The organism is Sphingomonas montanisoli (assembly GCF_008274695.1).
GTDB classification, from domain to species: Bacteria; Pseudomonadota; Alphaproteobacteria; order Sphingomonadales; family Sphingomonadaceae; genus Rhizorhabdus; species Rhizorhabdus montanisoli.
On record NZ_VTOU01000003.1, the window covers coordinates 165378 to 388564 of the forward strand.

At 64.3% G+C, this 223187-nt stretch carries 232 protein-coding genes and 3 pseudogenes (2 of these 235 cut by a window edge); 120 read left to right on the top strand and 115 right to left on the bottom strand.

Going from position 1 to position 223187, the window contains the following annotated elements; all coding sequences use genetic code 11:
- Together FYJ91_RS11940 and FYJ91_RS11945 are read right to left on the bottom strand one after the other, a co-directional pair.
- A protein-coding gene (locus FYJ91_RS11940; protein WP_149522526.1) for a PDDEXK family nuclease crosses the window boundary here: on the bottom strand, positions 1-636 show its 5' portion. 564 nt of this gene lie to the left of the window's left edge; only the first 636 of its 1200 coding nucleotides appear in the window; its start codon is at positions 634-636; the stop codon falls past the left edge of the window.
- A complete protein-coding gene (locus FYJ91_RS11945; protein WP_149522527.1) occupies positions 633-1358 on the bottom strand; it encodes a PDZ domain-containing protein in 726 nt (241 codons plus the stop codon). The genes FYJ91_RS11940 and FYJ91_RS11945 overlap by 4 nt, the downstream gene beginning before the upstream one ends.
- A 417-nt stretch (positions 1359-1775) precedes the next feature.
- Here FYJ91_RS11945 and FYJ91_RS11950 point away from each other — a divergent pair, with 417 nt between their 5' ends.
- Positions 1776-2165, top strand: a complete 390-nt coding sequence (locus FYJ91_RS11950) for a response regulator (RefSeq protein WP_281290624.1) — start codon at positions 1776-1778, stop codon at positions 2163-2165.
- A gap of 392 nt (positions 2166-2557) precedes the next feature.
- Here FYJ91_RS11950 and FYJ91_RS11955 read toward each other — a convergent pair whose 3' ends face one another.
- The 5 genes from FYJ91_RS11955 to FYJ91_RS11975 form a co-directional block, all read right to left on the bottom strand.
- Positions 2558-3175 (bottom strand): GNAT family N-acetyltransferase, encoded by a 618-nt coding sequence (locus FYJ91_RS11955; RefSeq protein ID WP_246152594.1) that lies wholly within the window; start codon positions 3173-3175, stop codon positions 2558-2560.
- 238 nt (positions 3176-3413) lie between these two features.
- Positions 3414-4061 carry a glutathione S-transferase family protein gene (locus FYJ91_RS11960; protein ID WP_149522530.1) on the bottom strand — a complete coding sequence of 216 codons (648 nt, stop codon included), beginning with the start codon at positions 4059-4061 and terminating at the stop codon, positions 3414-3416.
- 329 nt (positions 4062-4390) lie between these two features.
- Complete coding sequence (locus FYJ91_RS11965) at positions 4391-5164, bottom strand: alpha/beta fold hydrolase (RefSeq protein ID WP_149522531.1); 774 nt, start codon at positions 5162-5164, stop codon at positions 4391-4393.
- A 215-nt stretch (positions 5165-5379) separates the two neighbouring features.
- Positions 5380-6468 carry an App1 family protein phosphatidate phosphatase gene (locus FYJ91_RS11970; RefSeq protein WP_149522532.1) on the bottom strand — a complete coding sequence of 363 codons (1089 nt, stop codon included), beginning with the start codon at positions 6466-6468 and terminating at the stop codon, positions 5380-5382.
- Positions 6468-7904, bottom strand: coding sequence for a L,D-transpeptidase family protein (locus FYJ91_RS11975; protein ID WP_149522533.1), 1437 nt, complete (start codon positions 7902-7904; stop codon positions 6468-6470). Before FYJ91_RS11975 ends, FYJ91_RS11970 begins: the two co-directional genes overlap by 1 nt.
- Positions 7905-8146: 242 nt before the next feature.
- On the opposite strand from FYJ91_RS11975, the gene FYJ91_RS11980 reads away from it, so the two are divergent.
- The 5 genes from FYJ91_RS11980 (at position 8147) to FYJ91_RS12000 (ending at position 10992) form a co-directional block, all read left to right on the top strand.
- Entirely contained in the window at positions 8147-8563 is a 417-nt protein-coding gene (locus FYJ91_RS11980) for a DUF3597 domain-containing protein (RefSeq protein ID WP_149522534.1), read from the top strand.
- 221 nt (positions 8564-8784) lie between these two features.
- The gene (locus FYJ91_RS11985) at positions 8785-9057 is read left to right on the top strand and encodes a UvrB/UvrC motif-containing protein (RefSeq protein WP_149522535.1); all 273 of its coding nucleotides are present in this window, start codon (positions 8785-8787) and stop codon (positions 9055-9057) included.
- Positions 9058-9145: 88 nt separating this feature from the next.
- Positions 9146-9337: a DUF3253 domain-containing protein gene (locus tag FYJ91_RS11990; protein WP_342788023.1), complete on the top strand. Its 192-nt coding sequence runs from the start codon at positions 9146-9148 to the stop codon at positions 9335-9337.
- Between the two features lie 172 nt (positions 9338-9509).
- Positions 9510-9917, top strand: coding sequence for a nuclear transport factor 2 family protein (locus FYJ91_RS11995; RefSeq protein WP_149522536.1), 408 nt, complete (start codon positions 9510-9512; stop codon positions 9915-9917).
- 385 nt (positions 9918-10302) lie between these two features.
- The gene (locus tag FYJ91_RS12000; RefSeq protein ID WP_149522537.1) at positions 10303-10992 is read left to right on the top strand and encodes an LLM class flavin-dependent oxidoreductase; all 690 of its coding nucleotides are present in this window, start codon (positions 10303-10305) and stop codon (positions 10990-10992) included.
- On the opposite strand, the gene FYJ91_RS12005 is transcribed toward FYJ91_RS12000, so the two are convergent.
- Positions 10989-12160, bottom strand: a protein-coding gene (locus tag FYJ91_RS12005; RefSeq protein ID WP_149522538.1) for an IS3 family transposase whose coding sequence is annotated in 2 segments (ribosomal slippage) — positions 10989-11896 and positions 11896-12160 — 1173 coding nt in all. Because the reading frame shifts where the segments join, the coding sequence is not laid out codon by codon here. The two genes, FYJ91_RS12000 and FYJ91_RS12005, sit on opposite strands and share 4 nt — an antisense overlap.
- Positions 12161-12713: 553 nt before the next feature.
- Between FYJ91_RS12005 and FYJ91_RS21015 the strand changes: the two genes are divergently transcribed.
- The 3 genes from FYJ91_RS21015 (at position 12714) to FYJ91_RS12020 (ending at position 15515) form a co-directional block, all read left to right on the top strand.
- The gene (locus FYJ91_RS21015; RefSeq protein ID WP_281290603.1) at positions 12714-12842 is read left to right on the top strand and encodes a hypothetical protein; all 129 of its coding nucleotides are present in this window, start codon (positions 12714-12716) and stop codon (positions 12840-12842) included.
- 375 nt (positions 12843-13217) lie between these two features.
- The gene (locus FYJ91_RS12015) at positions 13218-13622 is read left to right on the top strand and encodes a BLUF domain-containing protein (protein ID WP_149522540.1); all 405 of its coding nucleotides are present in this window, start codon (positions 13218-13220) and stop codon (positions 13620-13622) included.
- Between the two features lie 570 nt (positions 13623-14192).
- Positions 14193-15515, top strand: a complete 1323-nt coding sequence (locus tag FYJ91_RS12020) for a YihY/virulence factor BrkB family protein (RefSeq protein ID WP_246152596.1) — start codon at positions 14193-14195, stop codon at positions 15513-15515.
- 168 nt (positions 15516-15683) lie between these two features.
- On the opposite strand, the gene FYJ91_RS12025 is transcribed toward FYJ91_RS12020, so the two are convergent.
- Positions 15684-16601 (bottom strand): NAD-dependent epimerase/dehydratase family protein, encoded by a 918-nt coding sequence (locus tag FYJ91_RS12025; RefSeq protein ID WP_149522541.1) that lies wholly within the window; start codon positions 16599-16601, stop codon positions 15684-15686.
- 652 nt (positions 16602-17253) lie between these two features.
- Between FYJ91_RS12025 and FYJ91_RS12035 the strand changes: the two genes are divergently transcribed.
- Together FYJ91_RS12035 and FYJ91_RS12040 are read left to right on the top strand one after the other, a co-directional pair.
- The gene (locus tag FYJ91_RS12035; protein WP_246152597.1) at positions 17254-17808 is read left to right on the top strand and encodes a TspO/MBR family protein; all 555 of its coding nucleotides are present in this window, start codon (positions 17254-17256) and stop codon (positions 17806-17808) included.
- Positions 17809-17879: 71 nt separating this feature from the next.
- Positions 17880-19058: an FAD-dependent monooxygenase gene (locus tag FYJ91_RS12040; protein ID WP_246152598.1), complete on the top strand. Its 1179-nt coding sequence runs from the start codon at positions 17880-17882 to the stop codon at positions 19056-19058.
- 3 nt (positions 19059-19061) lie between these two features.
- On the opposite strand, the gene FYJ91_RS12045 is transcribed toward FYJ91_RS12040, so the two are convergent.
- Positions 19062-19352, bottom strand: coding sequence for a hypothetical protein (locus tag FYJ91_RS12045; protein WP_149522543.1), 291 nt, complete (start codon positions 19350-19352; stop codon positions 19062-19064).
- Positions 19353-19513: 161 nt separating this feature from the next.
- On the opposite strand from FYJ91_RS12045, the gene FYJ91_RS12050 reads away from it, so the two are divergent.
- The gene (locus FYJ91_RS12050; protein ID WP_149522544.1) at positions 19514-19747 is read left to right on the top strand and encodes a hypothetical protein; all 234 of its coding nucleotides are present in this window, start codon (positions 19514-19516) and stop codon (positions 19745-19747) included.
- On the opposite strand, the gene FYJ91_RS12055 is transcribed toward FYJ91_RS12050, so the two are convergent.
- The 5 genes from FYJ91_RS12055 to FYJ91_RS12075 form a co-directional block, all read right to left on the bottom strand.
- Positions 19744-20148 (bottom strand): BLUF domain-containing protein, encoded by a 405-nt coding sequence (locus FYJ91_RS12055; protein ID WP_246152599.1) that lies wholly within the window; start codon positions 20146-20148, stop codon positions 19744-19746. The two genes, FYJ91_RS12050 and FYJ91_RS12055, sit on opposite strands and share 4 nt — an antisense overlap.
- 238 nt (positions 20149-20386) lie before the next feature.
- Positions 20387-20692, bottom strand: a complete 306-nt coding sequence (locus FYJ91_RS12060) for a hypothetical protein (protein ID WP_149522545.1) — start codon at positions 20690-20692, stop codon at positions 20387-20389.
- Positions 20693-20787: 95 nt separating this feature from the next.
- Positions 20788-21054 carry a hypothetical protein gene (locus FYJ91_RS12065; protein ID WP_149522546.1) on the bottom strand — a complete coding sequence of 89 codons (267 nt, stop codon included), beginning with the start codon at positions 21052-21054 and terminating at the stop codon, positions 20788-20790.
- A complete protein-coding gene (locus FYJ91_RS12070; protein ID WP_149522547.1) occupies positions 21051-21368 on the bottom strand; it encodes a hypothetical protein in 318 nt (105 codons plus the stop codon). Before FYJ91_RS12070 ends, FYJ91_RS12065 begins: the two co-directional genes overlap by 4 nt.
- Before the next feature lie 3 nt (positions 21369-21371).
- The gene (locus tag FYJ91_RS12075; RefSeq protein ID WP_149522548.1) at positions 21372-21578 is read right to left on the bottom strand and encodes a hypervirulence associated TUDOR domain-containing protein; all 207 of its coding nucleotides are present in this window, start codon (positions 21576-21578) and stop codon (positions 21372-21374) included.
- 95 nt (positions 21579-21673) lie between these two features.
- On the opposite strand from FYJ91_RS12075, the gene FYJ91_RS12080 reads away from it, so the two are divergent.
- Positions 21674-22528: a transglutaminase family protein gene (locus tag FYJ91_RS12080; protein ID WP_149522549.1), complete on the top strand. Its 855-nt coding sequence runs from the start codon at positions 21674-21676 to the stop codon at positions 22526-22528.
- Positions 22529-22535: 7 nt separating this feature from the next.
- Here the strand turns inward: FYJ91_RS12080 and FYJ91_RS12085 are convergent, their stop codons facing one another.
- Entirely contained in the window at positions 22536-22739 is a 204-nt protein-coding gene (locus FYJ91_RS12085; RefSeq protein WP_149522550.1) for a hypothetical protein, read from the bottom strand.
- 108 nt (positions 22740-22847) lie between these two features.
- Here FYJ91_RS12085 and FYJ91_RS12090 point away from each other — a divergent pair, with 108 nt between their 5' ends.
- Positions 22848-23030: a DUF3008 family protein gene (locus tag FYJ91_RS12090; RefSeq protein ID WP_149522551.1), complete on the top strand. Its 183-nt coding sequence runs from the start codon at positions 22848-22850 to the stop codon at positions 23028-23030.
- A gap of 10 nt (positions 23031-23040) precedes the next feature.
- On the opposite strand, the gene FYJ91_RS12095 is transcribed toward FYJ91_RS12090, so the two are convergent.
- Both FYJ91_RS12095 and FYJ91_RS21050 read right to left on the bottom strand, forming a co-directional pair.
- Positions 23041-23304, bottom strand: a complete 264-nt coding sequence (locus tag FYJ91_RS12095; protein WP_149522552.1) for a DksA/TraR family C4-type zinc finger protein — start codon at positions 23302-23304, stop codon at positions 23041-23043.
- 51 nt (positions 23305-23355) lie between these two features.
- Positions 23356-23669, bottom strand: a pseudogene (locus FYJ91_RS21050) (4a-hydroxytetrahydrobiopterin dehydratase).
- Between the two features lie 634 nt (positions 23670-24303).
- Between FYJ91_RS21050 and FYJ91_RS12110 the strand changes: the two are divergent.
- From FYJ91_RS12110 to FYJ91_RS20800, 15 genes are all read left to right on the top strand, one after another.
- A complete protein-coding gene (locus FYJ91_RS12110; protein WP_149522554.1) occupies positions 24304-25356 on the top strand; it encodes a GNAT family N-acetyltransferase in 1053 nt (350 codons plus the stop codon).
- A 113-nt stretch (positions 25357-25469) separates the two neighbouring features.
- Complete coding sequence (locus FYJ91_RS12115) at positions 25470-25754, top strand: hypothetical protein (RefSeq protein WP_149522555.1); 285 nt, start codon at positions 25470-25472, stop codon at positions 25752-25754.
- 2 nt (positions 25755-25756) lie between these two features.
- Positions 25757-25882, top strand: a complete 126-nt coding sequence (locus tag FYJ91_RS21020; RefSeq protein WP_281290604.1) for a hypothetical protein — start codon at positions 25757-25759, stop codon at positions 25880-25882.
- Positions 25883-25948: 66 nt separating this feature from the next.
- Positions 25949-26101: a hypothetical protein gene (locus tag FYJ91_RS20795; protein WP_219822592.1), complete on the top strand. Its 153-nt coding sequence runs from the start codon at positions 25949-25951 to the stop codon at positions 26099-26101.
- A 133-nt stretch (positions 26102-26234) separates the two neighbouring features.
- A complete protein-coding gene (locus FYJ91_RS12125) occupies positions 26235-27326 on the top strand; it encodes an alpha/beta hydrolase (protein WP_149522556.1) in 1092 nt (363 codons plus the stop codon).
- A 56-nt stretch (positions 27327-27382) separates the two neighbouring features.
- Positions 27383-27868 (top strand): DUF4142 domain-containing protein, encoded by a 486-nt coding sequence (locus FYJ91_RS12130; protein ID WP_246152601.1) that lies wholly within the window; start codon positions 27383-27385, stop codon positions 27866-27868.
- Positions 27869-28084: 216 nt separating this feature from the next.
- Complete coding sequence (locus FYJ91_RS12135) at positions 28085-28813, top strand: ImuA family protein (protein WP_149522557.1); 729 nt, start codon at positions 28085-28087, stop codon at positions 28811-28813.
- Positions 28737-30359, top strand: a complete 1623-nt coding sequence (locus FYJ91_RS12140) for a DUF6504 family protein (RefSeq protein WP_149522558.1) — start codon at positions 28737-28739, stop codon at positions 30357-30359. Before FYJ91_RS12135 ends, FYJ91_RS12140 begins: the two co-directional genes overlap by 77 nt.
- Positions 30360-30534: 175 nt before the next feature.
- A complete protein-coding gene (locus FYJ91_RS12145) occupies positions 30535-33891 on the top strand; it encodes an error-prone DNA polymerase (protein WP_149522559.1) in 3357 nt (1118 codons plus the stop codon).
- A 188-nt stretch (positions 33892-34079) separates the two neighbouring features.
- A complete protein-coding gene (locus tag FYJ91_RS12150) occupies positions 34080-34487 on the top strand; it encodes a response regulator (RefSeq protein WP_149522560.1) in 408 nt (135 codons plus the stop codon).
- Positions 34488-34555: 68 nt separating this feature from the next.
- Positions 34556-34774: a hypothetical protein gene (locus FYJ91_RS12155; protein WP_246152602.1), complete on the top strand. Its 219-nt coding sequence runs from the start codon at positions 34556-34558 to the stop codon at positions 34772-34774.
- A 154-nt stretch (positions 34775-34928) separates the two neighbouring features.
- Entirely contained in the window at positions 34929-35375 is a 447-nt protein-coding gene (locus FYJ91_RS12160) for a PA2169 family four-helix-bundle protein (RefSeq protein ID WP_149522561.1), read from the top strand.
- Positions 35376-35440: 65 nt separating this feature from the next.
- Entirely contained in the window at positions 35441-35767 is a 327-nt protein-coding gene (locus FYJ91_RS12165; protein WP_149522562.1) for a hypothetical protein, read from the top strand.
- Positions 35768-35852: 85 nt separating this feature from the next.
- On the top strand, positions 35853-36191 hold the full coding sequence (locus FYJ91_RS12170; RefSeq protein ID WP_246152603.1) for a thioredoxin domain-containing protein: 339 nt from the start codon (positions 35853-35855) through the stop codon (positions 36189-36191).
- Positions 36192-36245: 54 nt separating this feature from the next.
- On the top strand, positions 36246-36839 hold the full coding sequence (locus FYJ91_RS20800) for an exonuclease/endonuclease/phosphatase family protein (protein ID WP_219822593.1): 594 nt from the start codon (positions 36246-36248) through the stop codon (positions 36837-36839).
- A gap of 406 nt (positions 36840-37245) precedes the next feature.
- Here FYJ91_RS20800 and FYJ91_RS12180 read toward each other — a convergent pair whose 3' ends face one another.
- Positions 37246-38058, bottom strand: a complete 813-nt coding sequence (locus FYJ91_RS12180) for an oxygenase MpaB family protein (RefSeq protein WP_246152667.1) — start codon at positions 38056-38058, stop codon at positions 37246-37248.
- Between the two features lie 43 nt (positions 38059-38101).
- Complete coding sequence (locus FYJ91_RS12185; protein ID WP_149522563.1) at positions 38102-38284, bottom strand: hypothetical protein; 183 nt, start codon at positions 38282-38284, stop codon at positions 38102-38104.
- A gap of 209 nt (positions 38285-38493) precedes the next feature.
- Between FYJ91_RS12185 and FYJ91_RS12190 the strand changes: the two genes are divergently transcribed.
- Positions 38494-38799 carry a hypothetical protein gene (locus tag FYJ91_RS12190; RefSeq protein ID WP_149522564.1) on the top strand — a complete coding sequence of 102 codons (306 nt, stop codon included), beginning with the start codon at positions 38494-38496 and terminating at the stop codon, positions 38797-38799.
- 937 nt (positions 38800-39736) lie between these two features.
- The gene (locus FYJ91_RS12200) at positions 39737-40807 is read left to right on the top strand and encodes a hemerythrin domain-containing protein (protein ID WP_246152604.1); all 1071 of its coding nucleotides are present in this window, start codon (positions 39737-39739) and stop codon (positions 40805-40807) included.
- A 74-nt stretch (positions 40808-40881) separates the two neighbouring features.
- Here the strand turns inward: FYJ91_RS12200 and FYJ91_RS12205 are convergent, their stop codons facing one another.
- Complete coding sequence (locus tag FYJ91_RS12205; RefSeq protein ID WP_149522566.1) at positions 40882-41253, bottom strand: hypothetical protein; 372 nt, start codon at positions 41251-41253, stop codon at positions 40882-40884.
- A gap of 332 nt (positions 41254-41585) precedes the next feature.
- Here FYJ91_RS12205 and FYJ91_RS12210 point away from each other — a divergent pair, with 332 nt between their 5' ends.
- A complete protein-coding gene (locus FYJ91_RS12210; RefSeq protein WP_149522567.1) occupies positions 41586-42665 on the top strand; it encodes a magnesium transporter CorA family protein in 1080 nt (359 codons plus the stop codon).
- Between the two features lie 98 nt (positions 42666-42763).
- Here FYJ91_RS12210 and FYJ91_RS12215 read toward each other — a convergent pair whose 3' ends face one another.
- Both FYJ91_RS12215 and FYJ91_RS12220 read right to left on the bottom strand, forming a co-directional pair.
- A complete protein-coding gene (locus tag FYJ91_RS12215; protein WP_149522568.1) occupies positions 42764-43168 on the bottom strand; it encodes a DUF3429 domain-containing protein in 405 nt (134 codons plus the stop codon).
- A complete protein-coding gene (locus FYJ91_RS12220; protein WP_149522569.1) occupies positions 43169-43384 on the bottom strand; it encodes a hypothetical protein in 216 nt (71 codons plus the stop codon).
- A gap of 177 nt (positions 43385-43561) precedes the next feature.
- On the opposite strand from FYJ91_RS12220, the gene FYJ91_RS12225 reads away from it, so the two are divergent.
- Positions 43562-43819 carry a hypothetical protein gene (locus FYJ91_RS12225; RefSeq protein ID WP_149522570.1) on the top strand — a complete coding sequence of 86 codons (258 nt, stop codon included), beginning with the start codon at positions 43562-43564 and terminating at the stop codon, positions 43817-43819.
- Between the two features lie 45 nt (positions 43820-43864).
- Here the strand turns inward: FYJ91_RS12225 and FYJ91_RS12230 are convergent, their stop codons facing one another.
- Entirely contained in the window at positions 43865-44455 is a 591-nt protein-coding gene (locus tag FYJ91_RS12230) for an SOS response-associated peptidase (RefSeq protein WP_149522571.1), read from the bottom strand.
- Between FYJ91_RS12230 and FYJ91_RS12235 the strand changes: the two genes are divergently transcribed.
- Both FYJ91_RS12235 and FYJ91_RS21110 read left to right on the top strand, forming a co-directional pair.
- The gene (locus FYJ91_RS12235; RefSeq protein WP_246152605.1) at positions 44454-45047 is read left to right on the top strand and encodes an SOS response-associated peptidase family protein; all 594 of its coding nucleotides are present in this window, start codon (positions 44454-44456) and stop codon (positions 45045-45047) included. The genes FYJ91_RS12230 and FYJ91_RS12235 overlap by 2 nt on opposite strands.
- The gene (locus FYJ91_RS21110; RefSeq protein WP_246152606.1) at positions 45047-45256 is read left to right on the top strand and encodes a DUF6961 family protein; all 210 of its coding nucleotides are present in this window, start codon (positions 45047-45049) and stop codon (positions 45254-45256) included. The genes FYJ91_RS12235 and FYJ91_RS21110 overlap by 1 nt, the downstream gene beginning before the upstream one ends.
- Positions 45257-45304: 48 nt before the next feature.
- Here FYJ91_RS21110 and FYJ91_RS21055 read toward each other — a convergent pair.
- Positions 45305-45853: pseudogene (locus tag FYJ91_RS21055) on the bottom strand (phosphatase PAP2 family protein); the annotation flags it as partial.
- A 148-nt stretch (positions 45854-46001) separates the two neighbouring features.
- Here FYJ91_RS21055 and FYJ91_RS12245 point away from each other — a divergent pair.
- Positions 46002-46172, top strand: a complete 171-nt coding sequence (locus FYJ91_RS12245; protein ID WP_149522573.1) for a hypothetical protein — start codon at positions 46002-46004, stop codon at positions 46170-46172.
- An 18-nt stretch (positions 46173-46190) separates the two neighbouring features.
- Here the strand turns inward: FYJ91_RS12245 and FYJ91_RS12250 are convergent, their stop codons facing one another.
- Positions 46191-46805 (bottom strand): alpha-ketoglutarate-dependent dioxygenase AlkB, encoded by a 615-nt coding sequence (locus FYJ91_RS12250; RefSeq protein ID WP_149522574.1) that lies wholly within the window; start codon positions 46803-46805, stop codon positions 46191-46193.
- A 2-nt stretch (positions 46806-46807) separates the two neighbouring features.
- The gene (locus tag FYJ91_RS12255; protein ID WP_149522575.1) at positions 46808-47182 is read right to left on the bottom strand and encodes a hypothetical protein; all 375 of its coding nucleotides are present in this window, start codon (positions 47180-47182) and stop codon (positions 46808-46810) included.
- A gap of 258 nt (positions 47183-47440) precedes the next feature.
- On the opposite strand from FYJ91_RS12255, the gene FYJ91_RS12260 reads away from it, so the two are divergent.
- Positions 47441-47638 carry a hypothetical protein gene (locus FYJ91_RS12260; protein WP_149522576.1) on the top strand — a complete coding sequence of 66 codons (198 nt, stop codon included), beginning with the start codon at positions 47441-47443 and terminating at the stop codon, positions 47636-47638.
- A gap of 28 nt (positions 47639-47666) precedes the next feature.
- Here the strand turns inward: FYJ91_RS12260 and FYJ91_RS12265 are convergent, their stop codons facing one another.
- Positions 47667-48872, bottom strand: coding sequence for a DUF2252 family protein (locus FYJ91_RS12265; protein ID WP_342788008.1), 1206 nt, complete (start codon positions 48870-48872; stop codon positions 47667-47669).
- 212 nt (positions 48873-49084) lie between these two features.
- Between FYJ91_RS12265 and FYJ91_RS12270 the strand changes: the two genes are divergently transcribed.
- The 5 genes from FYJ91_RS12270 (at position 49085) to FYJ91_RS12290 (ending at position 55157) form a co-directional block, all read left to right on the top strand.
- A complete protein-coding gene (locus FYJ91_RS12270) occupies positions 49085-52237 on the top strand; it encodes a TRCF domain-containing protein (protein WP_181008482.1) in 3153 nt (1050 codons plus the stop codon).
- A complete protein-coding gene (locus tag FYJ91_RS12275; RefSeq protein WP_149522577.1) occupies positions 52234-53340 on the top strand; it encodes a DNA topoisomerase IB in 1107 nt (368 codons plus the stop codon). The genes FYJ91_RS12270 and FYJ91_RS12275 overlap by 4 nt, the downstream gene beginning before the upstream one ends.
- Before the next feature lie 81 nt (positions 53341-53421).
- Positions 53422-54198: a transglutaminase-like domain-containing protein gene (locus tag FYJ91_RS12280; RefSeq protein ID WP_149522578.1), complete on the top strand. Its 777-nt coding sequence runs from the start codon at positions 53422-53424 to the stop codon at positions 54196-54198.
- Positions 54195-54791, top strand: a complete 597-nt coding sequence (locus tag FYJ91_RS12285; RefSeq protein WP_149522579.1) for a PRC-barrel domain-containing protein — start codon at positions 54195-54197, stop codon at positions 54789-54791. The genes FYJ91_RS12280 and FYJ91_RS12285 overlap by 4 nt, the downstream gene beginning before the upstream one ends.
- 144 nt (positions 54792-54935) lie before the next feature.
- On the top strand, positions 54936-55157 hold the full coding sequence (locus FYJ91_RS12290; RefSeq protein ID WP_149522580.1) for a hypothetical protein: 222 nt from the start codon (positions 54936-54938) through the stop codon (positions 55155-55157).
- A 65-nt stretch (positions 55158-55222) separates the two neighbouring features.
- Here FYJ91_RS12290 and xth read toward each other — a convergent pair whose 3' ends face one another.
- Together xth and ligD are read right to left on the bottom strand one after the other, a co-directional pair.
- On the bottom strand, positions 55223-55996 hold the full coding sequence (gene xth, locus FYJ91_RS12295) for an exodeoxyribonuclease III (RefSeq protein WP_149522581.1): 774 nt from the start codon (positions 55994-55996) through the stop codon (positions 55223-55225).
- Positions 55993-58557 carry a DNA ligase D gene (gene ligD, locus FYJ91_RS12300; RefSeq protein ID WP_149522582.1) on the bottom strand — a complete coding sequence of 855 codons (2565 nt, stop codon included), beginning with the start codon at positions 58555-58557 and terminating at the stop codon, positions 55993-55995. The genes xth and ligD overlap by 4 nt, the downstream gene beginning before the upstream one ends.
- A gap of 203 nt (positions 58558-58760) precedes the next feature.
- Between ligD and FYJ91_RS12305 the strand changes: the two genes are divergently transcribed.
- The 3 genes from FYJ91_RS12305 (at position 58761) to FYJ91_RS12315 (ending at position 60150) form a co-directional block, all read left to right on the top strand.
- Positions 58761-59210: a PA2169 family four-helix-bundle protein gene (locus FYJ91_RS12305; RefSeq protein ID WP_149522583.1), complete on the top strand. Its 450-nt coding sequence runs from the start codon at positions 58761-58763 to the stop codon at positions 59208-59210.
- A 2-nt stretch (positions 59211-59212) separates the two neighbouring features.
- The gene (locus tag FYJ91_RS12310) at positions 59213-59839 is read left to right on the top strand and encodes a YbhB/YbcL family Raf kinase inhibitor-like protein (RefSeq protein ID WP_149522584.1); all 627 of its coding nucleotides are present in this window, start codon (positions 59213-59215) and stop codon (positions 59837-59839) included.
- Between the two features lie 92 nt (positions 59840-59931).
- Positions 59932-60150 carry a hypothetical protein gene (locus tag FYJ91_RS12315; RefSeq protein WP_149522585.1) on the top strand — a complete coding sequence of 73 codons (219 nt, stop codon included), beginning with the start codon at positions 59932-59934 and terminating at the stop codon, positions 60148-60150.
- Between the two features lie 180 nt (positions 60151-60330).
- Here FYJ91_RS12315 and FYJ91_RS12320 read toward each other — a convergent pair whose 3' ends face one another.
- A complete protein-coding gene (locus FYJ91_RS12320) occupies positions 60331-61038 on the bottom strand; it encodes a dienelactone hydrolase family protein (protein ID WP_149522586.1) in 708 nt (235 codons plus the stop codon).
- Entirely contained in the window at positions 61035-61781 is a 747-nt protein-coding gene (locus tag FYJ91_RS12325; RefSeq protein ID WP_149522587.1) for a Crp/Fnr family transcriptional regulator, read from the bottom strand. Before FYJ91_RS12325 ends, FYJ91_RS12320 begins: the two co-directional genes overlap by 4 nt.
- 200 nt (positions 61782-61981) lie before the next feature.
- Here FYJ91_RS12325 and FYJ91_RS12330 point away from each other — a divergent pair, with 200 nt between their 5' ends.
- Both FYJ91_RS12330 and FYJ91_RS12335 read left to right on the top strand, forming a co-directional pair.
- Positions 61982-62881 (top strand): iron-containing redox enzyme family protein, encoded by a 900-nt coding sequence (locus FYJ91_RS12330; RefSeq protein WP_149522588.1) that lies wholly within the window; start codon positions 61982-61984, stop codon positions 62879-62881.
- Positions 62882-62896: 15 nt separating this feature from the next.
- Positions 62897-63331, top strand: coding sequence for a DUF1810 domain-containing protein (locus FYJ91_RS12335; RefSeq protein ID WP_149522589.1), 435 nt, complete (start codon positions 62897-62899; stop codon positions 63329-63331).
- A gap of 7 nt (positions 63332-63338) precedes the next feature.
- On the opposite strand, the gene FYJ91_RS12340 is transcribed toward FYJ91_RS12335, so the two are convergent.
- Entirely contained in the window at positions 63339-64370 is a 1032-nt protein-coding gene (locus FYJ91_RS12340; RefSeq protein WP_149522590.1) for an ATP-dependent DNA ligase, read from the bottom strand.
- A 16-nt stretch (positions 64371-64386) separates the two neighbouring features.
- Positions 64387-65298, bottom strand: coding sequence for a dimethylarginine dimethylaminohydrolase family protein (locus FYJ91_RS12345; RefSeq protein WP_181008483.1), 912 nt, complete (start codon positions 65296-65298; stop codon positions 64387-64389).
- Positions 65299-65606: 308 nt separating this feature from the next.
- Between FYJ91_RS12345 and katE the strand changes: the two genes are divergently transcribed.
- Genes katE through FYJ91_RS12360 form a run of 3 tightly spaced genes read left to right on the top strand, consistent with a single transcriptional unit; the run spans position 65607 to position 68644 of the window.
- The gene (gene katE / locus FYJ91_RS12350) at positions 65607-67811 is read left to right on the top strand and encodes a catalase (protein ID WP_149522592.1); all 2205 of its coding nucleotides are present in this window, start codon (positions 65607-65609) and stop codon (positions 67809-67811) included.
- The gene (locus tag FYJ91_RS12355) at positions 67801-68358 is read left to right on the top strand and encodes an ankyrin repeat domain-containing protein (protein WP_246152607.1); all 558 of its coding nucleotides are present in this window, start codon (positions 67801-67803) and stop codon (positions 68356-68358) included. Before katE ends, FYJ91_RS12355 begins: the two co-directional genes overlap by 11 nt.
- Before the next feature lie 55 nt (positions 68359-68413).
- Positions 68414-68644, top strand: coding sequence for a hypothetical protein (locus FYJ91_RS12360; protein ID WP_149522593.1), 231 nt, complete (start codon positions 68414-68416; stop codon positions 68642-68644).
- 232 nt (positions 68645-68876) lie between these two features.
- Here the strand turns inward: FYJ91_RS12360 and FYJ91_RS12365 are convergent, their stop codons facing one another.
- The 5 genes from FYJ91_RS12365 to FYJ91_RS12385 all read right to left on the bottom strand — a co-directional run bounded on the left by FYJ91_RS12365 (position 68877) and on the right by FYJ91_RS12385 (position 72797).
- Complete coding sequence (locus FYJ91_RS12365) at positions 68877-69239, bottom strand: hypothetical protein (protein WP_149522594.1); 363 nt, start codon at positions 69237-69239, stop codon at positions 68877-68879.
- The gene (locus FYJ91_RS12370) at positions 69236-71071 is read right to left on the bottom strand and encodes a YbhB/YbcL family Raf kinase inhibitor-like protein (protein WP_149522595.1); all 1836 of its coding nucleotides are present in this window, start codon (positions 71069-71071) and stop codon (positions 69236-69238) included. Before FYJ91_RS12370 ends, FYJ91_RS12365 begins: the two co-directional genes overlap by 4 nt.
- A gap of 68 nt (positions 71072-71139) precedes the next feature.
- Positions 71140-71724 (bottom strand): ATP-dependent Clp protease proteolytic subunit, encoded by a 585-nt coding sequence (locus FYJ91_RS12375; protein WP_149522596.1) that lies wholly within the window; start codon positions 71722-71724, stop codon positions 71140-71142.
- Positions 71725-71785: 61 nt separating this feature from the next.
- On the bottom strand, positions 71786-72295 hold the full coding sequence (locus FYJ91_RS12380) for a hemerythrin domain-containing protein (RefSeq protein ID WP_149522597.1): 510 nt from the start codon (positions 72293-72295) through the stop codon (positions 71786-71788).
- Between the two features lie 193 nt (positions 72296-72488).
- Entirely contained in the window at positions 72489-72797 is a 309-nt protein-coding gene (locus FYJ91_RS12385; RefSeq protein ID WP_149522598.1) for a hypothetical protein, read from the bottom strand.
- Between the two features lie 165 nt (positions 72798-72962).
- Between FYJ91_RS12385 and FYJ91_RS12390 the strand changes: the two genes are divergently transcribed.
- The 6 genes from FYJ91_RS12390 to FYJ91_RS12415 all read left to right on the top strand — a co-directional run bounded on the left by FYJ91_RS12390 (position 72963) and on the right by FYJ91_RS12415 (position 76752).
- Positions 72963-73232 (top strand): GlsB/YeaQ/YmgE family stress response membrane protein, encoded by a 270-nt coding sequence (locus FYJ91_RS12390; RefSeq protein ID WP_149522599.1) that lies wholly within the window; start codon positions 72963-72965, stop codon positions 73230-73232.
- A gap of 241 nt (positions 73233-73473) precedes the next feature.
- Positions 73474-74070 carry an SRPBCC family protein gene (locus tag FYJ91_RS12395; protein WP_149522600.1) on the top strand — a complete coding sequence of 199 codons (597 nt, stop codon included), beginning with the start codon at positions 73474-73476 and terminating at the stop codon, positions 74068-74070.
- Between the two features lie 3 nt (positions 74071-74073).
- On the top strand, positions 74074-75267 hold the full coding sequence (locus FYJ91_RS12400; RefSeq protein WP_149522601.1) for a zinc-dependent alcohol dehydrogenase: 1194 nt from the start codon (positions 74074-74076) through the stop codon (positions 75265-75267).
- 12 nt (positions 75268-75279) lie between these two features.
- A complete protein-coding gene (locus FYJ91_RS12405) occupies positions 75280-76098 on the top strand; it encodes an SDR family NAD(P)-dependent oxidoreductase (RefSeq protein ID WP_149522602.1) in 819 nt (272 codons plus the stop codon).
- Positions 76098-76499, top strand: coding sequence for a hypothetical protein (locus FYJ91_RS12410; RefSeq protein ID WP_149522603.1), 402 nt, complete (start codon positions 76098-76100; stop codon positions 76497-76499). Before FYJ91_RS12405 ends, FYJ91_RS12410 begins: the two co-directional genes overlap by 1 nt.
- Before the next feature lie 13 nt (positions 76500-76512).
- Positions 76513-76752: a DUF6894 family protein gene (locus FYJ91_RS12415; RefSeq protein ID WP_149522604.1), complete on the top strand. Its 240-nt coding sequence runs from the start codon at positions 76513-76515 to the stop codon at positions 76750-76752.
- Positions 76753-76922: 170 nt separating this feature from the next.
- Here the strand turns inward: FYJ91_RS12415 and terL are convergent, their stop codons facing one another.
- The 7 genes from terL to FYJ91_RS12445 all read right to left on the bottom strand — a co-directional run bounded on the left by terL (position 76923) and on the right by FYJ91_RS12445 (position 84502).
- Positions 76923-78404 carry a phage terminase large subunit gene (terL, locus tag FYJ91_RS12420; RefSeq protein ID WP_149522605.1) on the bottom strand — a complete coding sequence of 494 codons (1482 nt, stop codon included), beginning with the start codon at positions 78402-78404 and terminating at the stop codon, positions 76923-76925.
- The gene (locus FYJ91_RS12425; RefSeq protein ID WP_149522606.1) at positions 78401-78982 is read right to left on the bottom strand and encodes a DUF5681 domain-containing protein; all 582 of its coding nucleotides are present in this window, start codon (positions 78980-78982) and stop codon (positions 78401-78403) included. Before FYJ91_RS12425 ends, terL begins: the two co-directional genes overlap by 4 nt.
- Positions 78983-79237: 255 nt before the next feature.
- Entirely contained in the window at positions 79238-80653 is a 1416-nt protein-coding gene (locus tag FYJ91_RS12430) for a site-specific DNA-methyltransferase (RefSeq protein WP_246152608.1), read from the bottom strand.
- A 629-nt stretch (positions 80654-81282) separates the two neighbouring features.
- Positions 81283-82155, bottom strand: coding sequence for a hypothetical protein (locus FYJ91_RS20920; protein ID WP_246152609.1), 873 nt, complete (start codon positions 82153-82155; stop codon positions 81283-81285).
- Entirely contained in the window at positions 82152-82955 is an 804-nt protein-coding gene (locus tag FYJ91_RS20925) for a recombinase family protein (protein ID WP_246152610.1), read from the bottom strand. Before FYJ91_RS20925 ends, FYJ91_RS20920 begins: the two co-directional genes overlap by 4 nt.
- Positions 82948-83388: a DUF2924 domain-containing protein gene (locus FYJ91_RS12440; RefSeq protein WP_149522607.1), complete on the bottom strand. Its 441-nt coding sequence runs from the start codon at positions 83386-83388 to the stop codon at positions 82948-82950. The genes FYJ91_RS20925 and FYJ91_RS12440 overlap by 8 nt, the downstream gene beginning before the upstream one ends.
- Before the next feature lies 1 nt (position 83389).
- Positions 83390-84502, bottom strand: coding sequence for an alpha/beta fold hydrolase (locus FYJ91_RS12445; RefSeq protein WP_246152611.1), 1113 nt, complete (start codon positions 84500-84502; stop codon positions 83390-83392).
- A 23-nt stretch (positions 84503-84525) separates the two neighbouring features.
- Here FYJ91_RS12445 and FYJ91_RS12450 point away from each other — a divergent pair, with 23 nt between their 5' ends.
- The 5 genes from FYJ91_RS12450 to FYJ91_RS12470 all read left to right on the top strand — a co-directional run bounded on the left by FYJ91_RS12450 (position 84526) and on the right by FYJ91_RS12470 (position 87622).
- Positions 84526-84762 carry a hypothetical protein gene (locus tag FYJ91_RS12450; RefSeq protein ID WP_149522608.1) on the top strand — a complete coding sequence of 79 codons (237 nt, stop codon included), beginning with the start codon at positions 84526-84528 and terminating at the stop codon, positions 84760-84762.
- A gap of 120 nt (positions 84763-84882) precedes the next feature.
- Entirely contained in the window at positions 84883-85335 is a 453-nt protein-coding gene (locus tag FYJ91_RS12455) for a hypothetical protein (protein ID WP_149522609.1), read from the top strand.
- 45 nt (positions 85336-85380) lie between these two features.
- Positions 85381-86769, top strand: a complete 1389-nt coding sequence (locus tag FYJ91_RS12460) for a site-specific DNA-methyltransferase (protein ID WP_149522610.1) — start codon at positions 85381-85383, stop codon at positions 86767-86769.
- Positions 86766-87062 carry a hypothetical protein gene (locus FYJ91_RS12465; protein ID WP_149522611.1) on the top strand — a complete coding sequence of 99 codons (297 nt, stop codon included), beginning with the start codon at positions 86766-86768 and terminating at the stop codon, positions 87060-87062. Before FYJ91_RS12460 ends, FYJ91_RS12465 begins: the two co-directional genes overlap by 4 nt.
- The gene (locus FYJ91_RS12470) at positions 87059-87622 is read left to right on the top strand and encodes a hypothetical protein (RefSeq protein ID WP_149522612.1); all 564 of its coding nucleotides are present in this window, start codon (positions 87059-87061) and stop codon (positions 87620-87622) included. The genes FYJ91_RS12465 and FYJ91_RS12470 overlap by 4 nt, the downstream gene beginning before the upstream one ends.
- Positions 87623-87696: 74 nt before the next feature.
- Here the strand turns inward: FYJ91_RS12470 and FYJ91_RS12475 are convergent, their stop codons facing one another.
- The 3 genes from FYJ91_RS12475 to FYJ91_RS20930 are packed head-to-tail and all read right to left on the bottom strand — an operon-like array spanning position 87697 to position 88609.
- Positions 87697-88062 (bottom strand): hypothetical protein, encoded by a 366-nt coding sequence (locus FYJ91_RS12475; protein WP_149522613.1) that lies wholly within the window; start codon positions 88060-88062, stop codon positions 87697-87699.
- Positions 88053-88307: a M28 family peptidase gene (locus tag FYJ91_RS20805; protein WP_219822594.1), complete on the bottom strand. Its 255-nt coding sequence runs from the start codon at positions 88305-88307 to the stop codon at positions 88053-88055. Before FYJ91_RS20805 ends, FYJ91_RS12475 begins: the two co-directional genes overlap by 10 nt.
- Positions 88307-88609 carry a M28 family metallopeptidase gene (locus tag FYJ91_RS20930; RefSeq protein WP_342788024.1) on the bottom strand — a complete coding sequence of 101 codons (303 nt, stop codon included), beginning with the start codon at positions 88607-88609 and terminating at the stop codon, positions 88307-88309. Before FYJ91_RS20930 ends, FYJ91_RS20805 begins: the two co-directional genes overlap by 1 nt.
- A gap of 9 nt (positions 88610-88618) precedes the next feature.
- On the opposite strand from FYJ91_RS20930, the pseudogene FYJ91_RS20810 reads away from it, so the two are divergent.
- Positions 88619-89122: pseudogene (locus FYJ91_RS20810) on the top strand (thiolase family protein); the annotation flags it as partial.
- 366 nt (positions 89123-89488) lie between these two features.
- Here FYJ91_RS20810 and cobA read toward each other — a convergent pair.
- From cobA to FYJ91_RS12530, 8 genes are all read right to left on the bottom strand, one after another.
- A complete protein-coding gene (gene cobA, locus FYJ91_RS12495) occupies positions 89489-90253 on the bottom strand; it encodes a uroporphyrinogen-III C-methyltransferase (RefSeq protein ID WP_149522614.1) in 765 nt (254 codons plus the stop codon).
- A complete protein-coding gene (locus FYJ91_RS12500; protein WP_149522615.1) occupies positions 90240-92858 on the bottom strand; it encodes a nitrate reductase in 2619 nt (872 codons plus the stop codon). The genes cobA and FYJ91_RS12500 overlap by 14 nt, the downstream gene beginning before the upstream one ends.
- Entirely contained in the window at positions 92855-93199 is a 345-nt protein-coding gene (nirD, locus tag FYJ91_RS12505; protein WP_149523346.1) for a nitrite reductase small subunit NirD, read from the bottom strand. The genes FYJ91_RS12500 and nirD overlap by 4 nt, the downstream gene beginning before the upstream one ends.
- A gap of 8 nt (positions 93200-93207) precedes the next feature.
- A complete protein-coding gene (gene nirB, locus FYJ91_RS12510; RefSeq protein ID WP_149522616.1) occupies positions 93208-95715 on the bottom strand; it encodes a nitrite reductase large subunit NirB in 2508 nt (835 codons plus the stop codon).
- Between the two features lie 227 nt (positions 95716-95942).
- Positions 95943-97157, bottom strand: coding sequence for an alginate export family protein (locus FYJ91_RS12515; protein WP_149522617.1), 1215 nt, complete (start codon positions 97155-97157; stop codon positions 95943-95945).
- A gap of 49 nt (positions 97158-97206) precedes the next feature.
- A complete protein-coding gene (locus FYJ91_RS12520; protein ID WP_149522618.1) occupies positions 97207-98445 on the bottom strand; it encodes a nitrate/nitrite transporter in 1239 nt (412 codons plus the stop codon).
- A 190-nt stretch (positions 98446-98635) separates the two neighbouring features.
- Positions 98636-99853 (bottom strand): CmpA/NrtA family ABC transporter substrate-binding protein, encoded by a 1218-nt coding sequence (locus tag FYJ91_RS12525; protein ID WP_149522619.1) that lies wholly within the window; start codon positions 99851-99853, stop codon positions 98636-98638.
- Positions 99850-100431, bottom strand: coding sequence for an ANTAR domain-containing response regulator (locus FYJ91_RS12530; RefSeq protein WP_149522620.1), 582 nt, complete (start codon positions 100429-100431; stop codon positions 99850-99852). The genes FYJ91_RS12525 and FYJ91_RS12530 overlap by 4 nt, the downstream gene beginning before the upstream one ends.
- Before the next feature lie 376 nt (positions 100432-100807).
- Here FYJ91_RS12530 and FYJ91_RS12535 point away from each other — a divergent pair, with 376 nt between their 5' ends.
- The 3 genes from FYJ91_RS12535 to FYJ91_RS12545 all read left to right on the top strand — a co-directional run bounded on the left by FYJ91_RS12535 (position 100808) and on the right by FYJ91_RS12545 (position 104678).
- A complete protein-coding gene (locus FYJ91_RS12535; RefSeq protein ID WP_149522621.1) occupies positions 100808-103183 on the top strand; it encodes an arylsulfatase in 2376 nt (791 codons plus the stop codon).
- A 9-nt stretch (positions 103184-103192) separates the two neighbouring features.
- On the top strand, positions 103193-103837 hold the full coding sequence (locus FYJ91_RS12540; protein ID WP_149522622.1) for a TetR/AcrR family transcriptional regulator: 645 nt from the start codon (positions 103193-103195) through the stop codon (positions 103835-103837).
- Between the two features lie 184 nt (positions 103838-104021).
- Positions 104022-104678, top strand: coding sequence for a helix-turn-helix domain-containing protein (locus tag FYJ91_RS12545; RefSeq protein ID WP_181008484.1), 657 nt, complete (start codon positions 104022-104024; stop codon positions 104676-104678).
- On the opposite strand, the gene FYJ91_RS12550 is transcribed toward FYJ91_RS12545, so the two are convergent.
- Together FYJ91_RS12550 and FYJ91_RS12555 are read right to left on the bottom strand one after the other, a co-directional pair.
- Positions 104675-106984: an arylsulfatase gene (locus FYJ91_RS12550; protein ID WP_149522624.1), complete on the bottom strand. Its 2310-nt coding sequence runs from the start codon at positions 106982-106984 to the stop codon at positions 104675-104677. The genes FYJ91_RS12545 and FYJ91_RS12550 overlap by 4 nt on opposite strands.
- Positions 106985-107042: 58 nt before the next feature.
- The gene (locus tag FYJ91_RS12555) at positions 107043-109907 is read right to left on the bottom strand and encodes a TonB-dependent receptor domain-containing protein (protein WP_149522625.1); all 2865 of its coding nucleotides are present in this window, start codon (positions 109905-109907) and stop codon (positions 107043-107045) included.
- A gap of 258 nt (positions 109908-110165) precedes the next feature.
- On the opposite strand from FYJ91_RS12555, the gene FYJ91_RS12560 reads away from it, so the two are divergent.
- Complete coding sequence (locus FYJ91_RS12560; protein ID WP_181008485.1) at positions 110166-110837, top strand: TetR/AcrR family transcriptional regulator; 672 nt, start codon at positions 110166-110168, stop codon at positions 110835-110837.
- Here the strand turns inward: FYJ91_RS12560 and FYJ91_RS12565 are convergent.
- Together FYJ91_RS12565 and FYJ91_RS12570 are read right to left on the bottom strand one after the other, a co-directional pair.
- Positions 110821-111759, bottom strand: a complete 939-nt coding sequence (locus FYJ91_RS12565; protein WP_149522627.1) for a formylglycine-generating enzyme family protein — start codon at positions 111757-111759, stop codon at positions 110821-110823. The genes FYJ91_RS12560 and FYJ91_RS12565 overlap by 17 nt on opposite strands.
- An 88-nt stretch (positions 111760-111847) precedes the next feature.
- Positions 111848-113119, bottom strand: coding sequence for a mechanosensitive ion channel family protein (locus FYJ91_RS12570; protein ID WP_149522628.1), 1272 nt, complete (start codon positions 113117-113119; stop codon positions 111848-111850).
- A gap of 175 nt (positions 113120-113294) precedes the next feature.
- Here FYJ91_RS12570 and FYJ91_RS12575 point away from each other — a divergent pair, with 175 nt between their 5' ends.
- On the top strand, positions 113295-114542 hold the full coding sequence (locus FYJ91_RS12575; protein WP_149523347.1) for a cation:proton antiporter: 1248 nt from the start codon (positions 113295-113297) through the stop codon (positions 114540-114542).
- Positions 114543-114572: 30 nt separating this feature from the next.
- Here FYJ91_RS12575 and FYJ91_RS12580 read toward each other — a convergent pair whose 3' ends face one another.
- A complete protein-coding gene (locus tag FYJ91_RS12580) occupies positions 114573-115565 on the bottom strand; it encodes a mechanosensitive ion channel family protein (RefSeq protein WP_219822596.1) in 993 nt (330 codons plus the stop codon).
- A 17-nt stretch (positions 115566-115582) separates the two neighbouring features.
- Positions 115583-116995 (bottom strand): DUF2254 domain-containing protein, encoded by a 1413-nt coding sequence (locus FYJ91_RS12585; protein WP_149522629.1) that lies wholly within the window; start codon positions 116993-116995, stop codon positions 115583-115585.
- Between the two features lie 389 nt (positions 116996-117384).
- On the opposite strand from FYJ91_RS12585, the gene FYJ91_RS12590 reads away from it, so the two are divergent.
- The 6 genes from FYJ91_RS12590 to FYJ91_RS12610 all read left to right on the top strand — a co-directional run bounded on the left by FYJ91_RS12590 (position 117385) and on the right by FYJ91_RS12610 (position 121981).
- The gene (locus FYJ91_RS12590) at positions 117385-117927 is read left to right on the top strand and encodes a hypothetical protein (RefSeq protein WP_246152612.1); all 543 of its coding nucleotides are present in this window, start codon (positions 117385-117387) and stop codon (positions 117925-117927) included.
- Positions 117928-117968: 41 nt separating this feature from the next.
- Positions 117969-118196 (top strand): hypothetical protein, encoded by a 228-nt coding sequence (locus tag FYJ91_RS12595; protein WP_149522630.1) that lies wholly within the window; start codon positions 117969-117971, stop codon positions 118194-118196.
- A gap of 119 nt (positions 118197-118315) precedes the next feature.
- The gene (locus tag FYJ91_RS20655; protein ID WP_181008486.1) at positions 118316-118465 is read left to right on the top strand and encodes a hypothetical protein; all 150 of its coding nucleotides are present in this window, start codon (positions 118316-118318) and stop codon (positions 118463-118465) included.
- Positions 118466-118505: 40 nt separating this feature from the next.
- The gene (locus FYJ91_RS12600) at positions 118506-118895 is read left to right on the top strand and encodes an STAS domain-containing protein (protein ID WP_246152613.1); all 390 of its coding nucleotides are present in this window, start codon (positions 118506-118508) and stop codon (positions 118893-118895) included.
- Positions 118896-118929: 34 nt separating this feature from the next.
- Positions 118930-119898 (top strand): MBL fold metallo-hydrolase, encoded by a 969-nt coding sequence (locus FYJ91_RS12605; protein ID WP_149522631.1) that lies wholly within the window; start codon positions 118930-118932, stop codon positions 119896-119898.
- Positions 119873-121981, top strand: a complete 2109-nt coding sequence (locus FYJ91_RS12610) for a CHASE2 domain-containing protein (protein WP_149522632.1) — start codon at positions 119873-119875, stop codon at positions 121979-121981. The genes FYJ91_RS12605 and FYJ91_RS12610 overlap by 26 nt, the downstream gene beginning before the upstream one ends.
- 85 nt (positions 121982-122066) lie before the next feature.
- On the opposite strand, the gene FYJ91_RS12615 is transcribed toward FYJ91_RS12610, so the two are convergent.
- Positions 122067-122636: an OmpA family protein gene (locus tag FYJ91_RS12615; RefSeq protein ID WP_149523351.1), complete on the bottom strand. Its 570-nt coding sequence runs from the start codon at positions 122634-122636 to the stop codon at positions 122067-122069.
- The gene (locus FYJ91_RS12620) at positions 122636-123073 is read right to left on the bottom strand and encodes a FecR family protein (RefSeq protein ID WP_246152614.1); all 438 of its coding nucleotides are present in this window, start codon (positions 123071-123073) and stop codon (positions 122636-122638) included. The genes FYJ91_RS12615 and FYJ91_RS12620 overlap by 1 nt, the downstream gene beginning before the upstream one ends.
- A 41-nt stretch (positions 123074-123114) precedes the next feature.
- Between FYJ91_RS12620 and FYJ91_RS12625 the strand changes: the two genes are divergently transcribed.
- Together FYJ91_RS12625 and FYJ91_RS12630 are read left to right on the top strand one after the other, a co-directional pair.
- On the top strand, positions 123115-123540 hold the full coding sequence (locus tag FYJ91_RS12625; RefSeq protein WP_149522633.1) for an ATP-binding protein: 426 nt from the start codon (positions 123115-123117) through the stop codon (positions 123538-123540).
- Positions 123537-124052 (top strand): OsmC family protein, encoded by a 516-nt coding sequence (locus tag FYJ91_RS12630; RefSeq protein ID WP_149522634.1) that lies wholly within the window; start codon positions 123537-123539, stop codon positions 124050-124052. The genes FYJ91_RS12625 and FYJ91_RS12630 overlap by 4 nt, the downstream gene beginning before the upstream one ends.
- A gap of 87 nt (positions 124053-124139) precedes the next feature.
- Here FYJ91_RS12630 and FYJ91_RS12635 read toward each other — a convergent pair whose 3' ends face one another.
- Both FYJ91_RS12635 and FYJ91_RS12640 read right to left on the bottom strand, forming a co-directional pair.
- Complete coding sequence (locus FYJ91_RS12635) at positions 124140-126620, bottom strand: TonB-dependent receptor (RefSeq protein WP_149522635.1); 2481 nt, start codon at positions 126618-126620, stop codon at positions 124140-124142.
- A gap of 233 nt (positions 126621-126853) precedes the next feature.
- On the bottom strand, positions 126854-129421 hold the full coding sequence (locus FYJ91_RS12640; RefSeq protein ID WP_149522636.1) for a TonB-dependent receptor: 2568 nt from the start codon (positions 129419-129421) through the stop codon (positions 126854-126856).
- Positions 129422-129654: 233 nt separating this feature from the next.
- Here FYJ91_RS12640 and FYJ91_RS12645 point away from each other — a divergent pair, with 233 nt between their 5' ends.
- Positions 129655-130350, top strand: a complete 696-nt coding sequence (locus FYJ91_RS12645) for a TetR/AcrR family transcriptional regulator (RefSeq protein WP_181008487.1) — start codon at positions 129655-129657, stop codon at positions 130348-130350.
- On the opposite strand, the gene FYJ91_RS12650 is transcribed toward FYJ91_RS12645, so the two are convergent.
- Positions 130347-131696 (bottom strand): hypothetical protein, encoded by a 1350-nt coding sequence (locus tag FYJ91_RS12650; protein WP_149522638.1) that lies wholly within the window; start codon positions 131694-131696, stop codon positions 130347-130349. The two genes, FYJ91_RS12645 and FYJ91_RS12650, sit on opposite strands and share 4 nt — an antisense overlap.
- Before the next feature lie 175 nt (positions 131697-131871).
- On the opposite strand from FYJ91_RS12650, the gene FYJ91_RS12655 reads away from it, so the two are divergent.
- The 10 genes from FYJ91_RS12655 to FYJ91_RS12700 all read left to right on the top strand — a co-directional run bounded on the left by FYJ91_RS12655 (position 131872) and on the right by FYJ91_RS12700 (position 143792).
- Entirely contained in the window at positions 131872-132888 is a 1017-nt protein-coding gene (locus FYJ91_RS12655) for a glycosyltransferase family 2 protein (RefSeq protein WP_149522639.1), read from the top strand.
- The gene (locus tag FYJ91_RS12660) at positions 132885-134045 is read left to right on the top strand and encodes a glycosyltransferase family 4 protein (RefSeq protein WP_181008488.1); all 1161 of its coding nucleotides are present in this window, start codon (positions 132885-132887) and stop codon (positions 134043-134045) included. The genes FYJ91_RS12655 and FYJ91_RS12660 overlap by 4 nt, the downstream gene beginning before the upstream one ends.
- Before the next feature lie 54 nt (positions 134046-134099).
- On the top strand, positions 134100-135188 hold the full coding sequence (locus tag FYJ91_RS12665; protein WP_246152672.1) for a Gfo/Idh/MocA family oxidoreductase: 1089 nt from the start codon (positions 134100-134102) through the stop codon (positions 135186-135188).
- Positions 135189-135456: 268 nt separating this feature from the next.
- On the top strand, positions 135457-136110 hold the full coding sequence (locus tag FYJ91_RS12670; RefSeq protein WP_181008489.1) for a sugar transferase: 654 nt from the start codon (positions 135457-135459) through the stop codon (positions 136108-136110).
- 203 nt (positions 136111-136313) lie between these two features.
- On the top strand, positions 136314-136952 hold the full coding sequence (locus FYJ91_RS12675; protein ID WP_149522642.1) for a hypothetical protein: 639 nt from the start codon (positions 136314-136316) through the stop codon (positions 136950-136952).
- A 44-nt stretch (positions 136953-136996) separates the two neighbouring features.
- Positions 136997-138382 carry an outer membrane beta-barrel protein gene (locus FYJ91_RS12680; RefSeq protein ID WP_149522643.1) on the top strand — a complete coding sequence of 462 codons (1386 nt, stop codon included), beginning with the start codon at positions 136997-136999 and terminating at the stop codon, positions 138380-138382.
- A 35-nt stretch (positions 138383-138417) separates the two neighbouring features.
- Positions 138418-140628, top strand: coding sequence for a GumC family protein (locus tag FYJ91_RS12685; RefSeq protein WP_149522644.1), 2211 nt, complete (start codon positions 138418-138420; stop codon positions 140626-140628).
- Positions 140612-141319: a hypothetical protein gene (locus FYJ91_RS12690; protein WP_149522645.1), complete on the top strand. Its 708-nt coding sequence runs from the start codon at positions 140612-140614 to the stop codon at positions 141317-141319. The genes FYJ91_RS12685 and FYJ91_RS12690 overlap by 17 nt, the downstream gene beginning before the upstream one ends.
- Positions 141316-142680, top strand: a complete 1365-nt coding sequence (locus tag FYJ91_RS12695; protein ID WP_149522646.1) for an O-antigen ligase family protein — start codon at positions 141316-141318, stop codon at positions 142678-142680. Before FYJ91_RS12690 ends, FYJ91_RS12695 begins: the two co-directional genes overlap by 4 nt.
- Complete coding sequence (locus FYJ91_RS12700; protein ID WP_149522647.1) at positions 142677-143792, top strand: glycosyltransferase family 4 protein; 1116 nt, start codon at positions 142677-142679, stop codon at positions 143790-143792. The genes FYJ91_RS12695 and FYJ91_RS12700 overlap by 4 nt, the downstream gene beginning before the upstream one ends.
- 2 nt (positions 143793-143794) lie before the next feature.
- Here the strand turns inward: FYJ91_RS12700 and FYJ91_RS12705 are convergent, their stop codons facing one another.
- Positions 143795-144697 carry a beta-1,6-N-acetylglucosaminyltransferase gene (locus FYJ91_RS12705; RefSeq protein ID WP_181008490.1) on the bottom strand — a complete coding sequence of 301 codons (903 nt, stop codon included), beginning with the start codon at positions 144695-144697 and terminating at the stop codon, positions 143795-143797.
- Positions 144694-145476 (bottom strand): glycosyltransferase family 2 protein, encoded by a 783-nt coding sequence (locus FYJ91_RS12710; RefSeq protein ID WP_181008491.1) that lies wholly within the window; start codon positions 145474-145476, stop codon positions 144694-144696. The genes FYJ91_RS12705 and FYJ91_RS12710 overlap by 4 nt, the downstream gene beginning before the upstream one ends.
- A 63-nt stretch (positions 145477-145539) precedes the next feature.
- On the opposite strand from FYJ91_RS12710, the gene FYJ91_RS12715 reads away from it, so the two are divergent.
- From FYJ91_RS12715 to FYJ91_RS12750, 8 genes are all read left to right on the top strand, one after another.
- Positions 145540-147096 carry an oligosaccharide flippase family protein gene (locus FYJ91_RS12715; protein WP_181008492.1) on the top strand — a complete coding sequence of 519 codons (1557 nt, stop codon included), beginning with the start codon at positions 145540-145542 and terminating at the stop codon, positions 147094-147096.
- A gap of 55 nt (positions 147097-147151) precedes the next feature.
- Positions 147152-148198 carry a nitroreductase family protein gene (locus tag FYJ91_RS12720; protein WP_149522650.1) on the top strand — a complete coding sequence of 349 codons (1047 nt, stop codon included), beginning with the start codon at positions 147152-147154 and terminating at the stop codon, positions 148196-148198.
- A gap of 13 nt (positions 148199-148211) precedes the next feature.
- Positions 148212-149342 carry a polysaccharide pyruvyl transferase family protein gene (locus FYJ91_RS12725; protein WP_181008493.1) on the top strand — a complete coding sequence of 377 codons (1131 nt, stop codon included), beginning with the start codon at positions 148212-148214 and terminating at the stop codon, positions 149340-149342.
- The gene (locus FYJ91_RS12730) at positions 149339-150481 is read left to right on the top strand and encodes an acyltransferase family protein (RefSeq protein WP_149522652.1); all 1143 of its coding nucleotides are present in this window, start codon (positions 149339-149341) and stop codon (positions 150479-150481) included. Before FYJ91_RS12725 ends, FYJ91_RS12730 begins: the two co-directional genes overlap by 4 nt.
- On the top strand, positions 150478-151353 hold the full coding sequence (locus FYJ91_RS12735; RefSeq protein ID WP_181008495.1) for a glycosyltransferase family 2 protein: 876 nt from the start codon (positions 150478-150480) through the stop codon (positions 151351-151353). The genes FYJ91_RS12730 and FYJ91_RS12735 overlap by 4 nt, the downstream gene beginning before the upstream one ends.
- A gap of 82 nt (positions 151354-151435) precedes the next feature.
- A complete protein-coding gene (locus FYJ91_RS12740; RefSeq protein ID WP_149522654.1) occupies positions 151436-152512 on the top strand; it encodes a mechanosensitive ion channel family protein in 1077 nt (358 codons plus the stop codon).
- 30 nt (positions 152513-152542) lie between these two features.
- Positions 152543-153370: a glycosyltransferase family 25 protein gene (locus FYJ91_RS12745; RefSeq protein ID WP_149522655.1), complete on the top strand. Its 828-nt coding sequence runs from the start codon at positions 152543-152545 to the stop codon at positions 153368-153370.
- Positions 153371-153437: 67 nt separating this feature from the next.
- Positions 153438-154397: a glycoside hydrolase family 26 protein gene (locus FYJ91_RS12750; protein ID WP_149522656.1), complete on the top strand. Its 960-nt coding sequence runs from the start codon at positions 153438-153440 to the stop codon at positions 154395-154397.
- A gap of 3 nt (positions 154398-154400) precedes the next feature.
- On the opposite strand, the gene FYJ91_RS12755 is transcribed toward FYJ91_RS12750, so the two are convergent.
- From FYJ91_RS12755 to otsB, 3 genes are read right to left on the bottom strand one after another with little or no spacing between them, the layout of a single operon-like run.
- Entirely contained in the window at positions 154401-155789 is a 1389-nt protein-coding gene (locus tag FYJ91_RS12755; RefSeq protein ID WP_181008496.1) for an alpha,alpha-trehalose-phosphate synthase (UDP-forming), read from the bottom strand.
- Positions 155786-157594, bottom strand: coding sequence for a glycoside hydrolase family 15 protein (locus FYJ91_RS12760; RefSeq protein ID WP_149522658.1), 1809 nt, complete (start codon positions 157592-157594; stop codon positions 155786-155788). Before FYJ91_RS12760 ends, FYJ91_RS12755 begins: the two co-directional genes overlap by 4 nt.
- Before the next feature lie 4 nt (positions 157595-157598).
- Positions 157599-158357 carry a trehalose-phosphatase gene (gene otsB, locus FYJ91_RS12765; protein ID WP_149522659.1) on the bottom strand — a complete coding sequence of 253 codons (759 nt, stop codon included), beginning with the start codon at positions 158355-158357 and terminating at the stop codon, positions 157599-157601.
- A 191-nt stretch (positions 158358-158548) separates the two neighbouring features.
- On the opposite strand from otsB, the gene FYJ91_RS12770 reads away from it, so the two are divergent.
- From FYJ91_RS12770 to FYJ91_RS12800, 7 genes are read left to right on the top strand one after another with little or no spacing between them, the layout of a single operon-like run.
- Positions 158549-159595 carry a glycosyltransferase gene (locus tag FYJ91_RS12770; protein WP_149522660.1) on the top strand — a complete coding sequence of 349 codons (1047 nt, stop codon included), beginning with the start codon at positions 158549-158551 and terminating at the stop codon, positions 159593-159595.
- Positions 159592-160734 (top strand): FAD-dependent oxidoreductase, encoded by a 1143-nt coding sequence (locus FYJ91_RS12775; RefSeq protein WP_219822597.1) that lies wholly within the window; start codon positions 159592-159594, stop codon positions 160732-160734. The genes FYJ91_RS12770 and FYJ91_RS12775 overlap by 4 nt, the downstream gene beginning before the upstream one ends.
- The gene (locus FYJ91_RS12780) at positions 160731-161501 is read left to right on the top strand and encodes a sugar nucleotide-binding protein (RefSeq protein ID WP_149522662.1); all 771 of its coding nucleotides are present in this window, start codon (positions 160731-160733) and stop codon (positions 161499-161501) included. Before FYJ91_RS12775 ends, FYJ91_RS12780 begins: the two co-directional genes overlap by 4 nt.
- Positions 161501-162310 (top strand): sugar phosphate isomerase/epimerase family protein, encoded by an 810-nt coding sequence (locus tag FYJ91_RS12785; RefSeq protein ID WP_149522663.1) that lies wholly within the window; start codon positions 161501-161503, stop codon positions 162308-162310. Before FYJ91_RS12780 ends, FYJ91_RS12785 begins: the two co-directional genes overlap by 1 nt.
- Positions 162307-162663: a DMT family transporter gene (locus FYJ91_RS12790; RefSeq protein ID WP_149522664.1), complete on the top strand. Its 357-nt coding sequence runs from the start codon at positions 162307-162309 to the stop codon at positions 162661-162663. The genes FYJ91_RS12785 and FYJ91_RS12790 overlap by 4 nt, the downstream gene beginning before the upstream one ends.
- On the top strand, positions 162660-163442 hold the full coding sequence (locus FYJ91_RS12795; protein ID WP_149522665.1) for a glycosyltransferase family 2 protein: 783 nt from the start codon (positions 162660-162662) through the stop codon (positions 163440-163442). The genes FYJ91_RS12790 and FYJ91_RS12795 overlap by 4 nt, the downstream gene beginning before the upstream one ends.
- 13 nt (positions 163443-163455) lie before the next feature.
- The gene (locus FYJ91_RS12800; protein WP_149522666.1) at positions 163456-164883 is read left to right on the top strand and encodes a hypothetical protein; all 1428 of its coding nucleotides are present in this window, start codon (positions 163456-163458) and stop codon (positions 164881-164883) included.
- On the opposite strand, the gene FYJ91_RS12805 is transcribed toward FYJ91_RS12800, so the two are convergent.
- Together FYJ91_RS12805 and FYJ91_RS20660 are read right to left on the bottom strand one after the other, a co-directional pair.
- The gene (locus tag FYJ91_RS12805; protein ID WP_181008497.1) at positions 164880-165944 is read right to left on the bottom strand and encodes an acyltransferase family protein; all 1065 of its coding nucleotides are present in this window, start codon (positions 165942-165944) and stop codon (positions 164880-164882) included. The genes FYJ91_RS12800 and FYJ91_RS12805 overlap by 4 nt on opposite strands.
- Positions 165945-166109: 165 nt before the next feature.
- Positions 166110-166451 (bottom strand): UrcA family protein, encoded by a 342-nt coding sequence (locus FYJ91_RS20660; RefSeq protein WP_181008498.1) that lies wholly within the window; start codon positions 166449-166451, stop codon positions 166110-166112.
- Between the two features lie 298 nt (positions 166452-166749).
- On the opposite strand from FYJ91_RS20660, the gene FYJ91_RS12815 reads away from it, so the two are divergent.
- The 3 genes from FYJ91_RS12815 (at position 166750) to FYJ91_RS12825 (ending at position 169741) form a co-directional block, all read left to right on the top strand.
- On the top strand, positions 166750-167859 hold the full coding sequence (locus FYJ91_RS12815; protein WP_149522669.1) for a PQQ-dependent sugar dehydrogenase: 1110 nt from the start codon (positions 166750-166752) through the stop codon (positions 167857-167859).
- 124 nt (positions 167860-167983) lie between these two features.
- The gene (locus FYJ91_RS12820) at positions 167984-168826 is read left to right on the top strand and encodes an SDR family NAD(P)-dependent oxidoreductase (protein ID WP_181008499.1); all 843 of its coding nucleotides are present in this window, start codon (positions 167984-167986) and stop codon (positions 168824-168826) included.
- A 15-nt stretch (positions 168827-168841) separates the two neighbouring features.
- Positions 168842-169741, top strand: a complete 900-nt coding sequence (locus tag FYJ91_RS12825; RefSeq protein WP_219822598.1) for an SDR family NAD(P)-dependent oxidoreductase — start codon at positions 168842-168844, stop codon at positions 169739-169741.
- A 4-nt stretch (positions 169742-169745) separates the two neighbouring features.
- On the opposite strand, the gene FYJ91_RS12830 is transcribed toward FYJ91_RS12825, so the two are convergent.
- Complete coding sequence (locus tag FYJ91_RS12830; protein WP_149522671.1) at positions 169746-170141, bottom strand: hypothetical protein; 396 nt, start codon at positions 170139-170141, stop codon at positions 169746-169748.
- Positions 170142-170292: 151 nt separating this feature from the next.
- Entirely contained in the window at positions 170293-172485 is a 2193-nt protein-coding gene (locus FYJ91_RS12835; RefSeq protein WP_149522672.1) for a TonB-dependent receptor, read from the bottom strand.
- Positions 172486-172600: 115 nt separating this feature from the next.
- On the opposite strand from FYJ91_RS12835, the gene FYJ91_RS12840 reads away from it, so the two are divergent.
- Positions 172601-173098, top strand: a complete 498-nt coding sequence (locus FYJ91_RS12840; RefSeq protein WP_149522673.1) for a nuclear transport factor 2 family protein — start codon at positions 172601-172603, stop codon at positions 173096-173098.
- A complete protein-coding gene (locus tag FYJ91_RS12845; protein ID WP_181008500.1) occupies positions 173091-173465 on the top strand; it encodes a nuclear transport factor 2 family protein in 375 nt (124 codons plus the stop codon). The genes FYJ91_RS12840 and FYJ91_RS12845 overlap by 8 nt, the downstream gene beginning before the upstream one ends.
- Here the strand turns inward: FYJ91_RS12845 and FYJ91_RS12850 are convergent.
- The 4 genes from FYJ91_RS12850 to FYJ91_RS12860 all read right to left on the bottom strand — a co-directional run bounded on the left by FYJ91_RS12850 (position 173462) and on the right by FYJ91_RS12860 (position 175164).
- Positions 173462-173764 carry a hypothetical protein gene (locus FYJ91_RS12850; RefSeq protein WP_149522675.1) on the bottom strand — a complete coding sequence of 101 codons (303 nt, stop codon included), beginning with the start codon at positions 173762-173764 and terminating at the stop codon, positions 173462-173464. The genes FYJ91_RS12845 and FYJ91_RS12850 overlap by 4 nt on opposite strands.
- A 134-nt stretch (positions 173765-173898) precedes the next feature.
- Positions 173899-174348 (bottom strand): DUF6265 family protein, encoded by a 450-nt coding sequence (locus FYJ91_RS12855; RefSeq protein WP_149522676.1) that lies wholly within the window; start codon positions 174346-174348, stop codon positions 173899-173901.
- Between the two features lie 196 nt (positions 174349-174544).
- On the bottom strand, positions 174545-174682 hold the full coding sequence (locus FYJ91_RS20665; RefSeq protein ID WP_181008501.1) for a hypothetical protein: 138 nt from the start codon (positions 174680-174682) through the stop codon (positions 174545-174547).
- A gap of 227 nt (positions 174683-174909) precedes the next feature.
- Positions 174910-175164: a hypothetical protein gene (locus FYJ91_RS12860; RefSeq protein ID WP_149522677.1), complete on the bottom strand. Its 255-nt coding sequence runs from the start codon at positions 175162-175164 to the stop codon at positions 174910-174912.
- A 104-nt stretch (positions 175165-175268) separates the two neighbouring features.
- On the opposite strand from FYJ91_RS12860, the gene FYJ91_RS12865 reads away from it, so the two are divergent.
- The 3 genes from FYJ91_RS12865 to FYJ91_RS12875 all read left to right on the top strand — a co-directional run bounded on the left by FYJ91_RS12865 (position 175269) and on the right by FYJ91_RS12875 (position 177423).
- On the top strand, positions 175269-175568 hold the full coding sequence (locus tag FYJ91_RS12865; RefSeq protein WP_149522678.1) for a polyhydroxyalkanoic acid system family protein: 300 nt from the start codon (positions 175269-175271) through the stop codon (positions 175566-175568).
- A 218-nt stretch (positions 175569-175786) separates the two neighbouring features.
- Entirely contained in the window at positions 175787-176566 is a 780-nt protein-coding gene (locus tag FYJ91_RS12870) for a HipA family kinase (protein ID WP_149522679.1), read from the top strand.
- Positions 176563-177423 carry a DUF3037 domain-containing protein gene (locus tag FYJ91_RS12875; RefSeq protein ID WP_149522680.1) on the top strand — a complete coding sequence of 287 codons (861 nt, stop codon included), beginning with the start codon at positions 176563-176565 and terminating at the stop codon, positions 177421-177423. The genes FYJ91_RS12870 and FYJ91_RS12875 overlap by 4 nt, the downstream gene beginning before the upstream one ends.
- Before the next feature lie 21 nt (positions 177424-177444).
- Here the strand turns inward: FYJ91_RS12875 and FYJ91_RS12880 are convergent, their stop codons facing one another.
- The 8 genes from FYJ91_RS12880 to FYJ91_RS12915 all read right to left on the bottom strand — a co-directional run bounded on the left by FYJ91_RS12880 (position 177445) and on the right by FYJ91_RS12915 (position 181569).
- A complete protein-coding gene (locus FYJ91_RS12880) occupies positions 177445-177915 on the bottom strand; it encodes a hypothetical protein (protein ID WP_246152616.1) in 471 nt (156 codons plus the stop codon).
- A gap of 88 nt (positions 177916-178003) precedes the next feature.
- Positions 178004-178210: a hypothetical protein gene (locus tag FYJ91_RS12885; protein ID WP_149522681.1), complete on the bottom strand. Its 207-nt coding sequence runs from the start codon at positions 178208-178210 to the stop codon at positions 178004-178006.
- A complete protein-coding gene (locus FYJ91_RS12890) occupies positions 178207-178455 on the bottom strand; it encodes a hypothetical protein (RefSeq protein ID WP_149522682.1) in 249 nt (82 codons plus the stop codon). Before FYJ91_RS12890 ends, FYJ91_RS12885 begins: the two co-directional genes overlap by 4 nt.
- 3 nt (positions 178456-178458) lie before the next feature.
- On the bottom strand, positions 178459-179805 hold the full coding sequence (locus FYJ91_RS12895) for a hypothetical protein (protein ID WP_149522683.1): 1347 nt from the start codon (positions 179803-179805) through the stop codon (positions 178459-178461).
- Complete coding sequence (locus FYJ91_RS21030) at positions 179805-179939, bottom strand: hypothetical protein (RefSeq protein WP_281290613.1); 135 nt, start codon at positions 179937-179939, stop codon at positions 179805-179807. The genes FYJ91_RS12895 and FYJ91_RS21030 overlap by 1 nt, the downstream gene beginning before the upstream one ends.
- Positions 179940-180401: 462 nt before the next feature.
- The gene (locus FYJ91_RS12905; RefSeq protein ID WP_149522685.1) at positions 180402-180623 is read right to left on the bottom strand and encodes a hypothetical protein; all 222 of its coding nucleotides are present in this window, start codon (positions 180621-180623) and stop codon (positions 180402-180404) included.
- An 8-nt stretch (positions 180624-180631) separates the two neighbouring features.
- Positions 180632-181033 (bottom strand): hypothetical protein, encoded by a 402-nt coding sequence (locus FYJ91_RS12910; RefSeq protein ID WP_149522686.1) that lies wholly within the window; start codon positions 181031-181033, stop codon positions 180632-180634.
- An 83-nt stretch (positions 181034-181116) separates the two neighbouring features.
- Positions 181117-181569 (bottom strand): hypothetical protein, encoded by a 453-nt coding sequence (locus tag FYJ91_RS12915; RefSeq protein ID WP_149522687.1) that lies wholly within the window; start codon positions 181567-181569, stop codon positions 181117-181119.
- Between the two features lie 156 nt (positions 181570-181725).
- Here FYJ91_RS12915 and FYJ91_RS12920 point away from each other — a divergent pair, with 156 nt between their 5' ends.
- Both FYJ91_RS12920 and FYJ91_RS12925 read left to right on the top strand, forming a co-directional pair.
- Positions 181726-182265 carry a hypothetical protein gene (locus FYJ91_RS12920; protein ID WP_149522688.1) on the top strand — a complete coding sequence of 180 codons (540 nt, stop codon included), beginning with the start codon at positions 181726-181728 and terminating at the stop codon, positions 182263-182265.
- A complete protein-coding gene (locus tag FYJ91_RS12925; protein WP_149522689.1) occupies positions 182262-183134 on the top strand; it encodes a DUF1796 family putative cysteine peptidase in 873 nt (290 codons plus the stop codon). Before FYJ91_RS12920 ends, FYJ91_RS12925 begins: the two co-directional genes overlap by 4 nt.
- Here FYJ91_RS12925 and FYJ91_RS12930 read toward each other — a convergent pair.
- The 18 genes from FYJ91_RS12930 to lnt all read right to left on the bottom strand — a co-directional run bounded on the left by FYJ91_RS12930 (position 183131) and on the right by lnt (position 203343).
- The gene (locus tag FYJ91_RS12930; RefSeq protein WP_149522690.1) at positions 183131-185641 is read right to left on the bottom strand and encodes a hypothetical protein; all 2511 of its coding nucleotides are present in this window, start codon (positions 185639-185641) and stop codon (positions 183131-183133) included. The two genes, FYJ91_RS12925 and FYJ91_RS12930, sit on opposite strands and share 4 nt — an antisense overlap.
- Positions 185642-185830: 189 nt before the next feature.
- Complete coding sequence (locus FYJ91_RS12935) at positions 185831-190189, bottom strand: hypothetical protein (RefSeq protein WP_149522691.1); 4359 nt, start codon at positions 190187-190189, stop codon at positions 185831-185833.
- 209 nt (positions 190190-190398) lie between these two features.
- Entirely contained in the window at positions 190399-191316 is a 918-nt protein-coding gene (locus FYJ91_RS12940; RefSeq protein WP_149522692.1) for a hypothetical protein, read from the bottom strand.
- Positions 191317-191474: 158 nt separating this feature from the next.
- Complete coding sequence (locus FYJ91_RS12945) at positions 191475-191903, bottom strand: hypothetical protein (protein WP_149522693.1); 429 nt, start codon at positions 191901-191903, stop codon at positions 191475-191477.
- Between the two features lie 257 nt (positions 191904-192160).
- Positions 192161-192331 (bottom strand): hypothetical protein, encoded by a 171-nt coding sequence (locus tag FYJ91_RS21115; protein WP_425474024.1) that lies wholly within the window; start codon positions 192329-192331, stop codon positions 192161-192163.
- On the bottom strand, positions 192267-193085 hold the full coding sequence (locus tag FYJ91_RS20670) for a hypothetical protein (RefSeq protein WP_181008502.1): 819 nt from the start codon (positions 193083-193085) through the stop codon (positions 192267-192269). Before FYJ91_RS20670 ends, FYJ91_RS21115 begins: the two co-directional genes overlap by 65 nt.
- Positions 193082-195397: an AAA family ATPase gene (locus FYJ91_RS12955; protein ID WP_149522694.1), complete on the bottom strand. Its 2316-nt coding sequence runs from the start codon at positions 195395-195397 to the stop codon at positions 193082-193084. Before FYJ91_RS12955 ends, FYJ91_RS20670 begins: the two co-directional genes overlap by 4 nt.
- Positions 195397-195846, bottom strand: a complete 450-nt coding sequence (locus FYJ91_RS12960; RefSeq protein ID WP_149522695.1) for a hypothetical protein — start codon at positions 195844-195846, stop codon at positions 195397-195399. Before FYJ91_RS12960 ends, FYJ91_RS12955 begins: the two co-directional genes overlap by 1 nt.
- Entirely contained in the window at positions 195843-196115 is a 273-nt protein-coding gene (locus FYJ91_RS12965) for a hypothetical protein (protein ID WP_149522696.1), read from the bottom strand. Before FYJ91_RS12965 ends, FYJ91_RS12960 begins: the two co-directional genes overlap by 4 nt.
- Positions 196108-196308 carry a hypothetical protein gene (locus tag FYJ91_RS12970; protein ID WP_149522697.1) on the bottom strand — a complete coding sequence of 67 codons (201 nt, stop codon included), beginning with the start codon at positions 196306-196308 and terminating at the stop codon, positions 196108-196110. The genes FYJ91_RS12965 and FYJ91_RS12970 overlap by 8 nt, the downstream gene beginning before the upstream one ends.
- A 6-nt stretch (positions 196309-196314) precedes the next feature.
- Positions 196315-196527 (bottom strand): MerR family transcriptional regulator, encoded by a 213-nt coding sequence (locus FYJ91_RS12975; protein ID WP_149522698.1) that lies wholly within the window; start codon positions 196525-196527, stop codon positions 196315-196317.
- A 113-nt stretch (positions 196528-196640) separates the two neighbouring features.
- Entirely contained in the window at positions 196641-197369 is a 729-nt protein-coding gene (locus tag FYJ91_RS12980; RefSeq protein ID WP_149522699.1) for a hypothetical protein, read from the bottom strand.
- A gap of 81 nt (positions 197370-197450) precedes the next feature.
- Positions 197451-198695 carry a tyrosine-type recombinase/integrase gene (locus tag FYJ91_RS12985; protein WP_149522700.1) on the bottom strand — a complete coding sequence of 415 codons (1245 nt, stop codon included), beginning with the start codon at positions 198693-198695 and terminating at the stop codon, positions 197451-197453.
- Between the two features lie 126 nt (positions 198696-198821).
- Positions 198822-199502, bottom strand: a complete 681-nt coding sequence (trmB, locus tag FYJ91_RS12990; protein WP_149522701.1) for a tRNA (guanosine(46)-N7)-methyltransferase TrmB — start codon at positions 199500-199502, stop codon at positions 198822-198824.
- Between the two features lie 50 nt (positions 199503-199552).
- Complete coding sequence (locus tag FYJ91_RS12995) at positions 199553-200092, bottom strand: type 1 glutamine amidotransferase domain-containing protein (protein WP_149522702.1); 540 nt, start codon at positions 200090-200092, stop codon at positions 199553-199555.
- Between the two features lie 55 nt (positions 200093-200147).
- On the bottom strand, positions 200148-200336 hold the full coding sequence (locus tag FYJ91_RS13000; RefSeq protein ID WP_149522703.1) for a hypothetical protein: 189 nt from the start codon (positions 200334-200336) through the stop codon (positions 200148-200150).
- A gap of 77 nt (positions 200337-200413) precedes the next feature.
- Positions 200414-201622 carry a methionine adenosyltransferase gene (gene metK, locus FYJ91_RS13005; RefSeq protein WP_149522704.1) on the bottom strand — a complete coding sequence of 403 codons (1209 nt, stop codon included), beginning with the start codon at positions 201620-201622 and terminating at the stop codon, positions 200414-200416.
- Between the two features lie 83 nt (positions 201623-201705).
- Entirely contained in the window at positions 201706-203343 is a 1638-nt protein-coding gene (gene lnt, locus FYJ91_RS13010) for an apolipoprotein N-acyltransferase (protein WP_246152617.1), read from the bottom strand.
- A 267-nt stretch (positions 203344-203610) separates the two neighbouring features.
- Here lnt and groES point away from each other — a divergent pair, with 267 nt between their 5' ends.
- From groES to FYJ91_RS13025, 3 genes are all read left to right on the top strand, one after another.
- The gene (gene groES, locus FYJ91_RS13015) at positions 203611-203898 is read left to right on the top strand and encodes a co-chaperone GroES (protein WP_149522706.1); all 288 of its coding nucleotides are present in this window, start codon (positions 203611-203613) and stop codon (positions 203896-203898) included.
- A gap of 50 nt (positions 203899-203948) precedes the next feature.
- Complete coding sequence (groL, locus tag FYJ91_RS13020) at positions 203949-205601, top strand: chaperonin GroEL (RefSeq protein ID WP_149522707.1); 1653 nt, start codon at positions 203949-203951, stop codon at positions 205599-205601.
- A gap of 156 nt (positions 205602-205757) precedes the next feature.
- The gene (locus FYJ91_RS13025; RefSeq protein ID WP_246152618.1) at positions 205758-206387 is read left to right on the top strand and encodes a hypothetical protein; all 630 of its coding nucleotides are present in this window, start codon (positions 205758-205760) and stop codon (positions 206385-206387) included.
- 120 nt (positions 206388-206507) lie between these two features.
- Here the strand turns inward: FYJ91_RS13025 and FYJ91_RS13030 are convergent, their stop codons facing one another.
- The gene (locus tag FYJ91_RS13030) at positions 206508-207833 is read right to left on the bottom strand and encodes a cystathionine gamma-synthase family protein (RefSeq protein WP_149522708.1); all 1326 of its coding nucleotides are present in this window, start codon (positions 207831-207833) and stop codon (positions 206508-206510) included.
- Between the two features lie 142 nt (positions 207834-207975).
- Positions 207976-209856 (bottom strand): CocE/NonD family hydrolase, encoded by a 1881-nt coding sequence (locus FYJ91_RS13040; protein ID WP_149522709.1) that lies wholly within the window; start codon positions 209854-209856, stop codon positions 207976-207978.
- Positions 209857-210092: 236 nt separating this feature from the next.
- Here FYJ91_RS13040 and FYJ91_RS20675 point away from each other — a divergent pair, with 236 nt between their 5' ends.
- On the top strand, positions 210093-210254 hold the full coding sequence (locus tag FYJ91_RS20675; protein ID WP_164857275.1) for a hypothetical protein: 162 nt from the start codon (positions 210093-210095) through the stop codon (positions 210252-210254).
- A 43-nt stretch (positions 210255-210297) separates the two neighbouring features.
- On the opposite strand, the gene FYJ91_RS13045 is transcribed toward FYJ91_RS20675, so the two are convergent.
- Together FYJ91_RS13045 and FYJ91_RS13050 are read right to left on the bottom strand one after the other, a co-directional pair.
- Positions 210298-211143 carry an AAA family ATPase gene (locus FYJ91_RS13045; protein WP_149522710.1) on the bottom strand — a complete coding sequence of 282 codons (846 nt, stop codon included), beginning with the start codon at positions 211141-211143 and terminating at the stop codon, positions 210298-210300.
- Positions 211144-211213: 70 nt separating this feature from the next.
- Entirely contained in the window at positions 211214-211876 is a 663-nt protein-coding gene (locus FYJ91_RS13050) for a DUF6975 family protein (RefSeq protein WP_149522711.1), read from the bottom strand.
- Positions 211877-212079: 203 nt separating this feature from the next.
- On the opposite strand from FYJ91_RS13050, the gene FYJ91_RS13055 reads away from it, so the two are divergent.
- Positions 212080-212610, top strand: a complete 531-nt coding sequence (locus tag FYJ91_RS13055; protein ID WP_149522712.1) for a J domain-containing protein — start codon at positions 212080-212082, stop codon at positions 212608-212610.
- A gap of 87 nt (positions 212611-212697) precedes the next feature.
- Positions 212698-213699, top strand: coding sequence for an LLM class flavin-dependent oxidoreductase (locus tag FYJ91_RS13060; RefSeq protein ID WP_149522713.1), 1002 nt, complete (start codon positions 212698-212700; stop codon positions 213697-213699).
- Here FYJ91_RS13060 and FYJ91_RS13065 read toward each other — a convergent pair.
- The 4 genes from FYJ91_RS13065 to FYJ91_RS13080 all read right to left on the bottom strand — a co-directional run bounded on the left by FYJ91_RS13065 (position 213696) and on the right by FYJ91_RS13080 (position 220642).
- On the bottom strand, positions 213696-214646 hold the full coding sequence (locus tag FYJ91_RS13065; protein ID WP_149522714.1) for a DNA topoisomerase IB: 951 nt from the start codon (positions 214644-214646) through the stop codon (positions 213696-213698). The genes FYJ91_RS13060 and FYJ91_RS13065 overlap by 4 nt on opposite strands.
- A 237-nt stretch (positions 214647-214883) precedes the next feature.
- Positions 214884-216299, bottom strand: a complete 1416-nt coding sequence (locus FYJ91_RS13070) for an efflux transporter outer membrane subunit (RefSeq protein WP_149522715.1) — start codon at positions 216297-216299, stop codon at positions 214884-214886.
- A gap of 10 nt (positions 216300-216309) precedes the next feature.
- Positions 216310-217464 carry an efflux RND transporter periplasmic adaptor subunit gene (locus tag FYJ91_RS13075; RefSeq protein ID WP_149522716.1) on the bottom strand — a complete coding sequence of 385 codons (1155 nt, stop codon included), beginning with the start codon at positions 217462-217464 and terminating at the stop codon, positions 216310-216312.
- Positions 217457-220642, bottom strand: coding sequence for an efflux RND transporter permease subunit (locus FYJ91_RS13080; RefSeq protein WP_149522717.1), 3186 nt, complete (start codon positions 220640-220642; stop codon positions 217457-217459). The genes FYJ91_RS13075 and FYJ91_RS13080 overlap by 8 nt, the downstream gene beginning before the upstream one ends.
- A 151-nt stretch (positions 220643-220793) precedes the next feature.
- Between FYJ91_RS13080 and FYJ91_RS13085 the strand changes: the two genes are divergently transcribed.
- The 3 genes from FYJ91_RS13085 to FYJ91_RS13095 form a co-directional block, all read left to right on the top strand.
- On the top strand, positions 220794-221702 hold the full coding sequence (locus FYJ91_RS13085; RefSeq protein ID WP_149522718.1) for a LysR substrate-binding domain-containing protein: 909 nt from the start codon (positions 220794-220796) through the stop codon (positions 221700-221702).
- Between the two features lie 5 nt (positions 221703-221707).
- The gene (locus FYJ91_RS13090; RefSeq protein WP_149522719.1) at positions 221708-222649 is read left to right on the top strand and encodes a glutaminase; all 942 of its coding nucleotides are present in this window, start codon (positions 221708-221710) and stop codon (positions 222647-222649) included.
- Between the two features lie 205 nt (positions 222650-222854).
- On the top strand, positions 222855-223187 hold the 5' portion of the coding sequence (locus FYJ91_RS13095) for a CAP domain-containing protein (RefSeq protein ID WP_149522720.1). 198 nt of this gene lie beyond the right edge of the window; the window shows 333 of its 531 coding nt (coding positions 1-333); its start codon is at positions 222855-222857; its stop codon lies off the right edge, out of view.

Here is a 223187-nt window from a genome sequence, read left to right on the forward strand (position 1 = left end):
GCGGGGCTGGACGATGAGATGTTCGCGGCCTGCACCGTCGGTGAAGCGATATTCGGCAATCTCGATCAGCCCGAAATCGAAGGCGAGGCCCGGTTGGTCACGCAGATATTCGCCGATGCGACGCGTGCCTTCCGCGATGCCGTCGCCGACAACCAGGAGCAGGAAGCGTCCAGCTGCAAGATCTCGCGCGACGCGGTCAACGAACTCGCCCTCGCTGAGCGCCCCACCGGCATTGCGGGCAAGCTCGTAGGGGACGTTGCCCTGTCGCTTCGTGGCGATGGAGACCTGGCGTTGTAGATCTTCATAGCCATAGCGGGCAAGCTCGCGGGCGTAGTCGAGGATTTGGCCGACAACCTCGCGGCGTGCCTGGGGATTGCGCCAGAGCTTGCACTCGACGACCACCAGCCTGCCCAACTCGTCCATGAGGACGACGTCGATGAAGCCGACGCCCGGTATGTTGAGCTCTTTAGCGACGGTGATCATCGTCCCGTAGCTGGGATCGAGATCATGGATGGGCAGCACCGCCGGATAGTCGTGGATGAGGTCGCGCAGGCGTTTCTCCAGGCGCGCTTCACCTTCGGGCACGCGAGGGACCAACTGGGCGGGAGATGCATCGTCGATAAGGACCAGCGTCATTGCGCATACTCCAACCGCGGAGTGACAGTCGCGGCGGGCTCGATCCTGACGCTGGTGCCGCCGGCGAACTGGAGCGTGGCTGGGCCCGTCGCGGCGCCGATGATCTGCGACATTACGGCGGCTGTGAGGCCTTTGAGGCCGATGCCGTTGAAGCTTGTGATGACCATGCCGGAATGGAGACCAGCCTTTTCGCAGGCCGGCGTTACCGACGCGATATAGGCGCCATCGGGGACCGCCGTGACGGTGAAGCCGTAATTATTCTTCGATGGCGCGGATGCGATGGTAGTAGCCACATCCGGAAGCGGGGGCAGGCCAGCTTTTAGGCAGGCCGATGTCATCAGGTCGGTGCCCTTGGGCGATCCTATCTCAGTGTAGAGCACCTGGTCGTTGTCGATGACGACCGTGAACATGGCGGAGCCAGTATAGCCTCCCATCCTGTTCTTGCTGTTGACCAGAGCACACGTCGTGTAGCCGTAGATCCGCTTGCTCCAGAACGGCGTGTAGCCGCGCTTCACAAATCCGTGAGGCCAATCGAACTTAGCTGAATCCGGGTCGATGAGACGGTTGCGGACGGCAGTCTCGGCGAGTTCGCGGAAGCGTTCCCAGTCTGGTTCAGGCCCATAGCTGGCACCCACCGAAGGCTCGGCAGCCTGAGCGGTCGGTGATAACGCGGGAAGTGTCGCAGCCGCGATGGTGAGGCATAGCAAGCGTGCATGCAGCATTGCGCGTCGGCATTGCCTGTTCGAAAATGGTACCATGAGCGCCCCCAATCATGGCGACGCCTTGGCCTTGGCTTCCTCGTCGCACCTATGTCCTCTCGGGGCGACGGCCAAAGCCGGATGTTGAGAACCTGTTACGCACAGGCGCATGCGCCTTTACCGGCGGACCGGCTGGACATGCGCGCATGCCACCCGGCCCTCCAAAACTGGATGACCGAGTATGCGTAAAGGGGTTCTCACGCCCCGCTCCCGAGTGTCGCGGGAGCCGGGTCAGATTGCTCCGAACTGCTCACGAAGCAAGTTGAATATGGCTGGCGCACGCGGTTGAATCGTTATCGCTGGCCGCGCCGTGGCTCAGGGCTCTGTCGAGCATGATTAAGCTTTCTTCGAGCGCGCGGCTCGGCGGCAGAAACGGGGCCGATTGCCGACTGGCAGGTCCTAGAAGCTAAGCAAACCGTCCTCGTCGTCGAAGACGATGTGCTCGTCCGGATGCACGGCGTCGACATCTTGGAGGATGCAGGCTTCACCGTTCTGGAAGCCGAGACCGCAGACGAGGCGATCACGCTGCTCCAGGGGCAGGAGGACGTGCATCTCCTATTTTCAGATATCGACATGCCCGGAAGTATGAACGGTCTCGAACTGGCTCAGCTGGTCCGCGACCGCTGGCCGAAGGTTCGCCTTCTGCTCACGTCCGGCCATCATCACATCGAAGAGGAGGCACTCCCAGAGCATGGCCGGTTCGTCCGCAAACCGTGGACCCGCGAACGGCTCATCGCGACGATCCAGGCGACGTTAGACTCCGGTGCCTGACGCCGCGGTGTCTCATGACAACCGCGTAATCCCAGGCGGGGACTCTATAGCGGTGAACCTGTGCATACCGCATGCGACCCGCCATAGCTACCGGCAGCCAGTCGACATCCTGCCGCAAAACCGCCAACCATGCTCGTATCTTGCCGGACCGATGATGCGGGAAAGTCCGCTCCTGACGGAAGCCGTCGTTGTGGGAAATTACAGGGAATGACAGGAATGTCCCAGTCTCTGACCTTCTCCCGATAGATGAACGAACGGCGGGTTTCGGGATCACGACGTCATCCACTGAACGGCTGAATTTAGGGCGCGTTGTCGCCGTTCCATCCCGTTTTGGTAGGGCGACGGCTTACGACTCCTTATCGTCGTTGGACAGGTACACGGCGAGAGCCGACTTACGGCGCGCTGATGATCGAGGCCGTGGAATATGGGGAGATCGTTTCCCACCCCAGCGTTGAATAGAGAGCCCGACCATCTTCCGTGGCGACCAGCAGCTCCGGATTGGCAGAGTGTCGTCGGGCGTCGTGGAGTGCACGCATTAAAACCTGCCCAAGTCCTTTTCGGCGATGCTCAGGCGCCGTTACGATCCGATCGTAGATAAACACGCCCCAAGCCTCCGCCGCATAACCACTGGCAGCGAGAGCGCCAGTTTCGGACGCGATCCGTGCCTCCATCACCGCACCGGCGCGGCTAACCTCAATCGCATAACCGTTGGGTAGACGCCTCACAGGAGGGGTATGGATAGCACGCATGAAGTAGCTCGGAGCGTGAAGCTCCCACGCCTTTGGTAGCACCGCTCGCAGTTCGTCGGCCCCACCACATAATTTCAGAAAATAGAGAGGCTCGACGATGGTGTGCGCAAGTTCTTCGAGGCCCACGTTGATCTCCGGGAAAACCCAACGGGCGATCTCAGAATCTGAATTGGTGTTGACGCGAAAGCCTCCGTATTCAGGGACCGGCATAGGCAGCCCCCGCGCAACCGACCGAGCTGAAAGCCAAGCATTGAGGATCATCGGGTCAACGCTAGGGTTGCTCATCATCTCTCACCAACGGAACAGCAGCTATCCCAAGAATGAAAGCCGCATTGCGGTATGGCAAGATTTCCACCCCCTAGCCGACATCAGCCCCTCTCGAGCAGACCGACCGCTTACAGGCTCGCCAGATGGTCGCTGCTACGTCCGATTATAGAGCGCATTCGGGTCGGTAGGAATAAGCTTTGCCAGTAGGGCCGCCCCCGTTTGCGCTCTCCGTTCAGGCGCGCTGACGAAGTGCCGAGAACATTGACATGAGGCCGACGGGGCCACCTTTTTCCTCGGCGCGTATATAGGCGTCACGCTGACGCATGCGCGCGAGATGCGCCTGCATGTTGGGATAGGGCTCGATCTGCCCGAAGCCTTCGACCAGTTCCTCGTAAAAAGTGAGTTGGATGTCGGCGGCACTGAACCCGACGCCGGCGATCGTCCCGTCGAGGCCCAGCGCCTCCTCTATCAGGGTCAGATGCTTGGTGAGCATCGCCTGGGTCTGCGCCTTGCCGGCATCGTCGGGGCTGCGCAGGAACCGGAGCAGGCCCATCAGAGGCGCCTTGGCCGATCCCTCGATATAGGTCAGCCATTGGTAAAACCGCATCGATTCGGCCGTGCCGGGCGGCGGACGGAGCCGGCCGTCGCCATAGGCATCGAGGATGTAGAGTATAATGCCGGTGGACTCGACCATCACCGCACCGTTGTCCGCGATCGTCGGTGCCTTGGCAGCGGGATGAATGGCACGCAGCGAGGCCGGCGACATGAAGGTCTGGCGATCGCGTTGATGGAGGGCAATTCGATATTCGACTCCCAGCTCCTCGAGCAGCCAGAGCACGACGTGCGAATGCGAATTGTTCAGATGATGGACTGTAATCATATGCGGTTCCTCACCAGGGCTTGGATCCGCTCTCGTCGAAAAAGCCGACGGTCGGACCATCGTCGTCGATCATCGCATATTTCAGGATGATCTTCGCCCCTTCATCGGAGCCCGCGAGCGCGAACGTGAGGGCTGCTGGACCGGTCGTACTATAGTTTCACGAGATCGCCGGTGCGGGCGGGCGGCGTCGTTCCGACAGAGTTTCGATCGTTCGCGTAGCCGTCATCGAGGTCATAAGAGCTGACTGGCCGGTTGCAGGAGCGGAAAGACCGGCGGCTACGTCCGATTATGGGGCGCGTAGCTGCCTTGCTGCGTATGACGATGGTGTATCACTGAGTTGCGGCATTTATTACTGCAACTGTCTCGTCAGGCTGGTCCAACATTGGAAAATGCCCGCTTGCGTTGAACCAGTGCAGCTCGGCGGAAGGAAAGGCGGCCTTTGCACGCGCCGCCTGTCTCGGCAGGCATAACCGATCGTGGCGACCCCAACCGATTACGATCCGCCGAGACGGATCGGCTGCTGGGCCAATTTGCTCAGGCCCGCTGGCGAGATCATTCACCAGAGCATCGAATGTTGACGTATCACTTAAGCTTTCAAGCTCGGTCGCGACAACTGTCGGATCGAGCGCCCAAGGGCGAGCCGACAGCTGCGCTAGCAGCGCTGTGCGTGACGCGGCGTTCTTGCTTAGCGTTTGCAGCATAGGCCGGATTGCCCGAACCAACCGTCCCGACACTCCGATGGTAACTTTGAAGAATGTGCGCTCCCAGCCGCGCCAGAAGCCGCCAGGATCGAGGGCCACGACGTTGCCGACCCGGCCACGCCGCGCAAGCTCCAGCGCAATCCGCGCACCCATTGAGCTACCGACGACATCGATTCCTTCAAGTCTGTGTTCCGCGATGTAACGCTCGACGCTGGCAACGAGGCCATCGAAGGTCCCGCTATCCTGGCCGGCTGGACTTGCGCCGTGTCCGGGAAGATCAACCGCAATAAGCGACCGCTCGGCACTGAGGGCGTCCATGACGGTGCTCCATGATTTCCAGCTCCCGCCGAGACCGTGAATAAGTAGCAACTGGGGACCAGATCCGCGTTGAACCTCGTGCATTCAGCAAAACTCCGATTGGTTACCCTGAACCATCGGGATTGACCTTCGGGGCCGACGACTGCGTCATCGAATTGATGATACGAAATTAAGTCAGTCGGGTCATCGCGCGACCGACCGCTTCTGGGTTAGGTGATCGCGGCGTCGGATGGCCGCTGTTAGGGCGCATATCTGCCAAGCCGCAGACGAAGCAAATATTCTAGATCGTCGGCGAGATCTTAGGATCCCTCGCCCGCTCGAGCAGCTTCGGCCGGGCGTTCAAAACCAAGGCTTTCCAGAACGGCGTGCGCTTCGACAAAGCTCTCCGCGCAATAGACTGGCACGCCGACGGTAGTGATCCCGGCAAGATGTTCGGCATTTGGGCCTGACTTACACGATCCCGACACGTCGCGGATCAGGACGGCCCCAACCCGATCGCGATGATCGCGCACCACTGCAGCATAAACCTCGACATCCTTCTGGCCATTGTCACCCATCAGCAAAAATTGATGATCGGGATAGAAAGCGAGGATCTTGCGGATCGCCTCGATCTTGTGATCGGCGTGGCCGGTATTGATGAATTTTGTCGCATCGATCCCGATGTCCTTCAGGAACATCGGCCCGTGCGGAATGGCATTACGCTCCATAAAATCGGCGAGGAATCCGTAGAGATTCCAAGGACTCGAGGAGACGTAGAAGAAGGGCCGTGTCGGTGCGCGATGGTCGCGCGCAATCATCGCATAAAGGCTTGCCGCCCCCGGCACGACGAGCCGATCCTGCGGGCGTTCCACCAGAACACGGCGCCAGTTTTTCAGGAAATTGGTAGCGCCAGTCTCGATCACCGTATCGTCGATGTCGGAGATCACCCCCCAATGATCATCGGTCCCCGGCGCCAGGACCGGAACCTCAACCGACGGCGTCTGCATCTCATGGTGGGGCGTCGTGAGCGTCACCGCATCCCAGCGGGCGGTGAAGGGTAACGCCTCTTCGATCGGGATGGCGAAGTTGAAATAGCCTTCCTCGTCGGACACGACATCATCGCTCCGTCCGTCATGCTCGAGACGGACCGTTACACCCGCCAGTTCGCGGCTGTTATAGATGGCCAGCATAGCACGGACCCGCGCGACGAATCCTTCGTCCGGGTCGAGCGCGTCGGCGAAGCGAACGATGCGTCCCGACACCCGAAGCTCGGTGGCATTGCGATAGCCCGCATACGCCAACATCCGGACCCGGCCGTCACCGCGCGATGGCAACAGCCGGGTCAGCCGGTCGATATCCCGTTCAAGCTCCAGCGCAGCGGCGTGAAGGAGGCGACCGAAAAGTGCCATCAAGGGCCGACGTCATTCCCGCCAGACTTCAGGCGGTGTGCGGCAACCGATGGGAATCCCAGTGCCTTCGCGACACGGTCATCCCATCCATACGGATCGGCGCGGATGATCGCATTGCCGCCATCGTCCACGACGACCGTCTGATACATCAGGCGCACCGGCAGTTTTCGCGGCAACGCGACAAAGCCTTCCTCACCAGCATCCCGCGCCTTGCGCCACTCCTCCAGCACGCCGGCGTCGCGCGCTAGAATTTCAGCGAAACCGAGCGCATCTTCGACCCGGACACAGCCGTGGCTGCGCTGGCGCTGAACCTCGTTGAAGAGCGCCTTGGCGGGGGTATCGTGCAGATAGATGGCGTGCGTGTTCTGCATATCAAACTTGACCAGGCCGAGCGAGTTTTTCGGTCCCGGCTGCTGAACGATCCAGCCATCCTTCCACACCATGTTGTTCTGTCGCAGATAGCCTTCGCCCTTGCCCGCGATCTCCTTCTTCTCGATCGATCGTGGCACTGTCCAGGTGGGGTTCGCGACCAGTCGATAGATTGGCGATTGGAGCAGAGGCGTTTCGGTATCGGGTTCGCCGACCACTACGCGCCGGCTGTCCACGATCTTGCCGTCGCGCCAATAGGTCAGTTGAGACGTCGCGGTGTTGACGTCGATGCGCGTCGATGGCGCATTGCGCTCGAGCCAGCGCAGCCGTTCCATCGCGACCCCGATGGAACGCGCGCGATCGCCATCGGTGAAGTTCAGGATCTCGAGCGCGTCGCTCCCGATAATGCCGTCCGGCTTGATGCCATAATCGGCCTGCATCCGCTGAACGGCTTTCGTCATCACGGCATCGTAGCGGGTGGGCTTGGTGCTGCCATTGTCAAGATAGCCCAGCGCGATGAGCTGGAGGGCAATCGCGGGGATGCGCGCATCCGTCGAGCCGGGTTCAAGCGGCCTGGCGCGTTCGGGAATGGCGGGAGCGCCTTGTCCGTCGCCCTTGCGTAACGCGACATAGGCCTTCGACAAGGCCAAATAATGCGGATCCTTCGGCGCCAGATTGTCCAGCCATTCGCCAACCTTGCCTTGCATCAGAGCATCGGCAAGCCCGTTCCGCAGATCGATGTCAGGACGCGCCAGCGTGTAGATCGGATAGAGCTTCGCTGGATCCGCTGATCCCTTGGCGAGCGCGGAGGCGAAGCGCAATGCTTCGTCAGTCAAAGCGCGATCTTCGCCGTCCTTGCCCTTTTCGGGCAGCGCGAACGCCACATGATCGAGGGCATGCTCATCGCGCCGATCGATCCGATCGCGCAGTTCGCCCGCCGCCTTGGAGTTCCATTGCGCTGTTTCTAGCGATGCCGCGGAAATTGGATTTTTCGGAGAAGGCTCGCCACAGGATGCGAGGGTGAGGGACAAAACGGTCAGTGACGCGGCAATCGCAATTTTACGCACGCAGAACTCCTCATGGTCTCATCACCTGAACGCGAGGGAGTTGCTTAGGGTCCGTATCGACAAGCTCTTGGCAGTCGCGGTCGTCAGCACCTCGAAACCATTTGCGCCACCATCTTCGTTGAACTCCAGGAGTTGCGGCCAATGTCGGGGACAGTTGGCCGCAGGTGCGACCTCTCGTGCGTGAGCGGCGGAGATTATAGGCGCCGCGGACGTTGAGCGCAGGGCATCATCAGGAGACGCAAATGAGCATCTTTGGAAATATCCTCGGCAAGATCTTCGGCCACGGCGACAAGCCGACGAAGCCGACCACAACGCCGCCTCCCGCAGCACAGCGCCCGGCGGTCGCGACGCCTGCCGCGTCAGTGCCCAAGCCGGCTGCGCCAGCACCCTCGCCCGTACAACCGGTGGATGTCGAGGCGGTGCTGACCCAGATCGCTGCCGCCAAGGGCCGTCCCTCGAACTGGCAGACTTCGATCGTCGACTTGCTGACGCTACTTGACCTCGACTCAAGCCTTACGGCGCGCAAGGAGCTCGGGGCTGAACTCAACGTCCACGCCGGTGCAGGTGGCAGCGCCGAGCAGAATATCGCGCTTCACAAGGCGGTAATGCGTAAGCTCGCTGAAAATGGCGGTAAGGTACCTGCTTCGCTGCGCGATTAAGCGCGCGCTATCGCCGGTTTATCGATCAGGCCCCGTCCGGCTTTGCGCCATGTCGGGGCCCCCGTTTGATCCCGCGCGACCTGCCCTAGATCACCGCGCATGCGGTGGTCAGGCGACAGCAGCCCTAAGCAACCAGATCGCAGCGTGTAGACGAACGTGGGCTTTCGGGAGGGGATCACGGCGCAATGCCGCCTAATGTCATAGCCGCGCGTTGAGCGCTGATGACTGACACGATCAAGGATCTCCAGCGTAGAATGGAAATTGCGGCGAGCGATCTCGATTTCGAGGAGGCGCGGCGCCTTCGTGACCGGATCAATCTGATGCGAGGCGGGGCAAGCGCTGCAGACGCCGCGCTGGCAGACACATCGGGTTTGGTCCGCCAGCAGCCCGGCACCATGGGGCTTGGCACGAGCAGGCAACGGCCGGCACCTTCGCCAAGGTGGAAGCCGCCGCCGAAGCCCGATCTCATGACTTCCGGCCGGAAACGAAAGTGATGATCGACGTCGCAAGTGCCGCCGTGCTTGACTTACTTGCTGCTCGTGATCCGGAGCGACGATATGTCCCAGCGAGGTTGCACGAAAGATCGCGGCAGTAGCATCCGCAAATGATGGGGGAGATTGGCGTACCGCGATGCCCATCGTCCATGCTGCAGTTGATCACCTGCTAAGTCAGAGGGATATCACCCTGAGCTGGAAAGGCAGGGCCATATCGGCGCGGTCCGGGCCGTATCGGATTGCCGTCGCGAGCGTCAGCTCATCGGACACCCGAAAATGATCTCGAACGTCCGACTATCGGGCGCTTTGCTGCCATATATAAGATGGACACAGGCGGAGTTGCCGAAAGACCGGAGAAATCGCTTCCGGCAAGGCCTGACTCATACGCATTTGCATTGAATGACAGACGCGCGATACCATCGTCAGCGACAAAAGAGTGCGGGGAGTGATCAATGCCGACCAGAGAACAAATCGCCGGCGCAATGCAAACACACTTCGACGCGTGGAACGCGCAGGATCGATCCCGCTGGATGGCAAACTTCTCGGCGTCGGTCGTATTTGAGGACCCCATCGGTGGACCGAAGAAGGTCGGCACTGAGTCCGTCAGGCTGAGCTGGGATAACTCATTCAAGAACGGGCGCTCGTGGAAACTCGAGCCGATCCTGATGCAGATATGCTCAGATCAGGCGGCCTGCCATATCCGCAATACGGGCGATCTGAACGGCGAGACGGCGGTAATCGACAGCATAGAGGTGTACACGATCGGCGATGATGGAAAGATCGCGTACGTGCGCACGTGGTTCACGCCACCACCGGGCGTCGTCCTCGATCCGTATTTCATGCAGGCTCACGAGCATTGACCAGGCATTTATAGTTTTAAAGAGGTCATCGACGGACTTTTACGACACGATTTAGGGCACAAAGTCGGCACTGCCTTACCAGTATATGCCGCGCAAACTGCTGATCCTTTAGACACTGAGTAGGGCCGCTACTCACGGGCCCGCAGCTTGGCGCCTACGCCATACTGGCTACCCCGATGGTCAAAGTATGGCTCATCTCGTGGCCGATCCGCGATACCGTCGAGCTCGACCTAGCTCGCCATTTGCAAGATGAAATCCGCATTGGGGGAGATGCGCGCAGAGGTACTGGCCGCCTTATCCGCCGATAGCAAAGATGGGTGATTTGCGCTGCCGCAGATATCGCGATCGCCCACCCGGCCCAAATGCCGTCAACCTAGGAAATGCAATGAAGTTTTCCACGACTTTGCCATTCCTGCGCGACCTGTCGTCGCGTGATCCCTACCGGGAAACGTTCGAGTTAGCTCAGGTCGCTGAGGAAGCAGGCTTCGATACAATCACGATCGGGCAGCATCATTTTCGCGAAGGCGACCCATCTGACCCGCTGACGGTGCTGGGATGTGTCGCCACGCGGACTAGTCGCATCAGGGTGGCAACAGGGATCTTCATCCTGCCGATGCATGACCCTCTGCAAGTAGCGGAGCAGGTGGCGACAATCGATCAACTATCGGGCGGCCGCGTCTCTCTCGGCGTCGGAACGGGCTGGAATCAGTTTGAATACGAGGTGCTTGGCGTTCCCTTCAAGGAACGCGGAGCGAGGATGGAAGAAGCTCTCAAGGTACTCCGCCTTCTCTGGGAGAAGGAAAACGTGAGCTTTGAGGGTAAGTTTTATAGATTCCCGGAGCTGACGATGTTCCCGCGGCCGATCCAGCGTCCGGGGCCACCGCTCATCGTAGCCGGAGACGTGCCGGTTGCGGTCGATCGCGCAGCTCGGTTGGGCGACATGTGGATGTGCGGTCCGGTGGTCGACCTTGGCTACGCGAAGGCGTTGTCGTCAATCTATCGAGAAAAATGCGAGGCCATCAACCGCAAGCCCGACTTGAGCAGCCCCCACCGGGTGGTCCGGCTTGTTAGTTAGTGCATTGTCGTTTCCGCCGCCATTGCCGGGCGTAGGTGGAGCGAAGCGGAACCGGAGGCCGGCAATGGCGGTGTCGCCGCTTCCGGGGCCGGCGGGCGGTAGCCCAGGCTGCTGTGCGGCCGGACGGTGTTGTAGTGACGGCGCCACGCCTCGATCAGCACCCTGGCCTCGGCGAGGCTGTAGAAGATCTCGCCGTTGAGCAGCTCGTCGCGAAGCGACCCGTTGAAGCTCTCGTTATAGCCGTTCTCCCATGGCGAGCCCGGGGCGATGTAGAGCGTCTTCACGCCGATCTGGCCGAGCCAGGTCTGGACGGCGGTGGCGATGAACTCGCTGCCGTTGTCCGACCTGATGTGCGCTGGCGGACCCCGGTCGATGAACAGGTCGGCCAACGCGGCCAGCACGTCTTCGTGGCGGAGCTGGCGTGACACGACCAGTGCCAGGCACTCGCGACTGGCCTCGTCGATGATGGTCAGGATGCGGAACTTGCGCCCGTCGTGGGTGCGCTCCTCGACGAAGTCATAGGCCCAGACATGCCCCGGATACTCTGGCCGGAGCCGGATGCAGGAGCCGTCATTGAGCCACAGTCGACCGCGTTTCGGTTGGCGCTGCGGCACCTTCAGCCCCTCGCGCCGCCAGATCCGCTCCACCCGTTTGTGGTTTACCGACCAGCCCGCCGCATGCAGCAGCGCGGTCACCCGACGGTAGCCGTAGCGCCCGTACTGCTTCGCCAGCGCGACGACGTCGTCGGTGAGCGCCTGCTCGTCATCCGCCCCGCACGGCACTTTGCGCTGCGTCGACCGGTGCTGCCCGAGAACGCGACACACCCGTCGCTCGGATACGTCCAGCACCTCTTTCACCTGGTCGATGCAGCGCCGGCGCCGCGCGGGGCTCAGAAGTTTCCCCGTGCCGCCTCCTGCAGGATCAGCTTGTCCAGCGTCAGGTCGGAGATCGCGCGGCGCAGCCGCAGGTTCTCTTTCTCCAGGTCCTTCATCCGCCGTGCCTGATCCGTCTTCAGGCCACCATACTCCTTGCGCCAGCGATAGTAGGTCTGCTCGCTGACCGCGATCCGTCGGCACGCCTCGGCGGTCGTGCCGCCTTGGCCCAGCATGATCTCCACTTCACGCAGCTTCCCGATGATCTCCTCGGGCTTGTGCTTCTTCGAAGGCATTCGTCGTCCCTTCCTCGATCCAGACTGTCATAGTCGGTGGACCACTCAGAAGGGGGCAGCTCAAGGCCGCCGCCCCGCCGCCCCATATGGTCGAGACGATCTACTCAGCCCGCCTTGCCAGCCTCCTTGGCCGCTTCGTTCACCATCGCGCGGTCGGCATTGTCTTGAACAGCTGCGGCCATCGCCTCCCAAGTCTCCGCAGATCGCAAGTGCATGTCACGGCGGTTAGGCAAAGCTGTATTTCGTGCGGCAGTGCGCTGCGCTTCCGCGTTCGCGCGATACATCTCATATCGAGCGTCGTCGAGCGCCTACAATCCCTTGGCTGAAAGGCCAAGCGAGGGTGCTGCTCGATTCTGTGAGACTGTCCGGAAGGGTTGAGGCTCCCAGCTGGGGACTTCCCGGGGTCGGGCTGCGGGAAGCCTCAAAGCGCGATAACTCGCCACAGGCTCGGCCGCCTTTCCATTCGCACCACGCAGATCAGAAAAGCTCAATCTATATTAGCGCAACCGTTGCAGTTGTCTGATAGATCGACGTAACTTCGTTGGGGGACGATATGATCAACGGTAAGGATTGGGGCGTTCGCGCGCAGGCCAAGACCATGCGGGCCGAAGCGGTGGCGGTTGTCAGCGTCATTGGAACGATCGCTGTAGCCGGCCTTCTAATGCTGATCGCCTACTTTTAGATTCTTTGCCCTCCACAATGTAACCATCCTCGCTGAACCGCGAAATCTCAAGACTACATTCTAACGGGGTGAGACTTCACGCCGTGCGGAGTCACGCCACACCGAGATTGGGGAATCGTGCGCGAAGCCTCGAAGACAAAATAGCAGAGTAAAGAGGTGCAGCATTAATGCAGATTGGGTGGAAGGCACAATGTTTCGCCCACGCTGCCCGATATCTAGGCTCTCATTCATTGCATAATTTACATCGGCGCCCTAGCTCAAGCGCGACGTCGAATGCCGGAATGATCGCCGGCCCACGAAGGAACATCTCGCCCGCGAACCAATTTTCAACCCGACCTGCACGATTGTGACGCAAGGTGGAAACGGGAGAAAACCGTGCTTCAGTTGACGTACATCAGTACCGCCGCGCCATCGCTGTCGATTTATGACGCGGAGACTATTCTCGAGGTGTCACGGCGCAATAACGCCCGCGCCGGAGTTTCTGGGCTGTTGGTGTTTGACGGCAAACGCTTCCTGCAAGCCTTGGAAGGAGATCAGGCTGCTGTTGAGCACACGTTCGCCCGCATTCGCGAAGATGTTCGTCACCGCGCCATCGTCGAGCTTTCCAGGCGAACCGTAGAGATTCGCGAGTTTGGCCCGTGGGCAATGGCCTCGGAAGTCGTTGGTCCAATTATCGGCAAAGGCGACATCGTAGGAACCGTTATCGCTCTGACGGAAACAATCCCTGACGCCAACGTCCGCGAGCTATTCCGCGGCTTTGCCAAAATTCGCGCGGCATAATCGCCCAAGCGATCTAGCGCCTGCCATATTGCTCGGCCCGCTCAAGATACGCCGCCGACATCTTGAGATGGACCGCTGCGGCGCAGCTGTCGTCGCACTGCGTAGCTAGCTCAGCTTACTGCCGCGCGCGCTCGATGAAGTATTCCCGATTATCTTCGGCAGTTAGGCTTGGCATCTTTGTCTCCGCGCTGGCATCCGATCCCCACTGTCTTTGGCGACGGAATCGTTCTACTCGCAATCTGGTTCCAGCGCGTCGGCGGCAAGCTTATGCCCCCGCCTGGGTCTCTGCTTAAAAACTGGGCGGCTAGGCAAGTATGGTTCTGACCGAGTGGCTCCATCCGCTCCGCCACAACATCGAGTTGTCACAACTCGCAACACCGTGCGCCTAAGGGTCTGATGCGAGGCGGCTGCGAGATCCTCCGCGACGGCTCCCCGTAGCCGCGGGATTGCGCCCCAGCATAGGGTCTCAACGGGAATGCGGCCGCTCTGCTGGCAACGGATCGGCGCGCCAGAACGTTCTTCCCTGATCATCAGACCGTGGGCGACGGTTGGTTCAACAGGGAGAAGCGTGTGCCGTCGGCGACCGCAGAGGATATGCGCGATCTGAAGGAGCTGGCGGCGGGCCGCGCCGCGGCGAGCCCCTACAAGATGGGCTGGCCTGCGTGGAAGCAAGTTTTGAAGCGTGTTTGGTCGGAATCGTCTGAGGACAATATTGGCCTCGTTGCAGCCGGGGTCGCTTTCTACGGCTTCCTCGCGATCATACCTTTGCTCGGGAGCGTAGTCCTTCTTTATGGGCTGATCGCCGACACCGACACGGTGCTCCACGACATTCGCGCTTTGGTCACGACCTTGCCGGCTTATGTCGCCAAACTGATCGCCGACCAGCTCGTCGAAGTGGTGACCGCCTCGACGGGAAAGAAGGGATTGGGGTTGCTCGCGGCTTTCGGTCTGGCGTTGTTCGGCGCGCGTAACGGCGCGGCCTCGCTGATCACCGCGCTCAACATCGCATATGAGGAGGCAGAGACGCGAGGTATCGTGCGCCAGACCTTGCTGGCGCTCGGCATCACAGCCTGCGGCGTTCTGCTCGCACTCGTCGCAGTGCTCGCGATCGCGGCGCTCGGCCATCTCGAGTCCTTGCTACCGAGCTTGCCCGATGCGCTGCTCGTCCTCGGCAAGCTGGCCGCCTACGCCCTGCTTGGTCTGGGCGGCGCGGCGGGCGCCGCAACGTTGTATCGCTACGGCCCCGACCGCGCAAAGGCGCGATGGGTCTGGTTGACGCCGGGCTCCCTCTTCGCCGCCTTTGGTTGGCTGCTGCTGTCGCTTGGCTTCGGCGTCTATGTCGCCAACGTTGACGATTATAGCGCGACCTATGGGTCCTTGAGCGCGATCGTGGTGCTGCTGACCTGGCTCTATCTGTCGAGCTTCATCCTGCTGCTCGGCGCCGAGCTGAACGCTGAGCTCGAACATCAGACCGCGCGTGACACGACGGAAGGAACCGAGACTCCTTTGGGCACGCGTCAGGCCTGGGTCGCCGACCATGTCGCAGGCGCGAGCGCCGCGGACGAGGCGCCACACCCTTCGCCGCTGTCGGATGAGCCGGTCACGGCGGACAAAATTATGGGCGAGGAAGACGCTGTCGAGACGGGCGCGTCAGTCGTCATTATCGCCTCGGACCCGGCGCCGCGCTCGATTGCTACCGAGGCCGCGACGATTCGGGGGGCCGCGGCGGGATCGCGGCTTGTCGGGCTCGGGCGGGTCGGCGTGGTTCCATCGATCGCCGCCGCGGGCGGGCTAGTCCTACTGCGGCGGCGCGGCCAAGCGCTCAAAGGCGGCGCCTTGCTTTTTGTAGCTGGCGGACTCGCCTTTCTCGGGCGACGCGGGCCCGTGGGTTGAGGGTCGGATCGCGGACAGATGTAAGACCGGACCGAACGCTTTCAGTCCGATTATAGTCGAGTTCTTGGTTGGGGCGCTTTTTGGGCGTCCGCTTTGAGAAATTGTCTCGAGCTCTGCGAATGACCGATTGTGCGGCGCATAGGTGACCGCCTCGATGCGGCTATACCTCTATCCTGCGGGTGTATGTTTCTCGAAATATGAGCCAGCGCGGATGTCATGAATAATGTCTCGATGCCTCGGTTTCCAACCGAGTTCCTGTTGGGACCGTCTGGCAATCGAGCGACTGTTCACCGCCAGGGCGACGCCAGCGATTTGCTCGCCCCAAATGCCGCATCCCTCCTCAAACGTGACACTGCGCGTTGGGCATTGCAGAACCGACGCCACCGCCTCCGCGATCGATCGGAAGTCCGCTTCGCCCGAAACCGCGTGATAAAGCGCGCCCGAAGCGCCGTTCGTCGCCACCAGCCAATAAAGGTCGGCCAGATCATCGACATGAACGTTCGAGTAGAGGTTGAGGCCCGCGCCGACATAGCATGCGCTTCCCGTCGTCCGAACCGATTTGAAGATCGCGGGCACCTGTGTACTTCCGCCGCGCCCGTAGATCAGAGGCGGTCGAATGACCATGCCCGCGACGCCTTCCAGACCCGCGGTTCTGACCATATCCTCGGTCGGCAAGCGCCAGGCCCGTGTCGCTCCGCCGGGAAACGGAAACGGATCATCCTCCGCGAACGTGTAGTCGCTCCATTGGCCATCCCGGCTTTCGATGCCGAGAACACCCGTACCCGACGTATAAATGAACCGACGCGCGGACCTGCGACAGCTTTCGATCACCGCAGACACGACCGCACGCTCGTCGGTCCCTGAGCCGATGCCGGCGAGTACCGTAATATCGAAATCACGGGCGGCAGCGGCGATCGTGGCCGGATGATCAAGATCACCCGCGACCGGTATGACCCCTTCGCCTTCAAGAACTTCAGCATTGTGGGCGCTGCGCGCTATTCCGGCGACCGCGGCGCCTGCCGCCTTGAAACGTCGCGCCACTGCGGAGCCGATATAACCGGTTGCGCGTACGACCAGTGCTCTCAATCCACGCCTCCCAAATGCCCAGAAGCCAGCCTACGGCTAACTCTTGCGGTTCATCCGGAACAACGGCGGCTTTCCGGGTGATTGGAGCCTATCAGCTACCGCCTAAAATAGGACGCGATGCCGCCGTTCGGATTAGGTTCGACGCAATGACGTCTTCCGCCCAACTATTACCCTTCAGTTCGGGCGTAGGAACGACACTCAACGCCGAAAGCGGCCATGGGCAGCGCTGAAATCTATTCCGGGCGGTGCCTGCTCCCATTCAAGACCGCGCGCCCTTCGTTCGGCAACGGACACCGCCGCGCCGGGCACGAAGGCTCCCAAATCAGCGCTCATCCAAAGAACGCCATCTGCGATTCTTCCGGCCTACACAGCCGGCCCACCGGCTCGAGATCGATTGCCTCTGAATATCGCCGCCCGTGAAAAACGATCGACGCCGACACCGAGATTTCTCGAGGACCTCGCAATTTTCGCCATGGCACGCGACCGGTAGAGCCTGTCCCAGCTCGAAAGAAACAGCGATCGTGCTGACGCGAACGATCCGAAACACATCGGCCGCATCATGACAGTTTGTGATACGACGACCCACCCGTCGGCATACCCGATTTTTTTGCCCACACCGCACCCGGAGACGTCCGGCGCGGGTTCAATGCCCGTGCCCGACCTTCCTCTCCCAATACCTTCAGCCGACACGCTCCCTAAGGATGGCGGCCTGTCACGGCCGGCCGCCCTTGCGATCGCGGTCGCCGTGCTGGGCGCGAGTGCGCTCATCGGCCGGCGCAACGCGCCGGACCGCTCGCATCCGCGCATCCGCCGCTGGTACCAGCGGCTCGACAAGCCCGGCTTCGTCCCGCCCGACGCGGTCTTCGGCGCGGTCTGGCCGCTGCTCAAAACCGGCCTCGCGGTCGGCGGCTACCGTCTGCTGCGCCAGCCCGCGACCGCCCCGCGCAACGCCGCGCTCGGCCTGTGGCTGATCAATGGCGCGCTGATCGGAGGCTGGTCCGATCTCTTCTTCCGGCGCAGGGCGCTGGGGCCGAGCGCGGCGCTCTGGGGCGCGATGGTTGTCACCGGCACGGCTCATGCGGTCGCCGCCGCGCGCCGCGACCGCGTCGCAGGCGCGCTGGCGCTCCCGCTCCTCGCCTGGCTCGGCTTCGCGACGGTGATGGCGACCGACATCTGGCGGCGCGCGCGCCGCGGCAGCGACGACTGACCACGGAACCTGACGCAGCGCTTGCGGTTCTCCGAGAGCAAGGAGAGCCCGCCATTCCCCACCGCATCCTCGTGACCGGCGCCAGCATCGCCGGCAACGCCGCCGCTTACTGGCTCGGCCGCCACGGCCATGACGTCACCGTTTGTGAACGGGCGCCCGCCTTCCGCGACGGCGGTCAGAATATCGACGTCCGCGGCGTGGGCCGCACGGTGATCCGCCACATGGGGCTCGAAGCCGAGGCCCTCCGCGAGGGCACCGGCGAGGAAGGTACCGTCTGGATCAAGGCCGATGGGACACCGGCGGCTAGCTTCATCGCGTCCGATATTGCAGGCGACGGCCCGACCGCGGAAATGGAGATCCTGCGCGGCGATCTCGCCCGGCTGATCTACGAGCCCGCCCGGTCGCATGCCCGCTTCCGTTTCGGCGACTATATCCGCGAGATCGCCCAAGACCCAGACGGCGCAATGGTCACCTTCGCAGGCGGCGCGTGCGAGCGTTACGATCTCGTTATCATCGCCGAAGGCGTTGGCGCGGCGACTCGCGAACTAATCTTCCCGAAAGAAAACGACCCACGCTGGATGGACCTGACGATGGCCTATTTCACCATCCCGCGCGCGCCCGACGACGACCGGATGTGGCGCTGGTATCATGCGAGCGGCGGCCGCAGCATCTCGCTGCGCCCCGACCGTTACGGCACCACCCGGGCGATGCTCTCGGTCCAGAAGAACGCGCACGGCGAAGAGGACTGGCCAGTCGCGCGCCAGAAGGCGTGGCTGCGCGACACCTTTGCCGATGCCGGGTGGCAGGCACCGCGCGTGCTCGCGGCCATGGAGACCACCGACGATTTCTATTTTGATGCGCTGCGCCAGGTCCGGATGCCGCGCTGGTCGAGCGGTCGCGTCGTGCTGACCGGCGACGCCGCCTGGGCGGTAACGCCGCTCGGCGGGATCGGGGCGACGCTGGCGCTGACCGGCGCCTATGTCCTGGCCGGCGAACTGGCGCTGCACGATGATGTCGGCGCGGCACTCGCCGCCTATGAGGCGGCGCTGCGCCCGATGATCGAGCAGGCGCAGGGCATACCCAAGCTCGTGCCGCGGCTCGCCAACCCGCACAGTCAGGTCGGCATCCATATCCTCCACGCCGCGCTCAGGCTCGCGAGCCGGCCCACGCTGCGCCATGCCGCGGGCCGGATCTTCGCCCGTCCGCCCAAGGAGCCCGACCTGTCGCGTTACGCGCGCGCGATGCGCTGACGCTTAGAGATCGAGCGCGGTGACGAGGATTTCGATGCCGTCCTCGGTCTCCGTCCAAAAGCCGCCCTTGAGGAGGGTCTGCGCCGCCGCCTGGATCGCAGGCGCGCGCGCCTGAAGGGCCCGCGCCACGGACTCGCCCGACCCGACCTTGCCCGCCACCTTGGCGAGCGCGGCCACGTCGAACCGGACGATCAGGGTGCGGTTGTCGATTTTGCCGACAAAGGCGGGGATCGGACCCTCACGGTCGATTTCGACGAGGTCGAGGTTACCGATGATCGCTGTACGATAGGGCATGGGCTGTGGCCGTCGTGGATAGAGCGGGACGGACGACTCCCGCACGGGCGGGCGGACGCCGCGATGGCTCATAGCGGAACGAGCCGACCGATCCAATTGCCGTAGATCAAGCTGGCCGCGATCGGCGGATCGAAAACCGCTCGCCGGCATTGAGTCGGGCGATGACGATCGAGGATATGGCAGCGCGGATCGAGACGGTCGTCGCCCAGGGCGGAGCACCGCGCCATTGGCGGATCGCCATGCCGGTGCTGTGGAACCTGATTCGCTATGCGCCCGGCGGCGCCGCGCTGATCCTCGACGGCGACAGAGTCCGGATCGCGGGCCTCAGGGTGGAGGTCGGGGAGACCGACGACCCGGACGGAGTCGAGCTGATCTGCGAAACGAACCTGGTCTAGGCGCGAACGCGCGCAAAGCCTCGCAGGGTTGCCTTGATATTGGGGTCGGTCAGCGTCTCGGTCAGCGCATCGACCTGCTCGACGATATTGCCGTCGCCGATCAGGGGACCGACGATGTGCGAGGCCATCGCCCATTGCCCGAACTCGCGCACCTCGACCGAGCGGGTCGCGAGCTTGACGAGCGCCCGGTGGCGCGGATCCTGCGCGATCCGCGCGAAGGTGGTTTCGATCGCCTGATAGGGCCCCTCGATGACCTGGAGGAAGCGCTTGCCGTCGAACACGAGGAGACCGGTGATCTCGTCCTGGCGGTTGCGCCGGCGCGACGTCTCGAGGATCCCCTCGACATCGGCGAGGAGAATCGTCGGCCGCGCGGAGCTGATATAGGTGATCTGGTGCAGCACGGCCTCTCCCTCGCTTCTCTGTCATCGACCGGCGCGGTCCTGCCCGCACGCCGGTTAAGGGCGCGCTAAGTGCGCTCCCCTATCGCCATAATCTGTGTTGGTTCGCTTTTCCCGGCCTTCTCCGGCTCGGCCGACCGGCAGCAGGCGCACCCGGCGGCTTGCGGGCGAATCCGAAGGCGCGCGGCCTCGGCGCGCCGCGCCTTGCGCTTGAGCGGTGCAGAGACTGGAGCGTCGGCGATCACCGCTCGACCTCGGCTGCCTCGAACTCGGCGAAAGCCGCGCCGACGCGGTCGGTGAGACCCTCGTCGTTGATGTCGACCGAAACGGTGACACCGCCGTCATGCGCGCCGTCCGCGCGTTCCTCCGACCCCGCCTCGGCTCCCGCCGCATCGGACCCGGCGGCGGCTGTTCCGGCGGTGTTGGCATCGCCTTCGGCGGCGACAAAAATGTCGGTCCGCTCGATCCCAAACTCCTGGACGAGCCGCTCGACGGTCATCTCGGCATCGCGGCGGGTGGCGAAGGTGGCGGTGAGGCTGCGGCTCATGCTGAGTCTCCTTGAGGGTCTGGCCGTCAACGCCGAAGGTCCTCGCGATGGTCCGGACAATCGCACCAATATAGGTCAAGCGGCCCGACCGGCGGTCACAGCCCTAGTTTGTCGAGCGCCGCCCCAAGCTCGCGCGAAACGGTGTCGCCCGTTTTGGGGGTCATCCGCTTGAGCGCGGTCTGGAGGCGACCTTGTGCCACCTGCAGCGTCTTGTGGCGGATCTCGCGGGTCTGGTTGGTCCGCCATGACCGGCTCTCGCCGAGCAGGGCGGCCCATTTTGCTTCCTCTGCGGCGAGGATCGCGAGCGCGAGGCGCAATCCGTCGCGCCGACCATGGGCGTACTCGTCCGACGGTCCGCTCAACCGAGCGCCTTCGCCTTACGGTCGGCCCAGCTCTTGCCGGCGTCGCCGCCCCACAGCAGCCAGGCGATGAAGCCGGCCGACGGGTCGCTGTCCGAATTCCATCTGTGGGTCTTGGTGTCCTTGTCGACGGCATGGCGCGCGAAGAAGCTGTGCATCGCCTTGACGTCGGTCGCGTCGAGGTCGCGCTGCGCGGCGAGCTGATGCGCTCGCGCCACCCCGACCTCGGTCCCGCCACGCCCGAATTTTTCGCGCAGCCGCAGGCCGCGCCGCGCGGCGGCGGCCATCTTTTGGGTCGGTTTGAAGCTGTCGGCCATGGTTCAGCCCTTCTTCAGGGCGGCCGGCTTGTGCGCGGCGCGTTTGCCCTCGCCGGTCTCGACCAGATATTCGGGGTTGTCGTCCGAGGCCGCAACCTTGTGGCCCTTGATCTGCATGGGCTCGGTCAGCTTCTTGACCACCTTGCCATGGGCGTCGCCGCCATGGCTCTTCCAGCTGACCGCATCGCCGGCCTTGAGCGCCTTCGCCATATCCTGTCTCCTTCGGCTCTGACCGCAAACAGCGCATCAGCGCGCGCCCGGTTCCGGCGGCCGGGCCGATCGGGCTTGCCGCGCGTTCCAGCCCGATGCGCCTCACCATCACCCACCGCACCGCGTATCATTATCGCAGGCCGGTCGCGCTCCAGCCTCACCGGCTGCTGGTGACACCTCGCGCCGGCGCCGAGCTTCGCCTGCTCGACCTCGTGATCGACACGGGCGGAGCGGCGACGATCGCGTGGACTGACGATGTCTTCGGCAACCGCATCGCCACCCTCAATTTCCCGCAGCCGGCCGACGCGATCGAGATCATCGTCACCGCGACGATCGAGCATGACGCACCGCCCTTTCCGATCTTCACGATCGCGGTCGACGCTCATCATTATCCCTTCGCTTATTCGCAGGGCGACCGCATCGACCTTGGCGCGCTCCTCACGCCGCAACCCGGCGACGGCGCCGAGACCGTCGCCGCCTGGGCGCGAGGTTTCGTCGCCGGCGGGCGCACCGATACGCTCGCGCTACTCAAGGACCTGAACGCCGGGCTCCTTCCCGCGATCGCCTATCGCACCCGCGACGAGGAGGGTACGCAGGCGCCCGCCGAAACGCTCGCACGCGCGAGCGGATCATGCCGCGACATCGCCGCCTTGTTCATCGACGCCGCGCGGCATCTCGGCTTCGGCGCCCGCGCGGTCTCGGGCTATCTCCACGATCCAGAGCAAACCGCCGACGATCCCGGCTCGACTCATGGCTGGGCCGAAATCTATCTGCCCGCCGCGGGCTGGATCACCTTCGACCCGACCCACAACCGGGTGGGCGACGCCCAGCTCATCCCGGTCGCGGTGGCCCGGCACATTCGTCAGATCATGCCGGTCACCGGCGGTTATATCGGAACGCCGGACGACGCCTCCGGCATGACGGTTTCAGTGCGGGTGGCGGCCGGCTGACCGCCGGTCAGGCGGCGGTGGTGCCGTCGCCGTTCAACGGCCGGCCTCTCTCGTCAACGACATCGGCGGTGCCGGCCTTCGCCGGACTTTTAACGGTCGGTGCCCCGACATGCGCGTCGGGAGCTTCGGGCTTGTCGAGCGTGTCGCTGGGATTGCGGTCGCTCCCCTTGGGCCGGTGCTCGGTCGAAATATTATGCGCGTCGCGGTTCATGTCGCTCTCCTCGGGGTGTCTTGGCGCTCAACGCACGAGCCGCGGACGATGTCCCGCATGGGATCGGGCCGACCCTTGAGGCGTTGACCCGGAACAAGGAGACCGACCATGCCCGCTACCTCCAAAGCCCAGCAAAAAGCCGCCGGCGCCGCACTCGCCGCCAAGCGCGGCGACGAACCCAAATCGAAGCTCAAAGGTGCCTCGAAGCGGATGGAGGTATCGATGACCGAGACGCAACTTGAGGAATTCGCGCACACCAGACGCAAGGGCCTGCCCGACAAGAAGGATTGAGGTCGTGCAGTCAGCGCAGCTGGCTGTCCTTCGAGCCGCGCCGGTTTATCACGGAAAAATGCCGTGTCTGGTCGCGCGCCGATTGGCAGCCGACACAGGTCCGGGCCCCCGGCAAGGCCTGACGGCGCTTCTCCGGGATCGGCTCGCCGCACTCCTCGCAATGCGTCGCGGCCTCGCCGCCGCGCAGGCCCAGGCGCGCGGCTTCGACCGCGTCCTTGATCGTGTCGTCGATCTGATCCTGCACCGCCCCGTCGGGCGCCCAGCCACCGGCCATGTTGTTATCCTCTCTGATCCGGGGATAACGACAGAGGGTGCGCGACGATCCCTAGCCGCGCGGGCCGAAATAGCTTCGCGCTATCCGGTCGATCGCGACGGCGAGCTCGCCATCCGCATCACTGAGCCCGCCAACATCATGGGTGGTGAGCACGATCTCGACCTTGCAGTGACGTTGGACCATTCGGGGTGATGGTCCATCCGGTCGGCAACCTCGGCGACCCGGTTCATGAGGGCCATCGCCTCGAGAAAAGTCGGGAAGACCAGATGCTGCACGATCGAGTCCTGATCGTCCTCGAGCCGCCTTTCCGGATGCACCGCCAGCAGGGGAGCGCGGCTGTCGTCACGGAGGCGCACCCGGTTCACGCCCCGCCCCGGAGGTTACCGACAAGGCCTGCGATCCGCGATGATGGAGCAGGTTGCTCTCGATGACCGTGCCAGGCTCGAGGACGTCGAGCGCCGACAGCCACGCATAGAGCGGGCGAAGTTCGTCTTGAGGGCTTGGCGCAGCCAATCCTCGAAACTTTCGATGCCAACAGAGGTCTGCTGATAATCGTCGATCAGGTAGCGGGTCGCATCACCCACAGCAGGTCAGCGCCAACCCGGTGCGGCGAGACGTCATCGAGCGCGAGGATGCTCTCAAGTTGGGCTGACCGCGCGCAAACGCAACCGCCGCCGACACCCCGAAGCGCCCGCCGATCTCCTCGGCCCCGTATCCCGTCTCGTCGGTGGGTCGCTTGAAGGCCTCATATTTATCCGCCGGGTACATCGGCGTCCGGGTGACATTTTCGTCGAGGCTGATCTCGTGCGGGTCATTCGCAGTCGAGCGAATAGCGCACCCCTTCCCTCTTCTTGATGTGCTTACAGCTAGCGCGCGGCAGCGCCCACGTTGCGAGCGCCTCGGCGGTCCCAGGACGAAGCGCCGATCACACCGGCTATGCCCGGGGTCGCAACGATCGCGTGCACCAAACATTGTCGTCGCCTGGAAAGGCGACACCTTATGGCCGCAGGCCCCACCGATGAGACGCTCCGCGAAGCCGCGCGCCACCGCGGCTTTCGCCTCGTCAAATCGCGCGTGAAGACGCCGGGCAAAGGCGATTATGGCAAGTTCGGCTTGGTCGACGCGAAGGGCGCGCCCGCCTTCGGCCAGGATGGCAAGAGCCTGACCGCCTCGTCGCAGGAGATCGCCGATTTTCTGCGTAAGGGCGAGGTGTCGACCTGGGCGACCTCGGTCGAGACGACACCGCAGGCGCCGCCGTCGACCAAGGCCGAGCGCACGGCGCCCGATGACGAGGAGGTCGCCTCGGTGCTGCGTCCGCGCACGCCCCGGCGCTATGGCCCGCCCGACGAAGATGCGGGAGAGGATGAGGATCTTCCCGCCCGATCGCGCAAGCGCACAGCGGCATCGACGGAAGACGCGGGCGATGCCGATGACGCTATCGAGCGCGATGCCGATACGGCACCGGTCGCGACCAAGGGGCGCAACAGGCGCGCAGCCGCAGACCCGACCCCGTCCGAACCCGCGCGCGGTTCACGCCGAAAGGCGAAGGCCCGCGCGTTCGAGCCGACGCCTGAACCCGACCCCGATCCCGAGATCGAGGCCGCAGCGCCCGAACCCGAACCCGAACCGGCGCCCGCGCCGCTCAAAATCCGCAAGGCGACCCGCGACGATGCCGAGGCGATTGCGGATCTGATCGCCCTGATCCCCGGCGATGGCGACAGCGCCAGCATCGTCGAGCAGTTGCCGGCCAAGCGCGGCTCCGGCGTGCTCGTCGCAGAGCGCGGCGAAGCCGTCGTCGGTGTGATCGCGTGGAGTGTGGTGCCGACGCTCCAACGCGGCCCCGTCGGCCGGGTCACCGCGATCGTCGTCGCCGAGGATGTGCGGCGGGACGGGGTTGGCCGGGCGTTGCTCGACCGCGCGGTGGAGGTCATGGTGAAGGACGGCGCGCGGCTGATCGAGGCGGTGAGCGATATCGAGATCCGCAACAGCCACCGCTTCTTCCGAGAGACCGGCTTCGAGCAGACGAGCTATCGCTTCGCCCGCACGCCCTGACGGGCCTCGCCCGGCGTCCGGCACGTCGCGCCCGGAACCGATCACGGCCTCTCGCGCTATGGAGACCAAGCGATCCGCACCGGATCGCGGTGCCGCGTATCGAGGATGCTCCCATGGTTGAAGGCCGCTGGACCGACCCCACCAAGACCCCGGCGATCGACTGGACGGCGAGCGCCGCGCTCGAAAACGTCGAACGCGGTGGCCAGGATGTCGCCGAGGTCACCAATCTCAACGGCGCGGTCCGCGCCTGGCTGCTGCTCGAGCCGCAGCATAAGGCTTCAGCCGTGCTGACGGTCGAACATCCGATCCAGCTCGACGGCATCGCAACTACCAGCTTCTCGGGCGAGACGATCGCGGCGCTCGCCGAGCATCTGCCAAACGTGCCGCAGGATCGCTGACAATGGACATCGAGACGATCTTCGCGCAGGTCAGTTGCTCGAACCTCGAAACGAGCATCGCCTGGTTCACTAAGCTGTTCGGCAAGGCGCCGACCCGCCGGCCGATGGTGGGACTCGCCGAATGGTAGTTCACGGACAGCGCCGAGGTTCAGCTGTTCGAGGCGCCCGAGCATGCCGGGCACTCGACCCTGACCTTGGGCGTATTGCCGCTCGCCGCCGAGCGCGCGCGGCTCGACGCCGCTGGCCTGACCGTCGGTGAGATCGAGGGCGCCAAGGACTTCTTCATCATGCGGACGCGCGATCCCGACGACAATCTGATCGTCTTCGCGAGCGCCGATCGCGGCTGATGCAGGCCAGCGTCCGCCGGGGGGCGGCAGCAAGGTCTGATATGTATTGATTGACATTAGGAGACCGGCGCGCGGCGGAACGTCCGGGCCACAGCCTTGTTTTGTGATCACCAACTAACAGGGATTTCTCCATATGGTCACCAAGAAGGTCGCCGTTCTGGCGATGATGTTTTGCGCCTCCAGCGCAGCGCTCGCGCAGTCGTCGATGTCGATAAACGCATCGCCGCCGCCGAAGCCCGCAGCGGTCGCCGCGATGCCGACCCCGGCCCCGGCCGCGGCCGACATGCAGGCGGTGCTCGACGCGCATGCGGCGCTCAAGCCTAAAGCCATCGAAACGCTCACCCCGGTCCAGGCGCGGATACAGCCGTCGGCCGCCGATGCCACCAAGGCCGTGATGCGCGCGAAGGGTCTATCGACAGCGCCCGACCCCGCGGTCACGACCCAGGACGTCGCTTATGGCGCGGAGCCGATGCAATATGCCCGGATCTACAAGCCCGTCGCCGCGACTGGCGCACCGCTTCCCGTGATCATCTATTATCATGGCGGTGGCTGGGTGATCGCAGACGTCAACACCTATGACGCGGCGCCGCGGTTGCTGTCCAAGCAGCTGAACGCGATCGTCGTGTCGGTCGAATATCGTCACGCCCCCGAGGCCAAATTTCCGGCCCAACATGACGACGCGGCGATGGCCTATCGCTGGACGCTCACCAAAGCGGCCAGCTGGGGCGGCGATCCGAAGATGGTCGCGGTCGCGGGCGAAAGCGCCGGCGGCAATCTCGCGGTCGCAACCGCCATCTATGCCCGCGATAACGGGCTGACAGTGCCGCTTCACATCCTCGCGGTCTATCCGATCGCGAACAGCGACATGATGCTGCCCTCGCGCAAGGATTCGGCGAACGCCAAGCCGCTCAATACGGCCATGCTGGGCTGGTTCGGATATTATTACGCGCGGACCAAGGCCGACCAGATGGACCCCCGGATCAACCTGGTGAAGGCCGATCTTAAGGGCCTGCCGCCGACCACGATCATCAACGCGCAGATCGATCCGCTACGCTCCGATGGCGAGACCTTGGCCAAGGCGATGCGCGCTGCCGGCGACCGGGTCGAGCAGAAGACCTTCCCGGGCGTGACCCATGAGTTCTTCGGCATGGGGAGCGTCGTGCGCGGCGCCTATGATGCCAATGGCTGGGCGATCGATCGCCTCAAGACGGCGTTCAAGCGCTGATGCGGCACGGCCGGCTTCGAGCCGGCCGGCCTTCCCTTTTTCCCGGAGTATGACCCATGAAAACCTCCATCCTGCTCGCCAGCGCCGCGCTCGGCCTTCTCGCCAGCCCGGCTCTCGCCCTGCCGATGACCCCGGCCGACTATGTCGCAACCGCCGGCGCCAGCGATCTCTATGAGCGAACATCGAGCCAGATCGTGCTCGAGACCACGAGCGACCCCAAGGTTCGCGAGTTCGCGACGATGATGCTGAGCGCGCACCGTGACAGCACGGCCGACGTCAAGGCGGCCGCCGCCAAGTCGAAGGTGAAGGCAGGCCCGCCGATGCTGACGCCGACCCAGGCCGAGATGGTCGCGCAGCTCAAGGCCGAGACCGGCGCTGCGCGCGATGCGACCTATATCGCACAGCAGAAGGCGGCGCATGGTCAGGCGCTCAATGTCCAGAAAGCCTATGCGGCCGACGGCACGGCCATGCCGCTCAAATTGGCGGCAGGCAGAATCGTCCCGGTCGTCGAGCATCACATCATGATGCTCATGGCCATGTGATCCGACGGCGGTCTGACGCGACCGCAAATAAATATAGCGTGAGGGACCGTGCGCCAAGGCGCACGGTCCCTCACCAATTTCGGGCTTCGTTTCGGCCTGACATCGGCGGCAGGCAGCGCCGATCAAGCGACCGTGCCTCGACAGGTCATTGACAGCTTCCAGCGGAACGGAACATTTAGGGAACAACCTAACCCGATTCCGAGTCTGTTCCCGGTTATGCGCAGTGCATCCGTCATCGAAGAATTGCGCGCGCGGATCGCCTCGATCGAGGGCGTCGCGACGCGCCACGCCGTGCTCCCCTTCGGAATCGCGGCGATCGACGCGCATCTGCCGGGCGGCGGGATCGCGAGCGGCGCGCTCCACGAGGTCGCAGGCTCACGCAACCTGTCCGACGATGCGGCCGCGACGATCTTCCTCGCCGGCATCCTCGCGCGCACCGACGGCATGGTCGTCTGGGCGCTGCGCTGGGCCGATCTCTTCGCGCCGTCGCTGGCGCAGGCCGGCCTCGACGCCGACCGCGTGATCTTCGTCGAGGCGGGATCCGACACCAATGTCCTGATCGCGATGGAGGAGGCTCTCCGCCACCCCGGCCTCGCCGGGGTCGTCGGCGAACTGGGCAAGATCGGGCTGACCGCGTCGCGCCGTCTCCAGCTCGCCGCCGAGACCAGCGGGGTCCCCGCCTTCGTCTTCCGTCGCGCGGCGAAGGACGAAGGCGAGACCGGCGGCACCGCCGCCGTCACCCGCTGGCGGGTGCGATCGAGCCCGTCCGAGCGGCTGACCATCCCCAGCCTCGCCCGTCCGCGCTGGCAGGTCGCGCTCGAACGTGCGCGTGGCGGCGAGCCCCACCTCTGGACCGTGGAGGCCAGCGATGCGCAGGGCCGCCTCGCTCTTCCTGCCGAGCTGGTCGACCGACCGCTTGCGGAAGCGCGACGCGTCGCTTCTTAGAGAAGCGCCGCTCGTCACCGCTCTGCCCGACCGTAGCCGCCGGCTGATCGCCGCGGTCGATGCGGCCGCGCGCAAGGCGGGGCTCGCCCCCGGTATGACGGTGACCAAGGCCCGCTCGCTGATCCCCGACCTCATCGTGATCGACGCCGACCCCGAGGATGATCTGCAGGGGCTCCGCCGCCTCGCGCTCTGGGCCGGGCACCGCTACGCGCCGGTCGTCGCCCCCGATCCGCCGCACGGCCTCCTCCTCGACATCTCAGGCTGCGAGAGCCTGTTCGGCGGCGAGGACCGGCTCGCCAAGGACTTGTTCCGACGCGTGCTCGCCTCAGGCCTGAACGTCCAGCTGGCGGTCGCCGACACGATCGGCTGCGCGCATGCGGTGGCACGGCATGTCGCCGGTGGTCGCCCCTCGCTGATCCCGCCGGGCAAGGCCCGCGCGGCGCTGTCGCTGCTGCCGGTCGCGGCGCTCCGGATCGAACCCGGGGTTGCCGCCGATCTCGCCCGTATGGGCTTCACCCGGATCGAGCAGTTGATTGCGGCACCCCGTGCCCCCCTCGCAAAGCGCTTCGGCGCGGGGCTCTACCGCCGGCTCGACCAGGCGCTCGGCCATATCCCTGAACCGATCGAACCGATCTTCCCCAAGGCGGTGCCGCGCGTCCGGCGCGGCCTGCTCGAGCCGATCGGGACCGCCGACGCCTTCGCGCAGGTGATCCACGATCTGACCGCCGACCTTTCGGCCGCGCTCGTCACCGCCGGCCAGGGCGCGCGGCGGCTCGATCTCTTCTTTCACCGGGTCGATGGCGACGTGCCGACGATCCGGATCGGCACCGCGACCGCCACCCGCGATCCCAGGCATCTCGCCAAATTGCTCTGCCAGAAGATCGACACGATCGACCCCGGCCTCGGGGTCGAGGCGATGACCCTCGTCGCGCCGCTGGTGGAGCCCCTCGGGCCAGCTCAGGCCAGCGGGCTTGATAGTGGTCTGGCCACAAGTGGCCGCGGCCCCGATCTGCCCGCGTTGGTCGATGCCCTCGCCAACCGGTTCGGGCAGCGCCGGCTCTACCGGCTCACCGCGCGGCCCAGCACCATGCCCGAACGCGAAGTCGCCTGCCTGCCCGCGCTCGCGTCCTCATCGGCCGATCCGCATCGCATGGCCCGTCCCCTGTCGAGCGAAAAAGGCACCTCTGATAAGAACGAAGACGCGCCGCCCACGGCCGACCGCTGGGATCCCGACTGCCCGCGCCCGGCGCGGCTGATCAGCCCTCCGGAAAAGATCGAAGTAATCGCGGCCTTGCCCGATCATCCACCCGCGCTCTTCATCTGGCGCGGTACGCGCCACCGGGTCGCGGCCGCCGACGGCCCCGAACGGCTCTATGGCGAATGGTGGCGCGCCGGCGGCCAGGAGGCCGACACCCCTTTCACGGTGCGCGACTATTATCAGGTCGAGACGGCGAGCGGCGGCCGCTTCTGGCTGTTCCGCCTCGGCGACGGCGAACATATGTCCACCGGCCCGATGACCTGGTTCATCCACGGGGCATTCTGTTGAGGCAGGCTTCGCATCGATGCGCCTGCTGGGTGTTGCGCCGCCCGTGCCGCCGATCCGCCGAAGCGCAAAGCCACTCCCCCGGCTTTACGCTTTTTAGGCTCCACGGCGACGCCGCCCTCACGCGCGCCGCCGGACCTTATACCGGGCGGCGCCCCGCGCCGCGCGAACGGCGCTTATGACCGCGCCCGACATGTCGGCGCTCGACGACGCCCGCTATGTCGAGCTGCAGGTGAAGACCCATTTCAGCTTCCTCGAAGGCGCCTCGTCGCCGCAGGAGCTGTTCGCCGCCGCTGCTTTTCTTCATCTTCCCGCGCTCGGCATCACCGATCGCGGCACCCTGGGCGGGCTGGTCCGCGCGTGGGACGCGGCCAAGGTCACCGGGGTCCGTGCGATCTTCGGCTGCCGGCTCGACCTGGTCTGCGGGACGTCGCTGCTCGTCTATCCTACTGACAAGGAGGCTTATGCCCGGCTGTGCCGGCTGCTGACGATCGGGAAACGACGCGGCGGCAAGGGCGCTTGCCATCTCCACTGGTCCGACGTCGAGGACTGGGCCGAGGGCATGATCGCGATCCTCGTCCCCGACAAGGCCGACGCGACGACCGCCGCCGCGCTCGGACGGCTGAAGGCGCTGTTCGGCGACCGCGCCTATCTGGCGCTGACGATCCGGCGCCGGCCGAAGGACGCGATCCGCCTGCACGACTTGGCCGCACAGGCCGCCGCCGCGCAGGTCCCGACGGTCGCCACCGGCGATGTCCTGTACCATAGCCCCGACCGGCGAATGCTCCAGGATGTGGTGAGCTGCATCCGCGAGAAATGCACGATCGACACGCTGGGGCGCCGGCGCGAGCGCTTCGCCGATCGCCATCTCAAGACCGCCGCCGAGATGGAGCGGCTGTTCCAACGCTATCTCGGCGACATCACGCCAGTCCGCCGCAGCGTCGAGATCGCGCGGGCGTGCACCTTCGACCTCTCGGATCTCAGCTACACCTACCCGGATGAGATCGGCGACGGCGGGCTGACCCCGCAGGCCGAGCTCGAACGGCTGACCGCCGAGAAGACCCCCGAGCGCTATCCGGGCGGCGTGCCGGCCAAGGTCACCGCGCAGATCGCGCATGAGCTGAAGCTGATCGGCGATCTCGGCTATGCGCCCTATTTCCTGACCGTCCACGCGATCGTCGCTTTCGCAAGGAGCGTCGGCATCCTCTGCCAGGGCCGGGGCTCGGCCGCCAATTCGGCGGTCTGCTTCGTCCTCGGCATCACCTCGATCGACCCGGTCCAGTCCGAACTCCTGTTCGAGCGCTTCGTCTCGGCCGAACGGCGCGAGCCGCCCGACATCGATGTCGATTTCGAGCATGAGCGCCGTGAGGAGGTGATCCAGTGGATCTACGAGACCTACGGGCGCGACCGCTCCGCCTTGACCGCGGTCATTACCCGCTTCCGCGCCAAGGGCGCGCTCGCCGATGTCGGCAAGGCGCTGGGCCTGCCACAGGACATGCTCAAAAGCCTTACCTCCTCGGTCTGGGGCTGGAGCCGCGACGGGGTGGGCGAGGAACAGGCGGCCGAACTCAATCTCGATCTGACCGACCGCCGGCTGATCCTCGCGCTCGATCTCGCCCGCCAGCTGATCGACACGCCACGCCACACCTCGCAGCATCCTGGCGGCTTCGTCCTGACCTTGGGGCGGCTCGACGAGCTGGTCCCGGTCGAACCGGCGGCGATGCCCGACCGCCAGATCATCGAATGGGACAAGGACGATATCGACGCGCTCGGCTTCATGAAGGTAGATGTGCTGGGCCTCGGTATGCTGGGCTGCATGCGCCGCGCCTTCGCGCTGCTCGAGACCGACAAGGGCATCGCGCTCGATCTGGCGACGATCCCGCGGGAGGATCCCGCGACCTACAAGATGATCCAGCGCGCCGACACGCTTGGCACCTTTCAGATCGAGAGCCGCGCGCAGATGGCGATGCTGCCCAGGATCAAGCCGAAGACCTTCTACGACCTCGTCGTCGAGGTCGCGATCGTGCGCCCCGGTCCGATCCAGGGCGACATGGTCCATCCCTATTTGCGTCGTCGCGAGGGCAAGGAGCCGGTCAGCTACCCCACCCCCGAACTGCGCCGCGTCCTCGAGAAGACCCTCGGCGTTCCGCTGTTCCAGGAGCAGGCGATGCGGGTCGCGATCGAATGCGCGGGCTTCACGCCGAGCGAGGCAGATCTGCTGCGCCGCGCGATGGCGACCTTCAAGCTGACCGGCGGCGTCAGCCATTTCCGCGACAAGCTGATCGATGGCATGGTCGCGCGCGGCTATGCCCCCGACTTCGCCGAACAGACCTTCAAGCAGATCGAGGGTTTTGGCAGCTATGGTTTTCCCGAAAGCCATGCCGCGAGCTTCGCGCTGATCGCCTACGCCAGCAGCTGGATGAAATGCCATCACCCGGATGTCTTCTGCGCGGCGCTGGTCAACGCGCAGCCGATGGGCTTCTACCCCGTCAGCCAGATCGTCCGCGACGCCGAACAGCACGGCGTCGCGATCCTCCCCGTCGACATCAACCATAGCCGCTGGGACTGCACGCTCGAGAAAACCGGCGCCCGCTGGATGGCGGTCCGCCTGGGTTTCCGCATGGTTCGCGACCTCAAGAATCACGACGCCGCCGCGATCGTCGGGGCCAGAGGCGCCACCCCCTTCACCAGCGTCGAGGAAGTCCAGCGCCGCGCCGGCATCGGGGCGGCCGCGCTCGAACGGATCGGCCAGGCGGGCGCCTTTGGCACGATCGAGGCCTCGCGGCGGTCGGGCCTCTGGGCGGTCAAGGGCCTGCGCGACGCACCGCTCCCGCTGTTGGCCGCCGCCGACGAACGTGATGGCAAACTGCGCGCGGAGACGGTCGAGCCCGAGGTCGTGCTCGCGCGGATGGGCGACGGCGAGGAGGTGGTCGAGGATTATCGCACGCTCGGGCTCAGCTTACGCGCCCACCCCTTGTCCTTCCTCCGCGCCGAGCTGACCGCGCGCAAGATGACGCCCTTCGCGCAGTTGAAGCATATGAAGGATGGCCGCTGGGTCGACATCGCCGGGATCGTGACGATGCGCCAGCGCCCGGGCTCGGCCAAGGGCGTCATGTTCATTACCCTCGAGGACGAAACCGCGGATTTCGCCAATCTCGTCATCTGGCCCGATCTGTTCGAGAAGCACCGCCGGGTCGTGCTCGGATCTTCGATGATGGGGGTCCGCGGCCGCCTCCAGATCGAGGGCGAGGTCGTCCATGTCATAGCCCAGCGGCTCGACGACCTGTCGGGTCTGCTCGCATCGGTCGGCACCCGCGACGGCGACAGCGCGCCGCCCGATATCGCCGGGCTCTACAAACCCGGGCGCGGCGACGGCGCGACCCATGGCGGTGGTCCCGACCCGCGCCGGCCGAAGGAGAATCCGCTCGGCCAGCCCATTCGGGACATCTTCATCCCCGGCCTGCGCCTCGGCTCGGGCATCATCCCCGGTAAGCCGACCGAGGGGATCAAGATCAAGCCGCGCGATTTTCGCTGACCGGACCCCGTGGTCGGACCGCTCGCCCGTGCCGGCGAAGGTCGCAGGCGCTGCGGCGGCATCGGCACGCGCTGACGCCTGACCCCGTCATAGCGAAAATCGAACTGATCCATGATGGGTTTGGCCGCCGATCGTGGTCCGCCCCCATAACGAATGCAACGATCGGGGCGACAGACGGTTTGGCGGCGATGGACCTTTCGACCACGCCGTTCGCCCTTGTCGTCGATGACGATCCCATCATCCTGATGCAGGCCTGCGACATCCTCGAGGCCGCCGGCTTTCGCTTTCACGAGGCGAGCACGGGCGACGAGGCGATCGCCCTGCTCGAGGACCATGCGGACGGCGTGATCCTGCTCTTTTCCGACGTCGAGATGCCCGGCGCGACCAATGGCTTCGCGCTCGCGCGTCATGTCGCCGAACAGTGGCCGGCGATCGACATCGTCATCGCCAGCGGCCGGGTCACTCCCGCGCCGGGCGATATGCCGAGCAAGGCGACCTTCCTGTCGAAACCGTTCAACCATGAGATGGTCATCGCCCATCTCGCGCGCACCTTGCCCGACGGCAAGAAGCCCGCCCCCCTGAAGAACGCGCTCTGACGCGCGTTCGGCATCGGACGCACCGCCCAAGCGCCAACGACCTATCGCAACCCTCGAGGAGACCGACAATGAACGACATGACCCCGATCCCGACCCCATCCGCCAACAAGCCCGCCTCGAACGGGAAGACCGCGCTGACCGACGCGTTCAGGGAGCATTTCTCGGGCGACGCGCCCCTCACCGAAAAGGCGAAGAGCTTCGCCAAGGCGCGGCCCTGGACGAGCGCTGCCTTTCTCGGCGTCGCCGCGATCGGCCTGCTCCAGACGCTGCGCGGCGCGCGGCGCTAAGCCCCAAGGATCGCGCGTCGCCACAGCGGCGGCGCGCGGGCCGACCCGAGCGAATAACCGGTCGGTGCGATGCGACCTTCCCGACGCGCGGGACGTTCCCTGCCTGACGATGGCCGTGCCGCCGTCAGCCCCCCCATATAGAAAGATCCTCATTATGTCCGACACCAGCCATGACATCTCGACCCTCAACAGCCTGATCGCGACCACGATCGACAGTGTCGAAGGCTATACCGAAGCCGCCAAGGACAGCGAGAACAGCCGCTTCGGCGCGTTGTTCACGAGCCGCGCGACCGAGCGCCGCCAGATCGCGACCCAGCTGCAGGGTCAGGTGACCAGCCTCGGCGGCGAGCCCGAGGATGACGGCACCGCGCTCGCGGGCGCGCACCGCGTCTTCCTCAACCTGAAGGCTGCCGTCACCGGCAAGGACGACAAGGCGATCATCAACGAGGTCGAAGCCGGCGAAGACCATATCAAGGCGAAGTTCGAGGACGCGATCCGCGACACCGAACTGTCGCCCGCGGTCCGGGCGATCATCGAGCAGGCCTTCGTCTCGGTGAAGGAAGGCCATGACGAGATGCGCGACATCAAGCACTCAATGTAGCGCTGAGCATCGGACGGCGGGGGCGCGTCGCCCCCGCCGTCTTCTCTCGTTCCAAGGACATCCGCATGACCCAATCTCTACGCGACCGGTGCGGCCTGTTTCTTCCGGTCATCTGCCTGCTCGCGCTGGCGGCGTGCGATGGCGCTCACGAAAAGGCCGGCCGCGAGGCCGACCAGGCTGCGGCCGCGGCGATGGGCCAGAACCAGACGGGCGAAGGCCCGAGGGAGCGGCTCGGCGAGGCGCAGGACCGGGTCGATCGTGCCAATGCGCGTGCGAACGACGCCGCCGCCGACGCACTCAAACGCCAAGGCGACAAGCTGCGCGAGCAGGCCGATCTCGACGCCGACCGGCTCGCCGAACAGGCAAAAGCGCTGCGCGCGTCGAAGCAATGAGCTGGCTCGAGACATCAGTTCCCGAGGTCGGACCAGATCGTCGCCTGGCGACCGATCGCCCCTCCACTGTCATCCGCCCGAGGTCATGATGCCCGACAGCCAAACCGCGACGCTCTACCGAATGGTTCTGCCCGACCATGAATGTTCGTTCGGCGTGCGCGCGAAGCAGCTGCTCGAGGACAGCGGCTTCGCGATCGAGGAGCATATCCTCGACAGCCGCGCGGCGGTCGATGCGTTCGAGGCGGAGCAAGGCGTCGCTACCACCCCCAGATCTTCATCGCCGGGAATCGCATCGGCGGGTGCGACGCGCTCGAGGCTTATCTCGCACGCGGATGATGCGAGGCATTCCGATCGAGGCGACGCCGCCGGCCTGACACCCGCCGCGTCGAAGGGCCCAACCCCGCGGCCCATATCCAGGACATAGCGATATCCGCCGAAGACGATTGCCGCCTTCCGTCGGGCGCGGCACATTGACGGCATGACCACCCGCTTCTTCGGCCCCCTCGCCAGCGCCCTTGGCCTCCTCATCGCAAGCTGCGCGCCACAGCCCGCGCCGGCACCCCACGCGCCCAGCACCTCGGCCGCGCCACGTCCGCTCAAACTCGCCAGTTGGAACCTCGAATTCATCGCCGAGAAGGACGGCGCGGGTTGCGAACCCCGCACTGCGGCGGACTATCAGGCGATGCGGCGGATCGCCGACGGCCTCGACGCCGATGTCATCGCTTTCCAAGAGGCCGAGACGCCGGCCGCCGCCGCGCGCGTCTTCGACCCGGCACGCTATGTGATCGTCATGGAGACGCGGCCCGGGAATGCGACCGGCACGTGCGGGGGCCGGCATCCCGACACGCCCTTCATCCGCCAGGCAGTCGGCTTCGCGATCCGCAAGGAGCTCGGCTTCGAGCGCCTTCCCGATGTCAATACCCTGATGCTCGGCAACCCGCAGTTGCGGTCGGGGGTCGACATCACCCTGCGGGCCAAAGGCCATGCCCCGATCCGGCTGCTGGGTATTCACCTCAAATCGGGCTGCTTCTCGGGTGCCACCGCCAAGCCCTGTCCGGTCTTGCTCCAGTAGATCCCCGCGCTCGAGGCGTGGATAGATCAGGCGGCGGCGGGGCCGGTCCGCTTCGCGGTTCTGGGCGACTGGAACCGGCAGCTGGCTAAGGCCGGCGACCAGGTCTGGACCGAGATCGACGATGGCGCGCCCGCCAATGCTGATCTGCGCCTTGCTGACTTCGGCACGCCGCCCGGCTGCGACCCACGCTATGACAGTTTCATCGACCATGTCGTCCTCGACCGGCGCGCCGCCGCCGCATGACCAGCTTCACCGAAACGCGCTACGGGGCGGGCGAAAAGCATGTCTCTGATCATTGTCCGGTCGCGGTGACGCTCGACCGCTAGGCTCCAGACGACCGGCAGAGCGTGGTCGGCTTAGGATGCCCGCACGACCCGTGTCGCTGCTGACAGCCGGAAACGGCTGATCAGGCCCGACCGGCAAACGCCCAGCGCAGGGTCTCTGCAAGAGCTGAAGCCCCGCCATGGACGAGCGGACTTGTCACACCGGACCGGGAGAGCCCCTGCATCCTGCGCGCCCAGGGTGGGAGGAGATCGATCGCGGCGCGCATCAACAGCGCCTGAACGGGCAGGTCGGCGAGGCTCGTGGGCTTCGGATGGAGGATGAGCCGCGCGACCGCGCGGGTGCGATGATCGACGGCGAGGTCCGGCCGATACCGCTGTAGCAATGCGGTCGCCTCGGCGCGGGTCGTCGGCACCGGGTCGGCGCCCAACGCGCGCGCCACGACCGCGCTCTCGGCAAAATACACATCCTGATCGGCGATCGACATGGCGGGCTCGCCATAGGCGATCCAGGCGTCAAGAAAGCCGGTCGCCTCGGCGACATGGATCCAAGCGAGCAGCGCGGGATCATCGGCGCGATACGCCTGGCCATCCGGCATCACGCCCGACACCCGCGCGTGGATCGCGCGCACCCGCGCGATCGCCTCGTCGGCGAGCGATCGCTCACCAAAGGTGGTGAGCGCGATGAAGCGTGCGGTTCGGCGCAGGCGCCCCAGCATATCGTCGCGAAAATGGCTGTGCTCCCACACCCCGGTCAGCGCGGCCGGGTGGAGCATCTGCAGGAGGAGCGCGGTTACCCCGCCGATCATCATAGTCGTGACGTCGCCATGGACGCGCCAGATCACCGAGCCGCTTGAAAATAACGCGGCCTCGGAGCGCAGCACGGGCGCCTCGCCGCGCGCGCGGTCGTTGAACAGGCCGACCACCCGCGACACCATCGCGCGCCGCACCAGATCGGCCGGCCCGGACAGCGCGGGCCGCTCAGCCAGCGGGCGAGCCCTTGCCGGGCGGCGGGGTCGCGTTGTCGCCCTCGGCGGGCGCGCCATCGGACGCATCGGCGTCCTCCGGCGGCGTGCCGGTCACTGCCGTGTCGCGCTCGACAACCGCGGCAGCAGCGGAGGCCGGCGCAGCGGGGTTCGCCTTGGTATCGCTCGGGTGGCTCATCATTAACTCCTGTGAGCCATACCAACCCAAGCGGCCGCGCCGCGTTCCGCTCGTTTCGGAAAAACCGAGCCGGCCAATCGTGCTGATGCAGATCAAGCCGCGGCCCCGCAGGCAATGGAGCATGGAACAGCGCGTCGCCGGCGGCCGTTGGCTTCGCCGTGCCCTCGACGGGCGCAGCCCGCCTTCCTGTTCAACCAAGGATCTGCTCCATGACGGCCGAGGCCTCTTCCGACCGCACCGGCGCCACGCCGCCCCGCGCCGGCCGCACCCCCGGCTTGGTCTCCTTCCTGCCGCAGGAGACCGAGATCATCCTTACGGCGGGTGACCGCCAGCGCGTGATAGTCGGCGCCGATGCGTTGCTCTTCTGGTGGGGCGCCGAGAGCGGACCGCAGACCGCCGAGGGGCTCGTTGCCGTGCACCGGGACGAGATCGCGGCTGCGGTCGCGGCCAAGCTCGCCCGCGGCTTCAAGCCGCGCTCCGACACCATCCGTATCGGCGAGGACGATCTCGACTAGGCCGCGCGGCGCACGAGCGCTGCCATGTGCGCGCCCGTCCGCCTTTCAGGGATTTGCCAAGACCTATCGTGGACGCTCGCCAGACCCAGCGCCGCGCCGCCCAATATCGTCCGCCGTCATGCGCCTTAGTCCGTCATGCTCGTCTCCCGTCTGGCGTGCGATCGCCGTTCCCGGATAACGGCCAAGCTTGTGACGGCTCATATGCCCGCCGCCACACGGTCAAGCGCCGCGCGCCGCCAAGTCGACGGAACCACCCGGCGTTTCAATCGCTTGAGCGCGATGCGTATGTCCTGCCTGTTCGGCCGCCACTGGCCTGTCGCCGCTTTGTCCGCCTGTTGACCCGGCCCCCAGCAGAGCCACTGTGCCGATTGTGGGGTGGCGATGGCCAAGACCGATATGACCGACTGGCGGGGCTTGGCGGGCGCTCCCACCGCCGACCGGATCGCGGCGGCCCTCACGGTCCTGACAACGTCGCGTCCTGCCCTTACAAAGGCGCCTGCGCCGCAGGCGCGGGGAACCCTCCCGCGCATGACCGGTTCTTGACCCCGGACGCGGCCCGCGCACGGATTCCGGGGGCGGCCTGCGACCGACAGGAGCGTCCCGTCCCGCCTTCTGGGGCAAGGCGGGACGCTTTCCTAGCACCCCGGCATTGCCAATCAGCGCCATCGAAAATCCCGGGCCCCTTCGGGAACCGCACAGAGTGTCGGCCGTTTTGAAGAGAGAGACCGCGGCACAGCTTGCCCCCCTGCTCGTTCGCGGTCTCCTAGATTGAAGGCCCGCCCGGCTTCCCCCCCGCCCGGCGGGCCTTTTCGCGTCCGGCGCCGGGTGACCCCGATCTTGACGAAGATTAGAACGAATCGCGCGGAGCATCTGCCGTCGCACGGAACAGCGCCGCACCCACGCGGTTGAGACGGCAACATCCAACAGGGAGCCACTCATGGCCGACACCAGCACCCCTTCGATCAGCTCTGTCGACGCCTCTGAGGCCGATAACGCCGCGCCCGCCGCCGCCAAGACCCGCGCGCCCCGCACATCCGCCGCCGCCAAGACCAAGTCCGAGGCTGGCACCGCGCCCACCCGGCGAAGCGCACCCCGCGCCGCGGCCAGCCCGACCCGGCCGAAGCGCGCGCCCGCAACCGCCGAGACGCCGATGGCGGCCCTGGTCGACAGCGTGACGACCGCCGCCCCGGTCGCCGCGATCGCGAAGCCCGCCAAGGCGGCGGCGCGCAGCGTCAAGCGCCGCTCCGCCAGCGCCACCCGTCCGGTCAGCGACGCGGTCTCGCCGGTCACGGCCAAGATCGCGCGCCGCGCGCGCTCGGCGGCCTCGGCGGTGCGCCACTCGGCGAGCAGCGCGCGCCAGCGGGTCGAGACGGGCGCCGCCGCGGTCGGCCGCACCGCCGGCGACGCGTATGACGCGACCAGGAAGCGCGCCGGGCGCGCCGCCAGCGCGACCAAGAATGCCGCGACGAGCCGCACCGCGGTCGTCCTCGGCGCGGCGGCTGCGGGCCTTGTCACCGGCCTCGCGGTCAATCTTGGCCGCAAGGTCGCGGTCCAGGCACCGAGCGTGATGGCGGGCGACTGGTTCGAGGCGATCAAGCTCGAGCATAAGATGGCGCTGGCGCTGTTCGACGCGATCGAAGCGACGACCGAAGCCGAGCCCGCCAAGCGCGCGATGTTGCTGATCCAGTTGACCCACGCGCTTTCTAAGCACGCCTTCACCGAGGAGAATGTGATCTACCCGGCGCTGCGCGACTGGGGCGACAAGGCCGACGCCGACAAGCTCACCCATGACCATGGTTATGTGAAGCAGCATCTCTACGATCTCGACGCGATCGACCCGGCAAGTGCCGCCTTCTTCCCCAAGATCGCAGCCTTCCGCGCCGATCTGGAGGCCCATATCGCCGAGGAGGAGCAGGCGATCTTCCCGCCGCTCCACGCCGGGCTCGACGAGATCCAGAATGGCAGGATCACCGCGCTGGCGAACAAGGAAGGCTTCAAGCTCGCCTGATCGCTGCCGCGATCACGCAAGACAGGGCGAACCCGAAAGCCCCGCCGGAGACAGCTCCGGCGGCCTTTGCACGCTCAGTGCCAGCGCGGGCGCACCCAACGGACCGACCGCACGCGGACGAGCGCGGAGACCTTCGACGCGAGGATGTCGGCATGGTGCGGCGACAAACCCTCGATATCGATGAGGTAGCGCAGGCGGCGCGGCCCCCGCTCGAAGGCGATTCCTAGCGGTATTATGTCCCGCTGGGCGATCAGCCCGAGAGTGCGCAGCAGGACCTGCGGACAGATATTGGCGGTGACGCACAGCCGCGCGAGCGCGGCGCGCGGCACCTTGAGCGGGGTCGCGGCGCGCGCGGCCGCCTTCCCTAAAGGCTGGGCCGCGCGCGCGGTCGATGCGGACAGGGAAGAGCCGCGCGCCGCAGCGCGCGTCGAAGGAACGACAGACATGATGGATAGTCCCGGACTTGTGTGAAACGAGCGCCGCCGCACAGGCGGCGCGACCAGCGCCAGATCAGCCGATCTGGCGGGTACTAATTCGAATCCCGCCGCGACGAAGGCGGGCCACAAGCGCGCTGAAGGGTGGCGACATCATCGCCCCGCGCGTCCGGAGATGGCCCCTAATGTCGCGCATCCGTGGCTCATGCTCCTAAGCGGACGGCAAAAGGCCGCCGCTTGTCACCTTTAGACGTATGGCGATCGTCCTTTGGCACCGCAAATCTTTCATGCCCTAATCTGCATCAGCCGGTGCAGCCAAAGCCCGCGCCGGTCGTTTCGAGGCCATGTCGATCGACGCCTATCTCTATTGCGCCAGCGGCCATGACCGGAAGGCCGATCTGGCCGCGACCGAGATCGGCGCGCTCGGCGACGACGAACTTCTGTGGATCAACGTCGAGGGCTGTGACGGGGAGGACGCCGTTCGGATCGGCGAGCTGCTCGGCATCGACCCCGAACTGCTCAGCCGGCTCTGTGGTCCCCACCCGGCCCGGCACCTCGACAATTTCGGCGATCATTATGCGTTCGCGGTCGAGACGCCGCGGCGGCAGCGCAAGCGCGGTGCAGGGGACGCGCGCGACGCCGGACAAGGCGAGACCGGGCAGAGTGATGCTGAAGAGATCACACAAGACGCGATCGGCGGGCTTGATCTGGGCGATGACAGCGAGGCGCCCAAAAGCGCGCAGCTCGGCTTCGTGGTCGGGAAGCGCTGGCTGGTCACGGTCCACACCGAGCCGGTCGAATTCCTCCAGGGCTTTCGCAAGCAGGACAAGGGCGAGACCCGGATCGGATCGCTCTCTCCGTCGCTTTTGGTCGCCTCGCTCCTCGACTGGCACCTCTCCGAATTCCTCCACGCGGTCTCGGTGATTGAGCGCGACGCCGACCGGCTCGACGAAAAGATCCTCGCCGACGGCACGCGCAGCGGGGTGCTGGGCGATGTCGTGGCGCTTCGGCGCCGCGTGTCGCAGCTGCGGCTGATGATCGCGCGCCAGCGGCCGGTCTTCCATGGCCTGTCGCGTCCCGATTTCGCGCTAAATGCCGACGAGCGCGCCGCCGGCCATTTCGCGACGCTGGCCGATCGCTTCGACCGCGCGGTCGACGAGGTCGAGCGCAGCCGCGACGTGGCGCTCGGAAGCTTCGACCTGTTCACGTCGATGACGACCCAGCAGACCAACGAACTGGTCAAGGCGCTGACTTTCCTGACGGCGCTGATCGGCGCCTGCGCGGCGGTCGCGGGGCTACTAGGCATGAACTTCGAAATGCCCTTCTTCAAGACCGGGGCGATCGGCTTCATCGGCGTGACGATCGGGATGGTCGTGGCGAGCGGCGTCGCGATGTTCTGGGCCCGCCACCGCCGCTGGATCTGACCCGCGCCGACCGCGCACGAAGCGGATAGCGTCGGTCAGGGTCACCGCGCACCCCTCATCGTCCTCCAGGCGGTCGGCGGCGAGGACGGCCTGCCGCTTCACCCGATCCGCAGGCAGGCGGCGGCCAGCAGGCCGAGGCCGAGCAGCCCGACCGCCATCTGCGGCGGCCGCAGCCGCGCGAAATGCCGCGGCGCCTCGCCGCGCCGCGCCGCCAGCGGATCGAGGACGGCAACGCCGGCATAGCCGAGCATCAGCAGCAAAATGCCCGCCACCGGCGACAGCAGGAAGACGGGGAGCGCGAGCAGCCCGGCGATGAAGAGGAGGATCGCGGCGGCCCATCCGGTGCCGCCGACGATCGCCACGGCGCGCAACGGGTCGCCCCACAGAAGCGCCGCGAGTCCCGCGGCAAGGATCGGGAGCATCGGCCCGAAGCCGAGGACCAAGCTCAGGGTCGGGACGCCGACCGGATCGACGGTCTGATCGGCATCGCCCCCGACGGCCATTCAGGCGGTGTGATCGGCGCCGGTCGCGCCGGCCGCTGCGCTATCGGACGTGGGCGCGTCATCGGCCTCTGGATCGACCCGGACCTCGCCGGGCGCGGGAGGGGTCGGGATCAGCCCGCCAGCCCATTCGATCTCACCGCCGCCGGGCGCGTCGCTGCGGCCCGGCCCGTCGGGCGGGCTGTCGGGGGGCGTCGGGTTGCGATCGGTGCCGGCCATGAAAATCTCCTCGATTCTAAGGACGAACGATCGCGGCCATCGTTCCTGCGCGACGATGCGCCGGAAAGCCGCAAAAGCGTAAAGCCGTGCCACCGGAATCGCGCAGAAGCGGCGGCCGCGAGGTTCGTCCGGAACCGCTGCTTGCGGCCACCCGTTGGCCAAGCGAGGAGACCCGCCATGGAAGACCAGAAAGCCGATCTGAGCGATCATATCGAGGCTTCGTCGGACAAGACCGCCAACCAGACCGCGCGCGCCGGCGCGCAGGCCAAGGGCGGCATCGCCGCGCAACCGGGCGACCCGACCAGCCCGAAGGCGGCTGCCGCGCGCGCCGCGCCGCTCAACCGGGCGATGGCCGAGGCCGGTTTCGGCGATGATAAGGGCGAGGATCTCGGCCGCGACGGCAAGACGGTCCCGCCCGCGGACACCACCCCTTAGCGGCACGCCCGCGTCGCCCTTGAGTCGGCCGACGCGCCGACAGTGTCAGCCGACCTGCTCGACCGTCAGGCTTCCGGCGGGCAGCGCGCGGAGGATGTCCTTCGACGCGATCCCCGGGTCGAGCCAGTCGGCCCAGTCGTGCCGCTCAAGCAGGACGATCTGCCGGTCATGATAAGGCACGATATCGGGACCCGGCTCCATCGTGAGCATGGTGAAGGCCTCGGCGCCGCCCGGTCCCTGCCGCCAGATCCCGGCGATGCAGAACAAGGGCTCGCCGACCTTGGTGAACAGCCATTTGTCCTTGCGCTTCTTCTTGGGGTCTTGCGGGGTCGTAAACTCGTAGAAGCCGTCGGCGAGGATCAGGCAGCGACCCTCGGTGAAAGCGCGGCCCTCGCTGCGGAAATTATAGACCGGCTTGCCGGTCGGCCCCGGCCAGCTCCAGCGCCGCTGGACGAGTTCGCCGGACCCGCGGCCCGCCGCAGAGAAGCGCACGATCGGGGCGGTGTCGGTGATCTTGATGTCGGCGCGCGCTTCGATGTTCGGCCGCCCCTCGGGCATGTCGAGCCGGATCTTGAGGTCGGCGAAATCCTCGGCGATCGAGGCGAGGTTGACCTCGAGGCGATAGTCGTTGCACATGGCCGCGACCCTAGCCGAGGCGGCGCTTGCATGGAAGATATGTTCTTCCTATGTTCTTGTCATGCAGGCCACCGCTTTCGATTCGAGCGCGCCGCTGGGCGCGCGCCGCGCGATCGTCCGCCGCTATCGCGACGAGATCGAGCTGGTCGAACTTGCGTGGGGCCTCAGGAATCGTGATCCGAACGAGCGCCCCTTCCGTTTCGTCCGCGCCGAGGGCCGGACCTTTCCCAGCCATCGCTGCCTGATCCCGGCGTCCGAATTCCATGTCACGACGGACAAGAAGAGCTACCGCTTCGCGCTCGACGACGGCAACTGGTTCTATCTCGCGGGCATATACCGGCCGGCGACGATCGACTGGCCCGAAAGCTATGCGGTGTTGACGATCGACGCCAATCCCGACGTCGCGCGATATCAGGAGCGCCAGGGCGCGGTGCTGTTGCGCCGCCAGACGATGGACTGGCTCGACATGACGATCCCGGAAGACCAGCTCTTGAAATCCTTGCCTGCGCGCAGCTTTGACGTCCAGGAGATCGGCGGCGGCCGCAAGACGAGCGGCCCGGTCAAGCCCGGCCAGCGCATGCTCGGCCTGTGATGTCACCCGATGAAGAGCGGCTCGTCGAGGCGCTCGCGGTCGAACGCTTGTATGGCGCGCAAGCCCCCCTGTTCGTCGCGGCACGGATCGGCGACCTTGCGCTCGCCGGCGACGAGGCCGGCATCGAGCGCTGGCGCGCGATCGCGCGCCGGCTCGCCGCGCTCCAGGGGCTCGACGGCGGATATGGTCGCATCGCGCCGACTGCCTGACCCCCTCTCGCCGGCCGCAGGCGCAGGCGGCAGGATCAGCCGCACCGCCGCCTCGGCGAGCCATCCGATCGCGGCGCCCACCACGACATCGCTCAGATAATGCGCGCCGCGCGGCAACTGGATCGCGCCCGCCGCGGTGGCCGCCGCGTAGCCGACCTGCGCGCTCGCGGGATAATCACGCGCCACGGCGCGGGCGACTGCGACGGCCCCGGCGGTATGGCCTGAGGGGAAACTATTCTCGCGCTTGGCGGGGCTGTGGCCCTTGCGCGCATGATAGGTCTCGCCTCCGAGCATGACGAACGGCCGGGTCCGGTCGACATGCTGTTTGACGAGGCTCTTCGCCTGGGTGGCGAGCCAGTGGCTCGCGAGCATCCGCGCGCCCACCCGGACCACGCGCCCGCGCCGCAGCAGCAGGCCGACCGCGATCGTCGCCGCCGACAGCGCGATCAGCGGCGGCTGATCGGCAAGCTCGCTGACCTGACCGATCGCCTTGACGACCGAGCTGTCGCGCTTCCCGCCGGTGGCGCGCGCGACGTGCCGGTCGGCGGTCTCGACCTTGCGCTTGCCGCGCTTTGCCTTGGTCCTGGTGCTCGTCATGCGCTCTCCCGTCGCCCTCCAAGCGCGCGAAGCCGCGAAAAGGTTCGCAACGGGCACGAAAAGGAGGCCGCATCCGCCTGCTGCCTGCGAGCGGACCCGCCGACTCGCTCGCGCGTTGAACTTCGGAGAGCTTCAAGAGGAGAGCGATATGTCCAAGCGCGAACTGATCGATACCGGCACCGATAAACGCTATGTGCGCCGCGACGACGAAGGCAAGTTCACCGAGTCGGACGATGTCAGCAAGTCGCTGAGCGCCGACAGTCGGCACGACGCCAAGACCATGGCGAAGCCGGGCCAAGGCGACCGCGGCGACGGTTGAGGCGCGTCCTGCCGCCGCTCAGGCGGCGCGGCGGCCCGTCTCCGACAGGCTGCGGAAGGTGATCGACCAGCGCGGCACGTCGCCGGGCGCGATGCTGTGCTCCCACAGCTGGCGCACATCGCCGGTCAGATGATAGAGCCCGCGCGGGGTCAGCGGCGCCGACGCGCGCGCGAAGCCGGAACGGCCTGCGGCGGTCCGCCGCCGCAACCGCAAGGTCGCGGCACTCCCAAGCGACAGCCCGATGACATGCTCGAACTGGGGACGGTCGCGATGCCATCCGATCCCGGCGCCGGGATCGTAGCGGATGACCAGCGCCTGGACGAGCGCGTCGACCGCAAGGCCGGCCAAGGCTGCGGCGCGGTCGCGGACCGGCAACAGCCAGTCGGGCATGGGCTCGGTCGGGCCGAAAGCGCCGGTGTCGAAGTCGTAGCGCCATCCAAAGGACGCGGTCAGTCTCTTGCCTTCCCAACCCTGGAAGCGAAATGGGCTCAGCGCACAAGCGTCGATCGCCGCGATCAGCGCGGCTTCCTCGCCGGACGTCACGACGCCATCCCATGCCGACAGCCCCGCGACTCCGCCCTCCGCCGACGGGCCGTCGACGGATGCACCGAAAAGGTCGCTTTGGGTCGCCACGGTCAGAACGGCATCTCGGCGATGAAGGCGACGAGGTCGGTGAAGCCCTCCGGATCGAAGACCTGGCCCGTCGGCCCCTCGAGCAGGGTCGCGACCGCGGCAGCTTCCGCCAGATCGGCGGCGCTGTAGACCAAAGCGTCATCCTGCACCGCACGCCAGCGCAGCAGCGCGGTCACTCGCGCCGCGAGCTTTGCCCCGATCGCCCCCGACGCAGATACACCATCCTCGGCTAAGGCCAGATCCACCGCGGCCTGGATCGCGCCCTCGTCCGGCGCGGACACCGTGTCGAGCCGGGCGAGTGCGCCCGCGATCAGGCTAACACGGGCGAGGGGGTCGGCCGGACAGGCGCAGGGCGGCAGGGTGTCGGGTAGGGGCATCGACGCAGGACTCGAGGCTGGCAGAAGAAAGCGAATATAGGGAACGAAAGGCAAACCTTCAACGCGGCTCCGGACCGTTCGACCGGCCTGCGGAGAGGCTGCCGCAACAGCTCACAGATATGGTCCCGCCCTGGGCCCGACCCAATCGTGTTGATGCAGATCAGGAGCCCGGCACGGGCCCGAAACAAAAGCGCCTCGCAGTTGGTTGAGGCGCTAACCCGGACAGGCAGATCCGGGCGACAGGCAAGGGGAGGATCGATGAAAAGATTCGACGCCGACTATTATGAGCGTCGCGCCGCGCGCGAGCGCGAGCGTGCCGAAAAGGCGACGCCGTGGTTCGCCGCGATCTTCCTGCGCACCGCCGAGGAGTTTGACCGCCGCGCCGAGCGCTGCCGGGCCGGCACCGCACCCGCCGAACCGCGACGGCTTGTGGGGTCGCGGCGCGCGCCGGGCTGACAAACCGACGCAGCGACCCTGACCCGTGTCAGCCCGCCTGCGCGAGCGCGTAGCGGCGGCAATGTTCAAGATAGCCCGCCTCATGGCTCGCGATCAGCTCGACGACGCTCTTCCACAGCCACGACGGCGCCTCGATCCCGGCGCCGCGATGGTTGCGCAGGATCTTGAGCCAGGCGGCGCGTTCCCCCTTGTCCATCTGCCGCGCATGGGCGGCGCCGACGACATAGGCCAGGTAGCGTGCGGCGCGGGTCGCCTCGCGCTTTGTAAATTGGTCGACCTCGAGTTTCAGATCCTGCGGCAGCAATTCGCGCAGCACCATCGGCTTACCGAGCAGGCGCGTCGCGAGCATCCGCTCGCCCAGATGTGGGGCGAGCGCGCGGGCGCCCGCGACGACCCGCGCGGCGTGGTCGGCCGGCATCGCCGCATCACGCGCTGCCGGGGCAGCAGCGGGAACTGCTTCCTTCAGATCGACCAGCGCGATCGAATCGGGCACGCGCTTTGACCCGCCGACCGCGACGATCGCAGCGTAACGCGCGGTGCCGAGCGAACTGCAGCCCTTCATCCAATAGGCGGCATCGAGCAGCCGGACCTTGTCCTGCGGATCGCGGTGCGCGAGCGCGAGGATCTGGTCGCGCACCGCTTCGTTCTCGAACAGCCTGCCAAGCGCGTCGCGCTCCCGCGTCGTCAGCGCCCAGAATTTCTTGCCGAGCGGGATGGTCGGCGCAACATCGTCGAGCCGCTCGGCGGCGAGTTCCTTCCAGCCCCGGCCGAGCGCGCGGCGCCGCACGGCGCGGACAACCTCAGGCTCGGGGGCGGCGTCGGCCTCGTCGGACAAGGCGCGCTCATAGCCATCGACCATCTCCTCGATCATCCGCGCGGTGGTGACGCCAGGCAGGTCGGAGCCGCGCGCGGCGGTGGCGAGGCTCAGCCCCAGGCGGATCAGGTCGTGCGCGGGGTTGCCGATCACGCACTGGTCTAGGTCGCGGATCTGGACCGCGACCTGGCCATCGGCATTGGCGATCGGCCCGAGATTGCCGAGATGGCAATCGCCGCAGATCCAGACCGACGGACCCTGTGGCAGCAGGGCCGCCGACGGGCTCGCGGCAAGCCACTCATAGAATTTGACCGTGTTGCCACGGACATAGGCATGGGTCGAACTCGCCATCTTGAGCAACCGGGTCGCCTCGAGGCGGCCCTGACGGTCGGACGGTGCGATCGGGACCAGCATGTTCATCGGCAACACCTTCGTGAGCGGCGGGACTGTTGCTGAAACGTGTCTAGAGCGCTTCGGGCCCCGGCACACGGCACCGAATCCGCGCTGATCTGCATCAAGCCGAATTTTGACGAGGATCGCGGGCCGAGTGCGGCGCTCCCGCGTTCAGGCGTCTCATCCTCTCGGCGGACTCGCCCGTCCGCCCCCGTTGCAGCCGAAAGCGTCCCTATATCATGCAACTTGCCGAACCCGACGCCACCGAGATCGTCGCACCCGCCCGCCTCGCCGAGGATCTGGCGCTGCCGGCGGCGACTGGGCCGACGATGGCGCGGCTCGCAGCGGTGCTCGGCAAAGCGGATGTCATCTGCGTCACCCTCGACGAGTCCCGCGCCGAGGCGATCGCCGCCGCGCTCGGCGACGCATGCCCGGGCGCGATCGTCGTCCATCTGCCGGCCCCCGATGGACTGCCCGGCGAGACAGTGGCGGCATCGCCCGCCAATATCGGCGCGCGCCACGCGGCGCTGGCAGCGCTCACTGCCCGGGGCCGACGCCGCCATGCGCTGATTCTGAGCGTCGACGCGGCGATGGCCACAGGGCCCGCCGTCGATGGCCTCGGCGCGCCGCTGACGCTCGCCGCAGGCCAGACGATCGACGCCGACGATCTGTGCGCGACCCTCGAACGCTTGGGCTACCAGGCCGACGACCGGATCGACGAGCCGGGCGAGATGGCCCGCCGGGGCATGATCGAACTCTTCCCGACGACCGCCCGCCATCCGGTGCGGCTCGACATCGCCGACGGCCGGCTCACCGCGATCCGCGGCTTCGACCCGGTCACCCAACGGACTACGGGCGACCTCGAGACGATCGTCATCGATCCGGCCACGTGGGACGTCGGGCAGCCAGGCGGCACGAGCGCGCTCGCCGTCCTGCCCAAGGCGCGGCTCGCGCTCGACCCCGGCGTCGCGGCGCGCGGACAGCAGTTGCGCGCACTCGCCAGGGAGACCGGCGCGCGTGGCCTGATCGACGAGGACGCCTGGTTATCGCTGCTCGATCGGCCGCGGCCCGTCGATATCCTCCCCAAGGACGAAAGCTCGGCACCGCGCTTCGTCGAGCAGCGCCGGCCCGACCGCGCCGCACTGAGCGCGATCAGCGCATGGCTTGCCGACGGCGACCGGGTGATCCTTGCCGGTCGGCCGCGCGACCTGCGCTTCCTCAAAGGCCGGCTCGGTCGCGCCAAGGCGCCGCCACTCGTCGAGGCGGAGGACTGGGCCGGGGCCCTCAGCGGGCCGAGCGACGCCCTGATCCTGCTCAGCCTGGCGCTCGAGGCGGGCTGGGAGGCGCCCAGCCTCCATGTCATCGCCGCCGCCGACATCCTCGGCAGCCGCGCCGGCGGCAACGGGCCCGCACTCCACGCCGCCGACCCGTTGGGTGGCGCGGTCGATTACCGGATAGGTGACGTCATTATCCATGAGGATCATGGGCTCGGGGTCCTGCTCGGCCTCGAAGCGGTCCAGGTCGGCGACACGACGCAGGACGCAATCCGGATCGGCCATGCGAAGGACACGCAGCGCCTCGTGCCCATCGAGGAAGCAGACCGGCTGTGGCGCTACGGCGCAGACGCCGAGGCGGTGAGCCTCGACCGGCTCGACGGCACGAGCTGGGTGAAGCGGCGCGGCGATATCGACGCGCAGGTCGCGCTCACGGCCAAGGCGCTGCTCGGCTTTGCCGCCGACCGCGCAGCCCGCCGGACCGACCCGATCGACCCACCGAGCGCGCCCTATGAGACCTTCATCGGCCGCTTCCCCTTCGCCGCGACCCGCGACCAGCTGCGCGCGGTTGAGGCGGTGCGCGCCGACCTCGCTAGCGGCACGCCGATGGACCGGCTGATCGTCGGGGATGTCGGCTATGGCAAGACCGAGGTCGCGCTGCGCGCCGCCGCGATGGTCGCGCTGGCAGGACACCAGGTCGCGCTTGTCGCCCCCACCACCGTGCTCGCGCGCCAGCATCTCGAGAGCTTCACCCGCCGCTTCGCCGGGCTCGGTCTCCAGGTGGCGGGGCTGTCGCGGCTGTCGAGCGCGGCCGAGGCCAAGGCGGTCAAGTCGGGCCTCGCCGACGGCTCGATCGCCATCGTCATCGGCACCCAGGCGCTCGCCGCCGACAGCGTCGCCTTCGCTGATCTCGGCCTCGTCATCATCGACGAGGAACAGCGCTTCGGCGCCGCCGACAAGGCGAAACTCAGGGCCCGCGCCGAGGCCGGCCATGTCCTGACGCTGACCGCAACCCCGATCCCGCGTACGCTCCAGGGCGCACTCGTCGGGTTGCAGGACCTCTCGGTGATCGCGACGCCGCCCGCCCGGCGCCAACCGATCCGGACCGCGACCGGTCCCTTCGACCCCGACCAGGTCAGGGCGGCGCTCCTGCGCGAACGCGCGCGGGGCGGCCAGAGCTTCGTCGTCGTGCCGCGGATCGACGATATGGCGGGCCTCGCCGATCAGCTCGCCCGGCTTGTCCCCGACCTCATCGTCCACCAGGCGCATGGCAAGATGGCGGCAGCAAAGGTCGACCAGGCGATGGTCGCTTTCGCCGCGGGTCAGGGCGACATCCTGCTTGCGACCAACATCATCGAGGCGGGGCTCGATGTGCCGCGCGCCAACACGATGATCGTGATGCACGCCGACCGGTTTGGGCTCGCGCAATTGCACCAGTTGCGTGGCCGGGTCGGTCGCGGCGCCAGGCGCGGCACCATCCTGCTCCTGACCGAACCCGGCCAGGAGATCGCGCCTGCGACCGCCAAGCGGCTGAAGACGCTCGAAGCGCTTGACCATCTCGGCGCGGGCTTCGCGATCAGCGCGCAGGATCTCGACCAGCGCGGTGCGGGTGATTTGGTCGGCGAAGACCAGGCCGGGCATGTCCGGCTGATCGGGGTCGATCTTTACCAGCACCTGCTCGCCCGCGCGCTCGCGGTCGCGCGCGGCGAGGCCGCCGACCGCTGGACGCCCGAATTGCATCTGGGCGAGGACGCCCGCTTCCCCGCCGACTGGATCGCCGAGGAAGAGATCCGGCTCAATCTCTATCTGCGGCTCGGCCGCCTCGCCGACGAGGCGGCGGTCGACCAGTTCGCCGAAGAGCTTGAGGACCGTTTCGGCGCGCTCCCCGCACCTGCCCAGCGGCTGCTCGCGATCGCGCGGATCCGCCGGCTCGCCTGCGCGGCCCATATCGCCCGGATCGACGCGGGTCCGGCCGCGATTGCGCTCACCCCACGCCCCGACTTCGAGGGCAACACCAGCGATCTCGAGGCCAAGGGCGATCGCCTGCTGCTGCGCGGCGACCCCGGCCCCGATCCGCTCGCCGCCGTCGCAGCCCTGCTCGAACGGGTCACCGCATGAGCGCGACCGACGCTAGCGCGATCAGCGCCGCCGAGGAGGCCGGCACGATCGTCGACGCGCAGGACGCCGCCGAACAGGCGGGGCTTCTCTATGTCACCGACGCCAAGCCCGGGATCAGCCGCCACCCGGCGGGCAAGGGCTTCAAATATCGCCTGCCCAACGGCAAGCCGGTGACCGACGACAAGACGCTGACGCGCATCCGCAAACTCGCTATCCCGCCTGCCTATCAGGACGTCTGGATCTGCCCGAGCGCGCGCGGCCATATCCAGGCGACCGGGCGCGACGCCAAGGGCCGCAAACAATATCGCTATCATGAGACATTTCGCGCGGTCCGCGACAGCACCAAATATGAGCATATGCTCGACTTCGCCGCCACGCTCCCCGCGATCCGCCAGGCGGTAGACGCGCATATGGGGCTGAAGGGCCTGCCGCGCGAGAAGGTGCTGGCGACTGTCGTCCGCCTGCTCGAGACGACGATGATCCGCGTCGGCAATGAGGATTATGCCAAGGCCAACAAGAGCTATGGCCTCACCACCTTGCTCGACCGCCATGTCAAGGTCGAGGGGAGCGAGCTGCGCTTCGCGTTCAAGGGCAAGAGCGGCAAACAGTGGAAGCTGGGTCTCAAGGACCGCCGCGTCGCGAGGATCGTCAAGGCGAGCCAGGACCTGCCCGGCCAGCATCTCTTCCAATATCTCGACGAGGCCGGCGAGCGCCATGAGGTCAGCTCGACCGACATCAACGCCTATCTGAAAGAGATTTCGGGCAAGGACATCACCGCCAAGGACTTCCGGACCTGGAGCGGGACCGTCCTCGCGGCGATGGCGCTCGCCGAATATGAAACCGTCGACAGCGAGGCGGCCGCCAAGAAGAATATCCGGACCGCGATCGAAGCGGTGGCCGCCCGGCTCGGCAACACCCCGACCGTCTGCCGCAAATGCTATATCCATCCCGAAATCTTCGAGTCCTATCTCGGCGACGCGCTGATCCTCGAGGCACGCGCCGAGGTTGAGCAGGCGCTGCGCGACGATGTCGCCGAGCTCAGCCCACAGGAGGCCGTCGTCCTCGCCTTCCTCCAGCGAAGGCTCGCGGCCAAGGCCGCCTGACCCGTCCGCGCGCCGATACCCCCCCGCACATCGCTTCCTTCTTTAACGGGCGCCCGCCGCCGCCAACCGGATACCTGCTCCATGAAACTCGCGATCCACGCCCAGCTCGACTATCAGTTCGAGCATCCGACCGACGTCCTCCTCCAGCTCGAGGCGGCCGCGATCCCGGAACAGCAGATCGAGGCCGCGCATATCGATATCAGCGAAGGCGAGCATTTCGCCCGTGTCGACGCTCATGACGAGATCGGCGAGCGGATCTGGCTCCGGATTCAGGGACAACTCCTGATCGACTATAAGGCCACCGTCTCGATCGAGCGGCTGCTGACCGATTGCCTGGCGCTCCCCAAGGTTCCGCCGCACCAGCTGCCGGGCGAGACGGTCCAATATCTGATGGCGTCGCGCTATTGCCCGTCGGATCAGTTCCAATGTTTCGTCGACGCCGAGTTCGGCCGGCTCCAGGGCGGCGAACGCGTGATCGCGATGCGCGACTGGGTCCACAGCCATTTGTCCTATGTGCCAGGTGCGAGCGACAGCGACACCACCGCGCTCGAAACCTTCGTCAAGCGCCAGGGCGTGTGCCGCGACTATGCCCATCTGATGATCACCTTGGTCCGCGCGAGCGGTATCCCCGCGCGGCTCGCGAGCGTCTACGCGCTCGGCGTCGAGCCGCAGGATTTCCATGCGGTCGCCGAGGTCTTCCTCGGCGGCGAATGGCATCTGGTCGACGCGACCGGCATGGCGAAGGAAGCGGCGATGGCGAAGATCGGCATCGGCCGCGACGCCGCCGACGTCGCCTTCCTGACGGCTTATGGTCTCGCGCGGGTGAACAGCCAGTCGGTCCGGGTCGACGCGGCATGATCGTCGAAGAGATGGCGGGCTGGGTCGCGCCGGTCGCGACCGCGATCGCGGCGATTCTGACCGCCGCCAATCTGGGCGCGCGGGTGACGGGGTGGGGCTTCGTCGTCTTCCTGATCGGTTCGCTCGCCTGGAGTGCGGTCGGCGCGGCGACTGGGCAGACCAACCTCCTCCTTACCAACGGCTTTCTGACGATCGTCAACCTTATCGGGATCTGGCGCTGGCTCGGCCGCCAGGCGCGCTATGAGAAAGGCGGCACCGCGGCGGCCGAGGCGAGCACGCAGCGCGCCGCCCCCGATCTCAGGACCCTGTCGTCGCTGATCGGCGCCAAGGTCGAGGATGGTCGCGGAGAGCCGCTCGGCGAGGCGATCGAGGCGCTGGTCGAATGCGACAGCGGCCAGCTCAGCTATGTCGTGATCCGCAGCGGCGGAGTCGGTGGGGTCGGCGAACGGCTGCGCGCGGTTCCGCGCGCCCAGGTCAGGCTCTGTACCGACCGGGTCGAGATAGGCCTCGACGCCGCGGCGTTTGACGCCTTGCCCGACTGGGAGCCGGAGGCGCCGCCGCCGCGCCCGCACACCCAAGCGAGGCGCGATTAATCTGCGGCAGCACGATTGATTGCGGCCCGAAGCAACAGGCGTGCGGCTCGCTTCGTTTTCGCATGCAGGACAAGGCGACCGGACCCTCGGACGCCGTTGGAGAGCCGCCATGACGATATCCTTTCCCGCCGACGGCCAGACGCCATGAGCTACGCGCGCGCGGTCCCGCAACCCCGGCAGGATCCCGGCATCGCCACCGCCGAGGACGGTGTCGTCCTCCTCGACGGCCCCGACGGTCTTGCCATCACTTTGACCCCCAGCGCCGCTGCACGGACCGGCCAGAATTTGATCGACGCCGCGGCCCGCGCTGCCGAGCAGCGCCCGGTCCCGCCCGAGGACGCGCCGGCCGGGCTGCGCGACGCCTGACCATGAAGGCGCAGCTGCTCATCAGGGGGCGCGGCGGTGGCAAGGGTTGTATGGCCGACGCGGTATCAATCCTTGAGTTCGACCCAGACCGGACAATGGTCGCTGGTCTTCTCCCAACCCCGCACCGCGAGATCGACCTCGGCGCGCAGCAACCGCTTCGTCGCGGGCTTGTTGAGCAGGAAATGGTCGATCCTTAAACCCGCGTTGCGGGCATAGGCGTTCCGGAAATAGTCGAAGAAGGTGTAGATCGTCTCGTCGGGGTGGAGCTTGCGCAGCGCATCGGTCCACCCTTGGGCCAGCAGCCCGACAAAAGCGGCGCGGACCTCTGGGGCGAACAAGGCGTCGTCGCGCCAGCGCTCGGGCTTGTAGACGTCGCGCTCGGTCGGCATCACATTATAGTCGCCGGCGATCACCACCGGCGCCTTCGTCGCATAGAGCTCGGCCATCAGCTCGGTCAGCCGCGCGAACCAGCGCAGCTTATACTCGAATTTTGGACCCGGTCGCGGATTGCCGTTCGGCAGATAGAGCCCGCCGACGAGAACGCCGTTCACCGCCGCCTCGATATAGCGGCTATGGCTGTCATCGAGGTCGCCTGGCAGCCCGCGCCGCGTCTCGATCGGCTGCGCGCCCTTGGCGAGGATCGCGACGCCGTTCCAGCTCTTCTGCCCATGCCATATCGCGCCATAGCCGGCCGCCTCGATCGCCTGAATCGGGAATTTCTCGTCAGGTGCTTTCAACTCCTGGAGACAAACGATGTTGGGCTGGCGCTCGGCGAGCCAGCGCAGCAACACCGGAAGCCGACCGTTAACCCCGTTCACATTGTAGGTCGCGATGATCACAGGTCCGGCAGCACTTGGTCGGCGCGGCCCCATCCGGCGAGCACCTTCGAGCCGGCACGCTTCACGAGCTCCGCTGCATCGCCGACATGCCAGTGCGCCGGCGTATCGATCGTCTCGAGTTCTTTCCAGCTGATCGGCACCGCGACCGGCGCCTGCTCGCGGGCGCGCACGGCATAGGGCATGATAGCGGTCGCGCCGCGTTGGTTGCGCAGATAGTCGACGAAGATCCGGCCCTTGCGCTGGACCTTGGCGAGCGCCGCGGTGAAGCGGTCGGGATGCGCCTGCGCCACCGCCTGCGCGAAGCGATGCGCGAAATCCTTGACCGCGGGCCATTCGGCCTGCGGGGTCAGGGGCGCGATGACATGGACGCCCTTGCCGCCGGTCACCATCGGGAAGGTCTCGAGCCCGATTTGCTGGAGTAGCTCGCGAAACTCGAAGGCCGCGGTCCGAACCGCCTCGAAGGCCAGCCCATCGTCGGGGTCGAGGTCGAAGACGAGCCGGTCGGTCTTTTCGACGTCCTCGATCCGCGCCCCCCATCCATGGAATTCGATCGTCCCCATCTGGACGCAGGTCAGAAGGCCTTCGGCGTCATCGACGAACAGATAGGGCTCTTCATGGCCGTCTTTCTCCAGGATCCCGACATGCTTGATATGTTCGCCGAAGGTCCCGGCGTCATGCTTCTGGAAGAAGCATTTCTTGGCGCGGCCTTGCGGACAGCGCACGAGGCTGATCGGACGGTTGGCAACCCACGGCAGCATGATGTCCGCGACCGCGGCATAATAGTCGGCGAGCTGGCCCTTGGTGATCTTGCTCTCCGGGAAAATCACCCGCTCGCGGTTCGAAATCGCAACATCGACGCCGTCTTCCGACGACGCCACCGCCGCGGCGACCGGCGCCTCGGTCTCAAGCAGCACCGCCTCGGCCTTCTTGTCCTCGCGCAGGCCGAGATAAGAGGGATGGCGCAAAACGCCCTCGTCGGTGAACTCGATATAGGCGACCTCGCAGACGAGGCGCGGCTCGACCCAATGCGCGCCGCGCACCGCCGCGCGCGGCGCCACGACCGGCGGCGTCTTGACCGCCAGCGGCGCCATCAGCGCCATCAGCCGCTCGATCTCTTGCCCCGTGAAGCCGGTCCCGGCCTTGCCGGCATAGATAAGCTTGCCGTCCTTGTGGACGCCAAGCAGCAGCGAGCGGAAGCCGCGCTGCTTGTCGGACGGGGTCCATCCGACGATGATGAACTCCTGGCGACGGATACATTTGGTCTTGAGCCAAGTGCCATTACGGCTCCCGGAATATTTGGCGTCCGCCCGCTTCGAGATCACCCCCTCGAGCCCCGCTTCGCAGAAGCTCGTCAGCAGCTTCTCGCCCTGGCCAACGATATGGTCCGAATAGCGGATGCGCGCCGCCTCACTCCCGACCGCGCTCGCGATCAGCGTCTCGAGCTTTGCCTTTCGCTCGGTCAGCGGCAGCCGCGTCAGATCCTCGCCATCGAGCGCGAGCAGGTCGAAGGCATAATAGAGGATCGCCGACGGATCGCCCTTGAGCGCGGCCTGGAGCGCCTGGAAGCTCGACCGCCCATCCTCGCCGACCACCACCGCCTCGCCGTCGATCAGCGCCGATCGGCAATCGAGCTGCGTCGCCTCGGTGATCAGCCCGGCAAACCGGTCGGACCAGTCGAGCCCAGAACGGGTATAAGCGCGGCCCTCGCCACCGCCGACGGCAATCAGGGTGCGGTAGCCGTCATATTTCAGCTCGTGGAGCCAGCGGTCACCCGCGGGCACGCTGTCGACAAGAGTCGCGAGCTGGACGGGCTGGAAGGGCGGCGGCAGCGCACCAACCGCCTTGGCGGCTTTACGCTTTAGCGGGGATTTGGCTTTGCGGGCAGCGACCGGCTTAGCTGAGGCCTCGGTCTTCCCCCGCTTGGCGACCGCCCTCGGTTTCACCCCGGCGGCGATTTCCTCCATGGTGAGGCCGCTTTCGACGCTGGTCAGATGCATCCCCACCAGGTCATCCGAACCGCCGGCATGGTCGTCAGCGATCTTGCGCAGCAACCAGTTCTCGCCCTTCTCCTTTCCGCGCGGCTTGAGCCGGATCATCAGCCACTCACCCTTCATCCGGTGCCCATGGAGGAAGAAATGCAGATGGCCCTCGGCGAGCGTCTTCACGGGGTCCTTGCCCGGCACCGGCTCCCAGGTTCCATTGTCCCACAGCATCACAGTGCCGCCGCCATATTGGCCCTTGGGGATCGTGCCCTCGAAGCGCGCATAGTCGAGCGGATGGTCCTCGGTCCGGACCGACAGCCTTTTATCGTCGGGATTGGGGCTCGGGCCGCGCGTCACCGCCCAGCTCTTCAACGTCCCGTCGAGCTCGAGCCGGAAATCGTAATGAAGCCGGCTTGCGGCATGTTTCTGAACGACGAAGCCCTGCCCGCCGGCCGGCAGGGTCGCCCCGGCCGGCTCGGCGGTCAGGCTGAAGTCGCGCTTCTCGCGGTAGCGCGCGAGATTGGCCTCGGCGCGAGCGGATGGAGCGGAGGCAGTCTTGGCAGCGGCGCGGCGGGCCATGAGCGACAGTCCTGCAAGGATGGGCGATGCGCGTTCAACCCGGCGCGGAACGGACTCGTTCCGTCGCGGGCGCCAGCGTGCGACCGGCGCTAACCCACATCAGGGCGAATCCGGCGGTGTGACGCTGAGCCCGGCCCACGGGCTGGCGCGTTTCTCCCCGGTCCGTGCCGTTCGACTGCGACGGCGCACCGGGAGGCGAGCCCATGTCCAGCACCGATTATGATATCCGCATGCTCAACGGCCTGATCGAGGCGACGCTCGACAGCGCCGAAGGCTATGCCGATGCCGCCAGCGACAGTTCGCGCTTCGCCGCAATGTTTGCGGCCCGCAGCTCCGAGCGCCGCGCGGCGGCCGCCGTCCTCCAGGAGCATGTCGCGAGTCTGGGCGGCAGTTCGCCCGACGACGGCACGCTGCTCGCCGCCGCGCACCGGCTGTTCGTCAATCTTCGCCAGACCCTAGGCGGCGGCGAGGTCGCGGTGGTCGACGAGGTCGAGCACGGCGAGGACCATATCAAGGCCAAGTTCGAGGACGCGGTGCGCGACAGCGACATCTCGTCGGCGACCCGCGCGGTCATCGTGCGGGTCCAGGGCTCGGTCCAGGCCGGCCATGACGCGATGCGCCAGCTCAAGCACGACCTGCACGGCGCCACCTGACGATGCTCGAACATGTGCCCCATTGGCTGGGCCAGCTGCTCAGCCCCTTGCGCGCCGGCCATGAGAAGCTCCTTGCCGCGCGGCCCGACCTCGCAGTCAGGGGGGTCGTCGAGCTGATGAGCCCGGCCTTCGCGCATGGCGCGCGGCTGCCCGAACGCTTCACCGCCGACGGCGCCGGCGTCTCGCCACCGCTCGTCTGGGGGGAACTGCCCGAGGGCACCGCCGGCCTCGCCTTGATCGTCGAGGATCCCGACGCCCCCTTGCCCAACCCGCTCGTCCATGCCCTTGTCTGGAACCTGCCCCCCGACACCGGCCGGCTCGCCGAAGGCGCGATCGTGGCGGACGGCGATGGCGGCGCGGACGGCCGCGACGTCGGGCGCACCAGCTATGGGCGCGAGGGCTGGTTGCCGCCCGATCCGCCGACCGGGCATGGTTCGCATGATTATGTTTTCCAGATCTTCGCTCTGTCCGAGGTGGTCCCGCTCGCGCCCAATCCGGGGCGCGGCGATCTCGCCGAGGCGATCGCCGGCCGCATCCTCGCCGCCGGCATCCTCATCGGCACCTATCAGCGCGGAGACGCCGCTCCGGCCTTCGTTGCCGGCTCGCCGGGACCGGCGCTTGCGGGATGACCGGCCGCGCCGCCCATCCAAAAGGCAGGGCGGGGCCGGATTCCCGGAACGTCGCCGGGCCTGATGCTTTTCCCTTGTCGAAGGAGATGATCATGACCGACCATACTAAGGATGCCGGCGCCGACAATCGCGGCCGGCGCGCGCCGCAGAGCGGCTCGGGCGAGGTCAAGGGATCGGGCGCGGGCGCCGGCGGCGGCGGCAATCCGGAAGAGTTCGACAGCGACGCGCAGGCGGGCGGCGGCAAGATCCCCGCGGCGAAACCCGAGGCGCCCGCGACCGGCGCCGATGCACCCGTCCATGGCAGCCGCTGATGCCGACCGGCGCGCGGTGATCGCGCGCCGCGTCTCCGCTTTGACGGGGGTCGAGCCGGACGCGATTCTCCCCGAAATCGCGCCCGATGGTCTTAGCCATCACGCCACCTCGGCGCAGGTCGGAGCCGCGATCGACCAGGCCATCGCAGAGTTCGACCGCACGCCGGACGAGGACGCCCTTCAAGCGAAGCTGTCGTCGAGGAAGCCGAGCAAGGTCGCCCAGCTCGCGCGATCGGCTCGAGCATCATAGGCCATACGCGGATCGCCCAGCCCATCGACCGCTTCATTGGTGAAACTGTGGAGCGCTCGGCCATAGACCGCAAGGTGCCAGTCGGCCTCCGCCGCCATCATCTCGGCCTGGAAGGCGGCGATATCGGCGGGCGGCACGAGCGGGTCGAGCGCGCCCGTGCAGGCGAGCACCCGCGCTCGGATTGCAGCCGGGGTCGCTGGCGCGGCGGTCGTGAGCAGTCCATGGAAGCTCGCGACCGCGGCGAGCGGTGTATTGGCGCGCGCCAGTTCGAGGACCGCGAGACCGCCAAAACAATAGCCGATCGCCGCCACCGCCGTCGGGGCGAATCCGGTCGCTGAGACCAGAGCGTCGAAGGCGGCGCAGACCCGCCGGCGCAGCAGCGCAGGATCGGCGCGGAACCGCGCCATGGCCGGCCCGATCTCATCGTCGCCGAGCACCCGGCCATCGCCGTGGAGATCAGCAGCGGCAGCGACATAGCCGAGCTCGGCGAGCATCGCGCAGCGTCGCCGCACGTTGCCGCCGATCCCGTCGGCCTCATGGACGACCAGGATGGCCCGACCGTTGCCGGCTCCCCGCGGCCGGCGGAGTTCGCCCAAGCAGCGCACGTCGCCATCGGCATAGGCGAAGGGCTCGCTCATGACGCGATCGTCGCGTTCGTGGCGGCCAGAGCCGCTTCGTCGATATAGAGATAGGCCGGGTCGAACTGGCCGCGCCGGCGGAGCCGTTCGGGATCGTGGATTTCGACCAGCGACGAGCGGAAGCTGACGATCCCCTCCTCGCGCATGCCGCGCAGCACGCGATTGATGTGGATGCTGGTGAGACCGCAAATCTCGGACAGATCGGTCTGGGTGATGCCGAGGGCGAAGCGACCGCCATCGCTCAGGCCCACCGCGCGCAGCCGCGCCTCGGTCTCGCACAGGAAATGGGCGATGCGGCCGCCCGCATCGAGCCGACCGAGGCGGAACAGCCAGGCACGGTGGATCGCGGCGTCGAGCAGGGTCGCGTACCACAGCTTCTTCGCAAGCACGGGGCGCTCCTCGACCAGCACATCGAGCCGATCGTGGGGTACGATCGCGACGGTCGCGGCGGTCAACGTCGCGACATCATGGTCGAGCGTCTTGAGCGGATAGGCGTGGAGGTCGACGAAGTCGCCGGGGACATGCAGCGCGACGAGCTGGCGCAGGCCTTGGCGGTCGTCGAGATAGCGGCACAGGAAGCCGTCGATCAGGAGCGTGCTGTGCGACAGCGTCTCGCCGGCGCGCACGATCGTCTGACGCGGCTCGAGCGTGCGGACCTCGCTGACACAGGCCTCGAGCGCGGCGCGCTCGTCGGTGTTGAGCGGGGCACCCTTGCGGTGGCGCAGGAAACGGTCGGTGTACATCGCTTCTCATCATTCGTGTGGGTCGCGCGGTTGCAGGCCGACCTTTCCCGCGCGAAACGCGCGAGCGGCCCATCCGGTCCACTGCTCCCATCGGCCCGCCAACGTCTTGCTGCACATCAGTTTCGACGCCCGAGACGCAACCCGATCGGGTGCCGAAGGGTTCAGACCGTCAACCGAGAAGACGACGAGAGGATCGCCCCATGGCGTCACGCGCCCCCACCGACATCCGACGACCGAGCGGATCGCAGTTCCTGACTGACAGTTTCCAGCGCGGCCTCGCGCATTGGAATCGCGAGCGGCTCGCGCCGGCTTTCCCGACCGAAGACTGGGCGCAGGCGCTCGAGCGCGACCACCGCATGCTCCGCCTCGAAGGCGGCTTCCTCGAGACGCTGCGCGCCGAGATCGCCGACAAGGCCGCCGCCGCGCCCACAGACCCCGATGGCTTCATCGCCTGGTTCGAGGCACTGAAGGAGGTCGGCCCCGGTCAGGGCGACCCGCTCTTTCCCTGGCTCGCCGACACCGCCACCCGCAATGAGCTGATCTGGTTCTTTGAGCAGGAGGCGGCCGGCGAGGCCGGCTTCGACGATCTGGTGGCGCTGACCCAGGTCAAGCTCCCGACGGGTCCGAAACTCGAACTCGCGCGCAACTATTGGGACGAGATGGGCCGTGGCAATGTCCCCGGCATGCATGGTCCGATGCTCGACGCGCTCGTCGAAACGCTCGGGGTCGACCCCACCATCGAGACCACCGTCTGGGAAAGCCTCGCGCTGGCCAATGCGATGACCGCGATGGCGACGAGCCGGCGCTATGCCTGGCAGTCGGTCGGCGCGCTCGGCGTGATCGAACTGACTGCGCCCGGCCGCTCGGCCTGCGTCGCGAAGGGCCTGCGCCGGATCGGGCTGTCCGACAAGGAGCGCCGCTATTTCGACCTCCACGCGGTACTCGACGTCAAACACAGCGCCGACTGGAACCGCGAAGCACTGCGCCCGGCAGTCGAGGAGGATCCAGCGCGTGCGACCGCGATCGCCGAGGGCGCGCTGATCCGCCTGAAATGCGGCCTCGCTTGCTTCGACCGCTACCGCGCGCATCTGTGGGCCTGAGCATCGGGGCGAGCGATGCGCGAGACCGCGGATCCGCATGATCTCAACCGCTTCGTTGCGGCGCAGGCCGGCACTTTTGACCAGGACCTCGCCGAGGTCGAGGCTGGCGCCAAACGCGGTCACTGGATGTGGTTCGTCTTTCCGCAGATTGCGGGCCTCGGCCACAGCCTGACCGCGCGGCATTTCGCAATCCGGTTGCTCGCCGAAGCAAGGGCTTATCTCAAGCATCCGATCCTCGGCGATCGGCTGCGCGCCTGCGTCGCGGCGCTTGAGCGGATCGGCAAGGCGGATGCCGAAGCCGTGTTCGGTCCGATCGACGCGCTGAAATTGCGCTCGTCGCTGACCCTGTTCGTCGCTGCCGGCGGCGGCCCCGCCTTTGTAGACGTGCTCACCCGCTGGGGCGGCGGTCCCGATCCGGCGACGCTTCGCCTGGTCGAGGCCGACGCTTGAAGGACGTCTAGACGATCGCCGCGAGTTCGGCCGGCCGCACCTCATGGACGAGCTGGTCCATCGTGCAGGTGGCGGGTGCCTTGTCGGGCCGCCAGCGCAGCAAGCGCGTGCCATGGCGCAAGCGGTCGCCGGTCACCTGATCGTAGAGAACCTCGACGACGAGGTCAGGCGCGAGCGGCGTCCAAGCTTTCTCCTTGCCGTCGTTCCAGCGGCTCGGCCCGCCCGGCGCCTTGCCGGTGAAGCCGGTGCCGCCGAGATGCGGCGCGACCCGGTCGGCGAGCGCCGCCTGGTCGTCTGCCTTCAGCCCCGAGGTGAAACCAACATGGTTGAGCTGGCCGGCCTCGTCATAGAGGCCGAGCAAGAGCGATGCGATCGCACCGTCGTCGGATCGCCGGATCCCGCCGACGACGCAGTCGGCGGAACGGTGGACCTTCACCTTGAGCATGGCGCGCTCGCCGGACCGGTAAGCTTCGTCGCGGCGCTTGGCGACGATCCCATCGAGCGCGCCGCCGCTTGTCTGCAGCCACGCCCGACCGGCCGCGAAGTCCTCACTCTGTGGCGACAGCAGCAGCGATGACCCGCCCTCCTGCGCGTGGAAGCGCTCGAGCGCGACGCGTCGGTCGGCGAGCGGACGCTCGATCAGATCCTCGGCCTCGAGGCCAAGACAGTCGAACAGCATCAGCTGGGCAGGGGTCGCGATCGACAATTTGGCGATGCGGCTCGCGGCCGGGTGGAGCCGCTGCTGGAGCGCGTTGAACGATAGCACGTTACCGACAGGGAGGATGATCTCGCCGTCGACGATGTAGCGGGTGGTCTTCGTCGCCGCGAGCAGAGCGAGGATTTCGGGAAAATAGCGGCCGAGCGTCTTGCCCGACTTCGACCAGAGCGCGACGCGTTCGCCGTCGCGCACCGCGATCGCGCGAAAGCCGTCCCATTTGGGCTCAAACTGCCAGCCCGGCTCCTCGGGCAGCGCCTCGACGAGCTTCGCCTCCATCGGCGCAATCGGAGTCACGATCGGGTCGACGGCCCGCCCGCTCATCGGACCGTCGCTATCATCAGGCCGCGACGCGCGCGAGCGGCATCGTCAGGCAATGGACCCCGCCGCCGCAGCGCGTGAACTGATCGAGCGCGAGCGTTTCGACCTGATAGCCGCGCGTGCGCAATTCGGCGATGACCCGGTCATTATCCTCGGAGGCGAGCAGCCGACGGTCGCCCAGCGACAGCATGTTGCAGCCAAGCGAACGCGCTTCCTTATAGCTGACCGCGATCGTCTCGATCCCGAACCGCGCGAGATCGGCGAGGAAGGCGTCCGAGAGCACGTCGGTGCAGGCGAGCGCCAGACCATCACCGACCATCGCGAACTGGGTATCGAGGTGTAGGAAATGCTGATCGAAGCGATAGACGATCACGTCCCAGCCCTGACCGCGAAACACCTCGGCGACGCTTTCGGCGCCGTCCTCGTTCGTCCGCTCGCCAGAACAGCCGATGATGACGAGCCCGGGCTTCACGATCGCGATGTCACCGCCCTCGGCGGTGCCGCGCTGCACGCAGGCCGCGAGGGGCGCGCCGATCCCGCGCAGCGCCTTCAAGGCGTGCACGGCTTCGGCTTGGCGGTGGCCGGCGGCCGGGTTGAGCGCGAACAGGCCCCAGGGCGTCGTCACTAGCGCGTCGCGGGTGAAGCACATATCGGGCATGGCCGGATCGGGCTCGAGGAAATGGCAGCGCACGCCTGCCCGCTCAAGCGCAGCTTGGAGCGCACGGTGCTGGACGAGCGCCTGCGGCACCGATGTCGCGAAACCATCGCGCAGCGACTCCTGGGTCACCGAACAGCAGGGCACGGGCTCGAGGAAGGTGGGCTGGCACAACAGGACATCGGTCAGCCGGTCGGTCTCGCTGGACACATGACAGCGCTGGAGGCGAAGACCGGCCAGGCCGCGTTCGCCATGGGTCAGAAAGTCGAGCTTCATCAGGCACCTGTTCTTGTTATCCGATCCCAAGCGCGCGACCCCGGCGGCGGGTTCCATGCCAGTCCGAGCGACTGATGTGCATCAGCACGGTGGCGGTCACCGGCGATCTCGGGACGGCCGCTTGCGCGGCGCTTGGCCAGCGCCCCCACCATTCGTCTTGTTGCAGATTAGTATCGCTGCGGCGCGCGCACCCGAAGCCGTGCACAGGCGGTTGTCCATGTCGAAGCGTCGCTCCCTTCCGGAGCGCCCGCACCCGCGCGCCGCACCAGCGCGCGACCTGCTATTCGTTGCACGAAGGATGACCGCTCATGGCCCGCAAACCCGATCCGACCTCGCCCTCGAAACGCGCTACCAAGGCTGGTCCCGCGCCTGCCCCCGGCGAAAGCCCGCAAAAGGCGCCGAAGCTCCCCGCATCGATCGCGCTTTCCGACAGCTTCGGCGAACCCCAGGCGGCGGGCGGCGAGACCCATCAGGTCGCGGGCGGCGACGTCGCGACCCTGACCTCAGCGCAGGGCATGCCCATCGCCGACGACCAGAACAGTCTGAAATATGGCGCGCGTGGCCCGGTCCTGCTCGAGGACCCGCATTTCCGGGAGAAGATCTTCCATTTCGACCATGAGCGCATTCCCGAGCGCGTCGTCCATGCGCGCGGCGTCGGCGCGCACGGCTTTTTCGAGCTGACCGAGAGCCTGGCCGACGTCACCCGCGCCGATGTCCTCCAGCGGGTCGGCGAGAAGGTGCCGGCCTTCGTTCGCTTCTCGACCGTCGCCGGCTCGAAAGGCTCGGCCGACCTGGCCCGCGACGTGCGCGGCTTTGCGGTCAAGCTTTACACCCAGGAGGGCAATTGGGACATTGTCGGCAACAATATCCCGGTCTTCTTCATCCAGGACGCGATCAAGTTCCCCGACCTGATCCACGCCGCAAAGCCCGAGCCCGATCGCGGCTTCCCGCAGGCGCAGACCGCGCATGACAATTTCTGGGATTTCATCTCGCTGACGCCGGAATCGATGCACATGGTCATGTGGATCATGTCCGACCGGACGATCCCGCGGTCGCTCCGCACGATCGAGGGCTTCGGCGTGCACAGCTTCCGCCTGGTCAATGCCGAGGGGAAATCGACCTTCGTCAAATTCCACTGGAAGCCCAAGGCGGCGCTCCAGTCGGTGGTGTGGAACGAGGCGGTCAAGATCAATGGCGCGGACCCCGACTTCCACCGCCGGGATTTGTGGGACGCCATCAATGCGGGCGACTTTCCCGAGTGGGAGCTGGGCGTCCAGTTGTTCGACGAGGATTTCGCCAACAGCTTCGATTTCGATATCCTCGATCCGACGAAGATCATCCCCGAGGAACTGGTCCCGGTCCGGATCGTCGGCCGGCTCGTCCTCGACCGCGTCGTCGACAATTTCTTCGCCGAGACCGAGCAGGTCGCCTTCTGCACGCAGAACATCATCCCCGGCATCGACTTCACCAATGACCCGCTGCTCCAGGGGCGCAACTTCTCCTATCTCGACACCCAGTTGAAGCGCCTGGGCGGTCCCAACTTCACCCATATCCCGATTAACGCGCCGAAAGTGCCCGTCGCCAATTTTCAGCAGGACGGCCATATGGCGATCGCGAACCGTAAGGGCCGCGTGAACTACGAGCCGAACAGTTGGGGCGCCGAGATCGGCGGCCCGCGCGAGGATCCGGCGAAGGGCTTCACCAGCTTCGCCGCCACCGAGGAAGGCCCCAAGCTGCGGCTGCGCCCGGAGAGCTTCGCCGATCATTATAGCCAGGCACGCCAGTTCCTCGTCAGCCAGGAGCCGATCGAACAGAAGCACATCGGCGACGCGCTGGTGTTCGAACTCTCCAAGGTCGAGCGCCCCGACATCCGCGCGCGCATCGTGTCGCACCTGCTCAACATCGACGCCGGCCTCGCTCAGACCGTCGCCGACGGGCTTGGCCTCGCCGCGCTGCCGGCGCCGGCCCAGGCCGCGCGGCCGACGGTCATGGATCTGCCCGTCTCTAACGCGCTCTCGATCGTGCGCAACGGTCCCGACAGTTTCCAGGGCCGCAAGCTCGGCATCCTGCTGAGCGACGGCGCCGATGCGGGCCTGTTTAAGGGGCTCACCGCCGCGCTCTACAAGGTGGGGGCGGTGTTCGAGGTGATCGCGCCGAAGATCGGTGGGGTGACCCTCTCCGACGGTACGGCTCAGGCGGCCAGGCACAAGATCGACGGCGGGCCGTCGATCTTGTTCGACGCGGTTGCGGTGGTCGTCTCGGATGAAGGCGCGGCGCTGCTCGCCGGCGACGCCGCGGCGCAGGACTTCGTCCGCGATGCCTTCGCCCATTGCAAATATATCGGCCTCACCAAGGCGGCGCAGCCACTGTTCGCGAAGGCCGGGATCGCCGACCTGCTCGACGACGCCTGCCTGGCGCTCGGCACCGCCAAGGATGCCGCGGCGTTCGTCGACACGATCGGAGCACTGCGCTTCTGGCCGCGCGAACTGGAGGTCGACCTCGATGCAAAATGATCCGATGCCGAGCCCGGCCAATGACGTGGGGGCGCCGGCGCCACTCCCGCCGCCGGCACGGCTCCAGGAGCTCTTGTACGACGCCTGCCGGCTTGGCCGGATCGATGTCCTTCCGGCGCTTCTCCAGGCCGGGACAGACATCGAGGCGCGGGATTCCAAGGGCTACACGCCCCTCATCCTCGCCAGCTATAACGGCCATGCCGCGGCGACCGAACTGCTGTTGAAGCAGGGCGCGATTGTCGACGCCCCCGACGGGGCGCGCGGCAACACCGCGCTGATGGGGGTCGCGTTCAAGGGCTATGGCGCCTTTGTCGACCGCTTGCTGATCGCGGGCGCCGATCCCAACGCCACCAACAAGGGCGGGCAGACCGCGCTGATGATGGCGGCGCTGGTTGGCCAGACCGGCATTGTCGACCGACTGCTCGAGGCCGGCGCCGACCCGCTCGCGGTCGACGCGGGCGGTAACAGCGCCTGGTCGGTCGCGCGCAGCCAGGGCAATGAGCTGATGGTCCAGCGGCTGACCGCAAGGCGGCCGCATTTCGCCTGATCGCCCCACTGAACCGGTTGCTGGTCCCGGCATTGACCGCAGGAGGAGAGAGATCATGACCGACCGCCGCGACACGCCCGACAGCCTGACCCCCGAGGACAAGCCGATCGACGAGATCCGCCGGGGTCCGCTCGGCGACGCGCGGCCCGGTCGCGGCGACGGCGACGCACGCACCGGTGGCGGACAGCCACAGGAAGGCGTCGAGGACCGGCCGAGCGTCAGTACGGTGACGCCCGAGGATTATCCCGCCGACGATCGCGCCGACAGCAGGCCCGATGGCGCGTAAGCGCCGGATGGCCAACCCCTTCACATCCAGACGCGGCGCCCCATATCCGGGCCATCGTCAACAGATGAAAGGAGGTGGTCGAATGTCTCATTGTCTCATGCTGTCCGCGGCACGCGCAGAAGGTTCGATCCGCTCCACCGGAGCTTCGGCCTGAGCGGCCAGATAGTCGCCGCTGATGCGGAGGGCTGACAATGTGAAGGGCCGTGCTCCGATCCGGAGCGCGGCCCTTCTTTCATTCCGACGGGGTTGCGGGCGCCGGCGGCAGCGCGGCGAACCAGTCGGCATAAGGCGTCGTGCGCGCTAAGTGGCGGTTGAGATCGGGCGCGCCGTCCGTCCACCAGACCGGCCCACGCTCACCAAGCGCCAGCTTGGCGGCATCGACCGCGGCGTGGGCCCGGTCTTCGGCCGCATCATCGTCTGCGCGCCGCGCGGCGCCGACCGCGCGCCTCGCCGCCATCAGTTCGGAGACGAGCGTCGCGCGCCGGTCGGCAGGCAGCCGCGGGTCGCTACGCCGCCACAGCCGCCCCCGGACCACGAAATAGCGGCCGTCGGGGGTGACCGGATAGCGGTCGGTCTTGTCGTCGCCCGCGCTCATTTCTTCGGCGGCAAGGCCCCTTGCGCATAGGTCCCGACCAGCTCGCCCCTGGCGAGCACCTTGCCGGTCATCGCCGCCAGCACGCGCTCGCGATCGGCGCCGACCGGCAAGTCGAGCATCTCCGACAGCGCGAAGAGCTGGACATGATAATGGTGCGGCGGATCGCCGACCGGGGGCTTGGGCCCATAATAGCCGGTCGAACCGCGTGTCGTCCGGCCCTGCCGCATGCCCTTGGGCTCCGCAAGCTGGCGCTCGCCCGGCAGCGCTTCGGGGAGCGCTGTCGTACCGGTCGGGATATTCCACGCGACCCAATGGATGAAGGGGTGGCCATGCTGGCTGTCGGGATCCTCGAGCAACAGCACATAAGAGGCGGTACCGGCCGGCGCTCCCGACCAGCTCAGTGCAGGCGAAACGCCGTCCTGATAATCGCTGTTGCGCGGCGGGATCGCCTGGCCGGCGCCAAAGGCCGGGCTCGTGACCGTCAGCCGCATCGTCGCCCGGGTCTCCGGCCGCGCGAGCGCGAGCGCCGGCCCGACCGGGCGCGGCTCATCCTCGGGCGCGCGCACCGCAGGCCCGGCGAGCACCGTGCCTGCGGCATCGGCGCCGGTATAGCGCACGCGGTAGATAACGCCGTTGATGTCGTCGGTGAACAGCAGTGATCCGTCCCTGGCGACCGCGAGCCCTACCGGGCGACCCGACTGGCTCGGACCGTCGCGGTTTTCCTGGAGGAAGCCGGTAAGAAACGGCTCGAACGCGACCGCTTCACCGGCGGCGTCGAAGTGGATGCGCGCGACCTCATAGCCGGACGGCTTCGAGCGGTTCCAAGAACCCCGAAAGGTGACGAAGGCATCGCCCTGATAGGCTTTGGGAAAGGCCACGCCGCGATAGAAGAGCATCTGCATCGGCGCGGCGTGCCCGGTGTAACCGAGCACCGGACGGGTGGCAGCGGCGTCGAGATCGGCCATCGTCAGGTCATTGGGCGGGTCGTCCTGCGGGTTCTGTCCGCCGAAGCCGTAGATATAGGGCCAGCCATAATTCTTGCCGAAGCCGATCTTGTTGAGCTCCTCGGGCTGCTGGTCGTCGCCGAGCATGTCGATGCCATGATCCATGCCCCAGAGCGCCCCGGTCTTCGGATTCCAGTCATAGCCGATCGTATCGCGCAGGCCGCTCGCATAGATGATCCGGCTCTTCCCGTCGGGCGACATGCGCAGCAGCGTGGCACTTTCGGGACTGCTCTCGACGCACTCGTTACAGGTCGAGCCGACCGTGATGTAGAGCTGGCCATCGGGGCCCAGACGCACGGTTCGCGTATTATGTTGGCCCGTATCCGGGAGCGTGTCTGTCAAAGGCTTGAGCGGTCCGAAGCTCCCGTCCGCGAGGATCGGCGCTGTCAGGATCTCCGACATCGCCGCGAGATAGACTTTGCGCCCGTCGAGCGCGATGCCGTGCATGCCGGGTCGTTGCGCGACGACCTTGCGCAGATCGGCCTTGCCGTCGCCGTCAGTGTCCCGCAGCATCACCACATCGCCCTCGGCGCGACGGGTCAGATAGACAGTGCCGTCGTCGGTGACCGCGAGCAATCGCGCGTTGCCGAGTCCCTCTGCCCACATCTCGACCGCGAAGCCGACGGGCACTTTCAGTTTGGCCACGGTCTTCGCATCGGGCTTCACTGCGCGCGGCTCGACGATCGCAACCTGATATTGGAAATTGGCGGCCTTCGCCTCGGGGAGCGCCTGCGCGCTCGGGATGGCGGGCTTGCCGCCAACGGCACCCGGCTCGGCGGCGAGCGCGGTGGTCGAGAGGAGCGCGAGCCCTAGGAGCATATTTCGCATGGAGACGGCTTTCCCTATTGTCGTCCTGTGCCGGCCCAACGAGCGGGTCCAGTGGAATGTCCGGTTGCTCAGATGATCGCCGTGACGAGGCCGAGCGCGACCGCCTCTTGGGCCTCGATATACCAGTTGGACGGTGCCTTCTCGAGGACGGTATTCATCGTTACCTGGCTGCCGCGGATCAGATTCTCGAAGCCCTCATTCTGGATCGCGATCGAACTTTCGATTTCGTGCAGGGTCGCCGTGACGCTGGCGATACAGGTGGTGAGCGGGCCTTCGATCTGGAGCGTCTTCGACATCTTGCGCTCATGGATCATTAGCCGGGTGCCGCGGGTCAGATAGCGGTTCTCGATCGCAAAGAACGACATGAAGGTCGTGCCCGCCGAATAGATCGCGGCCTTGCCGAGGAAGACGAAGCGGCGGTTTGGAATGAGGTCGGAGTGGAAACGAATGTCCTCGCCCATCATCCGCGCGACCTCGGGGTCGCCGCCGAGGGTCGACAGCTCGACATGGATCCGCCCGCCGTCACCGGTCTCGGCGAGCGCGGGCTCGAGCTTTGAGCGAAAGTCCCGGTACATGTCATAATCGACCGGGCCCGACAGAAGGATCGCGGGGCCCTGGAAATCGGGCGCGGTCAGCGGTGGCGCAGCGGCCATAAGCAGGTCTCACTTGGTTGGGAAAGCGGCCGGGGCGGCTCGCGGCCGCCCGGGTAGGTATTTAGGCGGCGACCGGGTTGACCGCGGTCGTCTTGGCGGGCGCGAGGCCCGCGCCTTCGGCCTGCTCCATCAGCTCAACCTTGAGCTGCAGCATCGCGTCCCGCAGCGCGACCAGATCGACGTCGGTCTTGCGGCACTGGGCGAACATGCCCTCGGAGGGCATCTCCTCTTCCTTCACATGGTGGGTGATCTCTTCGGAGAGCACTTTCACCTTCGCGTCATAGAAGGGCGCGCTGGGCTCGTTGGCCTCGATGTCATTGATCAGCACCTTGGCACCGTCATGCTCGACATAAGCCTCATCAAGCGTGTCGTCCTCGATCTTCCCGCGGAACGCCGGGTAGAAGATCTCTTCCTCGATCATCGTGTGGATCTTGAGCTCGGTGCAGATCTGATGCGCGAGCGCCTTCTTCTTGGTGTCGGCGGTCGCCTTCTCATATTGCTCGAACAGGCCTTCGACCTTGCGGTGGTCGGCCTTCAACAGCGCAATGGCGTCGGTAAAAGTTTCGGTCATCTGGCATCTCCGTCCTGGCGAGGAGGCGCGCGCTGCGCCTTTCCGCTCAAGACGCCTCGGGACCACCAGCTGTTCCACCACACCATCTGATAGGGACGCCCGCGTCGCGGAAATCATCATGATCCAGATCAGGTACCGCGGGCAGCCAACAGCCGTCCGGACGGATCCGAACGGCTGCAAAGTTCGCTACGTCTTAGTGCGCCTTCTGGACATCGACCGTCGGGACCTTGACGGTCTCCTTGGTAGTGCCGACCTCGACCTTGGGCACGTCGACCGTCGTCGCCTTGGTGCCGACATCGACCTTGGCGGTGTCGACGTCGAAGGCTGGTGCCTGCCCGCCCTCGACCTTAACAGCCGGGGCTTGGGCTTCGCGGGTCTGCTTGACGCCGATCAGGCCGAAGGCGAACGCGGCGACCACCGCGAGGACGATGACTACCGCGACGATGATCCCGATCGTCATGCCGTTGCCGCGCGGTTCGCGATCATATTGTACGTCCGCCATGGTCCATCTCCCTGTTGTTGACGGAGTCGCAACGGGCCGAGCGCGATCGGGTTGCATTTCGCCGCCCGAGCCACTCCGCTGCCACCAGCGCGGAACTTGCGCCGAGGCGGGGCGTCTTGGCCCCACGGTCCGATTGGGACCCGGTTTCGACAGGAGTGTCACATCATGGGTCTCATCATCCTTCTCATCGTCGGCGGCGTCATCGGTTGGCTTGCCAGCATCGTCATGCGGACCGACGGCCAGCAGGGCATCATCCTCAACGTGGTCGTCGGCATCGTCGGCGCCTTCGTCGCGGGCTTCCTGCTCACCCCCTTCATCGGCGGCGCGCCGATCACCAGCGGCGCCTTCGATATCCGCTCGCTGCTCGTGTCGTTCCTCGGCGCGGTCGTCCTCCTCGCGGTGGTCAACCTCGTGCGTCGTGGCGTCGTCCGCTAAGCGGCCGATCCTCAGGACCGAAGACGGGGACGGTTCGCCGTCCCCTTTTTTGTGCCCGCAAAAGCGGGGGGGATAGTCACCGCCACCACAATCGTCCTGATGCAGATCAAGCGCGGTGGAAGGAGGCGGCGGTCTCCGGCCCCCTCGGCTTCCGCACGGCGTGGAAGCCGCCGTAACGATCGGAACGGCGATCGCACCTGTCGGTTGGAAGCGACTCAACTCCATCGAAAGTACTGGCCGGATGAGCGATACCGACTCCCAGGCGATCGTCCACGACGACGCGCCGCTCTCGACCTCCAAACATCCGAATGACGCCGTCGATCGCGCGACTACCGAGCTGCTCGAGGCAAAGGGCGACACGCTGATCGGCCGCACGGTCACGATCAACCGGCCGCGCGCCGAGCTGTTCGCCTACTGGCGCAACTTCACCAACCTGTCGAGCTTCATGGACAATATCGTCTCGGTCGACGTGCGAGACGCGAAGACGTCGCATTGGGTGGTCAAGGCACCCGGCGGCAAGACCGTCGAATGGGATGCCGTGATTACCGAGGAAAAGGACGGCGAGACGATCGCCTGGGCGTCGACCGAAGGCGCCGACGTCCCCAACAGTGGCCGCATCGACTTCCGCGACGCTGGGGCACGCGGCACCATCGTGACCGCCACCATAGTCTATGATCCGCCCGCGGGCGTCGTCGGCAAGGTCATCGCCAAACTCTTCCAGCGCGAGCCTGCGATCCAGGCGCGTCGCGATCTGCGCCGCTTCAAGCAGCTGATGGAGACCGGCGAGATTGCCACCGCATCGCGCACCCGCAAACAGCTCGAAGAAGAGAAGGCCTGATCGATGCGCGCACTCACCTGGCACGGCAAGCACGACGTCCGCGTCGACACCGTCGACGATCCCGAGATCCTCAACCCGCGCGACGCGATCATCAAGATCACCTCGACCGCGATCTGCGGCTCCGACCTTCATCTTTACGACGGCTATATCCCGACGATGCAAGCCGGCGACATCCTCGGCCATGAGTTCATGGGCGAGGTCGTCGAAACCGGACCCACGTCGACCCTGAAGAAGGGCCAGCGGGTGGTGGTGCCGTTCACCATCGCGTGCGGCAGCTGCTATCATTGCGGCAAGCATCAATATTCGGCTTGCGACAACGGCAACCCCGCCGACAACCAGGACATCGGCCAGGAGCTCTACGGCCAGCCCATGTCCGGGCTGTTCGGCTACAGCCACATGACCGGCGGCTATGCCGGTGGTCAGGCCGAATATGTCCGCGTCCCCTTCTCCGATGTCGGCCCGATCGTGATCCCCGACGGGATCGAGGACGACAAGGTGCTGTTCCTCTCCGACATCCTGCCGACCGGATGGCAGGCGGCCGAGAATGCCGGGATCGAGCCGGGCGACACGGTCGCGGTCTGGGGCTGCGGGCCAGTCGGGCTGTTTGCCGTCCAGTCGGCCTTCCTGATGGGTGCCGAAAGGGTCATCGCGATCGACCATTTCCCGCACCGGCTCGACCTCGCCAAGCGCTTCGGCGCTGAGACGATCAACTTCGAGGAGAGCGCCACCTATGAGGCGCTGATGGAGATGACCGGCGGCATCGGCCCGGACGCAGTGATCGACGCGGTCGGGCTCGAGGCGCATGGCTTCTTCGTCGACAATGTCATCGACCAGATCAAGAAGTCGACCTTCCTCGGCACCGACCGGACCCACTCGATCCGCCAGGCGATCGTCGCCTGCCGGAAGGGCGGCCGGGTATCGATGCCGGCGGTCTATGGCGGCCTCGTCGACAAATTCCCGCTCGGCGCCTTCATGGAGAAGGGCCTGACCCTCAAAACCGGCCAGACCAGCGTCCAGCATTATATGCCCGCGCTCCTGAACGCGATCATCGAGGACAAAATCGATACGACCTTCCTGATCTCGCACCGCATGGCGCTCGAGGACGCCCCCAAGGGCTACCAGATGTTCCACGACAACCAGAATGACGTGACCAAGGTCGTGCTCAAGCCCGACTTCGCCGCTGGCACGGTCGCCTGAGGAGAGACGCACATGGCTGACAAATTTGCGATTATCACCGGCGCCTCGACCGGCATCGGCTTCGAACTGGCCGGCATCGCCGCGAAGGCCGGCTACGATCTCCTCATCGTCGCAGACGAGACGTTGATCGTCGCCGCCGCCGACGACCTGCGTGCGCGGGGCGGCACGGTGGATTCGCTTGAGGCCGACCTCTCGACGATCGAAGGGGTCGACGCGCTGCTCGCCGCGACCAAGGGCCGGACGGTCGACCTGCTCTGCGCCAATGCCGGGCGCGGGCTCGGCCATGGCTTTCTCGAGCAGGAGGTCAGCGAATGGCGCCGGGTGATCGACACCAACATCACCGGCACGATTTATCTGCTGCAAAAGGTCCTGAAGGACATGGTCGCGCGGAATGACGGCAAGGTGCTCGTCACCGGCTCGATCGCGGGCTTCATCCCCGGCAGCTTCAATGCGGTCTATAACGGCACCAAGGCGTTCGTCGACAATTTCACCGACGCGATCCGCAACGAGATCAAGGACGCCAAGGGCGTCACGCTCACTACCCTGATGCCGGGCCCGGTCGAGACCGAATTCTTCGACCGCGCCGACATGAACGACACTTCGGTCGGTGCCAATCCGAAGAAGAGCGACCCGGTCGATGTCGCGCAGGATGGGTGGGACGCGCTGATGGACGGCAAGGCGAGCGTGGTGTCGGGCTGGAAGAACAAGCTTCAGCAGGCGATGGCGAATGTCACCCCGGCCGCAATCCTCGCCGAACAGCACAGGAAGATGGCGGAACCCGGCAGCGCCAGCCCCGAGGCGCTCGCCAAGGCCGAGCGGGCCGACCACTGATGGAAGCCAAGACGATCGGCCGCGCGATCGGCGCGGCGAGCCTCGCCTTCGGCGTCACCGACATTCTCGCCGGCAAAAGCTTCGGCCACGGCATTGGCGCGGTCGAGGGCGGGACGTTGTTCCGAACGGTCGGCGCGAGCGAGGTGGTGACGGGTCTCATCGGGCTCTCTTTCCCTACCAGTTCGATCCCGGTCTGGACGCGCTTCGCCGCCGACCTCGCCGATATGGCGGCGCTTGGCCCCGTCATCGCCAGGCCGAACGCCAAAACGAGCGATGGCGGTGACGGCGCTCGCCATCGTCGCCGGGGTCACGCTGATGGACCTTCTTGCCGCTCGATCGATCGACCGCCTGACGCGCACGGCCGCCTGACTTGCTTTGTGGTTCCCAAATCCCCGATCTGAACCGGACGCTGCGATGCCCCGCTATTTTCTGCATCTTCACAATGGCGTCGAGATCCCCGACGACACCGGCCGCGACTTTCGGGACTTGGCAGCCGCCAAGGAGGAGGCGATCTGCTCGGGCCGCGAGATCATTGCCGAGCATGTGAAGCTCGGCCATCCGATCTGGCTGAACCATCACATCGAAATTGCCGATGGCGACGGCACGGTTTTCGCCGCGATCCCTTTTCGCGAGATCGTGACATTCATCGACTGAAGTTCCCAATCTTCGCACACAACTGCACGAGCCTTCGTGCCGCTGCTGCGTTCATGCGGCTTACCGAGCTACAGACCGACACCGCCGGCTCTGGCTGCACTTCTGGTTCGAGCACCGGCTTGCCGAGACCAGCCAGGGCGGAATGGACATTCTGAATAAACGTCGGCCTGTTATTTGAGCCAATCCGGGAGCGGGGGCAGAGGCGGACGATGCCGTTCGCGATTTCTTCGAAGGGCCCGGCCGGTTTCGTCGTACTCAGTATCCGCATAGCGCCAATGAAACATCAGATATTCTAGCATCTGGGTGAGGGTGTCGACCTGATCGTCGTGCCTGCCCATTGGAAAGGCTCTCAATTCGCTGAGGAATATATCAAGGCCGTCCAGTTGCGCCGGCAGCCACACGCGTCCCTCTTCGATCTGCCCGCTTTGAGCGAGCAGGCGTTCGGCCTTATCGCCGTCCGGACGCATTGGCTTCGGGACAAACGGACCGTTCCTCTTGAGCTCCTGGCATAAGCTCATACCCACGCCGATATTCTCAATGAGCACTTTGTCGGCCCGCCATTTTGCACGGAGGCCGATGACCATTTGCTTCAACGGTCCATATTCCAGCCGCGCGCGGAAAACATCGAGGAGGAAGAGGCGGCCGCGTCCATAGCCCCAGGTAGTGCAAACCGACCAGTCGGCATCCGGCGCCAGGCTCGCTGCCGTATCCCAGCTCTGGAACACCTTCTCAAAGTTATCTCTCGTAAGCTCGATCTCGAAGCGCCTGAACTGCTCCATTCGTATCAGATTGCCTTCAGGCGACACAGGATTCTGGAGGTACTGCGCAGCAAAGGCCTGTGGTCCATGCTCGAGCCGCTTCCTCTCCAGTTCGGTCTCGCTCATCCGCTCCGGACACAGCAACTCGTTCCGCCGCCAAAGGTGGGTTTGATCCGGACCGATTTCGACGATCGTGTCGACTGGCGCGCGCGCCGGCAGGCACAGACATTCAAAGCCCTTGTCGAGTAGGAACGCAGGAAGATCATCTTCATGCAGCCGCTGCTGGATCGAGATGATAGCCGAACGCTCGTCGATCGTGCGCGTCGAGATGGTACCCTCGAACCAGCTTTTGATGCCGGCTCGCTCCTTCGGGCTCCGTGTATCTTCGGGCTTCATACAGTCATCGAGGATGATGAAATGAGCGCCCAGACCGGTCGCTGTGCCCTCGACCGAAATCATGCGCATTCGACCGCCAACGGTCGTAACGATATCGGCCAGACGATTCCCATCCTTGGCGATGCGGACGGCGGGAAAAATCTTCCGGTACATCGGACTTTCCAGGATCCGTTTTCGATGCAGGGCATGCGTGTGGCCGAGGCCGTCTGAATAGGTGACGATCATGATCTGGCGCGTCGGATCACGTCCGAGAAGCCAGCACGGGAACGCCACGGCTACGGCAATCGACTTCAATGCTCGCGGCTGCAGCCAGATCATTGATCGGAGCAGGACACCGCTTTCGACGCGCTCGAGCCACCAGGCCATCGCGCGCAAGTACCAGCTGGGCTGGAGAGGCGGATGCCCGGGGTGCAGAAGCTCGAAAACAAGCATGAGAAATGGGAGGAACCGCTGACGGGCGAGTTCCTCCACCACCTGCGACGACGGCAACCTTCTCATTGATCAGCTCGTCCCGGAGACCCGCCAGATTTCTGGGCGTTCCGGAGGGTGTCTTGCGCGAACATGTCGAGGATCGCCATGCCGGTCTGGGTCAGCGGCTCATCGTCTCCGTTCTGATCGCTATTGTCGCCAGCCCTGTCAGGGAACAGCCTGAAGGCCACTTCGAGAAGGCTGAGCAACTGTCTCCAGTCACCGCTAAAAGCCTTCCCCAGCCGAACCAGCTCCAGGGCCTTGCGGTTTTGGACTTTAATCACTTCGCCGCCCACCGAAACTTCTCGCGTCTCAGAAAGCACTTCGCGCAAGATGGACGCCTGGCTCATGTTACCCTTGCCGCGTCCCGGGCCGGGCTTGCACCCCTTCTGGAATTTGGTCTCTTCGGGCGCTCTGCAATACCCGACCTCGTAATCACCGGTGGGCTGCTTTTTGGGCCGCCTGGCCTTTTTCGGCCTGACGGGCAAACCTGTAGCCTGTTGGGACGGCGTCACGCTGGTCGACGAGGACATCGCTTCCAGTGCGCTTTGCTCTGCCGCCGCCCTTGCGCGACGGGCATCGAGTTCGCTTTTACGAATTATAGCCATAACTAACCTCCTTCAGCTTGCGAAGGGGGCGAGCGCGACAGCACCTCGGACGGCCGTCGACACCCTCCCCGCTTGCGCGGGATGACCAGCCGCAAAAATGCGCTGGTCTGGATGTCTGCTGGGCTCCTTGGTCGGGTGCTTATGCAGGCCGGTGTCTCCACCGGCCTGATTCGGATATCCGATGCCACTCGCGAAATCAATCGCATTTTTTTGGATTAATGTTTTAAATCAATGCACTAGAGCCGATTTTCATTGTCAAGCGGCTTGGGTTTGCCCCACCGTGCGTCGGGCGAGCACCGCATCAAATGTCTCGCCGGTTTCCGTCAAAACGGCTTTGCCGCCGGTCATCTCCTGCCAGCGTCGGATCCCCACATCGACATAGAGCGGGTCGATATCCATGCCGTATCCAATGCGACCCGTGCGTTCGGCTGCGAGCAGCGTGGTGCCCGAACCCATGAAGCCATCGAGCACGATGTCACCCCGATTGCTCACGTCGCGGATCGCATCAGCGACGAGCGCGATCGGCTTCACTGTCGGGTGGACCTTGAGCTGGTCCATGCGTCCGCGACCAAAGCTGTTGATCCCGGGATAGGTCCAGACGTTGGTGCGATATCGCTTGTGACGACCCAGCTCGACGTTGTTGATGTGTTTGGCGCGACCCTTCTTGGCGACAACAACCATCTCGTGTTGCGACCGGTAGAGGCTACCCATCCCGGCATTGGTCTTCGCCCACACCGCGATGTTGAGGAGCTCTAGTCCGACCTCGCCACAGGCGACCATCAGGTGGTGCAGGTTGCGCCAGTCCATGCAAAGCATGGCAATCCCGCCGCTCTTCAGATGGCGGCTCATATTGAGCGTTGAGTCGAGCAGAAAGCGTCTGAACTCGGCGGGAGTCATCTCTCCCGAGGCCATTTCAAACTCGCGATGCTTGACTGCCCCGGCTCCCGTCACGTTGCCATCGATATTGCAGTTATATGGTGGGTCAGAAAAAACCATTACGGCCTTCTTGCCGTTCATGAGTTTCTCTACGAACGCGGCGTCGAGAATAGACCCGCAGCCGAGGCGGTGATCACCGAGCGACCAGATATCACCGGACTGCGACACGGCGATGCTCGCCGGTCCAGGCACCGCCTTGTCCGCGGGATCAAGCGGCCCCTCACCCTGACCTTTTGCGGGCGGCGGGTCGATGATAACATCGATCTGGGCGTGGTCGAAACCTGCGACTTCGATGCTGAAGTCGAGATCGAGATCCAGTAACTCGCCAAACTCGATCTTGAGCATCTCGTCATCCCAGCCAGCCAGTTCGGCCAGGCGGTTATCGGCGATACGATAAACTTTGATCTTCTCCGGTGTGAGATGGTCCATCCAGACCACTGGTACCGTCGCGAGTTTCAGCGACTTCGCTGCCATCCAGCGGCCATGACCGGCGATGATAGTACCATCGCGTTCCGCGATGATCGGATTGGTCCAGCCGAATGTCTCGATTGAAGCCGCGATCTTTGCGACCTGTTTCGAGCTGTGCGTGCGCGCATTGCGATCATATTGGCGCAGCCGGCCAATCGGGATCTCTTCGATTGGTCCAAGGCTGGTCGGAATCGGGCGAGCCGCATCTCGCGCGTTTCGCCGTGATTGAGTTGGTCGTCGAGCAGTCATCAACTTCACCTTCGTCATATGCGACAGGCAAAGTGAGACGCCGAGCGTACCCACCGCCTGACGCGGTTAAGTATCCTCGGGGGATGTCCCCCCGCTCCTTCTCGACATGACTGGACTAAGCGCGATCCGCTGCTCGCGTCAAGACTTGGATTTCGCAGCCCATAAGAGGACAGCGCGCGCGTTCCTGGGCCTGAAACGGGAATTTCAATTCCCGTTTATTTTGGGCGCACGCCTGCATTTTGCAGGGAAATACAGTGGACTACCCGCGACAAGCGGCTCTTTTCGACGCACCAGAGAGCGAACTTCCCGATTTAACGGTCTGAAAACGGGAATTGGGCACCAGCAAAACGGGATTTCATGCAGAGAGCTTCCGGCTCCCGACTGGGCAGCGCACCACCCAGTCCGTGATTTCACCGAAATCCGGCTGGGTTTGATAGACCCCGCGAAAAGCCCGCGGTTCCGCGCCTTTTTTGGGGCGTCCATTCAAAATGTGGACAGAGACCGTCTAAATCTCGCCTCTACATGGGCGAAAGTGCTCCCCCGTCTCAGATCGCTATTTTCCTGTCCTAGAAATTTTCCGCAGCCTGAACGAGGCCGGCGCGCCTCCATTGGAGACGCGCCGAATGGTGTTCGACGATGGATCGATGTCAGCCGTAGCCAAGCGCCTTGCGCTGCTCACTCCAGGCGAGCGGCATCTCGGCAACCCGCAGAAGAGATCGACTGGTCAATTCGACCGGCTGCCGGCCTTCGAGGATCGACGTGATGATATCCGGGGCGAGGTAGTTCAGCCGCGCCATCCGCACGAGATGCCCCCGCGTTGCATTCCCCTGCCCTGCGCTGAGCTGTCGCCACGCTAGGCGCCCGCTGGCGAGTAGCTGGATCAGACGATCATCACGTTGTGCCGGACGAGCTTCCGGCGCCGCATAGACCAGCTTCAGCTCATGCCCGCGCCGCTTCAAAGACACGGCAACCTCGATCCAGATGCGCTGATCATCCGTAAGCCCGGCAGTATCGGCGCAAACCTGCTTCGCCAGACGCACGGCGCTGATCTCAACCGTCACAGCCTGCTGCTGCACGATGATCTGTGCATCCAATATTTCGAGTAGGGATTGGAGGGCGGACGGCTCATCTGCCCGGGATGCGAGGACGCTGGCATTCTTCGTTACCACCGTGGCATCGAGATGGCTCGTGCCCAGCTCGATACCGAGCCGGTGCCCGTCATTCAGGAATCGCTCCAGCCCCGTCTGAACGATCTCCTCAAGATCACCTGCCGGGATACGCCAGACTGCCTCAGCCTGTCCTTCGCTATGGCGCGATGCATAATAACGGTAGCGTCGGCTGCCCTTATTGGCATGGACCGACATCATCGGCCTGCCAACGCCATCTTCGATCCGTCCGTTGAGCGGACTGATCAGCGTCTTGCGCGGCCGCGGTTGATGAGTTGCGCCATTGAGCAGCCCTTGGCTGGCCTCCCACAGCTCGACCGGCACGATGGCCTCATGCTCACCCTCATAGGTCATGTCGCCATGTCGGATACGGCCGATGTAAACCGGGTTGCGGGCAAATAGATCAGAGAGCCGCGCGTGAAGGCCTGGCCGCCACGGACGCGTCCATCTGCCATCGTGCTGACCTTGGTGACGATGCCGCGCTGCCCGAGATCCCGGATCAGCGCAGTGATCGATCCAAGCTCGATATGGCGCTGGTACATCTTGCGCACGGTAGCCGCTTCAGTCTCGTTGATGACCAACTGCCGGTCCTGAGCGTCATACCCAAGGGGCGGCAGGCCGCCCATGAACATGCCCTTCTTCTTGGATGCAGCGATCTTGTCGCGGATGCGCTCGCCGGTAACCTCGCGTTCGAACTGGGCGAAGGACAGGAGCACGTTGAGTGTCAGTCGCCCCATGCTCGTCGTGGTGTTGAAGGCCTGGGTGACGGACACGAAGCTTGCGCCTTTCGCATCGAGGATCTCGACGATCTTCGCGAAGTCCGACAGCGCCCTGGTCAGACGGTCGACCTTGTAGACGACGATGATATCGATCCGGCCGCTTTCCACATCGGCGAGAAGGCGTTTGAGAGCGGGACGCTCCATCGTACCGCCCGAATATCCACCGTCATCATAGAGCGCGGGATCCAGCTCCCACCCTTCGTGCCGCTGGCTGGTGATGAAGGCTTCGCAGGCCTCACGCTGGGCATCGAGGCTGTTGAAGTTCTGATCGAGCCCCTCCTCGGTCGACTTGCGCGTGTAGACGGCGCAGCGGGTGCGCCGGATACCTGATAGACCGTTCGATGCCGGAGCCGACCGCGGTCCACGCTTAGCCATTAGCCTGCTCCCCCCGCGCTGGCGGCGGTGGCCGCCGCTTCAGGCCGAAGAAGCGCGGGCCAGACCAATGGGCGCCTGTGATCTCACGCGCGACGTGCGACAGCGACGAGAAGCAGCGATTGTCATAGAGGCAACCGTCGTCAGTCACCGTGACCGAATGCAGCTTTCCGTTCCATTCGCGCAGCAGCCGAGTACCGGGCTTGATCTGGATGGGCGGTTCTGGCGACACCGTCGGGTCAGCGGCGATGGCGTCGAGCATCCGGTCGGCCCATACCGGTAAACCGCCGAGCTGCTTTTCCTGCAGCCGGTGCGCAATGGCGAGGCGAAGAAGTGATGGCGGGACATTGGGTGCCTCTTCGCTGAACTGCGCCGCCCACGCGCGGCGCAGTTCCCCCGACGACATCGTCGCCAGGCTCTCAAGCCGGAAGGCCATCTCAGGCTCCCGCCGCGATCGTGTAGCGGGTGGTTCCGTCAACCTTGGCCGCTTCTATTGCATGGGCGGCGGCGCCGGTCGGCTTGATCGGCACGACCTGATCGGCATCGCCATGGATCACAAGGGTCGGCATGGTGAAAGCGGCCATGTCGGGACGGAAGTCGGACTCGGAAAACGCCCCCACGCAATCGTAAGTCCCCTTGATGCCGCCGAGCAGCGCGATCTGGAGAGTCTGTTTGAGGATGCCTTCGGAGACGGCGCCGGGATTTTTGTTCGTCCCGTAGAACAGGGCGTTGAAATTATCGAGAAACTGCGGGCGATCGGCGAGGAGGCCTGCGCGGATGCCGTCGAACACCTCGGACGGCACGCCATCGGGATTGTCATCGGTCTTCAGGAAGAAGGGGGTTACGGCGGAGGTGAGACAGGCCTTGGTGACACGCGCGCCCTTGTAGCGCGAAATGTAGCGGGCGACGTCGCCACCGCCCATCGAGAAGCCAACCAGCGCCACATCCTCGACACCGGCGGTCTCAAGCACGAGCGCGATGTCGTCCGCGAAGGTATCGTAATCGTAACCGCTCCAGGGCTGGCTCGAACGTCCGAAGCCACGACGATCGTGCGCGAGAACGCGGAAGCCCTTCGACGCGAAGAACATCATCTGCTGTTCCCACATGTCGGCGCTCAGCGGCCATCCGTGACTGAAGAAGATCGCGGGACCGGATCCCCAATCCTTATAGTAGATTTCAGCGCCATCCTTGGCAGTCACGTAGGGCATATGTAGAACTCCAAACCAGGTCGCGGCCGCCGCAACCATCGTTGGAACGCCTGCACTCCGCACGTCGGCGGGGATTGTATGGACGGCGCTTAATTTGACCCAACCGCACGAACCGAAGCGAATGTTGCCATGTCCGAGCCATCTCCCCTCGTCATCGTCGTCGACGACGATCCGCTGTTCAGGAACGCTCTCGATGCGCTCCTCCGTTCGGTTGGTTTCGCTGAGCACCTCGATCTCTCGCGGTGTCAGGATATCCTCGGAGAAGTTCAGGGCGATTCCGGTCGCGACCTCTGCGGTGAGGTGCTTACCGCCTCCATGTACCGAGCGGATGGTATCCAGCATTTCTTTTCGAAGGCTATGCGTGCGTGATCTGGCTGACCTATGATCCTGACAGCCTCGAGATCACGACGATCCGCTGGTTCGGCGGCCGCTTCGGCGAACCGATGCCAGCCCTCGGAGATCGCATCGCCAGGCGCACCCGCCCCAATGCCGATGGCAAAAAGCTCCCGCGCACAGATCATCGCGTCCTGACGCGCAGCCGCTTCACCATCCTGCCTGACATTGGCGCGCTTGCCGACAATCTCTTCGGCAACGCGTCGTAGTCAGCAATGAATGGCACTGCGGTAGCGAGACTGTAATCAGTGTAGTACCTGTGATTATTTTTGGCTTGTGGTTATCGGTTGACTCATATAGGCGATCTCCAGCTTAGGGGAAGATGCCTGATGACGACCGAAGAGATGGACGCGCTGACCGGCGGTACCGACAACAAGTCGGAGAAGATCCGCATCCTGTTCAAGGCGGGCGTGAGCACCGGCGATATCGGTCGCTATCTCAAGATCCGCTACCAGCACACGTATAACGTGCTCCTGCGCGCAGGCCTCATCGTGAAGCCAGGCGAGCGCCAGGCGGTGGCCGACGAGACCATCGTCCTCCAGCTCGGCAAGTCGGGCGAGGTAAAGCTCCCCGAGGCGATGCTCGCCAGCCACGGACTGGCCCCCGGCGACCAGCTGGTGTGCCGCACCGGCCCTGACGGCCTCACCATCATGAGCCGAGCGAAGGCAATCGAGTATCTGCGCGAGATCGCGCGCAGTCGCATGCCCGGCGAGGTCTCGCTCCTCGAGGCGCTTCTGGACGGACCAAAACGACGAAGCGGAACGACCGACAGCTCAGGCTGACGGTCGCCTGCTTCCCGTCTGCCAACTGATCCACGGAGTTTGACCATGACGAACGCCGACGGCGGAGCCTTGCCCGCTGCATATCCTGCTTTCGATCCGCTCAAGATCGAACTGCGTCCGACTGCCAGCCTGAAAGCGGCAAAGCGCAATGCCCGTACCCACAGTGCGCGGCAGCTTGCACAGGTCCAGGCCTCGATCTCGAAGTTCGGTTTCCTCGCTCCCATCATCGTTTCGGCCGACGGGCATATCGTCGCCGGCCATGCGCGCTGGACGGCGGCGAAGGCGCTGAAGCTCGAGGAAGTGCCCGTGATCCCTGTCGAGCATCTGACGGCCGACGAGTTGCGGGCCTATGCGCTTGCCGACAACAAGATTGCGGCCAATTCCGGCTGGGACGAGGATATCCTGCGGATCGAGATCGCAGAACTCGCTGTCCTCAGTCCCGAACTCGAGCCCGAGATCCTCGGTTTCACCACGACCGAGATCGACCTGCTGCTCGACCCGGTCAGGAAGCCCGACAAGACGGAAACGCTGCCCGTGCTCGATCGTCGGGTCACGCTGGGCGTCGAGCGGGGCGACCTGTGGTTGCTTGGTGATCACCGGCTCCTGTGCGGCGATTCCCGTGAGCCTGCGAGCTTTGCGCGGCTCATGGGCGACGAGCGCGCCCGGATGGTCTTTTCGGATCCTCCGTACAATGTCCGGATTGAGGGTCATGTCGGCGGCCTGGGCGCGATCCACCATGCCGAGTTTGCGATGGCGTCGGGCGAGATGAGCCGCACCGAGTTTACGACCTTCCTCACCCAGGTCTTCCGCAACGCCGCCGATGTCAGCATGGACGGGGCGATCCACTATCAGTGCATGGACTGGCGCCACATGAGCGAGATGCTCGAGGCGGGGCAGGCCGTCTATTCGGATCTGAAGAACCTGTGCGTCTGGTCCAAGGACAATGGCGGCATGGGTAGCTTCTACCGCTCGCAGCACGAACTGGTCTTCGTGTGGAAGGTCGGCACCGCGCCGCACCTCAACACCGTCGAACTGGGGCGCAACGGCCGCTACCGTACCAACATCTGGGAATATCCCGCGGCGTCGAAGACGGGACAGTCGTCGGACCTGTCGATGCACCCGACCGTCAAGCCCGTGCCGATGGTCGTGGATGCCATCAAGGATACTTCGAAGCGCGGTGAGATCGTGCTCGACGCCTTTGGCGGTTCCGGTTCGACCCTGATCGCGGCCGAGAAGGCGAAGCGGCGTGCCCAGCTCATCGAATATGAGCCGAAATATTGCGAAACGACGATCCGGCGCTGGCAGAAGCTTGCCGGGCGCGAGGCTGTACTCGATGCGACTGGCGAGACCTTCGCCGAAGCTCACGCTCGCCGCGGTGCCGCGATGGAGGACCTCGCCGACCGGGCGCTCGGGCTCACCGGAGAAGTGGCATGAATGCGCGGACCAATCGGGGAGGGCGCCCGCGCAGGCAGCCGCGCACCGTCCACAGCGCCGCAGATATCGATCAGATGATCATCGACAAGGCCAATGAGCCGGTTATTGTCTTCACCGGAGATGACAGGAAAGTCCGCAAGAAGCTGCCGAAGACCCGTCTGGAATACAATATCGAAATCCTGGCTAGCGGTGCACCGACCAACCGCCTCGCTGCTAACAACTATATCGAGCTTGTTCGGGGCGCCCACTACCGTCGTGATCGGGATCTTCAGGACAAGGAACCGCGCCGGTGATCCCGCCAGCCATCCGTGGTGAGGGAGGGCGTTTTCTGCCCGGGCAGACGGGTAATCGTGGCGGCCGGCCCGCCGCGACACCGGCGGTGCCGATCGACACCGCCCACTGGCAGCGCGTTCTCGATGATGCAAATGAGCCGGTCCAGATTCTGCTCCCCGGCTATGAACGCCGTGTCACGATGACCCGGCTCGAGGCCTGCCTCGATGTTCTGGGCAGTGGCTCGCCGAGAAACCGGTCGGCGCTGATGGCCTATGTCCGGCTCGTGCGACGCGCCGCCTGGTCGATCGAGGCAATCGCAGAGGACAAGAGGCGCCGGATCACCGAGGATGATTGGGAGGCGCTCGAACGGGCCGCCGGGACCGGTGACGTCGATATCTGGAGTGTTCAGGTCGAGGCCTTCTTCGACAAGCTCCCCGGCCCGCAGGACATGACCAACCGTGAGCTCATGCGCGCGTTGAAGCGGGCTCGGGCCGGCAAGAGCCGCGAGATGCCATTTGGCGTCGAAGAACGCCTGTTATCGCTGGTTGAAAAGCTCAACGCGGCGATAGAAGCGGGTTGATCGGGGTTTAACGCCTGGCTTCGTACTAAAAGCACGGGGTGGAATTGTCCCGGAAAACCGGGCTGTTTCGCTGGTCACGAGCCTTTTTGTGCCATGAAATGGTTTAAAAAAATCTCATAACAGGCAAAACAGGAGAGATTTTTGGTTCCAACTGGGTGCTGCACCACCCAGTCCGTGATTTCACCGAAATCCGGCTGGGATTGAAAGACCCCGCGAAACACCCGCAGTTCCGCCCCATTTCTGGCGGCTTGATTTCTGTTCAGGTCAGAGACGCTCGCAATCTCGCCTCGAGTGGCGGCACTATCGGCCCGCGTCTCAGAACGCCACTTTGGTGTCCTGATTTTGCGTTCGGCCCGAAAAGAGATGGCGCGCCTTACGTAAGACGCGCCAACAATTGCTTTAGGCAATTGGTCGTTAGTCACAGGGTTGGTCAAGCGCACATGACAGCTTTTCCAGACCTTGGTGCGTTTTGACATTCGAGGTTTGCGACTGTGTCCGTCGGCTGATGGTAGGTCGGCACCGTCGCCCAGCTGGTCAGGGTGCGCGCCACGACGCCCTGGAGCGCGAGCGCGTAATTGTCCGACCGTTCGAAGAACTTTTCCTCGATGTAGGGATCTGGAACGACATGGCCGCCATGTGCCAACAGCGCCGCACCGAGATCGGAGCGTTCGAATCCCGTCATCATCAGCGCTCCGGCGGATGCGCGGCGAAATAGGCGGAGCCGAAATGGCCCATCTCCTCGCTGCCGTATCCGACGAACAATATGCCGCGACGATGCGGTTTTCCCGAAGCGAGCGCATGCGCCAGCTCCAACACAGCCGTCGTGCCGGATGCATCGTCGTTGGCGCCGTGCATGACAGGGCCGTCGCCGACCTGACCGAGATGATCGAGGTGCGCGGACAGGAGGATGGCTCCGGCTTTGGGATCGGTGCCGGGCAGATAGCCGATGGCGTTGCTGGTGGTCGTCTCGTCACGCGCGACGCCAATATCGCGGACATGGCGAAGCTGCGGCCCGCTTTTAAAAAAGAGGGCGGCACGGTCACGGCCGGCAACTCGTCAGGGATCAACGATGGCGCAGCCGCCGTTGTGCTGGCGACGCAAGCGGCGGTGACAGAGCGCGGCCTCAAGCCACTCGCCAAAATTCTCGGCTGGGGGTATGCCGGCGTCGAGCCGCGGATCATGGGCGTTGCTCCAGTGAAGGCGGTTCCAATCGCCTTGCAGCGCGCGGGGCTGACCCTCGACGATATCGACGTGATCGAAGCCAATGAGGCATTTGCCGCGCAAGCCTGCGCAGTAGCTGACCTGCTGGGTTTCGATCCTGCCAAGTTGAACCCAAATGGAAGCGGCATCTCCCTTGGCCATCCCGTGGGCGCAACGGGCGCCATCCTGACGGTCAAAGCCGTCTATGAGCTCCAGCGCGTCGGCGGCCGTTACGCTCTGATCACCATGTGCATCGGTGGCGGGCAAGGCATCGCGATGGTCATCGAGAATGTGCAATAATCTGAGCAGTCTTACGACCCTCCCGCTTCCGGCGGGAGGCTAAAAGGCCGCCCGACGATCCGGCGTGAACAGGCTCAGGGGCGAGCCCCGGTTGCGAGGCCCCCCGCATAGCCGTGTCCGGTTCGGCTTTCGTCGACGATGCGATGCAGGCCGGCGGCATCGTCGCCCACTGCCCATCCATCGTCGCGGCGTCGAAACGTGGCTGGTCCGAAGCTGCCAGGACTGGAGCCGTCGTGCTGCGCCCGAGCGCGTCGACGATCGGCGCCGATTCCGGCTCCAGCGGTGCGACAAGCGCGATCAGTCGCTCCAGCGCCTACTCGATCCCGCAGGGCGCGGCATCGGCGACGGGCATGGTCGCCCGCACTTTCAGCACGAGACCCGCTCCCGTTGTTCGGCAGTAGCGGCCTTGTTTGATGAAACGGCCTCGCCGATCAGCAGCAGGGTGGGATCGTCGTCGCTGATCGTCGCGGTCAGGAAGGCGAGTGCGTCGAGGCGGCCGCGGATCAGGCGTTCGTTGGGGAGGGAGACGTTGACCGCGATCATCACCGACGTGTCGGCGGCGCGGCCGGCGGCGATCAGTCGCTGGCCGATCGTCGGTGCCGCGGCGCGTCCCATGTAGACGGCGAGGGTGGTGTCGGGGGCGGCAAGCGCGGTCCAGTCGAGACCGATCGCTTCGCCCTTCCGCGCGTGCGCGGTCACGAAGGTCAGGCGGCGTGCGAGGCCGCGCAAAGTGAGCGAGGCGATGCCGCTGGCGGCGGCGGCGCTGGCGGCGGTGATGCCGGGGCAGATGCGGACGGGGATGCCGAAGGTCGCGAGATGCTCGATCTCCTCGGTCGATCGGCCGAAGATCGATGGATCGCCACCCTTCAGGCGCACGACCTTCTTGCCCGCGAGCGCGGCCTCGGCGAGCAGGACGTTGATGTCGTCCTGATCCTTCGAATGGCGGCCTGATCTTTTGCCGACGCCGACCAGTTCGGTCTGCGGCCGGGCGAGGTCCAGGATGGCGGGGCCGACCAGCGCATCGTGAAAGATGATCTCGGCTTCGGCGATCAGCCTTTCGGCCTTGCGCGTCAGCAGTTCGGGATCGCCGGGGCCGGCGCCCACCAGCCAGACGGGTTCAGACGGCGGCATGGCTCACCTCCTTGGCGGCAATATTTTCGGTCAGGATCCGGCCGAGCGCGGGGCGGCACGATCCGCAATTGGTGCCTGCGCCCAGCGCTTTGCCGATCGCGGCGACGTCGGTCAGCCGCTGGTCGGCGATAGCGGCGACGATCGTTTTCAGGCCGATGTCGAAGCAGACGCAGATGATGGTTCCGCGATCGGCCTGCGCGCCCGGCGCGCGTGCAGCGAGCAATGTGGGCGCGACTGACGGCGCCTGTAGTTGCGCGATCAGCCAGTCGCGGCTGGGCAATTCGCCGTCGCGGGTGACGAACAAGGCGGCGACCATCCGCCCGTCGGCGATCACCGCGATCCGCCGCGTGCCGCGCGCCTTGTCCGCTGCCTCGATCCAGTCGCCCTTGGGCAGCGCCTTTTCGAGCGCGGCCGGATCGCCGGTGCCCGCCAGTTCGTAAAGCGCGCCGCCCGCAACCGTGATCCGCGTCGTCCATATTGCTCCGGGCCAGCGGGGTGCCTCGCGACGCACGATCAGGAAGGCGCGCCATTCGATCGCGACCTTTTCGACCTGCGCCGGGGTCGATTTGAATCCCGGCTGGCCCGAATGCGGATCGGTGAGCGGGCGGGGGAGCAGGCCGGTGCGCCCGCCGCTCGACTGGCGATCGGTCCAGTGGATCGGGGTGAACATCTCGCCGCGCCGTTGGCCTTCGCTCAAAGTCGCGCGGAACAGGCTTTCGCCCTGCGGGGTCGCGACGCGGACGATGTCGCCCTCGGCGATCCCGCGCCGCTCGGCATCCTCGGGGTTGATCTCGGCCAGCGGTTCTTCGCGATGGCGCGCGAGCCTGGGCGACAGGCCGGTGCGCGTCATCGTATGCCACTGATCGCGATAGCGGCCGGTATTGAGCGTCAGCGGCCAGTCCTTGAGCGGTTCGGCGAGCTTCGCCTGCCGCACCGAAACGAGCCGCGCGCGGCCATCCGGGGTCGGGAAGCCGCCATCGGCGAAGGGCTCGCCGCCCCAGCGGTTCGGCTCCATCGCATCATAGGCGGCATTGCCGATCGCGGCGTGGTGGCCGATGTCGAACAGCCGCGCGCCATTGTTCTGATAGGTCGAAAGCCGCGCATGTTCGCGATAGATGTCGGCCGGCCGCTCAAAAGCGAAGGCGCTGCCCCAACCCATGCGCTTGCCGACTTCGCTGATGATCCACCAGTCGGGCCGCGCCTCGCCGGGGGCGGGCAGCAGGCCGCGTTGGCGGCTGATCCGTCGTTCGCTGTTGGTGACGGTGCCGTCCTTTTCGGCCCAGCCTGTCGCGGGCAGACGGACATGTGCGAAGCGGCCGGTGTCGGTGTCGGCGATCACGTCGGAGACGACGACGAACGGACAAGCGGCGAGCGCCTCGCGCACGCGGCCTGCATCGGGCATCGATACGGCGGGGTTGGTTGCCATCACCCACAGCGCCTTGATCCGCCCTTCGCCGACCGCTCGGAACAGGTCGACCGCCTTGAGGCCCGGCTTCGTCGCCATCGCAGGCGCGGACCAGAAACGGCCGACGCGGGCGACGTTTTCGGGCGCGAAATCCATGTGCGCGGCGAGCGTGGAGGCCAGGCCGCCGGCTTCGCGTCCGCCCATCGCATTGGGCTGCCCGGTGATCGAAAAGGGTGCGGCGCCCAGCTTGCCGATGCGCCCCGTGGCGAGGTGAAGGTTGATGATCGCGTTGACCTGATCGGTGCCGCGCAGCGCCTGATTGATCCCCTGGCTGAACAGGGTGACGGAGCGCGGATTGGCGGCGAAGAGATCGTAGAACTGCTTGAGGTCTGCGGGCGCGACGTCGCAGGTCTTGGCAACGCTCCACAGATCGCTGTCCTCCTCGATCGCGTCCCAGAAATCGTCGGGCGTCGCGACATGTGCGGCGAGGAAGGCGTCGTCGAGCAGCCCCTCGCGACGGCAATGCGCGAGCAGCCCGTGCATCAGTGCCACGTCGCTGCCCGGCCGGATGGCGAGGTGCAGGTCGGCATCCTCGCATGTCTCGGTGCGGCGCGGATCGACGACGACCAGCTTGGTGCCGCGTTCGGCGCGCGCGGCCATGATCCGCTGATAGACGATCGGGTGGCACCAGGCGGTGTTCGATCCGACGAGGACGATCAGGTCGGCCGCGTCGAGATCGTCATAGCTGGCGGGCACGACATCCTCGCCAAAGGCCCGGATGTGCCCCGCCACCGCGCTCGACATGCACAGGCGCGAATTGGTGTCGATATTGCCCGAGCCGATGAAGCCCTTCATCAGCTTGTTGGCGACATAGTAATCCTCGGTGAGCAGCTGGCCGGAGACGTAGAAGGCCACGCTGTCGGGCCCATGCCGCGCGATCGTCTCCTTGAAACGGCGGGCGACGAGATCGAGCGCCTTGTCCCACCCCACGCGCTTGTCGCCGATCGTCGGGTGGAGCAGCCGCCCTTCCAGCCCCACCGTCTCGCCTAGATGCGTGCCCTTCGAACAGAGCCGCCCGCGATTGGCGGGGTGATCGGGGTCGCCCTCGATTGTCACCTGCCGATCGCCGGTCACGGTCGCGCGGATGCCGCAGCCGACGCCGCAATAGGCGCAGGTGGTACGGACCGCCGCCTCGCTCACGCGGCGATCGCCGTCGCCAGCAGCGTGAGGCGAGCGATCAGGATGCGGCCCGCATCGACGCGCACCGGCACCGTCGGCACACAGCCCTTGTCCTCACCCAGCGCCTCGCCGGTTTCCAGCGAGATGCGCCAGTTGTGCAGCGGGCACGCGACCGCATGGCCGTGAATGATGCCCTGGCTCAACGGACCGTGCTTGTGGGGGCATCGGTTGACGAGCGCGAAGATGCGATCGTCGCCGGTTCGGAACAGGGCGATTTCCTCGCCTCCCGCGACGGGCACGGTGCGCGCACCGCGCAGGGGGATTTCGGCGACCGCGCCGATGTCGATCCAATCTCCGGTCATCATGTCACTCACTCCGCGGCCAGGATTTCGATGGGGCGGAACTCGCCCAGATGCGCGTGCTGTTCGCGCTCTGCCCCTGCGGCGCGGGCGGCCCAGGGGTCGTCCTGCGAGAAGCTTTGCGAGAAGAGGAAGCGGCTGGTCAGCGCCTCGCGACCCACTTCGTCATCGACGATGCGTGCCTTGATATAATCGAGCCCGACCCGCTCGATCCACGGTGCGGTGCGCTCCAGATACCAGGCATCCTCGCGGTAGAGCTGGGTGAACGCCGCGCAATAATCCATCGCCTGCTGCTCGGTCGCCACCTTGCAGAGGAAATCGGTCGCGCGGACCTTGATGCCGCCGTTGCCGCCGACATGGAGTTCGTAGCCGCTGTCGACGCAGACGATTCCGAAATCCTTGATCGTCGCCTCGGCGCAGTTGCGGGGGCATCCCGACACCGCGATCTTGAACTTGTGGGGCATCCACGATCCCCACGTCATCCGTTCGATCTGGACTCCCAGCCCGGTCGAATCCTGCGTGCCGAAGCGGCACCATTCGGACCCGACACAGGTCTTCACCGTGCGCAGCGACTTGCCATAGGCATGGCCGGACACCATGCCCGCGGCGTTCAAATCGGCCCAGACGGCGGGCAGATCCTCCTTACGGATCCCGAAGATGTCGAGCCGCTGGCCGCCTGTCACCTTGACCATCGGCGCGTTGAATTTCTCGACCACGTCGGCGATCGCGCGCAGCTCGCGCGGGTTGGTGAGGCCACCCCACATGCGCGGGACGACGGAGTAGGTGCCGTCCTTCTGGATGTTCGCGTGCATCCGTTCGTTGACGAAGCGGCTCTGCTGATCATCGACATACTCACCCGGCAGCGCGCAGAGCAGATAGTAATTGAGCGCGGGGCGGCACGAGGAGCAGCCGTCGGGCGTCGACCAGTGGAGCGCCTGCATCACCTCGGGGATCGAGCGCAGCCCCTGTTCGACGATCTCGCGACGGACATCGCCGTGGGTGAAGCTGGTGCACTTGCACATCGTCTTCGGCCCCGCCTTCACCTCGTCACCGAGGGTCAAAGCGAGGAGATTTTCGACGAGGCCGGTGCAGGATCCGCACGATGCCGATGCCTTGCAGGTGGCACGCACGGCATCGAGGCTGCACGCGCCGCCGGTGATCGATGCGACGACCTGGCCCTTGGAGACGCCGTTGCAACCGCAGATCTCGGCATCGTCCGAGAGCGCCGCAACGGCCGCCTTAGGGTCCGAAGCGCCCCCTCCCAAGGCGAAGGCCTGCCCGAAGATCAGCAGGTCGCGCAGATCGGCGATATCCTCCTGCTTCTTGAGGAGGTCGAAATACCAGCCGCCATCGGCGGTATCGCCATAAAGGACCGCGCCGACGATCCGGTCGTCCTTCACGATCACGCGCTTGTAGACCCCGCGCGAGGCGTCGCGCAGGACGATATCCTCCGCGCCGTCGCCGCCCGAAAAGTCGCCCGCAGAAAAGACGTCGATCCCCGACACCTTGAGCTTGGTCGACGTGACCGAGCCGCGATAGCCGGTCGGCTGCCCGACCAGTCCGTCGGCCAGCGCGCGGCACATCTCCCACAGGGGCGCCACGAGGCCATAGACCAACCCGTCATGCTCGACGCATTCGCCGACCGCGAGGACAGACGGATCGCTGGTCACCATATGATCATCGACCTGGATGCCGCGCCCGACCGCGAGCCCCGCTTCACGCGCCAAGCCCGTTGACGGGCGTATGCCGACAGCCATGACGACCAGGCTCGCCGGGATCAGCCGCCCGTCCTTCAGACGCACGCCCTCGACGCAGGTCTCGCCGACGATCTCGGCGGTGTCGGCGCCGGTCAGCACCGTCTGCCCGCGCCGCTCCAACTCCGACTTGAGCAGCCAGCCCGCCGCTTCGTCGAGCTGGCGTTCCATCAGGGTCGGCATCAGGTGCAGCACCGTCACCTTCATGCCGCGCAACGTCAGTCCGTGCGCGGCTTCGAGGCCCAGCAGGCCGCCGCCGATCACCACCGCGTCGCCGCCTTTATCGGCGGCCGCCAGCATCGCATCGACATCGTTCATGTCGCGGAAGCTGATAACGCCGGGCAGATCCTTGCCGGGGACCGGGATGATGAAGGGATCGGAACCGGTGGCGATCAGCAGCCGATCATAATGGACCGAGCGGCCCGAACGCGCCGTTACGATCTTCGCCACGCGATCGACCGAAACGACCGGATCGCTCGCGATCAGTTCGATCGCGTTGTCAGCATACCAGGCGTCGTCGTTGATCACGATCTGATCGAACGTCTTTTCGCCCGCCAGCACGGGGGACAGCATGATCCGATTGTAGTTCACATGCGGTTCGGCGCCGAAAATCGTCACGCGGAAGCGCCCGGCGTCGCGCGCAAGCACCTCTTCGATCGCGCGGCACCCGGCCATGCCGTTGCCGATGACGACCAGATGCTCGCGCGCCGCGCCGCCCGGTCCCTCGTCGATCTCGTCGACCGTCGTCCTGCCCTGAAAGTCCATGCCCCAAACTCCAGAAACGAAAAAGGCCGCCATGCGGACGCTGGAAATCCAGCGCCTGCATGGCGGCCTTGCCATCATCGCGACCGGGGTTGCCCGCCGGTTCGATGCGCCCTCCGCCTCCGTCGGTGGAGGCATTGGACTATGTCGGATCGGGCATCCTTGCCCGTTCACTTGAAAGAATGTCGTGAAACGCCGATTCTCTCAAGTGAATATTTTGCACTGCAGCGTCACAGCGTCCAATCGAGCTGCAACCACAGTTTCTGCGTGTCGGTCGCGAAGCTTTTCGCCTGATAATCGGCGTAGCGCACTGAAACGGCCGTCCGCTTACCCAGCTTCGCCGAGAGCAAGGCGTTCCATTCGTGGCCGTAGTGGTTATCCAGCCGGTCGCTGCGGAAATCGTGATAGACGATCTGCGCGGTAACGCCGGTGAACGGCCCGACCTGCTTCCAGCCATAGCCCGCGCTGCCATAGAGATCGCGCAAGCCGTTGGGCGGCGTGACGGCGAGGAATTTGTCGGCCCAGCCATTGAACTTGAACAGGGTCGAATAAGGCGTCTGGAAACTCGTCAGCGCCGCGCCCTTGTCGGCACCCAGCACCTCATAGCCCCCGCCCAGCTTGAGCCCGCGCACGTCGAGCATCAGATCGGCCAGATAATAATCCGCCGCATAATCGTTCGGGTTGCGATGATAGTCCGACTGGCGGGCATAGCTGAGCTCCCAGGCCAGCTTCGCCGCCTTCGATACGGAGCGAGAACCCGCGAGGCGCGCGCCATAGGTCTGGCTCGACATGCGAAAACCCTGCATCGCCGCCTCGTCGACATCGACCAGATAGGCGAAGCCGGTCAGCGCGCCGACCGGGGTTGCATAGGCGATGTTGGCGAAGACATTGTCGCCTGAAATCGCCTGCTGCCGCGCCGCGCGCCCGTCGATGCCCCAGACGGTGCGGACGCTCCAGACATAACTGATGTCGACCTTCAGCTTCGCGATCGGCGTCAGTTCGGCGCGCACCGCGTCGAAGGTCTGGGCATTGTCGCGAAAGGCGACATTGCCCACGAAGCGTTCGTCGTCGAGCGCGATCTTCTGCCGCCCCGCCGTCAACGTCGCCGTCTTGGTCTTGTACCGAAGCTGCGCAATGTAGAGCGCGACATTTTCCGGGTCGGCGACCAGCGGCGTGCGCGTCGCAACACCGTGCAGCCCATCATGATAGTCGCCCTTGATCGCCAGCGTCCCCTGCGCCTGCACGGTCGCGGACAGCGCCCCGCTCGTCGCCTGCACGCCGCCCCTCACCCGCGCGGTCAGCGCGTTGGCGGTATCGGCCAGGCCGTCCTGATCGACATGTTCATAGCGTATCCGCGCCTCGGCGATCGGCTTGAGCGCGATGCCCTGGGCACAAGCCGGCCCTGCGGCGGCCAGCGCGGCCGCCGTTAAAATGATCGTCTTCATTCCCGTCCCCCACGGAAAAGGGCGGGCGCGGGGCCCGCCCATGCAGCCTTCAGATGCGAACGCCGTCGAGCGCCGCGCTCCAGGTCGCGCGCCACCGGCCCTTGATCAGCGCCAGCGACAGGAAGGCGATCACCGCCAGCCCCGCGAAGATCAGGAAACCGGGCTGGTAGCTGCCGCTCAGTTGCTTGGCGAAGCCGAGCGAGGAAGCGAGGTAGAAGCCGCCGATGCCGCCCGCCATGCCGACGAGGCCGGTCATCACGCCGATCTCGTCACGGAAACGCTGCGGCACCAGCTGGAACACCGCGCCGTTGCCCGCGCCGAGCGCCAGCATCGCGACCACGAAGGTGCCGAGCGCCGCTTCGAGCGTCGGCGCCATGCTGACGCCCGCCAGCGCGATCGCCGCGACCACATAGACCGCCGACAGCATCTTCACGCCGCCGATCTTGTCGGCCAGCGCGCCGCCGACAGGGCGGATCAGCGAACCCGCGAACACGCAGGCCGCCGTCGCATAGCCCGCCATGATCGGGGTCAGCCCGAACTGGTCGGTGAAATAGATCGGCAGCGATGCGGCCAGGCCCACGAACCCACCGAAAGTGACGCTGTAGAACAGCATCAGCCACCAGGCATCGGCCTGCCTCAGCGGGTGGAGATAGGCCGAAAGCGGCTTTGCCGGCGGCGCGTTCGGCGCATCCTTCGCCATGATCATATAAGCGACGAACACAATCGATAGCGGAATGCAGGCGAGGCCCAGAACGGCATTCCATCCAAACATCTTGGCGAGGATCGGCGCGAACAAGGAGGCGAGCACCGTTCCCGAATTGCCCATGCCCGCAATGCCCATCGCCTTGCCCTGATGCTCGGGCGGATACCAGCGGCTGGCCAGCGGCAGCGCGATCGCGAAGCTAGCGCCCGCAAAGCCCAGCACGACGCCCAGCGCTAGCGTGCCCGCAAAGCTCGACACGCCCATCGCCCACGCAATGGCGAGGCCGACGATCACGATCACCTGGCTGATCGCGCCCGAACGCTTCGGCCCGATCCGATCGACCAGCAGGCCGTTGACGAGGCGCAGGATCGCGCCGGCCAGCGTCGGTGTCGCGACCATCAATCCCTTTTGCGCGGGCGTGAGGCCCAGCGCGGCGGCGATGTCCGGACCCAGCGGGCCGAGCAGAACCCACACCATGAAGGCGAGGTCGAAATATAGAAAGGCGGCGATCAGCGTGGGCTTATGCCCCGCATCCCAGAAGCCGCGCGGCGGCGAGTCCAGATCGTCCCAATATGCCGTAGCCATGATGGATACCCCCAATATCGTGAAAACGAAAAAAGCCGCTCTCCAGCCTCGCGCATTGCGGACTGGACAGCGGCTCTGCTGTCGTTGGTGGAGGGCTTATCCCTACGTTGGGACGGCCTCCTCTGGGCGCGCATCATCGCGCGACACACAAAAGCTGGCGGAAATCCTTGTTTCTCGCAAGTGCAAAAAACTAATCCAGGGGAATCGCGGCTAAGCCCTTGAGATAGCCGGTCACATCCTGCGGATCGAAAGCGCGCCCATCGAAGAATCGGTCCGGCCCGAGGGTCAGTGCGCCTTCATGCGCACCCACCGCCGTCGGCGCGGAGAGCGCGCCTTCGACCTTCATGCTCGCCCCCGGCATCGGCAGGCCCGATCCCGCCAGCGCGCGGCGATAGATGTCGGACCGGAAGACGTCGGCGGCGCGCCGTTCATTGTCCTCGTCCGCCTCCGCCATGTTCCAGCGGACGAGCTGCGAATAGATCCAGAGGGCCTGACTGCGCCACGGGAAGTTCGCGGCTTCGCGCTGGAACAGCATGAAATCGGGCACCGTCACCGGTGGCTCGCCATGCCGCAGCACCATCTGTCCGGTCAGCGCGGGCATCAGTTCGGCGGCGGGTCGGCCGACATAGAAGGGTCGTTCGAGCAGTTCGGCCAGTTCGGCGTGATTGGCGGGATCGTCGCACCAGATAGCGGCGCGGGCGAGCGCAGGCAGCAGCCGGTCGATCGTCTCGGCCTGCGCCTCGATCCAATCGGCGCGGAAGGCCAGCACCTTCTCCACACCGCGCTGCCAGATGCGCGATCCCGCCGCGACGATCTCGCCCAGCCCTTCGGCTACCGCGACGCTGCCCCACGGCTCGCCCGCGATGAAGCCGTCAATCTCGCCCGCCCGCATCGCCTCGACCATCAGCGACGGCGGCAGGACGCGCAGCGTCACATCGCGATCGGCGTCCACCCCGGCGGTCGCCAGCCAGTATCGCAGCATCAGCGCGTGGCAGGAGAAGCGGTGAACGATGCCGATCACCGGCTTGCGCCGATGCAGGCCGATCGCACCCGCAAAATCATGCGCGGCGGCGATCGGGTCGGCGAGGCGGCGCACCGGATCGGGATCGAGCGCGGCGGCGAAATCGCTCGCCATCGCCAGCGCATTGCCGTTGACGTTCAGCTTGAACGGCGCGGCGAGCGCGGCCGGATGCTGGCTCAGCCCTAACGTCACCGCGATCGCGAGCGGGGCGAGCATGTGCGCCGCTTGCACCTGTCCATAGACCAGCCGGTCGCGCGCCGTGGCCCACGACGTCGTGCGGACGAGATCGAGCGCGATGCCCGCTTCCTCGGCAAAACCCTTTTCGCGCGCGGCGATCAGGACCGCACTGTCGGTCAGCGGCAGGAAGGCGATCGAGATGGGGGTCATTCGCTGCCTCCCAGCAGGCTGCTTGCCGTTATCAGCGCCTCGGCGACGTCGACGATCCGGCGCCCCTGATTCATCGCGGTCGACCGCAGCAGGGTATAGGCGGCCGGCTCGTCGAGGCTGCGGGTCTTCATCAGGATCGCCTTGGCGCGATCGATCGTCTTGCGATCGGCCAGCGCGGTGCGCGCCTCGTCCAGATCGGCCTGCATCTTGGCGAACGCGTTGAAGCGGCGGATCGCCAGATCGAGGATCGGCTTGACGCGCTCCTTGCGCAGCCCATCGACGACATAAGCTGAAACCCCGGCATCGATCGCCGCGCCGATCATCATGTCGTCCGATTGATCGACGAACATCGCGATCGGCCGTGCGAGCGCCCGACTGACCGCCAGCATCTCCTCCAGCGTGTCGCGGCTGGGGCTGCCCAGATCCATCAGCACCACATCGGGCGCCATGCGTTCAAGTTTTGCGACGAAGGCGCCGTGCGGGGGCACGACATGGATGTCGTCATAGCCCGCCTCGCGCAGCCCGTCCTCCAGAACGGTCGCCCGCAGCCCGCTATCGTCGACGATCGCGATCCTCAACGCTTCCCCCAAACGCCAATGCGCGAGACCTATGGTCGAAGAGAACTCGGGAGACAATCGCTGCTCTTCGGAATGCTCCCGAAATTAGGGCGCGAAGCCGCGAAGCCGCTTCCTGCCCCCGACAAGCGTCATTTGGAAGTCCAGCGTTTGTCGCGAAAGCATTCTCGACGCATCCCTGATCATGCCTCGGCTGAGCATTCCAGGGCAACGTCAATCCGCGAGGTCGTTCTTGATACGGAAAAATTTCGGCGAGCGATACGCACCGAAGCATGGGTTAGCCGGGGTGAGCTTGGATCTCAAGCTCGTCGGGTCGCTCGGATCGTTGTGCCCCTCGGGGCCACCACCTCTAAATTAAACGATATTATTTAAATTTGATATGCGTCATATTGAACTGGAAGTTCAACTTGGTGGCATGCAGGAGCGCGACGTGAGCAAAGGTAATTGTCGGGGGTTGAGCGTCTCACTAACCGTGATCACTCTGCTTCTCGGTTCCACGCCCACGTTGTTGAAGGCTACGGGCCCGTTGACTCCATCGGTCGGAAAGCCTGTTTTTCCCCCTGCTGGTGACTTCGCGCCGAAGTGGCCTCAACAACCACGTCCCGCTGCGAACGCGCCGAATATCTTACTCATTATGCTCGACGATGAGGGCTTCGGTGCGAGCAGCAGCTTTGGCGGCCTCGTACCAACCCCGAATTTTGACCGTCTGGCGCGGCAGGGCGCTCGGTATAACAACTTCAACACCACCGGGATGTGTTCGCCGTCGCGAGCGTCATTGCTAACTGGTCGGTATCCGCACAATGCCGCGATGGGAGCACTAAGCGACCTTGCCGCAGGCTATGATGGCTATTCTAGCGTTATTCCCAAGTCGACGAGCACTATCGCTCAGGTGCTCAAGGAACACGGCTATGGCACAGCAATGTTTGGAAAGGCGCATTTCACCCCGCCTTGGGAGTTGACCGCCGCAGGCCCCTTCGACCGTTGGCCGACCGGGCTGGGCTTCGAACATTTCTACGGCTTCCTCCAAGGTGACACGAACCAATATGCGCCCAATCTGGTCGTCGATAACCGCTATGTGACCCCGCCTGTCGATCCTGACTATTTCTTCGAGAAGGATATCGCCGATCAGACTATTCGTTGGATCGACGAACAGAATCATGCCGACCCCGCAAAGCCGTTCTTCATCTATTATGCGCCGGGAGCCACACACGCTCCGCACCATGCGCCCGCCGACTGGATCGCCCGCTTCAAGGGGCAGTTCGATGACGGTTGGGACGAAGTTCGTGCGCGGATTTTTGCCCGGCAAAGGGCGGCAGGCATTATCCCTGCCAGCACGCGCTTGACGCCGCGTCCGGCGGAACTGCCGGCCTGGGACAGCCTTTCGTCCGATCAAAAGCAGGTGGCGGCGCGTTTCATGGAGGCCTATGCGGCGCAGCTCTCTTATGTCGATGCGCAAATCGGCCGCCTGCTAGATACGCTGGAAAAGACCGGCAAAGCCGACAACACGATGATCATCCTGATCCAGGGTGATAATGGCGCCAGCGGTGAGGGGGGGGTTGAAGGGACATTCTACGAACAGAGTCTCAATTTCTCCGCTCCTGAAAGCCCTGCCTACAAGCTTGCGAATATGGACAAGATCGGCGGCCCACTTTCGGATAATATGTATCCGGCCGGCTGGGCCTGGGCGATGAACACGCCGTTCCGCTGGTTCAAGCAGAACGCCTCGCATTTCGGAGCCATTCGTAACGGCATGACAATTCGCTGGCCCGGCCATATCGCAAGCACGGGCAGTGTGCGCCAGCAATTCAGCCATATCTCGGACATCGCCCCCACGATCTTCGAAGCCGCGGGGATAACAGTCCCCGTGGAGCTCAATGGCGTTCGGCAGAAACCGATCGACGGCATAAGTCTGGCCTACACTTTCCAACAACCAAAGGCGCCTGCGCAGCGAAAGACCCAGTATTTTGAGATTTTGGAGAATGTCTCGATCTATCATGATGGGTGGGTGGCTGCGACCCGCCCGACTTACATGCCCTGGCAACTCTTCTCAGCCGATCGACCCAAAGTGTCGTTCAACGACAGGGAGTGGCAACTCTATAACGTGGCGAATGACTTTAGCGAGTATCGTGATCTGTCCGCGCAGCAGCCGGAGCGGTTGCATGCCCTGCAAACATTGTTTTTGGACGAGGCCAAGAAGAACAACGTTCTCCCAATCCACGATCTAGGTGAAGGCGGGGCAGGCAGGCCCGGTCTCGCGACCCGGTCGACCTACACCTACGCCGCCGATACCGCGAACGTGCATGTATCGGCAGCGCCACCATTGGGCGGAAAGGCCTACTCCATCGATGTCGACGCTCTTTTGTCCGACACGGGGCGGAACGGGGTTATGGTAGCGCAAGGGGGCCGTTTCAGCGGGTTCAGCTTCTACCTCAAGGATGGGGTGCCGACATTCGCCTATAACGCCATTCCCCCGCGCGTTTTCACTGTGCAGGCCAATCGAGCACTGTCACCGGGTGAGCATCATGTCATCGTCCGTTTCGAACCCGATGGCGGTAAGGAAGGCAGCGGCACCCTGCGCTTCACCATCGACGGCGCCGACGCCGGTGGCGGACAGCTGCCAGTGACCCTCAAGCGGTTCTGGTTCACGGAAGGATTGGATGTCGGCAAGGATCTGATGACCCCGGTCAGTCCCGACTATGAGGGACCGAACAGCTTTCCTGGCGTCATTCGCTCGGTCCAGTTTCGGCTGCAATGAGGCGTCTGGATGACAACGCGCTTCAAACCTTCGCAAATCAAGCTGATCCTGACGGGTGAACGGTTGTTCTCGGAACAGGGCGTGGACGGTGTCCCGTTGCGCGAAATCGCGTTGGCGGCAGGACAGGCCAACAATACCGCCGTTCACTATCATTTTGGCTCGCGAGAGGGTCTGATCGCGGCGATCTCAGCCTACAGGATCGCAGAACTTGATCGTGTCCGAGGGCGCATGCTCGCGGATCTGGCGAGGCAGGCAAAGCCCGCCGATCTGCGAGAGCTGCTCAAAGTGTTATTTCTGTCGCAGCTGGAGATTGCCGACGACCGTGGCTGTCATCCCTATGCGCACTTCATGGTACAATATCTGACACGGCATCGACCGAGCGGCACACGCCATGCGAGCGACATGCGGGATGGCGATAGCCAGTCGTTGCATGCCTTGCTCGACCTGATCGAAACGCGACTTCCGGCGATCCCCGCTCGGCTGGTGCGCCAGCGGCTGGAACTGCTCAATTTGTCCTTCCTTGCCATGTTGGTTCGCAACGACAATGCCCGATTATTCGGGGGAAGCTGCCGCTCTCTTGCGACTGACGCGGCTGAAATGATCGAAATGGCCTTGGGCGCGATTTCCGTGCCCGTTGCGGTGTCGGACGGTTAGAACGTACGCACTGACCGCTGGGTCGGCCACCTAAGGCTCACCGCGCGATTGACGCCGGGTTTGAAAATATGGCTTTCCAACGACACTTTCTGCCGAAGTCCTTGTAGCGAGCCTGATCCTACCCATGCCGTCGTCCGAACATTCGCACAAATCCCGATCGCCCGATCCTCGGTCGGCACGCTCGGTGGCGAGCCTGCTCACGACGGCCGAAGCGCTATTCGGTCAGCGCGGGATAGAGAACGTGTCGCTGCGCGAGATCGCGACGGCCGCAGGATCGCGCAACAACAACCTCGTTCAATATCATTTCGGCACTAAGGAAGGATTGACCGCGGCAATTTTCCGCAGCCGCATTCAGCAGATGGACGTGCGTCGGGCTCAGATGCTCAGCATTGCCGAGGCTGCGGGCCTCGTTGGCGATCTACCCACACTGCTTGAGATTATCTGCTTGCCGCAGTTCGATATCGCAAATCTGACCGGACATCATCCCTATCCGAGCTTTCTGCTCCAATATGCACGTCTTTACTGGCGCGTGGGAGGAGGTCCCGACTGGACACGCGACGGGGTGATCGCTCCCGCACTGCACCGAACCAATCTAGCCATGATCGCGGCGTTAACGCCGCTGCCGCGTGATGTCGCCCGTCTGCGGATGCAGCTCTGCCACTTCATGTTCCTTGAAGCGTTGATCCGCTGGGATCAGATCGATGTCTCGGAACGCGTACAGCATCAAATCTTGCTAACCGACACACTGAGAGCGGCCCAGGCTGCGCTTGTTGCTGGATGCCCCGCATCGACACGCCTAGCTAGCCCGTTTGTCGACATTTTCCCGATGCTCGCGCTCTAGCGCGGGTTCGTGATCTCGATCCGGCCGATGCGTCCAGTGAAGGCGCTGGTCCGGCTCTGGTAGGCATCATCGACCGGGGTGATCGGATCGCTACCCACGCTGAAGCCTTCGGTGTGCGAGACGATCAGAGCAAAGGTCCGCTCAATCCGCCCATTGCCTGCCGCCGCGCCATCGACCGACAAGGTTGCATTGCCGCCGCTCGTCTTCTCCTCGCGATCGAGCCGCAGGTCGAGCAGCAGCCGATGAGTGCCGGACGCAAGCGGCGTGGCGCCAACGATCCGCGTCACATATTCGGGCGTGAACCGATAGGTGAAGCAGGGCCGCCCCTCGCCATCGATAAACAGGCTATAGCCACCGAAGCGCCCGCCATGCGCGGCAAGCACGCCACGCGCACCGCCAGCCGGCACGTCGATCTCTGCCGCGATCCGGAAGCTACGGCCGACAGTGGGTGGGGCGCCTGTCTCGGGAATCTCGGTGACGGGTTGGGTGTAGACGAAGCTGGTGCGTCCTTCGCTGACGTCCGGCCGGCCTTCCTGCCCGCCTTCGCTCGCGTGGATCGGCAGCATCTTCGCCTTCGCTGCTTCCGCCCAGAAGATGTCCTTCAGTTCGGCGAGCTTGGCGGGATGGCGCGCGGCGATATCGTGCGCCTCGCTAAAATCCTTCTCGATGTCGTAGAGCTGCCATTGGCGCTGTTCGAGCGGGATCGGCTTGGGCCGGGTTTTCTCCCACGGCGTGACCATTGGCGCGGTCGCGGCGACCCAGCCGTCCTTGTAGATGGCGAGGTTCTGCGACATTGCAAAAACCTGCTGCGTCCGGCGCGGCGCCGCGCCCGGATCGTTCAGCGTATAGGCAAAGCTGATTCCTGTGATCGGCTGTTGCCTGATCCCGCCAAGCTCCGCGGGCGCCCGGATACCGGCCACCTCGAGCAATGTAGGCATCACGTCGCTGACGTGCAGGAATTGCGAGCGCAACTTGCCCGGATCCTTGATGTGGCCCGGCCACATCACCGTCATCGCGTTGCGGGTGCCACCGAAATGCGATCCGTAGCGCTTCGACCAGGGGTAAGGAGCATTCATCGCCCAGCCCCAGCCACCTGGGTTGAGGTTGTAGGCCGCTTTCGTGCCGATCTCATTGATGTGCGCCTGCGCATAGGCAGTATCTTCACGCGCGCCGCTCAAGGCCGACTGTTCGTAGAGCAGACCATTGAAACTGCCCTCTGCGCTCGCACCGTTATCGCCCTGTATATAGACAATCACGGTGTTGTCGGCTTGGCCGCTATCGCGGACGGCATCCAGCACTCGACCTATCTGGTCGTCGGCGAAGGCCAGCGAGCCTGCGTAAGCCTCCATGTAGCGCGCGTAGAGCCGCTTCTGACCAGGCATCAGGCTTTTCCAGCGCGGCAGCGTTTCGGGCCGGGGCGCATCCGCGGCAGCGGCCGGAATGACGCCCAGCTTCTTCTGCCGCGCGACGATCTGTGCACGCAGCACATCCCATCCCTGATCGAATTGTCCCTTGAACCTTTCGATCCACTCCTTTGGCGCATGGTTGGGCGCGTGGGCGGTGCCGGGTGCAAGATAGATGAAGAAGGGCTTGTCCGGCTGCGTCGCCTCATGCTCGCCGATCCAGCGAACGGTGCGATCGGCAAGGTCGCGATCGAGGATGTAATCCGAGTTCGCAGGTGGCGTGACCTGTCGGGTATTTTCGACCAGGCTCGGCTCGAACCCGCTCGTGTCCGCGCCGATGAACCCGTAATAATATTCGAAGCCCAGCCCGGTGGGCCAGCGATCGAAGGGGCCGGTGGCGCTCATTTCCCATTCTGGGGTGATGTGTCCCTTACCGAACATCGCGGTGTTGTAGCCGTTTGCCTTCAGAATTTGCGCGATCGTCCCGGCGCTCTTTGGGATGACACTGTTGTAGCCCTCATAGCCGGTCGCCCAATTGGCGACATACCCCATGCCCACCTCCTGCGGATTGCGGCCGGTGAGCAGGGAAGCGCGGGTGGGCGAGCAGATCGCCGTGGTATGGAAACGGTTGTAGCGGGCGCCCTCCCTGCCGATGCGATCGAAGGTGGGAGTTGGCACGGGGCCGCCGAACGATGTCGATGCGCCGAAACCGACATCGTCGGTCATTATGACGATGATGTTGGGAGCCCCATTGGGCGCGCGCACCTCCTGCGGCCAACTCGGCGGCGGCGACTCGACGGGTGTGCGGCCGTTGGCTGTCTGTGCTCCGGCCTGCGCGGCCAGCGCTGTCGCGCTCAGCAAAACGAGGGTCAGGCGGGCGATGCCGAAAAGGCGTTGGGGCATTCGGGCCGGCTCCCGGCAATAGGAAGGGCCAGCGCAATGGCTGGCCCTTCGGGTCACATCAGAACTTGAAGCGAGCACCTGCGGTGAAGGCGCGGCCGACCTGATCATAGACCGAGATGATCGTCGGCAGGTTGAGACCGGGGATCGTGCCCGGGATCAGCGGTGGCTTCTTGTCGAACAGATTGTTCACGGTGCCGAAAAGCTCGATGTAGCCGCCATAGGCTTCGATCTTCTTGCTGATCGTCAGATCGGTGTACCAGACCGCATTCACGTCAGGATCGGCGAACACCTGATTCTGGCCGGTCGCGGCAGGGAAACCCAGTTTGAACTTGCCGATATATTGTTCGGAGACGAACACGCCCCAGCCGGCATTCTCGTAATTCACGTTGAACGTGCCGCGCCATTTCGGGCGGGCGATCGGCTGGTTCGCGTTGGAACCACGGCCTGCATTTTCAAGCACAACAGCCGTTGCCGACTGCTGGGTTTTGAAGCTGTCGAGATAGTTCACATAGGCGCGCAGGCTCAGATTCCCGTTGCCTAGCGCGGTTCGGTACGAAGCATCGACGTCGATACCTTTGGTCTGAAGGATCGCGATGTTCGCCGGCGATATACGGACGCTGGTCGGGAAGGCGGTCGGCGACGGACGGGTCACCAGCGCGCATTCCGGCGCGTTTGCGTCGAGGCGGCAGTTGTTGACGATCTGCCCGAGCGAAAGCGTGCCGATCGCATCATTGATCTTCAGCTTGTAATAATCGACCGAGATCGAGAAACCGCGCAGGAAGCCGGGCGTAAGAACGCCGCCGAAGGTGAAGGTATCGGCCTTCTCCGGCGTCAGGTTCGGATTGCCGCCAGTGATCTGCGGAACGTTCGAGGTGACACCGGAGACCGGATCGTTGAGCGTTCCGATCGCGGAACTGTCGCCAGCGAACAGATCATAGAGTGCAGGTGCGCGGATGTCGCGAGAGCGCGTGATCCGGAACAACAGGTCGTCGACCGGTTTCCAGGTGCCGCCGACCTTCCAGGTCTCGACACGGCCGCTGGTCGAATAATCGGTGACGCGCCCTGCGGCGCTGACGTCGAGCGCCTGAATGAAGGGGATGTCCTTCAACACCGGCACGTTGATCTCGGCGAAAGCTTCCTTCACGGTGACGCGGCCATTGGCGATGCCGGTGTTGGTGAGGTTGTAATAAAGCGCCGTCGATCCGACACCACGCAGGCCGGCAAAATAAGCAGAACGCAGCGCCGCCGTTTGCGCGGCAGTCGCCCCCGCCAGGGTCGCCGGATCCGAGTTGGAAGTCAGGTGCAGCTTCTGGCGGCGCCACTCCGCGCCGATCGCGATATCGACGGGACCAGCCGGCAGATCGAATAGCGAACCCTGAATGCTGCCCTGCAGCTGGTCCTGCGTGGTTTCGGCTCGATAGCGCGACGCGCCATTGGCGTAATCATAGCCGGCACGTGTCGCATTGGGACCCGCAGAGCCGATGATGTTGAGCGGCTGGCAGCCCTGATATTGCGACGCTACGGCTGGATCGAGCAGGACGCGGCAGGTGATCTGGCCGTTCGCTGGATTGCGAACCGCGTCCAGCGCAGCATATGCCTTTTTCAGATCAAAAGTCTGCTGCGCCAGCGTGAAGATCGACTTGCTGTGGACGTAGCCAAGGGTCCAGTCGAAGTTGCCGAGCTTACCCTCGACACCCGCCTGCCCCATATAGAAGTCGGTACGCTCCTCCGCCGGCAGCGGCCCCATCTCCGTCAGATTCACCGCAACCGAGATCGACGGAATGTTCTGCGCCGTCATCGCGGCCTGGACGTTGGCGGGCAGATACGGATTGCCGCTGAAGATCGTCGCCGAATTAGGCGGAGCGAAGGCGTTGGCGAGCGACGAATATTTGATGTCGCTGCGCGTGAAGACGCCCTGCACATAGACGTTAACGTCATCCGCGACATCGTAACTCAGACGCCCGAAGGTCTGATAGGTCGTCAGCGGGGCAACCGCGGTCGACTGCGGCGTGATGACATAGCCATCGCCGCCCACCGAATAGCCTGCCGTTCCGATCAGGGTGCCCGCGTTGAACGGGGTGGCCTGACCATTGGGCAGGAAGCGGAAATTGTTGAAGCTGAAGTTCGCTGGGCCATTAATCAGGCCGCCCGACGTCGAGTTGTTGATCGTCGTATTGCTGTAGAGGACCAGCGGATTCGCAGCCGAACCGGCCGGGTTTCCCGCCAACAGCGCCGCACGGTTCTGACCAGCATAAAGGTAGTTGCCCAGGCTCTGCTTACGATCCGAGCGGAGCATGCCGCGGCTGTTATAATATTCGCCGCTGAGCAGAATATGACCACGGCCACCCGCGAAATCGGAGCCATAAGCCAAGCCAAATTTCTCGTTACCGTTGTCGCCGCGTTGGTCGACACCGCCTTGGGCGACTCCGGAAATGCCAGTGAACTTCTTGTTGAGGACGAAGTTGACGACGCCCGAGACCGCGTCCGAACCGTAAGCCGCTGAAGCGCCGGCGGTGACGATGTCGACACGCTCGACGAGCAGGTTCGGGATGATGTTGACGTCGACGACGCCGCGGAATGTCGTTGGCGGCATGCGGACGCTGTCGAACATGATAAGCGTGCGCTCAGGGCCGACGCCGCGCAGGTTGAGCAGGTTGCCGTTGGCGGCCGACGAGGCGAAGTTGTGCGTGGAGCGGGCCGGGCCGCTCGACAGGCTGAACTGCGGCAGCTTGTTCAGGCCGTCCGCGATGTTGGTCGGGGTCGCCTTGGCAAGGTCTGCGGTCGGCGCGACCGTCACCGGGGTCGGCGCGGTATAACCATCGCGAACGATGCGCGAGCCAGTCACGACGATGTCCTGGATCTGCTGGTCGTTAGGCGTCGCATCGACAGGCCCGGCCTGCTGCGCATGGGCCTGCTGCGCCATCGCGAAGCTGCAAGCGCTGGCCAGCAATACGGAAATCAGGTGCCCTCTCATCTCATCATCTCCCCAAAGGACGCACCCAATCGGATTATTATCCTGTGGTGCAGAATTGTCCCGTCGCAGAACCTGCACTCTGGGTCAATATTTTTTGGTCACTTGACGTGAAAAATGCTCTACGTCACCTTCTCTGTCGATCGGATCAGGGAGATGGTTATGGGGGAAAGTCCGACATCTCGCCGCGGAGTCTATGCGAGCGCCGCGATGATCGATCGTCGCGTTCGCATTTTGCGGGAGACCCGGCGGTTGATCGCGGACGAGGGTGCACCGGCGCTGCGGCTGACCGCTGTTGCGGAGGCTGCGGGCGTTGCCATCAACACGCTCTACGGTTTGTTCGGGCGTCGCGAAGAACTGATCGCGCACGCCGTGCTCGATGGCTTCGGGACGGAAACAGGCGCGGAGGACACCGCGCCCCGCTCGCTGGCCGCCAATCTGCAGAGACTGCGCCGGACGGCGGGTTATTTTCGCGGACGGCGCAACGAGTTGGCGGGGCTGGTCTCGATCTATTTCAGCGCAACCACCAGCGCCGAGATCCGATCGCTGATCGACGACGGCTCCCGTCGCGCCAATGACGCCTGGGTGCGGGCCAACATCAACGGACTGGGCTTGGCCGATCCGCCGCGGCTGACCGAAGCACTGACCCGCTGGGAATTCGCCACATTATTCGACTGGTCGATCGATCGGCTATCGGACACCGAAGCTCCGACCGAACTCGCACAGGGGCATCTGCGCCTGCTGTCGGCATTCAGTCGGGGGGAACTAAGCGATCAGATCGCACGCCACATGTCCGGCCGGGGCCGCGACGCTCCGTCGCCGATTGCGACCAGCGTCCACAGATCGAACCCCCTGCCCCAAGTGCTCAGCGCGGGCGCCTGAACACCACATCCCGCACCACACATCGAAAACCGACATGACTGGTGCTCGTGTCGGTCGGCTGGGGATGGCGCGCGGCAGGCCGATAACGCTGGCAGTAATTTTCCGCGCACAGATGTGATCCGCCCTTCAGCACCTTCCGCCCCATGCGCGGCTGCGGGCCACCGCGATCGAGGCTAGCGGCGCGCACCGGCCCGCGCGGATTGGCAGGAATGCAGCAGCCCTGCTTCTTCTTGCCCGCCTCGGATGTCGGCAGGCCATACCAGTCGGCCGTCCATTCCCAGACATTGCCTATCATGTCGAACAGGCCATATCCGTTCGCCGGATAACTGCGCACCGGCGACGTCCGTTCCCACCCGTCGAGCAGGTCGTTCGCGTAGGGAAATGCGCCTTGCCAGTAATTGGCGAGCATGGCGCCATCCGGCGCAAGCTCGTCGCCCCAGGCGAAGGCCGCGCCATCCAGTCCGCCGCGCGCGGCATATTCCCACTCGGCCTCGGTCGGCAGATCCTTGCCCGCCCAGCGTGCATAAGCCTCGGCGTCGGCAAGCGCGATGTGGACGACCGGATGATCCTCCAGCCCATCGATGCTGCTGTCAGGACCGGTCGGGTGCCGCCAGTCGGCGCCGAAGCAGAACTCCCACCATTGCGATACGTCGGCCAGGTCGACCGGCCCTGTCGTCTTGCGGAACACGAGTGATCCGGCGCGCACCATTGCGGGATTGATCCCCGGATAATCGCGCGGATCGGGGGCATCCTCGGCAACCGTCCGATAGCCGGTCGCCGCGACGAACGCCGCGAAATCGCGATTAGTGACAGGGATTGGATCGATATGGAACCCATTGATCCGGATCGTCCGCGTCGGCGCCTCCTCCGGATAGCCATCATCGGCGCCCATCCGAAATATGCCGCCGGGCAAATGGATCATGGATTCGATTGACGGTTCGCTACTCATATCTCTCGAAGCGCCAATTCGCTGTGACCTGTCAATGGAACCTCCGACAACCCGGGGCCGTTCACATCTGATCGGCAATGCTCCTGATGTGGATGTCGCGTTGCGGGAAAGGTATCTCGATGGCGTTGTCAGCGAACAGCCGCCAGACGCGATTGAGTATGTCGGATCGGACATTGCCCACGCCCAATTCCGGATCGGCGATCCAGACAAGAATGTCGTGATCGATCGAACTGTCGCCAAACGCCTTCAGCCAGACCGACGGCTTTGGCTCGGTCAACACCCGGGTGGCGCCGGTCGCGGCCTCGACCATCAGCTTCTGGGCTAAGGCGAGATCGCAGCCATAGGCCACGCCTACCGGAATATGGATACGCACATTGCGGCTCGAGTAGGACCAGTTTTCGACCGCTTCGGTCATCAACTGCTCGTTCGGTATCAGATGCTCCTTGCCGTCTCTGGTGACGACCGAGACAGCTCGCACGCCGATCTTGCCGACCGCGCCAAACGTATCGCCCACCACGATTACGTCGCCCGGCTTCACCGAACGATCCATCAGCAGGATGAGCCCGGCGATCAGGTTACCGAAGGTCTTTTGGAGCCCGAAGCCGATAGCGAGGCCCGCAGCACCTGAAAATACGGTCAGCGCGGTGAGGTCGATGCCCAGAAGGTCGATGCCGAGCAGCACGGCGATGACGACGACGCCAATACCCGCGAGCTTCTGTACCAGCACCTGCTGTGAAATATCGAGGCCGCTCGCGCGGCCGATAAGATGCGTGAGGATGTGGTTCACCGTTTTCGCGACCACATAAAGAACGGCGATAATGACGATCGCATTGACAACCGCGAGCAGCGAGAAGCGATGGGCGCCAACGGAGAAGCCGACCCCGTCCAGGCCTTTGATCAGCGGCCGCATGCCACCCAGCGTGCCTGCTGTGGTCGCGACCAGCGCCGCAAGCGCGAGAAGCAGCGCCGCCGTCTTGCCGAGGCCGCATGCCTTGACGATGCGATAGACCAACAAGCACATCGCAACACCAAGCGCGACAGCCAATGTCATCAGCGCTAGCGGGTTCAGCACTACCGCATTGCCGACAATAAGGAGCAGGAGAGCAATCACCGCATATTGGACGAGTGCCGTCACGACCTTCTCAGTGATTGCGGATGTCCGTCCTCCGAGGTTGTGGATGCGTGCCGTAAGCGGCGGTCCGGCGCGATGGCCGACAAACCAGCCGATCGCAACCGCGCCGGCAATAAGCACTATCGCAACGACCAATGACTCGACGTCGGGTGATTCAGGTAGCGGCAGTCCTGTACGTTCAATCCAGTCATGCCAATCCATGAGACACCTCCATGAGAAGGAGCCGTTGAGGTGGCGTTAGGTTCCGCAATCGTCGCGAAAGGCTTTGGCCGATCGCATTCAAAGCAAAATTCTCCGATCCGACATCCCCCCTGACCTGAGAGCATGACTGAAGCGTTACATGCATAGTCCTCGACGGAGTCCTGCCCCTTTCTTGATGTACGGTTTTTCCCCATATCATATTGCGCTGGCGCTCCTTGGGCTCGGCGTCATCCTGGCTTACTGGTTGCCCCGCTTTGTCTCCGGTCGTGAGCCGGCAGCGTCGGCGCTGCTGATCGCGCTCGGCGCCGGCGCCAGTTTCTTTCTTCCCGACCTCTCTGCCTGGATCGATCCGATGCGGCGCGGCCTCTATTGGGAGAAAGCAACCGAGCTGGCGCTCATCGTCGGCCTGTTCGGCACAGGCCTGCGCATCGACAGGCTGGTCGATTGGCGGGGCAGCCATCCGACCGTGCGACTTCTGCTCGTCGCCATGCCCATCTGCATCGCTGTTGTTGCCGGTCTGGGCTATTTCGTGGCGGGGATGACTGTGGCGGGCGCCTTGCTGCTCGGCTCCGTGCTTGCTCCGACCGATCCTGTGCTCGCGGGCGACGTCCAGATCGGGCCCCCGCAGGAAGGCGGCGAGCATCCCGTACGGCTGACCTTGACGGCCGAAGCCGGCCTCAACGATGGGCTCGCCTTTCCCTTCGTCCATCTCGCGCTCGCGGTCGGCGCCGCGGGCACCCTGACGGGCGATGTCTTTCTGCACTGGCTCTGGCTCGATGTCGGCTACCGCATTGCGGTTGGCCTTGCCTGCGGCATTGCCATCGGCTGGGTGCTCGGCAAGATTTTGTTTGAGGTTCCAAGGCCGGCACCGCTCGCAAGTACCCAGGTCGGCGTCGTGGCCATTGCCGGCGTCATGCTCTGCTATGGATTGACGGAGCTGGCCGAAGGCTATGGCTTCATCGCGACCTTCGTGGCCGGCGTCACGCTCCGCCGGTCCGAGGCGCGCCATGAATTTCATCGCAGGCTGCATGGCTTCACCGAGACGATCGAGCATACGCTCACCGCGCTGCTGCTGGTGTCGATCGGTCTCGCCCTTCCCGCGCTCTGGCCGGGCGCATATTGGCCGCATGTGGCAATCGGCGCCGCTCTGATATTCGTGATCCGGCCGCTTTCAGCCTGGGTCGCCCTATGCGGACTTGGATTCGCGCCACGCCAGCGCTGGGTGATGAGCTTTTACGGTGTGCGCGGCATCGGCTCGATCTTCTATATCGCTTACGCTGCCGCGCAGGTCGACCTGGTCAATGAGGAGGGCCTGTGGTCGACCGTCGCGATCACCGTCATGCTGTCCACGCTCGTCCACGGCCTGACCGCTGGGCTGGCGGTCGAGCGGGCAACGGAGGAGGATGCCGAAAGCCTTAGCTAGATTTGCCTACAAGGACCGAGACAGTCTCGATCATACCGCTTCGTCTTTCCTGGACATGCGCAGGATTTCGACCCGATTAAGGGGTCTCGGTTCGGGCGGGCTCTCGCCCGCCGGCCACCCTTCGCGCTGGCGCGTGCGGTCGCCATCGCTCGCTTCGGTCTGGTCATGGAACAGGATCTGCTGGGTCGGGAACGGCAGGTCGATGCCGGCACCAGCCAGCGCCTCCGCGACAGCCTGAAGCACCTTATCTCGGATCGCCACGACACCGGCACGCTTGGGCTTCGTCCACCAGCGTACACGCAGGTTCTTCGATGAGCCGGCCAGATCCCAGAGCAGCACGTCCGGCGCCGGCTCGGCAAGAACCCCCTCAACGCTTCTGACAGCTTCCAGCGCGATCGCCTTCGCTTGGGTGACATCGTCGCTATAGCCGATGCCCACGTCATAAGAGCTTCGCAGGAGATCGTAGGCGGTAATGACGGTGACCGGCTCGGTATAGATGACACTGTTGGGTACGATGATCCGTTGCCCGTCATAGGTGCGGATATAGGTCGCGCGGGTTTCAATGGATTCCACGGTTCCGGTGAAGCCGCCGCTGGTAATTTCGTCGCCTGCGCGAAACGGGTGGCGGATCAGCAGCAATATGCCGGCCAGCAGATTCTGGAATATGTCTTTGAAGGCAAACCCAATGGCGACACCGCCGATCCCGAGCACCGAAAACAGCTTGGCGGGCGTCATCGATGGGAAGGCAACAGTCACTGCGATGAGGAGGCCGAGCAGCATCAACCCGATATAGGCGAGTCGTCCGAAGGCCGTCGCAGCGCTCGGAAACTCGGACCGGCGCTTAGCGACGCTTTCCACCGTTCGGCGAACTCCCGAGGCGATCGCCCAGAAAATAAGGAACACGGCCGTGCCGGCGACCAGCAACGGCAACATCGCCAGAAACCCATTGATCATGCCGTTGACGGTCGCCCAGATTTCGGACGGATGCACGCTCGCAGCGGCGGGAGGTGATGCAGTGTTCATCAAGGGACTCTTCCGGATCAGGAGGTGCCGCCGAGCCAGGCGGTGCTGTCGCGCAGGCGGCGCTTATAATCAGGTTCGCGCAATGCGCGGCGAAGTTCGTCGGCGCGCTCGCGCACGCGAACCAGGTTGAAGCCCCCGAGCGCTTCGATCGCCAACTCCTCAAGCTTGAAAGCATAATCGTCCAAGGCAGCGAGACGCGCGGGATCGTCGCAATCAAGCGCCACCTCCCCGAGCCCGCGCAAATAGCGCAGCGCCGCCACCATGTCGGCGGCTGCATATTGCGCGAGTGCACCAAAAGATCTGTCTAGGAGGCCTTCGAAGGTGACGGGATGGGCGATGACCCGCAGCGCTCCGTCCTCGTCGACCCGCAAGTGCGAAGGCAGTTTGCGCGGGGCGAGGTCCGAGAGCGCGGCAGATAGCCAATCGATGCATGTCACTGCTGTAAACGGATCATTGACACCGGGCGAAAGAGCGCGTGCAGCAATCTCCACCAGCTCATCGATCAGGAACCGCAAGTCCTGAAGGGCGCTACGCCGCGATCCCACCGTGAAAGCGTTCACAATCGACCGCCCGACCTCCTCATCGCAGCGTTCCGGCGGCCATGCCTCGACCAGCGTTCGCCCCTTATGAATGAAGTCACCCGGTTGATATTGCAGTCGCAGCACCAGATTTGCAGCGCGCGCGCTTTCCATCAGGGTCCCGTCGTCGACGATCTGGACGTAGCCGGTTGCCTTTGCATTGATCAGCATGCGGCGCCCTGCGTCCTCTGCCGAGGCCTGCGCAGAGAAGGTCGCGGGCACACGCGCATTTTCAGAATGATCATCGCGGTGTGGCCGAGGGCTGCCGATGAAGGTCGGGAAGCGATGGTCTATTTCGTGGAGCAACCGATCGCCGACATCCTCGATCACGCTGTTGATATGAATCTTGCTCGGCACATGATGGATGAAGAAAATGAGCACGGCGATCGAGCAGAGCGCGAGCAGCACGCCGACCAGCAGAGCCATATTGGGGACGAAGCCGACGCCGCCGCTTTCTTCCGGCGAGCGGATCGTGCGCAGGACCAGCAGGCAGTAGAGGAAGGTGGCAATAAAGGTCCCAAGCGTTACCTGATTGCCACGATCAGACATGAAATTGCTCAGCAGCCGAGGTCCGTATTGCCCCGATGCGTATACCACTGCTGCGATCGTTACCGAGAAGACAGTGCCAGCCACCGTGATCATCGATCCGCCGATCGAAGACAAAACCTGCCGCGCACCATCGGGCCGGGAAGCATAAAGCCAGGTAAAGCCATCCATCCATGCCGACCCCTCATAGGAATCCAGCATGATCATGCCGCCAGCCAATAGCACTGCGGCGAAGGCCATGACGCTGGGTAAGAACCAATAACTCTCGCGAAGACGCTCGGCAAACCGAAGAAACTGAGCTTTCACAGGGTCTGTGTCCTATCGATGTCGCTGTACCCTTTGATCATATCCGGTTTAACGACCGAATCGGCAATTCACTGCAAGACTTCACAGGGAATTTCGCTGTTAACTGCGTAAAGAATTTCAGGAAAATTGGGGATCACGACGGCCGCAGTCCCGAAATCTCAAATTTTCCCTGTAAATCGACACTTTGCAGGGCAAATTTCCCTGAGACCGGGTCGGTATGGACTGGGTGCTGCACCACCCAGTCCATGATTTCACCGAAATCCGCCTGGGTTTGAGAGAGCGGGCGAAGAGCCCGCGGGTTCACGTTTTAATCCGGCCGACCTTGAAGCCCATCGAAATCTCATCGCGGCGCTATCGCTACATTCCGAAGGTCGGGCGATGAATCGAGCATGGCCGTCTATGTCGACGGCATCGATCAGCCGGCCGTGTTCGCGACGATGGGACGAACCGGGGCCTCGTCACTTCCAATCCGGCGCGTCCTGATGCACAGCCGGCGCATGGCGCTAGCAGATATCGACGCATGGATCGGGAAGACCCTCTTCATTCCCCCGATCATCAAGCTTTGCCAGATCACCCGACAGACCCAGTTCGCGGTGTCGCGTTTGCTCTGGTTTACCGTCGCATTGGATCAGCTCAGGCTGGCGCAGTCGCTCGGGCAGCAGATCATCGCGGGCCTTTTCGCGCTCGTCATGATGTTCACCGCGTCGACGCGCGCCGATTTCCTCACGATCAGCATGTTGTGGCTCCGCGTCATGGGGTGGGTTCTGTTGTCGCTCGATGTCTTCGCCGGCGTCGTCAAGGGCGACTGGATCGGCGTCGAAATATGGGCGCTGGTCCTGTTCGCGGAATATGCGGCAACGATACGGACCATCCCGCCGAGCGAAACGGAGAAGAAGCAGCGGGACGCGCGCCGATCGGAAGTCCTGCGATAAATCGCGATGCTGAGTTCACATCCTAGAATGGCGCGAAGAGCATGACCGCCACCCAGCTTCAGACGCTGTTGATCCGGCTGCTCGTGCGTGCGCATGGCGGCGACATTCGCAGCTGGCGCCAGGCATTGGGGCCGGTGCGCCGGTACGACGTCGCGACCCATCCCCACTGCAATTGGGCCGTGGCGCCATCGGGATCTGCGCGGCAGAACGGCGCCATCGAGGATCTGTGCGATCAGGTGAGAGGCGAGCATCCGATCATCGGCGAATGATCGGCCGAATATGGCTGAAATCCGCTGCGCGACGCGGCGGCGTACGAGTTCGCAATTGTTAACACGCGTCTGACGACAGGCATTGGTATCGGCTCGGTCAACAAGCATCGAGGCGAATCATGGAAGTCCAAACACTCCACACCGGTCCGTCCTACAAGGCACCGTCCGCGCGCACGGCACCGCCAAGCGGCTATGGTACGCTGCTCGACGACTGGAGCGAGCGCACGTTCGCCGCTTTCAAGCCCGCGCCCCTGCCCCGCCGTTCCTGAGGCGCCCGACACCCGAGACGATTGACGCCGGATGCCGTGCATGTGCACCTTCCTTGGCGGGGGCATGCAGGCTGACGAGGATAAGGAATCGACGATGCAGTGGCAGGACGAGCAACGCGGCGGCGCTATCGTCGCCCTTCCCGTCGGCCGGGTCGACGAGTTTACCGCGCAAGGCTTTTCCGCTTACCTAGATGCGAGCGTCGACAAGGCCGCCGGCACGCCGTCCAAGGCGCTGATCGTCGATATGGCCGGGCTCGATTATATGTCGTCGCGCGGCCTGCGGTCGCTGACGCTGGCCAAGCGCAAGGCCGACGGGGCGGGTGTCACGATCACCCTCGCCGCGCCTAATGGCGTGATGCGCGAAATCCTGGCGATCAGCCGCTACGACAAGATCTTTGCCGTTTCGGACAGCATCGACGACGCGCTATAGGTCTATCGTCAGCGCAGCTTTCGGGGGACAGGCGATGCTCGTGCGATTCTGGGGGACACGCGGGTCGTTGGCGGTGGCGCAGACCGCGAAGACGGTGCGCGACAAGGTGGCCCACGCGCTGGTTACGGCCGGGGGCCGCAGCTTCGCCGATGATGCGGCCGCCAAGGCGTTTATCGACGCCGAACTCGATTTTGCGACATCCGGCACCTATGGCGGCGCGACCACCTGCGTCGAGATCGACCCCGCAGGCGAGGAAAGCGCCTTCATCGTCTGCGACATGGGATCGGGCCTGCGCGAGTTCGGGATCGACGCCTTCCGCCGCATGGCCGAGGGACATCCGCGCGTCTTCCATTTCTTCCTGTCCCACCTGCACTGGGACCACATCATGGGTTTTCCCTTCTTCGGGCCGGCCTTCGATCCCGCGTCGCGGATCATCATCCATTCGGGCCATCCCGACGCCGAACAGGCGCTGCGCCGGCAGCAGGAGGAAATCAGCTTCCCCGTCCCGTTCGACTGGCTGCGCGCAAAGATCGAGTTCAGCACGCTCGAACCCGGCATCCCCTATGCGATCGAGGATCTGACCGTCGAGCTGATGCAGCAGCACCATTCGCACGTCAGCTACGGCTATCGCTTCACCGACAGCGACGGGAAGGTCGCGGTGTTCAGCACCGACAGCGAGCACAAGATCGAGAGGATGGATGGCGAGGCCGATGTCGCCTTCTTCTTCCGCGATGCCGATCTGGTGGTGTGCGACACGATGTACTCGTTGGCCGACAGCGTCTCGATGAAGGAGGATTGGGGCCATTCGAGCAACATCGTCGCGATCGATCTGTGCCATGAGGCGGCAGCGAAGCGGCTGGCTTTGTTCCACCACGAACCGACCTACAGCGACGAAGACCTGCAGCGCATGCACCGAGAAAGCATCCGCTACGAGGAACTGACGCGCGAGGACAATCCGCTCGAGGTGCTTTGCGCCTATGACGGGCTCGAAGTCCGTCTCTGACACGTCGCGCACCGGCGCGTCGCGGCGCGTCTGGCTGTGCGGGATTGGGGCCGCGCTGGTGGCGGCGCTGATCAGCCTGGCCGTTGGCGAGCGGGTGAGCCGCCCGCTGTTCGATGCGTGGCAGCGCCTCAGCCCCCGCGACCTGAGCGCCAGCGACGTGCGCGTCGTCCTGATCGATGGAGAGAGCCTGAAGCAACTCGGGCCGTGGCCATGGCCGCGCTATCATCTCGCGCGGCTGACCCAGGCGATCGCCGCGCAGAAGCCCGCCGCGATCGGCTTCGACATGCTCTTTCCCGAGCCGGACCGGATCAGCCCGGAAAACTTCGCCGCGCTCTATCCCGAACTCAGCGCCGCAAGCGCCGCCGAGGTGCAGGCGCTGGTGCCGATGGATCAGCCGTTCGGGCAGATCATCGGCAGCGCGCCCGTGGTGCTGGGCCGCGCAGGCGTGAGCCAGGACGGGGTCGATCCGGCGACATTGATCGTCGATGCGGAAATAAGCGGCACGCCGCCCCCCGCGCTTCCCACTTCGCGCGAGGCGACGATCAACATTCCGGCTATGGAGGGCGCGGCGCTGGGCCACGGCCTGCTCAACGGGCCGCCCGACGATGACGGCGTCGTGCGCCATGTCCCGATGCTTCAGCGTGTCGGAGCGCGGCCGATGCCGGGCCTCGCGCTCGAACTCGCGCGCGTCGGCGCCGGGCAGGAGAAGATCGTGATGGCGCCCGATCATGTCGCGATCGGGCCGAATGTCGTGCCCGTCGACCCGGCCGGGCGGATGGCGCTGCGCTTCGGTGAGGTTCCGCTCAGGAACATCCATTCGGCCGAGGATATCCTGAAGCAAGGCTTCGATCCCCGCGCATTTACCGGGCGGATCGTGCTTGTCGGCCTCGCCGCCGAAGGCACCGCCGATGTGGTGACGACGCCGATGAGCGCCACCGCCTATGGCACGCTCGTCCAGGCGCAGGCGATCGATGCGATCCGGCGCGGCGGCTGGCTGCTGCGGCCATGGTGGGCACCGATCGCGGAATGGGGTGCGGCCGCGTCGTTGTCGCTCGCGATCCTGCTGCGGGTATCGCGGCGGCGATGGCTGGTGCCGCTGGGCGGGGCGGCGATCGTCGTAGTGGGTGCCTGGCTGAGCTTTAATCTCGCATCGTGGCAGATCGATCCGATCCGCCCGCTGCTGGTTGCGGGAGGCACCGCGCTGGGCGTCTTTGCTGGCAGCTTCGTCGAGGCGCGACGTGAGCGCGAGCGATTGCGCGAGACGTTGGTTCAGGAGAGGGTCACCGCGGCGGCCGCCGAAGGCGAGTTGCAGGCGGCCCGATCGATCCAGCTCGGCATGCTTCCGCCACGCGGGGAACTGGCGACGCTCGATCCGCGGATCGACATCGACGCGCTGCTCGAACCGGCCAAGTCGGTGGGCGGCGACTTCTTCGATGTCGCGCGGCTCGACGCCGACCGCATCTTCTTCGTCGTCGCCGACGTGACCGGCAAGGGTACTCCCGCCGCTCTGTTCATGGCTTTGTCCAAGGCGCTGACCAAGAGCATCATGCTGCGCGAAGCCGGAAAGCTCGACGAGGCGGCGACCCTGCTCAACGAAGAATTGTCCCGTGACAATGGCGAGGCCATGGGTGTGACAATGTTGATGGGCACGATCGACCTGGCAACCGGACATGTCGTTCTGCTGAGCGCGGGACATGAGAATCCGTTTCTGGTGCGCGGCACGTCGGTCGACGACCACCGGCTCGACGGCGGCCCGCCCTTCTGCCTTGTCGACTTCCCCTACCCTGCCGAGCCGCTGACGCTGGCGCCGGGGGAGGCGCTGGTGCTGATCACCGACGGGATCACCGAGGCGCAGAATGCAGATGGTGCGCTGTTCGGCGCGGCGCCTGCGCGTGTGGCGGTGGCGAACCACGCCGATGCCAGCGCGCGCGAGATGACCGAGGCGCTGCGCGATGCGGTGCGCGCGTTCGAGGCCGGGACCGAGCCGACCGACGACCTGACAGTAATGGTGCTGCGCTACTGGGGGACGCCTCAATCCTCCCCCGGAGGGGGAGGGGGACCGGCGGAGCCGGTGGAGGGGTAGTCGCCACAAGCGATGTCCACCGCTGCCGGCCAATACCTCTCCACCATCCTACGGATGGTCCCCCTCTCCCTCCGGGAGAGGATCTTTAGCGGACGATCACCTCGACCCGGCGGTTGGCGGGTTCACGGACGCCGTCGCCCGTCTTGACGAGCAGCGAGCGTTCACCGCGGCCGACCGCGGTCAGCAAGCCGGTGTCGATGCCCTGTGCGGCCAGCACCTCGAGCACTTCTTCGGCGCGGCGCTGCGACAGGCGATCATTGTCGTCGTCGCTGCCTAGCGTGTCGGTATAGCCGGTCACCTGTGCTTCCACGCCGGGACGCCTGCGTACCTCCGCGAGCAACTCTTCGAGCCTGGGCTGCGATTCAGGGGTAAGGTCGGTCGTGCCCTCTTTGAAATAGAGGATGAACTGCGCGGGTTTGGGCGGCAATCCGTCGAGCAATGCCTGTTCGGCCGGCTTCACCTGATAGGCGGCCGTCGTCGGACGACCGGCGAGACGAGTGCGGCTGTTCGGCTGCGATACGACGGTCTCGCCACCCTTGCCATCGAGCACCGCGACAGCGCCGTGCCCGCCATCCTCGCTGGGCAGCAGCACCAGCGAGTTGGTAGCGCACCCGCCGAGCAGAGCCATTGCCGCGATCGGCAGGAGTGCGCGCATCACTTCCCCGCCTCGACGATGAAGCGGGTGCCGCGAACCCCGAGCAAGGCGGTGGGCGTGCGCACCTTCATCGCGTCGCGACCGGACTTGGCGATCTGACCCGAAACCACCGCGACCGAGCCACGATTGACGTCGGTCAGGAAGCTGCCGGTCTGGCGCGTGCGATCATAAGCGAACTGGCTGAGCGCGACACGGCTGTTCGGGCCGACCGCAAAGCGGGTATCGTCGATGAAGGTCAGCGCGATCTGCCCATCCTTGCCGGTGACGAGGACGTCGCCGGTCTGAAGCTGGGTTCCGGGCGCGGTCGGCACCTTGGCCTTGCCACGTTCGATCGTGGCGATACCGGTGCTGCGCTTGACCCGGCCGATCTCGGCCGCGAGGCCGGGTTGCGCGGCTATTGCTAAGGCGACGAGCGCCACGATCGATCGACTGTTCACGCCGGCATCCCCTTTTGCCCCGTTCGTGGCATATCTACCCCATGAGCCACGGCGAATCCAATCTCCATCGCCTCGACGGGCCGGATCCGGTCCACCAGGCCGTGACGATGGCGCGCGCCTTTGGCGTGGATCATAGCCTGCCCCCCGAAAGCGCGGCGCGTGTCGCGATTCTGGTGGAGGAACTGGTGATCAACCTGTTCGATCATGCCGGCTTGGGCGCCGGCGATATCGTCGAGATGGGGTTGGCTCGGGAAGATGCGACGGTGCGCCTTTCGCTGATCGATCCGGGTGAGCCGTTCGATCCGCGCGAAGCTGCGACAGAAGCTGCCATACCCGATCGCGGCGGCGGCGCCGGCCTTGCATTGGTGCAAGCCTGGTCCGAGATCGTCGACTATCGAACCCGGGATGGTGTGAACCGGCTCGACCTGCGCATCCCCGACGCCCCGAATATTGAGGAACAGGCATGACCAACCCACAAGACGCCCTGAACGAAGCGGTGGCGCGCGAAACCGGCGAAGGCCGTTTCCAGGCGAAGGTATCGACAGCGGGCACCGAGATCATCGTGGACGAACCGGTCGATGCCGGCGGGCTGGGATCCGGCCCGACGCCCTATCAGTTGCTCGCATCGGCGCTCGCGGCCTGCACGACGATGACGCTGCGCCTCTATGCCGAACGCAAGGGCTGGCCGGTGCGCAATATCCGCACTGCGGTGGGCCATCATCGCGAGGAGGGCAAGTCGCCCGCCGACGTCTTCGTGCGCCGCGTATCCTTTGCGGGCGAACTGGACGCCGAACAGCGCGCGCGGCTGATCGAGATCGCCGATCGCTGCCCGGTCCATCGCACGCTGACCGGCGCGGCGCGGGTCGAAACCAAGGTGGGCGAAGGGCTGCCGCCGGCATCGCCATCGACGACCCACATGGTCGACATGGAGGCGTTGATCCACGTCGGCCGGGGCTCTTACGACTTCACCGAACGCTGAAGCCCAGACAAAGAAAGGGGCGGACGATCTGCATCGTCCACCCCTACAGGCGAAGTCCGCGGCATATCGCCGCGACCCCCCCCCCTTTTAAAGCGCGACTGTCAGGTCGAGCCCGTAGGTCCGCGCGCGTTCGTAGATCACCGAACCCACCGCGCCGAGAGCGCCGAAATCGAGACCGATAAACTGCGTGATGTTGCGGTTGTCGAAGATGTTCTTGCCCCAGGCGGTCAGATCGACCTTGGTGCGGCCGATTTCCACGCCGACCAGGCCGACACGGCCGTTGACGATCCACTGCGACGGTGTCGTCGCGGCAGCGCGCAGAGCCGGCGTTTCCACCGCCGTCGGTCCCGAGCCGAGGGCCGTGTCTGACGTCATCAGGATCTTGCTGCGGAAATTGCCGTCGGCACGGATCATGAGATGACCGCCCGAAACCATCGGTGCGCTTTCATACTGGGCCGAAACGGTGCCAGTCCACTTCGGCCGCTGGAACGGCTGATAGCCAGGCTGGCCCGACTGGATCACGAAGCCGGGGAAGATCGTGCCGCTCTTGAACTTGAAGTCGGTGTAACCGACGTTCGCGCCCAAGGTCAGGCCATTCACAGGAACGATGGTATTCTCCCATTCGAAGCCGTGCGCCTTGGCATCACCCGACGACACCACCGCCTGAGCGAATGCGAAGGACGACGGAACACCCGTCAGCGTGCCCGATGTGACGTACTGGATCGCCTTGTAATCGACCTTGAACACCGAGAGGTTCGAACGGAAACGACGATCGAACAGATCGGTCTTGATGCCGCCTTCATACGAGAACGCGCGTTCCGGCTTGAAGGTGATCGTGGCGAGGCTGCCGCCCGAAATATAGCCGTCGGCATATTTGACATAGGCCAGGACGTTGTCGGTCGGGCGCCAATTGAGGCCCACCAGATAGCTGGCTTCCGAACTGCGATAACGGATCTGCGACACCACCGGGCTCGGCCGGCCGGTCGACGCACGCGCAACCGCCTGATCGGGAAGTGCTTCGAAGCCATTCTTGACGTCCTTGGTGATACGCGCGCCGAGGACGAAGTCGAGCCGATCCGTAAGATGGAATTCCGGCTGCACGAAGGCCGCCTTAGATACCGTCCGGACGTTATTGCGGACATAACCCGGATTGCCAGGAAGGACGAAATTCGTGCCGACCTGCGGGGTCTGCTGGCCAGCCACCGCCGTCGCGAAGAGCTGGTTGAAGGTGTCGTTGTCGCCACCCGCCGTAATCCTGTGACGGAAATACAGGACGCCAGCCGTCACCTGGAACCAGTCAGTGTCTACGTTGACCTGGAACTCGTTGCTGTACTGGCTTTCGGTGCTCGTCGTGTTGGTACCGAGCAGGACGAACGGCGCTGCGGGATTGAGCGCTATGAGAGCGAGATTGCCGCTGCTTGCAGCCAGCGCCCCGGCAGGCGTTCCGCCGGGCAGGATCCGGCTGTTGACCAGACCGCCCAGACCATCGAGCTGTTGCTGCACGTTTTGCACACTCGTCTTGCGATAAGCAAAGATGTTCTTGAACGTGAGCACGTCATTGGCGCGCCAGCTGGCTGTAAAGTTGTGCCCTTGAACCTCCAGGCGCGACGGCGTGGAGTAGGCGTTGTTGACCGCCCCCGGGCGCTTCTTGGCAATCGGCGTCTTGGGGTTCGGGCTCAGATTGTAGAGCGCGCTGACGAGCGTGTTCGGCGGCAGATAATCGATGCCGATCGCGTTCGGGGTGAAGTTGTTCTCAGAATAATCGAATTTGTAGATCAGATCGAGATCGTCGATCAGATCGGCCTTGAGGGTTCCCTGAAAAGCTTCGACGTTGTCGCTGCCCAAATATTTGGGCGAGGTGCGCTTGCCAAATCTGCCACCACTCGCGGGGCCGAAGTCCCAGGTGGTGCCTGCACCCGAATTGCGAATGTCGCCGCGCTTTTCGGAATGGAGGTAGGTCATGGTCGCGCTGAACGGGCCGATCTGCGGCAGGTCGACGCGAGTCTTGCTGCGCAGCTGATCGAGGTTGCCGTAGCTGAGTTCCTGCCGCGCGCTGAAGACGCCGGTGGGATTACGGGTGGTGATGCTGATCGCGCCACCGGTTGCGTTGCGGCCGAACAAGGTACCCTGCGGACCCTTCAGCACTTCGATCCGTTCGATATCGGCGAAGTCGAACACGCCGCCCGTAACGGCCTGCATGTAAACGCCATCGAGATAAACCGCGACGCCCTTGTCGGTGCCGACTGCAGTGCCGCTGGTTAGAATGCCACGCAGCGTGAAGTTCGGGATCTGCGCACCACCGCCAGACAGGCGGACAGTAAGGTTCGGCGCGATCGCGTTAAGATCGCGGACGTCCTGGATGCGGTTCGCTTTGATCGCGTCCTGCGACAGCGCCGTGATCGAGATCGGAACCGTCTGAAGGTTCTGCTCGCGCTTCTGCGCAGTAACGATGATGTCTTCGACGCCCTGAACTTCCTGGGCCAGGAGTGGTTGTGCAATCAGGGCCGATCCGGCCAGCAGGGCCGCACGCACACCGATCCGCACACGCGGACACACTCCACCTTCCATCGTCGCTCTCCTCTCCTGGGGAGCGCGCCACGATGGACCGCCCCCTTCCTGGTATATCGCCAAGGGGTCCGCAGTGAGGATCGTCACAGGACGACCAACGGCTCACGGCCCCTCATTCGTTATTGAGAGGCGACGATAACTGAAAAAACAGCGCGATCAACAAGTCTTTGACAGACTGTCCCAACCGTTCCGCACCGGCGGAAAGCCGGTGCGGATGGAGGTGATGGCTTGCGTTAAAAGGCGAACGTCAGGTCGACACCATAGGTCGGCGCCCGCTCATAGATGACCGAAGCGACCGGGCCGAGGTTTGAATATTGGACCAGATTGCGGTTGTTGAAGATGTTCTTGCCCCACACGCTCAGGTCGGCCTTGGTGCCACCGACATCCATGCCGACGATGCCCGCACGACCGTTTACGATCCACTGCGCGGGCGACGTCGCGGTGCGGCGAATGACAGGATCCTCCGCTTCGTTCAGCGCGTTGCCCGAGGTGAGATCCGAGGTCATGAGGTTCTTCGACTTGAAGTTCGCATCGACGCGGAAGGTCAGGTGGCCGCCGAACGCCATCTCCTCGGAGTCGTACTGGGCCGCGACGTTGGCGGTCCACTTCGGACGCTGGAACTCCTGATAGCCGGGCGCGCCCGACTGGAGCACGAAGCCGCCGGTGCAGCCAGGACCCCGGCAGATGCCACCGCCCGCGGCGGGACCACCATAGATCGTGGCGTCGTCAAACTTGAAGTCGGTATACCCAAGGTTCGCCGTCAGCGTAACGCCGCGCGTCGGAACGAACGTATTCTCCCATTCGAAGCCGCTCGCCTTGGCGTCGGCGCTCGAAATGACCGCCTGGCCGAACAGGAACGACGAAGCCACGCCGGTCAGCGTACCCGAGGTGGTGAACTGGATCGCCTTATAGTCGACGTGGAAGACCGCGAGATTCGAACGGAAGCGGCGATCGAACAGGTCGGCCTTGATGCCGGCTTCGTAGGAATAAGCCTTCTCCGGCGAGAACGGGATCGTCGCCAGCTGACCGCCCGAGATGTAGCCGTCGGCATATTTCGCGTAGGTCAGGATGTTATCGGTCGGACGGTAATTCACGCCAACCAGGAAGGTCTGCTGCGAGTCACGATAGCTGACCCGACGGCTGACCGTCGCGCGCGGCGGCGGGGCATTTCCAGTGGCGACCCACTGATCGGGCGAAACCTCGCGGCCACGCTTGCGATCCTTGGTGATACGAGCACCCGCGACGAAATCGAGGCGGTCGGTGATGTGGAATTCGGGCTGCACGAAGAAAGCATCCGAGATCGACTTCACGTTGTTCGGAATGAAGCCAGCATTGCTCGGAACCACGAACGGCGTGCGGGGCGAGGACGTGCCCTGGCCATAAAGCGCCGCGGTGATCAGCGTATTGTAGAGGCCGGGCGCACCACCAGTGATGATCGTGTTCGAGAAGTGCAGATAACCCGCGGTGATCGTGAACCAGTCGGTGTTGATATTGACCTGGGCCTCGTTGCTCCACTGGTGCTCGCGATTATAGGTGTTGTTCGCGAGGAAGACGAAGGGCACGCCTGCCGGGATGCCATTACCGAGAACCGCACCGATCGTGCCGCCCGCACTCAACGAGCTGTTGGACGTGTTGGTCGCGTTGGCGAGCGTCAGCACGCGACCGCCGGGCAGCGCAGCCACGGGAATGTTGACCAAGCCGCCGGAGCCGTCGAGCTGGAAGGTGCTGGTCAGAGCCGACTTGCGGTACGACGCGATGTTCTTGAACGTAACGACGTCGTTCAGCTGATATTGCGTCGTGAGGTTATGACCATAGGACCAGAGCCGCGACGGGGTGGTGAAGGCGTTATTGACGGCCTTGGGACGCTTCAACGTGATCGGGGTCTGCGGATTGGGGCTCGCCGCGCGAAGCCCAGCCACCACGCCGCCCGCCTGGACATAGCTGACACCCTGCGCGTTCGGGGTGTAGTTGTTCTCGGAATAATCGAACTTGTAGGTGATATCGAGATCGTCGATCAGATCCGCCTTGATGGTCGCCGCAACCGCTTCGACATTGTCGCTGCCCAGATATTTGGGCGAGGTGCGCAGACCATAGACCGTGCTACCCGACGGACGGAAATCGAGCTGGGTGCCAGCGCCCAGGTTCCGGGTGTCGCCGCGGCGCTCCGAATGGAGGTAGGTGACCGACGCGCTGAACGGGCCGACCTGCGGCAGATCGACGCGGGTCTTGCTGCGGAACTGATCGTAGTTGCCGTAGGTCAGGTCCTGCTTGACCGCGAACTCTCCCTTGGGCCCCTTGGTCGTGATGCTGATCGCGCCGCCGGTCGCGTTGCGGCCAAACAGCGTGCCCTGCGGACCCTTAAGAACTTCGATCCGCTCGATATCGGCAAAGTCGAACACCGAACCGATGACCGACTGGATGTAAACGCCATCGAGATAGAGCGCGACGCCCTTGTCGGTGCCGGCTGCGGTGCCGCTGGTCAGCAGGCCGCGCAGGGTGAAGTTCGGGATCTGGCCACCGCCCGACGAGAAGCGCACGGTCAGGTTCGGCGCGATCGCGTTGAGATCGCGGACGTCCTGAATACGGTTCGCCTTGATCGAATCCGAGGTCAGCGCGGTGATCGAGATCGGCACGTTCTGGAGATTCTGTTCGCGCTTCTGCGCGGTAACGATGATCTCCTCGATCCCGCCACCCGACGCCGTGGCGTCTTGCGCCAACAGCGGCTGCGTCGCGAGCGCCGAACCCACCAGCAAACCCGCGCGAACAAAAGTGCGCGCGCGCAAAGAAACCCTGTTTGTCATGCGATTGTCTTCCTCTCCCCTGGAGCCGTCCTGGCGATCGGCCCGATCATTTTCGCGTGGAGAGTTTCGGACACAGAGCGCGCCTTATCGCTGGCGGCTGCGCTGAACCCCTCTCTCCCTCTTTATTTCTGTAAGGCTTACGATAACGAATCCGATCGTAGCGTCAAACATTCTGTGACGCATTATTCGTCATTTTGAATTTCTACCGTGGCCAAAATGCAACAGGAGGGGTCGTGACCGCATCGACACCACAAGATAGCAACCAGCCTTTGAAGCGACGTGCACCGGGTCGACCAAGCCGTCTCTCGCGCAATCAGATCATCGAAACTGCGCTGACTCTGCTGGAAGAAGAGGGTCTTGCGGCATTCAGCCTCACCCGGCTTGCAAAGCGGCTGAACACCTCGGTGATGGCGCTCTACACCTATTTCCCAAGCCGGGAAGCAACGCTGGACGCGGTGACGGACGCCGTTTTCGCCGAGTTCATCGCTCCGCCGGAAACGGGTGCCTGGCAGGGTCAACTCGAGGCCTGGATCCGCAGCATACAGCGGCTGTTCGTGCGGCGACCGATCGGACTCAAGCTCGTTCGGCAACAACAGGGCATCTTCCCCAGTTGGTGGCAGAACTGGGTGCCGATGGTCCGCATATTGGAAGCGGCGGGTTTGAAGGGGGCCGAACTGAGTTTCGCTGCGACCTGGGTGGGCGAAACGGTTATGGCCGTCGTCCTGGCCGACGTGATCCGTCAGGAGATCACCGCGGTCTCGGCCTTGGCCAAGGCACAGGGCATCGAGCCAGAGGCGGCAAAGCGGCTCGACAAGGTGACCGCTTATGCGGGATTGGACCAGGACGCGCGGCTATTCGCCTTCAGCGTTGCCAACATCGTCACCACCGTCGAGTCGCTCATCGCCGCGACTTCGCGCGGGCACGACTAGGCCGCCTCGGCACCAGCTGACGCGGGCCGCCCTTCGAATGGTTTCGGTGGCGCGGCCCAGATGAGAAGCAGCGCATATTGCGCAATCAGGGGGAAGAAGATGAAATATCCGCCCCCGGTCATGAACTGCATGAGAACGACGAGCGGCAGGATCGCCATGTCCCATCGCCAAAACGCCTTCAATACAAGGGCGAGAAATACCAGGAAGCCGATGATCCCATAGTCGATCATCGGCTTTTGCGCCGTCCCCGCAGTCCCGCGACGAAAAAAGGTGGCCCGTTCGAGCGCGCCGGGGCCATAGCCGATCAGGACGCGGGGCTCGTCGATAACGGTCGCCAGCACTTCGAACTGCCCGACGAAACGCGCATAACCGCTGCTGCGGGTTGAGGAGAGTTCGTTCGACCTGTTCGTGATGGAATTCAGCTGATCTGGAACCAGCACAGCCGTAACGGCAAGTAACCCGACGCCAACGATCGCCAATGTTAGAAGCCGCCCAGCCTGTCGGTAGAACAGCAATGCAAAAGGTGGCAGAGCGAGCAGGATCGAAAGCGCTCCCGTGCCCGAATAGGTGAACATATAGGCCACGGCATAAGCCGGCAGCCATAGCAGGCGCCTATACAGAAAGAAGTCGATAGCCGCCGCCAACACCAGCAATTGCGACAGGATCGACGGCTCGAGCAGAAAGATTCCCGTGGCCCGGCGGATGCTGCCACCCCAAGTGGTCAAGGGGTCGAAATTGAACACCTGCTCGACAAGAATCGGCTTGAGAAACGGAAAGGTCGTTCCCAGCGCAAATACGCTGAGGCCGACGAACTGAACCAGATATTGAACGATCCCGAGCACCGTGCAGAGCCGCGCGTAGAACATGAAGATGTCGAGAACGACGGTTCGATCGAACCTCTTGCCCGGTTTGATCAGAAGCAGGCTGTAAGTGATAAGCACCGCCACCGACGAAACCACGCTCAGCGACACTCGGTTGTCCGGAAAGGACAGAGCAAACATCGTGCTCAGCCCGACCGTTGCGATGAAGGCGAGGTAATAGAGCGCAATCTCGGTATCGAGCCGAGCGCGGCCGGTCCAAACCAGCCACGCGAGAAGCATAAACATCCCGGGCAGCGCCGCGAAAATCGCGCCGCTACCGAGCAAGACACCAAAACGCTGCAGAATGATGATGCAGATCAGCGCGAAGTGAACGAACAATCGGCTCGCCTTGGCGTCCTTCTCGGCGATCGGTACGCCGCCTCGATCTGCGACGAAATGCGCAGAAGCATCGGCCGTCATTGCAATATCGCTATTCATAGGCCCGCCACGCTGATTGACTTCGGATGACGGCATATATGTCGGCATCGGGCAAAGCCATGCCATGACCAAGAAATCGCAAATTTTTGCTGCGCCCGCGAACAAGTCCGCATAAGGATCGGATATCGCTTGGGGAGATCTGGTCCAGTGCTGCGGTCGAGCTTCCATCCCCAGATGCGCCGTGCCCGCGGTTTATTTCACCGCTCCGCCGCGATCGCCTGACATGCCCCACAAGCACGCCCTCCTCGTGGTGATCCCCACGCTCAACGAAGCGCGCCATATCGCGCGGGTGATCGCCGATCTATCCGCCGCCCCCCGTGTTGACGCCAACATGCTGTTCGTGGTGGCCGATGGCGGCAGCACCGACGGGACTCAGGCGATCGTGGAAGGCATCGCGGCAGGGCGCGACGATCTGCAGCTGCTCCACAATCCGCGCAAGCTTCAGTCAGCGGCGATCAACCTTGCCGTCGAACGATATGGCGACGGTCGCGATCTGCTGATCCGCTGTGACGCCCATGCCGACTATCCGGTGGGCTTCATCAAAAATCTGGTCGATGCATATGATCGTGGGGAGGCCGATGCCATCGTCGTGCCGATGGATTCGGTGGGTGCCACCTGCTTCCAGCGCGCGGTGGGCTGGGTGTCCGACAGCAAGGTAGGATCGGGAGGATCTGCCCATCGGGGCGGGGCGGTCAGCGGCTATGTCGATCATGGCCATCATGCGTTGTTTCGCATGGACAGCTTCCGCGCGGCCGGCGGCTACGATCCCAGCTTCACCCACAATGAGGATGCGGAACTCGATTGTCGGCAGCGCGCGCTGGGCAGCCGGATCTTCCTCGATGCCGCGATCCGGCTGCGCTATGCGCCACGCGCAACGCCACGGAAACTGGCCCGGCAATATTTCAACTATGGAAAGGGTCGATCGCGCACTGTGCGTCGGCATCGCGGATCGCTGCGCGCGCGCCAGCTCGCCGTCCCGTTTCTGGTGATCGGAACACTGGCGGCGCTTTTGCTCAGCTACGTCACGCCGATATTCCTGCTGCTACCCGCGCTCTACCTTGCGATACTCGGGACGACCGCGGTGCGGATCGCGATCGATCAGCGATCGGCCTGCGGCCTGCTGGCCGCGCCCGCCGCCGCTATCATGCATTTTGCCTGGGGCTCCGGATTCCTGTGGGGATGCGCGACATTAGCCGAGCGTCCCTGGACGCCCGACGCATCGGTGGGAGGGCTTTCATGAAGATCGCGATGCTCGATCCGTCGCTGTTCACATGGCCCTATGACATCTCGCTGTGTCTGGCGCAGATCCGCCACGGCCACGACGTCACCCTGCTGGCGCGCAAGCCCTTCTCCCCGCCGGACGCCGCACTGGCCCAGCATCTCGATCCGCATTTCTACAAGCTGGTCGAGGGCGACTGGGCTGAAAAGTTGCCGCACAAGGTGTTTTTGACCCTTAAAGGGCTGAGCCATATCGGTTCGATGATCCGCCTGGTCGCTCGGCTCGAACGCGAGAAGCCCGATGTAATCCATTTCCAATGGACGCCGCTACCGGTCGTCGACCGCCGCTTCCTGAACCGCCTGCGCAGGATCGCGCCGATCGTGCTGACGGTGCATGACTCGGCGCCATTCAACGAAAATCCCAGTTCGCGCGTCCAGCAACTGGGATCAACGAGCATCATGCGCGAGTTCGATCGCGTGATCGTCCACACCGCCAAAGCGAAGGCGCGCATCCTCGAATATGGCGTCGAGCCCAGCCGCGTCGCCCAGATCGCGCACGGCATGCTGGAGGAGGTGGCGCCACCGTCGGGGAAGCCGCAGCCCCCCCGCGCCGAAGGCGACGTCGTGCTGCTGCTGTTCGGACGGCTCAAGCCGTACAAAGGCATCGACGTGATGATCCGCGCGGTCGCGGCACTTCCTCCCGCACTTCGCGGTCGGGTGCGGGTACGGATCGTGGGCAAGCCGCACATGCCCGTCGAACCGCTTCAGGCGCTGGCCGCCGAACTGGGCATCGCCGACCGTGTCGATTTCGAGTTCCGTTTCATCGACGATGCCGAAGTCGGCGATCTGCTGCGCGCCGCCGACATCCAGATGTTCCCTTATTTCGAGATCGATGCGTCAGGCGTGCTGATGGCGGTGCTCGGCGTCGGCCGCCCCATCATTGCGTCCGACATCGGCCTGTTCCGCGAAATGCTCGATGACGGCGTTCATGGCCGACTGGTGCCACCCGGCGACGTCGCCGCCTTGTCCGCCGCCATCGCCGAACTGGTGGCCGACGATGCCGGCCGCGCAGAGGCGGGTCGCCAGGTCGCCGCGTTGCGCGATTCGATCCCAAGCTGGGAAGACATCGCCGCACAGACCACTGCGCTTTACGAAGATGCGATCGCACAACGCCGTTGATCCGCCGGCCCATCGGGTGTTCACCATGCCGATGACTGGACACAGGGACGGATGATGGGGCGCTTCCGCTGGGGGATTTTCGGCACAGGCGCGGTTTCCGCGAAGTTCGTTGCCGGGCTCGCTGCCACGCGTGACGTCGAGGCAAGTTTCGTGGCGTCGCGCTCGATCGAAAAAGCACGCTTGTTCGCAGCAGCCATGGGCGTCCCGCGGGCGATTGAAGGCTATGCCGAGGCGGCGGCCGGGCACGACGTAGACGCCATCTATATCGCCACCCCGCCGGCAGAACATGTGCGCCATGCCCTGATGGCTCTCGAAGCGGGCGTGCCTGTATTGGTGGAGAAACCGCTGGCCTTCGCTGCGGAAGATGCCGCGCGAATCGCCGAAGCCGCCCGTTCGCGGGGGCTGTTTGCGATGGAGGCTATGTGGACCCGCTTCCTTCCCGCCGCGCGCCGCCTGAAGGATCAGACCGCGTCGGGTGCGATCGGCGAGATACGGATGGCAACAGGCAGCTTCGGCGTCTCTTATGTGCCGGCCCCGAATAGCAACCTCTTCGATCCCATGCTGGGAGGGGGGGCGATCGCACATCTGGGCGCCTATCCGCTGTCGATCGGTCAATGGCTCTTCGGCACGCCCGAGCTGAAGCATGCGACCGGCACGATCGGCGCCACCGGGGTGGACGAGGATGCCGCGGTCCAGTTGCTCTATCCAGGCGGTGTCATCGGATCGTTCACGGCCAGCCTTCGCGCCTGGGGGCCCGATGATTTCGATGTGATGGGAACCCACGGCAGCATCGGTCTGCACGGCCCGATCGTCCGCCCTTACGGCCTCGACGTCGCCACGCGGCCCCCGCGCATGAACGACGCGACTCAGTTCGACCCAAAAATGCGTCTCCGGGAAACCGGCCTGTTCCACCAACTGCTCCAAAGGCTAGATCGACCAGGTCGTGGGGGACGGACAACGCGAAGTGTCCGCTATGCCGGCAACGGCTATCAGCATCAGGCGGAAGAGGTTCGCGACTGTATGCTCCGCGGCGATATCGAGAGCCGGATCATGCCCCTCGACGACAGCATCGCTGTCGCCCGCAGTGCGGACGCGATCCGGCGGGCCATTGGCGCCTCTCAGGGCTCCAATGTACCAAATTGACGCGTCCCAATAATGAGACGGAAATTTCCTAAAATACTTTTGCGTGAAATTGGTCTCAAATCTTCAACAGCTTGGCGTGTGTCGTGGCTTTTGAGAGATTAAACACGTTTGCATAGTTGGGAATCGCAGGTTTTCGCGGTTGCGAGATAAGACGGTTGCTGGCATTTTACATTTGCGGCGGTGCAACAAGCCGATTCGGGGAGTGCGTGTTGTGTACAAAGAGTTCCTGCCCGATATGGGTATGGCCAATACGGGGGCACGACCTTCGATGGACAAGCCGGGCTCCTCGCGCGTGATGTCCCGCGGACTTCGCAGCGATTTCGCAATCCGCATGCTCGATATCGCAGTGGCCCTGCTGGCCATCCTCTGGCTGATGCCGCTCTTGGTCCTCGTGGCACTCCTGGTGAAGAGCAGCGACGGCAAGCAAATCCTGTTCGCCCAGCCGCGTATCGGCCGCGGCGGCAAGATGTTCCGCTGCCTCAAGTTCCGCACGATGGTGGTCGATGCAGAAGCACGACTTGCCGAACTGCTTGAGAATGATCCCGTGGCTCGCGCCGAATGGGAACAGGATCACAAGCTCAAGAACGACCCCCGCATCATCCCGCTGGGCGGCTTTCTGCGCAAGTGGAGCCTCGATGAGCTGCCCCAGTTCTTCAACGTTCTGCGTGGCGACATGAGCATCGTCGGCCCGCGTCCGATCGTTGCGAGCGAAGCGAGCCGTTACGGCCGCTATATCAGCACATATCACAAGAACCGGCCCGGCATTACCGGCCTGTGGCAGATCAGCGGCCGCAACGATGTTTCGTACCGCCGCCGGATCGCATGCGATATCCTCTACACGCGCAGCCGTTCGCTGCTGACGGACATGCGAATCATCGTGATGACGGCCGTGGTCGTGCTGAACGCAAAAGGGTCCTATTGATCCTGCCGGACTATCGACGGGCGTCTCATTTCTGGAACGGAATTCAGGAAAAGTGCCCTTTGCAGTGACTTATCGGCCAGCAACGCATCGATACGCCAGCGATACAAATTACGCTGCGCTGCACGATAGGCGCTAGTGCAAAAGTTAAATATTGGTTATTAGTAAGCCGTAACGTAGTGTTGGTGCGAGTAGGGGGATTAGCGATGATGGCGACGAAAAAAGGGTTCGGCGTTTTAGTCGGCGTGGCATTGCTTGGCGCAAGCGCTTACCCCGTCATTGCGCAGAATGAAGCCGTCCAGCCCCAGACCGAGGCAGCGTCCGCAGCCCAGGCTCTCGCGACCGCCGTCACCGCGGCGACTTCGCCGGCGCAGGTAACCCAACTCGTCACCGCAGCTGTCACCGCGAACCCCGCTGGCGCAGGCGCCCTGGTCGCCGCGGTCACAGCCGCATCACCTGGTGCCGCGATCCTGGCCGTTTCGGCCGCTGCCGGCGTTCCCGGCGTCAATGTCGCGGCGCTTGTTGCAGCAGCGCTTAACGCCATGCCGGCGGCTGCCCGCGCCGCCGCTGCCGCCGCACTCGTCGCCGCTGCCGCTGCCGCCGCGAATATCGACGTTGCGGTTCTGGCGAACTCGGTTGCTTCGATGGTTCCTGGCATCGGCGATGGCGCTTCACTCGCAGCGGCGGCCGCCGCGGTCGACGTGGCTGCCGCGCTGGCGCAGGCTGGCCCCACCGGCGCGACCGACCCTGCCGCTGCTGCTGCCGACCAGGCTGGCGCCACCTTCGCGGTTCCGGCAGAGCCGGCAGCACTTGCGCAGGCGAGCCAGGTTGGCACGGGCGGCTGACGACCACCCGAAGTCTTCAGAATTTTGTTAAGGGGCTCGGCGTCATGAAAAACACCCTTTTGCGCAGTGCGGCAACGTGTCTGCTGCTCGCGGCGGCTTCGCCTGGCTTTGCACAGCAAGCTGTAGATGCGCCACCGGCCACTCCGCAGTTGCCCATCGCTGAACCGGCCGCTCCGGAAGCGGCAGTGCTCGAGGGGCGTCAGGTCAATGCAGGCGTCGGCCCCGTGACCGCGCAGACCGCCTCGATTGGTGCGCCGCGCGGCGAAGATTCGACTTCGCTTAAGCCGGTTGGCGCGCATTTCGGCTCGTTCACCTTCTTTCCCAAGCTGGAAGGCGCCGTCCTTTACGACGACAACATCTACGCGCTGGAAACCAAGACCAGCGACACGATTTTCCGCCTTTCGCCGTCGGCGCGACTGGTTGGCGATTTCGGACGTGACAACTTCACGCTCACGAGTTCGCTCGACCGCCTTTTCTATTCAAAGCGGGAAACCGAGAACCGTACCGATTGGCGCGTGAACGCGTCCAACCGTTATGAGATCGCAGCAAAGACGAATTTCGGGGTCAGCGCCGGCTTCGCGAACCTGCACGAAGATCGCGGCGATCCGAACGCGACCACGACGAACGTCAGCCCGACGCTTTATAAGCGCACGTCGGCTGGCGTGTCGTTGACGCGCGATCTGGCGAGGTTGCGGGCCGGTATCCGCCTCAACTACGCCTACATGAACTATTATGACGCCCGCCAGATCGGTGGCGGCGTGACGACAAACAACGATCGCGATCGTTCGACTTATGGCGCGGACGTCAAGCTCGCTTACATGTTCTCGCCGGGCTACGGCGCAATGGTCACGTTCGGCTATGACAAGGTCGATTATCGTCTCCAGCTGGACGATGTCGGCTTTAACCGCAGCTCGGAAGGGTGGCGCGTCCTGGCAGGTGTGCAGTTCGAACTGTCCCGCCTGCTGACGGGTTCGGCGACTGCCGGTTATGTCCGCCGCACCTATGACGATGCGCGATATCGGCCCACCAATCGCCTCAATTTCAATGTTGGACTCGACTGGAACGTGACCGAGTTGACCCTGGTCAACCTGACGGTCAACCGCGGGATCGAGGAAACCGTGGCGCCGGGCTACTCCGGCTTCGTTGCGAGCACCTACGCGGTCCGCGTGGAGCATGAACTGCTGCGCAGCCTGAAGCTGAGCACCACAGCACGCTACGTACAGAACAACTATGTGCGCACACGCGGTGCTACTGTTCCTCGCCGCGAGGAGAAATATTATGGCGCATCCATCGGAGCGCGCTATGATTTCAACCGCAACCTCTATGCGGTAGTGGGTTACGACTGGAACAAGAAGACCTCGACTGCGGTCGGTGCGGGATCCGAGTTCAACAGGAACAAGGTCTCGCTAAGCGTCGGGCTCCAGCTCTGATCCGAATAAGTCCAATGGCAATCGAGTACGCGTAAATGGCCTCCAAGCCCCCCCCATATCTCGGTCAGCCGTCGTCCACGTTGAATATCGAACAGAATTTTGCGGAGGTCATTCGCTTCTTCCGCCGTCGTTGGATACAGATCTTTGGGGTGACCGCGGTTATTACGCTGCTGGGCACGCTGATGGTGCTGCAAGCCGACCGTCTCTATACTGCGACCGGATCGGTCGCGGTCCAGGCGCAGAAAAGCCAGGTTGTCGCGGTGCAGGACGTCGTCGGCGATTTGTCGCCTGACGATAAGACAATGGCGACCCAGGCTGCGATCATCGGATCGAACCGCCTGATGGGCCGCCTCGCCGATGAGATGAAGCTGGATCAGGATCCTGAGTTCAGTCCCGCTGTTCGCAAACCCAGCTTCTCGCTCTTTCGTCCTTCTACCTGGTTCGGCGCAAAGCCCGCTCCCAAACCCCGCCTGACGCCTAGGCAGGCGGCACAGCTGCGCACCAGAATCATCGGTGCCGTGACCGGCTCCTTTGCTATCGTGCCCAGCGAAAGCTCGTTCGTGATCAGTATTTCGGCGACGACGCTTGATCCGCAGAAGTCGCAGGCGATGGTTAACAAGCTTGCTGACCTGTACATTCAGGACGGGATCGAGGCCAAGTTCGACGCGAGCAAGCGCGCATCCGATTATCTTCAATCGCGCGTCACCGAACTGCGCGGTGAAGCGCTGCAATCCGATCGCGCCGCCGAGACTTATCGTGCCACGACAGGTCTGACCGCTCCGTCCGATGGTGCAACCGTCGACAGCCAGCAGCTTGCCGAACTCAATTCACAGCTGATCATCGCACGCTCCGAACGCGCCGCCAAGGAAGCGCAGCTCTCACAGGTGCGTGCGCTGACGAGAGGCGACGGTTCCGCGATCGAGACGTCGGGTGTAATCCTCAGCTCTTCTCTCATCCAGCGCCTGCGCGAGCAGGAAAGCGAGGTGCAGCGCAACCTCGCCAATCTGCAGTCGACCTACGGCCAGAATCATCCGAAGATCATCAACGCCAACGCCGAACTGCGAGACCTTCGCGCGAAGATTCTCGACGAAGTGCGCAAGGTCGCGGCCTCGACAGCGAACGACGTTGCGGTATCCCGCGCGCGCGAAAATACGCTGGCGGGCAGCCTCGCGGCGATCGAAGGGCGGGTCAATCGCGGCGGATCAGCCAGTGTGCGCCTGCGCGAGTTGCAGCGCGAAGCGGACGCCAACAAGTCGGTCTATGAAACCTTCCTCAACCGGCTCAAGGAAACGACCCAGCAGGTCGACGTTCAGAGCGCCGACGCTCGGGTCATCGCGAACGCACTGCTCCCGCTCAGCCCCAGCGCGCCGCGCGTCAACTTCACCATCGCTGCCTCGGCGATAACCGGCTTCATATTGGGTCTGCTTTTCGCGCTGGTACTCGAGAAGCTCGACAACACTGTCCGGGGCGCGGATGCGCTCGAGGCGATGGGGGGCGGCGCGACGCTTGCCTTCCTCCCGGTCGTAAGCGGGGACTACGAGCGCGCCGAGGACATCGTGATCGATCGGCCGCAGGCGATGGCTGCAGAATCACTGCGAACGTTGCGCAGCGCATTGGCGCTGTCCGACGTCGACAATCCGCCCAAGTTGGTGATGCTCTCTTCGTCGGTTCCCGCCGAAGGCAAGACCTTCGTGTCGTCCGGGTTGGCGCGCGTGTCCGCACAGGCGGGCGCCCGCACGCTGCTGATCGATGCCGACATGCGCCACCCGCGTGTCCATTCGGCTATCGGCATCGACAACGGCCCGGGCCTTGTCCAGGTTCTGAGCCATCAGATCACATTAGGCGATGCTATTCGCAAGGATCCGTCGTCCGACCTCGATGTCCTGACCGCCGGCACCGGCAGCATCAACCCGCCCGATCTGCTGCGGTCTGAAACGATGCAGCGCCTCATGCAGATGATCCGCGCTGAATATGATTTCATTGTGATCGACACGCCACCGTTCGTGCCGATGACTGACAGCCAGATCCTGACATCGCTGGTCGACAAGATGATCCTCGTCGTCCGCTGGGGCAGCACGCCTGTGCCGGTGGTCCAGAATGTGCTGAAGCAGATTCATCGCCTCGATGCACCGCTTGTCGGATCCGTGATGAGCCGCGTCAGCTTCGCGCGCCAAGCCACGTATGGCTTCGGCGACTATGGATACCATTATTCGCGCTATGGCGCTTATTATGGCACCCAGGAGTAACGCGGTCTTTCTGGCCATCATCGCCGCGATGGCGGCGCTTCTTGCCATATTGTCTGTTCCGTCCCTGATCGCTGCCTTGATCGCATTTCCGAGCGGAGAGGATCTCGAAAGGCTGCGTCGCGGTGCGCCGCCGCCGCCTTTCGATCTTACCCGCGCCGCCGAACGCAATATGATCGCGGCTGGCGTGTTCGAATCCGCACGCTATCGCGCCAACGCCGCTTCCGCACTGCTCGCGCTGCCACCTGCTGAACGGCGCCGCACCGGTGTGGACGTAGAAGACGTGGTTCGTGCGTCGCTGCGGGCCGCGCCCGCGCAAACCTATAATTGGAGCCGGCTTGCTGCCCTGCGCCTCGCAGCGGGCGATCGGCCCGGTGCGATGCGAGCGTGGCAGATGTCGGTGCTTACGAGCCGATACGAGCCCGGGCTCATGCTCGGCCGCATCAACCTCGCCCTCGCGCTGCTGCCGACCACCGATCGCACGATGATCGACCTTACCAGCGACCAGATCCGCCTGGCGGCCGAAGCCGACATCCGCGGATTGGCCAAGGCCGCCTACACGACCGGTACCGCCCCCTATGTCAGCGCGGTCCTGTGGCGCGACACGACGCGGATGCCGTTGTTCCTGCGCTATTATCGCGATCACATCTGGGCCGCGCAGCACCCCGACGAAGCCAAGGCGTTGCGGAAATGACGATGCAGCGCATTTGGGCGGTTTTTGCCGGCCTGATCATGTTGATGCCGCTCGCCTTCGGCAGCTACGCGCCTTGGTTGTGGAGCCTGGGCGGCATCATCATCGCCGCCCTCACTCTGCTGCTCGCACGGCGGAGTGTGAAGGCCGACGCCGATATTGTGTGGCGACGCGTCTTGTGGCTCCCGCTGATCCTATTCACGGGCGTCACATTGTGGATTTTGATTCAATATAGCGGCATTGGCCCCGCCCATCCGATCTGGTCGTTGGCAGCCGACGCGCTGGGCGAGAAGACACTCGCCGGATCGATGAGCATAGCGCCCCAGTCGACCCTGGTTTCGCTGATCCGTCTGCTCAGCTTTGCGGGCGCCTTCTGGATCGGCCTACAAGGCGGCCGCGATCGCGATCGCGCCTTTCAGTTCCTGCGCTGGTTCAGTTACGCATCGGGTGCCTATGCGCTCTACGGGCTGATCAACTTCGTCGCCGGCAACGAATATCTGCTGTGGCGGGTGCGCGAAGCCTATCTCGGAGACCTTACCGGCACCTTCGTCAACCGTAACAGCTATGCGACCTTCGCCGGCCTCGGCCTCATCACGGCGACGGCCCTGCTGATTCAGGAAGTGCGCCGGGCGTGGCGTATCGCCGACCCTTCCGTACCGAAGCTTGCCCGCGCACTGGGCCTGCTGCGTGGTGAGGTCGCCATACAAGCCACGATCGTGCCGATCCTGATCATGGCGTTGCTTCAGAGCCATTCCCGGATGGGTGTATTCTCATCGGCATGCGGCATGGCCGCATTGCTCATCATCGGCCGCGTGGTCAGGACGGCGCGAGGGCGCATGATCGGCGGCGGAATCGCCGTGCTGGTCGCCATCGCGCTCTTTGCGGTGAGCGGAGACATGCTGGCCGAGCGGATCGGCCATACCGAGTCCAATGATCGACTGCCGATCTTCGCGCTCACGATCAAAGCCATCGAAACCGCGCCGCTTGGCGGCCACGGCTACGGATCCTTCGCCAACGTCTTCCCGATGTTCCGCGATATGACGCTGCCCAACTCGTCAGTCTATGGCTTCGCGCACGACACCTACCTCGAACTCGCCCTGGAGATCGGCCTGCCCGCGGCCGTGGCGCTCACCTTCGCGGTCGCGTGGCTTTCCGCGCTCTGCCTGATCGGCGCTTATCGCCGCAATCGCGACGAGATCATTCCGTCGATCGCCTTTGCTTCGGCGATATTGATCGGGACGCACGCGCTGCTCGATTTCAGCGTTCAGATGCCCGCGATCGGCTGCCTGTTCGCCGCGCTGCTCGGCATCGGCAATGCGCAGGCCTGGAGCATGAAACGAACGGTTCGAGACTCCGCCGAGTGACCGATGCTCGTCGGCTATTGATCCTCCACGACAGCCCTGCCTTTGGCGGGCATGAACTGATGTTTCTCAAGCTCTTGCCGGCGCTGCTTGCGGCCCCTGATTTCAACGACGTCCTGCTTTGCTTTCCCGAAGGCAATCGTCGTTTCGCCGAAGCCTTGGCACCCTTTGCCGGCGGCAAATTGCGGCTTGCGCCGTGGGGCTGGGCGAAGCGGCCGGCGGCGCCCTATCTGGGCGGCTTCCGGCGGGGTTTCGTGCGCGCCATCCAGCACATCGTCGCGATCGAGCGGCCCGATGCCGTCCTGCTGCTTCAGGGCCGGATCGAGAATTGCGTGGTGCCGACGCTCGCCCTTCCGCGCGACCTGCACCTCGTCGGCTATATTCCGATGGCGCACCTGCTGCGCGACATGGGGCGGAACGGCCTTGGCGATATCGCGCGGCGACGGCTCTACCGGCGGCCGGATCGCTTCGTGGTGCCGTCGCACGCGGTGGCCACACAAATCGCGCAAGCGGGCGGTCGACACCCAGCGATCGTGGTGGAGAATTGGGTCACGCCGCCCCCTGCCCCCACCAGAGCCGATGTCCGCGCCCGACTGGATCTTCCCGCCGATCGCCCTGTTGCCTTGTTCCTCGGCCGGCTCGAGGCACGGCAGAAGGGGCTGGACCTGCTGGCGGAGGCGATGCGTCGGCAATCCGGCGGATTGCGCAAATGGACTTTCGTCTTCGTCGGCGACGGCCCGGATCGGGCGCTGATCGACAGCCTTGCGGCGACGCCCGGTCTCGATATCCGCGCGCCGGGGTGGAGCGATGCGGGCACCGACTATCTGGCTGCCGCCGACGTGCTGCTGATGCCGTCGCGCTGGGAGGGGGTTCCGCTCGTCATGCTCGAGGCGATGGACTATGGCGTCCCGCTCCTGACCAGCGATATCGACGTGTTTCGCGAGTATCTGCCCGACATCTGCCGGATGGATTTCGCGAAGGACGACCTTGCCGCCGCGCTCGATCATCTGCTCGCGCCGGAGGCGCGAACGGCCTTCCATCAGAGCGTCAGAAACCGCCCGAAGGCCGATGCCGAAACCGGTGGTGCGGCACTTCTGGAGGCTTTGCGCGGCTGATCTCAGCGCGCGAGGTGGTGTTCGATCGCGTCGACGATATCGACGTTGCTGGATGCCAGCTTGCGCGCATAGTGCGCCGGCCCGTCACCATAGCCGTCGCTCAGGCGAAAGGCCGGATCGAGCAGCAACGGCAGGTGCCGCTCCTTCAGGTGGCACGGCTTTTCCACCGGGTCGGACCAGTCCGTGTAAACGTCCGTCCGGACGCAGCGATCGAGCAGCGGCGAATTGCCCAGGATCGTCTGGAAATAGGCTTCATCGGGGCACATGGTGTGCCGGAAGAAACCCGTCAGCCGGCTGTCGGATTGCGCCGCTTCGATCAGCCCGATCGCCTCGGCCGACAAAGTCCACCACGAGCTGCCCGCATATAGTTTGCGACCACCGAGATGCGCCGCCGGGTTACGCAGCGGCAGCTTGCCGATCGCACGGAACAGCAGCCCGCGAACCTTCTTGAGCAATGTGGGATTGCGATAGGCGCCCTCGAAGAAGAAGCGCGTGAATCGCGTCATCGGCTTGCCGAGTTCGGTCGACGGCACCCCGACGATGTTGATCAACTCACGGCCCGATCCGTGCACGTAGGCCAAGCGATCGGCATTGCTCCGGATCGGGAAATGGGTGCCGCTCATGAAGGTGAGATAGTCGGCCAGCGGATAGGCCTGCCGCGCCGCCCTGATCAGCGCCAGCGTCGCCGCCACCTGCGACCAGCCGCCCCAGCGTACATCGACGCGATCGTCGATATAGACAATGTCCGCCCCGCTCACCCTTTCGCGAAAGGGCGCGATGTCGCTCTTGCGGTCGATATGGATGAAGAAGCGCGCCCCATCGTGGCGGAGCGCAGCGATCAACCGGCCCAGCTGAACCGGATCGGCATGGGCGGCGATCAGATAGGCATGCGGCGTAGCCGTCACGCACCGGCCTCGATCGCGGTCATGCGCTTGCGTAACGCCCGATCCTGCCGCGCCTTGACCATCCATCGCCGCCAGAACGGCATCGCGCGGACCTGCGGCGTCGCACGGATGCGCGCATAGACTTCGCGGTGACCGGCGAGCACCTTGTCCTTGCGACGGGTGATCCGCTCATTGCTCTCGGTATCCTGATGAACCAGAATTTCTGGCACGCCGAAGATCGGCACATGCTGCAGGATGCGCACGAACAATTCGTAATCCTGGCACGCCGGCATCGCGAGGTCGAACGGCCCGATCAGATCGAAGATGTTGCGCGAAACGAGCAGGATCGACGTCGGCCCAATGAGATTGTGGACCACGACATCCTCTAGCCGGATCAACTCGGCCGGCTTCATGCTGAACCCGCCCGTCTCGCCGAACTGCGAATAACCGCAGGTCACGGCATAATTATCGGGCGAGCCGTGCGCGGCGACGGCCGCCAGCTGTTTCGAAAGCTTGGTCGGCTCCCAATAATCATCCGAATCGAGGAAAGCGATCGCATCGCCGGTTGCGGCTGCGACGCCACGGTTGCGCGCACCCTGCGCGCCCAGATTGGTCGGGTTCACCAGATAGTGCACGCGCGGATCGCCCAGCAGCGGCAGTTCGGCGGTACCATCGGTCGATCCATCGTCGACGACGATGACTTCGCTCACCGGATGATCCTGCGCAAACAGGCTTTCGATCGCGCGCACCAGCGTATCGCGGCGATTATAGGTGGGAATGACTACGGAAACGCTGGTCATCGACTCCCTCCCTACATCCGATCCCCGAATGGCCCAATTCGCGTTGCGGCGCAACATCGAGGCATGTCGGCGCAAGGGTTCAACTCGCCGCTGATACAGCTGGATTCGGATAGCGAATTGTGCAACTGCGAAGGAGAGTTGCAACTGGCGCTCGAGTTGGGGGACATATCCGCGATGTCGCTTAGACGCGATGCGATCTGGACCGCAATGGACACGTTCGCGACAGCTGGCCTCGCCTTCTTGTTTCGCTTGCTGGTTGCGCGCGTGCTTAGCCCGCATGATTTCGGTCTCGTCGCCATCGTTCTCGCGGTCGTGGCCGTCTTGCAGGTGGTCAACGATTTTGGGCTTACGGCCGCGCTCATACAGAAGGATGAGGCGAAAGTTACGCCCGCACTGGTCAACACGACCTTCACAGCTTCGCTGATCGTGTCGATCGCGCTGTGCGCCGGGACCATATTGCTGGTCGCTCCGATTGCTAGCGCCTTCTACGATGAACCAATGGTGGGCCCCCTTCTGGCTGTCCTGAGCATCAGTTTACTCCCTTCACCCTTCACCACCGTCACTTCGGCCCTCCTGTTTCGCAAGCATCTCTTCCGGGAGGTCGCAATCAATCGCTGCATCACGACCACCTTGTCACTCGCGGTCGCTTGCGCGCTTTTGTGGTGGCGTCCCAGCCCATGGGTTGTCGTATGGCAATCGATCGCAAGTGGAGTGCTGTCGACGATCGGCCTCTGCTACGTCGCACGTTGGCGCTTCCGCCTGACCTTGCATACGGTCCATTTGAAGGACATCTTCGGCTTCAGCAGCTTCGTGCTTGGTGGCGATCTGATCGGATCATTCCAGGCAAATGCCGGCGTTTTCATCCTAGGTCGAATGCTTTCAACCAGCGATGTCGGTCTCTATTCGATCGGCATCTACATGACCGATACGGTGCGCAAGGTGCTCGCGTCGATCCTAAACCGCGTCACGTTTGTTCACTATTCGCAGAATAAGCATGACCCTGCAGCGTTGAGACAATCCTATGTCTCAACCGTGATATGGAATTGTCGGCTCATTATGCCGGTTATGGTGGCGATGCTTCTGTTTGGTCCATCGCTATTCGGGCGCTTCCTGGGCCCTGAATGGAGCCAACTTGGCCCTGTCATACGCTGGTTGTCGCTAGCGATTATCGTACAGGCGGCAGGTGGAGCGGTATCGACTCTATATAAAGGCATGGGACGTCCAGGGCTCGATATGACATTGATGGTCATTAACACGGGCCTGATCTTGCTGCCTGCCCTGCTACTGGGCGCGTGGTGGAACGGGCTGACCGGCGCAGCGATCGCCACTGCGGCCGCCCGGACGATCGCAGTCCTGATCCGTCAAGTCACTCTCAACAACCTGATCGGGTCAACTATAGGGCCAGTGTTCCGGTCGTTCTGCAAATATATGGCATTGCAGGCGCCCCTGTTCGTTGCCTGGTCTATCGGCGCGCTTATGCTCCCGGGTCATGGCCCGATCCTCGACATCATTCTCGCAGCGCTGGGGCTCGCGACATATGGTCTATACGAGCTTCCGCGCGCGTTTCCGATGATCGCTGCCAAACTTCCTATTTTTGTCCGCAGGCGGGCTGCCCGATGACTCGGCGGTGCCGTTTTTTACTGCAAACACAAAGAACAAGGTTACTCCGACTCGCATGAGCCTGAAACTCCGCATAAAAAAGACGCTGGCCCCGGCAAAGTGGGGACTCATCGCCTTTCTGGGCCGCCACCCGCGCCTTGCCGCGCTTTATTTCGCCCTGGCGGACGACAGCCTGTCGCGCGAAGCGGCTGGCGTGCTGGCTGGGCGGGCGCGCTATCGTGACGATACGCACAGCCCGCAGCTCAGCTATTATCTGCTCCGCCGCAATATCCACCGGCTGGAGAAGGGACTGATCATGCGTCCGCGCCGCCCGGTGTTCGCGGCCGATTATCTGCCTGAGACGGTCGACGTCTATGGCCGATCGATCCGTCATGCCGGCGAGGTGGTAACATCGGAGCACGAGTGGGCGCACAATGTGCTGACGGAGTACTTCTCGGCTGTCGACCGCGATCATCCCGCGATAGCACCCGAATGGAAGAAGTTTCAGCGGATCGACGCGGCTGCGTTCGGCGTAGATGCTCCCACCAGAATTCCTTACACGCGCGCGCTCGCCGACGCGGCACCCGTGGCGTTCGACGACTTCATGACGCTGTCGATGCGGCGGCGGTCGGTCCGGTGGTATCTCGACAAGCCGGTGCCGCGCGAATTGGTCGACAAGGCACTCGATGCCGCGACCCAGGCGCCGAGCGCATGCAATCGGCAACCCTTCGTCTATCGTATCTTCGACGATCCGGCACAGGCCCGAAAGCTCGCGGCGATCCCGATGGGCACGAAGGGCTTTTCGGACCAGTTGCAGGCTGTCGTCGTGCTGGTCGGCCGGCTGCGCGCCTATCCCGAAGCGCGCGATCGGCATGCGATCTATATCGATGCGTCTCTGTCGGCGATGTCTTTCATGTACGCGCTCGAAACGCTGGGTCTGTCGTCCTGCCCGATCAACTGGCCCGATTGCCAGCCGCAGGAACACTTGATTGCCGAGGCGATGAACCTCGAACCTGACGAGCGCGTCATCATGCTGATCGCTTATGGCTGGCCCGATCCAGAAGGAATGGTGCCGTATTCCGCCAAGCGCGAACACTCGCAATTGCGTAGCTACAATGTCTAAAGCGGAGCGCCCCATGAACATCGAAATCATCGGGGTATGGCCCGCCAACAAGGGCGCGATGTTGATGCTGGAGGCGGTTCGGGACCGGCTACAGCGCGATTTTCCCGATATGCGCCTTGCCGCACCGATGGACTGGCCCGTCGAGGAGCGTCTGCGCGCGAGCCTCTGGGCGACGCCGGGCCGGGTCGATCGGCGCCCGACGCTCACCTCTCTGTTCGAACGGCTGCCCGAACGGCTCCACGCGGCGGTCGGCTTCATCCCCCGCGACCGGATCGACGTGATCCTCGATGCGTCGGGCTTTGGCTATGGCGATTTCTGGGGGCTGCCGAAACTCGACTACCGGCTGAACAAGCGCTTGGCGCACTGGAAGAACGGCCGCAAGAAGGCGATCCTGTTGCCACAGGCGCTCGGCCCGTTCGAGGAGCCTGGCATGGCCGAAGCCTTTCGTGGCGCGCTCGACCGGCTCGATATCGCTTTCGTGCGCGACAGCAGTTCCGCCGCCTTCGTCGAGGCCGTCGCACCCGGCCACCGGGCCGTGCGGCGCGCGCCCGATTTCACCAACCTGCTGCATCCCGAACTGCCACGCCGCCTCGATGACCTGCGCGGGCTGCCGGTCGTTATTCCGAACGAGAAGATGGTGACCGGCAAGAGCGATGCCGTGCGCGCCAACTATCTCGCCTTCCTGAAGACCGCGATCGACATGATCCGCGCGGCAGGGAAAGCGCCGTTCATCCTCGTGCATGAGGGCGCGAAGGATCGGGCGCTGGCGCACGAACTCAATGCGCTGCTCGATACGAAGGCGCGGATCGTCGACGAAGCTTCGGCACTCGATACAAAGGCGGTGATATCGGTCGCCGAGCTTTCGGTGTCCTCGCGCTTTCACGGGCTCGTGAGCGGCCTGTCCGCCGCAGTGCCTTCGCTCGCGTGCGGATGGAGCCACAAATATCGCGAACTGATGGCCGATTACGGCTGCCCCGACCTGATCGTCGACATCGAGAAGCCCGATAGCTGGGCTGGCAAGTTCCAACTTCTGCTCGACAGCGCCGCCGCCCCGGGGTTCCGCTCCGCCCTCGCCGCCAAGGGCGAAGAGGAGCGGGCGAAGAGCGAAGCGATGTGGTCCGAAGTCGTGAGGACGATCGCATGAACGAGCGGAAGGACTATTTCTACGGGATAGATCTCGCCCGCTTCGTCGCGGCGGTGATGGTCGCCTTTTTTCACATCGGCTATTCGTGCTGGGCATCGCCGACCAGTGGCGGACGGCACATGCTGCAGAAAGCTTATACGATTTCCGAACTGGCGCCCTACACGTGGGTGGGCTGGACCGGCGTTGAAATCTTCTTCGTCATCTCCGGCGTGGTGATTACCAATTCTGCAGAGGGATCGAGCGCGCTGCGCTTTCTCAACGGTCGAATCCTGCGCCTGTATCCGGCAGCCTGGATCTGTACCACGATCGTCGCGATCACACTGCTCGCCAACAATCTCTGGCATGGCTTGCATCCATATATCGCGTCGATGCTGCTGATCCCGATCGGGCCATGGATCGACGGGCAATATTGGACGCTAGGTGTCGAAATCGTCTTCTATGCGATGATCTTCGTGATGCTGGCGCTAGGACAATTCCATCGCATCGGCCTTTTTGCGATCCTGTTGACCCTTGCGAGCGTGATAACCGTGATCGTCATCGCGGTCGACCCTCGCTTCAGCATATTGGCAAAAGGCTATTGGCGCCTGACGCTGCTCAATTACGGCCTCTATTTCGCGCTCGGCATTTTCATCCGGCTTTGGGCGGTGGGTCAGTTGAATCGCATTCAGGCAGGTGCCGCCCTTCTCTGCCTTGTGGGTGTCGTAATACAGACGCGGACCGATGCGCTCTCCCTCGTCGCCAAGGCGCGCTTCGCAACCGTGCCGGTCGCTTCGCAATGGTATGCGGCCAGCCTTGTCGTACTCATCGGCGTCGCCGCGATCGCCTTGTCGGCCCGTTACCCGGCGGCGTTCTATAGGTTAGGCCCCAAAACGCGCTCAACGCTTCGGCATCTGGGGCTCGCTACTTACCCCGTCTATCTGATCCATTTTTCGCTTGGAATCTGCATTACCCGCGAACTGGTACGCGCAGGCTTTGCGCCGGTGATGGCTTTATTTACCACGATCGGTGTGATCGGACTGCTCGGCTGGGCGATCGCACGCTACGGCGAACCACCGATCAGGCGCGCACTTCGCATCACCCTGGATCGCATCGAGCGCCGCGCGCCACGATATCGTTGGCTGACCGGAGGACGCGCGTGACACCGCGGCTGAGCATCCTGATCCCCGTCTGGAATGGCGAGAACCAGATCAACCTGTGCCTCGATGCGATCGCCGCGCAGACAATCGACCCGGGCCTGATCGAAGTGATCGTGGTCGACAACGGGTCGACCGATGGCACCGCCGATGTCGTCCGCCGATATCCGTTCGCGACATTGCTGTCCGAACCGCGCCCGGGATCCTATCGCGCGCGTAACACGGGGCTCGATCATGTTCGCGGCACCTACATCGCCTTCACCGATGCGGACTGCATCCCCCATCCGGATTGGGCGGAAAAGGCGCTGGCGGCGATCGAAGCGCATCCCGAAGCTGGCATCGTCGCGGGCAAGGTCGAACTGTTTCGCCTGTCCGATGCCGACAGCACCACCTGCGCTGCCTATGACGGGCTCTTCAATCTCAACCAGGAATATTACGCACGCGCAGGGCATTGCGCGACCGCGAACTGGACCAGTCCCGCCGTCCTGATCCGCGAACTGGGCGGCTTCAACGCGGAGTTGAAGTCGAGCGGCGACTTCGAAATGTCGAAGCGGATCAGCGCCACCGGACGGCCCGTCGTCTATCGGGACGACATCATCGTGCGCCATCCCACGCGGGGACGCGCGATGGACCTGGTCACCAAAAGGCGGCGTGTCGTGGGTGGCCAATATGTGCTCCGCAAACCGTCACGCGCGCTCGGTCGCTATGCTGTCGAGCTTGCGTGGACCGGCGCGCGAAACCTGCGGCTGGTATGGCGGGAGGGACCGAAGGATGTCGCGATGCGGCTCCGCCTGAGCGGGCTTGTTACGCTGCTCACGATCAGCGGGCTCGGCGAATTGTTACGCCTGATGCTGGGCGGTACGCCGCGCCGCGCCTGAACACGCGCTACGCTGCGACGAATAGGTCTCAGATCATGCTGCATTGCGGAACCGGTGAGGCCGTTCGCGCTTTGTGGTCCGCATGCCATCGTTCGAAAGCCTGCGGATCCCGCTGATCCTGGCGGACTATGCAACCGTTGCCGTCACGCTGCTGCTGGCGATCGGGGTTGCGCTTGCCATCGATTGGGCAGGGATGAAACTCCTGCGCCGGCTCGCGCTGCGGACACCCGCAAAGGCCGATGAACTCGTTGTCGAACGGATCGCCGGTCCGGTCCGCTGGATCCTGATCGCCGTCGCGCTCAGCTTCGCGCAAAGGGGGATCGAACTGCGCCCTTGGGCCGCGACGCTGTGGCAACAACTGGCCGGGTTCGTCGTTCCGGGTCTGATCGGCTGGCTGGTGATTGCGATCATCCAGGCGCTCGCCGACGTCACGATCATCCGCAACGACATCACGATCGCCGACAATCTGCGCGCCCGGCGGCGGCGCACGCGCGTGGGCATTCTGACCCGCATCGCTGTGTTCGGCGTCGTATTTCTCACCGTCTGCATGATGCTGCTGTCGATCCCCAGCATCCGCAATGTCGGTGTGACGCTGATGGCGTCGGCGGGGCTCGCGGGCCTTGCGGTCGGTGCCGCCGCCCAGCCTGCGCTCAAGAATCTGATCGCGGGCATCCAGATGGCCTTCACCGAGCCGATCCGGCTCGACGACGTCATCATCATGGACGGCGAATGGGGACGGATCGAGGAGATCCGACTGACGTACATAGTCGTTCGCATCTGGGACGATCGACGGCTGATCGTTCCGGTCTCCAAATTCCTGGAGGAAAGCTTTCAGAACTGGACCCGATCGACCGCAGAGCTGATGGGATCGGTGTTCTTCCGCCTCGACTGGTCGGCCGATATCGACCGTATTCGCGCAAAGGCCGGCGAGATCATCGCGGCAAATCCACGGTGGGACCAGCGTTTCTGGAATCTGCAGGTCACCGACATGAAGGAGGAGACGATGGAAGTCCGCGTGCTCGTCACCGCGCGCGACGCCAGCATGGCCTTCGATCTTCGCTGCGACGTGCGCGAGGCGCTGATCGGTTTCATCGCATGCGAAATGCCTGGCGCCCTGCCCCGTCGTCGCCAGATGCCCGTGCCCGCCGAAAACGCCTGACACTTCTTCCGCAGGTGCGAAGAGCCCGCTATGGTTCGCGTGGACAGTGCGGGGGATGACGTGACGATCACAGCCGAAGATGCGACGCCGGTCCGCACCCTGATCCTCGTCATTAGCATGGGCACCGCAGCCGACCGCCGCGAACGCTTTGCCGCCCGCGCGGCCGAAGCGACGGTGCCTTGGGAGTTCATGGACGCGTTCACCAGCCTCCATCCTTCGCTACGTTACGACGAGGAAGCCGCAATGCTGGGCCGCGGCCGCGCGCTCGAACGCGCGGAGATCGGCTGCTATTCGAGCCATTTCGAAGCGTGGAAGCGCTTGCTCGCGAGCGACGCGGATCAGCTCGTGGTGATCGAGGACGACGTGATCGTCGACTGGCGCTTCCTGTCGGAACTGGCGAAGATCGATCTTGCCGCGCAGGGCCTGCATTTTTTCCGCCTGTTCATCAAACGGCTGACAGCGGTAGAGCGCACCGAACCCGGCATCGTCGGCGGCGGATATCGGATCGTCACGCTGACCGGCTATCCTTATGGCGGGCAAGGCTATGCGATGACGCGCAGCGCGGCCGAGAGGCTGATCCCCTATTTCACCTTGGTCGATCGCCCGATCGACGACGCGATCGACAGGTCGTGGGTGCATGGCATTCCCAATCGCGCGATCTTCCCAAGCCCGATCATTGAGGAATTCGCAAAGTCGACGATCGGATTGGACCGCTACGGCTCGGTCAATTTTCCTAAACATCTGCTGACCCGCCGCCGGATCGCGGTGAACATCGATCGGCTGCAACGATTCGTGATCCGCCACATCACCGGACGCGGCAAACGCGACGCTGTCGGCCCTCAAAAACGGCGGATTTGAGCCAGGACGTGCCCGATGCGCCGTCAGCGTCCGTGCCCGGCGATGTGCGCCATGCTATATCACAAGCATGGCTTTGCGATCCATTCTCACCGCCATAGGCACTTTAGCGGCGCTGTCAGGCGCCGCCGCACCGGTATCGGCCGCGCCCGAAACCATGGTCTATACCGGCGCAGCGTGTAACGGCCGCGAGAAACTCCCGAGGTTCGAAAGTGTGATCGGCCGGCCGGTCGAAGGCTATGTCGAATTTCTCTCCTACGGCACCTGGCCGGAGTTCAGCAGTTCGCTCGGCTACAGCCTGTCCTGCTGGCGCGACACGCCCTATCGGCTGGTATTGTCGATACCGATGCTCGCTGTCGGCGGCGACATGAAGAAGGCCGCGCAGGGCGAATATGATCAATATTATCAGGGGGTGGCGGATCAACTGGTGAAGGCCGGACAAAGCAAGGCCTATCTGCGCATTGGCTGGGAGTTCAACGGCAACTGGTACATCTGGAAGGCCAGCAAGGATCCGGAGGCGTGGATCGCGACCTTCCGGCGTATCGCGAAGATATTCAAATCGACGCCGGGCAGCGATTTCCAGATCGTGTGGAATCCGAACCACGGACGACAGGCGATCGCGCCCGATAAGGTCTGGCCGGGTGACGATGTCGTCGATGTGATCGGTACTGATCTCTATAACCGATCCTATAGCGCGTCGGACACTACGCCCGCGCTGCGCTGGAAACGCCAGCTGACCGAGCCCAACGGGCTTAACTGGCTCGTTAAATTCGCCACCGCGCACAATAAGCCGATCGCGCTTCCCGAATGGGGCACCGGCACAGCGAAAGACGGCAGCGGCCAGCCGGACGACCCGGATTTCATCCGCAACGTCGCGGCTTGGATCGCGGCCAACAATGTGGTCTTCCAGGCCTATTGGGATTATCCGGCGCCCGATTATCGCGGGCTGATCAGCACGGGTGCCCAACCGAACGCCCTCGCCGCGTTCAAGGAAGTCTTCGGCACGCCGCCGTCTGCTGCCGGGCAATAGACCTCAGGCGGCCGCCGCTGCCGCCGTCCCTTCCAGCGCATCAGTGAATCTTTTGCGCCACCAGACGACATCCTGGGACATCACATTGTCCATGCACGCGCGCCAGCGGGCCTGGCGCTCCTCCAGCGGCATCGCCAGTGCCTGCGCGATGGCATCGCAAATATCCTCAGGGCTGTGCGGATTGATCAGCAGCGCGTCGGTCAGTTGCTCGGCCGCGCCCGCGAAGCGCGAGAGGATGAGGACGCCGGGATCCTCGGGATCCTGCGCCGCGATATATTCCTTGGCGACAAGGTTCATCCCGTCACGTAGCGGCGTCACCAACCCGATCTTCGCTGCGCGATAGATGCCCGCCAGCTTGTCGCGCGGATAGCCGCGATTGACATAGCGGATCGGCACCCACTCGACGTCAGCGAACGCCCCATTGATCCGGCCGGACAGCGCATCGAGCGAGCTACGTATCTCCTGATAGCTCTGGACGTCGCCGCGCGAAGGCGGCGCGATCTGTAGCAGGAACACCTCGCCATGCTGACCGGCATTGGAGGAGAGATAGCGCTCGTAACCGAGGAAGCGCTCTTCCAGCCCCTTGGAATAATCAAGCCGGTCGACACCGATGATCATGTCGCGGCCATTGGTGCTCTGGCGCATGCGATAATGGGCGTAGCGTGCCGCAGACGATTGAGAGGCTTCGACGAAATTCTCGGCGTCGATCCCGATCGGGCAGGCGATCGCCGTGATGGTGCGGTCGCCTACGGTCACCCGATCGCCGTCGATGGCGCCGCTCAATTCGTTGCGGACATAATCGTGGAAGCATTCGAGCGCGTCCCGCGTCTGGAAGCCGACCACGTCATAAGCGAGCAAAGTCTCCACCAGTTCACGGTGGTTCGGCAGCGACAGCAGCAACCGATAGGGCGGCCAGGGGATGTGGAGGAAGAAGCCGATCCGGTTCCTGATCCCCTTCTGGCGCAGCCGGGCGCCGAGCGGAAACATGTGATAATCGTGGATCCAGACGAGATCGTCGGTCTCGATCAGCGGTTCGAGCGTGTCGGCGAAGCGCTGGTTGACGCGTTCATAGCCTTCCGCGAACCCGCTTTCGAATTCGGCCAGGTCGACGCGATAGTGGAAGAGCGGCCACAGGGTCCGGTTCGCATAGCCATTATAATATTCGTCGAGGTCCTGCGGCTCGAGATCGATCGTCGCCGTGGTGACGCCGAAATTGCGCTGAAAGTCGATCTTGCCGGTGAACTCATCGACCGTCTCGCCCGACCAGCCAAACCAGATACCCGAAGATTCCCGCAGCGCCGCCGAAAGCGCCACCGCCAGCCCACCCTGATTCCCCCCGCCCTCGCCCGACGGAGGCTGGACGCGGTTCGAAACGATAATCAGGCGGCTCATCGGACGCTGCTCCAGGGCTTACTCAACAGCACCGCACAATTGATGGTGCCGACAAGCGAATAAGTCTGCGGGTAATTACCCCAGAGTTCGCCCGTATTCGGGTCGATATCCTCCGACAGCAACCCCGCACGGGTACGCCTCGACAACATCTCCTCGAACAGGGCGCGCGCATCATCGTTACGCCCCGTCAACCACAGCGCCTCGATCAACCAGAATGTGCACACATTGAAAGCGGTATGCGGCAGGCCGAAATCATCTTCGGTCGCATAGCGCAGCATGTGGCTTCCGCGCCGCAATCCCTCCTCCACTGCGCGCAAGGTTCCCTGGAACCTTTCGTCGTCCGGTTCGACGAAGCGCAGGTCGAGCAACTGGATCAGGCTGGCGTCGAGATCGTCGCCGCCGAAGGTCGCCGAGATGCGACCGGTTTCCTCACGCCAGGCCTCATCCTCGATCTTCGCACGGATCGCTTCCGCACGCTCGCGCCAGAAGACGGCGCGGTCGGCAAGGCCGAGTTCTTCGGCCGCATTGGCGAGCCGGTCGCACGCGGCCCAGCACATCGCGACCGAATAGGTGTGGATGTGGCTTTTCGTGCGCAATTCCCACAGGCCGGCGTCAGGCTTGTCATGGACATCCCAGGCATGTTCGCCGACCTTTTCGAGCGCGCGGAAATCATCCTCACCCGCCATCCGGTAAAGCCGTTTGTCGAAAAAGGCCTGCGCGTTGGACAGGACGATCTGGCCATAAGCGTCGTGCTGGATCTGCTCATAGGCCTGGTTGCCGACGCGCACCGGCCCCATCCCGCGATAGCCGTTGAGGCCGGTCTCGACCCGCTCCTCCAGCCGCGCTTCGCCGCCGACGCCGTAAAGCGGCTGGATATGGCCGCCCTTGGCATTGTCGACGATGTTGCGGAGATATTCGAGATAGCTTTCCAGCACGTCGAGCGCGCCAAGCCGGTTGAGCGCTTGCACCGTATAATAAGCGTCGCGGATCCAGCAGTAGCGATAGTCCCAATTGCGCCCGAGTTCGTTCTCGCCAGTCGCATGTTCTGGGATAGAAGTGGTGAGCGCGGCGACGATCGCACCGGTTTCCTCATGCTGACACAGCTTGAGCGTGATCGCGGCGCGGATCACCGCTTCCTGCCACTCGACCGGGGTCGCAAGCGCGCGCACCCACTTGCGCCATTCGTGCGCGGTATGTTCGAGCATGTTGTCGACGGTGTCGGCGATGTCGCCGAAGAAGCTTTCGTCGGGGCCGAGGAAGAAGTGCAGAGTGCGTTCGACGCGGAACAGCCGCTCATCCTCGATCCAGCCGATCGGGGCCGTGGTCGACAGGCGCAGTGTCATTTCGCGAAGTTCATAGCGGATATGATTTGATCCGCGTGTGCGCACCGGATCGCCCGCACCCCAATCCTGCGCAGGGCGCAGGCGGATGCGAATGCGCGGGCTTCCCGCCACGGGCCGCACGATCCGCGCGAAGGCGACCGGGCGATACATGCGGCCCGACCGGAAATGGCGCGGGCAGAAATCGATCACCTCGATCGCATTGCCCGCATTGTCGACATGGCGAGTGATCAGGATCGGGGTGTTGCGCAGATAGCTTTGTGTGGTCTCGACGCAGTCCTCCAGGTCGATTTCCCAGAAGCCGCGTGCGCCCTCCCCTGCCCTCGGCGCATCATCAAGCAGCGAACAGAACGCCGGATCGCCATCGACCCGCGGCAGGCAGGCCCAGACGAAACGGCCGGCGCGATCGACTAGCGCCGAGACCTGGCAGTTGCCGATCGGCCAAAGATCAAGATTGGCGGCCATCGGCTTATCCTTTCGTCAAGTCCCACAGCCACGCGCGAACGTCGGCGACGTCCGCAAGGCCGTAATCCGCGGCAGTAGCCCGCGGCGTACCGACGAGAACGCCGAAGCCGCCCTGCGCCTGCGCGCAGGCGAGCGCCGCTTCGTCGGTCAGATCGTCGCCGAGAAAGACGGGCAGGCTGCCGGCCATCGGCGTGCGTCCGATCAGCGTTTTGACCGCGTCACCCTTGTCGCAACCGGGACCGCGCAGTTCGACCATCATCTTGCCAGGCTGGACATAGAGGTGGTGCGCCGCGCCGATGGCCCGAGCACGGGCGCGAACATCGGCTTCGAGATCGGGTTGCATCCGATAATGCAGCCCGACGCCCTGGCTCTTGATCTCGACGATCATCGCCGGATGCGCCGCGGCGAAGGCACGGGCTTCTGCGATTGCTGCGTCCAGACCGGCAGGCCGCAGTGGTTCGTGCGCATGCCCGTCCTGCCGGATCTCCGCACCGTGGCTTCCCGCGACTGTGATCGCATTGGCAAGCGGACCAATCATCGCGTCGAGCTGCGCGATCGATCGCCCGCTGACGATCGCGAGCCGACCGGCGAACCGAGCATTTAACGCCGCCAGCAACTCACGCAGTTCGGGATCGGCATGCACCGATGCTGGATCGTCGACGAGCGAGACGAGCGTGCCATCGAAATCGAGAAACAGGCTGTGGCAATCGGGAGAAACGGCGGGCGGCAAAGGCAGCGCCACCGCATCTGGCCGGGTCTGCATGTCATGTCCTCACAGCAGTTATCGGCGGTATTTTTGGCCCGCCCCCGCCCGGCTGCTGCCGGGCCAACACGAGGAGGACGCAAGAAGGACGTTTCGGTTCCGCGTCTTAATCCCTTATGGACCTACGCAATGTTCATTTTTGTGCAGTGCAGTGATACGAACAATGGGCCTGGGGGAAGTGGGGTTGATTCGTGACTGCTGAACCGACGAATTCTTCGACCGCAAACGCGGCCGTACCGATCGCGACGCGCTATCCCATTTTCCTGTCGGTCGTGGTGGTCGATCGGGATCAAGCGGATACGCAGCGCGAATTTCTGACACAGATGGTCGGGACGCTCGGCGCTCTCGTCGAGGATTTCGAGATCATCCTGGTCGACAACGGATCGGCACCCGAAGCGCGCGCCGCTTATGATGCGCTGGCGCGGGTGGAGGGCGTTCCCAATCTGCAGGTCTATCATCTGCTACGCAGGGTCGATGCCGAAACCGCCTACTGGGCCGGGATCGAGAACAGCATCGGCGACTATGTCCTCGCCTTCGATCCTTATAACGACGAACTCACCTGCCTGCCCAAGGCGATCGAGCTTTGCTTGGCGGGCACCGATCTTGTCCTGATCGAAAATCAGGAGCGTGAGCGGGCGAAGGGCATCGAAGCCCTGGCCGGGCGCGCCTTCCGCGGGCTGTACCGGTCGATCTACGGTGTCGGCCTCACCGAGCGCGCGGCCCAGCACCGGCTGATGAGCAAGAAGGTTATCAGCTTCCTGCTCCAGCTGCCGCGCCCCGCAATCTGGTATCGCGTCCTGCCCGCCCGTGCGGGGTTCGCGACCGTCACGCTCACCTATCGCGCACCACGCAGCAAATCGAAGATCGACCACAATTTCACGACCCGCGCGCGCCGTGCGACCAACCTGCTGTTTTCCAGCACCCTCGCGCCGCTGCGCTTCGTGTCGATGCTGGCGCTGCTCGGTTCGGTCGCGAACATTCTTTATTCGATCTACGTCGTGATCATCGCCTTCTCGATGAACTCGGTCGCAAGGGGGTGGACGACGTTGTCGCTCCAACAATCGGGCATGTTCTTCCTGCTCTCGATCGTGTTTTTCGTGCTCGCCGAATATATGGTCCGCATGGTGCAATGGAGCATGGGCGAGCCGCCCTATTTCATCGTCGGCGAGGCGGTGAGCAGCACGCTGACCCGCCATCAGAAGCTCAACGTCGAAGCGCCCAGAGCCGACGATCAGTGACCGAAAACAGCAGCACCGCGCTCATCATCGGGGGCGGCATGTATGGCGCGTCGATCGCGACCTATCTGAAGACGCATCGAGGCTTTTCGAACGTCACCCTGTTCGAGCGCGAGGACCGGCTTCTCCAGCGCAGTTCCTATGTCAATCAGGCGCGCGTCCATAACGGCTATCATTACCCGCGCAGCTTCACGACCGCCTATCGCAGCCGGATTAATCTGCCGCGCTTCGTGAGCGATTTCGGCGACGCAATCGTCAAGGATTTCGTGAAGCTCTATGCGATCGCGCGGCTCAATTCGAAGGTCACCTCGCGCCAGTTCGAACGCTTCTGCCACGAAATCGGCGCGTTCCTCGAGCCCGCCGAACCCGCACATGCCGCATTGTTCAACCCCAAGCTGATCGCCAACGTCTATGTGACCCAGGAATATGGGTTCAACACCGCGGTCGTCGCACGCCAGCTCGAAGAAGGGCTGGTGCAGGCCGGCGTCGACGTCCGTCGATCCGCGCACGTCGCAGAGGTGACGAACGGACCGGACGGAGTGCGCGTGCGCGGCTATCGCGGGCCGGATCGCGAACCGTTCGAAGCGTCGGGCGCCTTCCTGTTCAACTGCACCTATAGCGGATTGCAGCACGGCGCGGGCCTGGGCGCCGGCAACGCTTTCGGCCTGAAGCACGAGATCACCGAAATGGCGCTGATCCAGCCGCCGGCCGCGCTGAAGGGCATCGCGGTCACGGTGATGGACGGCCCGTTCTTTTCGATCATGCCCTTTCCCGATCGCGGGCTGCACACATTGTCGCACGTCCGCTACACCCCGCACATGTCGTGGCGCGAGGACGGGAACGAGCTGCCCTATGACGTGCTCGATCGCTATCCGCGTGAAAGCCGCAGCGACCGCATGGTCCGCGATGCCGCGCGCTACATGCCTGCGCTTGCCGGCACGCAGGCGAAGGATTCGCTGTTCGAGGTGAAGACCGTGCCGATCTACACCGAGGGCAATGACGGCCGACCGATCCTGCTGTCACGCGATCCCAACCACGGCCGGATATTCTCGATTCTCGGCGGCAAGGTGGACAATATCTACGACATCCTCGAACGGCTCGAAGACGAGCCGCTCCAAACAGCAGGGCATGCGCATCCATGAAGGCACTGATCGGTCATTCGGGCTATGTCGGGACCACTTTGCTGGGCCAGCAGCAGTTCGACACGCTGTTCCGGTCGACCAACATCGGCGATCTGGCCGGCGGATCCTATGATCTGGCGATCTGCACGGCGGCTCCGGCCCAGCGCTGGATCGCTGAGCGCGATCCCGAGGCGGATCTCGCCAATATCGACCGGCTGGCCGATGCCGTAACCAGCATCGAGGCCGATCGCTTCGTCCTGATCAGCACCGTCGACGTCTATGGCGTAAGCGCCGGCATGAGCGAGACAGACGAGCCGGCCCCCGCCGGTGCTTATGGTCGCAACCGCCTTCACCTGGAAAACCGGGTGCGCGCGCATTTCCCGGACGCGCTGATCGTTCGGCTTCCCGGCCTGGTGGGCCCGGGCTTGCGCAAGAATGCGATCTTCGACTTTCGCAATGACAATGCGCTGCACCTGATCGACGCTCGCGCCGTCCTGCAATGGTATCCAATGGTCAATCTGAGCGCGGACATCGCAACCGCGCAGGCTGCCGGGCTCAAACTCGTCAATTTCGCGGTCGAGCCGGTGTCGCTCGCCGAAGTCGCCAAGGCGTGCGGGCGCGATTTCGACAACCAGGTCGAGGGAAAGACGCCGGCCCATTACGACATGCGCAGCAATCACGCCGCAGTCTTCGGCGGCACCGGCCCGTACCTCTACACCAAGCGCGAATCTCTGCTCGCCGTCCGTGCCTATGCGCAGTCCGAACCGACATCGGCTGCGATCGCCTGATGCGCATCTCGATCTCCAACATCGCCTGGGATCCGCCCGAGGACGAGGCGATCGCCGAAGTGCTGCGCGCCCACGGGGTCGCGCATATCGACATCGCGCCGGGAAAATATTTCCCCGATCCGACGCAGGCGAGCGACGCGGCGGTGGCCGACGTGCGGGGCGCATGGGCGGATCGCGGCGTCACGCTCTACGGCATGCAATCGCTGCTGTTCGGGACGCAGGGCTATAATCTGTTCGGCGACGACGGGCGGATGCTCGACCGGCTCAAGCGGATCGGCGGTCTGGCCGGGCGGCTGGGGATCAGCTTCCTGACCTTCGGCAGCCCCAAGAACCGCGACCGCGGCGATCTGTCCGATGCCGAGGTCGAGGCGCAGGCGACCGCCTTCTTCCGCGCTCTGGGCGACAGCTATGCCGATAGCGGCGTGGTGTTGTGCCTCGAGCCCAATCCGGTCGCCTATGCCTGCAATTTCATGACGACGACGACGGAGACCGCGGCGATGGTGCGGCTGGTCGATCACCATGCCGTCCGCATGCAACTCGATGTCGGTGCGCTCGCGCTCAACGGCGAGGCGCCCGAGGATCTGATCGCCGCCAATGCCGACATCATCGGCCATGTCCACGCCAGCGAGCCGCAGCTCGTCGCGATCGGCGAGGCCGGATCCGAACATGATCGCGCCGCCGCCGCCCTGCGCGTGCATCGCCCCGACAAGATCGTGACGATCGAGATGGCCGCGATCGCCGGGCCGCAACGTGACCGCGTCGACCGGTCGATCGCGCGCACGATTGCCGCTTATGGAGACGCCGCATGATCCAGTGGCTGCTCCTCCTCGCCGGCATCGCCAGTAATGCGTCGGCCAGCCTGCTGGTGAAGGCAGCGGTCGACAAGCCGATCAGCCTCAAGGATCCGTTCGCGATCGGCAACCTGATCTACGGCAGCGCGATCGGCCTCTATATGGCGGCCTTCGTCCTCTATGCGGCCGCGGTGGCGCGCATGCCGCTGACGATCGCGCACCCAGTGACGACGGCGGGGGCGATCCTGGTCGTCGGCGTCGCCGCGACCCTGCTGTTCAACGAGCAGATGAGCCCGCTGCGCATCGCCGGCTATTGCTTCCTCTTCATCGGCATCGCCTGCATCGGGCTTTCCAAAGGTGTTCCTGCATGAACGGCGACGTCCCCTCCTTCCGTGTCGACCGCTGGCTGGGCAAGACGACGCGCTATTGTTGCGTCATCCCCGTCATCAACGAGGGCGAACGGATTACGCGCCAGCTTGCCAAGATGCGCGCGCTCGGCATTTCGAAGATCACCGACATCATCATCGTCGATGGCGGATCGAAGGACGGCTCGCTCGATCCCGACAAGCTCGATGCGGGCGAAGTCCGCGCGCTCGTCACCAAGACCGCGCCGGGCAAGCTGTCGGCCCAGTTGCGCTGCGCCTACGCCTTCGCACTCGATCAGGGCTATGAGGGCATCGTCACGATCGACGGCAACGACAAGGACGATCCCGACGCGATCCCCGCCTTCGTCCAGGCGCTCGACGACGGATACGACTTCGCGCAGGCATCGCGCTTCATCCCCGGCGGGGTCGAGGAGAATACGCCCAAGACCCGCCGCCTCGCGATCAAGCTGATCCACGCGCCCGCGCTCAGCATCGCGTCGGGCTTCCACTGGACCGACACGACGCAGGGTTTCCGCGCCTATAGCGCGAAGATGCTGCTCGATCCGCGCGTATCGATCTTCCGCGGCGTGTTCGGCACCTACGAACTGCTCGCCTATCTCAATTATCGCGCGCCGAAACTCGGCTATCGCTGCATCGAGTTACCGACCGCGCGGCGCTATCCGGCGAACGAGAAGGTGCCGACCAAGATTTCCCCCTGGCGCGGTCAGATCGAACTGATGGAAACATTGTTCAAGGCCTGCACGGGCGGCTTCAATCCCCGATAGTAGAGGGGCGTATATGAACGCCAGTTCGTTGAACGACCGTAGCAGCGTGCACCGCTATCTGGTGCCGCTAATCCTGCTGCTGCTGTCCTTCGCGTCCTTTTACGAAAACAGCCTGGGCATCAATCCCGAGAATTTCCGCGCCCGTCACATGGGGTCGGACGATCTCGTTCTCGACGGGGTGATGCACGCGCGGACTGGCGGCGCCCCTCTCCTCGGTAAATTCGTGCGACCGGATCCGGCCACGGCCTCGACGCCAGAGGCACGTTACGCCGCCGGTGACATGACCGGTCGGTTCGACACTTATGAATCGAGCTTCGGTCTTCAGGTCCACGTCTTCCGTCTGGCGGCGGCCGTGACCGGCGGAAGCTCGCATGCGCTTCACGCGGTTGCGGCAATCGCGCTGGCATTGCTCGTCGTGGCGTTCCAGATCGGCATCACGCGGCTTGCCTCTCCGGCGGCGGGTATCGGCTTCGGGCTGGCCATCGCGCTCAGCCCTTGGGTATCGGGCTTTGGAAGCAGCCTCTACTGGTTCGAGGCGACGTGGTTCCTGCCGGCTGCGATCGCGCTGCTGATGGGCGCTCGCGCCATGGCGTTGCGCCAATATTATGCGGCGATGCTCGGCCTGATCCTGATCGCGTTCCTGATCAAATTCCTGTGCGGCTATGAGTACGCGACTACGGTCGTCGCAGCCACCTACAGCTTCGTCTTCCTCCACGCGTTGCGTGCCGGCCGATCGATCAAGGCGCTCGCCGGACATGCGCTGGCGATCGGCGTTGTGGCCTTCGTCGCGTTCGGGCTTGCGATGGTGATGCACGCTCATGCCATCGGCCCGACCTTGGCCGGCGGATTCGATCACATCCGCGAAACCGCGGAAAAGCGGATGTCGGGCAGCGGCGGCCAACAGGCCGGCTTCCTCGAAAAGCTGTGCGGCGCTCGGGGCGATGCCGAGCAGGTCAAGCTGTGCAAGGACGAATATAGATCCTCCTTAAACGCCAGCCCGTTGAAGGTCGTCACGCGCTATTTCATGATGCCGCATTTCATACCGTGGATCGATCAGATCCGTGAAAATGCTCTGGCGTCGAGCGGCGAAAGCGATGCGGCGGCGATCAAGAGCATCGGCAAGGCGCCATCACTCGGCAAGATGATCGACGTCGCGCGCACCGTGAGCTTCGACGGCATCCTCGCGCTTGCCATCACCATCCTGAGCATCGTGGCCTTTCTCGCCTTCGACGCCTTCGTTTTCTACCTGATCTGGCGGCAGCGCTCGCCGCTCGCATGGACGACGCTGCTGGCGTTGCTCGGCTCGCTATCGTGGTTCGTGGCAGCCAAGGGGCACAGCTTCGTCCACGCCCATCTCAATTATGTGCTGTGGTATCTGCTCTATATTCCATTTGGCGCCGCGCTGATCGTCGAATGGTGGCGCGGGCGACGCGCGGTTTAGCATCGCGCGCCGGAGGCTGCGCTCGCCTCCGATTTGTCGACCACCGACGGGGGATGATGCGCCTTGCGGCGCAGCTTGTAGGTGATCGGTTGCTCAACCCACAGATGGATCGCGATCGCGACCAGCATCACAGCGATCATGATGACAGTGGTCAGCCAGATGATGGCCGGCCAGCCCTGGCTGGGGCCGATGGACCGCGCCGCCTTCGATACGACGGGAACGACGAAGGGGTGGCTGAGATACAGCGCGTAGCTCGCCGTGCCGAGCAACTGGGCGATGCGGATCTTCCACACATGGCCGTGCTTTTCGAGCGAAAGCGCGGCGATCAGGACAACACCGCCGCCGATGCCGGTCCAAAGCGATCGTGCGCCGCCGTCCATATAGTCCGAGCCCACCAGCAGTACGAAGCCGCCGGCAAGCGCGGCGAAGGCAGGCAGGCGTGGCAGCACTATCCCGCGCAGATATCCGATCGCGATCCACATCCCGATCGCGAATTCGAGCATGATCGGCGTGGAATAGAATCGCATCGCGGTCACATCTTTCGGCCACAGCGGACCTGTCCAGACGAGCGCGAGCAGGATCGCCGTCACCAACGCCACGCGCGCCACCACGCCGCGCAGCAGCAGCGCAAACGCGAACAGAACGTAGAAGAACATCTCCAGATTGAGGGTCCAACCAAGGAAGAAGACCGGCTGGATCTTGCCCCCCTTGTCGAACGGCACGAACAGCAAGGAGAGGATCAGTTCACCCCATGACGATTTGGTCGAGTGGAGGAGCTGCGGGAGGACCAGAGCGACCGCGAACAGCGCGAGCGTGGCGAGCCAGTAGAGCGGCGCCACACGGATGATGCGGTTGACCATGAAGTCCACCGGGCCGGACGGGCGGTGGGCGGTCGTATAAACCATCACAAAGCCGCTGATCACGAAGAAGAGGTCGACGCCCGAATTGCCGAGCATCAGCGTTTCGCGCGCTACACCCAGCGGAACCAGGGGCGCTTCCAAATGCACGCAGACCACGAGCAACGCCGCGATCGCGCGCAAAACCTGGAGATTGAAGAGCAAGGCTCGCCCCCTGAAAACCGCAGAATCCTTAGGGTGTGGAGAGGGTGCGTGCAATGGCCAGCCAAAATGAAAGCACCCCCCGGGGTAAGGGAACCCGGGGGGTGCGTCCCACGCGGAGGAAATTGCCAGTCCGGCCGCGTGTGTGGGGGTGAGGTGGGTATTCGATCAGTGGGCCGCAACGGTGACGCGGGTGTTCTCCGCGACCTGGGTGCCCGAGTTGGCGAGCGCGAGTTCGACCTGCGGCATCGCGCGGGCTTCGGCGATCTTGGCGCACTTCTTGGCGGCGGTCATCGCCTGCAGCGACTTGTCGCCACGATTGGCACAGACCATTTCCGCGGCGCGGCTGACCCGGGCCTTCAACTCGGTGGCGCCATCGGCGCTGGCGAGCGTCAGATCGCCGTAGCGAACGAAAGCCTGGGGAGCGAGGGGCTCCGCCGCGCTCGCCGGGAAAGCGATGGTGGCGGTGGTGGCAACGACGGTGGCGACGAGAGCGACGAACTTGAACATGACCAATCTCCTTTGGGGATCGAGCCAGCCGGAAGCCTTCGCCCGATCTTTCTTCCTGTGAGCGGCCGCGATCCGTTTGATCGTTGCCGTTGAGGCTCTTCTATGCCTGCCCCCTGGTGCGTTCATGCGTGCTTCGACGAGCAGGCCGCTCGCCTCCACCAACCCGCCGATCGGCCGACGAACGACATGATGCCGTCGACCAACGGCAGGCCGGGTAGTCTGCCCGCGTGACGGAACCGCGTCGGGCGGGCTACGTTCGCATGAAAACGTCGAATGCCGCCGCTTCCGGAGACGAATCATGCTGCCCCACTCGCTTGTCCTCGCCACTGCCCTGCTCGTCGCGCCTATGGTCGCGGGCGCCGCGCCGCTGCCCTTCAAGGTCGAGGTGAAGGCCGATCTCGCCGAGCCTTGGGCGATGACCTTCCTGCCCGACGGGCGGATGCTGGTGACAGAGAAGAAGGGCGAGTTGCTGAGCCTCGACGGGAACGGCAAGGTCGCCGGGAAGATCGCGGGGGTGCCCAAGGTCGCTTATGGTGGTCAGGGCGGACTGGGCGACGTCATCCTCCATCCTGGCTTCGCGAAAAACGGCATCATCTATCTGAGTTATGCCGAGGCCGGCCCCGGCGACACCGCCGGAACCGCGGTTGCCCGCGCGCGGCTGGTGCTCGGCAAGGCGGGCGGCAGCCTTCAGGACCTGAAGGTCATCTGGCGACAGTCGCCCAAGGTCAGCGGGCGCGGCCATTATTCGGGGCGCATGGCGTTCGCGCCCGACGGGCATCTGTTCATCACGTCAGGGGAGCGACAGAAGTTCACGCCTGCGCAGGACATGAAGCAGAATCTGGGCAAAGTGATCCGCCTGACCGACACCGGCGGAGTGCCTGCCGACAACCCCTTTGCCAAGCAGGGAGGCGTTACTGCACAAATCTGGTCCCTGGGGCATCGCAATCTGCTCGGGATCGCCTTCGACGCCGACGGGAGGTTGTGGGAGCAGGAGATGGGCCCGAAAGGCGGCGACGAGGTCAATTTGATCCTGAAGGGCCGCAACTATGGCTGGCCGGTCGTTTCGAACGGCAGCCATTATGACGGCCGCGACATACCCGACCATCCGACCCGACCCGAGTTCGAAGCGCCCAAGGTCTCGTGGAACCCGGTGATCTCGCCTGGCGGGCTGATGATCTATTCGGGCGCGATGTTCCCGGCGTGGAAAGGAAGCGCCTTCATCGGCGGGCTTTCCAGCGAATCGCTCGTCCGCGTTGCACTCAAAGGCGACGGTGCCACCAAGGCGGACCAATGGGGGATGGGCGCGCGCATCCGCGAAGTCGAACAGGGGCCGGACGGGGCGATCTGGCTGCTTGAAGATGGCGGACAGGGCTCGCCCGGTCGCCTGCTGCGCCTTACGCCCGATTAATCCGCCTTGGCGGAAATGCGCAAGTGGGGCGGCCAGTAGACAGCCGTTCCCGTTGCGCGTGCCCCTCCCCCTCGTCAGACAAGGGCCGCCCATCTGAAGAGCGGGCTCGATAGAGGAGGACGGATTGGCCGAAGGTCTGGCAGGCGGTACCGCCGTTGTCACGGGTGCCGCAGGCGGCATCGGACTGGGCATCGCACGCGCGGCGGCGGATGCCGGAATGTCGCTGGTGATCGCGGACATCGCGGCGGACAGGCTGGCCGCCGTCGAGAAAGAGTTTCTCGATCGCGGGATCGAAACGCTCGCGATCGTCACCAACACCGCCGACCCTGCCGCGGTCGACAGGCTCGCGCACCAAGCGATCGAGCGCTTCGGCGCGCCCCGGCTGCTCGTCAACAATGCGGGCGTCGAAATGATGGGCGACATCTGGGAACTCCCCGCCGAACAGTGGCAGCGGATCATGGACATCAACGTGCTCGGCCCGGTCCACGGCGTCCGCGCCTTCGTGCCCGCAATGATCGCGGCGCGGACGCCGGCCTATATCGCCAACATCACCTCGATCGGCGGTCTGGGCATGTCGGGCGGGCAGGCACCCTATATCGTCAGCAAACATGCGCTGCTGTCCTTCACCGAATGCCTCTTCCTGGAACTCGCCGAGGCGGCGCCGCATATCAAGGTGTCGGCGGTGCTGCCGGGGCCGGTCGCAACGCGCATCTTCACCGATGCCGTCGCACTGACCGAACAGGCGCACATCGCCAAGGCGCATGACCAGATGGAGGCCGTGCTGGCCCAGGGCATGTCAGGCGACGATGCCGGCCGCGCGATCGTCGACCAGATCGTGGAGGGTCGCTTCTGGGTCTCGCCGCATCCCGAAATGATGGAGGGCGCCGCCCAGTCGCGTGCCGCCTATCTGGCCGGGCTTCATACCCCGGCACAGCGGGTGCGCCCCAGCTATGACAGCAAGAAATAGGACGGGAGGACGACGATGAGCGTATTGGAACAGAAGCTCACCGGCAAAGTGGCGCTGGTGACGGGCGCCAGCCGCGGTATCGGGCAGGCGATCGCGACTTTGTTTGCGTCCGCCGGCGCTACAGTTGTCGTCAGCGCCCGCAGCCTCGGCACACCCACGGCCGGCGCGCGACATGGCGAGGCGGTCGCCCTGCCCGGCACACTCAATGAGACCGTCGCGATCATCGAGGCGAATGGCGGCAAGGCCTATGCTATCGCCGCCGATCTGGAGGACGATGCGCAGTGCGCCGAGCTTCCGGGCAAGGCCGCGGAACGTGCGGGCGGGCTCGACATCCTCGTCAACAATGCGGGCTTTGCCGACTATGCGCCGATGGAAAGCATGTCGATGGACACGTTCGATCGCACCATTCAGCATTATTTCCGCGCGCCCTTCATCCTGTCGCAGAACGCGATCCCGCTGATGAAGCAGCGCGGCGCAGGGTGGATCGTCAACCTCGGCTCGGCCAGCGCGCAGAAGCCGGTGCGTCCTTATGGCAGCGGCGACGTCACGTCGGGCCTGGGTGTCTATGGCGCGATCAAAGCAGGTCTGGCGCGACTGACACAGGGCATGGCGGCCGAGCAGCAGGCGAACAATATCGCGGTCAATCTGGTGGCTCCAACCGGTGCAATCCGCACCCCGGGCGCGAGCGGCTATATCCCCTCGGCCTTTCCGGGCGAACCGGTCGAATATCTCGCGGCTGTGGCGCTGCACCTGAGCAGCGTACCAGCAGCCGAGCAGACCGGTCTCGTCACCTTCGCGCTTCAATATGCCAAGCATGCGGGGCTTCAGGTGACGACGCTGGACGGCAAGTCCGCCTTGCCGCCGGCACCTGAGCCTTTATGGGCTCACCCCGACGTCATCGCGTCGGGGCTCTGACGCCTCAATAGCCGTCGCTGGCGATCGCGGCGCCGATGGCAAGGCCCGCGATCCCGGCGATCAACGCGCCATCATTGTTATAGCGATAGCCATATCCATAGCGCGGATAGCCATAGCCCACGCCGTAGCCATATCCGTATCGCGGATAACCATAGCCATAACCGCGGGGGGCATAGCCATAATAGCCGCGCGGGCCGCGATAGCCGCCATATCCGTAGCGATCACCCCGCCAGCCGCGGTCGCCGCGCCATTGCCGGTCGCCGCGCCAGCCGCGATCGCCACCGCGCCAGCCCCGGTCGCCATAATAGCCGCGATCGTAACGCTGTGCTTCGGCAGGGACCGCTGCGACCATCGCGCTGCCGATTGCCAAAGCGGCGACCATTGCCTTGATCTTGATCATGATACGCTCCTTACAGAACCGATCCCCTCGGGAATCGATCGAAACGACGGTTTACATCGTCCAATCTGAACCGCTCGAGAACAGCCCATTCAGGTAACGCATAAGGCGAGGATTCCCTCCCTGCACCGATGCACAGGGAGGGAGAGCCCGATCAGAACTTGTACGCGACGGTCCCGCCAAACCAGCGCGGCTTGTCATACGCGAACTGGTCGGTGCCGCCGAAGGTCAGCAGCGTGGCGAAATAGCGTTCGTTGAACAGGTTCTTGCCGAAAACCGACAGGCGCCAATGCTCGTCCGGCGTCGTCCAGCTGATCGACCCGTTGGCGAGGGCATAGCCCGGCGCCGCCACGCGATTGAGCACGTCGACATACCAGCGGCTCGTCAGATAGACCGACGCATCGACATCCAGCTTACCGCCGCCCAGGTCGGTCGTGTAATTGGCGGCGATATTGCCCGTCCAATGCGGCGCGCGCGGCAGATCCTTGCCCGACACGTTGATCGGTGTCGTGATGTTGCCGCTCATCGGCGGTACCGCCGGATTGGGGATGGTGACCGCAGCGCCTGGGAAGTCGGTGATCTTGGTCTTCAGGCGCGCGGCGCTCGCCGACATGCGGAAATGCTGGTTGAACTTGACCTCGAGGCTGGCCTCGGCGCCGTCGATCTTCGCCTTACCGGCATTTTGCAGGAAGCTCACCGTCACGCCATTGATCGTGCCGAACTGCGTTACCTGCAGGTTGGTGTAATTATAGTGGAAAGCGGCGGCGTTGAAGCGGACATTCGAGCCGAGATTGGTCTTGATGCCGCCTTCGAACGCCTCGATCTTCTCCGGGCTGGCCGGGATCAGCGCGCCGTTGCGGGTCAGCGGGTTGTAGGTGCCGCTCTTGAAGCCACGCGAATAGGACGCATAAACGTTGCTGTTACGTGCAAATTCGTAGCGGGCGACTGCGCGCGGCGAAAGGTTGTTGAACGTCGTGCTGCTACCCGCGCGGTTCTGGTTCGGGTCGCTCGCCGGCGGGATGTAGAGTGCGGTCTTCTTGTCGCGGGTATAACGCGCACCACCCGTCAGGAAGAGGTGATCGACCAGCTCATAGGTGCCCTCGACGAAGCCCGAAATCGATCGCGTCTTCTGACTGTCGATCGTCATATTGCCGTTGGTGTTCTGCGGATCCTGCGCGGCATAGGCCTGCAGCGCGTTACCGCCGACCATCCACTTGAACCTGCCCTCGCCATTGCTGGTCAGCAGCAGATCCTGATAGGTCGAATGGCCGACCCAGTTGATCGTGATCCGCGTGACGTTGAGCGGCGAATAATCGAAATCCTGCGCATAGTCATTATCGGTGTTCTGATAGGCCGCGACGCCGGTGAGCGTGGCGAAGCCCAGATCGACCGACATATGCCCGTCGATCATATATTGCTTCACGCGCAGGAACGGCTTGAAGTCGAGCGCGGTCTGGAAATCACCGGTCGGGATCACCGTGCTGAGCGGCAGGTTCAGCGGGTTGCGCGCGGGGTTGTTGACCAGCGTGCGGACGTTGCTGTTGCCGTTGAGCGGATGGGTTGCGAAGGTCGTGTCGTCCTTTGTGTAGCTGTAGAATCCGCCCAGTTGGAACTCGACGCCCTCGGACGGCTGGAACAGCATCTTGCCGCGCAAAGCGCCGATCTTTCGCTTGCCCATGTCGACGTTGCGGAAGATGTCGCGGATATAGCCGCCATTATCCTCGGCCACGCCCGACAGGCTGACTGCCAGCTTATCGTCGACGATCGGTCCGGAGATGTACGCCGTGCCGTGGAGATAATCGAAGCGGCCGTAGCTGATCGATCCTTCGCCCTCGGTCGTGAAGCTGGGCTTCTTGGTGACGATGTTCACCGCGCCGCCGGTGGCGTTGCGCCCGAACAGGGTGACCTGCGGCCCCTTCAGCAACTCCACCCGCTCGACATTCGCCAGTTCATAGACCGCGCCGAACGAGTCGGGCTGATAGACGCCGTCGAAATAGGTCGCGACGTTCGGCTCGTCGCCTGCCGCGAAGTTGCGCGTGCCGATGCCGCGCACCGTCGGCTGGTTGGTGCTGGTGGTGCGTGCCCACACGAAGCCCGGGGTCGCGGCGGTCAGATCCTGAACCGCGCTGATCCCCGCGCTCGTCAGCTGTTGCTGCGTCAGAGCGGCGACCGAGATCGGCACATTCTGAAGATTTTCGGATCGGCGCTGCGCAGTGACGACGATCTCGCCGATGCCGCTGTCATCGACGGCGTCCGCCTGCGCGGCGGGTGCCGGGGTTGCGGTCTGCGCGGTTGCGATGCCAGGCGCCATTGCGGCCCCCAGCAACAGGACATGCCTGAAGCCCATCAGTTCCTCCCTTATTATCTGGCCTTTTTATAGACGATAGAGTTACCCCTTTCGCCCCTCCGGAACTACATCAAATGATGGCAAGTCATCTATCGCCATTTGGTAAGGGTCTGCCATGCGCACACTGACACCGGACGCCGCGCTAGCGATCACGGAGCTTCAGCAGATGCTCTATGACCTGGGCCATGAGATCGACGCGAATACCGGCCGCGCGATCGCCGATTATTACTGCGCCGACGGCGCGTTCGTGGTCGGCGAGCATCGCTATCAGGGGCATGCACAGCTCGAGGCCTTCTACGCTGCCGAGCGCGATCGGATCGCGAAGACGCTGCAGGATGGCGAGCGCCAGCTGCTCCACGCTTTCGTCAATCCGCGCATCTTCGTCCATGACGAGAGCCGCGCGACCATCAAATGCTTCAACCTCAATTTCTCGGCGCCGGGCGCCCGCCCGATTGCCGGGCCGATCGCACCCAATCTGCTGGTCGAATGCCGTCTGGAATGCCGCCGCGAAGCCGATGGCCACTGGCGCATCGCCGAATTCAGCAGTTCGCCCCAGTTCGTCGCCAAGACGATCGTGCATCACGACGTGGCGAAGGGCGACGCGAATGGCTGATGCCGCCCGCCTGATCGCCGCCGAACATGCGCGCCGCCGCGCGATCGAGGCCGACGATGCCGACACGCTCGACGCAATGACCGCTGATATATTTCATTATGCCCATATCAACGGGCTGGTGGAGGATCGCGCGACCTATCTCGATCGCATCCGCGCCCGCGCCGTCATCACCCACGCCACCGGCGCGTCCGATCTCTCAGTCGAAATCCGGCCGGGCTATGCGCTCCTGAAAGGCGTGTCGTTCATGGAGTTCGAATGGCGCGACGGCAGCGCGAAGGGGCGCATCGACACCTTGTTCCTGTCAGTTTGGGAACCCGCAGGCGACGACTGGACAATCGTCGCCTACGCATCCACTCCGAAACCTTAAGCGGCGCGCGTCGCCTTGAACGGGGCGTTGCCGAACGGCCCGAGCTTCATCGAGCCGTCGATCACGTCGCCGTCGATGGTCGCGTTGACCTCCAGCGTCATCGCCATCGGGGTCTTGATGTCCATCTTCCAGCTGAGCGCATTGCCGTCGATCTTGCCGTTGGCCAGCTCGACGTTGCCCATTGGGCCTTCGCTGTTCCCGGTCAGGCTGCTCCCGTCGCTCTTGAGCACCAGGACACCCTTCTGTTCGCCCATCGGCGACTTCACCACGCTATCCCAGCGCCCGTCCACATTGGCCATGTCTATCCCCTACCCAAAGGTCGTTCGAACGATGCGTGGCTGCGCCACACGCCGCCGAAATAGGCAGCGACATCATCCGTGACAAGGTGTCACGGCAACGTCATCGAACGCTATCGATTGTGCGCGAACCGTTCTCAGGGGCAAGTCGAATTGATCGGGCGGAGCCGATAATGCCATTCGACCGCCTTCGCCCGCCCACTTATCTCACCTTCGATCCGAGCGTCCAGCCGATCCGCATCGCGCTGGTAGATCACGCGCTGCGGGAAATCGTGGCTGCGATTTTCGAAGACGACGCGGCGGTCGCTCAGCTCGATCGCCTTGAATTCGGTCGGCGCCTGCCCGGACGGATTGGCGAAGAAGCTGATCCCGTCGCCGCTTGGCGCGATCCGCGAAAATTCCCAGCTCGTGCGCTTCGCCGACACCGTCTTGCTGGTGCCCAGCATCACGCCGCCGCGCGCATCGCTCCAGCTTTCGGCCGTCTCACGCCCGGCGGAACATTCGATCCAATATCCCGCCAGCCATGACGGCAGCGGCGATGCGGCGGTGACGGGGGCCATGAAGGACGCAAACATCGCCAGCAACATCGCACCCTCCGCTCAGTCAATCCGGTCTAGACCCGCCTATAGCGAAAATACCAGATTTTAGGCACTTATGTGCATCATCCGATTGAATTTTAGGCGTTAAGTCTGCCGATTGGGTAGTGCCGTTTCGCTATCAGCAATCACCAAGCAATCACCAGACGCCATTTCGGCTCTTCGCGTCGGGTGTGGTGCCGGCTTCTCACGCGAAATTGCCGCCGCCTGGTTCGCCCGTTTCCTTATTCTCTTCAACTGCGTCGTCGGGCTCGGGAAGCCCATCGTCGACCGTGTCGGCGAGCGGCGTGTCTGATGGTTCTTCGTCCTTGGTGTCGGGGTACATTTCGCGCCTCCTATACCGTTTCTGATCGTCTCAGCCTGCCCTTGCTCCGCGCGGATTGATTTCACTTTCTCGTTACCCGCCACCCGCTCCGCATGCCTTCCGCGTTCACGGACCGGCTTGCGACTACGGCGCATCGTCACCGCCATCCACGCGCCTAAGAGGAGCGGTGCTACGGTGAAGGCTCCTGCATAGGCGGTGGCAGCCCCGTTACGCGGATCGGATGCGGATCAGCACGGCCAGTTCAGTCGAAGCTCTTCGCCAATCGCGCTGACCAAAATGACCTCTCTCGGGCCGCCGACTTGTACAACCTCAACCGGAAGCCCAGCGATTTTCACGCCATCACCGTCGAGGATCAAGGCCGCCCCACCGGGAGCGCGGCGGATGATGTCATGAAGAGCTGACATCGGGATGCGCCAGCAACGCAGGACCAACCCGCACGCGACGGCCATGCTGAGTACGGCTTCGAAATCCTCGATGGTCATGATCTTGTAAAAATGCCGATCGGGGCTTTTCGATCCCGCTGCGGCGGGATACTTCCCGCTGCATTGATTTAGCCACCATTCCGCCGACGGCGCGTTACCCCGCCATGAAACCAGTCACGATCGACATTCCGCATTCAACCGGCAAAGCCGCCGCCCGCCAACGCATCGAGGGCGGTTTTCATAAGCTCGCCAGCTTTGTGCCTGGCGGGAAGGTAACCGAACACCGATGGGAAGGTGACAGCCTGTTCTTCGCAGTCGAGGCGCTGGGGCAGCGAGTCGCGGCGCGGCTCGATGTGCTGGAGGATAAGGTGCATGCGGAGGTCGATCTGCCGCCCGCGTTGGCGCTGTTCGCTGGGAAACTGCGAGGAGCGCTGACGGAGGCGGGGACGAAGCTGCTGAGGTGAAGCGAGCAAAAAACGTCAACTTGCAGGTCCGGGTTCGAATCCCGGCGAGCCCACCCTAGGCGCTGATCGCGATGCACGGCCATTTCACTGCGGCCCCGTTCGATAGTATATTGTATGCGGAATAGCCCCTTATTGACTCTAACGCTCCCATCGATTTGTTGCGAAATCGCAAGGCGGGGGCCGCCGAGGAGCTCTTTGGAGCGGGGAGATGGTTAGGAGTGCTAAGAAATCTGGAGGCTGTTCAGTACATCCGTGATGTAGGCAGCGGGCGCACTCAACCGATCGTGGTGGCTGCCGAAGCAGACGACGGCAATGTCGTTGAGGTGGTTCTAAAGTTCTCGTCCTCCTGTGATATGGGGACAAACTCGCTGGCGGTCGAAGTGATTTCGGCTTGCCTAGCCGGAGCCGTTGGGCTTCCCATCCCCGAGCCATTTGTGGTTTCCATTCCCACTGACTGGAGGGACTGCCTTCCGCCCGCCGTTCGGAACAGATTCTCTGAGTTCGACAATTTGGCCTTCGGGTCGAAACTGGTTTGGCCCCAGTGGCCAGCCTGGACTGCGACGAACCGTCTCACGCCGCGCATGTTGCAAACAGCTGCCGAGATACTGGCTTTCGACGGCTTCATCGAGAACGTGGATCGTCGGGATGGTAACCCCAACTGCTTGGTCAGCGGCGACAATCTACGTATTTTCGACCACGAACTCGCCTTTCCAAGGGGTCTGCTTGGTCCAAAGCCTTGGGCGCTTGGTGGCCTGGGGTCGTTCAGCGAGCCCGGAAAGCACATATTTCGCCGAGAACTGGTTGCGCAGTTGATCGATCACGGTACGATCCGGCAAAAGTGGTCAGACTTGCATGACGACGACATAGCCGCCTATGGCGCTGCAGTGCCTTCAATCTGGCGCGACGAACCATTCATTGCCGATATTCTAAAGAAGATCAGGCAGGTTCGTGATAATGTCGATGGTTGTATGACTGAGTTGGATCGGATCCTGAAATGAGCCGCCGGCCCTACAGCTACAGCGTTTTGCGCTACGTTCACGACGTGGTGACCGGTGAGTTTGTGAATGTCGGCCTCGTTTTCCTAGCGGCAGGACATGAGGGCTACCCGCCTGTCGTTCTGACGGAGTTTAAGGAGCGCATACAGCGCCTGCGACCGCTCTTTCCCGACATTGATCGGATTGCCTTTATTGCCGCGATTGCTGCGGTGCGCCGGGCCTCCAAGTCAATCGCTAAGCAGGTCGAGGGCGATCGACTATTTTCGAGTGGCGATGCTCGAGCAGTCGCGACGCGGATGCTGCCGCATGACGGGAGCTCCCTCCAGTGGTCTGAAATTGGGACCGGGATCGCAAAGGATGTGGAGAAAGAGTTTCACCGCATCGCCGACCGCATGCTCTCCACCTATGACCGGCGAACAGAAACTCGAAAAACGGATGATGACGTCTGGCGTCCGGTGAGACAGGCGTTGGCGGATCGCCACATAGCCATTGAATTCGAGCCGAAGGTTATTCGTGGAAGCGTGGATGCGATCGAGTTCGCGCATTCGTGGAAGAATGGTCGGATTCATGCCTATGAGCCATTGTCCTTCGATCTCGCTGATGCCGAGAACATCAAGAATAAGGCGCGCAGGTGGATGGGGCACCTGTCGTCGGTGAACATCGGCGCCAGCGACGACTTCAAAGCGTACTTTATTGCCGGACGGCCGAGTGACGATCGCCTTTTGCCAGCATATCACGCTGCTCTCGAGATTCTTCGGGCTGCTCCCAGCGCGCCCGAGGTTTACGAGGAGGGCGAAGTCGACAATCTCGTTAACTCGATCGAGGACGAGTTCAGGCAGCATCAGGCAGCGGGGTATTAGTCGCCTCGCACCGATCTGAGGTCAGCTTAGGATCATCGCCTCGGCGATTGCGCTGATCAGCGCCGACCGGGGGACCGGCACACTCACCGAAACATACCCTGGATTGACCGCCCGTCTTTGCCCATACAGCCCGATCCACTCCCGCCCATGCATCCGCCAGGCCCGCTGCAACGGCACAACCGGCAACAGGTAACAGACCCGCGATGGCGCATAGGCATAAGCGATGAAGTCGCAGGCCAGCGACTTTTGCACCCAGCCCGGCACACGCCGTTCCTCGTCGCTCCACTGCTCCAGTAGGATGTCGTCCCAGTCCTCGGCACGCACCTTCTCATCGACGGTGTAGGTCCGGCCGCAGGCGAGGGTGAGGACGCGATCGACCCCGCCTCGCTGTGCCCAGCCATCGTCACGGACGGACACGGCCGACCGAAGCCGCGGGAAAGCCCGACGGTATGTATCGACCCACCAGTCGGCCTCCGCGTGCCGTTCGGACATGGCGAGGCTGTCGCGGAAGCGGTGAACACGACGAGGCGGGACGCGATGATTACCGCGCCCCGCCCTCTGGCTCTGGTGTGGTTGGGGATTAGCCGTGCGCTACGCTCCCGTCTCGCTGCATCGCGAGCGCCTTTATCGCCTCGCGCCGTTCGGGATGCCCGATGATCGGCGAGGTGAACTGCTCCAACGGCAACTCGACATTGGCCGTCTCAATCCACATGGCGCCGGCCCGGATCGTCACCAGTCCGCCGGCGGCCTCCAGGCTGGCCATCCACGCTATAGGGTCAAAGCTCATGGGATCACCCCCTCGCGACGCTGGGCAAGATGCTCGGCTACTGCCTGTCCTCCGCCACACCGGATCAGGATGATGCTCAGACGATCGAGGTGGGAGGACAAGGGATATGGCAGATTCGGCTGCCGGCGCAGGTAGAGACGATCGTCTACTAGGATGACGATGCCACCGTGCGCGGACCATTCGGCAATCCACTCCTTGGCGTCGAAGCCAGCGACGAGCGGCGGGCTTGCGGGGATAGAGGCCATGGCTCATGCCCCCCCCTTCGCCGCCAAGTGGCGGATGTCGTCGGCGATCCACGCCAGATCGGTCGGATCGTCCGTCCCGTCCTCAAACCGCTCGTTGAACAGGCCCAGCTTCATGAGCAGAGCGGCGTGATCGGGAGCCCGGATCGTGAACAGCGCGTCCATCGCCTTGCAGTAAGCCGTCACCCGCACATCATCGTCGAGATGACCATGTGGCGTTTCATCGCTTAACTTTCGCGCCGTCTGATATGCATCCAAGCCAGACTGCCATGTTGGCACTCCAGCCTTGGCGCTGTCTCCTGCAGCGATCCGCTCGAGATCCTCGATCGCGCCCCAAAGGAGTTGCTGGTCAAGGCCGGACATGTCGAGACCCTTGGCAAAGGCCGCCGGGCGTTCATCGAAAACGGCCGTGTCGGCCCAGCGACCTTCGACCAAGCCCGAGAACGCCCGCTTCAGCTTCATGACGACGCCGGGGACGGTTCGGGCCGGCGTCTGTTTCATCAACATGTCCGCCGGGTCCATACGCTCGAAGAAAGGAGCGGCCGCCGCGTCGGTCAGATCGCCAGGCGAGACCTTCATTTCGCTCAGCGCTTTTCGGTATGTTTCAAACGCGCTGATGAGCTGCGGATCTTCCTCGGTTGCGGAAGTGCCCTGCCCGGCAAGGCGTCGAAAATCAGCTTCGATCTGATCCATCGCCTCACCGGCATGACTGCCGACATGATATTCCTGGCGACAGATTTCGAGTTTGGCGAGCGCGGCTACCAGATCAGGACAAGGCGTCGCGATGAGCGCGTCGAGCTTGGCGGTCGTGAAGTCGAGCAGGATGTCGGCCTCAGCCTTCAGGCACTCGAACCCCTGGCTATCGGGGAGCGTCGAGTGCGAGGCGTGACGATCGTAAATCTGACGAGAGCGTCGGTATTCGGCGAGCGCCTTGTCCCAACTTCCGGCGTCTTGCTGACGGGCGAGAAACCAGTCGAGGCAGCCCAGCTCCATTTCGACCGCCCGGCGATCTTCAGGCGCGTCCGGCGCATCGATCTCCAAGCTGTCGGCCTCGCCTTCGGGATCGCGATAGTGGATTGCTACGATCAGCTTTGCGAGGTTATCTGCATCGCAGGATGGCTCGAAGATTTGGATCGCCCGCGCCGCCTCGTGCCAGCGTTCGGCTGCGAGACCACCCTCTTCATCCTTCGGAACTGGCGACAGCCATGCTGTGACGTAGCGGTCGACAAGCTCTCGCATCATGGAGCTGGCGCCGGCCGGGATGGCGGGGAGGACGAATTGCTGACGCTCGTTTGCGGGACGGTCTGCGTAGGAAAGCTCGCCATTGGCCGGGCGGAGTGTGAAGTGTTCCATCACAGCATCCCCAGCAATTCGAGGATGTGGGGCAGGAATGCGATCACGCCCGCGCCGGTGGCGTAGGCGGCGAGATCGGTCTTTTCGATGCGCGAAAGCTTGGCCGGACGCGCCCCCGGCGGTATGGTGCTCATAGCCATTCACCTCTGATCAGGTGTTGCGGTTAGAGCCGGGGCAAGGGGCCTAATCCTTGCCTCGGCTCGCCCTTTCTGTTATCAGAAATAATGAAGGATGCAAGAGTTTCTGATAACAAAAAGAAGATCGGCCGCCCTGCTACGGGGGTGGGCACAATGATTGGGGTTCGGGTTCAGCCTGCCGATCTTGCGGCGCTGGACGAATGGATCGCTTGTCAGCCCGATCCCAAGCCAACGCGCCCCGATGCGATACGCCAACATCTCCGGCGCAGCCTTGACCATTGCAGTTCGATGCTAAGCGAGAATTCACGCTCAACCGTGCCTAACGAGGTGACGCGATAGCTGATGAATATCCCGGGTTCTTTCCTGACGGGTAATGTCCGAACTGATGCCAGGCTAGCTTTTAAGTGATGTCTTTAAACGTCGCCGAACCCACTAGCGCCTGACGCAGCCAACCGACCGTTATCGTATCGTCGCCTTCGCTTTAGCATCGACCCGCGACGAGCCAAGGCGCATCGCGTCCACGAATGCGCAGGCCTCGTACTCAGTGGGCCAGTGATAGACCGGCACGAATTGGCCGTAGTGGGTGCCAGCTTGGCCGCGGTAGATATAGCCCGCTGCCCACCATCCACGCAGATGCTGCGCCGGCTCTGCCTTCCACTCTTTGTCGGCTTCGCCCTGCATGATGCTCCCTAACCCCGCGCGATCATCATCAAGCGTTTCCGCTCGCGATCATCGGCCCACGACCATGCCCATTGGTCCACACCTGGCGGGGCATGATCGGGGCGGAAGTAGCCTTCAAGATGTTTGACGATGAACGCGACAGTCGTGCGCACCTGGCTGTCGTGCTTCATCCATCGATCTGTCGTCGCGTCATCCCAAAGCGGGCGCATCACGCCGCTGTAATAGTAGAACTGGTTCCAGCCCGAGCAGTCTGGCTTGAGCCGGCACCTATATCGCCGGTTCACCAGCGAGAAGTCGGCCCCTCGATCTGCAAGCAAAGCATCGAGGTCGACCGCACGCCATTTCTTGCACGTGTCGCAGCCGACCCTGACGATCCATGTCTCTGGCTTCTCCCCGCGCGCCTCGATCATTCTCGTTACAGTGTGCGTCCAATGAGGGAAGAACGCCGGTGGTGAGCGGCCCATAATTTCGGGTTTCGTCGTTCGGGCAGCGGTCAGCCACGACCGAAGTCGCGCTCAACGCCAGCGGCGGCATCCCATTCTCCCGTGGTCATGCCCATCATGACTTCGAAGAGCGAGCGGCTATCCTCTGGCGCAAAGAGGGCGGGCGGCTTAGCTTGCGGCGCCGGTACATGCAGGAAGATCGCTTCGCCCTGCTCGTAGGTGACAGGGATGAACTCGATCGGGTGAAACTCGGGCAGTGGCTCCAGGTCGCCTGCGCGCATGTCGTGCCACATCTCGTCGACCAAGACGCCGTAGATCCACTTCAAGGGGGAGCGAACTAGCGCTGCAGCTTTGCCGTCATAAGCCGCGATTGGCTGCCAGCCATGCGCCTCGATGAGCGGCTGCCAGGTCGACAGATCGTGCCGATATGCCTCTACTTCGGCCCAAGGGACGCCCGCTTGATTCGTAGAGCTGTCAAAATTGCAGAGCGGGTCGTGCCGCATGTTCGCCTCCGTGTTCCATGAGAACAAACATGGAACACGCGTTCCGAGTCGGTCAAGCGTCAGCGACGAGCGCAACGACCTCCGGGGGGAGCTTAAGCATGCTTCCACGAAAAAGCGCAAACTGGACAAGTCTAGTCGAAGTGATATGTCGTGTGGATGGGCATTATCATAGATTCTGACGGCGCTCGTCCTGACCCTCAGGCTGAAATGCGAGAAGCGCGTGAGCGCGAACTCTTTGAAGCTATCGGTCGCTTTACAGTGGCATGGGCCGATCTAGTCAGCACTTTGGCAACCGGCATTGACAGGCTCGACAGGCTCGCGCCGATGCTCGGGATGCAGCAATCCGTCACCGAGGACGTAAAGGATTTAAGTTTGCCATTCCGCCGAAATTTGGCAAAATTCTTTAGCCTCGTAGGACAACGGACGCCTGAATCCGAAGAATTGAAAAATGTTCTCTCCAACCAGCAACTGCTGCTTAGATGCGAACAAATATCACAGAGTTTTGCGATCGGGCGCGCCGCGATCCCTATTGGCTCAACGAAGGTTGAGGTCATAAAATTATCTTTGGGTTATGATCACGAGCCGATTGACGGGACGACCGCTGAGCATCTTTTCGATTTTGCGCAGCGCCTTAATTCCATGAACATGCATATCGGTTACGCCATGATGGTTGCGAGCCGTCCGCCAATCCAATGATCGCCATCTCGCCAAGCCGAATCGCCCGAAGTTATCCGGATACTTCGCTCGAACTGGCACGTTTGATTTACGAGGGTGTGCTGCGGCGCACACCCTCCACGCAAGAGGTCTTTGACCTGGCCACCCACTTAAATGGCGGTGAAAACGTCGCTGAGCAGGTTCGACAGGCATTGCACAACTTCATTCAGAGCGACGAAGCCCGATCGAATACAATGCCTCGAGTCGCCAAGCTGCCGCAAGCGAGCAAGCTGGTCGGATTGGGGACAAGTTGCTTTACGGCTTTCATGTTGCAGGGCTTGGGGCTGCGTTCACATAGCCAGCCTTTTGACTGGCTATTCTCGTGCGCAGACATGATCGCCGACTGCATCGAGGACGACTTCGAGACCCTTCTGGATTCCCGCTTCCACCAATCAACCCCACTTGGAAACCGGGCGCGCGTGGAGGAGAATTGCGGAACCCACCGCCTCTACGGTGATCGATACGGCATCGATTTCATTTTCAATCATCGCGATCCCGCCGCCCTAGATTTCGAAGGCTATTTGGGAAGATGTGTTGCTCGTCTTCGTCACGATCTGCGCTCAAACGCCCCAATTACGTTCCTGATGTTTTCTCCGAATTATCCCACCACAGCTCACACGCTGGAAAGGCTGGCCGATGCGCTGCATTCGACACCTCATCGATTGCTGAGTGTGAACATCTCGGATCCAGTCGGACATCTAGAACTCAGCGGTTTCAACCTGCTGCACAAGAGCGGTCGGCACGAACTTTTCGAGTACCGGCCTACTTCAAAATTATACGCCGGCTTGCACTTCGAGCAAGCGATTGACGCCGAGATGCTTCGCGCGCTGGCTTTCCAAAATGCTGCCTAAATCGCGGCCATCGACGGCATGAAGACCTTGCCCGAGCCGTCACCGATCGCGCCGCCGCTGTTTGTGACAAGCGGTGGGAGCCCGAGCATGATCTTCGATCCGGTGCCGGTGACGGCATAGGCCGATGCACCGATGCTCGCCCTGTTCCACGCATCGATGCTGTTGAGGCCCAATTCGACCGTCGAGTTGTTCCCGGTGACGATCGCCGCCTGTTCGTTCACCCGCTTGATATTCGAAATCGCCGCCTTCAACACTGAGTTGTCAGCCGCAACGACGATGCCATTCTGCGCGCCACCGGGATCACCATCCGCCGCCACAGCGCCTTGCATGAGAAGGTCGGCAACCTCCATTGACGCCCCGTCTGCGGAGGCATCGACATAAATGCCGAACTCGCCAAACAAGTCGATGTAAAGGACGCCGAACTTAATGTGCTGCGAGATCCCCGTTTGTCCTTGCACCATTTGGACGCCTCGCGCCGCCCCGATACAGAAGAAGCTGTCGAAAGTCGCTCCGTCACACCGACCAGTCTGGAGGGCAATCAAGTTATCTCGCGTCCATTCCCCGTAGGTCGAGAAGCCTGAGAAAGGCCAAAAATGGACATCCTGCGCCCTGAACAGGTCGGCGCAGCGATCAATGTTGATGCCGATATTGAAGCAGCTACCGCGCAAACGCCCAATCTCGCAACGCCCATACCCAGCATAATCGTGGAGAAGCCCCTTGGTCGCATTCCACAGCATGATGTTATCAAGGCGCCAGTCTCCGCTGATGACCGACAAATCATAATTGTGATTGATCGGCGCCCATCCAGGGGCCGGGTCTGGCTGGTTGCGAATAGTGCCGATGCCCTCAATCTCCCCGCCAGAATGCGACGTATCGGTCCCGTAAAGCAGCAGCCCCTCGCCCGAGTGATTGAATTTCAACCACGAACCAGGCCCACGGGTTGCCGGCGAAGTGTCTAACGATCCCTGATAGGGCTCACACCCATCCCCAACCAGCTTTGCCGACCTTCCGACCCGCCACATGTCACTAAGGTTATAAAAGGTTTCGACGCTCGGCATGCGGATCACGCGAGCGCCAGTATCAACCGCGATTCGAAATGCATTGATGTCATCGGTAACGCCGTCGCCCTTGGCCCCCTTGTCCATCACATTGACGCCAAACGTCGCGAGCGCCTGCTGCAGCGTCCGATATTGGCTTGCCGTGATCAGCGACGTGCCGGGAGTCGAGTTGGACGCGAGGGCCAGCGCCGCCAGATCGGCCTTCTCCGCCATCGTCTTGCCGTTGATGGTGACGACGCCGGTCGCACGGTTCACCCCGATGGGCTGATCGATAAACGACCCGGCGTCGTTGTAGCGGTTCAGGAACAGGTTCGAGCCCGCATTGCTCCCGCTCTCGGCCACGCTGTCGAGGCCCCAGGCGAAGCGGTTCAGCGCACCGCTCATGAAGCGCATGAGACGGAAGGTACCGGCGGCGCCGCGCGCATTTACCGATGGAGCGTTGACCTCACCAGTGAACGTCTGCCCCGCCGCGTTTGCCGGTGTGTAGCCGAGCAGGTCCGCGATCGTCACTTCGACCGGCGCCGCGCTCGATCCGCTCACATTGCCCAGCAGCTTGCCGTTGGCGATCGGGGTCAGCGAAAAGACGTTGCCCGTTTTTTTGACGCCGCCGCTCGCGTCATAGGCGCCCTGCGCGCTTGTCTGCGTGAACGTGATCGCCGTCGTGCCAAGCGTGCCCCCGGCCGCCGAAGTGCAACTCCACGACGTGTTCGCCTGCGTCGTGCCGCCGGACACGAACGTCGTCGCACCAGGCACCTCCGCCCATGTGTCCATCTCGACGATGCGCGTCCATGCGCCCGCCGCTTCGAGATACAGACCATTCTCTGCCGGCGCGGTCTGGTTCTTGACCAGCGTCTGCCCGCCAGACAGGCCGGTGACGCCATCGACGGTCTGGATACCGCTGAGCGAGATATTGCCCGTCGTGGCGCGTCGCGAGGCGGGTTTCGGCACCTGCCCATTCGAGAGCGACTGCACATAGGCGCGCGTGACCAGAGCGGCCGGATCGTTGGAGTCGACGCCCAGCACCGCGCCGGTCATTGTGCCGCCGGATTTCAGGAGTGCGCCACCGCCGCCGAGCGCGGCATTGACCAGACCCGAGGTAATGCTCGACAGATAACCGGCGGGGTTCCCGGAATCGTAGGGCGTGTAGCCCAGCGCGCCGATGATCGCGTCTGCCGTGACCGCTCCCGCCACGGAATCGGTCATGTCGACGTTGGTGATCGTCTGCACCGATGCGCCATTGGCGATCCGCAGGGTGTAGACGCCGCTATCGACGAAGAACTGGAAGAAGCCGAGCGCGTCCGTCTTGATCGGCTGCGCGAGCAGTTGCGCCTTGTTCGGGTCGCCATAGATCGGCTGCTGCGATCCATCCCCCTTCAGGACATTGATAAGGGCGCCCTCGATAGGCCGGCCGTCGATCGGGTTGGCGATGCTGTCGAAATATTTGCGCATCAGAAACCCACCGCGCGCCAGTGGAAGCCGTTGATGCTGCTAAAATGCGATTGAAAGGTGTGGAGCGCTTGCGCCATGAGTAGCTCGTTTCCTGGAGTAAGTGGAAACGGCTTCCCCGCTTTCGCGAGAATGGGCGCGTTGGCATTGATATACCTGAAAAATCAGGACCAAACAACTTCGAGCGTCGGGCTATGGGACGCGAGATCGCTGGGGCGCGAGCATAAATCCATCTGGCAATGGAGGCAGCGCGCCCTTCAGTGTAACGCCCTTCGACTTGGGGGGTTTCCCGAATATCCGCTCGCGCGTCGCTCTCCGACTGCGCGCCAGCGCATCCTCTATTGCTTCCTGCCGCGAGTAAGCTGGCAACCCAGTCCAACCCGGCGTGCCGAGCAGCGGACCCAACTGACCGCGAGCATCCAGACCCACCTGCTCCCGGTAGACCCCATATTCGCTTGGAGAGAGCTTGCGCCCATACACCTCATCGCGAGGCTGCCCGACGTGGGCGTCAGCACCGAGCATCGCGCCGTTGATGAGATCCTTTCTCGCCGTGCTCGTCCAGATCGGCGACACCATATCCGGACCGAGGCCCCCGCTATTGCGGACCGGCTGCCCCCAAACATCCCGTCGAGGCTCGACGCCCTGCGACAGGCCCGGAATGCGAGCCCGGATCGTGTCGAGAATAGAGCGCGCCTCACGCTGGTACGGGTCGATCGACCGCGCGGTCTGCGCCACGAGCGCTGGGACAGCGATACCGCCGGCTGTCCGCTGCAACCACGACCCAGCATAGCGACCAGGATCGTCGACCATCTTCGTCAGATCCGCCACGCCCGACAGCCAGGTCTTGCTCGAAAGGTTCTGTGCAACCGACGCGAACATCAGCGCCAACACCTTCTCGCGCTGGTCGTCGGTCATATGGGATTGCAGATCGACAACGTCCGCGGCGATGCCGAGCGTCGTCGAATAAGGATCGAGGCGGCTGTAGCTGTAATAGCGATCGCCGACGCGGATGCTGTAGGGCTGCCAACCATCCGCGCGCATCAGCCGCTCGGCGGACTCGTCGGCAGGGCCGCCGCCCGTGATCGTCCCTGAGCCTGCCAGTTCGAAAGCCATCAGCGATGCCGACGTGCCTATCATCGTCTTGGCGATGGCAAGATCGCGACGCGCACCGCCGGCCGCGATGTCCGCGCGCCACTCTTTGATCAATGGCGCACCGGGCGATCGTTCGAGCGCGAACTTCAGGATGTTGGTCGGGGTGCGCACGAAGGGCACCACCAGCTTGAGCAGTGGCTGGTCGGTCGTCATGCGCGATATGCTTTGACCGATAGGGCCGAGCGGCCGCTGGAACGTCAGATAGCGGCCATAGTCGAACGCCTCTTCCAGCATCTTATCGTCAGGATTTGACGCGAGATCGGCGACACGGCGCTTGAGCGCATCACCCTTCAAACCCTCGGTGTTCGCCTTGCGGGTTGCCAGTCCCCACAGCTCCATGCGCCGCGCCATCGCCTTGAAAAGCTCGTCCTCGGCGGACAACGCCCGCGTGGGTGTGCGGATGACCTTGCCTTTGAGCCCGGAGATCGCCTCCATGCTCTGCGCCTCGACCTTCGACATGAAGTCCGAAGGCTCGCCGGTGCGCAGCGTGCGGGCTGCCTGACCCAGCCCTTCCTTAAAGCCTTGCAGCAGGCCGACTGCTCGCGCGCCGACTTCGGAGCCGAGCACACGATCGGCATCGGCATTGGGCAGGATAGAGCGGACGCGGCCGATAGCCGCTGCAACGCCATGTTCCGGGATCTGGCCGAGAGCGGTGAGGGTGTTGGACAGCACGTTCACGGCGTGGGTCTGCGGCCCGCTCAACAGGCTGTTCATGTATAGCTCGGTCAGCTTATCGCGCAGGCGTGGCTTGGCGGCGTCCCGCAGGAACCGGTTCACCTTGGCGGGGTCGCGCAGATCGAGAATGCGACGCGCCACATCGGTGAGGCGATCTTCGCCACCGGCCTCATCAACCAGCGCTTTCAGCACACGTCCGCGCGCGTCTTTCGCTTTGGCCGTCATGCGGAATTGCGACAGCGCCCGTCCGGCTTCCGCCGTGGCGCCGCTAACCTGCTCCTGGATCGCGACGTGTTTCAGCCATCCCTCACGGAAGGCCGCCATCGCTTCGGGTCCGCCAGTCTCGACCTTATCGGCAAGGCGCAGAAGCTCATCGCCCGACTTGGCGAGGATGGCGCGCGCCGCCAATGCCTGCTCGGCGTTGAGCGCCTGACCCTGCCGGCGCTTGAGCAGGTCGTCGGCCGTCATGCCGATGTCGCGGGCGAGCGCAGCGGTCTCGGCATGACTGATCTTGCCGCGACGGGCGGCATCGAAACCGCCGACCTTCGCTTCAACGGACTGTAGAGCTCGGCGAATGTCCTCGCTGCTTTCAAGCTTGTCGAGCGCGATATTGCCAGCGCGGGCACCAATGGCCGGCAGATCCTCGTAAGCCGTCGCTGGTGCCGAATTGGCGTCAAGATCGGCCATCGTGACGGGCTGGCCAATATCCTGAGCGAGAGGACGCCCTTCTGCCTCTGCCTGCTCCACGGCCATCCGCTGATCGCGCGTAGCGTTGTAGGTATCGAGCGTTTCGAGATCATCAGGGCGCCAGGTCCGGCGGGTGCCGCGATGGGTGTTGTCGATCGCGTCGAGCAAATCATTGACGCTTGGACCGTCCGGATGATCGGGGAAGAAGCCGGCTTCCGCTGCGCGCGCTGCGGCTTCGTCTAGCTGCATGCCGTCCGGATTGACGAGACGGCCGAGAAAGCCTTCGTCTTTCGCAAAGTCGAGATCACGGCGCGGGCTGTTGTCGATACCCATCGCGCGGAGGTTGCCGCCGTCGTCTTTCACACCGCCGCGCGTCCGCAACCAGCCAACTAGATCGAGCGGCTGACGACGAGTGCGCCCATCGGGGAGTGTGAAGCGCGGCAGGGTGTCGCGCTCGTCGGGGGACTGTATGTTCTGGATCGTGCCGGGAAGCGCCCGCTCGGCCTCGTCCAGCGACTCGATCGCATTCGCGGGAAGCGGCATCACGTCGCGCGGATCGACGGTGCGGGCGAGGTTTGCCATGTCTTCTGCGCTGGAGGGTTCGCCGATCGGCCGAACCTTGCCGGTAACAGGACGCTCCCACTCGAAGCCAGGCGGGAGGTCGGGCGCATCGGAGGGAACGGCAGGTCCTTCGATCGTAAACCCCGGCGGGACGTCGCTCGCCATGGCCGCGCGCCGCGAATTGACGAATGCGGCCCCATCAGGCGTCAGATCGTGAGCGCCAGCACTGTCTGCGACCGACGTGCTCGATCGAATTGGAGGATGGCCTTCGGTTTGAAAGCCGGGCGGCAAATCCGGATCGGGCGCTCGTGGTGTGATATTCCGAATGCCTGGAGGACGCCGAAAGGTCTGGCGCGCGCCGCGAAGGCGGGCCAGCACGTATGGCGCGGTAACGCCAAGAGTCAGGCCCGCACCCGCACCAATCGCAGCCCCGCCAATAGTAGACGGCACCCGATCAAGAGGACCGCCCTCAGCCGATCCAAACCCAGCGACGCCGCCTTCGATCGCTCCCGTCGCGAGCAGTCGATTGCGGACGGCCGATCGCGCGGCAGCGGTGGCAGCAAACCGGCTCGCGCCCGATCGAAGGGCTAATCTCGCGACATTTAGACCGAGCCCTTCAACGGCGCCGCCGGGAATAGCCAACCCACTCGCTAGTTGCCCACCAAATCGAGCGTAAGGGTGGCGATCATCATCGAACGCCAGAACGGATCGGTTCTGATCGATGTTATTATAAAGGATGTCTCCGAAGCGACGATCGCTGGACCAGATGTTTTCCCGGCCGCGCGTGCCGCCGAGGGTGTCAATTACGCCTCCCACTTCGTCGAGCAGGTTGACAGGATCGCCTGCCCCTCGCGCGACCGCGCCGATAACGCCATCGCCCGCGTCCGTCAGGACGCGCGGCGCTTGATTGTAGAGGATGTCTGGCGTCGCCTTGGCCCCACGGTTTCTCGCTTCGACACGCTTACGGGCATCGTCGGCGCTGATCTGAAATCCGTTGACCTTCGCGTAAGCCACAAGATCGTCCGCCGTGGAGGTCGGGCTCGCGAACAGGTCCGCATACCCCTTCGCGATCTCGGGTCGCAGCCCCTGAAACGGCGTCGCCTCGTCCTTGAAGAAAGCCACGCCCTTACCGTCAGTCGCCTCCTCTGCCGGCGCCCAGGGCAGCTTATGGCGATAGTCGGATGGCATCTGGAACTGACCGGCGAACGCACCACGACGGTTGAGGCGGGCGCCGCGCTCGGCCTCCATATAGGACAGCAACCGCGAGGGATCGGCCTTGAGGTAATTCGGCGTCGCAACTGCGAGGCCCTGATCGAGGATCGAGCGGCCATAGTCCTGCCCCCCGACATCGAGCGTCGCGACGGGCCGGCCGTAGGTGAGTGCGCCGGTCGGCATTGCCGTGCCACCATCGGACAGCGCGCCTTGCAAGAAACGCTGGCCTCTCGCGCCGAGATCGACGGATTGCCCGCCGATCATGCCGGGCTGTCCGAGTTCGAAGGCATCCACGCCGAACAGGCGGGCATTGCGGCCATCGGTAGGGAACGTGTCGCCATCGTGCGGCACTTCGCCCGGCGGGATAGTGATCGGCCCGACAGGCCGTTTCACCACCCCAGCGAACATGCGCCGCGTCGGATCATCACGAGTTTTCGACCTTGGCTCTAGTACGAAGCCGGGAGGCAGATCGCTCACGTCGCGGGAACCCACTGACCGTTCTTGCGGGTCATGCGCTGGCCCGTCGTCGGGTTGACGATCGTCTGGCCGGCGTAGGGGTCGGCGCCGGTGCGTGACCCGCTTCCGCTGCCGCCAGCGCCTCTGCGTCCGTTCTTGTAAGTCTGGTAGATTTCCTGCTCGCCGGGCGTCAAACGCTGGCCCTTGGTCACCTTGCCGAGAATGCCCGCGACGACAGCGTTCGGCGTCGGGGCACGCGGTGCAGTCGGCCTGGGATGAAGATCGCGATACGACGGCGAGCCCTTCACCTGCGTCCGGTTTTCTGTGCGGAAATCGTCGAGGGCCATCTTGTTGCCCATCGCCGTGCTGCCCCAGCCCCGCAGCGTATAATCCTGCATGGCCTGGCGATATTCGTCGGAGTCGGGCTGGCCAAAGCGTGCCGCATAGTTCTCGGCAGGAGTGGGGGCGTCGTACACGGTATTGGTCTGCCCCGTGGTCGGATCGAACTGGACTCGGTCCTCAGCGCCGGAGAAGTATTGTGGTTTCCGCGCTTCGTAGTCTCGATCGGCGAGCTGCTCTTCCCGCTCGATTTTGCGACGGGCCAGCCACATTTGCTGCGCGCGCATCTCCTCCATCTGGCGGATCTTCGTAGGAAGATAGGTGCCTTGGCCGCCGCCTGCGGCAGCCATGACGTCTCCGAGAGCGCCCAGCACGTCCCGCCAAGCGCCATCCTTCGCGAAGAAGCGTGGGCCGGGCACCTTGACGTTCTGACGAAGCTGGGAGGGGTCAAGGGTCTGCATCAGGGCTACGGGCTGATCTGCGGCGTCGAACGGACGAACGCCGGGGGCGCTGGACTGCGGCGCCAACGGTGCCGGGACCATCATCGGGCGCTGCCCGGCGAACGGATCGGTGGGGAGGGTAGGATCGATGCCCATCGAGCCCATCCCCATAGGCAGGCCGGTGTCGCTCGCCCCGTCGAGGCGGCGACTGCCAGGCAGGCTTTCGCCAAGACCGGGTGTCGCATAGGGCACAGGCGTCGTATACCTACCCGTCCGGCGGCCCGAGTTGCCGAACATTCCTTGGAGCAGACCCACTACTCCGCCTCCTCACTGTAGCGCTTCACCCAATCGCTGGCCGCAATCAGCACGCCCGGATCGATCGTATGGGCATAGACTTGCAGCTGGTTTGCTGCTTCTTCGTCTCCGTGGTCGGCAAGGTCGCTGATGAAGGCGACAGCTTCGGCCTGCTTTTCTGCTGCGGCGTCTATTTCGTCGCGCTGAGCGTAAACTGCCGACATTAGGAACAGGACAGATGACAGGAGCAGTTGCTCCTTTCGACCACCGTGGGTCGCTGCCATCCTCGCGAAAGCCTCCGCAACCGCTATGCCGTGATCCGTGGTGACATAGCCCTCCGCCGTGCGCTGCAGAGCATGGTCGACTAGATCTCGCTGCGCTTGCATGTCGCCACTTGCAGCGCGCTTGAGCAGATCAGCGATGGCGGGATCGGGTGAGATGGCGATCATGCGAAATTCTCCAGCTCGCGCCGAAGTGCAGCGCGGATCACATGAGAGGGGGTGGTTCCTTCGCGCGCGGCGCGGTCGGCGACGCGAGAGCGCAGACGCGCATCCAACCGGAAGCAGATCCGGTCGGGCGACGATATTGCGGCGGAAGATGCGTCCATTTGAAGTCCGTTCGGTCAGGGTGACGAAACGGCTTCGCAAGGTGTTGCGATGGGCGCGTGCAGAGCACGATATGCCATCCCGTTGCGTCAGACAAGGGCCTATATGCGCCCCGCCAACTCCCGACACTTCGCCAGCAACTCGCGCGCACGCTTCCGCGCCGCCCTCGCCTCTCGGGTGTAGTGCCCATGTCGAAGCGCATTCTTATTACCGCTCGGAGCGCCGGACCCGGGCGCGCCGCCGTGAATGCGGCACCGCCGCTTTCCCTTCACCGCCGGGGATTGGCATTCCGTCCCACGCCGCGTCCGAGCCAAGCAGCGCGGTGCTGCCCGCATCAGGTCCAAATGGTTGTCCTTCAAGATTTCCTCCCTGCCGCCCCCCGGTGTTGACCGTCTCGGCGATGATTGCCTGCCCGCCACGATTATCCACGTGAACATGCCGAACGACCTGCTCGCCGCCCCGCCGATGCCTGCCCAGCGCTTCGAGCTGCGCCGTGAAGCTGCGCGAAAGCTTCGTCGCGAGATTGCCGAAGTCCGTTGCGGCAGATCGATCGTTCGCCTGCTTCATCCGCAGCAGCATATCCATCGCGGCGTCGTGTGTGGCGTACATCTGGACCGCTAGTGCCGCCTCTAACTCGTCAGCCGGGTTGATGGCCGCGACCATGGCAAGCGCAGCGTTGACGCTGGTGGTGGTCGGATCTTCGCCCCGGCCCTTCGATGCGTTCATTGCCCATAACAGCGCGCGCTGGCTGTACTCGACCGATGTGGTCCCCATAAGAACCGCTATTCGGGTAGCCTCGCCGACCTCGTCGGAATGAACCGGCCGCATGTCGACGACATCGTCTTCACCTACCGACACATCGAGGTGCGGGCGAACAGGCATGCCCTGCCAACGTGCTTTGTCGGCCGCGATCTCCGCAGCGACGCGTTGGCCAGGGGGCGATCTGGTCTCGGCGGCATTTACCGCCGGAACCGCTTCGGTTGCCTCGTTTGTGCACGAGGCCACATTCTTCGTCGGTGCGCTCATTTGATGTTCTCCCATCCGGGCACTGGATCATCTTCGCTCTCGCCCGGCGCCAAGATCATGCCGCTGGGCGAGCGACCGAGCGCGGGGTTGTCGTGACAGCGATCCGCCGCTCCACCGGTATCCTGCTCCACCTGTGAATTCCGGCCCGCAACGCTCCGCTCCACCCCGCCACTAATATGGCGGGTGGTGGTGGAGCAGACTTTTGCTCCAGCGCGCTCCACTGAATCTGCTCCACTGAAGCCGGGTGGAGCAGAGTTGTCGCTCTGCCATTTCCCGACCTCGATAAACTTCCGCGGCCGGCGCTGCGCGTCCTCGCGTTCGACGGTGACGAGTGCGCCATTCGACAGCCAGGTTTTCATCATTTGGAGGAGGCGGCGTTTGTCCGAACGGGACTCTACGTCGAGGCCAAGCACCTCGGCCGCAGCGCGTCCCGCCCAGTTTGGCGACTGATGGTTCTCGCGCCATTCGCCACCGTCGATCGCCATCTGAACACGGAGAAGGTGATTGCCGGTGAGACCGTCGAACGGATCCGGCGCCGTCCAAGGGATGGCAACGCCGATGCTGTCGCTGTGGCCATTCTCGCCGCCGTTACAAAGGTCGACACTCTCAAGCCGGTACCAATCAGCATTCTCGGCAGGCGCGCGATTGTGCTTGTCGTCCTGGACGGAAAAATAGCGTCGTCGTTCCTGATCATCGAAGCCGAACTTGTCAGCCACCTCGGCGTCCATCCGGTTGAGCACGAGCGCGGAGCGACAGGCGTCCGTAAGAGCTTTTGCGCCACGCGCGCTCAACGCGGTGACTTCTCCGGATCCTGCCTTGCTGGTGTGGTGCACGAGCACGATGCAGCAATTGGCAGCGTTGGCCACACGGCTCCATGCTTTTGCGATCTTATCGATCTTGGTATTCGCGTTTTCGTCGACCTCATGGCTACTGACGAATGGGTCGATGACGAGAAGGTCGATCGAACGCGCAATCAGTTCGGCCGTGATCGCCTCATAGACCGGCGCGAGAAGCCTGAAGCCGGTCTCATCTTCAACGGCAGTGCACAGGCCCGTTCCGTCCATTGCGGTATCGACGAACAGCCGGCCCTCGACTTCTTGACGCGTTAGCCCGAAACGCTTGGCAGCCGCCTGGATCGAACGCTGAAGCTCCTGCAACGGATCTTCGAGATTCCATATCCACACGCGCTTCGGACCGTCCCACACTGACTTGCCAAGGAGGGGCTGCCCCGTGATCAACGAGAGAGCGGTGCCGCAGAGAAATGTCGTTTTACCCACACCGCCCGGTGCAATCGCCGCGGTGACAACGCCTCGGAGAAGATAGCGGCCGAGGACCCAAGGTCGCGGCGGGATCGTCGATGGTTCGCACCAAGTATAGGGCGTGGCCTTCAGAACGTCCTGTGACCCTACGGGCAACGAGATGACATCTGCGGGCTGATCAAGTGCGCTGCGCGCGAGCGTTTTCAGCTGGTCGACTGTGCCCCCCATAGCGAGCCAGTCCGACACGTCGCCCTTCGGCGGCAGGTCCGGCAACTTCAGGATCGTCACTACCGCTGCCATGCCGGTAAGCTTCTCAGCGACATCACGGGCATGCTCTGCGCCCGCAGGGTCATTATCTTCCAGCACAACGCAGCGGCGCCCCTTGAAAAAGGGCACTAGCTCACGCCGAAACTTACCCGCCCCCTCGCTGTTGCAGGTCGCGATCAGGCCGAGGCCGACAAGTCGATCAGCATCCTTCTCGCCCTCGCAGATGAACACAGCGCGGGAGACATCCGACGCGAGCAATTCCGGCAGCCGGTAAGGCACCCGGCGCACCCCATCCATGCAGCCTTTGGCCGCGTGAAAGCCTCCGTTGCCATCCGGCCCTAGCTGAATGAAGCGCTTGTCCGGCGACCGTTTCACCCGGCTGATCACTGCGCCATTCTCGTCCCGGTAGTCATAATAGATTGGCAGGATCTGAGCTTGAAATGCAGGTGACGGCGAGTGGTCGCGATCCTTCAGGCCTTGCTCTTCCATCCACGCGAGAGCGCCACCAGCATCGCATCCTTGCTCGCGCTGAATGAGGTCGAGCATGCCACCGCCGGTCTTCAACTCATGGTCGTAAAAACGGCCCTGATCGAGGTCGACGGAGAGGGAGCCCTTGTTGCCGAAACGAAGCTGGGTGGCCGTACTGAGGGCCTTGTTGGGCTTGTCGAGCAGTGCGCCGACAATTCGGGGGGCCAGGCCAACGAAGTCGATCGGAGGCGCAGAGCCATTTGCGTTTGCCGCTCGGCCGTAGGAGGCGAACGGATCATTGGTCGTTTGGGAGGCCATCAAGCATTCCCCCCTTTCACGGTGCAGACGAGCAGCGGCTTACCAGGCGCAAGTTCCAGGATCAGTTTGATCCAATGCATCTCATGCTCTGGCCGCGTTTCGACCAGCATGGCGTTCCCGCCGGTTGCAGCGACGCCCGCGACGCCACCGTAGGCGGCTGCCAACGGTTCGCATGCAACGACGGCAAAAGCCCGGCATGCTTTGATCGCACGACGGATGGATGGGCCATGGAACCCATCCGGCCCTTTCGACACGTCCATATCGTCGCCGATCATCACGATAGCGGGTCGGCCGGCGGGGAGTTGAAACGCCCGGCGGCCTGGAGGCACAAACAGCATGCCAGCGCGGTGGTCACGGACCGCAGCAAGGATTGGACGGAGGTGCGGCGCGCACACTTCCATCGCCGCGGTAAGCTTTGCCGTATCGGACGGCGCGTGAAGCACGCTCATGCAGCACCTCCGTCGCGTTCAAAGAGACAGGCGACGACGTCGGCGGCTTCGCGTTCGCGCTTGGCCATCTCGACGAGCATGCCGCCCAGGCCAACGAGCATCGCGGCTTGGTCGATAGTGACGAGGTTGCGAACGTCCGCGAGGAATTGCGCCAAATCTTGGGTGTGCGATAGCCACAACCCAGAGGTGTCCCAATCATGGGGGAGGCAAGTTTCCTCGATCATAAGAAGAAGAAACTCGGCAGCTTCAGGTGAGACAGTGTTAGCCATGCGCCGCCTCCGCCACTTCCGGACGAAGCCAGTGCGTCGCGATGATGCGCGGGATCAGTTCAAGATGAGGTTGCGCGAACGCGGCCTCAGATGTATTTTCGTAGACGCTGTTGTGATGAAAAATGTGGGAGGTCGGCATGGCAGTGCCGGCCTTTCGCGTTTCAGGGCCGCTCGCCGCTGCTGCTACGAACATGGTCGATCACGCGGCCACGCGTTCGGAGGTAGACGAGACGCGACGGGCAGCGAGCCAATCGATCAAATCGTCCGGGTGGTACATGGCCTTGCGACCAACCCGGATAAATTTCGGGCCTTTCCCGAGAACGCGCCAGTTGGCGAGCGTTTTGGGCTCGGTGCCCACCATAGGAGCCGCGCCGACTTCGTCGAGGAGGGGCTTAAGTTCGAGCTTCGACATGGAATCGTCTCCACTGCCGTCGCGGGATTGCGAAGGCGATGGAGGGATCGTGCAAAGCAAAAACTTGGCGGACGAACTTGGCATCCGCCGAGTCGCTCGGATTTTCCGCCAAGTTATCTCGCCAAGTTAGGCTTCAGCTTAGGACCATCCTTTTTCCAGTGCTCTGGAGCCAGCTCGCCGCGGAGATCTCGAATGCGGTCCCGACTTATGCCGACCAATCTTCCCGCCTCCTCATCTTGCTTCCGGGTGAAGCCTTCGGGGGGGGCTGAGGAGACACGGTCGGTGTACCAAGCACCGTGCTCTTGCCAGTTGGAGTAGCGGTTGAAGGTGGTTGCCTGAGAGCTAATGTCTTGACCTTCAGCGGACACCGGTGAGCTTTTCGCCGGAGAGGCCCTTTCCTCTTCAGAAACTTCGACACGCACAGGAGTTACCAATTGGCCGAGTCGAAATGATAGAGCAGAGCTCCATCTCTCCAATGCGTCTGCCCATATTAAAATAGGACAACCAGCCATCCGCGCGTCATAGCCTGGGATGGTGCTAAAATCCGGCAAAGTGCGAGGTAGGTTGGCATCTTCCTTGGTGAAAGCTCGCCAAACATCTTTTGGGATCTGGTAATATTTCTCTGAGCTGGAAATTTGAACATAGGCGGCGAGTTCGCCCGTCGCTAAAGCGTAGGAAAGAGCGCGCTCGTATTGTCGTGACCAAATCACTGCTTCATCAATACTTGCCATCGTTAACCGCCAATCAGCGCCCAGGTGCCAAGCGCAGGATTGGTCAATCGCGTCTGCAATCCCAACGGGATACCCCGCGAATTTGTCCGGCACGTTTAGAAATGCAGTCATTCACGCCCTCCGTTGGCGCTTCCACTGAGTGACCGGGGCGGCAGCCGGTCTTTCGGCGGCCAAATCTAGCCGCCCCAGTTTTCACGCTCGCGCTTCTGCGAGGTGAACCACATTGCCAGCGTCCGGCGGATGCAGGAGCTGCGTGAGATGCTGGCTCCAGGCATCCAGCGCGGCCTTCTTCTCATCCGCCCACGTATGGCGCTGATAGATCCCAGCCACGCCGGCGCGCGATTGCCCCACATGGTTCAGGATCGCCTCGGTCACCTCGAACCGTACGCCGAGTCGCTGAAGGCCGGTAGCGAGAGTCCTCCGAAGGTCGTGCAGGCGCCAACCCGGCATATCCCCGTCGCCATCCTTCGACAGTACCGAATCGATCTTGGTCTTACCCTTGGCGTGGGCGGTGAAGGGCTTATCGCCGCTGGTGGCGAATACCCATCCTGACTTCGGCCACTTCTTTCCGGCCAACGAATCGAGGGTGGCGAGAGCGAGGGGGTTCAAAGGCACTGTATGCTGCTCGCCGTTCTTCGCTCGATCGGCCGGCAGCGTCCAAAGCGCGCGGGCACGATCCAATTCCTTCCAGTCGAGCCGCGTCACCTCCTCACGGCGCTGGCCGGTGGCAATCAGCATCCGCACCACAGGGCCGAACAGCTTCCCGGCATTTGCCGAGGCAAGCCAGATCCGGCGAAGCTCATCATCCGTCAGCACCCGATCGCGCGGACGGACTGCCGGGGGGGTCTCCATCCCTTCGCAGGGCGAGCGGCCAAGATCCCCGCGGCTATTCGCCCAACGGAAGAGCTTGCGCAGCACGGCGAACGTATTTCGGCGCTGCGCCCTTGCCGTAGCTGGATGGCGATCGAGCACAGCCGATACATCGGCGCGGGTGATTGCTGGCAGCGGCTTGTCAGCAAGCACCGGGACAACGTGAAGGCGCAGCGTCCGCTCTACCAGATTGCGCCAGCCAGCCCCCTTGCATGCCTCATGGAAGCGTAGAGCGTACTTGTTGAAAGCCAGATCTACGGCGACCCGTCGCTTCTCGGCTTTCAACGCCGCAGGATCTTCACCCTGCGAGACCAGGCGAGACAGTCGCTCAGCCTCCTCCCGAGCGTTCGTCGGCGTCCAAGCGCCGTGCTTGCCGATCAGGACGCGCTTGGTCTTCGCTCCGCGTCCGCCGACTCGGTACTGGAAGACGTAACTGCGAGCACCGGCGGGCGTGAGCTTGACGCCGAAGCCCTTGGTGGACCCATCGCCGGCATCCCATAGAAAGGCATCGGCTTTGCCGGGCTTCATCGCATCCACGCTGCGCTTGGTGATGAACCCCGTCGGCATTCGGCTCCCCGTGATTGCTGGAAATCACCTAGCAATCACCGTAGCGGGAATGTGGGGGAACGGCAAGGGAACGCCGGGAAAAGAACGTGAGGTGAATCAGTGCTAGGGCTCGGCCAAACCCCCGGTCTACTTACGCCGGTATCTGAAATACCAGACCTCATGCCCCTTCTGCCGCGCCTTGGCTTCGTAGCGCGTCTCGGGCCAGTCGTCGGGCCGAACAAGGAAGTCGGTGGGGGTCTCGCCCAGCCACTCGAAATCGGGCGAGCGGCCCATCACCATCATCGCCCAGCGCACATAGACGGGGTGGTCGGTGCCGAAGCGAAACTCGCCGCCCGGCTTCATCTTGCGTGCGATCAGGCCGATCGGTCCGTCGTTCATGAAACGCCGCTTGGCGTGGCGCGCCTTTGGCCAAGGGTCGGGATGGAGCAGCCACGCGCGGTCGAGCGAGGCGTCGGGCAGCCGTTCGAGCACCTCGATCGCATCACCCATGTGGATGCGGATGTTCGGGATGGCATCCTCATCCACCTTCATCAGCGCACCAACGACGCCGTCGAGAAACGGTTCGCAGCCGATGAATCCCATTTCGGGCCGCATCTTCGCCTGCCCCGCCATATGCTCGCCCCGGCCGAAGCCGATCTCGATCGCGAGCGGACGATCCGCGCCGAACAGGGTCGCGGCGTCCACCGGCCCTTCCTCGGGAACGCTGATCTCGGGCAGCAGCCGTTCGACCAGAGCGGCCTGCCCCGCGCGCAACTTGTGGCCGGTGCGCCGGCCGTAGAGGCGGCGGATGGAAAGCGGATCGTTCATGGCGGCGCGCTTTAAGATGCGAAGCCGCGTAGCGCGACCCCGAATCTGCGTCAGGCGGCCTGGATCGCCGCAATCACCGCCTTGTTGAACGCAGGAACATCATCGGGCTTGCGGCTGGTGATGAGGTTGCCGTCGACGACGACCTCCTGGTCGATCACCGTCGCGCCCGCATTGCGCAGATCGGTGCGGATCGATGGCCAGGCGGTGGCGGTGCGGCCGCGCAGGACATCGGCCTCCACCAGCAACCACGGCCCGTGACAGATCGCGGCGACCGGCTTGCCGGCGGCGTGAAAAGCGCGGACGATGCCGACCGCCGCCTCGTCCATGCGCAGCTTGTCCGGGTTGCCGACCCCGCCCGGCAGGATCAGGGCGTCATAATCGGCCGGATCGACATCGGCGATCAGCATGTCGGGCTTGATCGTCTTGCCCGGCTCGTCATGCACCGTGGCGAGGATCGGATCGGTCGTGTCGGAGGCGAGAACCACCGTCGCGCCGGCATCGAGCAAAGACTCGCGCGGGCCGAACAGTTCGGATTCCTCGAACCGGTCGGTCGCGACGATCAGAACCTTGGCATTGGCGATGGCGGTCATGGGATGCTCCTTGGATTGAGCGCCCATAACCGATCATCGCCGTCGGCCGTTCCGATTATTTGACCGGCTTTGCGCCCGGCGTGCCGCACTTCACGAACTTGCCCTTGGCGTCCTTGCAGGGCCCCTTGGGCTTGGCCGTCTCGGGACATTTTACGAACTTGCCCTTCGCATCCTTGCACGGCGCGGCGAAGGCGGGCGTGGTCAGCAGCGCGAGCGCGGCGAAAGCGGGGATGAGACGACGCATGGCAAACTCTCCAAAAACAAAACGGCGCGATGCTGATAGCACCGCGCCGTGTCGTTCCCCAGTAAGGGATTGTGAAGTTAGGCGAGCGCCGCCTTGAGGTCGTCGACCAGATCGGTCTTCTCCCAGGGGAAGAAGTCGCCCTCAGGCTTGCGGCCGAAATGGCCGTAAGCCGCGGTCTTCTGATAGATCGGCTTGTTGAGGCCGAGGTGCGTGCGGATGCCGCGCGGGGTCATGCCGCCCAGCTTCGCGATCTTGCCGATCGCTTCCTCGATCTTGTCGTCGCCGACGGTGCCGGTGCCATGCGTGTCGACATAGAGCGACAGCGGCTTGGCGACGCCGATCGCGTAAGCGAGCTGGATCGTGCAGCGCTGCGCCAGGCCCGCAGCGACGATGTTCTTCGCCAGATAGCGGGTGATGTACGCCGCCGAGCGATCGACCTTGGTCGGATCCTTGCCCGAGAACGCGCCGCCGCCGTGGGGCGAAGCGCCGCCGTACGTGTCGACGATGATCTTGCGGCCGGTGAGGCCCGCGTCGCCATCCGGCCCGCCAATCTCGAAGCTGCCGGTCGGGTTGATGTGATAGACGGTCTCGGTGCTGAGCAGCGCGGCCGGGATCACCTTGGCGACGACCGACTTCACATAAGCGTGCAACTCGGCTTCCTTGGCGCCTTCGTCATAGCCCTTGCCATGCTGGGTCGACACGACGATCGCGGTCGCCGCCACGGGCTTGCTGCCCTCGTAACGCAGCGTGACCTGGCTCTTGGCATCGGGCTCGAGGAAGGGCGCGGCGCCCGAGTGACGATCGGCCGCCATGACCTCGAGGATCTTGTGGCTGTAATAGAGGGTCGCCGGCATCAGATCGGGCGTGTCGTCGGCGGCATAGCCGAACATGATGCCCTGATCGCCCGCGCCTTCGTCCTTGTTGCCCGAGGCATCGACGCCCTGGGCGATGTGGGCCGACTGGCCGTGCAGGTTGTTTTCGAAGCGGAAGCTTTCCCAGTGGAAGCCTTCCTGTTCGTAACCGATGCGCTTCACGGTCGCGCGGACGGTCTTCTCGATCTCGTCCTGCGCGCCCGGCGCCCATTCGCCATTTTCATAGACGCCCTTGCAGCGAATCTCGCCCGCGAGGACGACGAGCTGGGTGGTCGTCAGCGTCTCGCACGCGATGCGCGCTTCGGGATCCTTCGACAGGAACAGATCGACGATCGCGTCCGAAATCTGGTCGGCGACCTTGTCGGGATGGCCTTCGGAAACGCTTTCGGAGGTGAAGAGATAGCTGCTGCGCATCGAACCTTATGTCCTTCGAGATGATGTCACGGGCTTAGCCGTGATGCACATATAAAGATATAAAGACTTCCTTATGTCTGCCTTTAGCGTGGCTTTGCGGCCACCGCAAATCCCAAGGCGACCAGGAAGAAGCCGAAGGCGATCGCAAGCGCATTGCCGCCCCAGGAAAAGATCGTCGGCGGATGCGGGCCAGGTAGCGCCGTCCTGATCGCGCCCGCCTGATGCCACGGCACGCTGTCGAGCAGCCGCCCGTCGGCGTCGACCACTGCGGAGATGCCGGTGGGGGTGGATCGGATCACCGGCACCCCCTCCTCCACCGCGCGCAGCCGCGCCTGCGCCAGATGCTGCGGCGGTCCCCAGCTTCCAAACCAGGCGTCGTTGGACGGGTTGAACAGGAAATCGGGCCGGTTGTTGCGATCGATCACCTGCCCCGAAAAGATGATCTCGTAACAGATCTGCCCGCCCGCCTTGCCATAGCCTGCGATAGGGAAGCTCGCGGGGCCGGCGCCGGGCCAGAATTCGATATCCCCGGGCACAAGCCGCGACAGCCCGATCGCCGAAAGGATGGTGCGCGCGGGCAGATATTCGCCGTAGGGGACGAGATGCGCCTTGTCGTAGCGCGCGAGCAACTCGCCCTGCCCGTTCATCGCGAACAGGCTGTTGCGAGCGCCGACGAGGATGCCTTCGCGATCATATTCGAGCGCGTCGCCGCCCAACAGGACGACATCCTTCGGCCCCAAGAGTGCCGCGATCCGTTCGCGCGCAACCGGCTCCAGCTCCAGATAATCGGCGGTCGCGGCCTCGGGCCACATCAACAGGCGGGGCGCCGCGCCGGGCTTGCCGCTCAGCGAAGCCAGCCGATCGAAATTGAGCTGCTGCAGCTTCGCGTCATATTTCTCGTTCTGGTTGATATTCGGCTGGACAACCACGATCTGCGGCCCGGCCTTTGGCGGCAGCGGGCGCAACAAGGTCGCCGACAATATCTGGCACAGCATCGCCGCTATCAGCGCGATCGCCACGCGCTTCCACCGCCGATTCTTCGTCCCCGGCAGCGCCGCCATCAGCCATATGCCGGCGAGCAAAACCATGCCCCCCGACAATCCATAAGTGCCGATCACCCGCGTCAGGCCCACGAAGGCCGGCTCGGCCATCGCCTGGTCGATCAGGATCGCCGACAGCGGATTCCACGCAAAGCCGGTGAAGGCGATCGCGCGGATATATTCGGTGACGACCCAGAGACCGGCGAACAGCAGGATGAAGGCATAGGGATCGCGCACGATCGACGGCCCCGCCTCGGGCCGTGACAGCATTTCGACGGGCACGATCTTCACCAGCTTGGCGCGCCGGTCGTCGTCGGCCTTCGCCGCCGTTCGCGCCCGATGCCAGCCCGGCAGCGCCGCGACGATCCAGGCGCCCGCCAGCGCCAGCATCGGATAGAGGCCGATATAGAGCGCCAGCGCCACCACCGCGACCCAGCCGAGCCACACCGGCATCGCGTCCTGGAACGTGAAAGCGGTGGCGATCCAGTTCAGCCCGACCGCAAAATGGCCGACGCCGAATAGCCAGCCCATACCCAATACACCGCGCAGCCGCCCCTCACGCAGCGCCATCCACATCAACGCAGCGAGCGCAAGCAGCGTCAGCGGCCACCAGTTGAGTGGCGCGAAGCCAAGCGCCGAACCCGCGCCGAGCCCCACAGAGAGCAGAGGCTTCGCGATCAATGGTTTCTTGAAAAGGGTGAAAGGTCGCATGAGGCCGATTGTTTGGAGGGAGCGCGCACCCATATCCGCGAATGCGTGTCACCGGGAAGTCGGCGCGGCACTCTGCATGTCATAAAAATGGTCGAGAGGACTTCTTGACAGCCTTGGGGCTGCCCCACATATCGCCGCTAGCACTCAACCTAGGCGAGTGCTAAAAGTTCAACCAACGTCGGTGTGAGGGGCGGTTTGCCCCGACGCCGGTTTGTCCACCTAAAGAAAGGGACGCTCATGGGTTTTCGTCCGTTGCACGATCGCGTGCTCGTTCGCCGCGTCGAAGCTGAAGCAAAGACCGCCGGCGGGATCATCATCCCCGACAGCGCCAAGGAAAAGCCCCAGGAGGGCGAAGTGGTCGCAGTTGGCGGCGGCGCCAAGTCGGAAGACGGCAAGGTCACCCCGCTCGACGTCAAGGCCGGCGACAAGATCCTGTTCGGCAAGTGGTCGGGCACCGAGGTCAAGATCGACGGTGAAGACCTGCTGATCATGAAGGAAAGCGACATCCTCGGGATCGTCGGCTGATCCTCTTCCAGCCTTAATTCTTTCAATTCCAGACCGAAAGGGTAGCCAACATGGCAGCCAAGGACGTGAAATTCAGCCGTGACGCCCGTGAGCGCATCCTGCGCGGCGTCGACATCCTCGCCGACGCGGTGAAGGTCACGCTGGGGCCGAAGGGCCGCAACGTCGTGATCGACAAGTCGTTCGGTGCGCCCCGCATCACCAAGGACGGCGTCACCGTCGCCAAGGAAATCGAACTCAAGGACAAGTTCGAGAACATGGGCGCGCAGATGGTCCGCGAGGTCGCCTCGAAGACCAACGACATCGCCGGCGACGGCACCACCACCGCCACCGTGCTCGCCCAGGCGATCGTGCGTGAAGGCATGAAGTCGGTTGCGGCCGGCATCAACCCGATGGACCTGAAGCGCGGCATCGACCTCGCCGTCTCCAAGGTCGTCGAAGACCTCAAGGCGCGTTCGAAGCCGGTTGCCGGCACCAAGGAAGTCGCGCAGGTCGGCATCATCTCGGCCAATGGCGATACTGTCGTCGGTGAGAAGATCGCCGAAGCGATGGAGCGCGTCGGCAAGGAAGGCGTGATCACGGTCGAAGAGGCCAAGGGTCTCGAGTTCGAACTCGATGTCGTTGAAGGCATGCAGTTCGATCGCGGCTACCTGTCGCCTTACTTCATCACCAACCCCGACAAGATGCTCGTCGAGCTGCAGGATCCGTACATCCTGATCCACGAGAAGAAGCTGTCGTCGCTCCAGGCGATGCTGCCGATCCTCGAGGCGGTCGTGCAGTCGGGTCGTCCGCTGCTGATCATCGCCGAGGACATCGAGGGCGAGGCTCTGGCCACCCTGGTCGTCAACAAGCTGCGCGGCGGCCTGAAGGTCGCGGCCGTCAAGGCACCGGGCTTCGGCGATCGCCGCAAGGCGATGCTCGAGGACATCGCGATCCTCACCAACGGTGAGATGATTTCGGAAGACCTCGGCATCAAGCTCGAGAGCGTCACCGTCGGCATGCTCGGCACCGCCAAGCGCGTTTCGATCGACAAGGACAACACCACCATCGTCGATGGCGCCGGTGCTGCCGACTCGATCAAGGGCCGCGTCGAAGCGATCCGCAAGCAGATCGAGAACACCACCAGCGATTACGACCGTGAGAAGCTCCAGGAGCGTCTCGCCAAGCTCGCCGGCGGCGTTGCCGTGATCAAGGTCGGCGGTTCGACCGAGGTTGAAGTCAAGGAGCGCAAGGATCGCGTCGACGACGCTCTCCACGCGACCCGCGCGGCTGTCGAAGAGGGCATCGTCCCCGGCGGCGGCACGGCTCTGCTCTATGCCACGAAGGCTCTCGAAGGCCTGAAGGGCGTCAACGACGACCAGACCCGCGGCATCGACATCATCCGCAAGGCGATCACCGCCCCGGTGAAGCAGATTGCGCAGAACGCAGGCGTCGACGGCGCCGTCGTCGCTGGCAACCTGCTGCGCGAAAATGACGAGACCCGCGGCTACAACGCCTCGACCGACGTCTATGAAAACCTGGTCCAGGCCGGCGTGATCGATCCGACCAAGGTCGTTCGCACGGCTCTGCAGGACGCGGCCTCGGTCGCCGGCCTGCTGATCACCACCGAAGCGGCGATCTCGGACAGCCCCGAGGACAAGCCGGCCATGGGCGGCATGCCCGGTGGCATGGGTGGTATGGGCGGCATGGGCGGTATGGACTTCTAAGTCCTGCCTTCCGACCGAACGAACACAGGAAAGGCCTCGGGGAGCGATCCCCGGGGCCTTTTCTTTTGTCCCACTTTCGTCAAGCCGACGCCGCAGCCGCATAAGTGACATTCATCGCGTTGCTGCTATAGTCTCCTCATACAGTACGGGGGCGACATGGCGAGCAAGGGCGGATCGGACGCGAAGAACGGTGCGGCGGAAAGGCTGCTGCACGCACTGGCGGCGGAATTCCCCACGCTTCACGATCGCGAGTCGCTTCTCGCAAGCCCCGAATTCCTCGCCCGCGTCGGCAAGGGCGACGGCAGCCCGCTGGAGGATGGTGAACAGCGTTCCGCCGCGAAGGCACTCGCCCGACTGATCGCAGACGGCGGTGTCGCCGAAGTACTTTGGCCGCGCGGCCATTCGACCAAGGTGCAGCTGCCCGAACAGGGGCTGATCGCAGTATCGGTCAATCTGGGCACGCTGCGCGAGGAGCGCCTCGCCTGGGAGGTCAGCCGCGATGGCCCCGAGCCGAGCCAGGAGCGGATCGTTCAGGAGATCATCGCCCGATCTCGCGGGTGGATCGCGGACAATCTGGAAGAGGGCAAGCTGCCGATCCTGCTGACCAACGCCAGCATCATCCACGGATCGAACGCCTTCGATATCCTGATCAGCGCATCCTACCGCAATCCCTATGCCCTGCTGCGCTATACCCGCGAGGTGGTTCAGATCATCAACCACGTCGCGGGCACGCACACCATGCTGGTTGCCCAGAGCTACGGCTTTCCGGACTTTTCCGCCCCGTAGATCCTCCCCGGCACGGGGAGGTGGCGCCGAAGGCGACGGAGGGGGCTGCCCACAAGCGCAGCGCCTGCCTCCCGCCCCCTCCACCGCTACGCGGTCCCCCTCCCCGTTCCGGGGAGGATTTTAAACCGCCTCCAGCGCCTGTTCGAAATCGGCGATCAGATCGTCGGCATCCTCGACACCCACCGAGATACGGACGAGATTGTCGCCGATATCGAGCGCCTTCTTTCGCTCGTCGGGCACCGACAGATGCGTCATCCCCGCTGGATGGCTCGCCAGCGTCTCGGTACCACCCAGCGACACAGCGAGCTTGGCGATTTTGAGCGCATCGAGGAATGCGAACGCCTCCTTTTCCCCGCCCTTGAGGTATAGCGAAAAGGTCGACCCCGCGCCCGTGCAGTGGCGCTGGTAGATGTCGGCCTGCCGCGATCCTTCCTTCAGGAAACCGAGATAGGCGATCCGCTCGACCTTCGGATGATCGCGCAGATAGGCGCAGACCTTCGCCGCATTCTCACCCGCGCGGCTCATGCGCAGTTCCAGCGTCTCGAGCGACCGCAACAGCATCCACGCGGTGTGCGGATCGGTGATCGTTCCGATCGTGTTGCGCATCGCGCGCACTTGATCGATCAGCGCCTTGGATCCCACCGCGCCGCCCGCGACCAGATCCGAATGCCCACCGGCATATTTTGTGAGGCTGTAGAGGACCAGTTCGGCGCCGTGCAGCAACGGCTTCTGCCACAGCGGCCCGAGGAAGGTGTTGTCGATCACGACCGGCGGCACCTTCTCCGCGCCACCGAAGGCCGCGTCGCGCGCGGCACGCACCGCCTGAACGTCGACCAGCGCGTTGGTCGGGTTGGCGGGGCTTTCGAGGTAGATCATCGCAACCCGCCCCTTGGCCTTGGCGCCGGCGATCACCGCGTCGATCTCCTCGCGGGTCGCGCCCGCCGGGAAATCGAGCCAATGCACCCCGAAGCGGCCGAGGATCTTGCCGATCAGCCCCTCGGTCGCGGCATAAAGCGGCGCCGAATGGACGATCACATCGCCCGGCTCGACCATCGCCAGCATCACCGTCGCGATCGCCGACATGCCCGACGAGAAGGTCAACGCCGCCTCGGCATCCTCCCAGATCGCCAGCCGCTCCTCGAGGATCTCCTGATCCGGCCCGTTGAAGCGCGAATAGACGAGCCCCTCCGCGCCGCCCGGCCTTTTGCCGGTCACGCCCTCGAAGTGGCGCTTACCCGCCGCCGCATTCTCGAACACGAAGGTCGAGGTCAGGAAGATCGGCGGCTTGAGCGATCCTTCGGACAGCATCGGATCATAGCCGTGCCCCATCATCAGCGTCGCGGGCTTGAGCCTGCGCCCGCCCACCTCGCGCACCCCCGGCTTGGGGCGGCGGCGCTGGGTCGTGCCGGTCAGTTCGGCTTCGTTCGTCTTGTCGTCGTTCGACATCGCATCTCTCCTCCTGCGGTTCCTCCCCGGAACGGGGAGGGGGACCGCGAAGCGGTGGAGGGGGCGGGCGGCAGGCGCTGCACCCAGCCGGGCACCCCCTCCACCATGCTACGCATGGTCCCCCTCCCCGTTCCGGGGAGGATCAATCTTGCACCACGGGCAGCATCACCGAACTGGCGGTCGCGCCGCCGGTGAACACGCTCTGGGTCGCCTTCTGGTAGTCGCCGGTCTTCGCGAAGAAGATGTTCTTCACATAGGTCTGCGGGTTGCGATCGTAGAGCGGGAACCAGCTCGACTGGACCTGCACCATGATGCGGTGCCCGGGCAGGAAGGCGTGGTTCACCGTCGGCAGCTCGAACTTGTAATTCTCGACCTGGCCCGGCTTCAGCGCATGCGGCTTGTCGAACCCGTCGACATAGCGGCCGCGGAAGATTTCCATGCCCACGCCCAGCTGGAAGCCGGCGAGCTTGGGATCGGACGTATATTCCTCCGGATAGACGTCGATGAGTTTTACCACCCAATCGCTGTCGGTGCCCGTGGTCGCTGCATAGAGATCGACCTTCGGCCGCCCGCGAATGTGGACTGCCTTAGTCAGCGGCTCGGTGACGTAGGTCAGCACGTCGGGGCGGCTGTCGGCGAAACGCTGGTCGCTGACGAGCCACGGCTTCCACTGATCGGCATCGCCCCAGTGGACCGGGCGCGGCACGAACGGCACAGGCTTGGCCGGATCGGACAGATAGGTGTCGCGGTCGGCCTTCGCCGCCTTGTCCCAGCCGAGGCTCGAGCCCGCGCCGAGATAGAGCGGCTTGAGCGGCGTATCGAGGATGTCCGCCGTCCCCTGCCATTTATCGAGGCCGGTCGCATAGGTGTAGGCGGCGGGCACGTCGAACTTCGGCGCGCCGGGCTTGAGATACTGGTCGAGCCACGGCTTCATCACGTCCCGGCGAAACTGGAGCGCGGTGTCGCCCGCGAAGCGCAGCGCGCCCAGCGACGACCCGTCATAATTCACCCCCGAATGCCGCCACGGCCCGACGACGAGGTGGAGATTGCCGCCCGGATCCTTGGCCTTCAGCGCGCGGAATACGGCAGGCGCGCCATAGCTGTCCTCCTGGTCCCACTGCCCGACCACCAGCATCATCGGCACGGTGAAAGGCCGCGCGCCGAGCAGCTTGTCGACCGCTTGGCCTTTCCAGAAATCGTCATAGGCCGGATGCTCCTGCATCTTCCGGCTCTGCGGCAGCTTATCGAGGCCATAGGCCTTCACATAATCGCCCGCCGATCCCGCCTTGAGCCAAAGCGCATATTGATCGCCGGTGCCCGATGCGACGTCGTCGCCATCGCCCTTCTGCGCCATCTGGGACACGAAATAGTCGTAGCCCGCCTGACGATAGGCGCCGTTGTGGAACCAGTCGTCCCCCATCCAGCCGTCGACCATCGGTGACATCGGTACCACGGCCTTGAGCGCCGGATGCGGATCGATCGTCGCCATCAATGTGGTGAAGCCCGGATAGGACGATCCCGTCATCGCGACGCGCCCGTTGGTCTCGGGCACGTTCTTCACCAGCCAGTCGATCGTATCATAGGCGTCGGTCGCATGATCGGTGTCGGTGGCGTTGAGCGGACCGCGCAGCGGCCGGTTCATCACATAGTCGCCCTCGGATCCGTTGCGCCCGCGCACATCCTCATAGACGCGGATATAGTTGTCGTTGACGAACTCGGCGTCGGAGATCGGCACGATCTCCTCGATCTTCTGGCTCGCATTGCGGCTCGTCGCCTTGGCGGCATTGTAGGGTGTGCGCGTCAGCAGGATCGGCGCTGTGGTGGTGCCCTTACGCATGACGATGACGGCGAACATCTTCTTGCCATCGCGCATCGGGATCATCACTTCGCGCCGGATATAATCGGCGGCAGGCGTGGTCGCGTCGAAACTCGACGGGATGTCGACCTCCATCGGCGGCGTTTGCGCCATCGCAGCCGACGACGCCGTCAGCGAGAGAAGCAGCAGCGCGCGCGACAATTTCATACCGGTGCCTTTCCGAAAATTTCGTCCGTTGTGGCAAATCGGATCGGCGCCGTCGAGCCAAGCCGTGCCGCGGACGGGCCTATGGGATTCCCCTTATGGCCGACTTATCCACAGGCAAGTGATACTCTTCGTGCACCGCAGCCCCGACCCCGAGTCGCGAAGCGGGCCGAGGTGCGGGTAACCGCGTATCGGCAAGGAGAGGATGCCCCGAAGAGGGCGTGGCAAGGAGAGGCCCGATGACCTGTGACCTCAACTATCTTTACCACCGCCAGCAGGTCGCGCTCATCCGCGCCGACTATGCCCCCACCGTCGAAGCCCGCCGCGGCCAGCAACGCATCGCCGGCCGCTACCGAGAGCTGATCAGCAATTACAAGCGTGACCGCGCCGCGCGGATGTAGCGCCCTCTAATCTCCCCTTCCCGCAAGGGAGGGGACGCTCACGTCAGTTCCCCTGCCGCCGGCTCAGGAACGCCAGCCGTTCGAACAGCATGATGTCCTGCTCGTTCTTGAGCAGTGCGCCGTGGAGCGGCGGGATCGCCTTCTTGGGGTCGGCAGACTGGAGCACCTCCAGCGGCATGTCCTCCGCCAGCAGCAGCTTCAGCCAGTCGAGCAATTCGCTGGTCGACGGCTTCTTCTTGAGGCCGGGAACGTCGCGAATGTTGTAGAAGATGTCCATCGCGCGGCTGACCAGCGACTTCTGGATGCCGGGGAAGTGGACGTCGACGATCGACTGCATCGTCTCGCGATCGGGGAACTTGATATAGTGGAAGAAGCAGCGGCGCAGGAAAGCGTCGGGCAGTTCCTTCTCGTTGTTCGATGTGATGACGACGATCGGCCGTTCCTTCGCCGCGATCGTCTCGCCGGTCTCGTACACGTCGAACGACATGCGATCGAGCTCCTGGAGCAGATCGTTCGGAAACTCGATGTCGGCCTTGTCGATCTCGTCGATCAGCAGCACGGGCAGCACGGGCGCGGTGAAGGCGTCCCACAATTTACCGCGGCGGATATAATTCTTGATGTCGTGGACGCGTTCGTCGCCCAGCTGGCCGTCGCGAAGCCGCGCCACGGCGTCATATTCGTACAGACCCTGGTGGGCCTTGGTCGTCGACTTGACGTGCCACTGGATCAGCGGCGCGCCGGTCGCGGCCGCAATCTCGTGCGCGAGAACGGTCTTGCCGGTCCCCGGCTCGCCCTTCACCAGCAATGGGCGCCGCAGCGTCACCGCAGCGTTGACCGCGACCTTCAGGTCCGCGGTGGCAATATAGTTGCTGGTTCCTTCGAAACGCACGCCGATCTCCATAACCCGTTATGGAGATCGATAAGGCGGCGTGCGCTGCGGCGCAACGAAAAGGCGGTATTTATCCGGCAGCGCGGGCGGCGGCGCGCGACGCGAGCAGATCCCACAGCCCCCGATGCTGAGCGAGCATCTGCTGCGCACCGAAGGCAATCGCGCGCTCGACGCCGGGGGTGGCACCCGTCGGCACGTCCAGCGTCGCGCCACGGGGCGGAAGCGCGGGGGGGACGAGATCGACCCCGAAACGCTGCGCCGCCGCATCGATCAGACTGCGGATCGCGCGCCAATCGAGCATCAGCGTGAGGGCGGCGCCCAGCGCGCAGCCGGTGCGATCCGACTTGCCCAGCATCTCGATCGCGTGCCGTTGCCCCGCAAGCGCCTGTTCGCAATGCGCCTGGCCCGGCGTGCTCGGCAACGGGCCGACCGCTGTCACCACCTTGAACAGATAGAGGCGTTCGGCGGCGAAGCCCTGTGCGGCTTCGTCGAGCCAACGCTGCTCGTGCTCCGCCCCGCCCTTCTCGCGCGCCCAATCGACGATGCCGCGCTGCCCGCCGTGGATATTCGCGATATGGTGAACCGCATCGGCCAGGTTGCGCGACGTTTCGCGCCCGGACTGGAAGATGTCGTGCGAAATCCAGGGGTGGCCGGCGGCGCCATCCGCGCGCAGCAGAGAGCCCATAACCTCGGCCGCGCCCGCAAGCGCGGCGTTCGCCTGAATCAACGCCATGATACTACCCCGAATACAACCAGGTTACGCCGTGGCCCCGGCACACTCTCCCGAACCACGTCGAACGGTGTAGCCCGGGGGGCGTAAAATTCGCGTTACTGATGGCGTTGGAAACCGTTCACCAAACTCATCAATTGATCGGAAGCGATATTTTTGGTCGCTGCAATGGCCCGTTCACGGCTCGCGCGTTATGATGGGATCTTATGGCGCGACCATCCTCTCGATCGAACGACTGGGGTTTCCCCCGCTGGCGCGGCTATGGCAGCGAGCGCGGGGCGACCAAGGTGCGCATCTGCGACCGGCATGGTTGCGAGAATCCGGGCGATTGCCCTGCGCCGAAATCGCCCAACAGCCCCGATCGCTGGTATTTCTGCCCCGACCATGCGGCCGAATATAACAAGAACTGGGACTATTTTCAGGGCTTGAGCGCCGAAGAAGCTGCCGAGCGCGAGCGCGATGAGCGCCGTTCGTCCGCCGGCTATGCCGAGGCATCGCATTATGGCTGGGCCGGACCCGGCGACGGTCGCTGGACCGGCGACCAGCTACGCGCGCTCGAAACGCTCGAACTGGAAAGCGACGCGACGTTCGAGGCGATCCAGACGGCATGGCGACGGCTGGTGAAGGCCAATCACCCCGACGTGAACCGCAACGACGCGCAGGCGGCGGTGCGTTTCCAGGCGGTGCAGGCGGCATTCGAAATCCTGCGCCGTGCAGAGGAACGTCGCCCGCAATAATCCGGAATTCCGGATCGGGCGTCATCGCAGGACTCGATCGCCGGCGCCCCGCGCTAACCTCCTGTCGAAAGACAGAGAGGATCGTTCGTGCCGCGCATCATGAATTTCGACCTGCGCCATCCGCCCGAATTCGGTGTGTCGGGCGCCGATATCTATGCCGGTGCGCTCGATTGCCTCGCCTGGGCCGACGAACAGGGCTTTGCGCATACCGGGGTGGGCGAGCATCACCAGAATGACGACGGGTTCAGTTCCTGTCCGCTGATCTTCGCGGCGGCGGTGGGGGCGCGGACGAAGACGATCCGCTTCCAGACCAACGTCGTCCTGGCCCCGCTCTACGAGCCATTGCGGCTGGCGGAGGAGGTGGCGGTCGCCGATCTCTGCCTCAACGGGCGGCTGATCCTGGGCATGGGAATCGGCACCCAGCCCGCCGATTTCCAGGCATTCGGCGCCGACTTCACCAAGCGCGGCAAGACGATGGACGCGCTGATCCCCTTCCTGCGCACGGCGTGGACAGGCGAGCCGTTCGACTATCGCGGGACAACGGTGCGGCTGCGCCCGCTTCCCGTCCAAAGCCATGTCCCGATCAATCTGGGCGGCGTCACCCCCGCCGCGATCGATCGGGCCGCGCGGCTCGCCGACAGCTTCCAGTCGGCTACGGTCGCGCATTGGGAGCTGTATCGCGAAGCCTGCCAGCGCCACGGTAAGCCCGATCCCGGCCCGCGCGCCAGGCGCGGCCCGATGTTCCTGTGGGTGACGAAGGACGACAAGGCGAAGGTCGAGGCCGAACTGATGCCCCACATCGACCATGTGAACCGCACCTATGTCGAGCAGACCAACCAGATCCGCGACGATGGCGGCAAGGCGCCGAGCGAAGGCGGCGTCCTCTTCCGCGGCCCCTATGTCCGCGAAGCCGGCAAGCCCGAACCCTATCTGATCCTGAACCCCGAGGAAGCGATCGCGCTGATCGACGATCTGGGACCGGAAGGCGAAGTGCTGTTCAACCCCCTGCTCGCCGGCATCGCACCCGCCAAGGCGCTCAAGATGCTCAAGCTGGTCGAGGAAGAGGTGTTTCCCTTCGTCCGCTCCTAAGCGGTCAGCACCGCCAGGCTCGCCCGTTCGTTCGCGCGCAGAGCCTTCGGGGTCGCGGGGATGGCGATCGTCTCGCCTGCCTTGGCGATGTCGATGAAGGCGGGGGCGACATAGGATTTACGGCAGACGGCGGGGGTGTTGCCAAGGCTGTCGGCCACCGCCTCGAGCATCGTCTTGACCGAGGTGCGCTTGCCGCGTGCGAGCATGCCCGCCGCGATCGCGCAGGCACGCCAGGTGCGGAAGGTCTTGGCCGTGCCGTGACCTTCGGTCAGTTCGCAGATCCATTCGTTCACGTCGGCCGCATGGACGCGCAGCCCCGGGCGTAGCGCGAAGAGATCGCCGCTGGCCGATTTCTTGAGCTCGGCCAGCGCGGCGGCCAGCGCGGCATCCTTGCCCGACAGGTCGGCGCGGATGCCATGCTTGCCGTAGAAGCAGAGCGTCACCGTATCGCCCTTGATCCGCGCATGCCGGTTGAGCAGGGTCGTCGCGCCATAGCTGCCGTGGAGCGCGGAATCGCTCGATCCCACGCGGATCGCGAAGCCATCGAGCAGCCGCACCGCCGCCGCCAGCGCGCGTTCCCACGGATCGTCGCTCTTCAACGATTTGCGGACCTGCGCCCGCACTCGCGGAAGATATTCGGCGAAGGCGGGCAGATTCGCGAACTTCGCCTCGTCCTGCGCCTCGCGCCAGCTGGTGTGATAGCGATATTGCTTGCGCCCGGCGGCATCGATCCCGGTTGCCTGCACAGGCGCCTTGGAATCGGGATTGATCCACACTTTCTTCCATGCCGGCGGGATACCGAGGCCGAGGATGCGCATCCGATCATCGGCGTCACGAACCAGATCGCCATCCGGCCCCGTGAACCGCCAACCCCTGCCCCGTCGGCTCCGGCGAATCCCCGGCTGCGAGTCTATCGTGTCGACGCGGTCAATGGGCTGAAGCTTCATCACGCTCCGAACGCGGATCGAGGCAAAAGGGTGCCGGAGAGATCATCGATTCGCAGCGTCGGAAGTTGTGGAAGTTGTCACTACGTCATAGCCGGAATCTCTTCCCCGAAGAAACTTACGCGAGAGTGAAGTCCGCCCGACCGTGAGAAAGAGCCACGCGCATATGCGTAACGAACAAATTTGTACTCCATTTGTTCTAATTTGTCAAGGCGAATCGTTGTCGAGCGAACGATAGCCTTAGGGCTTTTGCGCGAGGGCCGTCCTGTCGAAACCACCACCGAGCGCGCGGACCAGTTGCACCGATGCCTGAAGCCGACGCACGCGCACCCCGATCGCCTCGCGTTCGGCCTGAAGGGCAGCCGTCTGCGCGATGACGACCTCGAGATAATCCGACGCGCCGTCATGATAGCGCGTGAGCGCAAGATCGCCGGTGCGCGTCGCCGCGGCGGCGGCGGCATCCTGATCGCGCTCAGCCGACGTCAGCTCGCGCGCGGCGGCGAGATTGTCCTCGACCTCGCGGAAGGCGCCCAGCACCGTGCCGCGATACTCGGCCGACGCCTCATCGAATTCACCGCGCGCACGTTTAACGTCGGCGGTGCGGCGGCCCGCGTCGAAGATCGGGCCGAGCAGCGACAGCGGGCCCAGCGCCCAGAAGCTGTTCGCCTTGGTCAGGATATCGCCGCTGGTCGTCTGCCACCCGCCGTCGAGGCCCAGCGTGAGCGCGGGAAACCACGCCGCACGCGCCACGCCGATCCGTTGGTTCGCGGCGGCCATGCGGCGTTCGGCCGCCGCGATATCCGGACGGCGTTCGAGCAACTGGCTGGGCGTGGCGACCGGCGCCGCGATCGGCCTGGCCGACATCGCCGCCGAAGCGATCGTGAAGGTCGACGGGCTTTCGCCGATGAGCGCAGCCAGCGCATGTTCGAGCATCGCGCGATCGAGCAAAGCCTCCGACAGATCGGCTCGTGCACCCGACAGCTGCGTCTGCGCACGGCCGAGATCGAGGCCCGAGGCGATGCCGCCTTCGTGGCGATCGTCGGTCAGCTTCTCGGCGCGCGCGAACTCATCGATCGTCCGTCGCAGCAGCGCGATTTCGGCGTCCGATCCGCGCAGCGCGAAATAGCCGCTGGCGACCGCCGCCTGCAGGCTCAGCCGCGCCGAGGCGAGATCGGCGGCGCTCGCCTGCCGTTCGAGGACGCCAGCGCGTGCACCATCGCGCAGCCGGCCCCACAGGTCGATTTCCCAATCGAAGCTGCCGCCGATCGTCTTGTCGGTATATTTGGGGCGGGTGCCGTTGGACTGCGGCCGTCCGGCCGACAGCCGCTCGCGCGATATCGTGCCGCCGCCCGATATTTCGGGGAAGATTTCGGCATTGGCGCGGCGCGCGATCGCGGTCGCCTGATCATAGCGCGCGACCGCCGCTGCGATCGTCGGGCTCGCCGTCGCCGCACGGGCTTCGAGATCGTCGAGCACCGGATCGCCAAACGCCGTCCACCAATCGCCGCGCGGTGCTGCGTCGGCGGGCGCCGCCTCTGCCCAGCCGGGGACCTGTTCCTTATATGCCGCCGCGACCGGCGCCTGTGCAGGCCGATAGGCAGGCGCCATCGAACAGCCGGCGAGGAGAAGCGCAGGCAGGAACGCGAAAGGCCGCATCCCGCTTACCTCAGCCCTTCGCAGGGGTGGCGGGAGGGACGGCAACGGGGCGGACCGGATCGCCATTCTCGATCGAGTCGGGCGGGCTGTCGATCACGCGCTCCGTGCCCGTCAGGCCCGTGCCAATCTCGACAGTGGCGCCATTGTCGCGCGTAATCGTGACCGGGCGAATGCGCGCCTTGCCGTCGGCGCCGACGATCGCGACGCTGGTGCCGTCATCGCGCACCATCAGCGCGCTGGCGGGCAGGCTGATCGTGCCGGCATTGTGGACCGGGAATTCGACCTGCGAGAACGACCCCGGCTTGAGCGCGCGATCGCCATTGGCGACCTGCAGTTCGACCAGCACGGTGCCCGACGTCGGATCGACCGCGCCGGCGGTGCGCGTCAGCACCGCGTCGAAGCTGCGGCCCGGATATTCGGGAACGGTCAGCCTGGCATGCAGCCCTTGCCGGATCTGGCCCGAAAAGCCCTGCGGCACGCGGACGTAGATGCGCATGCGGTGAACGTCGGCAACGGTGTAGATCGGTTGCGCGGCGGCATTACCCGCGACGATCAGCGCGCCGATCTGGGCATTGCGCTGCGTGACGACACCGGCGAAGGGCGCGGTGATGCGGGTGAAGCCCTGCAGCGCGCGCAGCCGCTGCACGTTCGCCGCCTGCGCGTTGGCGACCGCGCGCTTGGCCGCAAGATCGCCGCGCTTCTCGTCGGTTTCCTGCTTCGAAACCGCATCCTTGGCGAGCATCGCTTCCCAACGCTTGGCCGTGGTCTGCGCCAGCGACTGATTGGCGGCGGCGGTCTGATAATCAGCCTGCGCGGCGACCAGCTGCTGGTCGATATCGGGCGCATCGATGATCGCCAGCGTCTGCCCCGCCACGACATTGTCGCCGATGTCGGCGAGCCAGCGGCGCATGAAGCCGTTGCTGCGCGCATAGAGCGCCGCGCTGTTGAACGCCTGGACGTTGCCCGGCAGCATCAATCCGTCGCTTTCGGCGCCGCGTGTCGGCTTGATCACGCTGACGGCCTGGATGTCGTTGTCGGCAGCGACATCGGCCAGTTCGCGATCGGCCATGACACGGGTGCCGATCCCGATCGCGACGATCGCCAGGGCTACGACCCCGGCGCCGATGCCGTAGCGGCGGAGGTTGCGGTCGCGGAGATCAGACATGGGCGAGTTCCGGTTCGGAAGGCTTCGACGCGCGGCGCGAATGGACGACCGCGAAGACGACGGGGACGAAAAGAAGCGTGGCGATCGTGGCGAAGGCAAGCCCGCCGATCACGGCGCGGCCGAGCGGCGCGTTCTGCTCGCCACCTTCGCCGAGACCGAAGGCCATCGGCGCCATGCCGATGATCATCGCGAGTGCCGTCATCAGCACCGGGCGGAAACGGACCATGCCCGCTTCGAGCGCGGCCTTGGTCGCGTCACCCAGCTCGGCCAGCCGTTCACGCGCGAAACTGACGACCAGGATCGAGTTGGCGGTCGCCACGCCCATGCACATGATCGCGCCGGTCAGCGCAGGTACCGACAATGTCGTGCCGCTCGCGAACAGCATCCAGACGATCCCTGCCAGCGCGGCGGGAAGTGCTGTGATGATTACGAACGGATCGAGCCAGCTCTGGAAGTTCACGACGATCAACAGGTAGATCAAAACGATCGCGCCGAGCAGGCCGTAGCCCAGGCCCGAAAAAGCCGCGTTCATCGTCTGATACTGGCCACGCATCGTGACGGTGATGCCGTCTGGCTTGTCCTTTTCCAGCCGCTTGATCACCTTGGCGATGTCGCCCGACACCGCGCCCAGATCGCGGCCCGCGGGGGCGGCATAGATGTCGATCACCGGCTGGATATTATAGTGGCTGGCGACGGCCGCCGTGCTCGACCGCTTGATATCGGCGATGCCGCCCAAGACCTGCTGGCCCCCGGTGCCCGCCGGCCCCGCGATCGGGATGTTGGACAGGCTGGCTACCGAATCGATCTGATATTCCGGCGTCTGGCCGACCACCGGATAGGTGATGCCGTTCTGCGGGTTCAGGTAGAAGACCGGAGCGGTCTGCAGCGTGCCCGCCAGCGTCGTCGCCACGCTGTTGGTCACGTCGCGCTCAGTGAGCCCGAACTGGCCGATGCGCGATCGGTTCACGTTGACGTCGAGCTGCGGATAGCGCGCCGATTGCTGAATACGCGCATCGGCGACGCCGGGGATGCTGCGAATGCCCTTCAGAATCTTGGTGGCGAAGGCGCGGTTCGCGGCGACGTTGCGGCCCGTCACCTGAATGTCGATCGGCGCGGGCGAGCCGAAGTTCAGGATCTGGCTGGTGATGTCGGCGGGCAGGAAGGAGAAGGTGAACGACGGGAACAGCTTGGGCAGTTCGCGCCGTAGCGTCGCCATATGCTCCTGGGTCGGGGCATGCCCCTCCTTGAGCGAGATCAGGATGTCGCCGTCCTGTGGGCCGACGGTGCCCGAATTGTTATAGACGACGTTGATGCCGCTGACCGGCAATCCGATATTGTCGATGATCGTTTCGACTTCGCCCGCCGGCAGGATGCGGCGGATATGCCGCTGGATCCGATCGAATTCGGCCGACGTGTTCTCGATCCGCGAACCGATCGGCGCGCGGACGTGGAGCATCATCTGCCCCGAATCGACCGTCGGGAAGAAATTGCGGCCGAGGAACGGCACCAGCACGAAGCTGATCAGCACCACGGCGAGGAAGCCGATGATGAACGGCTTGCGGGCGTTCAGCGCGCGGCCGAGCAGGTCGCCATAGCCATCACGCACCTTTTCGAACCGCACCTCGAACCCACGCTGGAAGCGGACCAGCGGGTTGCGCGAACCCGGTTCGCCAGCCTCGTGGCCATGACCGGGTGCATGCGGCTTCAACAGATACATCGCCATCGTCGGCACCAACGTACGTGACAGGATGAACGACGCGATCATCGCGAACACCACCGACAGCGCCATCGGCACGAACAGGAAGCCCGCGACGCCCGGAAGCGCAAACATCGGCACGAACACGATGCAGATACACAGCAGCGAGACGAAGGCTGGCGTCACGATCTGCGCCGCGCCGTCGAGGATCGCGGGCACCACGCCCTTGCCCTGTTCGAGATGCCAGTTGATGTTCTCGATCGTCACCGTCGCATCGTCGACGAGGATGCCGACCGCGAGCGCGAGGCCGCCCAGCGTCATCACGTTCAGCGTCTGTCCGAACATCGCCAGCGCCGCGATCGCCGCCAGCACCGCGAGCGGGATCGAGACCGCGATGATCACGGTCGACCGCCACGATCCGAGGAACAGCAGGATCATCAGCGAGGTGAGCGCGGCGGCGAGCGCGCCCTCCTTCACCACGCCTTCGAGCGCAGCCTTCACGAACAGCGACTGATCGCCGATCGGCAGCACCTTCAGCGTCGGCGGCAGGCCGCTCATCAGTTCGGGGATCTTGGCCTTGACCCCCTCGACGATCGCGATCGTCGAGGTCGCACCGTTCTTCAGCACCGTCAGCAGCGCCGAACGATGCCCGTCGACATGGACGACGTTCGTCTGCGGCGCGCTGCCGTCGCGGACGTGCGCGACGTCACGCATGTAGATCGTCGCGCCGTTCACGACCTTGATCGGGAGGTTGTTGAGCTCCTCGACCGAGGACGGGGCGTTGTTCAGGTGGATGCTGTACTGGAAGATGCCGATCTTGGCGAAGCCGGCCGGATTGATCTGGTTCTGCGCGGCGACCGCATTGGCGACGTCCTGCGCCGACAGGCCGTTGGTCTGCAACGCGACCGGATCGATATCGATCTGGATCTGGCGCTGGCGCCCGCCCGACGGGAACGGCATCGCCGCGCCGGGGATCGTCACCAGCGCCGGCCGGATCTGGTTCTGCCCGAGATCAAACAATTGCTGCTCGTTCAGCCCCTGCCCCGACAAGGCAAGCTGCAGGATCGGCACGGTCGATGCGTTGTAGTTCAGCACCAGCGGCGGATTGACGCCCGGCGGCATGTTGCGAAGCACCGTCTGCGACACCGAAGTGACCTGCGCGGTCGCGGTGCGGATGTCGGCGCCCGGCTGGAAGAAGATCTTGATCACGCCGATGCCCTGCATCGACTGGCTTTCGATATGTTCGATATCGTTGACCGTCGTCGTCAGCACGCGTTCGTGATTGCCGATGATGCGGCCTTCCATCTCGGACGGCGGCAGGCCGGCATAGCCCCACACCACTGCGACGACAGGGATCTTGATCTCGGGGAAGATATCGACCGGCGTGCGCAGCGCCGCGATCGTACCGCCGATCAGGATCAGCAGCGCCATCACGATGAACGTCAACGGTCGCGTAAGCGCAATCCGGACGAGGGCGGTCATTGAACAGCAACCATGAGAAGCGGCGCGAACCCCGGACTTCTCCGCTTCCCCCCAGTCGCGGACGATTAATTATTTCCGCACTGCATCATAGACGCTGGGGCGTCTAATATCGATTGCACCTTGATTGATACATGATCCATATCGATCGCAAATGGAACTGCGCCATCTCCGCTATTTCGTAGGCGTCGCCGAAACGCTGCATTTTGGCCGCGCTGCGGCACGGCTCGGCATATCGCAGCCGCCGCTCAGCCAGCAGATCCGCGCGCTGGAGGACGAGCTGGGCGTCGCGTTGTTCGAACGGACCAGCCGGCGCGTCGGATTGACCGAGGCGGGCACACTGTTTCTGATCGAGGCGCGGCGCACACTCGACCAGGCGGACCATGCGATCGACGTCGCGCGACGCGCGCAGCGCGGCGAGCTTGGCGAATTGTCGGTCGGATTTTCGGCGTCGGTTCCGTTCAACGCGGTCGTGGCGAATGCGCTTTCGTCCTTCCGCGAAGCCTTTCCTGCGGTGCGGCTCAACCTGGCCGAGATGGCGCGCGGCGAGCAGCTCGACCGGATCCGCGAGGAACGGCTCGACGTCGGCTTCGTCCGCGGCCTGGGCGAACCGCCGATGGCGCCCACGCTGGTCGCGACCCGGCTGTTCGACGAACCGTTGATGGTCGCGATGCGCAGCGATCATCCGCTCGCCGCCCGCCGTCGCGCGCCGTCTATCGCCGACCTGCGCGACGAAGCCTTCGTCCTTTACGGGCCGGATTATGGCGCGGGCTTCAACGAGCATCTGGAGGCGCTGTGCGCCAAGGCCGGCTTTACCCCGCACGTCGTACAGGAAGCGGCCGGCCTGACGACGTTGCTCGGCCTCGTCGCGGTGGGAATGGGTATCACGGTCATTACGCGCTCGCTTGCCGCGCTCCACCCGGACAATATCATGTTCCGCGAACTGGACGATCAGCAGGCGATGAGCAGCCTGTGGATGATCCGGCGCAGGGAATTGTCGACGGCCGCGCGGCGGTTCGTCGATCTGGTGGAGACGGGGCACGCCGATCTGAAGGGGGAATAAGGGGAATGACCGAAGGGCTCGATCTGGACGCCATCCTGACCGAAATCGCAGGCGACATGGCCCGCGAGGAGGATCGCGGCAAAGTCGCCGACTATATTCCCGGCCTCGCCGGGGTCGATCCGCGCCATTTCGGCATAGCGGTCGTGCTGGCCGACGGCACCATGCACGTTGCCGGCGACGCTGACGTGCCCTTTTCGATCCAGTCGATATCGAAGGTGTTCGCGCTGACGATCGCGCTCGGCAAGGTGGGCGATCAGCTGTGGCGGCGCGTGGGACACGAGCCCTCGGGATCGGCCTTCAATTCGATCGTCCAGTTGGAGGCCGAGCATGGCATTCCACGCAACCCGTTCATCAACGCCGGCGCGATCGTGGTCAGCGACGTGATCCTGGGCGGCAGCCGACCGACCGAAGCGGTGGGCGAGATATTGCGCTTCACCCGCCACCTCGCGAGCGACGAGGGCATCCGCATCGACGAGGATGTCGCGCAGGGCGAGAAGGAGACCGGCTTCCGCAACATGGCGCTCGCCAACTATATGCGTGCCTTCGGCAACCTCGATCATGCCGCCGAAGATGTGCTGCAGGTCTATTTCCACCAATGCGCGCTCTCGATGACCTGCCGGCAACTCGCGATGGCGGGGCGATATCTGATGGCGGGCGGCGCGCATCCCGACACAGGCCACAATGTCGTATCGGCGCTGCGTGCGCGCCGGATCAACGCGCTGATGATGATGTGCGGCCATTATGACGGATCGGGCGAATTCTCCTTCCGCGTCGGCATGCCGGGGAAGTCGGGTGTCGGTGGCGGAATTCTGGCGGTCGTACCGGGCGTCGCCTCGCTAGCGGTCTGGTCCCCCGGCCTCAACGATCGCGGCAATTCTCAGCTGGGCGCGCTTGCACTCCAGCAACTCGCGGTCGCGACGGGCTGGTCAGTCCTCAACCCGCGCTGATCCGTAAGAATGCCTAGCGGATACCCGGTATTTTCAGGGCAGCGAAATCGTGATGTCATGCGGTTGGATGGAGCGAAACGAGTTAGAAATCGTGGCGCTTTCGTCCTAATGATATGAGGGGAAATACGTAGTCGATCGATTGCAACCGGGCGGGTGGGGAACATTGATCCACCCTGGATCATAAAAGCCCGGCGCTGTTGGGAGAATGCAGGTGCTGGGTTTGAAAGGGCAAAAGGTGTCGACCGTTGCGGTCGCGTTGCTCGCGTTCCTGACGGTGGGTGCGAGTTCCGAACGCACGGCCAATCTCGACGATCGCCTGCTCGCCGCACATAATCGGGTGCGCGCGCAGGCCGGCGTGCCGCCGCTGGTTTGGGACGATCGGCTCGCTGGCGAAGCCGGCCTGTGGGGTCGCCATCTCAGCCGCGTCGGCCATCTCGTTCATTCGCGCGATTCCTCGCTCAATCCACAAGGCGAGAATCTGTGGGCCGGCACGCGCGGCCATTACACGCCGGAGATGATGGTCGGGCTGTGGGCGGCC

Coding starts and splice junctions, on each gene's coding strand:
- trmB (WP_149522701.1), bottom strand. CDS start 199,502: ATGAACGATCCGCTTTCCATCCGCCGCCTCTACGGCCGGCGCACCGGC.
- FYJ91_RS12380 (WP_149522597.1), bottom strand. CDS start 72,295: ATGACCGAAACTTTTACCGACGCCATTGCGCTGTTGAAGGCCGACCAC.
- FYJ91_RS12330 (WP_149522588.1), top strand. CDS start 61,982: ATGGCGTCACGCGCCCCCACCGACATCCGACGACCGAGCGGATCGCAG.
- FYJ91_RS12170 (WP_246152603.1), top strand. CDS start 35,853: ATGATGCCCGACAGCCAAACCGCGACGCTCTACCGAATGGTTCTGCCC.
- FYJ91_RS12965 (WP_149522696.1), bottom strand. CDS start 196,115: ATGGCTAACACTGTCTCACCTGAAGCTGCCGAGTTTCTTCTTCTTATG.
- FYJ91_RS12665 (WP_246152672.1), top strand. CDS start 134,100: ATGGGGCGCTTCCGCTGGGGGATTTTCGGCACAGGCGCGGTTTCCGCG.
- FYJ91_RS12285 (WP_149522579.1), top strand. CDS start 54,195: ATGATCGTCGAAGAGATGGCGGGCTGGGTCGCGCCGGTCGCGACCGCG.
- FYJ91_RS12455 (WP_149522609.1), top strand. CDS start 84,883: ATGACGACCGAAGAGATGGACGCGCTGACCGGCGGTACCGACAACAAG.
- FYJ91_RS12540 (WP_149522622.1), top strand. CDS start 103,193: ATGACAACGCGCTTCAAACCTTCGCAAATCAAGCTGATCCTGACGGGT.
- FYJ91_RS12725 (WP_181008493.1), top strand. CDS start 148,212: ATGAACATCGAAATCATCGGGGTATGGCCCGCCAACAAGGGCGCGATG.
- FYJ91_RS12915 (WP_149522687.1), bottom strand. CDS start 181,569: ATGCGGCACGACCCGCTCTGCAATTTTGACAGCTCTACGAATCAAGCG.
- groES (WP_149522706.1), top strand. CDS start 203,611: ATGGGTTTTCGTCCGTTGCACGATCGCGTGCTCGTTCGCCGCGTCGAA.
- FYJ91_RS12975 (WP_149522698.1), bottom strand. CDS start 196,527: ATGTCGAAGCTCGAACTTAAGCCCCTCCTCGACGAAGTCGGCGCGGCT.
- FYJ91_RS21015 (WP_281290603.1), top strand. CDS start 12,714: ATGATCAACGGTAAGGATTGGGGCGTTCGCGCGCAGGCCAAGACCATG.
- FYJ91_RS12135 (WP_149522557.1), top strand. CDS start 28,085: ATGCGCAGTGCATCCGTCATCGAAGAATTGCGCGCGCGGATCGCCTCG.
- FYJ91_RS20665 (WP_181008501.1), bottom strand. CDS start 174,682: ATGTACCCCGACACCAAGGACGAAGAACCATCAGACACGCCGCTCGCC.
- FYJ91_RS12185 (WP_149522563.1), bottom strand. CDS start 38,284: ATGAGCCACCCGAGCGATACCAAGGCGAACCCCGCTGCGCCGGCCTCC.
- FYJ91_RS12460 (WP_149522610.1), top strand. CDS start 85,381: ATGACGAACGCCGACGGCGGAGCCTTGCCCGCTGCATATCCTGCTTTC.
- FYJ91_RS11980 (WP_149522534.1), top strand. CDS start 8,147: ATGAGCATCTTTGGAAATATCCTCGGCAAGATCTTCGGCCACGGCGAC.
- FYJ91_RS12550 (WP_149522624.1), bottom strand. CDS start 106,984: ATGCCCCAACGCCTTTTCGGCATCGCCCGCCTGACCCTCGTTTTGCTG.
- FYJ91_RS12895 (WP_149522683.1), bottom strand. CDS start 179,805: ATGGAACACTTCACACTCCGCCCGGCCAATGGCGAGCTTTCCTACGCA.
- FYJ91_RS12840 (WP_149522673.1), top strand. CDS start 172,601: ATGCGCACACTGACACCGGACGCCGCGCTAGCGATCACGGAGCTTCAG.
- nirD (WP_149523346.1), bottom strand. CDS start 93,199: ATGACCGGAGATTGGATCGACATCGGCGCGGTCGCCGAAATCCCCCTG.
- FYJ91_RS20800 (WP_219822593.1), top strand. CDS start 36,246: ATGACCACCCGCTTCTTCGGCCCCCTCGCCAGCGCCCTTGGCCTCCTC.
- FYJ91_RS12415 (WP_149522604.1), top strand. CDS start 76,513: ATGCCCCGCTATTTTCTGCATCTTCACAATGGCGTCGAGATCCCCGAC.
- FYJ91_RS12785 (WP_149522663.1), top strand. CDS start 161,501: ATGCGCATCTCGATCTCCAACATCGCCTGGGATCCGCCCGAGGACGAG.
- FYJ91_RS12685 (WP_149522644.1), top strand. CDS start 138,418: ATGGCCTCCAAGCCCCCCCCATATCTCGGTCAGCCGTCGTCCACGTTG.
- FYJ91_RS12465 (WP_149522611.1), top strand. CDS start 86,766: ATGAATGCGCGGACCAATCGGGGAGGGCGCCCGCGCAGGCAGCCGCGC.
- FYJ91_RS20925 (WP_246152610.1), bottom strand. CDS start 82,955: ATGGCTAAGCGTGGACCGCGGTCGGCTCCGGCATCGAACGGTCTATCA.
- FYJ91_RS12345 (WP_181008483.1), bottom strand. CDS start 65,298: ATGAAGCTCGACTTTCTGACCCATGGCGAACGCGGCCTGGCCGGTCTT.
- FYJ91_RS12110 (WP_149522554.1), top strand. CDS start 24,304: ATGGCCGCAGGCCCCACCGATGAGACGCTCCGCGAAGCCGCGCGCCAC.
- FYJ91_RS20675 (WP_164857275.1), top strand. CDS start 210,093: ATGACCTGTGACCTCAACTATCTTTACCACCGCCAGCAGGTCGCGCTC.
- FYJ91_RS12150 (WP_149522560.1), top strand. CDS start 34,080: ATGGACCTTTCGACCACGCCGTTCGCCCTTGTCGTCGATGACGATCCC.
- FYJ91_RS12375 (WP_149522596.1), bottom strand. CDS start 71,724: ATGGCCGCTGCGCCACCGCTGACCGCGCCCGATTTCCAGGGCCCCGCG.
- FYJ91_RS12130 (WP_246152601.1), top strand. CDS start 27,383: ATGAAAACCTCCATCCTGCTCGCCAGCGCCGCGCTCGGCCTTCTCGCC.
- FYJ91_RS12220 (WP_149522569.1), bottom strand. CDS start 43,384: ATGGCCGGCACCGATCGCAACCCGACGCCCCCCGACAGCCCGCCCGAC.
- FYJ91_RS12815 (WP_149522669.1), top strand. CDS start 166,750: ATGCTGCCCCACTCGCTTGTCCTCGCCACTGCCCTGCTCGTCGCGCCT.
- FYJ91_RS12980 (WP_149522699.1), bottom strand. CDS start 197,369: ATGACTGCATTTCTAAACGTGCCGGACAAATTCGCGGGGTATCCCGTT.
- FYJ91_RS12090 (WP_149522551.1), top strand. CDS start 22,848: ATGCCCGCTACCTCCAAAGCCCAGCAAAAAGCCGCCGGCGCCGCACTC.
- FYJ91_RS12360 (WP_149522593.1), top strand. CDS start 68,414: ATGACCGACCGCCGCGACACGCCCGACAGCCTGACCCCCGAGGACAAG.
- FYJ91_RS12215 (WP_149522568.1), bottom strand. CDS start 43,168: ATGGCCGTCGGGGGCGATGCCGATCAGACCGTCGATCCGGTCGGCGTC.
- FYJ91_RS12755 (WP_181008496.1), bottom strand. CDS start 155,789: ATGAGCCGCCTGATTATCGTTTCGAACCGCGTCCAGCCTCCGTCGGGC.
- FYJ91_RS12920 (WP_149522688.1), top strand. CDS start 181,726: ATGGGCATTATCATAGATTCTGACGGCGCTCGTCCTGACCCTCAGGCT.
- FYJ91_RS12155 (WP_246152602.1), top strand. CDS start 34,556: ATGAACGACATGACCCCGATCCCGACCCCATCCGCCAACAAGCCCGCC.
- FYJ91_RS12580 (WP_219822596.1), bottom strand. CDS start 115,565: ATGAACACTGCATCACCTCCCGCCGCTGCGAGCGTGCATCCGTCCGAA.
- FYJ91_RS12955 (WP_149522694.1), bottom strand. CDS start 195,397: ATGGCCTCCCAAACGACCAATGATCCGTTCGCCTCCTACGGCCGAGCG.
- FYJ91_RS12720 (WP_149522650.1), top strand. CDS start 147,152: ATGAGCCTGAAACTCCGCATAAAAAAGACGCTGGCCCCGGCAAAGTGG.
- FYJ91_RS12575 (WP_149523347.1), top strand. CDS start 113,295: ATGTACGGTTTTTCCCCATATCATATTGCGCTGGCGCTCCTTGGGCTC.
- FYJ91_RS12385 (WP_149522598.1), bottom strand. CDS start 72,797: ATGGCGGACGTACAATATGATCGCGAACCGCGCGGCAACGGCATGACG.
- FYJ91_RS12960 (WP_149522695.1), bottom strand. CDS start 195,846: ATGAGCGTGCTTCACGCGCCGTCCGATACGGCAAAGCTTACCGCGGCG.
- FYJ91_RS12985 (WP_149522700.1), bottom strand. CDS start 198,695: ATGCCGACGGGGTTCATCACCAAGCGCAGCGTGGATGCGATGAAGCCC.
- FYJ91_RS12625 (WP_149522633.1), top strand. CDS start 123,115: ATGAGCCACGGCGAATCCAATCTCCATCGCCTCGACGGGCCGGATCCG.
- FYJ91_RS12740 (WP_149522654.1), top strand. CDS start 151,436: ATGCCATCGTTCGAAAGCCTGCGGATCCCGCTGATCCTGGCGGACTAT.
- FYJ91_RS12865 (WP_149522678.1), top strand. CDS start 175,269: ATGAAACCAGTCACGATCGACATTCCGCATTCAACCGGCAAAGCCGCC.
- FYJ91_RS12060 (WP_149522545.1), bottom strand. CDS start 20,692: ATGAGCCGCAGCCTCACCGCCACCTTCGCCACCCGCCGCGATGCCGAG.
- FYJ91_RS12045 (WP_149522543.1), bottom strand. CDS start 19,352: ATGCCCTATCGTACAGCGATCATCGGTAACCTCGACCTCGTCGAAATC.
- FYJ91_RS12905 (WP_149522685.1), bottom strand. CDS start 180,623: ATGCAGGGCGAAGCCGACAAAGAGTGGAAGGCAGAGCCGGCGCAGCAT.
- nirB (WP_149522616.1), bottom strand. CDS start 95,715: ATGGACTTTCAGGGCAGGACGACGGTCGACGAGATCGACGAGGGACCG.
- FYJ91_RS11945 (WP_149522527.1), bottom strand. CDS start 1,358: ATGCTGCATGCACGCTTGCTATGCCTCACCATCGCGGCTGCGACACTT.
- FYJ91_RS12655 (WP_149522639.1), top strand. CDS start 131,872: ATGCCCCACAAGCACGCCCTCCTCGTGGTGATCCCCACGCTCAACGAA.
- FYJ91_RS13075 (WP_149522716.1), bottom strand. CDS start 217,464: ATGTCTGATCTCCGCGACCGCAACCTCCGCCGCTACGGCATCGGCGCC.
- FYJ91_RS12800 (WP_149522666.1), top strand. CDS start 163,456: ATGAACGCCAGTTCGTTGAACGACCGTAGCAGCGTGCACCGCTATCTG.
- FYJ91_RS21020 (WP_281290604.1), top strand. CDS start 25,757: ATGGACATCGAGACGATCTTCGCGCAGGTCAGTTGCTCGAACCTCGAA.
- FYJ91_RS12430 (WP_246152608.1), bottom strand. CDS start 80,653: ATGACGAAGGTGAAGTTGATGACTGCTCGACGACCAACTCAATCACGG.
- FYJ91_RS12365 (WP_149522594.1), bottom strand. CDS start 69,239: ATGAGCGCGGGCGACGACAAGACCGACCGCTATCCGGTCACCCCCGAC.
- FYJ91_RS12845 (WP_181008500.1), top strand. CDS start 173,091: ATGGCTGATGCCGCCCGCCTGATCGCCGCCGAACATGCGCGCCGCCGC.
- FYJ91_RS13085 (WP_149522718.1), top strand. CDS start 220,794: ATGGAACTGCGCCATCTCCGCTATTTCGTAGGCGTCGCCGAAACGCTG.
- FYJ91_RS12225 (WP_149522570.1), top strand. CDS start 43,562: ATGGAAGACCAGAAAGCCGATCTGAGCGATCATATCGAGGCTTCGTCG.
- FYJ91_RS12565 (WP_149522627.1), bottom strand. CDS start 111,759: ATGATCCATTTGCCCGGCGGCATATTTCGGATGGGCGCCGATGATGGC.
- FYJ91_RS12410 (WP_149522603.1), top strand. CDS start 76,098: ATGGAAGCCAAGACGATCGGCCGCGCGATCGGCGCGGCGAGCCTCGCC.
- FYJ91_RS20805 (WP_219822594.1), bottom strand. CDS start 88,307: ATGATGACGGGATTCGAACGCTCCGATCTCGGTGCGGCGCTGTTGGCA.
- FYJ91_RS12885 (WP_149522681.1), bottom strand. CDS start 178,210: ATGAGCTTTGACCCTATAGCGTGGATGGCCAGCCTGGAGGCCGCCGGC.
- FYJ91_RS12115 (WP_149522555.1), top strand. CDS start 25,470: ATGGTTGAAGGCCGCTGGACCGACCCCACCAAGACCCCGGCGATCGAC.
- FYJ91_RS20655 (WP_181008486.1), top strand. CDS start 118,316: ATGGAAGTCCAAACACTCCACACCGGTCCGTCCTACAAGGCACCGTCC.
- FYJ91_RS12610 (WP_149522632.1), top strand. CDS start 119,873: ATGACGGGCTCGAAGTCCGTCTCTGACACGTCGCGCACCGGCGCGTCG.
- FYJ91_RS12830 (WP_149522671.1), bottom strand. CDS start 170,141: ATGATCAAGATCAAGGCAATGGTCGCCGCTTTGGCAATCGGCAGCGCG.
- FYJ91_RS12515 (WP_149522617.1), bottom strand. CDS start 97,157: ATGAAGACGATCATTTTAACGGCGGCCGCGCTGGCCGCCGCAGGGCCG.
- FYJ91_RS12795 (WP_149522665.1), top strand. CDS start 162,660: ATGAACGGCGACGTCCCCTCCTTCCGTGTCGACCGCTGGCTGGGCAAG.
- FYJ91_RS11970 (WP_149522532.1), bottom strand. CDS start 6,468: ATGGCACTTTTCGGTCGCCTCCTTCACGCCGCTGCGCTGGAGCTTGAA.
- FYJ91_RS12675 (WP_149522642.1), top strand. CDS start 136,314: ATGATGGCGACGAAAAAAGGGTTCGGCGTTTTAGTCGGCGTGGCATTG.
- FYJ91_RS12535 (WP_149522621.1), top strand. CDS start 100,808: ATGCGTCATATTGAACTGGAAGTTCAACTTGGTGGCATGCAGGAGCGC.
- FYJ91_RS12405 (WP_149522602.1), top strand. CDS start 75,280: ATGGCTGACAAATTTGCGATTATCACCGGCGCCTCGACCGGCATCGGC.
- FYJ91_RS12790 (WP_149522664.1), top strand. CDS start 162,307: ATGATCCAGTGGCTGCTCCTCCTCGCCGGCATCGCCAGTAATGCGTCG.
- FYJ91_RS11960 (WP_149522530.1), bottom strand. CDS start 4,061: ATGATTACAGTCCATCATCTGAACAATTCGCATTCGCACGTCGTGCTC.
- FYJ91_RS13000 (WP_149522703.1), bottom strand. CDS start 200,336: ATGCGTCGTCTCATCCCCGCTTTCGCCGCGCTCGCGCTGCTGACCACG.
- FYJ91_RS12260 (WP_149522576.1), top strand. CDS start 47,441: ATGAAAAGATTCGACGCCGACTATTATGAGCGTCGCGCCGCGCGCGAG.
- FYJ91_RS12140 (WP_149522558.1), top strand. CDS start 28,737: ATGCGCAGGGCCGCCTCGCTCTTCCTGCCGAGCTGGTCGACCGACCGC.
- FYJ91_RS12125 (WP_149522556.1), top strand. CDS start 26,235: ATGGTCACCAAGAAGGTCGCCGTTCTGGCGATGATGTTTTGCGCCTCC.
- FYJ91_RS12355 (WP_246152607.1), top strand. CDS start 67,801: ATGCAAAATGATCCGATGCCGAGCCCGGCCAATGACGTGGGGGCGCCG.
- FYJ91_RS12160 (WP_149522561.1), top strand. CDS start 34,929: ATGTCCGACACCAGCCATGACATCTCGACCCTCAACAGCCTGATCGCG.
- cobA (WP_149522614.1), bottom strand. CDS start 90,253: ATGCCGCCGTCTGAACCCGTCTGGCTGGTGGGCGCCGGCCCCGGCGAT.
- FYJ91_RS12855 (WP_149522676.1), bottom strand. CDS start 174,348: ATGTTGCTGGCGATGTTTGCGTCCTTCATGGCCCCCGTCACCGCCGCA.
- FYJ91_RS20920 (WP_246152609.1), bottom strand. CDS start 82,155: ATGACCTATGAGGGTGAGCATGAGGCCATCGTGCCGGTCGAGCTGTGG.
- FYJ91_RS21030 (WP_281290613.1), bottom strand. CDS start 179,939: ATGAGCACCATACCGCCGGGGGCGCGTCCGGCCAAGCTTTCGCGCATC.
- FYJ91_RS12080 (WP_149522549.1), top strand. CDS start 21,674: ATGCGCCTCACCATCACCCACCGCACCGCGTATCATTATCGCAGGCCG.
- FYJ91_RS12970 (WP_149522697.1), bottom strand. CDS start 196,308: ATGTTCGTAGCAGCAGCGGCGAGCGGCCCTGAAACGCGAAAGGCCGGC.
- FYJ91_RS12145 (WP_149522559.1), top strand. CDS start 30,535: ATGACCGCGCCCGACATGTCGGCGCTCGACGACGCCCGCTATGTCGAG.
- FYJ91_RS13080 (WP_149522717.1), bottom strand. CDS start 220,642: ATGACCGCCCTCGTCCGGATTGCGCTTACGCGACCGTTGACGTTCATC.
- FYJ91_RS12945 (WP_149522693.1), bottom strand. CDS start 191,903: ATGATCGCCATCTCACCCGATCCCGCCATCGCTGATCTGCTCAAGCGC.
- FYJ91_RS13030 (WP_149522708.1), bottom strand. CDS start 207,833: ATGTCGAACGACGACAAGACGAACGAAGCCGAACTGACCGGCACGACC.
- FYJ91_RS12395 (WP_149522600.1), top strand. CDS start 73,474: ATGAGCGATACCGACTCCCAGGCGATCGTCCACGACGACGCGCCGCTC.
- FYJ91_RS12660 (WP_181008488.1), top strand. CDS start 132,885: ATGAAGATCGCGATGCTCGATCCGTCGCTGTTCACATGGCCCTATGAC.
- FYJ91_RS12095 (WP_149522552.1), bottom strand. CDS start 23,304: ATGGCCGGTGGCTGGGCGCCCGACGGGGCGGTGCAGGATCAGATCGAC.
- FYJ91_RS12715 (WP_181008492.1), top strand. CDS start 145,540: ATGTCGGCGCAAGGGTTCAACTCGCCGCTGATACAGCTGGATTCGGAT.
- FYJ91_RS12890 (WP_149522682.1), bottom strand. CDS start 178,455: ATGGCCTCTATCCCCGCAAGCCCGCCGCTCGTCGCTGGCTTCGACGCC.
- FYJ91_RS12935 (WP_149522691.1), bottom strand. CDS start 190,189: ATGATCGGCGGGCAATCCGTCGATCTCGGCGCGAGAGGCCAGCGTTTC.
- FYJ91_RS12925 (WP_149522689.1), top strand. CDS start 182,262: ATGATCGCCATCTCGCCAAGCCGAATCGCCCGAAGTTATCCGGATACT.
- FYJ91_RS12570 (WP_149522628.1), bottom strand. CDS start 113,119: ATGGATTGGCATGACTGGATTGAACGTACAGGACTGCCGCTACCTGAA.
- FYJ91_RS12710 (WP_181008491.1), bottom strand. CDS start 145,476: ATGACCAGCGTTTCCGTAGTCATTCCCACCTATAATCGCCGCGATACG.
- FYJ91_RS12745 (WP_149522655.1), top strand. CDS start 152,543: ATGGTTCGCGTGGACAGTGCGGGGGATGACGTGACGATCACAGCCGAA.
- FYJ91_RS12995 (WP_149522702.1), bottom strand. CDS start 200,092: ATGACCGCCATCGCCAATGCCAAGGTTCTGATCGTCGCGACCGACCGG.
- FYJ91_RS12520 (WP_149522618.1), bottom strand. CDS start 98,445: ATGGCTACGGCATATTGGGACGATCTGGACTCGCCGCCGCGCGGCTTC.
- FYJ91_RS12070 (WP_149522547.1), bottom strand. CDS start 21,368: ATGGCCGACAGCTTCAAACCGACCCAAAAGATGGCCGCCGCCGCGCGG.
- FYJ91_RS12235 (WP_246152605.1), top strand. CDS start 44,454: ATGGCCGCGACCCTAGCCGAGGCGGCGCTTGCATGGAAGATATGTTCT.
- FYJ91_RS12850 (WP_149522675.1), bottom strand. CDS start 173,764: ATGGCCAATGTGGACGGGCGCTGGGATAGCGTGGTGAAGTCGCCGATG.
- FYJ91_RS12590 (WP_246152612.1), top strand. CDS start 117,385: ATGGCCGTCTATGTCGACGGCATCGATCAGCCGGCCGTGTTCGCGACG.
- FYJ91_RS12085 (WP_149522550.1), bottom strand. CDS start 22,739: ATGAACCGCGACGCGCATAATATTTCGACCGAGCACCGGCCCAAGGGG.
- FYJ91_RS12275 (WP_149522577.1), top strand. CDS start 52,234: ATGAGCGCGACCGACGCTAGCGCGATCAGCGCCGCCGAGGAGGCCGGC.
- katE (WP_149522592.1), top strand. CDS start 65,607: ATGGCCCGCAAACCCGATCCGACCTCGCCCTCGAAACGCGCTACCAAG.
- FYJ91_RS12560 (WP_181008485.1), top strand. CDS start 110,166: ATGATCGATCGTCGCGTTCGCATTTTGCGGGAGACCCGGCGGTTGATC.
- FYJ91_RS12555 (WP_149522625.1), bottom strand. CDS start 109,907: ATGGCGCAGCAGGCCCATGCGCAGCAGGCCGGGCCTGTCGATGCGACG.
- metK (WP_149522704.1), bottom strand. CDS start 201,622: ATGCGCAGCAGCTATCTCTTCACCTCCGAAAGCGTTTCCGAAGGCCAT.
- FYJ91_RS12760 (WP_149522658.1), bottom strand. CDS start 157,594: ATGGCCGCCAATCTTGATCTTTGGCCGATCGGCAACTGCCAGGTCTCG.
- FYJ91_RS12205 (WP_149522566.1), bottom strand. CDS start 41,253: ATGTCTGTCGTTCCTTCGACGCGCGCTGCGGCGCGCGGCTCTTCCCTG.
- FYJ91_RS12165 (WP_149522562.1), top strand. CDS start 35,441: ATGACCCAATCTCTACGCGACCGGTGCGGCCTGTTTCTTCCGGTCATC.
- FYJ91_RS12310 (WP_149522584.1), top strand. CDS start 59,213: ATGCTCGAACATGTGCCCCATTGGCTGGGCCAGCTGCTCAGCCCCTTG.
- ligD (WP_149522582.1), bottom strand. CDS start 58,557: ATGGCCCGCCGCGCCGCTGCCAAGACTGCCTCCGCTCCATCCGCTCGC.
- FYJ91_RS11965 (WP_149522531.1), bottom strand. CDS start 5,164: ATGCACGAGGTTCAACGCGGATCTGGTCCCCAGTTGCTACTTATTCAC.
- FYJ91_RS12650 (WP_149522638.1), bottom strand. CDS start 131,696: ATGCCGACATATATGCCGTCATCCGAAGTCAATCAGCGTGGCGGGCCT.
- FYJ91_RS20660 (WP_181008498.1), bottom strand. CDS start 166,451: ATGTTCAAGTTCGTCGCTCTCGTCGCCACCGTCGTTGCCACCACCGCC.
- FYJ91_RS12245 (WP_149522573.1), top strand. CDS start 46,002: ATGTCCAAGCGCGAACTGATCGATACCGGCACCGATAAACGCTATGTG.
- groL (WP_149522707.1), top strand. CDS start 203,949: ATGGCAGCCAAGGACGTGAAATTCAGCCGTGACGCCCGTGAGCGCATC.
- FYJ91_RS11995 (WP_149522536.1), top strand. CDS start 9,510: ATGCCGACCAGAGAACAAATCGCCGGCGCAATGCAAACACACTTCGAC.
- FYJ91_RS12255 (WP_149522575.1), bottom strand. CDS start 47,182: ATGCCCCTACCCGACACCCTGCCGCCCTGCGCCTGTCCGGCCGACCCC.
- FYJ91_RS12615 (WP_149523351.1), bottom strand. CDS start 122,636: ATGCGCGCACTCCTGCCGATCGCGGCAATGGCTCTGCTCGGCGGGTGC.
- FYJ91_RS12290 (WP_149522580.1), top strand. CDS start 54,936: ATGAGCTACGCGCGCGCGGTCCCGCAACCCCGGCAGGATCCCGGCATC.
- FYJ91_RS12525 (WP_149522619.1), bottom strand. CDS start 99,853: ATGACCCCCATCTCGATCGCCTTCCTGCCGCTGACCGACAGTGCGGTC.
- FYJ91_RS12630 (WP_149522634.1), top strand. CDS start 123,537: ATGACCAACCCACAAGACGCCCTGAACGAAGCGGTGGCGCGCGAAACC.
- FYJ91_RS12835 (WP_149522672.1), bottom strand. CDS start 172,485: ATGGGCTTCAGGCATGTCCTGTTGCTGGGGGCCGCAATGGCGCCTGGC.
- FYJ91_RS21110 (WP_246152606.1), top strand. CDS start 45,047: ATGTCACCCGATGAAGAGCGGCTCGTCGAGGCGCTCGCGGTCGAACGC.
- FYJ91_RS12940 (WP_149522692.1), bottom strand. CDS start 191,316: ATGGGCATCGATCCTACCCTCCCCACCGATCCGTTCGCCGGGCAGCGC.
- FYJ91_RS13065 (WP_149522714.1), bottom strand. CDS start 214,646: ATGAAGCTTCAGCCCATTGACCGCGTCGACACGATAGACTCGCAGCCG.
- FYJ91_RS13070 (WP_149522715.1), bottom strand. CDS start 216,299: ATGCGGCCTTTCGCGTTCCTGCCTGCGCTTCTCCTCGCCGGCTGTTCG.
- FYJ91_RS12605 (WP_149522631.1), top strand. CDS start 118,930: ATGCTCGTGCGATTCTGGGGGACACGCGGGTCGTTGGCGGTGGCGCAG.
- FYJ91_RS13040 (WP_149522709.1), bottom strand. CDS start 209,856: ATGAAATTGTCGCGCGCGCTGCTGCTTCTCTCGCTGACGGCGTCGTCG.
- FYJ91_RS12370 (WP_149522595.1), bottom strand. CDS start 71,071: ATGCGAAATATGCTCCTAGGGCTCGCGCTCCTCTCGACCACCGCGCTC.
- FYJ91_RS12320 (WP_149522586.1), bottom strand. CDS start 61,038: ATGAGCGAGCCCTTCGCCTATGCCGATGGCGACGTGCGCTGCTTGGGC.
- FYJ91_RS12050 (WP_149522544.1), top strand. CDS start 19,514: ATGACGATCGAGGATATGGCAGCGCGGATCGAGACGGTCGTCGCCCAG.
- FYJ91_RS12400 (WP_149522601.1), top strand. CDS start 74,074: ATGCGCGCACTCACCTGGCACGGCAAGCACGACGTCCGCGTCGACACC.
- FYJ91_RS12930 (WP_149522690.1), bottom strand. CDS start 185,641: ATGCGCAAATATTTCGACAGCATCGCCAACCCGATCGACGGCCGGCCT.
- FYJ91_RS12730 (WP_149522652.1), top strand. CDS start 149,339: ATGAACGAGCGGAAGGACTATTTCTACGGGATAGATCTCGCCCGCTTC.
- FYJ91_RS12680 (WP_149522643.1), top strand. CDS start 136,997: ATGAAAAACACCCTTTTGCGCAGTGCGGCAACGTGTCTGCTGCTCGCG.
- otsB (WP_149522659.1), bottom strand. CDS start 158,357: ATGCAGACCCGGCCAGATGCGGTGGCGCTGCCTTTGCCGCCCGCCGTT.
- FYJ91_RS12280 (WP_149522578.1), top strand. CDS start 53,422: ATGAAACTCGCGATCCACGCCCAGCTCGACTATCAGTTCGAGCATCCG.
- FYJ91_RS12880 (WP_246152616.1), bottom strand. CDS start 177,915: ATGTCCGAACGGCACGCGGAGGCCGACTGGTGGGTCGATACATACCGT.
- FYJ91_RS12315 (WP_149522585.1), top strand. CDS start 59,932: ATGACCGACCATACTAAGGATGCCGGCGCCGACAATCGCGGCCGGCGC.
- FYJ91_RS12265 (WP_342788008.1), bottom strand. CDS start 48,872: ATGAACATGCTGGTCCCGATCGCACCGTCCGACCGTCAGGGCCGCCTC.
- FYJ91_RS12750 (WP_149522656.1), top strand. CDS start 153,438: ATGGCTTTGCGATCCATTCTCACCGCCATAGGCACTTTAGCGGCGCTG.
- FYJ91_RS12075 (WP_149522548.1), bottom strand. CDS start 21,578: ATGGCGAAGGCGCTCAAGGCCGGCGATGCGGTCAGCTGGAAGAGCCAT.
- FYJ91_RS12340 (WP_149522590.1), bottom strand. CDS start 64,370: ATGAGCGGGCGGGCCGTCGACCCGATCGTGACTCCGATTGCGCCGATG.
- FYJ91_RS13050 (WP_149522711.1), bottom strand. CDS start 211,876: ATGGCGTTGATTCAGGCGAACGCCGCGCTTGCGGGCGCGGCCGAGGTT.
- terL (WP_149522605.1), bottom strand. CDS start 78,404: ATGAGAAGGTTGCCGTCGTCGCAGGTGGTGGAGGAACTCGCCCGTCAG.
- FYJ91_RS12670 (WP_181008489.1), top strand. CDS start 135,457: ATGGACAAGCCGGGCTCCTCGCGCGTGATGTCCCGCGGACTTCGCAGC.
- FYJ91_RS12690 (WP_149522645.1), top strand. CDS start 140,612: ATGGCACCCAGGAGTAACGCGGTCTTTCTGGCCATCATCGCCGCGATG.
- FYJ91_RS13090 (WP_149522719.1), top strand. CDS start 221,708: ATGACCGAAGGGCTCGATCTGGACGCCATCCTGACCGAAATCGCAGGC.
- FYJ91_RS12425 (WP_149522606.1), bottom strand. CDS start 78,982: ATGGCTATAATTCGTAAAAGCGAACTCGATGCCCGTCGCGCAAGGGCG.
- FYJ91_RS12190 (WP_149522564.1), top strand. CDS start 38,494: ATGACGGCCGAGGCCTCTTCCGACCGCACCGGCGCCACGCCGCCCCGC.
- FYJ91_RS13055 (WP_149522712.1), top strand. CDS start 212,080: ATGGCGCGACCATCCTCTCGATCGAACGACTGGGGTTTCCCCCGCTGG.
- FYJ91_RS12600 (WP_246152613.1), top strand. CDS start 118,506: ATGTGCACCTTCCTTGGCGGGGGCATGCAGGCTGACGAGGATAAGGAA.
- FYJ91_RS12695 (WP_149522646.1), top strand. CDS start 141,316: ATGACGATGCAGCGCATTTGGGCGGTTTTTGCCGGCCTGATCATGTTG.
- FYJ91_RS11955 (WP_246152594.1), bottom strand. CDS start 3,175: ATGATCCTCAATGCTTGGCTTTCAGCTCGGTCGGTTGCGCGGGGGCTG.
- FYJ91_RS13025 (WP_246152618.1), top strand. CDS start 205,758: ATGGCGAGCAAGGGCGGATCGGACGCGAAGAACGGTGCGGCGGAAAGG.
- FYJ91_RS11985 (WP_149522535.1), top strand. CDS start 8,785: ATGACTGACACGATCAAGGATCTCCAGCGTAGAATGGAAATTGCGGCG.
- FYJ91_RS12390 (WP_149522599.1), top strand. CDS start 72,963: ATGGGTCTCATCATCCTTCTCATCGTCGGCGGCGTCATCGGTTGGCTT.
- FYJ91_RS12440 (WP_149522607.1), bottom strand. CDS start 83,388: ATGGCCTTCCGGCTTGAGAGCCTGGCGACGATGTCGTCGGGGGAACTG.
- FYJ91_RS12640 (WP_149522636.1), bottom strand. CDS start 129,421: ATGACAAACAGGGTTTCTTTGCGCGCGCGCACTTTTGTTCGCGCGGGT.
- FYJ91_RS12325 (WP_149522587.1), bottom strand. CDS start 61,781: ATGTACACCGACCGTTTCCTGCGCCACCGCAAGGGTGCCCCGCTCAAC.
- FYJ91_RS12270 (WP_181008482.1), top strand. CDS start 49,085: ATGCAACTTGCCGAACCCGACGCCACCGAGATCGTCGCACCCGCCCGC.
- FYJ91_RS12595 (WP_149522630.1), top strand. CDS start 117,969: ATGACCGCCACCCAGCTTCAGACGCTGTTGATCCGGCTGCTCGTGCGT.
- FYJ91_RS12445 (WP_246152611.1), bottom strand. CDS start 84,502: ATGCTGGATACCATCCGCTCGGTACATGGAGGCGGTAAGCACCTCACC.
- FYJ91_RS12305 (WP_149522583.1), top strand. CDS start 58,761: ATGTCCAGCACCGATTATGATATCCGCATGCTCAACGGCCTGATCGAG.
- FYJ91_RS12180 (WP_246152667.1), bottom strand. CDS start 38,058: ATGGTGTCGCGGGTGGTCGGCCTGTTCAACGACCGCGCGCGCGGCGAG.
- FYJ91_RS12335 (WP_149522589.1), top strand. CDS start 62,897: ATGCGCGAGACCGCGGATCCGCATGATCTCAACCGCTTCGTTGCGGCG.
- FYJ91_RS12780 (WP_149522662.1), top strand. CDS start 160,731: ATGAAGGCACTGATCGGTCATTCGGGCTATGTCGGGACCACTTTGCTG.
- FYJ91_RS12230 (WP_149522571.1), bottom strand. CDS start 44,455: ATGTGCAACGACTATCGCCTCGAGGTCAACCTCGCCTCGATCGCCGAG.
- FYJ91_RS12210 (WP_149522567.1), top strand. CDS start 41,586: ATGTCGATCGACGCCTATCTCTATTGCGCCAGCGGCCATGACCGGAAG.
- FYJ91_RS12910 (WP_149522686.1), bottom strand. CDS start 181,033: ATGATCGAGGCGCGCGGGGAGAAGCCAGAGACATGGATCGTCAGGGTC.
- FYJ91_RS12000 (WP_149522537.1), top strand. CDS start 10,303: ATGAAGTTTTCCACGACTTTGCCATTCCTGCGCGACCTGTCGTCGCGT.
- FYJ91_RS12875 (WP_149522680.1), top strand. CDS start 176,563: ATGAGCCGCCGGCCCTACAGCTACAGCGTTTTGCGCTACGTTCACGAC.
- FYJ91_RS12825 (WP_219822598.1), top strand. CDS start 168,842: ATGAGCGTATTGGAACAGAAGCTCACCGGCAAAGTGGCGCTGGTGACG.
- FYJ91_RS20670 (WP_181008502.1), bottom strand. CDS start 193,085: ATGAGCGCACCGACGAAGAATGTGGCCTCGTGCACAAACGAGGCAACC.
- FYJ91_RS12860 (WP_149522677.1), bottom strand. CDS start 175,164: ATGACCATCGAGGATTTCGAAGCCGTACTCAGCATGGCCGTCGCGTGC.
- FYJ91_RS12635 (WP_149522635.1), bottom strand. CDS start 126,620: ATGGAAGGTGGAGTGTGTCCGCGTGTGCGGATCGGTGTGCGTGCGGCC.
- FYJ91_RS12200 (WP_246152604.1), top strand. CDS start 39,737: ATGGCCGACACCAGCACCCCTTCGATCAGCTCTGTCGACGCCTCTGAG.